This window comes from Amaricoccus macauensis (assembly GCF_014201905.1).
Taxonomy (GTDB): Bacteria; Pseudomonadota; Alphaproteobacteria; order Rhodobacterales; family Rhodobacteraceae; genus Amaricoccus; species Amaricoccus macauensis.
Genome location: NZ_JACHFM010000002.1, coordinates 684616 through 912589, shown reverse-complemented (window position 1 = coordinate 912589; position 227974 = coordinate 684616). Strand labels below are relative to the sequence as shown.

The window sequence follows — 227974 nt, the reverse complement described above, 5'->3', positions numbered from 1 at the left end:
CGGCATCTCCAAGGAACTCGACAATGCTTCATCGCCTGACCCTCGCGACAGCCCTCGGCCTCATGGCGGCGCCCGCCTTTGCACAGGACAAGACGGTCCACATCTACAACTGGTCGGACTACATCGCCGAGGACACGGTGAAGAAGTTCGAGGAGGCGACCGGCTACAAGGTCGTCTACGACGTCTATGACTCGAACGAGGTCCTGGAGGCGAAGCTTCTCGCGGGCAACTCCGGCTACGACGTCGTGGTACCGACCTCGAGCTTCTTCGCGCGGCAGCTGAAGGCGGGGGTCTATCAGGAGATCGACAAGTCGAAGCTGCCGAACCTCAAGTACATGGACCCGACGATCATGCAGGGGGCCACGGCTTACGACCCCGACAATGCCCACTCGGTCATCTACATGTGGGGCACGACCGGCATCGGCTACAACGAGGAGGCGGTGAAGAAGCGTCTGGGCGATGACGCGCCCACGGACAGCTGGGCGCTGGTCTTCGATCCGCAGTATGCCGAGAAGCTCGCCGATTGCGGCATCACCATGCTCGATTCGCAGACTGACGTGCTGCAGAGCGCGCTCGCGTACCTCGGTCTTGATCCGAAGTCGACGAGCGCCGATGACATGGACAAGGCGGCGGAGCTCTTGCAGAAGGTGCGGCCCTACGTCCGCTATTTCCATTCTTCGCAGTACATCTCCGATCTCGCGAATGCAGAGGTCTGTGTCTCCATCGGCTATTCCGGCGACGTGTTCATCGCCGCGGATCGTGCCGAACAGGCGAACAATGGTGTGACGATCAAATACTCGGTGCCGAAGGAAGGCGCCCAGCAATGGTTCGATCTGATGGCGATCCCGACAGACGCACCGAACCCCGAAGGCGCACTGGCGTGGATGAACTTCATCATGGAGCCCCAGATCACCGCCGATATCACGAACTATGTCTGGTATGCGAACGCCAACACCGCCTCCATGGAGTTCGTGGAAGACGACATCAAGAACGATCCGGCGATCTTTCCGCCGGCTGATGTCGTGGCGAAGCTTTTCCCGACCGTGGTCTATGACGCAAAACTTGACCGGGTCATGACGCGGCTGTGGACTAAGGTTCAGACTGGTCAGTAGATCGATTCTCACTTCGGAATATCGATTAACTCGAACATGCATGGCGGCTGCGGCTTGCAGCCGCCATGTTTGCGAGCGCGTTCATTTTGGCGCGACAAAGCTCGTGACTTTTGCTATTTCAGGTTGAATTAATCGGCGCTGCCTTTAGACCGCGCAGCAGATCATGGCCGGCAGGAGCAATGGACGGGCTCGACGCAACGCGACGACAGACCCGGAGGGCGACGCTTGTTGCGATCGCCCTCGTCGTCGTTGGGGTCGGTCTTTTCGGAAAGGTCTATGACGACCAGGCTCGACGGGTCTGGCGTCAGGAAGCGCGTGCAAGCGTCGGTGATCGGCTGAATCTTGTCGCATCGGGCCTTCAGGGGCGGCTTGATGCCGATGTGCAGCTGCTGCGCGGCCTCGTCGCGACGGTCAGCGTCGATCCCGGAATCGACGCGGATCGTTTTCGACGGATCGGGGCGGAACTCCTCAACGAGCAGTCGGAGGCGCGGATGATTGCCGCGGCACCCGGGCGGGTGATCTCGATGATCTACCCGGAGGAGGGTAATCGCTCCGCGATTGGATATGAGTTCCAGCCCGAGACACTCGGGCCAGCTCTCCTCAAGCCCGGTGGGCGCAGCATTTCTCTCGTCGGTCCGATCGAGACGCCTCGCCGCGGCCGGTACTTCTCCGCGCGGGGATCGGTCTTCGTCGGCCCGGACAACAAGTTCTGGGGCATCGTGTCATTGATCATCGATGCCGATGCGCTCTTCAAGGCGGCCGGGGTCGACGATCCGTCACTGCCGATCAGCGTGGCGGTCGAGGCGTCGGACCATGACGGGAACCGTTCGATGGTGTTCGGTTCCCGGTCAGTCTTCGAGGCGGAACCGGTGGTGACAGAGGTGAAGGCCCCGAGTGGCGCCTGGCGCCTCGCGGCGACGCCGCTCGGCGGCTGGCTGCCGCCGCCTCCGGCGCTCTGGGCCGCGAGGACATTGTTTGTGCTGCTTGGCGCATCGCTGATCGGATTGATCCTCCTGGCGGCGCGGATGGTCGAGGCCCGCCAGCGGCAGGTCGTGATCATCCGCCAGCGCGAGGCGGAGTTGTCCCGGCTGTCCCGCCGACTCGAGTTCGCGCTCGCCAGCTCGAACGTCGGGGTCTGGGAGCTCGATCTTGCGACGGGTCATCTCTTTTGGGACGCGCGCACCAAGGCGCTGTTCGGTCGTCCCGGCGACCAGCGCGCGTTCCTTTCCCTCGACGACTGGGACGCGGTGGTCCATCCGGACGACAAGGGTCACACGATCGCCGAGGCGTCAGCGGCTGCGAACGCCGGCGAGCGCTTCAATGCCACCTATCGTATCACCCTGCCGGATGGCGAGGTGCGCCACATCCGCGACGTGGCCCGGGTTCAGGCGGACCAGTCCAGATCCCGCCGCCTCGTCGGCCTCGTCTGGGATGTGACCGAAGAGGTGGAGCGGCAGCAAGAGCTCGAGCTGAAGCGCGTGGAGGCAGAGGCGGCGACAACGGCGAAGTCGCGCTTCCTCGCTTCGATGAGCCATGAGATCCGCACGCCGATCAGCGGTCTGCTGGGCGTGCTCGGGCTGATGCTTGACGATCCCCTGCCGCCTCAACAACGTGAACGCGGCCGGATTGCACTCGCTTCCGCAGAGGCGCTGCTCGAGATTCTGAACGACATCCTCGACTTCTCGAAGCTTGAGGCGCAGCAGGTGATGCTCGGCCATGAGCCAGTGGATATCCGCGTGCTGGTCGCCGAACTGATGGATCTCATGTCGCCGAACGCGATCGGCAAGGGGCTTTCGATCAGTCACAAGGTCATGGCTGCCGTGCCGCGGTTCGTGCTCGGCGACAGGCTTCGGCTGCGGCAGATCGTGACCAACTTCCTGAGCAACGCCACCAAGTTCACCGATCGCGGGGAGATCATGCTCGTCGTGGACTACGTGGGCGAGGTGACCGGCGGCACGCTCGTCATCGAGGTCGAAGATACCGGCATCGGGATTTCCCACGAGCATCAGAGCGAAATCTTTCAGCGCTTCATGCAGGCAGACGACTCGCTCGCGCGCCGCGCCGGCGGGACCGGGCTCGGCCTCGCGATCTGTGCGCAGCTCGCCGAACTCATGGGCGGCCACGTGAGCGTGCGCAGTGTCGTGGGCATGGGCAGCACGTTTCGCGTCGAGATCCCGTCGCGTTCGGTCACGCCGGAACGCACGCCGCGGGAGGAGCCGGCCGAACGTGGGGTGGAGCCGCCGATGCGCGTGCTCCTCGCCGAGGACCACGCCACGAACCAGTACGTCTTCAGCGCCTATCTGCGCGACGCGGGGCACACGGTGACCATGGTGGAGAACGGAGCCGAGGCCGTGCGCGCGGTGCGCGACGGGAGCTTCGACGTGGTGCTCATGGATGTGCAGATGCCGGTGATGGACGGGTTGACGGCGTCGAGGGCGATCCGGGATCTGGGCGGCCCCGCGGCAACCGTGCCGATCCTCGCGCTCACTGCCAGCGCGATGCCTGGTGATCGCGAGGCCTGTCTCGCCGCGGGAATGAACGGTCACCTGACCAAGCCGATCAGCGCCGCTGGTCTGCGTGCGGCGTTGCGCGATGTGCTCACCGCGACGCAGGTCCACTCCTTCGTGCAGGAAACCCCTCAGGCGGTCTCTTCGGAGGCGCCCCGCTCGCGGTAGGGCGTGGTGCGATAGAGCGCCCGGTAGCACTTGGAGAAGTGCGAGGGCGAGGCGAAGCCGCAAGCCATGGCGACGGAGATGACGCTCATGTCGGTCTGCATCAGCAGGTTGCGGGCACGGGCGAGGCGAAGCTCCATGTAGTAGCGTTTCGGACTGCGGTTGAGGTAGCGACGGAACAGCCGCTCGAGCTGCCGGGTGGACATGCCGGCGTCGCGCGCGAGCAGCATGGGCGATATCGGCTCCTCGATGTGCTCCTCCATCCGCTGGATGACCGCCGCGAGCTTCGGATGGCGGATGCCGATGCGGGCGGGGATCGACAGGCGTTGCTCGTCCCGGTCAGAGCGGATCGACGTGTGGATCATCTGGTCGGCGACGAGGGTGGCGAGGCCGGTGCCGTGGCGCATGGCAATGAGCTTCAGCATCAGGTCGGTCGAGGCGGCGCCACCGGCGGCGGTGTAGCGATCGCGGTCGACGACGAAGACGTTGTGGGTGAGCTCGATCTCGGGGAACTCCTCCTCGAAGCCGTCACGGTTTTCCCAGTGGATGGTGCAGCGCCGGCCGTCGAGAAGCCCGGCTTCTGCAATCACCTGCGCCCCGGTGCAGACCGCGCCGACCGGGAGGCCGCGGCGCGCCTCGCGCCGGAGCCAGGTCAGGATCGGCCGGGTGATCGCCTGCCGCACGTTGACGCCGCCGACAACGAGGATCGTCGTGTTCTTCTCAAGTGCCACGAGACCGGCCGTGGCCTCGACAACGACACCATTCGAGGCGGCGGCCGGCTGGCCGTCGGCGGTGATGACCTGCCATTCGTAGAGCTGCCGGCCCGACATCCGGTTTGCGAGGCGCAAGGGTTCGATCGCGCTGGCGAAAGCGATGAGGGTAAAGTCTTCAAGCAGCAGGAAGACAAAGCGGTCCGGGCGGGGATCCGGGAGAGGAGCCGGGCGGGGGTCTGGGCGGGGAGCTGGCGTGGCGGTCATGACGATTCGCGGGCTGTCCGTGAGAGGTAGCCCCCAGTGGGGGGGCCACCGGGGGGTATGGTCAAGGGTCGGCGAACCGATTAAGAGCGGCGCCACACCTGCAGACCGGAGCTACGCCCATGTGCGCCGACTGGACCCGATCCGCGTGGAGGTCGCGCCCGCGGATTCAAATGCCTGACTACCCCGATACCACCGCGCTCGGCGCCGTGGAGAGGAAACTCGCGTCCTATCCGCCGCTGGTCTTTGCCGGCGAGGCGCGCAAGCTGCGCGCGCAGCTCGCCGAGGTGGCCGAGGGCCGGGCGTTCCTGCTCCAAGGTGGTGACTGTGCCGAGAGCTTTGGCGAGTTCTCCGCCGACAACATCCGCGACACCTTCAAGGTGATGCTGCAGATGGCGGTCGTCCTCACCTTCTCGGCCAAGTGCCCGGTGGTGAAGATCGGCCGGATGGCCGGACAGTTCGCCAAGCCGCGCTCGGCCGCGACCGAGACAGCCGACGGTGTCGAGCTGCCGAGCTATCGCGGCGACATCATCAATGGCTTCGACTTCACGCCCGATGCCCGGATCCCCGATCCGGACCGGATGCTGCAGGCCTACACCCAGGCGGCGGCGACGCTGAACCTGCTGCGTGCGTTCAGCCAGGGTGGCTACGCCGACATCACCCGCGTGCACTCGTGGACCCTCGACTTCACGGCCGGCCAGTCCGGCTACGAGGAGTACCACAAGCTCGCGAACCGGATCTCGGACGCGCTCGATTTCATGGGTGCGGCCGGCGTCAGCCCGGAAACGGCGGATTCGCTGCACCGCGTCGACTTCTACACCAGCCATGAGGCCCTGCTTCTCGAGTACGAGGAAGCGCTCTGCCGCATCGACTCGACGACCGGCGTGCCGGTGGCCGGTTCCGGCCACATGATCTGGATTGGCGACCGGACCCGTCAGGTGGATGGCGCGCACGTGGAATTCTGCCGCGGTGTGCAGAACCCGATCGGTCTGAAGTGCGGCCCGTCGATCTCCGAGAGCGACCTGCTGCGGCTCATCGACACGCTGAACCCGAAGAACGACGCGGGACGGCTGACGCTCATCGCGCGGTTCGGGGCGGGGCAGGTCGCGGAGCATCTGCCACGGCTGATCCGCGCGGTGGAGCGTGAGGGCCGCAAGGTCGTCTGGTCGTGCGATCCGATGCACGGCAACACCGTGAAGTCGGCGACCGGCTACAAGACCCGGCCATTCGATCGGGTGTTGCGCGAGGTGCGGGAGTTCTTCGCGATCCACGCGGCCGAGGGGACGATCCCGGGCGGCGTGCATTTCGAGATGACCGGCCAGGACGTGACCGAGTGCACCGGCGGCGTCAGAGCGGTGACGGACGAGAATCTTTCGGACCGCTACCACACCGCCTGCGATCCTCGGCTCAATGCCGCCCAGTCGCTCGAGCTCGCGTTCCTCGTCGCGGGGATGCTGCACGAGCGGCTGCAGGCGCAGCGCGCGGCGATCTGAGCTTGGCCGGGGTTCTGGTACTGACGGCGGCGGCGGGGGTTCCCGATGCCGCCGCCGAGACCGTCGCGGGCCGCGTGACGCGGCTGGCGCCGAGCGCGATCGAGATCGTTCTCGACGCCCCGTTGCCGGCGGGGTTCGCGGTGCCAGGGATGGACGCGAACGTTGTCCCGGTGGACGGCCGGCGCAAGCAGCTGCTGATCGCCGACATGGATTCGACGATCATCAGCGTCGAGTGCATCGACGAGCTTGCGGACTTCGCCGGCGTGAAGGCCGAGGTTGCCGCGATCACCGAGCGGGCAATGCGCGGTGAGCTTGATTTCGAGGCGGCGCTCGACGCGCGCGTGGCGCTGGTGAAGGGGTTGCCCGAGTCGGCGCTTGCCGAGTGCTACGCCGAACGGGTGCGGCTCAATCCCGGGGCGCGGACGCTGGTCAGGACCATGGCCGCGCTCGGCGCCGAGACGGCGCTGGTCTCGGGCGGGTTCACCTATTTCACCGCCCGGGTGGCTACGGAGGCGGGGTTTGCGCACAATCAGGCGAACACCCTGCTGATCGAGGATGGAAAGCTCACCGGCCAGGCCGCGCGGCCGATCCTCGGGCGGGCGGCGAAGCTGACCGCGCTCGAGGCGATGTGCAAGGAGCGCGCGATCTCCGTGGCGGACGCAATTGCCGTTGGCGACGGGGCAAACGATCTCGACATGGTGCGGGCGGCGGGCCTCGGAGTTGCCTACCACGCGAAGCCGGCGCTGGCGGCAGAGGCCGATGCACGCCTCGAGCATTCGGACCTGACGGCGCTTCTCGCGCTGCAGGGGATTGCGGCCAGCGAGTGGGTGACCGACTGAGCTATCCGTGGTCCGGCGTCGGACCCGGCGTCCGGGGGGCATCGAGCCCCCCTCCCGCCGTCGTCGGCTGACGCCGACTTCTGGCGCCTCGGGGCGGCGTCGGCTCGAAGGCCGCCGGATCGGGACGCGGGCCTTGCCGCGATTCGGAGCGCGCTGGTCGCGCGCAGGGTTTCCTCTGCTGGTTTTCCGGCTGTTGCCGGAAAACGACTGCTCTCCAGGTTTCAAGGCCGTATGAAAGCCGGGGAGAGCCCGCTGCGCTCATTCACTGCGGCGCTCGAAGGTGCCGAGGCCGCTCGAATCGAGGGATTCGGCCGTCAGACTGCCGGCGCGACCATCGGGTCCGATGGTGAAGGTGAGTGCGGCGGGCGCCTCCGGCATTTCCGGGCTGGAGATGTAGAGGAAGCGGTCCCGGTCGAAGTGTCGCAGCGGGTAGGTCTGGTCGTGCGGGCCGAGGTGCAGGACGAGACCCTCGTCGTTGCCGGTGACAGTTGCCGTCCCGGCATAGGCGTTGTCGTAGGTGCCGGTGTATGCGCTCGCGGGCAGGGGCGGGGTGGCCGGGTCCGGCACATGGGCGTACATCGCCCTTGTCGCTTCGATCGATGGGCCGAAGAGGTCGTTGTAGGCCTTGTTCCACGGCGTGAGCCAGTCGCGGCTGACCTTGCCGTCGAAGACCTGATCGAAGAAGCTGTCCGCCAGTGCCTCCGGCGCGCCACTCGGGAAGGCGCCGGCGAGCACGACGATCCCGAGCTTTTCGGCCGGGTAGAGCGTGACGAGGGTGCGGGCGCCCTGGCTGAAGGCGCCGGCGTGACCCCAGGTGAGGCCGTGCTTGCCGTATTCCACGTTCCAGCCGAGGCCATAGAACGAGCTTGCGCCGGTCACCGGGTTCGGGCCACGGGCGAAGAGCGGTGCGTGTGTCGCGGCGAGCGCCTCGGCCGAGATCGCGGGCTTGCCGGCGAAGGTTCCTTGCGCCAGTTCGAGGCGCATCCACTGCGCGAGGTCGCGCACCGACGAGGAGGCGCCGCCAGCCGGTGCCTGCGGGTCCGGGTCGCGGACGAGTTCGGCCGTCCAGTCGCCATTCACTCGGACGTGCAGCGCGGCGCGGTTGGGCCGGCTCTCGAAGTCGGCATGGCGCGAGCTCGTCGCTGCCATGCCGAGCGGCTGATAGAGTTCGGTCTCGGCCACGTCCGCCCACGCGTGGCCGGTCACGCCCGCGGCGGCGGTGGCGCCGAGGGTAAAGCCGGCGTTCGAGTAGGCATAGCCCGCCCGGAAGCTCGACGACGGGGGCACCAGCGGAATCCGGGCGCGGATCGCCGCCATGTCGTAACCGATCGCTTCGAGATCGTCGCCAGCGGTGCCGGGCAGGCCGCTGCGATGGTTCAGGAAGTCACGGATCGTCACTTCCGCGCTCGGGTAGGCGTCGTGCAGGCGAATGTCGGGGGCGATGAGCGCCACCTTGTCGTCCCAGTCGACGAGCTTCTGCGTGACCAGTGCGGCGATGACTGTCGAACTCAGCGGCTTCGACATCGAAGCAAGCTGGAACACCGTGTCGGCGTCGACCGGATCGGGATTGCCCATGGCGCGGACACCGAAGCCGCCGAGGAACACCGCTTCGTCATCGTGCACGACCGCCACGGCAAGGCCCGGAAGCTCGCCGGTATCGACCAGGCGCTGCGCCATCGTCGAGAGTTTGGGAAGGGCGGCGACGACGGCGTCGCGGGTCACCGGATCCGCGAATGCGGAGTGTGCGGCGAGGGCGAAGGCGAGGGCTGAAACAAGGGGTGCGCGCATCTGGGGATCCCCGGGCGACGGTGTGCCGCGCGGCAATCATGCCTGAGTTAAGCGAGACTTCACACGCTTTCGTGCGCCCGTGCCGACATGACGCGGCGCCCGAAAGCGCCGCGTCCATTGGCTCGCGTCAGTTGCGCGACTTGTCGACCATCTTGCCGGCGGAGATCCACGGCATCATGCCGCGGAGCCTCTCGCCGACGTGCTCGATCTGGTGGCTGTCGTTGCGGCGGCGGGTCGCCTTGAAGAACGGCTGGCCCACGGCGTTCTCGGCCATGAAGTTCGACACGAACCGCCCGGTCTGGATGTCCTCGAGCACCGCCTTCATGCGTGCCTTGGTCTCTTCGCGCGGCAGGATCCGCGGGCCGGAGACGTACTCGCCATACTCGGCGGTGTTCGAGATCGAGTAGTTCATGTTGGCGATGCCGCCCTCGTAGATGAGGTCGACGATGAGCTTCACCTCATGGAGGCACTCGAAGTAGGCCATTTCCGGCTCGTAACCGGCCTCGACCAGCGTCTCGAAGCCCATGCGGATGAGCTCGACGAGGCCGCCGCAGAGCACCGCCTGCTCGCCGAAGAGGTCGGTCTCGCACTCTTCCTTGAAATCGGTCTCGATGATGCCCGAGCGGCCGCCGCCGATGGCCGAGCAATAGCTCTTGGCGATCTCGAGGGCGTTGCCGGAGGCGTCATTGTTGACTGCCACCAGGCAGGGGACGCCGCCGCCCTTCACGAACTCGCCGCGCACCGTGTGGCCAGGGCCCTTCGGCGCCATCATGATGACGTCAACGGTCGCCTTCGGCTCGATGAGGCCGAAGTGGACGTTGAGGCCGTGGGCGAAGGCGATCGCCGCGCCGTCACGCAGGTTGTCGTGGATGTACTTGCGGTAGGTGTCGGCCTGCAGCTCGTCGGGCATCGTCATCATGATGACATCGGCCCACTTCGCCGCCTCGTCGATCGCCATGACCTTCAGGCCCTCGGCTTCGGCCTTCTTCTGCGAGGGCGAGCCCGGGCGCAGGCCCACGGCGACGTTCTTCGCGCCGGAGTCGCGCAGGTTCAGCGCGTGGGCATGGCCCTGGCTGCCGTAGCCGACGATGGCGACCTTCTTGTCCTTGATCAGGTTGATGTCGCAGTCGCGATCGTAATAGACGCGCATATCGGGTGGTCCCTCTTTCTGAGTGTCGTGGAACCTTACCCTGCGTCGTGGCGGCGTGCGCGGACGAAAGTGTGGACATTCATCGGGATTTCCGTGGAGATCATTCGTCAAACCTGTGAATGGCGGAGTTTGAATGCAGGTGCTCGATGATATCGACAGACGGATCCTGCGGGTGATGCAGGAGGACCCAGGCCTTGCGGTCGCGGATGTGGCCGGCCGTGCCCGGCTTTCGACCGGGGCCTGTGCCCGGCGGATCGACCGGATGGAGCGCGACGGGGTGATCCTCGGGCGGCGGGTCGAGATCGACCGGCGCGCGCTCGGCTACGAGGTGCGGGTGTTCCTGCGCGTGACCCTCGACAAGACGACGCCTCGGGCGTTCGACGACTTTCTCGCCGGGGCGCGGGCGCTGCCGGAGGTCGAGTCGATCCAGACGCTGCTCGGGCGGGTCGATGTGCGCATGGATGTGACCGCGCGCGATCTGGCGCACTATCAGGAGATCTACCGCACGAAGATCCTCGCGCTGCCGCATATCGCCGAGATCGAGGCGCTGATGCTCGTCTCGGAACTGAAGTCCACCGACCGGTTGCCGCTGTGATCGACCTCGACGACCTTGACCGGGCCATCCTGCGGGCGCTTGCCGCCGATGGCGGGCTGAATGCCAAGCAGGTCGGGGAGGCGGTCGGCCTGAGCCAGCCGGCGGCGTGGCGGCGGATCCGACGGCTGGAGGAGGCGGGCGTCATCCGCGGACGGCGGCTGGTGCTCGACCGGGCGAAGCTCGGGTTCGGTGTGACGGTGTATGTCGGCGTGCGGCTGGCGGCGAAGGGTCGGCTCGACCTCGAGGGATTCGAGCGGGCGGTGACGGCAATCCCCGAGGTGCAGGTGGTGCAGCACGTTCTCGGTGTCTTCGACTATCGTCTGCGGGTGGTGGCGCGTGATCTTTCCGACTTCGAGCGCATTCTCCGGCGGCGGATCATGACGCTTCCGGGGGTGGGTGCCGTCGAGTCGAACGTCATGCTGTCCGAAGAGAAAGATCAGCCGCCACTGGTCTGAGACTGGTCTGAGACTGCGGCCTCCGCTAGGGTCGCGCGATGAATATGTCAGAGCCCGCTGAGCCCGTTGACGCCGCTGCCCGCCGTGCGGTCAGGCCGGTCGTCTGTTATCCTCCCGAGACGCTGCCGCCGGTTGATTTGCCGGGGTTCCGCGCCGCGCTCGACGGTGCGGAGAGGATCGACGTGGTGATGGTGCCGCCCCGCGAGGCGCGGTGCTTCATGGCACCGGCGGGGCATTTCTTCCGCATTACCAGTGTCGGCGGGCCGCAGGTCGGGGATCTGAACCTCTGGCACGCACGGGAGCTGGGCGAGCGGTTCTTCTCGGGAAAGACCCGGGCGCTGCACGGGACGCACGTGACGTCGGGGTGTCGGCTCTGGTCGGTCCTGCCGTATCTCCGGCCGATGGCGACCGTGGTCGAGGACAGCCTCGAATGGTACGGCAGGGACGAGTTCGGCTGCGGGGTGCATGATGTCATCGGCACGCGCTGCGATCCATATACCAACCGGTTGCTGAGTGGCGGCGACTATCACCACTGCTGTCACTCCAATCTGATTCGCGCGTTCGCGGCGACGACGGGGATGCCGATCAGCGAAGCCGAGGGCTACGTGCATGACGTGCTGAACGTCTTCATGTGCACCGGGTTCGACCGGCAGACCGGGCAGTACATCATGAAGGCGAGCCCGGTGCGACCCGGCGACGCGCTGACGTGCTTCGCGGAAATCGACCTGCTCGGGGCGCTGTCGGCGTGCCCGGGCGGCGATTGCAGTGCGCAGCATTCGAGCGATACGGCGGAGTGCTGGCCGCTGATGGTGGAGATCCTGAAGCCTGCGGCGCTTCCCGAGGGCTGGGAGCAGCCGCCGGTCAATGCCTATCCGCGTGGCCACGGGGCCTGAGCGCCCCGAGGCCGAGACGCATGGCGACGTGGCGGAGTGGCGGCAGGCCGTGGAGCGTGGCGAGGCCGAGGCGGCGCAGGTCGCGGAGCGGGCGAGCCTCGGCCATGGCGGCGCGGTTCAGCGCGTCGATGCCGGCGATGCGCAGGCGGATGTCCCGGTGCCGCTGGCGGTTGTAGCGGTCGAGGAGGTCCGGCGCACCGATGTCGTCGGCTGTTGCCGCCAGTTCGAGGAGCGTCGCGAGGTCCGCAAGGCTCATGTTGAGACCCTGTGCACCGATTGGCGGGACGACGTGCGCGGCCTCGGCGACAAGCGCGGTGCGCGGGCCGTCGAGGCGGTCGGCGATCTGGGTGATGATCGGCCAGACCCGGCGTGGGCTCGTGACGCGGATTGCGCCGAGCACGCCGCAACTGCGGGCGGCGAGGCTTGCGTTGAATTCCGCCTCGGCGAGCCCGGCGAGGGCGGTGGCGCGGGGGCCGGTGTCCATCCAGACGACGGACGAGGCAGGTTCGCCGTCGCGGTCGGGGAGCGGGACCAGCGTGAAGGGGCCGCCGGTGCGATGGATTTCGATCGAGACGCCCTGATGCGGCATGGCGTGGGCGACGGTGAAGACCACCGCCTTCTGGCCGTAGCCCCAGCGGCGGGTGCCGATGCCGACGGCTTCGCGCACGGCGCTGTCGCGGCCGTCGGCAGCGACGACGAGGCGGGCGCGGACCTGAGTGTCGTCGGAGAGGGTCACGAGGGCCGCGTCGGTGCGCGGGGTGAGGCCGGTGACGCGCACGCCGGCGCGGAGTTCGGCGCCCGGGGTCTCGTCGAGCGCGGCCACCATTTCGCGGCGCAGCAGCCAGTTCGGCAGGTTGTAGCCGAAGGCGTCAGCTCCGATCTCGGCGGAGTCGAAATCGGCGGTGGTGCGCACGATCCCGGGGGCGCCGCCAGCGTCGGCGATGCGCATGATGCGGAGCGGTGCGGCGTGGGGCGCGAGGCGCTCCCAGAGGCCGGCGCGGGCGAGGAGGTCGACCGCGGGCATCAGGAACGCGGTGCTGCGCAGGTCCGAGCCGTCGGCCTCGGCCGAGGTGACGGGCGGGACCGGGTCGACGCAGAGCGCGCGGAAGCCCGCGGCCGCGAAGGCGGCGGTGGCGGTCAGGCCCGCGACGCCGCCGCCCGCGACGAGGACGTCGGTGTCGATCCGGGTCATGCCGGCGGCGGTGGTCATGCGAGCCGCCCGAGGAAGTCGGCCAGATCATCGGTCCGGTGATGGACGTGCGCGTAAGCCGGTTCGGGATCGACGGCGGGGCCGACGAGGACGGTGCGCATCCCGAGGCCGTGGGGCACGCGGAGGTTTCGCTGGTCGTCCTCGAACATCGCGGCGCGGGTGGTGTCGAGGCCGTCGAGGGCGAAGATCGCGTCGAAAGCGGCGGGCTCGGGCTTGGGCAGGTAGCCTGCGTCCTCGACGCCGTAGAGCCGGTCAAAGGCGCCGTCGAGGCCGATGGCGGCAGTCACCCGGCGGGCGTGCTCGCGGGAGCCGTTGGTGTAGACGATCTTGCGGCCGGGCAGGCGGGCGATGGCGTCGCGCAGCGCCTCGGAGGGCGTGATGCCGGCGAGGTCGATCTCGTGGACGTCGGCGAGGTAGGCGACCGGGTCGATGGCGTGCTCGCGCATGAGACCCGCGAGGGTCGTGCCGTGGGTCTCCCAGTAGTGGCGCCGCAGCCGGGCCGCCTCGTCCTCGACAACCCCGAGGGTCTGCATGACGTAGGCGTTCATCCGGGCCTCGATCTGGTCGAAGAGGCGCGCGGCGGGCGGATAGAGCGTATTGTCGAGGTCGAAGACCCAGGTCTCGACGTGGATGAAGCGGGCACGGGACATGGGGTCTGACTACTCTTCGGCGCGGGCGCAGGCAAGCGCGAGACGGGAGGCAGTGGCCGCGTAAGTTGCGCACCTCGAACAAGTGCATGATTCAAAACAATTATGCCTTGCGCACCAACGCAATATCAACGAAAGTCACCGCTTGCGAAGGCCACGGCCTTTGTCCCCGCGAACAGGCCGGCCCTACATGACCAAGGATCCATACGAGTTGGTGCTCGACGCCATCGACCGGGGAGAGTTCCGCCCCGGGGATCGCCTGGTGGAATCGGAGCTTGCGGAGCGTCTCGGCGTGTCGCGCACCCCGATCCGCGAGGCGCTCCAGCGGCTCGAGACGCAAGGCGTGCTGGCGCGCGACGGGCGCAGTCTCGTCGTCTCGGCGCTGACCCACGACCAGCTCGGAGAGCTTTACGTGGTGCGCGCCGAGCTCGAGGGCCTCGCCGCCCGGCTCGCGGCGCAGCACGCGGCGCCCGAAGAGGTGCGGGTGCTGCGCGAGCTTGCCCGCCGGGACCGCGAGATCGTCACGCGGCCGGAACTGCTGGCGCGTGCCAACAAGCGCTTCCACCACCAGATCCACCTGGCGAGCCACAACCGCTTCCTGATCCAGCAGCTCGAGATGGTGCATCGCTCCATGGCGCTCGTCGCCACCACCTCGCTCGCGGCCGAGGGCCGGGGCCCGCAGGCGCTGGCCGAGCACGAGGCGATCATCGACGCCATCGAGGGGCGCGACGGCGACGCGGCCGACGCCGCGATCCGCGAGCACATCAGCCGGGCCTTCGAGACCCGGCTGAAGCGCGATGCGGAGAAGTATCTGGGCTGAGCGTGAACTGGCCCGAGGGGGTCAGGGATCAAGGCCGTGTTCGGTCTTGGTCCAGTGGAACGGGTCGGTGAAGACTTCCCAGAGCGCCCGATAGACCGCCGCCGCGGCGAGGAGCCAGTAGAGCGGCAGGAACGCGATGGTCCAGCCCCAGCGGCCGCGGCTCGCGCGGTCGCGCAGGCCGACGTTTGCCGCGGTGATCATCAGGACCGACCCGGTGGCCCCCGTGAGGAGCAGCGCCCAGACCATGAGCGGCGGCACATGTGCCCAGACCGGGACATCGAGCCCGAGTGCCACGAAAGCGGTCAGCCAGTAGAACGGGATTGCGGCCGAGGCGGTCAGGCTGCCGAGAAACAGCACCTGAAAACTGAGGAATCCTTTCCAGCCGAGGTCGCGCCAGAGCCGGAGCGGCCGGCGCATGTGGCTGGCCCAGGTGAGCGCGTAGCCCTTGTTCCAGCGCGAGCGCTGGCCGATCCATGCCGCTGCGCCGACGCAGTTCGCCTCTTCGAGGGTGGTGGTCGGGATCATCTCGCAGCGGTAGCCGAAGCGCGCGAGCCGCATCCCGAGGTCGGCATCTTCGGTGACGTTATGGGCGTCCCACGCGCCGATCTCCTCGAGCATCCGCCGGCGGAAGAACACCGTTGTGCCGCCGAGCGGGATCGGCAGGCCGAGGCGCTGCACGCCGGTCAGGAACACCCGGAACCAGACCGCATATTCAATGGTGAATGAGCGGGACATCCAGTTCTTCCGGTCGTTGTAGAAGTCGAGATAGCCCTGCACGCAAGCGACGTCCGGGCTCGCGTCCATCAGGTGGTGGACGATGGCGCGGAGCTGGCCCGGGTCGGGCCGGTCTTCCGCGTCATAGATGCCGATCACCTCGCCCCGGCAGAACGGCAGGGCATAGTTCATCGCCAGCGGCTTGGTGCGCAGCGCTCCGGAGGGGACGGTGACGATGTCGATGGTCGGCGGCAGGGTGCAGCGGTCGATGGCGGCGCGGGTGGTGAGGTCTTCCTCTTCGAGCACCAGCTTGATGTCGAGAAGCGGCGCCGGGTACTCCATGGCGCCCAGCGCGTCGAGCAGCTGTTCGGCCACGCGCGCCTCGCGCCAGAGCGGCACCAGCACGGACACACGGGGCAGGCGTCGGGAATCGACGAGTTTCGGGGCGGAGGCGACCGGTTGGGGGCCGCGTCGCAGGCGGGTGGCGAGCGCGACCCCGCGCAGGACGACGTTCGAGAGGTTCGCGACGAGGAGCCAGGCGAGCGCGATGTTGAGGGCGGCGAGCGGCGCGGCGAGGATGCCGCCGGCGAGACCGATGGCAAGGGCCGCCTTGCGCCGGCTGAAGCCGCTTCGCACGAGGCTGCGGCAGCTCAGGCGTTTCGGACAGCGGTGGCTGGCATGGCGGCGCATCCGCGCGCCGAAGGCCCGGGTGATGGTGGTCCGCAGCGCGTCAGGCGACGCGAGGGCGAGGGTCGCCGGTCCGAACGCCGCGATCGCCGCGGGGCCGTTCGCCGGGTTGACGATGGCGATTTCCAGCCGGCCGCCGCGCTTGCGCCACGGGATCGCGTCGAGCCTGAGGCAGACGAGCGGGTCGACGCCTTGCAGCAGGATCGGGTCCGGGGGGGCGGTGTCGAGGTCCGCGCGGCCGAGGCCGGACTGCTCGGAGAGCGCGTCAGTGAGGGCGTCCTGCGACAGCAGGCCCTCGACGACGAGGATGGTGCCGAGGAGCGAGTTCTGTCCGCGCTGTGCCCGGAGGGCGGCGTCGATCTGTTCGCGGGCCAGCCGGCCCGAGCTGACCAAAACGTCGCCGAGATAGCGTCGGGGCGCCTCCGGTGCCGGATGCGCCCCTGCGGTCTTGAGTGACAGAACCTGTGCCATGCCCGATACTCGCGTCACGCTGAGATGCGAGCATTGGTACGCCAGGCTTAAACGGCAGTTAAGTCCGTTGAGACTTAACGATTAATCGCGCGGTTGCCCCATGGACTCCACGAAGCGCTCGAAGAGGTAGAAGCTGTCCTGCGGCCCGGGGCTCGCCTCGGGATGGTGCTGGACCGAGAAGACCGGGCGGTCGGTCATGGCGATGCCGCAGTTCGAGCCGTCGAAGAGCGACACGTGAGTCTCGACGACGCCCTTGGGCAGCGTCTGGCCATCGACGGTGAAGCCGTGGTTCATCGAGGTGATCTCGACCTTGCCGGTGGAGAGCTCTTTCACCGGATGATTGGCGCCGTGGTGGCCGTGGTTCATCTTGATCGTCTTCGCGCCGAGGGCGAGGGCGAGCATCTGGTGGCCGAGGCAGATGCCGAAGATCGGCATCGACGACTTCTCCAGCACTTCCTTGATCATCGGCACGGCGTATTCGCCGGTCGCTGCCGGGTCGCCGGGGCCGTTCGACAGGAACAGGCCCTCCGGGTCGTGGGCGAAGACATCCTCGGCGGTGGCGGTGGCGGGCAGGACGGTCACCTCGCAGCCGGCCGAGGCGAGGCAGCGCAGGATGTTGCGCTTCGCGCCGTAGTCGATGGCGACGACGCGACGGCCCGGTCCCTCGCGGCGCTGGTAGCCCTCGGGCCATGCCCAGCGCATTTCGTCCCAGCGGTAGCTCTGGGCGCAGGTCACGTCCTTTGCCAGATCCATGCCGGTGAGGCCCGGGAAAGCCCGTGCCTTGGCGCGCAGGTCGTCGAGGTCAAACTCGCCATCGGGCTGATGCACGATCGTCACATGCGGCGCACCCTGCAGGCGGATGGCGCGGGTGAGGCGCCGCGTGTCGACGCCACCGACACCGATCCGGCCGCGCCGGGTGAGCCAGTCGGCGAGATCGGCGGTGGCGCGCCAGCTCGACGGTTCGGTCGGGTCCCACTTCACCACCATGCCCGCGGCGAACGGGTCAGCGGTCTCGTCGTCCTCGACATTGACGCCGACGTTGCCGATGTGGGGGAAGGTGAAGGTGACGATCTGGCCGGCGTAGGAGGGATCGGTCATGATCTCCTGATAGCCGGTCATGGCGGTGTTGAAGCAGAGTTCACCGACCGCCTCGCCGGTGGCACCGAAGCCGCGGCCCCAGAACACCTGTCCGTCGGCGAGAACGATCGCCGCGGTGGGGTGGAGCGCACGGGCGGGTGCCGATGCCAGCGCCTGGTCGGACGGGGCGAGGTTGGTCATTTTGTCGAATCCCGGGGAATTTGCCCGGAAGATAGGAGCCGGGACCGGAAGGGTCAACCGGCGTTCCCCAAGTCGCGGGGAGGCACCTTGTCGCGGGCGTGCGGCATGGGGGGTTCGGGTGTAGGATGATCATGACGGCGCCGGGCGGGGGCCTGTGAGTCGCCTGGCGTTGCCGTCGTCTGGGGGGCTCGGACATGTCGCTGGGAGTCGGGAGGCATTTGGGGGTGATGCTGCTGCCGGGGATCGTGCTGGTGATCCTCGCCACGCTGGTGGCATTGCCGGCCGCGGCCCGGCAAGAGGTGGTGAGCCTCGCCGCGATCGAGCGGCAGTATCCGAAGATGAGCCCGATCCACATCGAGAAGTGCGACCACGACCACGACGGGGCGTTCACGCGGACCGAGCAGCTCTGTGTCGCGAGCATCTACCGGGTGATGTACCTCGACCAGCGGTGAGGCGGGCGCCAGTACCAACATGCCGGTGCCATCATGCCGGGGCCATGCCGGGGGCCGGTCTGCCGGTGGTCGATCATTGCATGGGAGGGCGCCGGGTTTCCGGTTGCCCGTGCCGGCGTCGCGGCTAGGGTCGCGGCAGGGACGGTGCGGAGGGTGACGTGAGCGGCGGTGGCGGGGACGGTGGACGGAGGGCGATGATCCCGGTGGCGCTGGTGGGGATCGGCAAGATCGCCCGGGATCAGCATGTGCCCGCAATCGCTGCGGATCCGGACTTCGAGCTGGTGGCCGCGGTGTCGCGTCGCGGGACGGTCGAGGGCGTGGCGCAGTTCACGGACATCGACGGGTTTCTCGCCGACGGGCCGGAGGCGGCCGTCTCGCTCTGCGTGCCGCCGTCGGTGCGCACGGAGATGGCTTTGAAGGCGCTCGCCGCAGGCCGTGACGTGATGCTGGAGAAGCCAACCGCGGCGACGCTGGGCGAGGTCGAGGCGATGCGGGAGGCGGCGCGGGCGACGGGCGCGACGCTATTCGCCACCTGGCACTCGCGCGAGGCGCCGGGGGTCGCGGCGGCGCGGGACTGGCTCGGGCGGCGGCGGATCACGTCGGCGTCGATCGTCTGGAAGGAGGACGTTCGGCGCTGGCATCCGGGGCAGGCGTGGATCTGGGAGCCGGCCGGGTTTGGCGTCTTTGATCCCGGGATCAACGCGCTCTCGATCCTGACGGCGATCCTGCCCGGCGCGTTCCGGGTCGAGGCGGCGACGCTGGTCTTTCCGGCGAACCGCCAGACGCCGGTCGCGGCGCGGGCGAGCCTCCGGGGGACCGGCGGCTATCCGGTCAGCGTTGATCTCGACTGGTTGCAGCGGGGGCCGCAGACCTGGGACATCAGCGTCGAGACCGACGGGGGGCGGCTGGTGCTCTCCGAGGGCGGCGCGCGTCTCACGATCGACGGGGCCGAGCAGTTGCGCGAGGCGGAGAGGGAGTATCCGCGGCTCTACCGCCGGTTTGCCGACCTGATCCACGCCCGCGAGAGCGACGTGGACGTGAGCCCGCTGCGCATCGTCGCGGATGCATTCCTGATCGGCCGGCGAGAGTACGGTGAGCCGTTCGTCGACTGAGTTCAGGCGGCGGCGGACCGTGGCCGGCTGAGGCCGCGTCCGGCACGGTCCACGCAGCTTCCGCCTCCGGCTCGGTCAGGCAGCTTCCGCCTCCGGCTGGATGCGGGCGAGGGCGCGCTCGACGAGGTCCGGGCCGGCGCCGGGCCGGTGCGCCTCTTCCGAGAGGAGGCGGCGCCATGCGCGCGCGCCGGGTCGGCCCTGAAACGCCCCGAGCATATGGCGCACGATCGCGTGAAGCGACGTGCCGCGGGAGAGTTCGGCCTCGATCCACGGCAGCATGGCGAGCACCGCCGCCTCACCGCTGACGTCTGCAACCGCCTCGCCGAACACCCGCCGGTCGACCGCGCCGAGCAGCGCGGGCGAATGATAGGCCGCGCGGCCGATCATCACGCCGTCGAGGCCGCGATCGAGAAAGCCGCAGGCGGTGTCGAGATCGGCGATGCCGCCATTGATGGAGAGAGTGAGCCCGGGGAACGCCGCCTTCATCCGCACCACGAGCCCGTGGTCGAGCGGCGGGATTTCACGGTTCTGCTTCGGGCTCAGGCCCTGCAACCACGCCTTGCGGGCATGGACCGCTACATGGCGCACGCCCGTACGCTCCACCATGGCGAGGAAGGCGGGCAGCACGGCCTCCGGCTCCTGCTCGTCGACACCGATCCGGCATTTCACCGTGACCGGCACCGGCCCGGCCGCCTCGATCATCGCGGCGAGACAGTCGGCGACGAGCTCCGGCGTCTTCATGAGCGCCGCCCCGAAGCAACCCGACTGCACCCGGTCGGACGGACAGCCGACGTTGAGGTTCACCTCGTCAAACCCCATCTCGCGCGCAACCCCCGTCGCGGTGGCGAGATCGCCCGGGCTCGCGCCACCCAGCTGCAACGCCAGCGGCTTCTCCGCCGGATCGAACCCGAGGAGCCGCACCCGGTCGCCATGCACGACGGCCGCGGCCGTCACCATCTCGGTGTAGAGCAGCGCCCGGCGGGTGAACTGCCGGTGAAAGAGGCGGCACAGCCGGTCAGTCCAGTCCATCATCGGTGCGACGGAGAGGCGGGAGGCCGGGTAAATTCGGGCGTCTGGCGCGGACTCCGGATGTTGTCCGCGATGGTTGATCTGTTCTTTCACGTTGGCTCGGGCTCGTTCCTGACCGCTTCCATGCCACGGGTCCACCATCGGGGACGACTCCCGGAGAGATGCGGAACCGTGGCGCCATGCCTGACTGCCACAGGGACGGCGGGGTCGGATATACTGCGCAGGCGCGGATAAAGCGAGGCGGCACGTCCGTCATGGGGTGGCGTCATGGGCTGGCGGCGCCCTTCGGGAGCCACGCATCCGGGTGCGATCTCGGCCGATCCCGGCGCGCGGCCTGCATCGGCCGAAGACGTTCGGGTCTAGGTGTTTGATCCCACGGTTTGATGGTGTGATCCTTTCGTTTGAATGGAAGGATGCCTTATGGGACAAGTTCGTCATGGAAGCGCCACGACCACGCACGCCGTCCGAGCAGCAATACAGCGATCGCAGGCTTCGCTCTCGGAACTGAGCCGGGAGCTTGGGATCAATCCGAAGACGGTGGCGAAGTGGCGTAAGCGGGAGACGGTCGAAGACCGTAAGACCGGGCCCACCGAGCCGCGTTCGACGGTGCTTAGCGAAGCGGACGAGGCCATGGTGGTGGCGTTCCGGCGCCACACGCTTCTGCCCCTCGATGACTGCCTCTACGCTCTTCAGCCCTCAATCCCGCATCTGACGCGCTCGGCATTGCATAGGTGCCTCCAGCGCCATGGCGTCTCGCGCCTACCGGAGGTGGGCGGCGAAAAGCCGAAACGACAGCGGTTCAAGCGCTATCCCATCGGCTTCTTTCACATCGACATTGCCGAAGTGCAGACTGGGCAGGGAAAGCTCTATCTCTTCGTCGCCATTGACCGCACCAGCAAGTTCGCCGTCACGCAGCTCGTGGACATGGCCGACAGGAAGACCGCCTGGGAGTTTCTGGAGCATGTGCTGGCAGCGGTGCCCTACCGCATCCACACGATCCTCACCGACAATGGCATTCAGTTTGCCGATCAGCCCCGCAATCGAAACACCGCCACCTCCCGGCAAATGCGTTTCGACATGATCTGCGAGGCCAGCGGTATCGAACACCGGCTGACCCAGCCAAACCATCCCTGGACCAACGGCCAGGTCGAACGGATGAACCGCACGATCAAGGATGCGACCGTCAAACGCTTCCACTACGAGCGCCACGATCAGCTGCGAACGCACCTGGGCGACTTCATGGCCGCCTACAACTTTGCCCGCCGCCTAAAGACACTCGGCGGCCTCACGCCTTACGAATACATCTGCAAAATCTGGACTTCAGAGCCGGAAAGATTCATCGTCAATCCCATCCACCAGATGCCGGGACTGAACACCTAATCCCGAGGCGGTGGAGAGGAGCGTCCGGGCGGCCTGTCATGCCGGTTGCGACATCGGGACCGTCAGCCCAAGCTTGCGCCATTGGATACAGACCTTTCGGAGGACCACCGGACCAATGGCATCGATATTCGGGACGACCGGGGAGGACCGGCTGCAGCGCACCGCGAGGGCCGACGCAATCCATGGCCGGGCTGGGGACGATCTCATCAGCGGGAACGGCGGGCGCGATTTCATCTACGGCGGAGCCAACAGGGACCTGGCCGGCTGCCGGTTTTCGGACACCAGGTTAAGCTAACATGGCTTTCTCCTCGAACTCGACGGGGCTCATGTAGCCAGTGTCGAGTGCCGTCGCCGGGGATTGTAGAAGCGCTCGATGTAGTCGACCGACCTTCCTGAATCGAGCGCTGCGCGTCGATCAACTTCGCCCGCGCACCAGAGAGGCCCGCCGGCCCGTAGCGACCGAGGGTCAAGGTCTCGCGTCGACCGTGCATCCGGTCGTCATAGGGGATACCACGGCGCCCGATGGGTTCACGACGACATACACCCGTCACGGTCAGAGACATTGCATATTTTTTCTTTTGGTTTCAGTGTCTTCAATGAAACATCAGTAAGCGGCGGACCCTCCGAATTCGTTCAAGAAGCGTCAGAGAGCCCCTAAAAACACCGTCAGACCAAAATTGACCAATCCGGGTCGGAAATCTTCCTGTATTTTCAATGAAATACCGTCGAAATCTCTCGTAGCCATGACGGTATGTGCAATTCCGCGATGTCACAGGACGTCCCATACCGTCAGCTCCCCCGTCCATCGCGAGGCTTGCCTTGCGATTGACGGCGAAAGATGGAGGAGGAAAGACTCGTTATTTTCAGAGCGTTATTGAGGCATATTGGAGACAAGCGGCGGCGTTTGGGTAGGCCAGAATCATTCCCACTCGATGGTGCCCGGCGGCTTCGAGGTGATGTCGTAGGTGATGCGGTTCACGCCCTTGACCTCGCCGACGATGCGGGTGGCGGTCTCAGACAGGAACGCGTGGCTGAAGGGGTAGTAGTCGGCGGTCATGCCGTCGACGCTGGTGACGGCGCGCAGGGCGCAGACGTAGTCGTAGGTCCGGCCGTCGCCCATGACGCCGACGGTGCGCACCGGCAGGAGGACGGCGAAGGCCTGCCAGATCTCGTCATAGAGGCCGTGGCGGCGGATCTGGTCGAGGTAGACCGCGTCGGCCTTCCTCAGGATCGCGAGCTTCTCGCGGGTGATCTCGCCGGGGCAGCGGATGGCGAGGCCGGGGCCGGGGAAGGGGTGGCGGCCGACGAAGGTCTCGGGCAGGCCGAGTTCACGGCCAAGCGCGCGGACCTCGTCCTTGAAGAGCTCGCGCAGCGGCTCGACGAGTTTCAGGTGCATCCGCTCGGGCAGGCCGCCGACGTTGTGGTGGCTCTTGATCGTGACCGAGGGGCCGCCGGTGAAGCTGACGCTCTCGATGACGTCGGGGTAGAGCGTGCCCTGGGCGAGGAACTTCGCGTCGCCGACCTCCGCCGCGCGGGCCTCGAAGACCTCGATGAAGAGCCGGCCGATGGTCTTGCGCTTCACCTCCGGGTCGGAGACGCCCTCGAGCGCGTCGATGAAGCGGTCGGCCTCATCGGCGTGGATCAGCGGGATGTTGTAGTGGTCGCGGAAGAGGGTGACGACCTCGTCGGCCTCGCCCTCGCGCATGAGGCCGGTGTCGACGAAGACGCAGGTGAGCTGGTCGCCGATTGCCTCGTGGATGAGGACAGCCGCGACCGAGCTGTCGACGCCGCCGGAGAGGCCGCAGATCACCTTGGCGTCGCCGACCTGGGCGCGGATCGCCTCGATTGCCTGTTCCTTGTAGGTGGCCATGGTCCAGTCGCCGGTGAAGCCGGCGAGGTCGGTGAAATTCTTCAGGATCCGCGCGCCGTTCACCGTGTGGTGGACTTCCGGGTGGAACTGCACGGCGTAGAAATGCCGGGCCGGGTCGGCGGTGATGGCGAAGGGGGCGTTCGGGCTCTCGCCGATGACGGAGAAGCCGGGGGCGAGGGAGGTCACCCGGTCGCCGTGGCTCATCCAGACTTCTTCGCGGCCGGTCGAGAAGAGGCCGGTGAAAAGCGGATCGGAGGTCTCGGTCGGGGTGACGTAGGCGCGGCCGAATTCGGCGTGGTGGCCGCCTTCGACCTTGCCGCCGAGCTGGACCATCATGGTCTGCTGGCCATAGCAGATGCCGAGGACCGGGACGCCAAGCTCGAAGATCTCGGGCGTGGCGCGGGGGCTCGACGCCTCGGTGACCGAGGCGGGGCCGCCGGAGAGGATCACCGCCTGCGGGCGGAAATCGGCGAGGAAGGCGGCGTCGACCTTCTGGAACGGGTGGATCTCGCAAAAGATGCGGGATTCCCGAAGCCGGCGGGCGATGAGCTGCGTCACCTGACTGCCGAAATCGACGATGAGGAGGCGCTGGTGGTCGGGCTGGTGCGTCATTGCGTGGGAATAGGGCGTGTGTGGGGGTTTCGCAAGGGGGCTGCGCAAGTTGCGCGCGGTGGTCACCGCATTGATATTTCAGAGATAATCAATACGTGTCAACCAGATTGCAACGAAGATTGAGGCATTTCCCCGTAGACGCGATTGCGGGTTTCGGGAGGCCAGACGCTCAGGAAGGACTGGTCGATCGCGGGTAGCCGGCCGGTGCGCGCGCACGGGCGAGGCTCGCGTTGCTTCCCGGCCGCCTGGATCGTAGAGGGGACCTCGGGAAGAGGTGTGGGCCGCCGGGGGGCGAGGGGATGCATCTGACAGCCGCCAACGGCGTGGAACTCGCCCATGAGAGCTTCGGACGCGAGGGGGATCCGGTCGTCCTGCTGATCTCCGGCCTCGGCACGCAGATGATCCGCTGGACGATCCCGTTCTGCGCGGAGCTGGCAGGGCGCGGCTACCAGGTGATCCGGTTCGACAATCGGGACAGCGGCGGCTCGACGCACCTCGACCAACTCGCCCCGCCGGATTTTGGCGCACTGGTGGGCTCGCTGCGGGCCGGCCGCATCCCGGCCGTGCCCTACACGCTGCGCGACATGGCGGCGGACGCGGTCGGGTTGCTCGACGCCCTGTCGATTCCTGCCGCCCATGTGGTCGGCCGCTCGATGGGGGGAATGATCGCCCAGATCATGGCGACGGACCATCCCGGGCGGGTGCTGTCGCTGACCTCGGTCATGGCGACGACCGGCAACCCCGGTCTGCCGCAGGCGACGCCGGACGTGATGGCGCTGATGCTGCGCCCGAAACCCGATCCGGCGCGCGACCGGGAGGCGTTCGTGGCGGAAGGGCTGGCGTTTGCCCGGCGGATCGCCGGCAGCGGCGGAGCGTTCGACGAGGCGGAGCAGCGGGCCTTCATCCTCGACGAAGTGCGGCGCGGCCACGATCCCGCCGGAGCGGCGCGGCAGTTCGCCGCCGTTGCCGTGGCCGGCGACCGGCGGGCGGAGCTTGCGTGCGTTCGTGTCCCGGCGCTGGTGGTGCATGGCCGCGACGATCCGGTCATCCCGCCCGCCTGTGGCGAGGATACCGCGGCGTCGATCCCGGGGGCGCGCCTTCTGCTGATCGACGGGATGGGGCACGAGCTGCCCGCCCGGTGCGCGGGCGTGGTGGTCGATGCGATCGACCGGACCGCCCGCGGTGCGGCGTCCTGATTCCGCGGCATGTCGCCGCAGAGGGGAACTCACAACTGTTGCGCGAATCACCGGCCTCGCGTATGCACGCCGCATCAAGGCACTGCCGGGAGAAGACGGGGAGACTCGTCGCCGAAGGAGCAACCGCGCCCCGGAAACTCTCAGGTCCAAGGACCGGCAATGCCTCAACACTCCGGAAAGCGGCCCCGAAAGGGCCCACCGAAGGAGAAAGCCCGACTCTTGTCGGGTGAAGCTCTCAGGTTCCAGGCACGGAGGGGGCGCTGCGGCCAAGCCAAACGCCGCGCGAGCCTTGGAGTGTGACATGACCCGTATTGCCGTGATCGGCGCCGGTGTAACCGGCCTGACGACCGCCTATGAGCTGCTGGACCGCGGCTTCGAGGTGACGGTGTTCGATCGCCATCGCTATGCCGCCATGGAGACGAGCTTCGCCAATGGCGGCCAGCTGTCCGCGTCGAACGCCGAGACCTGGACCCAGTGGGGCACGGTGCTGAAGGGGCTGAAGTGGATGCTTCATGCCGACGCGCCGCTGCTCGTCAATCCGCGGCCGACGTTCCACAAGTTCGCGTGGATGGCCGAGTTCCTGTCGAAGATCCCGACCTACAAGGCCAACACCATCGAGACCGTGCGGCTCGCGATCGCGGCGCGCACGGTGCTGTTCGAGATGGCGGAGCGCGAGGGCATCGACTTCGATCTGGAGCGGCGGGGGATCCTGCACTTCTACTCCAGCGCCAAGGACCTGAAGCACGCCCGCATGGTGAACGGCCTGCTGGCGCAGGGCGGGCTTGAGCGGCGGGAACTGAGCCCGGGCGAGATCCATGAGGTGGAGCCCGCGCTCCACGGCGACTTCGTCGGTGGCTTCCTGACCGAGAGCGACAGCTCCGGCGACATCCACAAGTTCACGGTCGGCCTTGCCGCGGCCTGCGCCCGGCGCGGCGCTGACATGCGCTTTGGCGCGGAAGTCGGCGACGTCGCGACGGTCGAGGGTGGCGTGCGCATCGTGACGCCGCTGTCGAGCGAGGTCTTCGATGGCGTGGTGGTTTGCGCCGGCACGCGCAGCCGGGCAATCGCGCAGGGGCTGGGCGACCGGGTGAACATCTATCCGGTGAAGGGCTACTCGATCACCGTCAACCTCGCTGACCAAGCGAGCCAGTCGGCGGCGCCGTGGGTCAGCCTGCTCGACGACCGGGCGAAGATCGTGGCGAGCCGGTTTGGTGCCGACCGCTTCCGCATCGCCGGGACGGCCGAATTCAACGGCGCGAACAAGGACATCCGGGCAGACCGGATCCAGCCGCTGGTCGAGTGGTGCCAGAAGCACTTCCCCGGCGTCTCGACGGAGCAGGTGGTGCCGTGGGCCGGTCTGCGGCCGATGACGCCCTCGATGCTGCCGCGGGTCGGTCGCGGGCGGGCGCAGGGTGTCTTCTACAACACCGGCCACGGGCACCTTGGCTGGACGCTGTCGGCGGCGACGGCGCGGATCGTGGCGACCAGCGTGGCGTCGGATCTCGGCGCCCCGGTGGTGCCGGTGCAGCAGGCCGCCTGACGCGGGCCTCTCCGCCGTGGTATCCTGAACCCCGACGCCGGGCCGCAGCGCCCTACACGTGAATGGCCGGCGGCGGGGAATTGCGGCGGGGAATTCAGGAGGTGGCGACATGCGGCAGCTCGCTTCGGGTGCCGGCTTCGCGCGGTATGCGCTGGGTGACGTGACGGTGATCGCGCTTCACGACGGCTACGTGGATTTGCCGGCCGGACGCCTGCGCAAGCCGGATGGTCAGCCCTTCGGGCCTGATCTGCCGGAAGAGGTCTGCCTCGTGAATGGCCGTTTGCGGCTTTCGGTCAATGCGTTCCTCATCGTCAATCAGGGTCGGCACATCCTGATCGACACCGGTGCGTCGGACGCCTGGGAGCCGACGATGGGCGGGCTTCTCGCCTCGCTCGATGCAGCCGGGGTGGTGCGGGAGGCAATCGCGACCGTTGCGCTCACCCACACCCACGAGGATCACGTCCACGGGCTGGTGGCGCCGGGCGGGGCCGATGCTTTCCCGCGCCTCGAACGGCTGCTGGTGCCGGACGCGGAACTCGCGCGCTTCGATGCTTGCGAGCGACTGGCGCGGTTTCGCGCCCGCCGGGAGCCGTTCGCTGATGGAGCGGACATCGGACCGGGCGTGAGGGCCGTCGCGGCGCGGGGGCATGAGGTGGGGCACAGCGCCTTCGAGGTGGAAAGTGCCGGCGAGACGCTCCTCGTCTGGGGTGACATCGTCCACGTGCCCGCGGTCCAGTTCGCACGGCCGGACCTGAGCTGGGAGCTCGACGCCGATCAGGCGGAGGCGCGGGCGATCCGGCTCGTGATGCTGCGCCGGGCCAGCCGGCCTGGCTGCCACGTGGCGGGGGCGCATCTCGAATTCCCCGGCATCGGCGTGGTGCGCGATGCGGGCGGCCGGTTCGTCTATACGCCGCTCGGCGAGGGCGCGGCTTAGGGGCGTCCGCCCGGGATGCCGTGTTCCCTGAGTTTGTTCGCGATCGTGGTGTGTGAGGTGCCGAGCCGGGCCGCGAGCTTCCGGCTCGACGGGAATTGCGGATAGAGCCGTTCGAGGAAGCCGCGCTCGAAGATCGCGACGGCCTCGGCCCAGCTTGTGCCTTCCGGCGGGCTGGCGGCCGTGGTGTCGGCCGGGGCGGTCGTCGTGCTCGCCCCGGCGAGTTCGAGATCGGAGGACGCGAGCGTCGTGTGGTCCGCGAGGGTCACCGCGCGAAAGATCGCGTTCTCCAGTTGCCGGACGTTGCCGGGCCACGGGTTCGCGGCGAGGGCGATCTCGGCGGAGGCCGAGAGGCGGCAGGCCGGGCTGCCGGTCTGGGCCGCGGCGCGGGTGCAGAAGTGCCGCGCGAGCAGGATCACGTCGTCGCCCCGCTCGCGCAGTGGCGGGATTTCCAGCGTCAGCACGTTCAGGCGATAGTAGAGGTCTTCGCGAAAATCACCCTTGGCGATCATCGCCGGCAGGTCGCGGTGCGTGGCCGAGATGATCCGCACGTCGACGCGGGTTTCGCGTTCGGAGCCGACGCGGCGAAAGCTGCCGTCGTTCAGGAACCGCAGGAGCTTGGCCTGGAGATAGAGCGACATCTCGCCGATTTCGTCGAGAAACACCGTGCCGCGATCGGCGAGCTCCAGCAGCCCCGGCTTGCCGTCGCGCCGGGCCCCGGAGAACGCGCCGCCGGCGTAGCCGAAGAGCTCACTCTCGGCGAGGCTTTCGGGCAGCGCGGCGCAGTTCAGCGCGAGGAACGGCTTCTCGGCGCGCGGGCTTGCCCGGTGGCAGGCGTGGGCGAGCAGTTCCTTGCCGGTGCCGGTCTCGCCGAGGACGAGCAATGGTCCGTCGACGGAGGCAACGCGCGCGGCGCGCTGCTTCAGCGCCCGCATGGGCGGTGCCGCGCCGAGCAGGCCGTCAAAGCCGACATCGCCCAGGTGTTGCAGCGCGTTCATCCGCTCGCCGAGGCGTTGCGGCGCGTGCAGGTGGACCATGCCGCCGGCACCGTCACCGAGCGGGCGGGCCTCGATGAGATACGGCTCGCCGCGCACGATGGCCTCGCGCGGCGGGGCGCGAAAGCCGCTGTCGAGCAGATCGCGGGCGACGGCGGGGTCGTCGAGGATGGTCGCGAGGTCGGCACCCGGCGCGAGAGCCGAGGCGGCGGCATTGGCGACGAGCATTCGCCCCTTGGCGTCGATCGCGAGCACCGGGTCGGCGAAGGCATCGAGCAGCGCGTCGAGATAGAGCCTGCGGCGCGCGCCCGGCAGCAGGTCGACGGGCCGGATGGCCTGCACGCCCTGCACCTGTTCGAGCTCCGGGAGCAGGGGCCCGAGATCGGTGAGGTCGGGTGAATCGATATAGATGTGCGGCGGATTGACCTCGACCTCGACCGCGTCGAGACTGTGGTGGGCGAGCACCGTCAGAATTTCAGAGGCGATGCCGACGCGGTCACTGAAAGCGATCTCGATGCGCATGGGTGTAACGCTTCCAATACAGTGTAATGAAAACATTACAGACGAGCAACCCATTGGTCAAGCTCGTCCTTTTCGTGCACGCAGATTCAGCGTCAAGAATTCTTTACAGGAGCCTTGCAGCGGATGCATCCTTGCCATGTGCAAAATCAATGGCTTGAGGGCGCACTCTGATTGGCACGTTTATTGCTTAACGTAGTGTAGAACTGCCGGACCAGTCCAATTCGGGGCCTCCGGGAAACACCGCCACTCCGGCCGATCATGGCCGGCATCGAGATCGAAAGGCTCATTGCATGAAGATCGTCATCCTCGGCAGCGGCGTTATCGGCACCACCAGTGCCTGGTACCTTGCTGCCGCCGGTCATGAGGTTGTGGTGCTCGACCGCCAGGAGGGGCCGGCACTCGAGACGAGCTTCGCGAATGCCGGCGAGGTGTCGCCGGGTTACGCCTCGCCGTGGGCGGCGCCGGGGATCCCGATGAAGGCGGTGAAGTGGATGTTCATGCGGCACAGCCCGCTGTTCATCCGGCCGAGCACTGACCCGGCGTTCTGGCGGTTCGCGCTCGCGATGCTGAAGAACTGCAACGCCGCCGCGTATGAGGTGAACAAGAGCCGGATGGTGCCGATCGCGGAGTACAGCCGCGACATGCTGAAGGAGCTGCGCGCCGAGACGGGTATCTCCTACGACGAGCGGATGCAGGGCACGTTGCAGGTGTTCCGCACCCAGAAGCTGCTCGATGGTTCGGCCAAGGACGTGCACGTGCTCGCCGATCTCGGCGTGCCGCATGAGGTGCTCGACGTCGATGGCTGCGTTGCGGTCGAGCCGGCGCTTGGGCTGGTGCGCGAGAAGTTCGTCGGCGGCCTGCGGCTGCCGGGGGACGAGACCGGCGACTGCTTCAAGTTCACCAACGCGCTGCGCGATCTCGCCGTCGCGAAGGGGGTGGAATTCCGCTACGGGGTCAACATCACCGGGCTCGTGACGAATGGCGACGCGATCGCAGGCGTCGCGACGGATCAGGGGCTGGTGACGGGCGATGCCTACGTCGTCGCGTTGGGGAGCTATTCGCCGCTCCTGCTGCGGCCGCTCGGCATCAAGCTGCCGGTCTATCCGGTGAAGGGCTATTCGCTGACCGTGCCGATCACCGATCCCGCCGGCGCGCCGGAGTCGACGGTGATGGACGAGTACCACAAGGTCGCGATCACCCGGCTGGGCGACCGGATCCGGGTGGGTGGCATGGCCGAACTCGACGGCTACTCGCAGACGCTCCACACCAACCGGCGCGAGACCCTCGAGCACGTGGTGACGGATTTCTATGGCACGGGCGGCGATGCCAGGACCGGCTCGTTCTGGGCCGGCCACCGGCCGATGACGCCGGACGGGCCGCCGGTGATCGGCCGGGCGAAGTTTTCCAACCTCTGGCTCAACACCGGCCACGGCACGCTCGGCTGGACCATGTCGTGTGGTTCGGGCCGCGTGCTCGCCGATCTCGTCTCCGGCCAGGTTCCCGCAATTGACGCGCGGCCCCTGGGACTCGAACGCTACACCGAGGCCGCCAAGACCCTTGCCTCTCCGAAGAAGGAAGTGACTGCATGAAGACGATCAACACCGCCGGCGCCCCGGCAGCCATCGGGCCGTACTGCCACGCCGTGCAGGTGGGGGAGCTGCTTTTCACCTCGGGGCAGATCCCGCTGACGCTCGACGGCTCGATGCCCGAAGGGATCGAGGCGCAGACCGAGCAGGTCTTCGACAATCTGGCCGCCGTGCTGAAGGAAGCCGGGGCGAGCTTCGACAAGGTGGTGAAGGCCGTGGTCTTCGTCACCGACCTTGGCGATTTCGCCAAGCTCAACGCCATCTACGAGAAGCGCTTCGGCAGCCACAAGCCGGCGCGCTCCACTGTCCAGGTCGCGGCGCTGCCGCGCGGCGCCAGCGTCGAGATCGAGCTGGTGGTCAGCCTCGGCTGACCACCCTCGGACCGCCCGCCGCAGCGGGCGGTCCCCAGCAGTCCCCCCAAATAACAGACCGGAGGAATACCCGACATGCGATCGCATGATGCGGCAGCTATTGACGCTGAACAAAGCCAGGAAGCGGTGGACTTCCACCGTGGACTGAAAGACCGCCACGTGCAGCTCATCGCGCTCGGCGGCGCGATTGGCGTGGGGCTCTTCCTCGGCTCGGGCCGGGCGATTGCCTTCGCCGGGCCGGGGCTCATCTTCGCCTACGCCATTGCCGGCGTGGTGATCTTTTTCATCATGCGCGCCCTCGGCGAGCTGATGCTCCATCGCCCGGTCGCGGGCTGTTTCGCGACCTATGCCGAAGAGTACGTCTCGCCGTTCGCTGGTTTCGCCACTGGCTGGTCCTACTGGTTCATGTGGGTCGTGACCGGCATGGCGGAAATCACCGCCGTCGGTATCTATACGAACTACTGGTTCCCCGATGTGCCACAGTGGATCCCGGCGCTGGTGACGCTCGCGGTCCTCTACGCGGCCAACCTCATCGCCGTGAAGGTCTTCGGCGAGATGGAGTTCTGGTTCGCGCTCATCAAGATCGTGGCGATCATCGGCCTCCTCGTCGCTGGCCCGCTCTTCCTGATCTTCGGCACGGGCGAACATGCGGAAGTCGCGTCGGTCTCGAACCTCTGGGCACATGGCGGCATGTTCCCGACGGGCGTGCTCGGCGTGGTGCTGGCGCTCCAGATGGTGATGTTCGCCTTCCAGGGCGTTGAGCTTCTGGGTGTGACGGCGGGCGAGGTCGAGGATCCGGCGAAGTCGCTGCCCAAGGCCACCAACGCGGTCGTCTGGCGTATCCTCGTCTTCTACATCGGTGCGCTGCTCGTCGTGATGATGCTTGTGCCGTGGACCGAGTTCTCCGCCGGCGAAAGCCCGTTCGTCATGGTCTTCGACCGCATGGGTCTGCCCGCTGCCGCGCTCGTCATCAACTTCGTCGTCATCACCGCCGCGGCGTCGTCGTGCAACTCCGGCATCTTCTCCACCGGGCGGATGCTCTACACCCTCGCCCACTTCGGCCAGGCGCCGAAGGCCTTCGGCAAGGTGAGCAAGAGCCAGGTTCCCGCCAACGGCATCACCGCGTCGGTCATCGTCATGCTCTTCGGCGTGGTGCTGAACTACTTCATCCCCGAGCAGGTCTTCGTCTACGTGACCTCGGTGGCGCTGGTCGGCACGATCTGGACCTGGGGCATGATCATGCTCGCCCACATCGGATATCGCCGGGCCGTGGCCCGTGGTGAAGCCGAGCCGGTGTCCTTCCGCATGCCGGGTGCGCCGTTCACCAACTGGGCGGTGCTCGCCTTCCTGCTCATGGTCGTCGTCTTCCTCGGCTTCGACTCCGGCACCCGGATCGCGCTCTTCGTCGCGCCGATCTGGTTCGCAATTCTCGCGATCGGCTACCGCCTGTCGAAGAAGAGCGACGATCTCGCGTTCGTCTGATCTCCGGGACACAGGGACAAAAGGAAAGGGCCGGCGCGGGATCTCCTGCGCCGGCTCTTTCGCGTCCCGGGTGACGCTCAATGCGATGTTCCGTGAGGCGCTCAGTTCTGGGCGCTGTAGGCGTCGAGCTTGTCGGGGGTGACGAGCTCGAAGGGCACGTAGACGATGCGGTCGACCGTCTCGCCTTTCCTGAGGGCGAGCGCGGCATCAAGGGCGCCGGCGGCCTGTGCGCCTGCGTTCTGGAAGACGGTGATGTCGAGATCGCCGGCCTGCATGGCGGCGAGGCCGTCCTGGGTGGCGTCAACGCCCACGACGATCACGTCCTTCATGTCGACGCCGGCCGACTTCATCGCCTGCGTCGCGCCGATCGCCATCTCGTCGTTGTTGGCGAAGACCACGTCGAATGCATCGCCCGTGGTCAGCCAGTTGGTCATCAGGTCGAGCGCGGTGGTGCGCAGCCAGCCGGCGGACTGTTCGTCGTTCACCGCGATGAAGCTGCAGTCCGGCGAGGCGAGCACGTCCTTCACCGCCTGGGTGCGCTGGAGCGCGGCGGTGTGGGCGAGATCTCCCATCATGATATAGGCGCGCGCCTCGGTCTTGCCCGCGGCCTTCAGTTCCCGGCAGGCCTCGGTGGCGCCGAGCATCCCGGCTTCGGTCTCCTTCGAGCCGACGTAGGCCTCGTCATCGGGCAGGGTCGCGACGTTCTCGGGCTGAAGGTTCAGGTAGACGAGCGGGATTCCGGCGGCCTCCGCGGCGGCGGTGATCGCCGGCGCGGCGGCGGTGTCGGCGAGGGTGATGACCATGGCATCGACCCCCGAGGCGATGAAGTTGTTCACCTGACTGAGCTGGCGGCCGACGTCGCGCTGGCTGTCCTCGACCTGGATGTCGACGCCGAGGTCGGCCGCGTGGGCGGTGAGACCGTTGCGCAGCAGGGTCTGGAAGTTGTCGTCAAAGCTCTGCATCGAGATGCCGACGGTCTCGGCGCTGGCGGTGGTTGCGAGAAGCGCGGCGAGGCCGGTGGCGCAAAGGGCGAGGCGCATCCTGGGGTTTGCTCCTGGGGTCGGGACATGGCCGTTCGAGCGGCCTTGAGGGGCGCGGGAAAGCGCGGGGAGCTTCAGGCGACGGCGACGCGGACGTCGCCGTCCACCACCTCGGCGCGGTAGGTGCGGAGGTTGCGGCAGGCCGGCAGGCGCATGGCCTCACCGGTGCGGTAGTCGAAGGCGCCCGAGTGCTTCGGGCATTCGATCTCGTAGTCCATGACGAGGCCGTCGGCGAGGTGGACCGCCTCGTGGGTGCAGAGCCCGTCGGTGCACCAGACGCTGTCGTCGGGGCCGCGGTAGATCGCGAAGGTGCGGGCTTCGTGGTCGAAGCGGAGCGCGCCTTCCTGCTCGATGTCGTCGAGGCGGCAGGCGGTGATCCAGGTCGCGGCGGCTGTGGGCATGGCGGGGCGTCCTCGGGTGTCGGGGTCGGGGATTGCGTGTCAGGGGTTTGCGGCGGTGCCGGTGCGGCGTGCCTTCTCGGCTGCTGCGGCGGCGAGCCTTGCCTTGCGGCGGCGGTAGCGGTCGTTCATCCGCGCCTCGCCCTCGGGCGAGCCGTCGTGCCAGGTGCCAAACCACTTATCGAGCGGGATCAGCGCATCGCCGTAGTTCACCTCGAAGTACTTGTGGTGGAGGTAGTGGGCGTAGGCGTGGCTGTCGATCGCATGGTCCTCGCCCACCTCGACCTTGTCGAAGCCGACATGGCCGGGGATCGCACCGAAGCTCGCGTAGTGCAGCTGATAGAGTGCAAGCACCGGGTTTGACGGGAGGATCAGGTGGTAGAAGACCGTTCCGAAGTAGAGCAGATGTTCGACCGGGTGCATGGAGAGCGACGACCAGGGCGAGGGGTTGACCGAGTTGTGGTGCACCGAATGCACCCACCTGTAGAGGAACGGCGTGTGGATCAGCCGGTGGATGCAGAAGAAGTGGAACTCGTGGATCACCGGCACCGCCAGCGCGAGGCAGGCGAGCCAGACCGGGTGGTCGGCGAAGGCGAGCCACGGGGCATACCCGTTCGCGAATGCCCAGAGCACGAGGACTTCGCAGGCGGTCCAGATCGTGACGCCCGAGAGGAAGGTGCGCAGGATGTTGTCGAGGTTCTGGCGCTCGAACCAGAAGGCCTTGTTCTTCTGCTCGGCAGGGAAGCGGCCGTTGTATTTGAAGCGCCGGTCCTGCCGCTTCAGAACGTAGAGGTTGAGCTCGAATGCGCCATAGAAGAGGAACGTCGCCAGCGCGTTCACCGCGTAGAGATAGAGCGGCCAGCCCCAGCCAAGGGTGCGCATGGTCTCGACGGGCGGGATGATCCACGCCCAGTAGGCAACCGCGGAGGCGGCGAAGAGCAGGTTCCACGGCAGGAAGTAGTGCGGCAGCCAGGCGAAGAACGCGCGCAGGCTGAAGGGCAGGCGGAAGAGCGGCGCGAGGGCGACGGGCTCGTTCGGCGTCCAGTCGCCGCGCTTGTTGCGCTTGCCGAATTGCAGGTCGTCCATGGCGTCTCCCCCGTTCCGGCGACGCCGGGTGCGGGCGTCGGGTCGTTGCTGGGGGTGCTGATAGCGCCGCGCCGGGTCACCGGGCGACCGGCTTCTTGATCTGATCTGATCAAGCGGTCCGCCGCGGAGTCAGAGACTCTCGGCGGTGACGGTGACGAAGCGGATCGGGCTTGGGTCCACGGCCATGTCGAGCAGGCCGAGGCGGCTCAGCATCAGGTCGATGGTGCGTCGCGCCTGCGCCTCGGGGGCCTGATCGAGGACGATCTGCATCGAGCGGTCGCGCAGCGCCTCGGCAGTCGCGTCGGAAAGCTCGTGGCCCACGAAGAACACGTGCTGCCCGCGCGGATGGCGGCGGAGGACGTCGGCGATGGCGCGGTTGCCGGCACCGACGTTGTAGAGGCCAACGATGTCGGGCCAGGTCTCGAGCGCGCGGTGCAGCACGTCGCCGCAGCGGCGTGCCTCGTCCTGACCGAAGCCGACGAAGCGCAGGTCGTGCGTGCCGGGCGCGGCCGTCAGGTAGTCGGAGAAGCCGCGCAGGCGTTCGCGGTGCACCTGATAGATCGGGTGGCCGATGGCGATGAGGCCGCCGGGGCGGCGCTGCATCGTGGTGAGAAAATGCGCGGCGGTGCGGCCGGCGGCGTAGTTGTCGATGGCGACGAGTTCGCCGATCGACGGGTGGGCGCGGGTCACCACGTGCACCACGGGCAGGGCGGGCGTCACGGACTCGACGGCGACCCGGATGGCAGGATGGTCCGGCACGGCGAGGATCAGCCCGGCGCGGCGGTGCTCGCCGGAGGCGATGAGCCCGGCGATGGCGCCGACGTCCGCCTCATCGGCGAAGGTGCGGTGGACGCGGACCACCGGATCGAGGGTGGCGGCGATGCGCTCGAAGGCGCGAGAGAGGCGGCGGTAGAAGGTGGTTTCCGGCCGCACCAAGATCACGTCGATGCGCAGAATCCCGCGATGCACGTCCGGCAGACGGCGCGGCGTGTCGAGGGCGCGAGCCGCGGCGAGGACCCGCTCCACCGTCGCGGGTCGCACGCCGCCGCGTCCGTTCAGGACGCGCTCGACGGTCGCGGTGCCGACGCCCGCGGCGCGGGCGATATCGGCGAAGGTGGGTTTAGCCACCGGGCGCGCCGGCCCGCCCTCAGTTCGAGGGCGGTGGCGCCTCGCGGATCATGTCGTCCATGATGCCGCCCGGCATCATGTTGTTGTTCAGGTGGAAGACGATCCAGAGCGAGCCCGCGAGCGTGATGACCACGAGCACGATGGTGAAGATCGTCGAGAGCAGGAGCCACCCGTCCTCGGCCTTTGGTGTCATGTGCAGAAAGAACACCATGTGGACGAGGATTTGCAGCAGTGCGCAGAAGAGCACGATCGCCGCGGTGTAGCCCGCGCTTTCGATCGGCCGCGCCATCACCAGGAAGAACGGGATCACGGTCAGGATCACCGCGAGCACGAAGCCTGTGACGTAGGACTGGAACGTGCCGTGGGGCGCCGCGTGCGGATCGTGGGCGTGGGCGTGCGGATCGTTGGCGTACGCTTGGCTGTGGTCGGCGCTCATCGCAGGACTCCGAACAGGTAGACGTAGGTGAAGACCCCGATCCAGACGAGGTCGAGGAAGTGCCAGAACAGCGACAGGCAGGTGAGCCGCCGCACGTTCGCCGGGATGAGCCCGCGCTTGTTGATCTGCACGACGAGCACGATCAGCCAGAGGATACCGAACGTCACGTGCAGTCCGTGGGTTCCGACGAGGGCGAAGAACGCCGACAGGAAGGCCGAGCGCTGCGGACCGGCGCCCTCGTGGATCAGGTGGTAGAACTCGTAGAGCTCGACCACGAGGAACAACGCGCCAAAGAGGCCGGTGACCGCGAGCCACATGAGCGTCTTCTTCTGATCGCCCTGATAGACCGCCAGCATGGCGAAGCCGTAGGTGATCGAGGAGATGAGCAGGAACGTCGTGTTGAGCGCGACGAGCCCGAGATCGAACAGGTCACGCGGTCCCGGGCCGCCGGCGAAGCTCGCGCCGAGCACGCCGTAGGTCGCGAAGAGCACCGCGAAGATGAGACAGTCGCTCATCAGGTAGATCCAGAAGCCGAGGTGGGTAAAGCCACCGGCCTCGTGGTGCGGTTCCTCGACGAGGTAGAAGTCTGTCCGGCCGATCGCGGGCTGGCCGGCTGCCATCGCGGATGCGCTCATGGCCTCAGGCCCTCCCTGCCAGCATGCGGCTGCGCTGGGCCTCGACGGCCGTCACGTCCGCTGCCGGAATGTTGTAGTCGCGGTTGTAGTTGAAGGTGTGCCAGATCGCCGTGGCGATCATCGCCGCGAAGGCGAGGATGGCGAGCCACCAGATGTACCAGATGAGCGCCATGCCGCAGACCGTGGCGAGGCCGGCGAGGATGATGCCGCTCGAGGTGTTCTGCGGCATGTGGATCGGCTTGAAGCCTTCCTGCGGCCGGCGGTAGCCGTGCGTCTTCATGTCCCACCAGGCGTCGATGTCATGCGCGACGGGCGTGAAGGCGAAGTTGTAGGCGGGTGGCGGCGAGGAGGTCGCCCATTCGAGCGTCCGGCCGTCCCACGGATCGCCCGTGGTGTCGCGGAGCTCGTCGCGCCGCCAGATCGAGACCGCGAACTGGATGATCATCGCCGCGATGCCGATGGCGATGAGGACCGCGCCGAGGGAGGCGATCAGGAACCAGATCTGCAGGCTCGGATCATCGAAGACCCGCATGCGCCGGGTGACGCCCATGAAGCCGAGGATGTAGAGCGGCGTGAAGGCCACCCAGAAGCCCGAGACCCAGCACCAGAACGAGACCTTGCCCCAGAACGGGTCGAGGCGGAAGCCGAAGGCCTTCGGCCACCAGAAGGTGATGCCGGCGAAGAGACCGAAGAGCACGCCGCCGATGATCACGTTGTGGAAGTGCGCGATCAGGAAGAGCGAGTTGTGCAGCACGAAGTCCGCCGGCGGCACCGCGAGCATGACGCCGGTCATGCCGCCGATGATGAACGTCAGCATGAAGGCGATCGTCCACATCATCGGCAGCTCGTAGCGGATGCGGCCGCGATACATGGTGAAGAGCCAGTTGAAGAGCTTCGCGCCGGTCGGGATCGAGATGATCATCGTCGCGATGCCGAAGAACGAGTTCACGCTCGCGCCCGAGCCCATCGTGAAGAAGTGGTGCAGCCAGACGATGTAGGAGAGCACGGTGATGCAGACCGTGGCGTAGACCATCGACGAGTAGCCGAAGAGCCGCTTGCCGCAGTAGGTCGAGGTGACTTCCGAGAAGATGCCGAAGGCCGGCAGCACGAGGATGTAGACCTCCGGGTGTCCCCAGATCCAGATGAGGTTCACGTACATCATCGGATTGCCGCCGTTGTCGGCGGTGAAGAAGTTGGTGCCCACGTAGCGGTCGAGGGTGAGCAGCACGAGGCAGGCGGTCAGCACCGGGAACGAGGCGACGATCAGGATGTTCGCGCAGAGGGCGGTCCAGGTGAAGACGGGCATCCGCATCATGGTCATGCCCGGGCAGCGCATCTTCACGATCGTCACGATCAGGTTGATGCCTGACAATGTAGTCCCGACGCCCGCGACCTGGAGGCCCCAGATGTAGTAGTCGACCCCGACGTATGGACTGCCCGCGATGCCGGAGAGCGGCGGATAGGCGAGCCAGCCGGTCTGGGCGAATTCACCGACGAAGAGCGAGGCCATCACGATGACCGCGCCGCCCACCGTCATCCAGAACGAGAAGTTGTTCAGGAACGGAAAGGCGACGTCTCGGGCGCCGATCTGCAGCGGCATGATGTAGTTCATCATGCCGGTGACGAACGGCATCGCCACGAAGAAGATCATGATCACGCCGTGGGCGGTGAAGATCTGATCGTAGTGGTGCGCGTTCAGGTAGCCCTCTGACCCGTTGAAGGCCATGGCCTGCTGAAGCCGCATCATGATCGCGTCGGCGAAGCCGCGCAGCAGCATGATGAGGCCGAGCACCATGTACATGATGCCGATCTTCTTGTGGTCCACCGAGGTGAACCATTCCTTCCAGAGGTAGCCCCAGACCTTGAAGTAGGTCAGTGCGCCGAGAAGCGCGATGCCGCCGATCGCCACGACGATGAACGTCACGACGACGATGGGTTCGTGCAGCGGGATCGCTGACCAGGTCAGACGGCCGAACAGAAAGCTCGTCTCCGGGCTCGCGAATGTCTCGATAGCCATGTTCTGCCGTCCTTAGAGAGTTTCGTCCGGGGTGGAGATCGGCAGGGGGGCCGGATCGAGAAGCACGACGCTCTCGCGACCGGACTGCCGGATCGCCTCCTGCGGCGTGCAGAGTTCGTCCACGTGGAACGGCCGTGCACCGAAGGCCGATGTCGGGCCTGCGACGGCGACGGTGTTGATCGTCCCGAGAAGGCCGGTGCCGCCCGTCGAGCCGAGCGCCATCATCTCGTCGACGCACATGCGCCCGTCCTCGACGCAGCGGTTGACCGCGCGGCGGAAGAGGTCGGGATCGACGGTGCCGAAGAACACCGGCGGCTCGTTCTCCGAGGGCTTGGCGAGTTCGAGATAACGCGCCCGGTCGAGCGTTTCGCCGCTCCGGCGCGCCTCGGCGACCCAGGAGGTGAAGTCCGGGGCGTCGAGCCCGCGGAAGCGGAAGCGCATGCCGGAGAAGCCAGCGCCGCTGTAGTTCGACGAGAAACCCTCGTAGTCGCCGGGCAGGTTCATGACCGCGTGAAGCTGCGAGGTCATCGACGGCATGGCGTAGATCATGCCCGCGAGCGCGGGAACGTAGAAGGCGTTCATCACCGACTGCGATGTCAGGTGGAAGTTGATCGGCCGGTCGACCGGCACGGCGGCCTCGTTGACCGTGGCGACGCCGTACTCCGGGTAGATGAACAGCCATTTCCAGTCGAGCGCCACCACCTCGATGTCGAGAGGCTCCACCGTCGGGCTGATCGGGCGGCGCTCGCCGATGTGGGTGAGCGGCCGGAACGGATCGAGCCGGTGGGTGCCGACCCATGTGATCGCGCCGAGGCAGATGATGATCATCAGCGGCACGGCCCAGATGATGAGCTCGAGACCGGTCGAGTGGTGGAAATTCGGGTCGTAGTTCCCGTCGCGCTTGGCGCTGTAGCGCCAGGCGAAGAACACCGTGAGGCCCATCACCGGAATGATGACGAGCAGCATGAGTAACGTCGAGCTGATCAAAAGATCACGTTGTTGTGCAGCTACATAACCAGATGGTGATAGAACCACCATCCCACAACCGCCGAGCAGAAGAAGCGGCGACATCCCGATTATCAGTTTTCGCATCATCGACCCCCGAGACCCCCGTACCGGACTAACACCTTCCCATCCAACGTCTGGCGACTATGTGCAAGGACAACCTGAATCACCCGTAGCATATACTCGCACCGAGGTATAAGGAGAGTCGGAGTGAGGGCCGGGACAATTCCGGCGGGATTCAGCGAAGAAAGGGGGCGAAATGGCCTATCAGGCGGGCCCAGCCCACGACTCGGTCGATCATGAAACGAGCCCCGGGGAAATTGCGATTGGCGTCATCATCGGAAGAAGCTCGGAATTTTTCGACTTCTTCGTTTTCGCGATTGCGTCTGTTCTGGTATTTCCACGGGTAATGTTTCCCTTTGCGGAACCACTGGACGGCGTCATGCTGTCCTTCCTTCTCTTTGCGCTCGCCTTCGTCGCCCGGCCGTTCGGCACGCTGTTTTTCATGTGGGTCGACCGGAAATACGGGCGCGGCATCAAGTTGACTGCTGCGCTGTTCTTGCTCGGCTGCGCTACAGCGGGCATCGCCTTCATGCCCGACTATTCGCTCGCTGGCGGCTATGCGATCCTGATTCTTGCCATCATGCGCTTCGCGCAGGGCCTTGCACTCGGGGGCACCTGGGATGGTCTTGCGTCCATGCTGGCGATGAACGCGCCCGAGAACCAGCGGGGCTGGTATGCGATGATACCGCAGCTCGGCGCACCGGTGGGTCTATTTGTCGCAAGCGCGCTCTTCATGTATCTCCTGACTGCAATGCCCGAGAGCGATTTCCTCGATTGGGGCTGGCGCTATCCGTTCTTCGTGGCCTTCGCCATCAACGTGGTGGCGCTGTTCGCACGGCTCCGAATCGTTGTGACGCCCGAGTACGAGCGGCAGTTCAAGAACCTCGAATTGCAGCCGACGCGCATCCGCGAGACGCTGCGGGTCGAGGGCGTGAACATCCTGATCGGTGCCTTCACCCCGCTCGCCACCTTCGCGCTCTTCCACATGGTGACGGTGTTCCCGCTCTCATGGGTCTACCTGAAGTCGACCACCGACGTGCCGGCATTCCTCGCGATCGAGATCGGCACGGTGTTCATCTGCCTTGCTGCGGTGATCGGCTCGGGCGCGCTGGCTGACCGCATCGGGCGTCGGGCGCTGCTGCTCATCTGCGCCGTCGCGATCGGTATCTATTCCCTCGTCGCGCCGACGCTGCTCGACGGCGGGCTGGTGGGCGAGTTCTTCTTCATGGTCCTGGGCTTCACGCTGCTCGGGTTCTCGTTCGGCCAGTCGTCCGGAGCGGTCGCCTCCCGGTTCGAGAAGCAGTATCGCTACACCGCGTCGGCGCTCACCTCTGATCTGGCATGGCTCTTCGGCGCCGGTTTCGCGCCGTTCGTGGCGCTCTGGCTCGCGTCGAACTACGGGCTGTTCTCCTCGGGCGCCTACCTGCTGTCGGGCACGATCGTGACCGTCGTGGCGCTGCTCCTGAGCCAGCGCCTCGAGATGCACTGAGGCCCGGCGCTGCCAATTCGCGCGGGTCGACGAGCGCCCCGCGTGAGACGCCTGCGCGAGACGGACAGGGGCTGGAACCGCGACGCGCCGGTTCCAGCCCCTTTCCGTTCATCCCCCGCGCAACGGGCGCGTTCAGCGCACCGCAAGCCCGGCGGTCAGGCCGCCGTCGATCACGAAATCCGCGCCGGTGACGAAACCCGCGCGGTCGGACACCAGGTAGGCGATCATCTCGGCAATCTCTTCCGGTTCGCCGATTCGGCCGATGGGGTGCGCGGCGCCAAAGCGGGCAAAGACCTCTTCCTCAGACAGGTCGGAACCCAGCTTCTGCGCCGCGAGCGCGAGGATCGGCGTCCTGACCGAGCCGGGAGAGACCGAGTTCACCCGAATCTTTGCGCCCGCGTGGTCGATCGCCATGGCGCGGGTAAGCGCGTGGATCGCCCCCTTGCTCGCCACGTAGGCCGCAATGCCCTGCTGACAGGCATAGCCCTGCACCGAGGAGAGATTGACGATCGCCCCGCCGCCACGCTGGATCATCTCCGGGATGCCGTGACGGGCGGTGAGGTGGATCGAGCCCACGTTGACCGCGAGGCAGCGCGCAAAGGTCGCCCCGTCGGTGTCGAGCACCGTGCCATACGGATGCACGGCGGCGGCGTTGACGATGATGTCGAGACCGCCCGAGTGGTCGACGCAATCGGCGACCGCCGCCTCCACCTCGATCTCCTGCGTCACATCGGCGCGGCGCACCCGGATCGGCAGGCCACGCGATGCGGCGAAGGTTTCGAGCGCACGATTCGCCCCGGCATCGACCCCACAGACCAGCACCTCCGCCCCGGCCTCGGCGAGCCGGATCGCGCTCGCCCGGCCGATTCCCGACGTGCCGGTGACCAGCGCCGCCTTCCCCTCGAACTCGTCCTCCATCATCTCGCTTGCGTCCCTGTTGATGCTTTTGTCGGCGCAGATCATTGCCGAGGACCGCACCTTGGCGCCAGCACCGAAAAGTCGTGGATAACGCAGGCCGGCATCCGCTAGGCAGGACGGCAAAGCCGTTGGGAGGGCAGGGACATGCGACAGATGAAGGAATGCTTCCGCTGGTACGGGCCAAACGATCCGGTGCCGATCGCCCACATCGCACAGGCGGGCGCGACCGGCATCGTCACCGCGCTGCATCAGATCTACGACGGCTCGCCCTGGCCCGATGATGCGATCGCCCGGCGCAAGGCGGAGATCGAGGCTGCGGGGCTTGAGTGGGCGGTGGTCGAAAGCATTCCCGTCCACAACTCGATCAAGACCGGGACGCCCGAGCGCGACCGCTATATCGGCTGGTACAAGGACACGCTCCGCGCGCTTGGCCGGGCCGGGATCCGGACGATCTGCTACAATTTCATGCCGGTCTGCGATTGGACCCGCACCGAACTGCGCTATCCGATGCCGACCGGCGCGCTGGCGCTGCGCTTCGACGCCGTCGATTTCGCCGCCTACGATGTCTTCCTGCTGAAGCGTCAGGGCGCCGAGGGCGATTATACGCCCGAGCGGATCCGTGAGGCCGAGGCGCGGCTCGCCGAGCGTGGCGAGGCGGGGATGGCGGCCATCGAGCGTGTGCTCATTGCCGGGCTGCCGGCGACGGAACGGAGCTACGACCGCGAGAGCTTTCGCGCCGCTCTCGCCGACTATGACGGCATCGGCCCGGAGGAGCTGCGCGGGCACCTCGGGTACTTCCTGCGCGAGATCACGCCGGTCGCGGAAGAGACCGGGGTCCGGCTCTGCATCCACCCGGACGACCCGTCCTTTCCGTTGTTCGGACTGCCGCGGATCGTCTCGTCGGCGGCCGACGCCCGGCAGCTGCTCGCCGCCGCCGAGAGCCCGGCGAACGGGCTCACGTTCTGCACCGGCTCCTACGGGACGCGCGCGGAGAACGACCTGCCGGCGATGGTGCGCGAGTTCGGACCGAAGATCCACTTCGCGCACCTGAGGAATGTCACGCTCGAAGCGGATGGCTCGTTTCACGAATCCGACCACCTCGGCGGAACGGCCGACATGCCGGCCGTGGTGCTGGCACTCCTCGAAGAGCAGGAACGGCGCATCGGCGAGGGTCGCGAGGACTGGCAAATCCCGCTCCGGCCGGACCACGGGCATCTGCTGGCCGACGACATCGGCAAGGAGCGGATCAACCCCGGCTATTCGCTGATCGGCCGTCTGCGCGGTCTCGCCGAGCTGCGCGGCGTGATGCACGGGATCGCGGCCGCCCGCTCGGCGGGCTGAGAGCGGGCGCGGGTCGCGGCTCAGGCCCGGGCGGTCGCCCGGGCGCCGGAGGCCTCCTGCGACTGCGCGACCATGGCCTCCTTCACACTGGTGGCGAGTGCCCGGAGGGCCGCCTGCGCGGCGTCAGGATCGCGCCGGCAGATCGCGTCGATGACCGCGAGCCATTGCGGCAGCGCCACCTGCGCACGGCCCGGCCGGCAGAGCAGCCGCGAGCGGTGGCCCGCATTGCGCTCGTGCAACCGCTCAAGCAACTCCTGCGCAACAAGTTGCCCGGAGATGCTCAGATAGAGGTTGAAGATGCGCCGCGTCGTGCGGCCGAAGGCGATCACGTCATTCAGCGCGGCCCGCACCTTCAGTTCCTCACCGAGCGCGCGCAGCTGGATGATTTCCGGTGCGGTGATCCGTTCAGCGGCGAGCACCACACAGAGGCATTCGACCGCGAGGCTGACGTCGGTGAGTTGCAGGACTTCCTCAACGCTGATGTCCCTGACGCGGGCGCCCCGGTTGGCAATCCGTTCGACGAGACCCTCGTGGGTGAGATCGAGGAGCGCTGCGCGCACCGTGCCGCGGCTGACGCCGAGCCGATCGCACAGGTCCGCCTCCACGAGGCGTTGTCCGGGGATGAAGTCGTTGGCGAGGATTGCCTGGCGGATACGATCGGTGACATCCGCCTGCGAGAGTGGTCGCGGCGGTCTGAATGTGCGGGTGCGAGAGCCTGCCGATTGCATCTGCGCTCACTCGCCAGATAGGTCTAACCGTTTGAAGTAAAACCAAATCACCGGGTAGACAGTGGACGAAGGTCGCAATGGTAACAGCGTCGCCTTTGCCGGCGCAAGGCGCGTGTCGCCGGTCGGGCGTAAAGCTCGCGAGGGGTCAGGGGCCGGGGGCGTCCTCTTCGGGCGCGCTCGCCTGCAAACGGTAGCCGACGCCCGTCTCGGTGCGGACGTGGGTCGGACGCTGCGGGTCGGGCTCGATCTTCTGGCGGAGCTGGCGCACGTGGACGCGCAGGTTCTGCACGTCCGCATGACCGCCCCAGACCGCGCGGATCAGGAACTGGTGGGTCAGGACCTTGCCGGCGTGCTGGACCATCACCCGCAGGATGTCATATTCGCGCGGCGTCAGGCTCACCGTCTCGCCGTTGATCTGTACGACGCGGCGCACGAGATCGACGGTGAGCCCCCCCGACTGGAAGACGGCTTCCTCGCCGTCGGCCTGCAGGCGGTGGCGCAGCGCAGTGCGGAGGCGCGCAATGAGTTCGCGCATCCCGAAGGGCTTCGTGACGTAGTCGTCCGCCCCGAGTTCCAGCGCCTCGACGATGCCGGGCTCGTCGGTACGGCTCGACAGGATCACCACCGGAACGGTGTTGCCGGCGGCCCGCCAGCGGGCGAGGAGTTCCTGTCCGGTGGCGTCCGGCAGGCCGAGATCGAGGATCACGAGGTCGGCGCCACCGACCTGCCGCAGGGCCTCCGCCGCGGTCGCCGCGTCGGAGACGATATAGCCCTGGGACTCGAGGCCGGTTCGCAGCAGGCGCCGGATTGGCGGCTCGTCATCGACGACGAGGATTCTCGGCGAGGTGGCGTTCATGCGATGTGTCCGGTTCCGTTGCCGGTTGAGGCAGGCAAGGTGATGGTGAGAACGGCGCCGTGCCCGTCGATGCGGTTGGCGGCGACGATGCTGCCGCCCATCGCCTGGACGAAGCCGCGGCAGACCGCGAGGCCGAGGCCGGTGCCGGCGCGCACGCGGTCGCCCTTGCCGGCCCGGTGGAACTTGTCGAACACCCGCTCGATCTCCCCCGGCGGCAGGCCGTCGCCCTCGTCGAGGACGCGGATCGTCGCGCTGCGGACCGGGTCGGCGCGGGCCTCGACGCGGATCGTGGTTCCTTCCGGGGAGTACTTCGCCGCGTTGTCGAGCACGTTGAAGAGCACCTGCTCGAAGAGCACCGGGTCGATGTCGACCTGCGGCAGGTCATCGGCGAGATCGACGGCGATGTGGTGGCCGGCAAGAACGCGGCTCGCGCGCTCCAGGGCGCTGGCGATCACCTCGGTGAGGTCTTGCGGCGAGCGGTTGGGCGCGATTGCGCCGGATTCGAGGCGCGTCATGTCGAGGAGGTTGGCAATGAAGCGGTTCAGCCGGTCGGCTTCGGTGATGACGGTGGCGAGGAGATCGGTGCGCCCCTCCGGCCCGAGGTCGGCGGAAAAGTCGCGCAGGGTCTCGGCCGCGCCGAGGATAGAGGCGAGCGGCGTCCTGAGATCGTGGGAGATCGAGGTGAGAAGCGCCTGCCGCAGACGGTCGGCCTCGGCGGCGCGCATGGCGGTTTCCACGTCCTCCACGAGAGTCACGCGCTCGATGGCGACCGCGGCCTGATCGGCGAGCGCGTCGAAGAGCCGGCGGCCGTCGGGGGTCAGGATCGGTCCCGGGCGCTCGCTGTCGAGGCCGACGACGCCGACCGCCCCCCGGCCGGTGCGCAGCGGCATGAAGAGGCGGCGGGCGCCGGGCAGCGTGTCCGAGCCACGGCCGGCGGCACGGTTCGACTCGAAGGCGAGCTTCGCGGCGGCGATGTCGGCGGGCTCGAGGGTGTCCTCGGGCGGATAGCCGGCGCTGACCGCGATGTCGCCGCGCTCGTCGGGCATGAGCATCACCACCTGCACGTCGAGCTGCGAGGCGAGCTGATAGGCGGTAGCCCAGAGCACGTCGTCGAGGGTCGAGACGCCCGCGAGCTTGCGGCTGAAGGCATAGAGCGCCTCAGTCGTGCGGGCGCGGGCCTGGGCGGTCAGGGCCTGCCCACGCACCTGCGCCGCGAGGTTCGAGACGAGGACCGCGACGAGGGCGAAGAGCAGGAACTGCGCGACGTTCGTCGGGCTCGCGATCGTGAGCGTATAGGTGGGCGCGAGGAAGAAGAAGTTGTAGGCGAGCGATCCCACGGCCACCGCGAAGAGCGATGGCCAGAGGCCGAAGCGCACGGCGACGCCGACGACGGCGGTGAGAAACACCAGATCGAGCGACTCGACCCCGATAAAGGGGCGGATCAGCATGACGAAGGCGAAGGCGGCGGTGATCGCGAGGACGGCGGCGGCATAGGGCGGCCAGCTCGCCCGGCGGACGGGGTCGCGGGTGCGGACGGTCTTGGCCGGGACGGGCTCGGCGGCAGCGCCCCCGGTTCCGTCGCCGGCAATGACATGGACGCTCTGGCCGCCCGCCTGCCGGACGAGATCGTGTACCACCGAGCCGTGCAGCAGCTCGAAGAGCCGCGAGCGGGACGACTTGCCGATGACGATCTGGGTGACGTTCTGGGTGCGGGCGTAGGCGAGGACGTCCTCGGCGATGGTGTGTCCGCCGCCCGGCAGCGTCAGGGCTTCGCCGCCGAGCCGCTGGGCGAGGCGCAGGGTGTCGGCGGTGCGGTCGCGCTCGACATCCGGCAATTCGGCGCTGCGTGGGGTCTCGATGGTGACGGCGGTCCACGGCGCGTGCAGGCGGTCGGCGAGACGCTTGGCGTAGCGCACGAGACCGGCGGAGGCCGGATCCTCGCTGACGCAGACCAGCACGCGATCGCCCGCGGCCCATGGGCCGGAGATGGCGTTGGCGCGCATGTGGCTCAGAAGCTGGGCATCGACCCGGGCGGCGGTGCCGCGCAGCGCAAGTTCGCGCAGGGCCGTGAGGTTGCCGCGCGAGAAGTAGTGGCGGAGCGCCCGGGTCGCGGTCTCGCGGACGTAGACCTTGCCCTCCTTCAGCCGCCGGATCAGGTCGTCCGGCGTGATGTCGATGACCTCGATGTCGTCGGCCCGGTCGATGATCCGGTCCGGGACGGTCTCGCGCACCCGGATACGGGTGATCTGGGCAACGATGTCGTTGAGGCTCTCGACGTGCTGGATGTTGACGGTGGTGTAGACGTCGATCCCCGCGTCGAGGAGTTCCTCGACGTCGAGATACCGCTTGGGATGCCGGCTGCCCGGGGCGTTGGTGTGGGCAAGCTCGTCCACCAGAACCAGCGTCGGGCGGCGGGCGATGATGGCGTCGAGGTCCATCTCTTCGTAGGATCGGCCCCGATCGACGATGTGGCGACGCGGGATGGTCTCGAAGCCGCGGGCGAGCGCCTGGGTTTCCACCCGGCCGTGAGTCTCCACGACGCCCACCACCACGTCGGTGCCGTCCGCGCGTCGGTCATGGGCGGCGCTGAGCATCGCGTAGGTCTTGCCGACACCGGGGGCGGCGCCGAGGAAGATCTTCAGGCGGCCCCGCGTTTCGCGCAGGGCCTCCTCAAGCAGGGCGTCTGGTGACGGACGTGTGTCGGCTTCTTCGGCCATGGCGCGAGGCTGCTCAGTGCGTTGCCAGGTCGTCAAGCGCCAAGTTGAGCGTCAGCACGTTGACTCGCGGCTCGCCGATCAGGCCGAGGGTGCGGCCCTCGGTGTTCTCTGCAATCAGGGTCCTGACCTGATCTTCCGGCAGACCCCGCTCCGCCGCGACGCGCGGCAACTGGAACTCGGCGGCCGCGGGCGAGATGTGCGGATCGAGGCCGGAGCTCGAGGCGGTGACCAGATCGATCGGGATCGGCGCGGCGGGGTTTTCGGCCCGCAGGGCGTCGGCCGCGAGCTTGATGCGCTCGATCAGCGCCGGGTTGGTCGGCCCGAGGTTCGATCCGCCGGACGCGGCGGCGTTGTAGGGCTCGGGCGCCGTGGCCGAGGGGCGGCCGTGGAAATAGCCGGGCGTCGTGAACGATTGCCCGATCAGCGCCGAGCCGACGACGATGCCGTCGCGCTCGATGATGCTGCCGTTTGCCTGACGCGGCATGGTGGCCTGGGCGATCCCGGTGATCGCGAGGGGGTAGAGGATGCCCGTGATGAGCGTCAGGACGACGATCATCACGATGGCGGGGCGAAGGTGCTTGAGCATTGGGATCGTCTCCTCAGGCGAGGCCGATTGCGGTGATGGCGATGTCGATGAGCTTGATGCCGATGAAGGGCACCACGAGGCCACCGAGACCGTAGACGGCAAGGTTGCGGCGCAGCAGCGCGCCCGCGCCGATCGCCTTGTACTTCACGCCGCGCAGCGCCAGCGGGATCAGCGCGACGATGATGAGCGCGTTGAAGATGATCGCCGACAGGATGGCGCTCTCGGGCGTCGCGAGGCCCATGACGTTGAGCGTCCCGAGCTGCGGGTAGATCACCGCGAACATCGCCGGGATGATGGCGAAGTACTTCGCCACGTCGTTGGCGATCGAGAACGTGGTGAGCGAGCCCCGGGTCATCAGGAGCTGCTTGCCGATCTCGACGACCTCGATGAGCTTGGTCGGGTCGCTGTCGAGGTCGACCATGTTGCCCGCTTCGCGGGCGGCCACCGTGCCGGTGTTCATCGCGACGCCCACGTCGGCCTGGGCGAGGGCGGGCGCGTCGTTGGTGCCGTCGCCGCACATGGCGACGAGCTTGCCCTTGGCCTGCTCCTCGCGGATGAGCGCGAGCTTCGCCTCTGGCGTCGCCTCCGCGAGGAAGTCGTCGACACCGGCCTCCGCGGCGATCGCAGCGGCGGTCATCGGGTTGTCGCCGGTGATCATCACCGTGCGGATGCCCATGCGGCGCAGCTCGGCGAAGCGCTCGCGGATGCCGCCCTTGACGATGTCCTTGAGCGTGATGACGCCGAGCAGGCGGCCATCCTTCGCCACGGCGAGCGGCGTGCCGCCGGCCTTGCCGACTTCCTCGGCCATGGCGCGCACTTCGCGCACGGTCTCGGGGACCTCGACGACCGGAGCGGGCGCACCGACGGTGAGCTTGCGCGGCGCCGGGGCGCCGACGTGGCTGAGCACCGCATCGACCGCGCCCTTGCGGATGGCGCTGTCGCCCATGTCGACGCCGCTCATCCGGGTCTGGGCGGTGAAGGGTACGAAGGTCGCGCCGAGCGACACCATGTCGCGCTCGCGCAGGCCGTGCTTCTCCTTGGCGAGCACGACGATCGAGCGACCCTCGGGCGTCTCGTCCGCGAGCGAGGCGAGCTGTGCCGCGTCCGCGAGCTCGTGCTCGGTGACGCCGCTCACCGGCCGGAACTCGGTCGCCTGGCGGTTGCCGAGGGTGATGGTGCCGGTCTTGTCGAGGAGCAGCGTGTCCACGTCGCCCGCCGCCTCGACGGCGCGGCCCGACATCGCGAGGACGTTGAAGCGCACCAGGCGGTCCATGCCGGCGATGCCGATCGCGGAGAGGAGCGCGCCGATCGTGGTCGGGATCAGCGTCACGAAGAGCGCGGCCAGCGCGATCACTCCGATCGTCCCGCCGGCGTAGGCGGCGAATGACGGGATGGTGGCGACAGCCAGCACGAAGATCAGCGTCAGGCCGACGAGAAGGATGTTGAGGGCGATCTCGTTCGGCGTCTTCTGGCGCTCGGCGCCTTCGATGAGCCCGATCATCCGGTCAAGGAACGAGTTGCCCCGCGCCGAGGTGATGCGGATGATGAGGCGGTCCGAGATGACCGTCGTGCCGCCGGTGACAGCGGAGCGGTCGCCGCCCGACTCGCGGATGACGGGGGCGCTCTCGCCGGTGATGGCGGCTTCGTTCACCGAGGCAACGCCCCAGACGACTTCACCGTCGCCGGGAATGACGTCACCGGCGTCCGCGACCACGAGGTCACCGACCTCGAGGTCTTCGGCGGCGATGCCCTCATAGAGGTCATGGTTTTCAGCCTCGATCAGCCGCTTCGCCGTGGTGGTGCTGCGCGTGGCGCGCAGCGTCTCGGCCTGCGCCTTGCCGCGGCCCTCGGCCACGGCTTCAGCGAAGTTGGCGAAGAGCAGCGTGAACCAGAGCCAGAGCACGATCTGGAAGCTGAAGCCGAGCTTTGCCCCGCCGCCGCCGACGAAATCCCTGAGGAAGAGGACGGTGGTGAGGATCGCGATGACCTCCACCACGAACATCACCGGGTTCTTCATCATCGCCCGGGGATCGAGCTTGGCAAACGCCATGCCGATTGCCGGGCCGACGATCGACGGAGCGAATAGAGATGTCTGAGGTTTGGACATGAGAAATATCCGTCAGAAGGTCTGGCCGGCAAGCATCGCCAGGTGTTCGACCACGGGGCCGAGGGCGAGCGCCGGAAAGAAGGTGAGGCCGCCGACGATCAGGATGACGCCGACGAGAAGTCCGACGAAGAGGCCGCTGTGCGTGGGGAAGGAGCCAGCCGAAGCCGGGATGGTCTTCTTCGCCGCGAGCGAGCCCGCGATGGCCAGCGCGGGAATGATGATGAGGAAGCGCCCCATCAGCATCGCGAAGCCGATCGTCATGTTGAACCAGGGGGTGTTGCCGGAGAGGCCGGCGAAGGCCGAGCCGTTGTTGGCCGCGCCCGAGGTGTAGGCGTAGAGGATTTCCGAGAAGCCGTGCGGTCCCGGGTTGGCGATCGAGGCGACCGCATTCGGCAGGACGACGGCAATGGCGGTGAAGCCGAGCATGGCGAGCGGCAGCGCGAGGATTGCGAGCATGGCGAGCTTGACCTCGCGGGCCTCGATCTTCTTGCCGACGTATTCGGGCGTGCGCCCGACCATCAGCCCGGCGATGAAGATCGCGACCAGCACGAAGATCAGCATGCCGTAGATCCCGGCGCCGACGCCGCCGACGATGATCTCGCCGAGCTGCATGTTCAGCATGGGAATGAGGCCGCCGAGCGGGATGAAGCTGTCATGCATGGCGTTGACCGCACCACAGGACGCGGCCGTGGTGACGACAGCAAAGAGCGCCGTGAGGGCAGGGCCGAAGCGGAGCTCCTTGCCTTCCATGTTGGCGCCGTCGACGCCGAGCGCGTGGACGAGCGGGTTGCCCGAGGCCTCGGCCCAGTAGGTGATGGTCACACCGGCCACGAACAGGATGCCCATTGCCGCGAGCAGCGCCCAGCCCTGACGCTCGTCGCCGACCGCGCGGCCGAAGACGTTGGTAAGCGCTGCGCCGAGGGCGAAGATCGCCAGAACCTGGATCAGGTTCGCCATTGCTGTCGGGTTCTCGAAGGGGTGCGACGAGTTCACGTTGAAGAAGCCGCCACCGTTGGTGCCGAGCAGCTTGATGGCCTCCTGCGACGCGACCGGGCCGAGGGCGATCGTCTGGCGCGCACCTTCGAGCGTGGTGGCATCAATCGAGCCCGCGAGGGTCTGCGGCATGCCGAGGGCGACGAACGCGAGCGCGATCACGACCGAGATCGGCATCAGGATGAAGAGGGTGACCCGGGTGAGATCGGCCCAGAAGTTGCCGACCTTCTTCGCCGAGGTGCGCGAGAAGCCGCGGATCAGCGCCGCAGCCACACCGATGCCGGTGGCGGCCGAGACGAAGTTCTGCACCGTGAGGCCCGCCATCTGCGACAGGTGGCTGAGCGTCGTCTCGCCACCGTAGTTCTGCCAGTTCGTGTTGGTGACGAACGAGGCGGCAGTGTTGAACGCGAGATCAGCCGGCACGCCGGTCATGCCGGCCGGGTTGAACGGCAGATACCACTGCAGGCGCTGGAGGAAGAAGAGCACCAGCATGCCCGCGAGGTTGAACGCGAGAAGCGCGAGGGCATAGCCGAGCCAGCCCTGTTCCTCGCGCGGATCGACCCCGGCAAGCCGGAAGAGCGGACGCTCGATGGCGGCGGTGCCGGGCAGGCTGCCGTCGAGGGTCCGGGTGAGGTAGAAACCGAGCGGTCGTGCCAGCGCGACGACGAGCCCGATGAAGATGGCGATCTGAAGCCAGCCGGCGAATGTCATGTGCCTCAAGCCTCAGAACCGCTCGGGGCGCACGAGCGCCCAGCCGAGGTATACGAGCAGGCCCGCGAGGACCGCTGCCGCAAGGGCGTAGTCGAATGTCATGGAGCGCTCCTCAGAGTCGGGCGCAGAGCGCGGCATAGCCGGCAAAAAGCGCGAAGCCGCCGACAGTGACGGCAGTCATGATAAGATCGGACATAGGTAACTCCTGCTGTTCCGAAGCGGATCAGCGGGAGGAATTGCACCGAAGGCATAAGGGAACGAGTGAGTGCGGCGCCGGCCGGTATAAGGATTCCATGAAGATCGGGCGGCGATCCGTCACCGTTGAAGGCCCGCTGACCGGCGGGCGCGATGCCGTCCGGGACAAGCACCGTGCCCGTCCCGGATTGTCCCTGCCCTAGGCGCCGATGCCGAGACGGCTGATCGCCGCGTCGACCGGGGTCCAGTCCGCGAGGTCGAGGCGGACGGGCAGCACGAGCGTCTTGGGGCGGAAGCTCGCCGGCAGGCGGACGGCGTCCTTTTCCGTGGTGACGAGCTGGGCGCCGCGGGCGGTGGCCTCAGCCTCGAGGCGTGCGAGAAGCCGCGGCTCGAAGGGTTCGTGGTCGGCGAAGCTGCGGGTGGCGACGATGTCCGCGCCGAGACCCGCGAGCGTCGCGAAGAATTTCTCCGGCCGGCCGATCCCGGCGAAGGCGAGGCTCTTGAGGCCGGTCCAGTCCATGCCGGTCTCGAGCGGCGCCAGCCGCCCCTCGGCCACCGGCAGGGGGATATCGGGCCAGGCGGTGCGGAAGCTCGCGCGCTCGGCCGGCTCGCCGATCACAAGCAGAAGGTGCGCCCGGGCGAGACCGGCGGCCACCGGTTCACGCAAGGGGCCGGCGGGGATCACCCGCCCGTTGCCGAAGCCGAAACCACCATCGACCACCACGATCGACAGATCCTTGGCGAGGTCGGGGTTCTGCAGGCCGTCGTCCATCAGCACGACGCGCGCGCCCGCGGCTTCCGCCGCACGGCCAGCTGCGGCGCGGTCGCGCGCGATCCAGACGGGGACGAAGGCGGCGAGAAGCAGTGGCTCGTCCCCGACCTCCGCCGCGGTGTGGCGGGTCGGATCGACGCGGACCGGGCCTTCGAGGCTGCCGCCATGGCCACGCGAGACCACGTGGACTGCGATGCCGCGCGCCGTCAGCCGTTGCGCGAGAGCAATCGTGACCGGGGTCTTGCCGGCGCCGCCTGCCGTGACGTTGCCGATGCAGATCACCGGCACGCCGAGACGCGCCGCCGGCGGGCGGGCGAGGCGACGTCGGGTCACCGCGGCCCAGAGCCATGCGAGCGGGCTGAGGAGGTGGGCGAGCAGTCCCGGCCGGCCCGGTGGATTTGACCAGAAGCGTGGCGCCAGCATCAGGCGGCGGGACGCGAGCGGTCAAGAAGCACACCCACGGCGTCGAGCACCGCGTCGGTCACTTCAGCCCCCTCGCTGCAGGCGGCCCAGGCTGCGGCGGCCATCTCGGCGGCGCGATCGGGCGGCAGGGTCGCGACCACCGCGTCGGCGAGGTCAGCCTCATTGCGGACGAGCACCGCCGCGCCGGCCCGCTGCAGCCGACGATAGCCGTCGACGAAATTGCGCACGTTCGGCCCGAACAGGATCGCGCTGCCGAGAAGCGCCGGCTCGAAGGGATTGTGGCCGCCCACATCGACCAGCGAGCCGCCGACGAAGCTCACCGGAGCGATGCGATACCAGAGGCCCATCTCACCGAGGGTGTCCGCGAGATAGACGTCCGTGTCCGCGGTGATCGGCTCGCCCTTCGAGCGCTGCGCCACGGAAAGTCCGCGCGCGCGGACCAGCGCGGCCACCTCGTCGCCCCGGTTCGGATGGCGCGGCACCAGCAGCAGCGAGAGCAGCGGCAGCGCCGGACGGGCGCGCAGGTGCGCGCCGATGACGATCTCTTCCTCACCCGGATGAGTCGAGGCAGCAAGCCAGAGGTGGCGGCCGGCAAAGGCGCGCGACATCTTCGCCCGCTCGGCCTCGTCGTAGGGCAGGGGGGCGGACCCCTCCTTGAGCGAACCTTCGACGGAAAGCTTCTTCGGATCCGCACCAAGGGCGGAGAGTTGCTCGCCCGCGAGCTTGTCCTGCGCGAGGATGCGCTCGTAACAGGCGAGAAGCGCTCGGGCCATGTTACCCATCATCCGCCAGCGCCGGAAGCTCCGGTTGGAGATCCGCGCGTTGATGAGCAGAAGCGGAATGCCCCGCGCGTGCGCCTCATGGAGCGTCGCGGGCCACATCTCGCTTTCGGTGAAGACCGCGGCGTCGGGTCGCCAGTGATCGAGAAACCGGCGGACCCACGGCAGCACGTCGAGGGTCGAGAACTGGTGGATGCAGTTTTCCGGCAGCCGGTCAGCGAGGAACTGCGCCGAGGTCACGGTCCCGGTGGTGACGAGGCAGGTCACCTCTGGTCGCGCCTGCATGAGGCGGCGGAGCATTTCGAGAAGCGACGCGGCCTCGCCGACGCTTGCGGCGTGAAACCAGATCAGCGCGCCCTCGGGCCGGGGCCGGGACGCCTCGCCCATTCGCTCGGGCAGGCGCTGCGCGTCCTCCTTGCCCTCGGCGCGGCGGCGTTCAAGCCAGTAGTGAGCAACTTTTCCGGCGCGGCCGGACGCGGCGAGATAGAGCCGAAGCAGGATGGAGCGCGGCAAGGCGGACGGCATGGCTCGGGGGATCCGAAATGCGGGACGGGTGACAGCGGTGCAGGGATCGGTCAGGCTTGCCTCTCAGGCGAGCTTCTCGGTGCCGCTGCGCGGATTTGACTCGTCGTGCATGCGGTGCAGATGGGCGATGAAGTAGCGGACGTGGGCATTGTCGACCGTAGCCTGCGCCTTGGCCTTCCAGGCGGTATAGGCACTGGCGTAGTCCGGAAACACGCCCACGACATCGATCGCGTCGACGTCGCGGAATTCGGTGCCTTGCGGATCGGTGAGCTCTCCTCCGAACACGAGATGGAGCAGCTGCGACATGGCTCTGGTACTCCTTGGCCGGGAACGCGACAAGGCAGAACCTTAGCGGGCGCGCCGGGGAAAGCAAAGGAGCGCCGTGGTGGTCCGGCGCGGGCTGAAGCGCCACGGGCGGAGGTCTGCCGGTCGGCGCCCGTCCCGGCGGGGCCAATGTGGCAGGACCAGTGCGGCAGGGCCAGTGCGGCGCTGTAGGCTCGGCCTCGTGATCCAGGTCGGACCGGTTCAATGGCCCGCTCCCGTGGCTGACCGCTTCAGGCGGCGCGCGAGTTGTCGGCGGCGATGCGGCCGAGCACCCGTGTGATGAGCTCTCCCGCCGCCTCCGCCGTCGCGGCTTCCGCGTAGCAGCGCAGTTCCGGCGCATTGCCCGAGGCGCGCAGATGCACGACATCGCCCGAGGCAAGCGTCATTCGGACACCGTCGAGCGTGTCGATCGCACCGACTGGACCGAGACCTTCGAGCAGGCGGCTCCGCGCGCCGGCGTCGGTCACAAGCGCGGCGAGAAGCGGTGCGGAGGCGGTGTCGGGGAAGTCAGGCAACCTGTCGCTCGCGGTCATGCGCTGCGGCAGGCCGGCGGCGAGCGTGGAGAGGGGCACGCGAGCCCCGGCCGCGGCCGCAAGGACCGCGAGCATCGGCGCGAGCGCGTCGCGGGTCGGGAGCGGCGCGAGCGTGCGGCCGTCCGCGCTCGTGGCCGTGCCGCCGAGGAGGAAGCCGCCGTTAGCCTCGTATCCCACCGGCAGGCGCGCGCCACCCGAGGCGAGACCGGCGATAGCTTCGACCACATAGGGCGAGCCGATGCGGGTGCGCACGCTGCGTGCGAACCAGCCGCTGCGCTCGAGCGCGGTCGAGGCATTGATCGGGCAGGCGACGGCATCCGCCCCGAGCGCGCGGCCCGCGAGGCTGCCGAGTGCGTCGCCGCGCAAGACCGCGCCGGTCTCGTCGGCGACGAGCGGCCGGTCGCCGTCGCCATCGGTGGAGACAAGGGCGTCAAGCCTGTGCTCGCGAACCCAGGCGGCAATGCGCAGGGCGTCCGACGGCGCCAGCGCCTCCGTGTCGATGGGCACGAATTCGTCGGTGCGGCCAAGGGCGATCACCTGGGCGCCGAGATCCTCCAGCGCCGTTCGCGTCAGGTCACGGCCCGCGGCGCTGTGCTGCCAGAGCCCGATGCGCTTGCCCGCGAGGACACCGGCGCCAAAGAACGCAGTGTTTCTGGCGATGTAGGCGGAGCCGATCTCCGCGATTTCCTCGCGCCCGGACCCGGCCCCGGGCGTGGCGTGAGGCCCGGCGAAGGCGGCACGGATGCCGTCCTCGTCGTCCTTGGTGATCTCGTCGCCGGCGCGATAGAACTTCAGGCCGTTGCGGTCGAAGGGGATGTGGCTCCCGGTCACCATGATCGCCGGGACGCCCCGTCGGGCTGCCTCGAGCGCCAGCGCCGGCGTTGGCACCACACCGCAGTCGATCGCCGCAAGGCCCGCGCCCCGGATCGCCGCGCGGCAGGCGGCGGCGATCCGGGGCGAACTCGGCCGGAGGTCGCGCCCCACAAGCACCGCCGCAGGGGGGGTGCCCCGCGCGAGGTGCGCGAGGAACGCCGCCGTCCACGCGGCCGAGACCGGATCGCTCAATTCGCTGACGAGGCCGCGCAGGCCGCTGGTTCCGAACTTCAACACGGGGCGGATCCTCTCAGAGACGGCCGAAGTCGTCCTCGACGCGCACGATGTCGTCTTCCTCGAGATAGGCGCCGGTCTGCACCTCGACGATCTCGACGGGGATGCGGCCGGGGTTCTGCAGGCGGTGCATGCAGCCGAGCGGCAGGTAGACCGACTCGTTCTCGCGCAGGATGATGGTCTCGTTGTCGCGCACCACTTCCGCCGTGCCTCGCACGCAGACCCAGTGCTCGGCGCGGTGGTGGTGCCGCTGGAGCGAGAGCTTCTTGCCCGGCAGCACGACGATGCGCTTCACCCGGAACCGCTCGCCGAGGTCCATGGTCTGGTACCAGCCCCACGGCCGATGCACGCGGGCGGGCGTCGTCGCCTCGGGCAGCTTCATCGCCTCGAGTTCGGAAACCAGCCCCTTTACCTCCTGCGCCCGCTCGATCGGCGCCACGAGGATCGCGTCGGCGGTATCGACAACCGCGAGTCCCTCGACCCCGAGCACGCAGAGCAGCCGGCCGTCGGAGCGGAGATAGCTGTTCGTCACGTCCTTCATGTGGACGCGGCCCTCAGTGGCGACACCGTTTGCGTCCCGGGGGCTCTCCTGCCAGACGGCCTTCCAGTCGCCGATGTCGGACCAGGCGAATTCGGCGGCAACGACCGCGGCGCGCTGGGTGCGCTCCATGATGGCGTGGTCGAAGCTGATCTTCGTCACCGTCTCGAAGCTCTTGCCGAGCCGCATGGCGCCGAGGTCGTCCGTCGCCTCGTCGATCGCCCGCTGGACAGCGGTGAGCGTGCGCGATGCGTGATCCTCGATCTCGGCAAGGCCAGCGCTCGCGCGGAAGCAGAACATGCCGGCATTCCAGAGACAGCCGTTGTCGATGAGCGACGCGGCCCGCTCGGCATCGGGCTTCTCGACGAAGCGGTCGACGGCAAAGCCGCTGCCGATCGGCGCCCCGGGAGAGATGTAGCCGTAGGCGGTCGACGGGCTGGTCGGCGGGATGCCGAGCACGACGATGTACCCGTCCTCGGCCAGCCGGGCCGCAGCCGAGGCGGAGCGGCCAAATGCCGCAGCGTCGGGGATCAGGTGATCGGATGGCATCACCATGACGATCGCATCAGGGTCGCGCCGGGCGGCGAGGCACGCAGCCAGCGTCACGGCGGCCAGCGTGTCGCGACCCTGCGGCTCGAGCGCGATGTCGATCTCGACACCGGCCTCCTTCGCCTGATCGGCGACGAGAAAGCGCGCCGGCGCGGCGCTGATCACGATCGGCCGGGCGAAGACCTGGCGGTCGAGGCGGGAGAGCGTGCGCTGGAAGGGCGAGGCGCCGCCCAGCATCGGCACGTGCTGCTTGGCGAAATCCTTGCGCGAGATCGGCCAGAGGCGCGAGCCCGAACCGCCACAAAGGATGACCGGAACGATCGTCCGCACCGACCCTGCGCGCTCGATCGACCGGATCGGTTGAAGAGAAGTCATAGCCGCCACCACCTCATGCCAACGCCGGTCGGCCCGGCTCCTGCCTGCGTCCCCGAGGGGATGAGAGAGAGGAGCCTGATTTCCCTTAACGAGAGGTGACCGGCGCATGTTCCGTTGTGCTCATTGGAACACAGGCGGCGGCTTTCGGTAAACTTCACAATCCGGTGGAGCAAAGGGTAGGGGGGCCACCCCCTTTCGGGCGAGGGAGATGCCCCTCGCCCGGTGGGCAGACTTCAGTCAGGCAGTCGCAGCATGGTCTCCGAACCGCCGCTCCGCACCCGAACGCCATCGGAGGACACGGAGGCGACCTGAACTCCGGCGACGCTGTCGCCCGAGCGCACGCGCTGGATGTCACCACTCGGCAGGCGCACCAGTGCGTGCGGCTTGTCGGTGTCGCCGAAGACGCCGATGAGCGAGAGCTGCGTCCGGAGCAGTCCGGCGCGGGCCGCGGTGCGGGCGGTCGTCGCCTTTGGTGCCGCACTGGCGGGGACGGCTGCGACGGGGACGACCTTGACCGGGGCGGCGGGCCGGACGGCCTTCGGTTGCGGCGGGATCGGCACGATCTTCGGCTGCGGCGTCAGCGCGGCGGTGACGATCGGCGTCCGCGCTGGCGCGGCGACGATCGGCGCCCGTACCGGCGTCGCGGCCAGCGCCGCGACCGGACGAGTCGCGGCGACGGCGCGCTGCAGCTTCGGCGCCGGTATCGAGGCGACCCTCCGCGCGGGAGGCGCCATGTCCGCCGCAGGGGTTACCGACGGCTTCGGGCTCGGGCCGGCCGGCGCGGTGTCACCGAAGCCATCGGGACGGGCGCGCGGCGCGAAAACGGTCGCGGCGAGGGCGGCCACCGTCATCGCGTCGGACGGCGTGAGCGACGCCACCCGGACGCTCGGGGCGGCGTTCGGACGATGCTCGGGCCGGGCGAAGTCTTCGGTATCGGCGGCGGCGACACGCTTGACGATGTCGGCGACCGGCCCTGCCACGGACTGAGGTGCCGCGACGGGCTCGGGCCTCGCCTCGGCATACTGCCGGGCGCGGGGCCGAATGGTATCGGCCGGCTCGCCCGTTGGCATCGCCGAGGCGGCTTCCGCCTGCCGCACGGCTGCGGGCCTGTGCAGGGGCGCGGGGCCGGATCGCGTGTCGATGGCGCGCGATCCGGGCAGTTCGCGAAGGTTCAGGACCGGTTGGCCCTGCGGACCAGAGGTCACTTCGAGGTTGCGGGTATTCATGGTGAAGGCCGGCGCCTCCAGCACTGCCGCGTGCGGGCGGAGCGGGGGTGGTGCGGCCTTCGCGACGTCGGTGACGGCGGGCTCGGTCGTCACGGCCGCGGGGATTGGCGCGGGCGGCGGCGGCATCTCGACAGCGAGCGCGACGGAGGCGCGTGCCACCGAGCGATGCACCACCGGCCCCTGCGACATCACGGGCTCCGGAGGCGGAGACCCGAGGACAGCGACGATCGCCGCGATCGAGGCGGCAAGACCGCCGATCGCCATGATGATGCGTGGCACGCCAACCGGTAGTGCCCGTCCCGGCGGTGTCCAGTTCAGGCTGCCAAGCGCCGGTGGAATCGCGAAGCCGTCGAAGCGACCGGCACCACGAATCACCTCGGCACGAAGGCCGACCGCCGCAAGCATCCGGCGGACCTCGAGAAGTGTCTGCCGCCGGGTCGCGGCGAGCGCCGTTGCGCCGTCGTCTCCCTGTCGCCCCACGGAAAGCGCGACCTCGCCCGGCGCAACCGCAAGGGCGCGGGCCGCGAGAATGCGGGCCTTGCGGCGGCGCATCCAGGGCGTTCGCGCCCCGAGGCGCAGACGGTCGCGCCAGACCTCGCGGTCCGGCAGAACGACCGTCAACCGGCCGCGCACCGTATCGACCGCAGCGGCGAGTCGCCTGAGGTCGTCTACGAACGCCGGATGATCCGGCGATGCCAGCCGCGTCATTCCGGGAATATCGCTCCGGAGGAGTGTGACCTCCGGATATCCCAAGTGGAGCCGGAAATCCGGCCTGCGTTGATACCTGCTCATGCCTGCCCCGATCTCTGTCGAGTGTTTGTGATCGGAGCGTAGCGGACTTCGCTTCAACGATCCAGTAAAACGCAAGGCTTTTTAGCAATTTTTGGTTGCCGTGACGGAGCTTGCAGAGCAGATCTGACGCAGCCCGATTTTTCAATCGTCCGGAGTGTCCCCAGATGCGTTCCATGTTGCTGCCCGCCACCGCCCTCGGTCTCGCCCTCGGCCTCGCTGCCGGCACGCCCGATCGTGCCCATGCGGACTCGACGCCGCGCGAAATCACCGTCACCGGATCGGCGACGGTCGATGCGGTGCCGGATGTCGCTTCGGTCTCGGCCGGCGTCGAGACCCAGGCGCCATCCGCGGCCGACGCGCTCAAGGCCAGCAATGAGGCGATGACGGCGGTTTTCGCCGCGCTCAAGGCCGCCGGGGTGGCGGATGCGGACATGCAGACGAGCCAGCTCACCCTCAACCCGGTGTTCGCGCCGGAAGCCGGCGACTCGCAGGTGGCGCCGAAGGTCGTTGCCTATCAGGCGTCGAACATGGTGACGGTGCAGGTCCGCGATGTGGCCAACCTCGGGAAAATGATCGACGCTCTGACGCAGGCGGGAGCGAACCGGCTTTACGGCGTGAGCTTCGACGTGGACGAGCCCGGTGCCGTGCTTGACACCGCGCGGCAGAAGGCCGTCGCGGACGCCCGACACAAGGCAGAACTCTTCGCGACGGCCGCCGGGGTCAAGCTTGGTCAGGTCCGCGCGATCTCCGAGGGCGGCGGTGGCGGGCCGATGCCGTTCCGAAGCAAGATGGACATGGCCGCGGCTCCGATCGCCGCGGGCACGGTCTCGCTCGGCGCGGATGTGACGGTGGTGTTCGAGCTGGAGTGATCATCCGGCGAGACCGGACGCGGGTCCGGGTTGCAAAGGGCGGACGGCCTCCACGGGCGTCCGTGCGGCCCGGGCGGGTGCGAGGAAGATGTGGGCCCGGGAGCTCCCGCGCCGACATCTTCGGTCCCCCGTCTCTCGGAAGGCCGCGAACAGAGCTTTCCCTAGGGTCAGCGCCGACATAATTTCTGATATCCATCAAACGACTAGCCGATAGGCGCGACTTGCGTGGCGTCTTTCGGTCTGGCGACAGCCAACGATTGCCTTCAGTCCGCGTCCGCGGCGTCCTGCGGCTGAACGTCCGGGTTGTCCGGGGTGGCCTCGCGTTCGGCGACCCGGGCGGCGACGGTCTCGAGCGCGTCCGGCGCGATGAGCCCGAGGCTGACCGCGTGCTCGGCGAACGCCACGCTGTCAGCGGCAAGAACGAGGTGGATGCCTTTCGAGGCGAGCGCGCGTCCGATCTCCGACAGCTCGGCCGAGCGCCCGGCATCCTTCGCGGTCACGTCCCGGATGTACACCGCCCGAACCCGGTCGCCATGACGTTCCGCGACGGCACGGTAGAGTTCGGGGTCATGCTGGCCACTGTCCCCGATCAGCACCACCGGCATGTGGGGATAAAGCCCCATGATCGCCTCGATCAGCACCGCCTTGTGGTCTTCGGCCCGGCGCGGCAGCGGGGTGCGCCAGCTGATGCCCCACTCCCGCAGGAAGAGGATCGGCCCGATGGGGATCTCGTGCGCCTGGAAGAACTCCTCGAGGATCTCGTAGATCCCCCACGGCGCGCGCGAGACATAGAGCATGGCGTTCTGCTCGTCCCCGGAGGCGCCGGCATGGAGAGCCCGGTAGAGATGCGAGACGCCGGGGAAGACCGTGCGGCTCTCCGCATCCTGCACGAACAGCCGCCAGAGCATCATCGCCTTGTTGGCAACCCCGGTGTGCATGACCGTGTCGTCGATGTCCGAGATCACCACCATCTTCGACTGCGGTGGGGGGATGTAGACCTCGGCGGTCGCGGCGACCATCGCCGGTGCGATCATGGCGATCTCGAGGGTGTGCCAGCGCAGTTCGGGCGGCGGCGGCATACCCGGCGCCATCTCGATGCGGAAGTATCCGTCCTGATCGGTCTCGACCTCGATGACGGCACCGTAGAAGCGCGCGCGGATGCGGGCGCCCCGAACCGGACGCCTGCGGATCCGGCGGAGCACGTCGCGCAGCTCGGACGCCTCGTCGTGGTCGGTGTGCTGCCAGAAGGCCCGGCCGATCACGAAGATCCGCTCGTCCGAGCCGTAGCCACGATATGGTTGAAGAACGGCGCCACGCCGCCCACGGCTGCGCCGGACGGGTCGGGCAATGACCTTGAGGGCGCGGCGCAGGCCGCGGCCGATGCGGTGGGGCAAGCTGTGGTCTCCTGGTCTGGCGGCGAGACTAGGCCGCTTCCAGCGCAGCGGCAACGTTGCCACCCACGAGAGGCTCAACTAGCGTCCGCTCGACTGGTCAATGGAGGCAACCATGGCGGAGACGCCTTACGGATTCGACACGCTGCAGATCCACGCGGGTGCACGGCCCGACCCGGCGACCGGGGCGCGGCAGACACCGATCTATCAGAACTCCGGCTACGTCTTCCGGGACGCGGATCACGCGGCGGCGCTCTTCAACCTTCAGGAAGTCGGCTACATCTATTCGCGCCTCACCAATCCGACGGTGATGACGCTCGCGGAGCGGATCGCGTCGCTGGAAGGCGGAGTAGGGGCGGTCTGCACCTCTTCCGGGCATGCGGCGCAGATCATGGCGCTCTTCCCGCTGATGCAGCCGGGCGACAACATCATCGCCTCGACGCGGCTCTACGGCGGCACGGTGACGCAGTTCACGCACACCATCCGGCGGTTCGGCTGGGAGGCGCGTTTCGTCGATACCGATGACCTCGCGGCAGTCGAGGCGCTGGCGGATGGCCGGACGCGGGCGATCTTCGCGGAGTCGATCGCCAATCCGGGCGGCTACGTCACCGACATCCCGGCACTGGCCGAGATCGCCGGTCGCATCGGCGTGCCCTTGATCATCGACAACACGTCCGCGAGCCCATACCTCTGCCGGCCGATCGAGATGGGTGCGACGATCGTGGTGCACTCCACCACGAAGTTCCTGACCGGCAACGGCACGGTGATCGGCGGCTGCATCGTCGACTCGGGGAAGTTCGACTGGCTGGCCTCGGACCGCTTCCCGTCGATGACCGAGCCGGAACCTGCCTATCACGGGTTGAAGTTCGCCGAGACCTTCGGGCCGATGGCCTACACCTTCCACGGCATCGCGATCGGGCTCCGGGATCTCGGAATGACGATGGCGCCGCAGAACGCATTCCTGACGCTGCTCGGCACCGAGACCCTGAGCCTTCGGATGCAGAAGCATGTGGCGAACGCCGAAGCCGTGGCGGCATGGCTCGAGAAGGACGATCGCGTCGAGTCGGTGACCTATGCGGGCCTCGCATCGTCGCCGTGGTACGACCGGGCAAAGCGGCTCTATCCGCGTGGCGCCGGCTCGCTCTTCACCTTTGCGCTCAAGGGCGGGTACGACGCCTGCGTGAAGGTGGTGAACTCGGTCGAGCTCTTCAGCCACGTGGCGAACCTCGGCGACGCGCGCTCGCTCATCATCCACTCGGCCTCGACGACGCACCGGCAGCTGACGCCGGAACAGCAGAAGGCGGCCGGAGCCGACCCGAGCATGCTGCGCCTCTCGATCGGCATCGAGGACCCGGCGGACCTGATCAACGATCTCGACCAGGCGATGGCAAAGGCCATGTGACTTCTCGGTCAGCGAGCCGGCACGAGCGCGAGCAGATCGCGTTCGCTCGGATCCGCCCAGGCCCAGTCGGCCATCCGGCCCCGGAGCCAGGTGCGCTGACGCTTGGCGAAACGGCGCGTCGCGATCGCTGTCGCGGCGCGCGCCTCGTCAAGTGAGGCGTCGCCGCGCAGATGCCGTCCGAACTCGGCTGCGCCAATGGCGCGCGCCGCTGGCAGATCGGCCGATGCGTCGAGTTCGCCGAATGCGCGGACCTCGTCGAGGACACCGTGCGCCAGCATGACGTCGATCCGTCTGGCAATGTTGCGTTCAAGCGCCGGGGACGCCGGCATCACCACGATGCGGGCGGAAGTGGCAATTCCGGATGCGGGCGCGTGAGCGTGCCACCATGCGAGACCGCGGCCGGTGGCGGTGAACACGTCCCACGCGCGCTGCACGCGCATCGGGTTCGCCGTGTCGATCCGCGAGCGCGTCTCCGGGTCGATTTCGGCGAGCATCATGGCGGTGCCGTCCGACAGCATGGCGTCCGAGCGTGCGCGGACCTCGGGCGGGATTGACGGTATGTCCGCGAGCCCGTCGGTCAACGCGCTGAAGTAGAGCCCGGTGCCGCCGACGACGATCGGCCGCAGGCCGTCGCGTTGAGCAACGGCAATCGCGTCCAGCGCGGCACGCCGCCAGTCGCCGGTGGAATAGCGACGCGTGGCGGCGACGTGACCGAACAACCGGTGCGGCGCGCGCTTCAGATCCTCCTCATCGGGGCGGGCGCTCAGCACCCGCCAGCAGGCGTAGACCTGGCTCGCGTCGGCGTTGATGACGCAACCGCCGTCGCGCTCGGCGAGGCGAATGGCGAGCTCGGATTTGCCGCTGGCCGTAGGCCCGGCGATCAGCACGGGATCCAGAGAATCCATATTCATCATAATCTCCATTATCCGAACAATACGCGCAGCCGATGATCCCGCCTCGTACCGCGCAAAGTGCAGCCACGGCAACTTCAGTTGACGCACTGGCGGAACGCCCTGCTATGGTCTCGCGGGGTCCGGGCGCGTCCCCTGCGGGAATTGGTGCATGGTTCACGACACGATCAACGGCAAGCCCGTGCATGGCACGGTGCCGCAACTGCTCGCTGCGCATCGCGCCGGGCGGATCGATCGGCGCGAGTTCCTGGCCATGGCGACGGCGCTCGGGCTGAAGGCATCCGCCGCGCTCGGGTTGCTCGGGCTGGCGCGGCCCGGTGCGGCGCATGCGGAGCCGGCCGAAGCGACGGGTGGTACGCTCCGGATCGCCATGGCGGTCATGCCGATCACCGACCCCCGCCTCTTCGACTGGTCGCAGATGGCGAACGTGGTTCGCGGCACCCTGGAGCCGCTGGTGCGGTTCACGGCGGATTTCACCTTCATCCCGTGGCTGGCGGAGAGCTGGGAGGTGAACGACGCCGCGACCGAGTATGTGCTGCGCCTGCGCCGGGGTGCCGTCTGGTCGAACGGTGAACCCTTCACGGCGGAGGATGTGGTCCACAACTTCACCAGGTGGGCCGAGGCGCATGTGCCGGGAAACTCCATGGCGACGCGGATTGCGGCGCTGACCGAGGCGACCGGTACGGAGACCTATGTCGCCGAGGTGCGGCGTCGCGACGGCAGCGTCGTGCAGGAGGAGCGCAGCCGCGAGACCTTCGGCCTTCGGCCGGGCACGGTCGAGGCGCTCGACGACCACACGGTCAAGGTGGTCCTGCCGGCGTCGGATATCAGCTTCATCCCGAACCTCTGCGACTATCCCGCGCTCATCGTGCATCGGGGCTTTGATGCCGCGGGTGCCGACGTCACCAAGGCGCCGGTCGGGACCGGGCCGTGGACGCTCGAGGGTGTCGAGCCGGGTGTCAGGGCGTCCCTCGTCCGGCGGCCGGGCGGCTGGTGGGGAGACAGCATCCCGGGCGTCGGGCCGGTGCGGCTCGACCGGATCGAGTATCTCGACCTCGGCACTGACCCGGAAGCGGCTGCGGCGGCATTCGAGGACGACGAGATCGACACGAGCTATGAGACGCCACCGGGGTTCATCGACATCCTCGACGGGCTCGGACTGAAGAAGTCCGAGGCGCTGACCGCGAACACCGTCACCGTGCGGATGAACGTGACGAAGCCGCCCTACGACGTGCTTGAGGTGCGGCGGGCGGTGCAGCTTGCGATCGACAATGCGGTGGTGCTCGACCTTGGCTATCAGGGGCTCGGAACGGTGGCGGAGAACCATCACGTGGGGCCGATGCATCCGGAGTATGCCGCCCTGCCCCCGCTGACCCGGGATCCGGACGCCGCGCGAACCCTGCTGGAAGCGTCGGGCCATGCTGGTTTCGAGTTCGAGATCATCTCGCTCGACGACGATCTGGTGCGCGAAACCTGCGACGTGATGGCGGCGCAGATGCGGGATGCGGGCTTCAGGGTGAAGCGGACCGTACTGCCCGGCAACACCTACTGGGCGAACTGGCGGGAGTATCCGTTTTCGGCAACGGAGTGGAACATGCGGCCGCTCGGGGTGCAGGTCTATGCCCTTGCCTACCGCACCGGCGTGCCATGGAACGAGACCGGATTCTCCAACCCGGAGTTCGACCGGCTGCTCGACAAGGCCCTTGCGATCTATGACCCGGACGTGCGGCGGGAGACGATGCGCACGCTTCAGAGCATCGTCCAGTCGTCGGGGATCATCATCCAGCCCTACTGGCGCAAGACCTTCCGCCACATGACGCACCGGGTGCACGGCCTGGTGATGCACCCGGCCTTCGAGATGCAACTGGAACGGGTCTGGGTGGAGGGGTGACAGGACATGCGCATGTCGCGCATTTTTCTTAAGCGACTGATATCTAACGACATTGTGGGTCGGGTGGTCAGGTGCGATCTGACGGCGGCGTCTGCCGTGCCGTGCCGTGTCGGGAGATCACCCGGCAGCCGGGATGAAGCGGCGGCATGGCCGGCCCTGCCGATCCGCTTCCCCTTCGTGTCCCGAGCAGGATCAGTTCTGCAGCATCGTCTTTGGCATGACGAACTCGACGCGCCGGTTCTGTGCCCGGCCTTCCGGGTTGTCCTGACCGGATACCTCGTTTGCCGCAAGTGGTTCGGCTTCGCCGCGTCCTTCCGTTGTCAGGCGGTCGGCGGGAACGTCGGCTTCCTCCAGAAAGCCTGCGACCGTGTCGGCGCGGCGCTGTGAGAGTTCGAGGTTGTACGCGTCGGAGCCTTTCGAGTCCGTATGCCCGACGACCATGACCTTCCCTTCGGGCGCGCGCAGGATCACGCTGGCGATGTCGCTCAGGCTCGCCCTCGCCTCGGACGAGAGCTCGGCACTGTCGAAGCCGAAGAGGACGTCGCTGGTGACCGAGAGGATGACGTCGTCTCCGACTGTGCGGACGGCAATGTCGTTGCTCCGTCCGAGTGTCGCCTGTGCCTCCGCCGAGATGGCCGACACGCCGCCCGACATGTCGCGGACGGTCGCCGTGAGATCGAGAACCGTCGCCTCAAGTGGCAGGATGACTGCGGTCGTGCCTTGCGCGCCGGCTGACGTGGCCGGCGTGGCGGAAACAGCCGCGACCAGGATCGCCGCACGGCCGAACCGGGATCGGGACATCTTTGAACCTCGCCGCGTCACGGTGCGGGGAACGGGCCAAGCGGCTCCATTGCCGGCAGGTGCAGCACCGCTGCCTCGCCCGCGGGCGGTGCGGGGAAGGTTCCGTACCAGGCGCCTGCCTGCGGTCCGTCGTCATCCAGCATGAGGTTCGCCGGTGCGATCGCGTTTCCCTCGCTGTCCTTCAACAGGAGATACTTCTTGTCGCCGGCGACAATGTAGATATCGGTCTCCCAGACGGACTTCGACAGGGTCCCATAGAGTACCCTGCTGCCCTCGACGCCCTCCGCCCTGTAAAAGCGAACGCGAACCGTCATGGTGTCGCCCTCGCGCTGGGCACCGGCCAGCCGCGCTTCGGCCCAGCCGTCGTTGAGCATGGCCACTGCCGGAGGCGCTGCGGGGGCCGAGGCACTGGGGGCTGGATCCTGAGCCAGTCCAGCGGTGGTGCCGATCGTCAATGCGAGCGGGAGTGCGAGAAGAATCCTGCTGGATGTCCGATCAATCATGAGCCTCTCCAATGAATTGCGGCCATGATCAGATACCGGATGGGCCGGGGACGCAATCCGTCGGAGGCTCCGTCGGCGAAGTCCCGCGACCCCGAGGGGTCACAGTCTGGCGCCCACGCGTGATACGATCGCTTACAAGGTATTGAGAATAAATCGGATTCTCTTTGGAATTTGTGGCTGCCCCGGCCCCGCCATCATTCAGGCGGGCCCGGGGCGAGTGTGGTGGCGGCGGGAGTTACTCCGCGGCGGCGCGCAGTTCCGCGGTCTCGGTCTGGGCCTCGACCACCGCGATTGCGGTGAGGTTGAGAAGGCCGCGAACCGTCACGGACTGCGAGGCGATGTGGACGGGCTTTGCCGCGCCGAGCAGGATCGGGCCAACCGGCACCGCACCGCCGAGGACCTTCAGCAGGTTCAGCGAGATGTGCGCGGCGTCGGCGTTCGGCATGACGAAGAGGTTCGCGGCACCGGTCAGCGTCGAATGCTTGTAGGCGCGCGACCGCAGGGTCACGTCGAGGGCGGCGTCAGCGTGCATCTCGCCGTCGACCTCGAAGTCCGGCGAGCGCATGCGGAGGATCTCCATCGCTTCGCGCATCTTGCGCGAGCTTGCGCTCGGGCGGTCGCCGAAGTTTGCGTGGCTGACGAGGGCCGCGCGCGGCTGCACGCCCATGCGGAGCATGGCGGCCGCGGCGAGCTCGGTGACGTCCGCAATCTCGTCGGCCGACGGCTCAAGGTTCACGTAGGCGTCGGCGATGAAGAACGTGCCCTTCGGCATGACGAGGCCGGAGATCGTCGCGAGCGAGCGCGCACCGGGGCGGAGCCCGATGATACCCTCCACGAGACCGAGATGGTGGCCGAAGCGGCCGTTGACGCCGCAGATCGCAGCGTCGGCCTCGCCGGATTCCACCATCAGGCAGGCGAGCACGGTCGGGTCGTTGCGCACGCCGCGCAGGGCTTCGCGCGGATTGATGCCCGAGCGGCCGGAGCGGCGGTGCAGGATCTCGGCATAGGCGTCCACGTCGATCGTCGCCGGATCGACCACGTCCACGTCACCGTCCGGCCCGATGTTGAGGCGCAGTTCCTTCGCGCGCTCGGCGATCGTCTCGGCGTTGCCGATCAGGATCGGGCGGGCGATCTTGAGGCCGACCGCCTGCGACGCGGCGTGAAGCACCCGCTCGGTCTCGCCCTCGGCGAAGACCACGCGCTTCGGGCCGCGGGCGGCCTGGTCGAAGACCGGCTTCATCAGCAGGCCCGAGCGGAAGACGAAGCCCTGGAGCCGCTCGCGATAGGCGTCCATGTCCTCGATCGGCCGGGTGGCGACGCCGGAGTCCATCGCGGCCTGGGCGACGATGGGGGCCACCTCGACGATGAGGCGCGGGTCGAACGGCTTCGGGATGATGTATTCCGGGCCGAAGTGCAGCGAGTCCGCGCCGTAGGCGGCGAGCACCACGTCGGAGGCTTCGATCCGTGCGAGACGGGCGATTGCCTCGGCGCAGGCGCGCTTCATCGCCTCGTTGATCTCGGTGGCGCCGCAGTCGAGGGCGCCGCGGAAGATGAACGGGAAGCAGAGGACGTTGTTGACCTGGTTCGGGTAGTCCGAGCGGCCGGTGGCGACGATGGCGTCGGAGCGCACCTCGTGCACCAGCTCTGGCCGGATTTCCGGGTCCGGGTTCGCCATGGCGAAGATGATCGGCCGGGCGGCCATCGTCCTGACCATGTCCTGGGTCACCGAGTCCTTGGCGGAGAGGCCGAGGAAGATGTCCGCGCCGTTGATCGCGTCGGCAAGGGTGCGCGCCTCGGTCTTCGCGGCGTAAGCGCCCTTGTACTGGTCGAGATCGGTGCGGTCGGCGTGGATCACGCCCTTGCGGTCGCAGACGAGGATGTTGTCCTTCGACGCGCCGAACGACACCAGCAGGTCGAGGCAGGCGAGGGCCGCGGCCCCTGCCCCGTTGCAGGCGATCCGGACGGTCTTGATGTCGCGGTTCGTCACTTCCAGGGCGTTCAGGATGCCGGCGGCGGTGACGATTGCCGTCCCGTGCTGGTCGTCGTGGAACACCGGGATCTTCATGCGCGCCTTGAGCTTCTTCTCGATCTCGAAGCAGGCGGGCGCGGAGATGTCCTCGAGGTTGATGCCGCCGAACGTCGGCTCGAGGCGGGCGATCGCTTCGACGAATTCCTCGACCTTGGTCTCGTCGACCTCGAGGTCCATCACGTCGATGCCCGAGAATTTCTTGAAGAGCGCGGCCTTGCCCTCCATCACCGGCTTCGAGGCGAGCGCGCCGATGTTGCCAAGGCCGAGAACGGCGGTGCCGTTCGAGATGACCGCGACGAGATTGGCGCGGCCGGTGTAGAGCGCCGCGGTGGCCGGATCCTCGGCGATGGCCTCGCAGGCGTAGGCGACGCCGGGGCTATAGGCGAGCGAGAGATCGCGCTGAGTGGCCATAGGCTTCGTCGGAAGGATCTGGAGTTTTCCGGCGGGTTCAACAGAGTGGTAGGCGAGCGCTTCGCGCTTCAGTTCTTCCGACATGGCGTTTCCCCTGGGGAGTCATGAAACGCGCCGCGGAAGGTCGCGGCGCGTTGATTGGATTAATGCTTTTTCTTGGGCGGGATCAGGTCGGTGATCGTGCCCTCGAACATCTCGGCGGCAAAATTGATTGTCTCCGAGAGTGTCGGGTGCGGGTGGATCGTCAGCCCGATGTCGGTGGCGTCGGCGCCCATCTCGATGGCGAGTGCAACCTCGGCGATCAGGTCGCCAGCGTTCGGGCCGACGATGCCGGCGCCGAGGACGCGGTCGGTCTCCGGGTCGAAGATGACCTTGGTCAGGCCCTCGTCACGGCCGAGGCTGAGCGAGCGGCCCGAGGCGGCCCACGGGAAGACACCCTTGCCGATCTTGATGCCCTTTTCCTTGGCCTGGGTCTCGGTCAGGCCGACGAAAGCGACTTCCGGGTCGGTGTAGGCGACGCCGGGGATCACCATGGCATCGAAGATCCGGTTCATGCCCGAGATCACCTCGGCCGCGACCTTGCCCTCATGCACCGCCTTGTGGGCGAGCATCGGCTGGCCGACCACGTCACCGATGGCATAGATACCGGGGACGTTGGTCTTCTGCTGGTTGTCGACCGGGATGAACCCGCGCTCGTCTACGATGACGCCGGCCTTGTCGGCGGCGATCATCTTGCCGTTCGGCTTGCGGCCGACCGCCACGAGCACCTTGTCGAAGACGTCGGTGAAGGTGCCCTTCGGGCCTTCCATCGTCACTTCGAGGCCGGTGTCGAGTGCCTTCACCGCCGCGACCTTGGTCTTGAGGTGGATCGCCTCGAAACGCTTTTCCATGCGCTTCTGCAGCGGCTTCACCACGTCGGGGTCGGCGCCGGGGATGAGCTGGTCCATGAACTCGACGACGGTGATCTTCGTGCCGAGCGTCTCGTAGACCGTCGCCATCTCCATGCCGATGATGCCGCCGCCGATGACGAGCATCCGCTTCGGCACGTCGGCGAGCGCGAGCGCGCCGGTCGAGTCGATGACGCGGGGATCGTCGTGCGGGATGAAGGGCAGCGTCACCGGCTCGGAGCCGGCGGCGATGATGCAGTTGTCGAACGTCACGGTCTTCGTGCCGTCCTCACCCTTCACCTCGATGGCGTTCGGCGCGGTGAACGTGCCGACACCCTTCACCACCGTCACCTTGCGGCCCTTGGCGAGACCCGAGAGACCGCCGGTGAGCTTGTTGATGATGCTTTCCTTCCACCCGCGCAGCTTGTCGATGTCGACGTCGGGCTTCTGGAAGGAGACGCCGAAGTGGCCCATCTCCTCGGACTCGGTGATGACCTTCGCCGCGTGGAGCAGCGCCTTCGACGGGATGCACCCGACGTTGAGGCAGACGCCGCCGAGGCTCGGGTTGCGCTCGATCAGGATGACCTTCTTGCCGAGGTCGGCGGCGCGGAAGGCAGCAGTGTAGCCGCCCGGGCCGGAGCCGAGGACGACGACCTCCGCGTGGAGGTCGCCTCCCGTCGCCTTGGGCGCCGCAGCCGGAGCCGCCACCGGAGCCGCGGCCGCGGCCGGAGCGGCCTTCGGCGCCGCGGGGGCGGCAGCCGCCCCCTCCGCTTCGAGGGTCAGGATGACGGAGCCCTCGGAGACCTTGTCGCCCTCCTTGATCTTCACGTCCTTGACCTTACCGGCGTGCGGCGAGGGCACTTCCATCGTCGCCTTGTCGGACTCGAGCTCGACCAGCGGGTCTTCCTTGGCCACGGTGTCGCCGGGCTTCACCAGCACGGAGACGACGGGCACGTCCTTGAAGTCCCCGATATCGGGGACCTTGATCTCGATGTCAGCCATGCGAACCCCCTCAGAGCAGCAGGTTGCGCGGGTCGCGGAGCAGCGTCACGAGCTTCTGCAGGAAGCGCGCGGCCAGAGCCCCGTCGATGGCGCGGTGGTCGTAGGAGAGCGAGAGCGGCAGCATGTTGCGCGGCTCGAACTCGGACCCGTTCCAGACCGGGGCCATCTTCGAGCGGCTGACGCCAAGGATCGCCACCTCGGGCGCGTTGACGATCGGCGTGAACGAAGTGCCGCCGATGCCGCCGAGCGAGGAGATGGTGAAGGTCGCGCCCTGCATGTCCGGGCCCTTCAGCTCGCCCTTGCGGGCCTTCGCCGAGAGCGCGCCGATCTCCTTGGAGAGCTCGACGAGGCCCTTGGAGTCGACGCCCTTCACCACCGGGACCACGAGACCGTTCGGCGTGTCGGCGGCGAAGCCGATGTTGTAGAAGTTCTTCTTGATCAGCTTGTCGCCGTCCGGGTGGATCGACGAGTTCACTTCCCAATGAGCCTTCAGGGCCGAGACGCACGCCTTCATGAGGAAGGTGAGCATCGTGACGCGGTAGCCTTCGTCCTTGGCCTTGGTGTCGAGTTCCTTGCGGAACTTGTCGAGGTCGGTGATGTCCGCCTCGTCATTGTTGGTGACGTGCGGGATGTTGAGCCAGGACCGGTGCAGGGCCGGGCCGGAGAGCTTCTTGATCCGCGGCATCTCCACGTCTTCCACCGGGCCGAACTTCGAGAAGTCGACGGCGGGGATCGGCGGGATACCCATGCCACCCTGAGCGGCCGCGGGCGCGGCGGCGGCCGGAGCAGCGGTCTTCTTGAAGGAGCCGGTGATGTCCTCGCGCAGGATGCGGCCCTTGCGGCCGGAGCCGGTGACGGTCGCGAGATCGACGCCGAGTTCGCGGGCGAACTTGCGCACAGACGGCGAGGCGTGCGGCTGGCCACCGGCGGCGGCGCGGGCGGCGTCGTCGGCGGTCGGCTTGCGGTCGGACGAGGCACCGGCGGACGCGGCGCTGACCGGCGCTGCGGATTCCGGCGCGGTCGCCGCCGCGGCGGGTGCGCCGCCGCTGGCTTCGAGGACGAGGATGACGGAGCCCTCGGAGACCTTGTCGCCCTCCTTGATCCGGACTTCCTTCACCTTGCCGGCCTGCGGCGCCGGGACTTCCATGGTCGCCTTGTCGGACTCGAGCTCGACGAGCGGGTCGTCCTTGGCGATGGTGTCGCCGGCCTTCACCAGAACCGAGACGACGGGCACGTCCTTGAAGTCGCCGATGTCGGGCACCTTCACGTCGACGGTGCCGCCGCCCGATGCGGCCGGAGCCGCGGCCAGTGCAGCCGCGGGCGCGGCGGCCGGGGCGGACGCCCCTGCCCCGCCGGCGGTCTCGAGCACCAGCACGACGGAGCCTTCCGAGACCTTGTCGCCTTCCTTGACCTTCACTTCCTTGACGGTGCCGCCCTCGGGCGCGGGCACCTCCATGGTTGCCTTGTCTGACTCAAGCTCGACGATCGGATCTTCCTTCGAGATCGTGTCGCCGGCCTTCACCAGAACGGTGACGACGGGCACGTCCTTGAAATCGCCGATATCCGGCACCTTGACATCGATGGTGGCCATCTCGTTTCCCCCGTCCCTTATTACGCCGTGCGCGGGTTGATCTTGGCCGGGTCGATCTCGTACTTCGCGTACGCTTTCTCGACGTCGGCGCCAGTTACCTTGCCCTCCTTGAAGAGGGCATAGACTGCGGTCGCCGCGATGTGGTTCGCGTCAACCTCGAAGTGCCGCCGGAGGTTCACCCGGCTGTCGGAGCGACCGAACCCGTCGGTGCCGAGCGTGTGGAACGACTGCGGCACGAAGGCGCGGATCTGCTCGGAGTAGTTCTTCATGTAGTCGGTCACGGCGATCACCGGACCGGTCTCGTCCTTCAGCGTCGCGGTGACATAGGGCAGCTTCGGCGCGCTCGTCGGGTTCATCCGGTTGATGCGCTCGACGTCCTGCGCCTCGCGGGCAAGCTCGTTCATGCTCGTCGCGACCCAGAGGTCGGACGTGATGCCGAAGTCGTTCTTCAGGAGCTCGGCCGCCTGCATCGCCTGCTGGAAGATCGTGCCCGACGACATCAGGTTGACGTGCTTCTTGCCGGGCTTCTCGGTCTTCGAGAAGCGGTAGAGGCCCTTGATGATGCCATCCTCGACGCCTTCGGGCATCGCCGGGTGGTGATAGTTCTCGTTGCAGACGGTCAGGTAGTAATAGACGTCCTCCTGCTCGACATACATGCGGCGCAGGCCGTCCTGGATGATGACCGCCACCTCGAAGCCGAACACCGGATCATAGGTGATGCAGTTCGGGATGGTGCTGGCGAGGATGTGGCTGTGGCCGTCCTCGTGCTGCAGGCCCTCGCCGTTCAGCGTCGTCCGCCCGGCGGTACCGCCCAGCATGAAGCCCCGCGCCCGGCTGTCGCCGGCGGCCCATGCGAGGTCGCCGACCCGCTGGAAGCCGAACATCGAGTAGTAGATGTAGAACGGGATCATCGGCACGCCGTGCACCGAGTAGGCGGTTGCCGCAGCGATCCAGTCGGCCATGGCGCCGGCTTCGTTGATGCCCTCCTGGAGCACCTGGCCGCTCTCGCTTTCCTTGTAGTAGGAGAGCTGGTCGGCATCCTGCGGCGTGTAGCGCTGGCCCATCGGGTTGTAGATGCCGATCTGCCGGAACAGGCCTTCCATGCCGAACGTGCGGCTCTCGTCAGGGACGATCGGCACCACGAACTTGCCGATGTTCTTGTCGCGCAGCAGCGTGTTCAGGATGCGCACGAAGGCCATGGTCGTCGAGATCTGGCGCTCGCCGGTGTCCTTCAGCACCGCCTCGAAGGCCGAGAGCGGGGGGATCTCGAGCTTCGCGGCGTCCTTGTAGATGCGCTGCGGGAACGCGCCGCCAAGCGCTTCGCGCCGCTGCAGGACGTAATCCTTCTGCTCGTTGCCGAGCGTCACGTAGGGCGCATTCGCCACGTCGTCGTCGGACACCGGGATGTCGAAGCGATCGCGGAAGGTGCGGAGCTGATCCTCGGCGAGCTTCTTCTGCTGGTGGGTGATGTTCTGGCCTTCGCCGGCATCGCCCATGCCGTAGCCCTTGACCGTCTTGACGAGCAGGACCGTCGGCTGACCCTTGGTCTTCACGGCGCGGTCGAACGCGGCGTAGACCTTTGCCGGATCGTGGCCGCCGCGGCGCAGCGCCCAGATTTCGGCGTCGGTCATGTCCTCGACGAGCTTCGCCGTCTCCGGGTACTTGCCGAAGAAATGCTCGCGGATGTAGGCGCCGTTCTTCGACTTGAAGGTCTGGTAGTCGCCGTCGACGGTCTCGTCCATGAGCTGGCGGAGCTTGCCGCTCTCGTCCTTCTCGAGCAGCTTGTCCCAGCCCGAACCCCAGATGAGCTTGATAACGTTCCAGCCGGCGCCGCGGAAGCCGCCTTCGAGTTCCTGGATGATCTTCGAGTTGCCGCGCACCGGACCGTCGAGACGCTGCAGGTTGCAGTTGATGACGAAGATCAGGTTGTCGAGGCCCTCGCGCGCCGCGAGGCCGATGGCGCCGAGGCTCTCAGGCTCGTCCATCTCGCCGTCACCGAGGAAGGCCCAGACCTTGCGGTCGGCCATGTCGATGAGGCCGCGGTTGTGCATGTATTTCATGAACCGGGCCTGATAGATCGCCATCAGCGGCCCGAGGCCCATGGAGACCGTGGGGAACTGCCAGTAGTCCGGCATCAGCCACGGGTGCGGGTAGGAAGAGAGGCCGTTGCCGCCGGTCTCGGAGCGGAAGTTGTCCATCAGATCTTCCGACAGACGGCCTTCCATGAACGAGCGGGCGTAGATGCCGGGAATGGCGTGGCCCTGGAAGAACACCAGGTCGCCGCCGTGCTTCTCGGTGCGGGTGCGCCAGAAGTGGTTGAGGCCGATGTCGTAGAGCACCGCCGAAGACGCGAACGAGGCGATGTGACCGCCGTACTCGCTCGACTTCTTGTTGCGTCGCACGACGGTCGCCATGGCGTTCCAGCGGTTGATCGTGCGGATGCGCCACTCGAGTTCGAGGTCGCCCGGATAGGGCGGCTGCTGGTCGGGCGGGATGCTGTTCACGTAGGCCGTGGTCGAGCCGAACGGCAGGTTGGCGCCACGCGAGCGGGCGGCCGCGACGGCCTGATCGAGGAGGAAATGGGCTCGTTCGGTGCCGTCTCGGTCAATGACATCCTCAACGCTCTCGAGCCACTCGCGGGTCTCAGATGGATCGAGGTCGGGCGTGTCGGTCATGTGTTCCTCCGTCAAATTCGGATCGTCCGGCCCGCCGACCGGCGAAGATTATTTGCCCCTTCGAACCGCCCGGACGGGCGCGGGGAGGTGCAGTGTTTCACTGGCAAGAATGAGCCGCAAGCGCACTTGGACTTGGAGCTGTTTCGTGTCGCGCTTGTTAGTCCCCCGTTGACAGCTACTACTAAAGTGTAGTGGGCGGCGTCAAGTTGACGCAAGGGAAGATACGGAATACCTCCCGCGCGTTCCGTGCATGGGTGCGTCGGCGAAACGCGGGGCTCACCACTCCGAATCCCGACGTGAGCAGTGTCCTTCATCCTCGCGGTTTCCCTCGCTTGTCGCCGAACATCGTCTTGAGCCGGGCGATCGAGTCGGGCGTCCAGCCGGTTGGTTCGGTGACCGCCACCCATGCATCTATGTAATGCTCCGGCGCGAAGTAGTGCCCGTGCCCGATCGGCACCGCGAGCGCGATGGCCATGTCGAGGGTGAGCTGCAGGAATGAGACCACCGGATACCAGCTCAGATAAGGCGACACGTCCGGCCCCAGGGGAGCATTCATCCAGTCGGGTTTTCGCCAGATCGCGGCCGGCTGGAAGAAGGTGATCGGGTCGCTGGCGTACTGGAGATAGACGATGCGCAGCGGGCCCCAGGTCGCGCCCGGGATATGGGTATGATCCTGCTGGTTGGTGAAGCGGATCACCGACCCGTCGCCGAAGCGCGGCAACCACTCCGGCGAGTCCGGCTCGCGCTCGCTCGTGGCGGACGACCAGCCGGGCGTCGAGAACGGCGGCCCGCTCCAGACCGCGCCATTGAACGGATCGGCGAGAACCTCATGCAGCCGGAAGGACTGGTCCGAGCCGTAGGCGCCGAGGCTCAGACCCTGAAGGTAGAGTTTCGGCCGGTGGTCCCGGGGCAGATGCGTCCAGTGCTGATAGACCGCGCTGAGCAGTGCCCTCGCCGCCTCGACGCTGTTGTCTGGCTCCACGAGTAGCGAGATCCAGCTGGTCAGGTAGGAATACTGCTGCCCAACGATCGCCGTGTCGCCGTGCTGCAGGTACTCGAGCGTGTCCATCGCCGCCGGATCCATCCAGCCGGTTCCGGTCGGCGTCACGACGACGAGGACCGAGCGGTCGAAGGCGCCGGCCCGGATCAGTTCGCGGAGTGCAAGCCGGGCGCGAGCCTCGGCACCTTCCGCGGAGTTCAGTCCGACGTAGACCCGGATCGGCTCTTTCGCGGCCACGCCGGTCTCAGCGGAGATTTGTGCCGCCGTTGGCCCCGAGGCGATGAAATCGCGGCCGGCCCGGCCGATCCCTTCCCAACGCACCAGCGAGGCACTGCTGCCGGTCTTGAGGGGATCGGCCGGCCGGGCGACGTTCGGTTCGATGATCGCATCGACGGCGCGAAACGAGGCGTCGGCCATGTTGAGAAAGCCGCGCACCAGCACGCCCTCCACCACAAGGAGGAAGATGAGAGCCGCACCGATGAGGCCGAGCGCGCGGGCGGCGCGCAGCGACATGTGCCGGACGGCGCGTTCTTCCACCAGCCGGATGACGAAGAGGAACAGCCGGGCGAGCAGCATCGCTATGACGACCACTGCGATCGCGACGAGCGCCAGCCGCAGGGGCGCGCTCGAATCGACCGGAGGCATTCCCATGAGGGAGCGGATCGAGTTCTGCCAGGCGCTCGAGCGCCAGAGATAGACCGCGACCACCAGTGCCGACGCCCCGAGGGCGATCCAGGTTCCGGGACGGCGAATCCGGTCCGGCGGCACCGGCAGCTGGAACCACCGCCAGAGGGCACCGGCGAGCGTGCCGATGCCGTAGCCGATGGCAAAGCTGATTCCCCCGAGGACGCCCTGAAGTTCGCCGGCGCGCGGAATGAGCGAGGGCGTGAGCGAGAAGGCGAAGAACACCGCGCCGATCACGAGGCCGATGCCGGAGAGCGACATCCAGAGCGAGCCGAGCCACCCTTGCAGGCCTCGCCGCTCCGCGGTCGCGTCCGCTCCCGACTCACTCACCGCTTCGCCCCCGCGTCCGGTCTGTCACCTCCCTCGTAGCAGGCAACCCGCTGAGACGCCACGGGGTCAGCCGCGCGCCTCCTTGACCGACTCCATGGCGACCGAGGTCGATGAACTCGCCACATGCGGCAGGCTGGAGATCTTCTCGCCGAGGATGCGGCGGTAGGTGCGGATGTCGGGCGAGCGGACCTTGAGCAGATAGTCGAACCGGCCGGCGATCATGTGGCATTCCTCGATTTCGGGGATCCGGCGGACGGCGGCATTGAACTCGGCGAGCGCCGACTCGCGCGTGTCGGAGAGCTTCACTTCCGCGAAGGCCACGTGGTCGAGGCCGAGCTTCGCGGGATTGAGGACGGCGCGAAAGCCCTCGATGTAGCCCGCCTCGATCAGCCGCCGGAGCCGAACCTGGGCAGGCGTCTTGGAGAGACCGATTCTCGTGGCGAGTTCGGTGACCGACATGCGGCCATCCTCTGACAGCGCCTTCAGAATCCGTCGGTCGAAGAGGTCCAGATCACTGATTTCCTCGGATATGTGCATCGTTTGGCCCGCAAGATCGCTGAACTGAAGTCAGATTGCGCTGTTCTCTGGCCGATTCAAGTCAGAACGCCGGGCGGTGGTGTGGTAAGAGTCGGGCAACCGCCTGCAGGGAGCGTATCGCATGGCATTCGAGACTCGCGCCTCCGACATCTTCGCCGACTTCGCCCCGCCCGTCCGCCCCGGCACGCCGCTGCGCGCGGCGATCACCGCGGCCTACCGCCGGCCGGAGCCCGAGTGCCTCGCGCCGCTGGTGGCCGAGGCGACGCTGCCCGCCGGGACGCGCGCCGCCGCCGAGGCGATCGCCCGCCGGCTCGTCACCGCGCTGCGGGGCAAGAACCGCAGCTCCGGCGTCGAGGCGCTGGTGCAGGAGTATTCGCTGTCGAGCCAGGAGGGTGTCGCCCTCATGTGTCTCGCTGAGGCGCTGCTCCGCATCCCCGACACCGAGACCCGCGACGCGCTCATCCGCGACAAGATCGCCGGTGGCGACTGGGCGGCGCATCTCGGCGGTCAGAAGTCGCTGTTCGTGAATGCTGCGACCTGGGGCCTTGTCGTCACGGGCCGACTCACCTCAACGGTGAATGACCGCGGGCTCGCCGCGGCGCTGACCCGGGTTGTCGCGCGCTGCGGCGAGCCGGTCGTGCGGCGCGGCGTCGACATGGCGATGCGGATGATGGGTGAGCAGTTCGTCACCGGTGAGACCATCGCCGAGGCGCTGAAGCGCGCCCGGCCGCTGGAGGCGCAGGGCTTCCGCTATTCCTATGACATGCTGGGCGAAGCCGCGACCACCGCCGCCGACGCCGAGCGGTACTACAAGGACTACGAGCGGGCGATCCGCGCGATCGGCGCCGCCTCTGCCGGCCGCGGCCCCTATGCCGGTCCGGGCATCTCGATCAAGCTCTCGGCGCTGCATCCGCGCTACGTGCGCGCGCAGGCTGGCCGGGTGATGGGCGAACTGCTGCCGCGGGTGAAGACGCTGGCGCTCCTCGCGAAGTCCTTCGACATCGGCTTCAATATCGACGCGGAAGAGGCTGACCGGCTGGAGATTTCGCTCGATCTGCTCGAGTCGCTGGCGCTCGATGCGGATCTCGCGGGCTGGAACGGGCTCGGCTTCGTTGTGCAGGCCTATGGCCGGCGCTGCCCGTTCGTGCTCGACTGGATCATCGACCTCGCGACGCGCGCGAACCGGCGGATCATGGTGCGGCTGGTTAAGGGCGCCTACTGGGACGCGGAGATCAAGCGGGCGCAGGTGGACGGGCTGGCCGACTTCCCAGTCTATACCCGCAAGATCCACACCGACGTTGCCTACATCGCCTGTGCGCGCAAGCTGCTCGCGGCGCGCGACGTGATCTTCCCGCAGTTCGCGACGCACAACGCCCAGACGCTGGCGACGATCCACGCCATGGCGGGCGAGCCGTTCACCGAAGGCGACTGGGAGTTCCAGTGTCTGCACGGCATGGGCGAGCCGCTTTACGAGGAGGTGGTCGGGCGGGCGAAGCTGAACCGGCCCTGCCGGATCTACGCGCCGGTCGGTACCCACGAGACGCTGCTCGCCTATCTGGTGCGCCGCCTGCTGGAGAACGGCGCCAACTCGTCCTTCGTGCACCGCATCGCCGATCCGAAGGTCTCGGTCGACGAACTCGTGGCCGATCCGGTGGCGATCGTCGCCGCCGAGCCGGTTCCCGGCGCGCCGCATGATGGGATTGCGTTGCCGGGCGATCTCTATGGCTCCCGCCGCAACTCCACCGGGCTCGACCTGTCGGACGAGGCGGCGCTGGCCGGACTCTCGGGCGCCCTCGCCGGGAGTGCCGCGACCGGGTGGAGCGCCCTGCCCCGGCTTCTCGCCGGGACCGCCACCGGCAGCGCGGCTCCGGTGCTGAACCCGGGCGATCATGGCGACGTGGTGGGCGAAGTCACGTCTGCTACCCCGGACGAGGCGCGCGCCTCCGTGCGCGACGCTGCGGCCAGCGCCGCGACGTGGGCGGCCGTCTCGCCGGCCGAGCGCGCCGCCTGCCTCGATCGCGCCGCCGATCTCTATCAGGCGCGGATGCCGGTGCTTCTCGGGCTCGCTGCGCGCGAGGCCGGCAAGTCGCAGCCGAACGCCATTGCCGAGGTGCGCGAGGCGATCGACTTCCTGCGCTACTACGCCGAGCAGGCGCGCCGCACGCTCGGGCCCGTGCACGCGCCGCTCGGGCCGGTCGTCTGCATCAGCCCGTGGAACTTCCCGCTGGCGATCTTCACCGGCCAGATTGCGGCCGCGCTCGTCGCCGGCAACCCGGTGGTGGCGAAGCCCGCCGAGGAGACGCCGCTCATCGCTGCCGAGGGCGTGCGTCTGCTGCATGAGGCCGGGATCCCGCTCGCGGCGTTGCAGTTCGTCCCCGGTGACGGGGCGATCGGCGCGGCGCTCGTCGGGGCGCCGGAGACCGCCGGGGTCATGTTCACCGGCTCGACCGAAGTCGCGCGGCTCATCCAGCGCCAGCTCGCCGGGCGGACGCTCCCCTCTGGCCGCCCGATCCCGCTCGTGGCCGAGACCGGCGGGCAGAACGCGATGATCGTCGACTCCTCCGCGCTCGCCGAGCAGGTGGTGGCCGACGTGATCGCGTCAGCCTTCGACTCCGCCGGTCAACGCTGCTCGGCGCTGCGCGTGCTCTGCCTGCAGGAGGACGTGGCGGATCGGACGCTCGCGATGCTGCGCGGCGCGCTGCATGAGCTGCGCATCGGGCGCACCGACCGGCTGGCGGTCGACGTGGGGCCGGTCATCACCGCCGAGGCGAAGGAGACGATCGAGGCCCATGTGACGGCGATGCGCGCGCGGGGCCACCGCGTCGAGCAGTTCGCCCTGCCGGAGGAGGCCGCGCGCGGCACGTTCGTGGCGCCGACGATCATCGAGATCGGCGGGCTTGGCGATCTGGGGCGCGAGGTGTTCGGTCCGGTGCTGCATGTTGTGCGCTTCCGGCGGCGCGACATGGACGCGCTGATCGAGACGATCAATGCCACCGGCTACGGCCTGACCTTCGGGCTGCACAGCCGGCTTGACGAGACGATCGCCGACGTGACGAGCCGGGTCGCGGCGGGGAACCTCTACGTCAACCGCAACATCATCGGCGCCGTCGTCGGCGTGCAGCCCTTCGGTGGGCGTGGTCTGTCGGGCACCGGTCCGAAGGCGGGTGGTCCGCTCTACCTCGGGCGTCTGGTGGCGACGCCGCCGGTGCCGCCGAATCACAGTGCCTCGGGCAGTGATCCCGCACTTGCCGCCTTCGCGCGCTGGCTCGCGGCCGGTGGCCATGACGACGCGGCGGACGCGGCGCGCGAGCTTGGCGCCCGGTCCACGCTCGGCCGGGTCGAGGAGCTGAGGGGTCCGGTCGGCGAGCGCAACCTCTATGCGCTGCATCCGCGCGGACGGATCCTCCTTCTGCCGCTGACGACAACCGGCTTGCACCGCCAGCTTGCCGCGGTGCTCGCCACCGGCAACACCGCCGTCGTCGATCCCGGCCGGGTCGGGGCCAATGCCCTCGACGGCCTGCCGCCCGAGGTCGCGGTGCGCGTCCGGGTCGCTGGCGACTGGGAGGCTGACGGACCCTTCGCGGGGGCCCTCGTCGAGGGCGACGCCGCGCGGGTCGTCGCGGTGCAGCAGGCACTTGCCGAACTCCCCGGCCCCATCGTGCTCACGCAGGCGGCGACGACGGAGGAGCTTCGGGGGCAGCCCGGTGCCTATGTGCTCGACTGGCTGCTCGAGGAGGTCTCGACTTCGATCAACACCACGGCGGCCGGTGGCAACGCCAGCTTGATGGCCATGGGCTGAAGTGGGGGTTCTCTCGCATCCGCCGGTCTGGTAGCGGGTGGGGTTCGCAAGACAGGACAGAGAGAAACAGATGCCGAACCGCAAGCTCGTCGCCGGAAACTGGAAGATGAACGGACTGGCCGCCTCGGCCGCGATGCTCGAAGAGCTCGTGGCGGCGCACCCGACGCCGGCTTGCGACATCCTGATCTGCCCGCCCGCGACGCTCATCGCCGCTCTCGCCGGTGGCGCGGTGCCGATCGGCGGTCAGGACTGCCACTGGGCGGTGTCGGGCGCCCATACCGGTGACATCTCCGCCGAGATGCTGGCCGACGCCGGCGCCACGGCGGTGATCCTCGGCCACTCCGAGCGCCGGGCTGATCATGGCGAAACTGACGTGACGGTCGCGAAAAAGACCCATGCCGCCTGGCGGGCCGGTCTTCTCGCCATCGTCTGTGTCGGCGAGACCGAAGCGCAGCGCGATGCGAACGAGACGCTCGACGTGGTTGGCCGCCAGCTCGGCGCCTCGGTGCCGGATGGCGCCACGGCGGCGAACCTCGCCATTGCCTATGAACCGGTCTGGGCGATCGGCACCGGGCGGACGCCGTCGCTCGAAGAGATCGCGCAGGTCCACGACTTCCTGCGGGCCGAACTCGTCAAGCGCTTCGGCAAGGAGACCGGCTCGGGGATCCGCCTGCTCTACGGCGGCTCGGTGAAGCCCGGCAACGCGGCGGAGATTTTCACCGTCGGCAACGTCGATGGCGCGCTGGTCGGCGGCGCCTCGCTGACCGCAAAGGACTTCGGCGGCATCATCGCCGCTGCCTGAATGCGCGAAGGGCGCCCGCCAACTGGCGGACGCCCCACGGCAATCGCCCTGCGGTCGGATCAGCCGGCCCGGCGCCGCGTGTCGGTGAGCGCAATGCCGTAGTGGAGCGCGAGGCGTTCGAGGGCGATCTTCAGGACGACCTTGCCCGACCGCGCCGACCAGCCGAGCCGCTTTTCCGCCGTCTCGAGTCCCTCGAGAAAGCAGCAGATGCGAAAGACGATGTCCGAGAGGCCCGGGCCGAGCGCTTCCATCGCCTTGGCCACGCGCGCCCGGGCGTCAGTCGGGCCTTCCGCCGGGCCCCGGGTGCCTGACGTGCCGCGGTCGGAACCGGCGGTCAGGAACTTGTCCCAGTTCTGCGTCACCCGCGGGCCCATCTGCGCCAGCTCGAAATCCTCGCGCAGCCGCTCGCCCGCCTCGATCAGGTCGGCGGAGAGGTAGGCCGCCCCACCCTTGTCGCGCTTGCGGCCAAGCACCAGCAGCGGGCTCTCGGCGAGATTGAACCGCAGGCGCCGCTCGCCCGACCCGTCGTCGGCCGCCACCGTGCGTTCGGCGAAGAAGCGGTGCTGGGCCTGGAACGGGCTCTGCGCCTCGGCGAAGCCTTTCGCGCCCGCCACGGCACGCGGCCCCGTGCGCTCGTCGGTCAGGAGCCGCTTCAGGGCGGCACGGCCGACGGTGGTGATCGTATAGCAGGCGACCTTGCCGGCCTTGTCGCAGACGATCCACTCCTGCAACGCGAAGGCGTGGGCGACCTCGCGGTCGACGACGGCGATGCGGTTGGTGCGTCCCGGCACCACTTCGCGCAGCACCACCGCCTTTTCCATGCTCGGCGCGACGGCGAGGAAGGCCCCCTTCTCGCAGAGACGGCGCAGGATGCGGCGCGCTTCGCGCTCGATGCGCTGGTCGGACCGATGGTCGGCAGCGCGAAGCGGTTTGGCCATGAGAACCTCCTTGATGTCGGCCATCGGCGCAGGCGCCGCGGCCAGAGTCTTCGCCACCCGGTCAAGTGCCTCGTCCACGAGCGGGTCGTCGCGCAGCGTTTCGACCCGACGCACCTGCCGCAGGACGGTCGAGGCGTGACACCCCTTGGCGCGGGCGAGTTCGCGGAGCGGGAGCCCCTGCGAGACGTGGGCGAGATAGGTGGCAGCGGCTTCGGGAACCCAGGCAGGGATCGGGTTGCAACCCTCGGGAGAGGGCGGGAAGCGTGGGTCGTCCTGGCAATCTGGGAGCACTCTGGATCGCTCCTTTCACGATAGTTTTCGCAAAACTCTCCTTAAAATTGATTTATGAACGCAATATTACTCGCGGAATTGTTTAACTTTTCCTTCACTCCTTACCGCGCGCAACACGCATAGGTTGCGCAACGCCAGATGTTTCGGCCCACGATGCCCTCATCGCAACGACACGCCTGACAGGGACACCGATGACCGATTTCGCCTCTGATTTTGCCAGCATGATCGCCGCCCTTCACCGCCCGCGCATTCTGGTGCGCGCGGCGCGCTGCGGGCTCGCAGACTATCGTCGCGACCGCGATCTGCGGCGCATCCTTCGCCTGCCCCGGTCGGCCGCCTCGGCGCGGGCACTCGACACGCTTCTCGCCGAGGAACAGCGCCTCGAGACGATCCGCACGACCGGCGAGGCCACCTACAGCCTGCAGCGTCATGTGGCAGTACTGACGGCACTTCTTGCCGAGGCCCTCGTCGCCCCGGTCTGACGGCGAGTCGGTTCACGGGTTGCCATCGGGGCCTCATTCTGGTCTCCATGCGCCCGTGTCAGCTCGCCTCATCATCGCTTCGAACCGCATTGCCCTTCCGGGTGCCCCGAAACCCGGCGGTCTCGCGGTCGCGCTTGCCGATGCTCTCGCCGAGCGCGGCGGCGGTATCTGGTTCGGCTGGTCCGGCGAGGTCGTCGAGCGCGAGACCCGCGGCGTGCGCCTTTTCGCCGAGGGTCTGGTCGAATATGCCGTCGCCGATCTGACCCCGGAGGAGTACGAGGGCTACTATCTCGGCTATTCCAACCGCGCGCTCTGGCCGGTCTTTCACTACCGCGTCGATCTCGCGCATTTCGACGAAGCCGACTTCGCGGCTTATGAGCACGTCAACCGTCGGTTCGCGCGACTGCTGGTGCAGTTCACCCGGCCCGACGACGTGGTCTGGGTGCACGACTACCACCTGATGCTCATGGGTCAGGAGATGCGGGCCTCGGGCTGGGACGGTCGGATGGGATTCTTCCTGCACATTCCGTTCCCTGCGCCCGAGATATTCAGTGCCCTGCCGCAGCACCAGCGTCTTGCGCGCGGGCTCTGCTCCTATGATCTGATCGGTTTCCAGACCAACCGGGACACTGCGAACTTCCGCCGCTATCTCATCGAGAACGCCGGCGCGGTTGTGGAGGACGCGCGCACGTTGCGCGTCTTTGACCGCAGCGTGCGCATCGAGACCTTCTCGATCGGCATCGACCCGGACGAGTTCGCGGAACTCGCCGAGAGCCGCGAGGGCCGGGCGGCGGCCGAGCGGCTCGGCAAGATCACCGAGAACCGCGCGCTGGTGATCGGCGTCGACCGCATGGACTACTCCAAGGGTCTGCCGCAGCGGATGGAAGCCTTCGGGCGTGTCCTGGACGACCATGTGGAGCTGCGCGGCGATGTGAGCTTCGTGCAGATCGCGCCGCCCTCGCGCGAGGCGGTGGACGCCTATCAAATGCTGCGCGAGCAACTCGACCAGCTCGCCGGGCGGATCAACGCCGACTATGCCGACCTCGACTGGATGCCGATCCGCTATCTGGCGCGGAGTTACGGTCGTGGCAGCCTCGCGGGCCTCTACCGCCTCGCGCGCGTCGGTCTGGTGACGCCGCTGATGGACGGGATGAACCTCGTGGCCAAGGAATTCATCGCCGCCCAGCATCCGGACGATCCGGGCGCCCTCGTGCTCTCGGAGTTTGCCGGCGCGGCGGAGCAGCTTCCCGCGGCGATTCTCGTCAATCCGCATGATATTGCCGCGATGGCGGATGCGATCTTCCGCGCGCTTTCCATGCCGATCGAGGAACGCCGCGAACGCTGGCAAAGCCTGATTGCCAACGTCCGCGAGCAGGATATCGCGTGGTGGCGTCGGGCATTTCTCGCGTCGCTCGACGATACCCAGACATGAGCGCGGCCGACGATCTCTCCGGGCTGCGCCTCGATCCCGGTGATGCGCTCTTTCTCGACTTCGACGGAACGCTGGCCGAGCTCGGGCCTGATCCCGATGCCATCGCCCTGCCGCCCGGCACGGCGGAGGCGCTGAGGGCGCTGGCTGCCCGTCTCGGTGGCGCGCTGGCGCTGCTGAGCGGGCGGGACATCCGCGATCTCGCCAGCCGGACGCCGGACGGGCTCTGGCGCCTCGGCGGCCACGGCCTCGAGCGCATGGCGCCGGGCACGCCGCCACCCCGGATGCCGGCGCCACTCGCCGAGACCGTTCTCGCGCCGCTGCGTGCCGCGACGGCGATCCGCGGGGTGCGGCTGGAGCTGAAGGGTCCGGTGGCCGCGTTGCACTTCCGCGCCGCGCCCGGGGCCGAGGAGGCCTGTCTGGCCGCCGCTCGTGCCGCCGCCGGGCGGGCGCCCGATCTGGTGGCACAGGCCGGCAAGATGGTGGTGGAGGTAAAGCCCGCCGCCGCGCACAAGGGCACGGCGCTCCGGGGGTTGATGCAGGCGCCGCCGTTCGCCGGCCGCCGTCCGCTGATGCTCGGTGACGACACGACGGACGAGGACGCCATCGCCGCGGCGCAGGACCTCGGGGGCATCGGCGTCAAGGTCGGCACGGGAGAGAGCGTCGCGGGGCTCAGGACGCCCTCGCCGGCCACCGTGCGCGACTGGCTCCGCCGCGAGGCCCGCGGTATCACCGGGAGCTGATCTCCCCGCCGATGCCGGTTGCCAACGCTGGCTGGTTGCGTCTGCTGCGAGTTTCCCGCTGCGCGACCGGTCGATTGGCGATAGCGTGCCCACGCAGCACTGACTCGGGGACACGAACCATGCACGAGATCGGACATTTCATCGACGGCCGGCGGATCGACGGGACTTCGGGTCGGTTCGGCGAGGTCTACAATCCCGCGACCGGCGAGGTTCAGGCGCGGGTCGCGCTTGCCTCGACCGACGAGATCAACGCCGCGGTGGCAAGCGCCGGCGCCGCCCAGCCGAAGTGGGCCGCGACAAATCCCCAGCGCCGGGCGCGGGTGATGATGCGTTTCGTCGAACTGCTGAACACCAACATGGACAAGCTCGCCGAGGCGCTTTCCCGCGAGCACGGCAAGACCTTGCCGGACGCCAAGGGCGACGTGCAGCGCGGTCTCGAGGTCGCGGAGTTCTGCATCGGCGCGCCGCACCTGCTGAAGGGTGAGTATACCGACAGCGCCGGCCCGGGCATCGACATGTTCTCCATGCGCCAGGCGCTCGGCGTCGTCGCCGGCATCACCCCGTTCAACTTCCCGGCGATGATCCCCATGTGGAAGATGTGCCCGGCAATCGCCTGCGGCAACGCATTCATCCTGAAGCCGTCCGAGCGTGATCCCACCGTGCCGCTGATGCTGGCCGAACTGATGCAGGAGGCGGGTCTGCCCGATGGCATCCTGCAGGTGGTGAACGGCGACAAGGAGGCGGTCGACGCCATCCTGCATCACCCCGAGATCATGGCGGTGGGCTTCGTCGGCTCGACCCCGATCGCGGAATACATCTACGCCAAAGGGTGTGCCGCCGGAAAGCGGGTGCAGTGCTTTGGCGGCGCGAAGAATCACATGATCATCATGCCGGACGCCGACATGGATCAGGCGGCCGACGCCCTCGTCGGCGCGGGCTTTGGCGCGGCGGGCGAGCGCTGCATGGCGATCTCGGTGGCGGTTCCGGTGGGCGAGGCAACCGCCGACCTGCTGATCGAAAAGCTGATCCCGCGGGTCGAGAGCCTGAAGATCGGGCCCTACACCGGTGGCAACGACGTGGACTTCGGCCCGGTCATCACCCGCGCCTCGCAGAAGCGCATCCTCGATCTGGTGGAGTCGGGCGTGCGCGCCGGTGCCGAGCTGAAGGTCGACGGCCGCGGTTTCCGCATGCAGGGCTACGAGGACGGCTTCTTCGTCGGCGCCTGCCTCTTCGACCGGGTGACGCCGGACATGGACATCTACCGGGAGGAAATCTTCGGCCCCGTCCTCTCCACTGTGCGCGCAGCGTCCTACCAGGACGCGATCGACCTCACGATGAACAACCCCTACGGCAACGGCACGGCGATCTATACCCGGGACGGCGACACGGCGCGGGACTTCGCGAGCCGGATCAACGTCGGCATGGTCGGGGTGAACGTGCCGATCCCGGTACCGCTCGCGTACCACACCTTCGGCGGCTGGAAGAAGTCGGGCTTCGGCGACCTGAACCAGCACGGACCGGACGCCTTCCGCTTCTATACCCGGACCAAGACCGTCACCGCCCGCTGGCCGTCCGGCATCAAGGAGGGCGCCGCGTTCTCGATCCCGACGATGGACTGATGCCCCTCCGGGCGGAGCAAAGCCCTCTGAGCGGAGGCGGCGCGTCAACGTGCCGCCTGCGGCAAGCGTCGCGACCGCGCCGCGCTGCGAGGGCCCGCGGGATTCCGCGCCGCCCCACGATCGGGTCGTCGCGGGGAGCGCGGACCGGCGGACTTTGCCGGGGAAGCGCTTGATGAAGCGGCTGCTTCATCAAGTCGCCTCCTCCAGTCTGGCGGTGTGAGTCGCGTCGGCGTCAAGGGTGAAGGGCCGCCAGCGGCCCCGGCTTCGCCGCCCTTGACCCCGCCCCGACTCACGGGAAGATGACGGCTCCGAGGACGCGCGCGAGGGAGGCTGCCGTGGGAGACATCTCGATCCGGGTCGAGGGACGCGCGGGGCGGATCACGCTCAACCGGCCGCGGGCGCTGAACGCACTCACCCACGCCATGGCGAACGAGATCGCGGGGGCGCTTGACGCCTGGGAAGCTGACGCGGGCGTCGATCTGGTGATGATCGACGGCGAGGGAGAGCGGGCGTTCTGCGCCGGGGGCGACATCGTCGAGACCTGGCGCGCCGGGCGGGCCGGTGACTTCGGGAGTGGCCGGCGGTTCTGGGCGGACGAGTACCGCATGAACGCGCGGATCGCGGGGTATCCCAAGCCCTACGTGGCATTCATGCACGGCTTCACCATGGGAGGCGGCGTCGGCGTCTCCGGGCATGGCAGTCACCGCATCGTCTGCGAGACCACGCAGGTCGCCATGCCCGAGTGCGGCATCGGGCTCATTCCCGATGTGGGCGGCACGCATCTGCTTTCGCGCGCACCCGGGCATCTCGGCGAGTACCTCGGCCTCACGTCGGCGCGCATGAGCCCCGGCGACGCGATCCACGCGGGCTTTGCTGATCGTTTTGTCCCCGGGGCGGACTGGGGGGATCTCAAGGCTGATCTGATCCGGACCGGGGATGTGGGCCGCATCCCGGAGCATGCCGCACCCGAGGCGCCACTCGCCGCGCGGCAGGAGGCGATTGACGATGCCTTCGAGGCGGCGGATCTCGCGAGCATCGTCGCGCGGTTGGAGGCGAGCGACTGGGGGCACGAGGTGCTGAAGGCGCTGCGCCGCAACTCGCCGCTCTCCATGGCATCGACGCTGACGCTGGTGCGCGCCGCCCGGCGCTGTCCCGGCATCGGGCCGGCGCTTCGCCGGGAGTTCCGCTTCAGCTGGCGCGCGTCGGAAAGCGGCGATCTGCTGGAAGGTATCCGGGCACAGGTGATCGACAAGGACCGCAATCCGACCTGGCGTGATGATCTCGACGGGGTGCGGCCGGATGATGTGGCGGCGATGCTGGCGCCGCTCGGCGAGGACGAGCTGGTGCTGCCGGAGCACTGAGAGCCGCGTACTGACATCCGCGTACTGGGGCCAGGCGGCGGCCGAAGCACTGACGGGAGGCAAGGGCATGGAAATCGGATTCATCGGGCTCGGCAACATGGGGGCGCCCATGGCGCGGAACCTCGCGGCGGCGGGGCACCGGGTCACCGGTTTCGACGTGTCGGGCGCGGCGGTCGAGGGCGTGGCGAAGGCCGCCTCGGCGGCCGAGGCGGCGACTGGCCGCGAGGCGGTCATCACCATGCTGCCGAGCGGCGCCATTCTTGGCTCGGTCTACGCGGAAATCGTGCCCGCCGCGGCGCCGGGCACGCTGATGCTCGACTGCTCGACCGTCGATGTGGCGTCAGCCCGCGACGCCGCGACCGCCGCGACCAGTGCCGGTCTCGAGCCGGTGGACGCGCCGGTCTCCGGGGGCACCGGTGGTGCATCCGCCGGGACGCTCACCTTCATGGCCGGCGGATCGGAGGCGGGGTTCGCCCGGGCGGTGCCGCTCTTCGAGGTGATGGGCGCGCGCTCGGTCCACTGCGGCGGACCGGGCGCCGGGCAGGCCGCGAAGATCTGCAACAACATGGTGCTCGGCATTTCGATGATCGGCGTCTGCGAGGCGTTCGCGCTCGCGGGCAAGCTCGGGCTCGATGCGGCAGCGCTCTACGAGGTGATCTCGACCTCCTCGGGTCAGTGCTGGTCGGTCACCACCTACTGCCCGGTGCCGGGCGTGGGGCCGGAGTCGCCGGCAGATCGCGACTATCGTCCGGGCTTTGCCGCCGAGCTGATGCTGAAAGACCTCGGCCTCGCGCGCGAGGCCGCCGCCGCCAGCGACGCGGCCACGCCCCTCGGGACCCATGCCGCCGAGCTCTACGACGCCTTCGTGGCCGGCGGCGGCCGGGGTCAGGACTTCTCCGCCATGCTGCCGTGGCTTGCGAAGCAGGGCCGTGACGGCTGACCCGGCGGGGTGATTGCCGAACCGGGGCCCGCGCCCTACCCTTCCCGGCATGGCGAAGCAGCCGCTCGAGGACTACCGCGCGAAGCGGGACTTTCAGCGCACGGACGAACCGTCGGGGCATCTCGCCGGGGCGGACGGCAACCGGTTCGTCGTCCACAAGCACCATGCCTCGCATGAGCACTACGACCTGCGCCTCGAACTCGGCGGGGTGCTGAAGAGCTGGGCGGTGCCGAAAGGCCCGTCGCTCGACCCCAGGGAGAAGCGCCTCGCTGTCGAGACCGAGGACCATCCGGTCGAGTACATCGACTTCGAGGGGGTGATCCCGGCGGGGGAGTACGGCGGCGGCCAGATGATCGTCTGGGACACCGGCACATGGGCGCCGATGGGCGACCCGGAGGCCGATCTGGCGAAGGGCGCCTTCAAGTTCCGCCTCGCGGGCAAAAAGCTGACCGGCGGCTGGATGCTCGCACGTCTGAAGCCAAGGCCGGGCGAGAAGAAGACGAACTGGCTGCTCTTCAAGGAGCGCGATCCCTCGGCGGAGCCGGACGGCGACATTCTCACCGAGCGGCCAGAGAGCGTGAAGTCCGGCCGCCGGATCGAGGAGCTTGCGCCGCCCGCGCGGGAGCCGGCCGGCGCCGCGCGGAAACGGCTCCAGCCCGGGCGGCTGCCGGGGGCGGTCAAGGGGACCGGCCCGGTCGCCCCGGCGCCGCAGCTCGCGACCGCTGCCCCGGCGCCGCCAGGTGGCGAGGACTGGCTGCACGAGATCAAGCTCGACGGCTACCGCACGCTTGCCTTTCTCGATGCCGGCTCTGCCCGGCTCGTCACCCGCAGCGGGCTCGACTGGACGCATCGCTATGGCGATCTCGGCGCAGCCATCGCCGCGCTTCCCTGCCGCGAGGCGATCCTGGACGGTGAGATCGTCGTGCAGGACGGCGCCGGCATCAGCCGCTTCACGCTGCTGCAGGAAGCGCTGTCGCGCGGGGCGAAAACCGAACTCGTCTATTTCGCCTTCGACCTGCTGCGCCTCGATGGCTGGGATCTGACGGCCGTGCCGCTCGACCGCCGCAAGGCGCTGCTTGCGCAGCTTCTCGACGGCGGGGGCGCGCGCTCGGCGATCCAGCTCAGCGAGCATGTCCGGGGCGGTGGGCCGGCGTTCTACGAGAGCGTCTCCCAGATGGGGCTCGAGGGCGTCGTCTCGAAGCGCGCCAGCGCGCCCTACCAGTCGGGGCGATCGAAGAGCTGGCTGAAGGTAAAGGCGAAGCTCTCGGGAGACTTCGTCATCGCGGGCTATACCCTCTCGGAGAAGGCGGACGGGCTTGGGGCGCTGGCGCTCGGCGAATGGGTGGAGGGCGACCTCGCCTATCGCGGCAAGGTCGGCACCGGCTTCGATGCGAAGACCCTCGCCGATCTGCTTGCACGTCTGCGACCGCTCGAGGATCCGGGGCTCTCGCTTCCAGGCGCACCCCGGGACGTACGCCCGGTGCGCCCGGTCCTGACCGCGCGGATCCAGTACTCGAATCTCACCTCCGACGGATCGGTGCGTCATGGCGTCTTCGTGGGGCTGCGCGAGGCGGCGGTCTCCGCTGACGCTCCGGCGCCGCGCGCCCGGCTGGTGACGGAGGCCGATCTCGCCGCCGTCTGGGTGACGAATCCGACCCGGCGGCTCTTCGGGCGCTCCGGCCCCACCAAGCTCGACGTCGCGGTCTACTACGCGGCGATCGGGGACTTCCTGCTGCCGCATGTCTTTGGCCGGCCCGTCAGCCTGGTGCGCTGCCCGACCGGCAAGCCCGAGGACTGCTTCTTCCAGCGGCATGCGTTCGTCGGGATGCCGGAGGGCGTCGAGAGCTTCGAGACGCGCGTCAGCGACGAGACGGACCGGAGGTATCTGACCATCGCCACGGCGCGGGGCTATCTGGCGCTGGCGCAGTTCGGGGTCGTCGAGTTCCATGCGTGGGGGGCGGAGGTTGCCGACCTCGAACACCCGGACCGGGTGGTCTTCGACCTCGACCCGGGCGAGGGCATTGCCTGGCGCGAGGTGGTCGAGGCGGCGGTCCATGTGCGGGACGAACTCGGCAGGCTCGGGCTCACGGGCTTTGCCAAGACCACGGGCGGCAAGGGGGTTCACGTCGTCGTGCCGGTGACGCGGCGCCTCGACTGGAAGTCGGTGCACGCGGCCACTGGCGAGATCGCCACGGCGATCGCCGCGACCGCGCCCGACACCTTCACCACCACCATGGGCGCCTCGAACCGCAAGCGGCGCATCTTCATCGACTTCCACCGCAATGCCCGCAGCGCCACCGCCGTGGCGCCGTATTCGTTGCGTGCGCGCAACAATCTGCCGGCATCGGCGCCCTTGTCCTGGGGAAATCTCGAAGCGATCGACGATCCGGCCGATCTGAACTATTCTTCTCTTCCGGCGCTCGTGGCCGCGTCAGGCGATGCCTGGGCCACCATCGCAGATCACGCGGGGGAGCTTCCGGCACCGCAACGCGTTGATGCCGGAACCACAAGGGGAGGCCGAGCATGGCCCCGAGAGCGAGCTGGAAGGGATACCTGAAACTGAGCCTGGTGAGCTGCCCGGTGCGGCTCTATCCGGCGACGAGTTCAAGCGAGAGGGTGCGCTTCAACCAGTTGCACAAGACGACTCACAACCGGATAAACATGAAACCGGTGGACCCGGAACTCGGCCTTGTCGACCGCGCGGATCTCGTCAAGGGCTACGAGTACGAGGACAAGAAGTACATCATCATCGACGATGACGATCTTGAGGCGGTCAAGCTCGAGTCAAACCATACCCTGAACATCGAGGCCTTCGTCGATGCGGCCGAGGTGGACGTGATCTATCAGGACGCGCCCTACTATCTCGCGCCCGATGGCGCGATGGCGGAGGAGACCTTCATCGTGCTGCGCGAGGCGATGCGCGAGGCGAAGAAGGTCGCGATCGCCCGGCTGGTCCTCTCCAGCCGCGAGCGGGTGGTGACGATCGGCGCGCTGGAGAAGGGGATGTTCGTCTGCACGCTCCGGGCGCCGAACGAGGTGCGCGCGACGTCGGCCTATTTCGACTCGATCCCCGACGCGGCGCCGGACCCCGAAATGCTCGGGCTGGCCGAGGCGCTCATCAAGCAGAAGACCACGGAGTTCGACCCGAAGCAGTATGAAGATCGCTACGAGCAGGCGCTCATGGCGATGATCAAGGAGAAGCTGAAGGGCCACAAGCCGATCATCGCCGAAGCACCGGAACGCGGCAACGTGGTGAACCTGATGGACGCGCTGAAGGCGAGCCTCGGGCAGTCGAAGCCAGCGGCGGCGAGCAAGAGCAAACCCGCTGCCCCGGAGGCGGACTCCGCACCGGCGGAGAAGCCAAAGCGCGCCGCCTCGGGCACCCGCAGGAGCCCGGCCAAGGCCAAGGGATGACCCCGGACGTGCGCGGCCCTGCCTTTCGCGACGCGAGCGTCGGGCTCGTCGGCGCGCTCAGCGGGCTGTCGCGCCGGCAGGTGGCGCGCGAGATCGCCACGCGCGGCGGCCGCTTCCACCGCAGCGTCACGCGGGGCACGACCGTCGTCGTCTTCGGACGACGGCTCCTCGCCCGCGAAACCGGAACCGCCATCGCTGCCCGGATCGCGGCCGCAGAGGCGCCCGGGCGGGTGCTGCTGAGCGAAGCCGGGCTCCTGCGGCGCCTCACCGGGACCGAACCCGCCGATCCGGGCGTGCTCTCGCGCGAGGCGATGGTGGAGCAATCGGGGCTCTCGGCCACCAGCTTCGCGGCCCTCGCGCTCTTCGACGGGTTCTGGCGGGATGCCGCACCTTTCGCCTTCCGCGACCTGATCCTCGCGCGCAAGTATGCCGGGCTGATGGCCTCCGGCGCCGGCTGGGGTGCGATCGTGCGCTCGGTGCATCGGGTCGGACCGGCGACTTCGCTCACCGCGGCGGCGCTCCGGGTCGATGACGGGCTCGTCTACGCGGAGCACGGCGGCCGCCTCGCGGAGCTCGACGGCCAGTTGCTGCTCGGGCTCGACGCGCCGGGTGAAGACGACGACGCGAGCTTCGACGAGGCCGAGGTCGCCGAGGCCGCCGGCAATCTCGCGGGTGCCGCCATGCTCTATGCCCGCGTGCTGGCCGCCGACCCGGCCGACGCGGTCGCGGCCTTCAACCGCGCCAACTGTCTCGCGCGGATCGGCCGTGCCGCGGAGGCGGAAGCCGACTATGCCCGTGCCCTCAATCTCGACCCGGCGTTCGTCGAGGCCTGGTTCAATCTCGCGAACCTCGCGCGCGACCGGGGCCGCACTGATGCGGCGCGCCAGCACCTGACGCGCGCACTTGTGATAGACCCCGGCTACGCGGATGCGGTCTACAATCTCGCCGCACTCGAGTTCGATGCCGGGGATCTGCCCGCTGCTGCGGTGATGTGGCAGCGCTACCTGACCCTCGACGCCGATTCAGAGTGGGCACACGCGGCGGAACGGGGCCTGAGCTATGTGGCCCTCGCGACGGCGCGCGGAACGACGGGGTAGGTTGGTCATGTTCCTTTTCGATGGCCCGGAGGATGCGCCCGCGACGGTGCTCCTCGCCCACGGTGCCGGTGCGCCGATGGATTCGGCCGCCATGACGGCATTGGCGCGCGCGCTGGCCGCGACGGGTCTCAGGGTGGCGCGCTTCGAATTCGCCTACATGGCGGCCCGGCGCGATGGTGGCGGGGTGAAGCCGCCGCCGCGCGCCGACAGCCTCGTGCCGGCCTATCGCGCCGTGGTGGCGGCCCTCGACGCCACCGGACCGCTCGTCATCGGCGGCAAGTCCATGGGCGGCAGGGTGGCGAGCATGGCGGTCGATGATCTCCACGCCGAGGGCCGCGCGGCGGGCCTGCTCTGCCTTGGCTATCCGTTCCATCCCCCCGGCAAGCCCGAGACGCTGCGCACCGCGCACCTCGAACGACTCGCGGCGCCGGCGCTCATCTGTCAGGGCACGCGCGATCCCTTTGGCACACGCGAGGAAGTGGCGGAGTACGCGCTGTCGCCCTCGATCGAAGTCTTCTGGCTCGATGACGGCGACCACGACCTGCGTCCGCGCAAGTCGGTGAGCGGCCTGACGGCGGCCGAGCATCTGGCGAGCACCGCATCCCGGGTGCGTGCCTGGGTCAGTACGCTGCCCTGAGCGGTTCGATGCGGATCGCCACCTTCAACATCAACAACGTGGTGCGCCGCCTGCCGAACCTGCTCGACTGGCTCGAGGCGACGCGCCCCGACGTTGCATGCCTCCAGGAACTGAAGGCGACGGATGCCGCCTTCCCCGCCGCTGCCCTCGCGGACGCAGGTTACGGCGCGGTCTGGCGGGGCGAGCGGACGTGGAACGGTGTGGCGATCCTTGCGCGCGACGCTGAGCCGATCCTGACCCTTGATGCCCTCCCCGGTGACGATGGCGACAACCAGAGCCGCTATATCGAGGCGGCGGTGCGGGGCGTGCTCATCGCCTCGCTTTACGCGCCGAACGGCAACCCGCAGCCGGGGCCGAAGTTCGACTACAAGCTCTCGTGGCTCGACCGCATGCGGGCGCACGGGCGGGAGTTGCTCGGCGCGGGCGTGCCGGCGGTCCTCGCCGGCGACTGGAACGTGGTGCCGGAGCCCCGCGACGTCTATCCGACGCGCTCCTATGATGACAACGCGCTGGTGCAGCCCGCACCGCGCGCGGCTTACGCCCGGATTCTCGGTGACGGCTGGACGGACGCGCTGCGCCACCTGCACTCGGATGCGACGATCTACACCTTCTGGGACTACCGCCGGAACCGCTGGCCGCGCGATGCGGGCATGCGGCTCGACCACCTCCTGGTGAGCCCGGCCGCCCTGCCCCGCCTCACCGCCGCCGGCGTTGACCGCGACGTGCGCGGGCGCCCGGAAGCGAGCGACCATGCGCCCACGTGGATCGAGCTGGCGGAGTGAGGGCAGTCGTGACGGTGACGCCAGACCGGGGGCTGGCAGGCGACAAATCCCTCCTCAACCGCCCATGGGGGAGCAGGCGCGCCGGCCACGGGCGGAAGGCTCCCTGCCGCAGACGGGGTGACGCCCGCTCCGGTCGTCGGATGATCCGTGGCGGTCCCGCCATCATGCGACGGAGGTCTGGTTGCCATCCCGTCGGTGCCGGCCGATAGTCGCGCGCGCGCCCTCGGGAGGAATGATGACCGACGCTCTCAACGTCGACCAGGTGAGCCACGCGTTCGGCAAGCTGAAGGCGCTCGACGGCGTCAGTCTCACCGTACCCGCCGGGCGCTTCGTGGCGCTGCTCGGGGTGAACGGCGCAGGCAAGACCACGCTGTTCTCGCTCGTGACACGGCTCTACGACAACGTTTCGGGCAAGATCGCGGTCTGCGGCCACGACCTGCGCCGGACGCCGGGGCCAGCACTTGCCGAGCTCGGCGTCGTCTTCCAGAGCCGCGCCCTCGACGCGGATCTCTCGATCGCCCAGAACCTCGCCTATCATGCCGCGCTCCACGGCCTGCCGCCCCGCGTCGCCCGCGAGCGGGCGCGTGATACCGTTGCGGCGGTCGGCCTTTCGGATCGCATGGGAAAGCGCGTCGCCGAACTCTCGGGTGGCCAGCAGCGCCGGGCCGAGATTGCCCGCGCGCTCCTGCACCGCCCGAAGCTCATCCTGCTCGACGAGGCGACTGCCGGGCTCGACGTGCGCTCGCGCCGCGAGGTCGGCCGATCGGTGCGCGATCTGGCGCAGCGCGAGGGGGTCGGCATCCTCTGGGCGACACACCTTTTCGACGAGATCGAGCCGGAGGATCTCGTCGTCATCCTGCACCGGGGCCGGGTGCTCGCCAGCGGCACCGCCGCGGAGATCGCGGGCTCCGACGGGCTCGCCGAACGCTTCCTCCAGATGACCGGCCTCGAACGCGAGGCGCTGCCATGAGCCTGACCGATCTCAGCTGGCGCGGCCGGGCGCGTGCGTTCCACGGCATCGTCTGGCGCGAGGCGCTGCGCTTCCTGCGCCAGCGCGAGCGCTTCCTTTCCGCGCTGGTACGCCCGCTCGTCTGGCTCTTCATCTTCGCGGCCGGCTTTCGCGCCGTCCTCGGCATCTCGATCACCGCGCCCTACCAGACCTACGTGCTCTACGAGGTCTACGTGACCCCGGGGCTCGTCGCGATGATCCAGCTTTTCAACGGCCTGCAATCCTCGCTCTCGATGGTCTACGACCGCGAGACCGGCGCGATGCGCACCCTGCTCGTGAGCCCATTCCCCCGCTGGTACGTGCTCACCGCGAAGCTGCTTGCGGGCGTCTTCGTCTCGATCCTGCAGGTCTACGCCTTCCTGCTGATCGCGTGGTTCTGGGGGATCGAACCACCGCTCTGGGGCTACGTGACCGTCCTGCCCGCGCTGCTGCTCTCGGGAATGATGCTGGGCTCGCTCGGGCTGTTCCTCTCGTCGGCGATCCGCCAGCTCGAGAACTTCGCCGGCGTGATGAACTTCGTCATCTTCCCGATGTTCTTCGCCTCGTCGGCGCTCTATCCGATCTGGCGGTTGCAGGAGTCGAGCGTGCTTCTGGCCAACATCGCCCGCGCCAACCCCTTCACCCACTCGGTCGAACTCATCCGCTTCGCGCTTTATCTTCAGGTGAACTGGAACTCGCTCGCCGTCGTCGTCGGCTGCACCGTGCTGTTCCTCGGCGCGTCGATCTGGGCCTACGATCCGTCGAAGGGGCTGATCGCGCGCAAGCGCTGAGCGCTCCCCGAATGGGAATCCGAGATCCGGCCGGGGCGCACCCTCGTTGCGCCTGCGATGCCGCTCACGCTCTCTCCCCTTGGCGCCATCCGGCCCAGCCGCTAGGGTCCGCCGCATGGACGACATGCCCCACTCCGACGCCACCGCCGAGACCGAAATGCGGCGCCTCATCGCCATCATGGCGCGGCTTCGCGACCCTGAGCGCGGCTGCCCGTGGGACGTGGTGCAGGACTTCGCGTCGATCGCGCCCTACACCATCGAGGAGGCGTACGAGGTCGCCGACGCCATCGAGAAGGGCGACATGGCCGAGCTTCGCGCCGAACTCGGGGACCTGCTCTTTCAGGCGGTGTTCCACGCCCGGATGGCGGAAGAAGCCGGCCACTTCGACTTTGCCGACGTGGCGCGCGGCATCGCCGACAAGATGGTTCGCCGCCATCCGCACGTCTTCGGCGACGAGAACCGCGACCGGACGCCGGAGGAGCAGACCGTCGCGTGGGAGGCGATCAAGGCAGCCGAACGCGCAGGCAAGCCCGCCGAGACCGGCGTCCTCGCGGGCGTCGCCACCGGCCTGCCGGCGCTCACCCGGGCGGTGAAGTTGCAGAATCGCGCGGCGCGGGTCGGCTTCGACTGGCCGAACACCGGCGAGGTCATCGACAAGATCACCGAGGAGACCGCCGAACTGGTCGAGGCGCGCGACAGCGGGTCGTCGGACAAGCTCGTAGAGGAATACGGCGACCTGATGTTCGTCATGGCAAATCTCGGTCGCCACCTCGGCGTTGACCCCGAGGCCGCACTCCGGGCGGCGAACGCCAAGTTCACCAGGCGCTTCGAGGCCATCGAGGCGGCCCTCGCCGCCGAGGGCCGCAAGCCTGCGGACGCGACGCTCGCGGAGATGGATGCACTCTGGGATGCCGCCAAGGCCCGGGGGCTCTGATGCGGGCGCTTCTCGCCGGATTGCTCTGCATCGCCGGCCTTGCTGGCGCTGCATCAGCCGAGGACTGCACGACGCTCGCAACGCAGCTTGAGATGAACGACTGCGCCGCCCGGGCCTTCGATGCCGCAGACGCCGACCTGAACCGGACCTATGGAGACGTCGTCGCGCGACTCGCCGACGACCCCGCCGGGCTCGGGAAGCTGAGGGCGGCCGAGCGCGCGTGGGTCGCCTTTCGGGACGCGGAGTGCGGTTTTGCGGCGAAGGGCGTCGAGACCGGCAGCATCTACCCGATGATCCTCTTCGCCTGCCGGCAAGCGATGACCGAGGATCGTCTGGCGACGCTCAAGGGGTATCTCGTTTGCCCTGAAGGGGATCTTGCCTGCCCGGTCCCACGGCAACCCGACTGAACCCACACTCCTGCGGCCGGAAGGGCGCCCGCCCCGGGGGAGGAGTCGAGGCGGGCGCGGCCCGGGCACTCGGGGTGTCCGGGCCCGGAGCGGGGCGCATCCGAAGCGGGCACCCCGCCCCCAAGGTCTCAGGCCTCGCGGTACGTGCCCTTGGACTTTGCCACATGTGTGGCGATCGCGTCCATCAGCGGCGGCGAAAGGCAGTCATAGGGTTCGAGCGTGAGCTCGGTCAGCCGGGCACGGATGCCGTCCATCTTCGACGGAGGCGTGCCCTGCTCGATGATCGACGAAACGAACGCCGCAAAGCCCGGCGCCGACCAGCCGCTGTCGTCGGACAGCTCGGTGTGAACGAAATCGAGCCCGTAGAACGGATGCTCCTTGCTCTCGATGCGCCCGTACATGTGGACGCCGCAATCGGCACAGGCGTAACGCTGGATCGTCTTCGACTCGTCGACGATCTTCAGCTTGCCCTCGTTCGCGGTGACCGAGAGCTTGTCGCGCGGCACGACGGCGACGACCGAGAACGGGGCGCCTTCGGGCTTCCAGCACAGGCTGCAGCCGCAGACGTGATTGTGCGCCGTGTTCGAGGCAAGCGTGACCTCGACCTTGTCGCTGGCGCAATGGCAGTGGAGCGTGCCCCCTGCCATGTCAGCGCGGCCAGGCTTCACGCCCCCGTCGACGGATGGATGGATCGCAACGGCCATTCTCGTCTCCCTCCTGGTTGTTGGGTGGCCCGACCGTTGTCCCCGGTCGTGGCCACCCTGCGCAATCACACTAAAGTCCCTCCCCGGCGGACACGGGTCGCGCCCAAGGGGGATGGCCTCATTCGATGGTGAATTTCGCCTTCTGGGTGTCGCCACTCGCACCACGAAGCCTCAGTTCATAGGTACCGGGGGTGATCGCCACGAAGGACAGCTCCACCTCACCCGCGTCGTCGAACTCGATCGAATCAAGGCCGAGCGGCCGGACCTCCAGATCGTTGATGACGACCTCGTTGATCCAGACGTTGCGGAACAGTCCCGGCCCTTCGATCGCCAGTTCCGCTGTGCCGTCCGACGCGATCACGATGCGGTAGTAGCCGCCCGAGAGGAGCTTGTACTCCCCGGCGCTCTGCATCGCCCCGGCAGTCAGCTTGACCGGATCGAGATCGGTGCGGTTCGAGCGTTCCATGAGGCCGGCGGCGCCGATTTCAAGGGTACGGGCACCAAATGCCTGCGCGGCCGGGGCCGCCGCGGCCGCCGGAGCGGCATCGTCATCGTCGTCGGCCCACGCGGCGACCCCGGTGGCAAGGAGCGTCGCAGCGGCGACGCTCATCAGAAGTGTCTTCATGGTAGTTCTCCCTTGGGCAACTTGCCGTCTTCAGTTCGGCGAGACCGCAACGCCCCACGGTTGCTGGCCCACCTGCACAGACTTGATGACCTTGTCGCTGGCCACGTCGATGACGGAGATGTCATTCGAGATGCCATTGGTGGTGAAGAGATACTTCTCGTCCGGGGTGAAGGCGAGCTGCCAGACCCGCTGTCCGACGAGAAGATAGTCCTTCACCTCCCAGGTCTTGCCGTCGATCACAGCTACCCGGTTCGACGGCCCGAGAGCCACATAGACCTTCGAGTCGTCCTGCGTGATGCGGATACCGACCGGCTGGATCGCTTCCTGCGGAATGCCCGGGACTGCGAATTCAATCCGTTTCAGGACTTCCTGATTGGCCGGGTCGATCACGGTAACCGTGCCGCCGATCTCCGCGGAAACATAGAGATACTTGCCGTCGTTGGTGAACTGCGCGAAGCGCGGGCGCTGGTCGACGAGCACGTTCGCGAAGATCTGGTGGGTCGATGTGTCGATGAAGTGCGCCATGTTGGTGGTCTCGGAGGTGTTCACCAGCACCTTGCCGTCCGGGCTGATCCCCATACCCTCCGGCTCGACGCCTACCGGGATCTCGGCGAGCACGGTGCCCTTGTCCACGTCGATCGCGGTGACGAGATTGTCGTCCTCGTTCGCGACGTAGAGCGGATTGCCGGAGGGATGCAGGACCCCGAGCTCCGGGTCAGGGCCGGAGGGCAGCGTTGTCGTGATCGTCTTCGTCTCGGTGTCGAGCACCTCCACGTGATCGTCGTCGGAGGTGAGGATGTAGAGCCGCTTGCCGTCGGGACTGATGTTGATGCCCCGGGGCCGCTGACCGACGTCGATGGTGTCGGTCACTTCGAGCGTTTCACTGTCGAGAATGCTGATTGAGTTCCCGCGCTCATTGCTGACGTAGACCGAATAGGCCGATGCCGGGAGCGCGGCGCCGATGAAGGCGGCGGTGACAAGAAGTTGACGCATGGCTTTCCCCTTCTCAGCCGTGATTCTTGCAGGTGGTTTCAGGCTGGTCCGTTCCGAGGGTGTCGAGAGTGGAGACCTGATGGACAAAAGCCTCCTGCGGCGAGACCGAGACCGTCATGTCACCGGCCACGAGCAGGATCGGCTGGCGCAACTGCCCATCCCAGCTGCGGAACGACACCGGGTCGCCCTTGAAGGCACCCAGCTTCAGATCCGGGCCTTCGATGTATTCGACAATCTTGGCGAACTCCGTCGAGTGCGTGCGGGTCGCGCCTTCGCCAAGCGCGCGGATCGCCACCCAGGCGTTCCAGTCCTCGGAGCGCATCGAACGCGGCGACTGCTTCTCGAAGCGGGTCTGGAGCTGTGTTCCGCCCCAGGCTTCCTGCGCGGCGTGCCAGCTCAGGGGCTCAAGCCCCGCGGAACCCGCCACCGGCCGCGGATCCCAGGTGTGATAGGGCAGATACCCGGCGAAGACCTCGCTGTCGTCCGCCGCGATGACCACATCGTGCTCGGCCGCCGACTGGGTGAAGACCGGCATCTGGGTCTGTACCTGCACGGTGCCGGAGTCGGTCCGGCGCGCGCCGCCGGTATCCTCATAGACCCGTTCCTCGACGACCTTCGCGCCGAACTTCGCGGCCGAGGTCTTGTAGTGCTCGGCGAGGTCCTTGTCCGCCGGGTGCGATCCCTCGATCAGGAACCACTTGTCCCAGCGCTTGGTGACGAAGTACTGCGCCACCGCGTCCGTCAGCATCGATCGGCTCGGCGCGGTGTGCAGCAGGTTCGCCCGGCAGTCCTCGCCGCGCAGCCGGTCATCGGGCGCGGACGCGTTCAGCACCAGCGCCCTGTCCCCGGCGGCGTCGGCCATGGCGAGCGTGGTGTCCGCGTCGGCCATCGTCACGATGAAGCGGATGCCCTTGGCAATCATCGCCTCGACGGTCGCGGTTGCCTGCTCCGGTGGGACCGACGCGGTCGCGAGGGTGAACTCCTGACCCATGAAGCTGCCGGTCGTATTGTTGTCAGCCACGGCCAGTTCGGCCCCGGCAAACCCGAGATCGGGTGGCGGCAGCCGCAGGCGGGACAGCGGCAACGGTGAATTCGCCTCCACGCGCACGATGCCGGTTGCCACCACATCGGCTGCCGTCGCAGCAACCGGCGCCAGCGCCAGTGCTGCTGCAAGCAGGATTGTCCGGCAACAAGTGGCTCCGTCGGCCCTCAAAGGGTCTGTCACACGTCACTCCTTCCATTCATTCGCCAGTTCAGGGCGACCGGCTATCCACCGGGCTGGAATGGCTGTGCGGTCTCCAGAGACCATCCGTTCTCCGACCAACCGTCAACGCCGTCCGGATACCAGAACACCCGTGTATAACCGAACTCGACTGCACGGCGGGCCGCGTTCCAGGACATCCAGCAGTCACGCTTGCAAAATATCACCACAGGAGCCTCGGGGTCGCCCTGTGTGACAGCCTCAAGACCGCTGCGCAGATAGTCAAGTGTTTCGGGCGCAAGTTCAGCGTATCCGGTGTTTGGTAGCCAGAGGGCACCCGGGATACTGCCGTGAGGTGCTTCGCGCCAAATGGTTCCTTCCGGCAGCTCGGGCTTTGGCGCGCGCGGCAGCGCGTCGACGAACCCCACGACGCCAGTGAGCCAGAGGGCGTGCGCGGCCGCATCGCCGATCACCTCGGCCCCCTTCAGGGTGTCCGGAACCTCGGCCAGATACGGCTCGCCTCGGTAGCCGTCCGGCTCGGACACGTCAGCCGCCCCGGCTGGGGCGGCTGCAAGAGCGAGCGCCACGAGGAGCGCCGCGCGTTTCATGGCGTTGGCAGTTCTTTCAGTTCCGTCCCGCTGTCATTCAGCAGTGGCACGCCGAAGTCCGTCAGGATCTGGTCGATCTCAGGCTGCACCTTGCGGATCTCGGAATTGAGTGTGCGTTTCCATCGATCCTCGCCCGGCCGGACTCCCATGGTGATCCGATAGAACAGGCGCGGCGCTTCCGTCTCATGGATAAGCGGCGTCACCACGAGCTTGTCATCATAGTTCTTGGCGAGCGGTCCGGCGATCGGTCCCCACATCAGCGCGGCATCGACCTTGCCGTCTGCGAGATCCGCCAGCAGATCCTCGTTCGGATGGTAGAGTCGGGTATCGACCATCAGGCTGTAGCTCACCGCATCAGGGATCATCCCGAGCCGGGCAAGATGCGTGCCGGGCGGCGTGTTGGCGATATAGCCGATCTTGCGGCCTTTCAGCCGCGGATCCTCGATCGTCGTCACGTCATGCAGGTCACTGTCGGCCCGCGTGACGATGACATAGGCCGAGGTGTAGTAGGCATTGGTGTTGAGCACGAGTTCGTCGCCCTGAGCGTAGCCCATGATGACGTCACATTCCACCGCCGTGAGCGTCCGGCGCACGAAGCCCTGCGCCATCGGAAACCACGTGTACTGCAGTTCCCGGCCAAGATGCTCGGCCATGAGCTCGGCAATCTTGTTCTCGAACCCCTCTCCGGCCTTGTCGCTGAGCGGCTTGTTGGCGGGGTCGGCACAGACCCGAAACGCCGTGGGCGAAACCAGGTCGGCGACCTGCGCGCGACCGGATGCGGGAATAGCCGCGGCGATGAGCGCCGCGGCGAAAATTGTCCGACCGGACAGGTCAACCCATGCAGGCATTCTCTGCCTCAGTGAAGGAGGCCGGCTTGTCCGCGTGCTTGGCGGGGCGGCCGCGAGGAACCTCACCCGATCCCACCGCGCGAAGGTAGATGTAGATATCGTCGAGGTAGCACATGATGTTCTTGTTGGTGCCGAAGCTCGGCATCACAAGATTGCCTTCCTTCTTGCCGTTCACCACGATGTCGGTGAACGTGTAGTAGTCGATGTTCTCTACCGACTTGACGAGTGCGGGAGCGTAGCTCGACCCCTGCCCGTCCGGTCCGTGGCAGACGTGGCATTCCGAGTGATAGCGCCGGAACCCGGAGAACGTGTACCAGTCGACGCTGCCCTGATCGTCGACCTTGAAGGTCGGTGTGCCGTCCTCGGCCGACCACTTGCCATCCTCTTCGGACACTGCGGCGGCTGGACCGGGCTTGTCCTGGGCCATGGCGCTGCCGGCCATGAGTGCAACGGTTGCCAGTCCTGCCAGAATCGGTCTCGCTAGAGTCATTGGGGTCCTCCCGGGTCGTTTCCGGATTGCTCAGGTTCTTCGTCTGACGTTCTGTTGCGTCTTTCGACGCGTCACGTCCCTGCCTCAAAGCAACGGGCGAAACACGGACTGTGTTCCGCCCGCCGATAGGGCTCCGTCGTCCTGGCGTCAGTTCGGCAGCTGGAACATGGTCAGCTGTCCGCCAAGAGCGGTGTAGTCACTGAGTGCAGCGTACCCGCCGACCGCGCCGAGGCCGTCGTTGGGGTTGGTAAGACCGGCCGCGAGACCGATACCCGCCCAGCCGCCGATGCCCGAGAGCACGCCGACGTACTGCTTGTCGTTACGCTCGTAGGTGAAGACGTTGCCGATGATGCCCGAGGGGGTCTTGAACTTGTAGAGTTCCTTGCCCGTCTCGGCGTCGACCGCCTTCAGGTAGCCTTCGAGCGTGCCGTAGAACACGATGCCGCCCTTGGTCGCGAGCGCGCCCGACCACACCGAGAACTGCTCGGGCAGCGACCACTTGATCTCGCCCTTGACCGGGTCCCAGGCGATGAAGTTGCCCATGCCGCCGTGGCTGTCCGGCGCCGGGAACATCGAGAGCGTCGCGCCGACGAACGGCTGGCCCGCGGTGTAGCTGACACGGAACGGCTCGTAGTCCATGCAGACGTGGTTGGTCGGCACATACATGAGCTGGGTGTCGGGCGACCACGCCGCCGGCTGCTGGTCCTTGGTGCCGAGCGCCGCCGGGCAGATGCCCTGCGTGTTGACGTCCTCGCCGTTGTGCTCGGTCGACATCGCGTCGACCACCGCCGGACGGCCGTAGGTCGGCGAGTTCGGATCCATGTCGACGCCGGTGGTCCAGTTCACCGTCGGATCGTACTTTTCGGCGACGAGAAGCTCGCCGGTGTCACGATCGAGGGTGTAGGCGAGGCCGTTCCGGTCCGGGTGGAACAGGAGCTTGCGGTCCTTGCCGTCCATCTGGGCGTCGAACAGCACCATCTCGTTGACGCCGTCGTAGTCCCATTCGTCGTGCGGCGTCATCTGGTAGAGCCACTTCGCCATGCCCGTGTCCGGGTTACGCGCGAAGATCGTCATCGAGTACTTGTTGTCGCCAGGACGCTGCGCCGGGTTCCAGGTCGAGGGGTTGCCGGTGCCGTAGTAGACCAGGTCGAGTTCAGGGTCATAGCTGAACCAGCCCCAGGTGGTGCCGCCGCCGGTCTTCCACTGGTCGCCTTCCCAGGACGCGAGCGAGCTGTCCTTGCCGATCGGCTTTCCAAGCGCGGTGGTCTTCTCCGGGTCGACGAGGATCTCGTCATCCGGGCCGGTGGAGTACGCGCGCCACGCGAGGCTGCCGTCCTTGGTGTTGTAGGCAGTCAGGCTGCCGCGCACACCGAACTCGCCACCCGAGATGCCGACGAGGACCTTGTCCTTGATCGGAATGACGGTCGTGGTGTTGGTCTCACCCTTCGTCGGGTCGCCGTTCTTCACGCTCCACTTGACCGCACCGGTCTTCGCGTCGAGCGCGACCAGCGTCGTGTCGGCCTGATGCAGGAAGAGCGTGTCGTCCGCATAGGCGAGGCCGCGATAGACGGTGTCGCAGCACATGACGGCGATCACGTCCGGGTTCTGCGACGGCTCGTAGCGCCAGACGATCTTGCCGTCCTGCTCGAGATCCAGCGCGTAGATGATGTTGGGGAACGGCGTATGGACATACATCATGTTCCCGATCACGAGGGGTGAGCCCTCATGGCCGCGCAGCACACCGGTGGAGAACGACCATGCGACCTGCAGATCCTTGACGTTGTCCTTGTTGATCTGGTCTAGAGTCGAATAGCGCGTGTTGGCGTAGTCGCCGGTCTGGATCGCCCAGTTCGCCGGGCTCTTCGACAACTCCAGCACACTGTCGTTGGCGAACGCCGGCAGACTTGCCGTCGCTAAGAGCGCCGCAACCAGCGACGTGACACCGCGTAGCGTCATTCCTTGTCCTCCCGAAAAGCTCGCCCCGGTCTCCCGGCTGTTCCGCCCCGAGGCCCCGGGCGGGCCGTTCAGACTCTCCTGCGCTGGCTCGTCCAGCGTCCCGATCTGTAGGAGAAATATCACCTCGCTGTGTTGAGCGGTCAACGTAAAACCCGCGCTCAGGACCAAAGAACTACGCCGTCATACTTCTTGGATACGGGCCCCTCGCATGCTGCCCCGCAACGGAGCGTTTCGCCATTATATTAATTATATCAATATGTTACATTGGATGCATATCGGCCGGTCGGCGAAGCGATTCCCGCGCGCCGGCAAGGTAAAAATGCACCCTGTGACCTTCGGGAAGTAGTGTTCCCCATGCCCAAAAATCCCGAGTTCACAGGGTCCGCCCGGAACGCCCCGCTCCGTGTATCGATCGACGAGCTTCGAGCCATTGGCGCGCGCCCGTTTACTGAAGCTGGCTTCCGACTGTGAATCCTGCACTTTGCGCCGTGCGGACCCCGGCGCCCCCTGCCCCAACGGCCATCCAATCGAGGTTCGGCGCCGTGCTGCATTGCTTGACAGTCTTCCCGGACACGGCAAGACACTTGTCCCGCACCCGGAGAAATACTGTGCCCGCGTTCACCATCACGACCTGGATGGCCTTCGCGAACTTCGCTGTTGCCAGTTGGCGGCTCGCGGTCGGGCCGGCCGCAGGTGACCGCCTGGCAGCGCTCACCGACATCTTGAGTGGCAAGTGTTCGCTCGATGCCGCCTTCGCCACGACAGGCCTGGACGCAATCGCCGCCGAAGTGGAGCGAACCGCCGAGGAGCAGGCCCAACACTTCACCCACGCCGGCCCCGCGCGCGACGACGCGATCGCGCTCTTTAAGCAGGTGGCCTCCGATGCGTTCGCCCACCCGGCCACCTTCGCCGCGGGCCGTCTCGACCCGGCGCTCATCACCGAGGGCATGGTCGCCGCGCTCCGCGGCGGCCCACACGCACCCGACTTCTTCGCGACGCCACTCCCGGAGCAATTCTTCCGCAGCGTTGCCCGCGCAACGCTGGAAGTCATGCTCAACCGTGCCGACATCATCGCTGCCCTCTCCCCGGCGCTCTGGCGCGAGCAGATGGCGATGACCGGGGAAATTCGGGCCGACACGTCCGAGATCAGGAACGAGACGGCCGCGATCAAGGACGTGTCCGCCGAGACCCTCGCGCTCGTCCGCGAACACCTTGAGATCAAGGAGACGACCGTCCCGGAGATCATCCTGATCGCGATGGCCCGCAAGATCCTGCCGCACGTCGCCACCCGCGACGAGGCTCTGCGCACCCTCGACGCCGCCGCCGACCGCGCCGCCGAGTCCCTGGCCAGTGGCGAAGCTGGCTCAAACGTCGACACCTTCGTCGACGCCACCCTTCGCGAGCTCGCTACCCTCACCGCCCACGGCCGACTCGACGCCGCCGCGCAGATCGCTGACCACGCCGTTTCACAGGCCAAGGCCGGATACCTCCAACTCCTCGAAGCGGCCATCCGCCAGCATCTGATCGCGTCCGACGCCGAAGGCGCCGCCCGGTACATCGTGGAGAAGCTGGCATTCCAGTATCCCGATGCTCGGGAACGCTTCGCCGCCTTCGCCAGAGAATGGCACGAGTGGCACCAGCGCGGTGACAATGCCGGGATGCGTGTCGATCACGAAGTGTCGGTCGCGCTCGCCCGCATCACCGCCGAGACCTGCCGGGACCCCGAGGATCGGGATCAGGCCCTCTTGTGGCAAACCATGTCACTCACCACGCTGGGCGCGCGGGAGACGAGCGGCAACAGGTTTCGGGAGGCGCTGCAACTCACCGAGCGGACCCTGAGCGAATGCGATCGGAGCAGGACGCCGAAACGCTGGGCTCACTGGCAGAAGACACTCGGCAATCTTCTCAGTGAGATCGGCTCCCGCGACCCGACGACCGGAGCACTCCCGAAGGCAATCTGTGCCTACCGTAAGGCCCTGCAGGTCTGTCGCCGACACACCTTCCCGGGTGACTGGGCAGGCGTGAAAATGAACCTTGGAGCCGCATACCGTCGGATCGGTGAGGGCGAAGACGGAACACGCCGGCTCAGATACGCCGTCACCGCAATCGAAGGCGCTGCCGCGGAGTTTCACCGCCTGGGCGACCGGAAAGCTGCGGCCTCCGCCGCGTTTCTCCTTGGCAATGTGCTCACGACGCTTGGGCAGAAGGAGGACTGCACGGCGCGGCTGCGCGAGGCGGTTGCAGCTTATCGCTCATCGTTGGCCGCAACTGACCGACGCACCTATCCCGCGGATTGGGCGTTGCGCAGGTTTCAACTCGGCAACGTCCTGCGAATGGTGGGCGCTCGCGACGAGGATCCGTACGTCTTGCTCAGAGCGGCGGCAGCGATCCGCCCGACATTGAAAGAGCTTTGGGAACGCGATGAGCGGCGCTACTGGATCGCCGCCAAGGTGAACTTCGGGGACGTTCTGCGGACCTTCGGCGACCTGAAGAAGCAGGCGGACATCGCGAGATGCGCGATCTCGGTCTACCGTGAGGTGCTGGAGGTGATCCCGCGCCGCGACCTGCCGAAAGACTGGGGGACCGCGAAGGAAGGTCTTGCGCGCGCTCTCGCTGTCGAGGCCGATCTGGCCGACCTGCGTCACGCTCCTTCTCGCGTCCGCCATGCGGCGGCACTCGTGCAGATCGACGATGCGATCACCGCGTTCGAGGAGGCAGGTGCGTGGCCGGACGTGCGCCGGGCGGTGGCGTTCCGCGAGAGCTTGGCCGATCGCTGATCCGGCCAGTCCGTTAACCTCATTAACCCTTTGGCCGAGGCGCGAAATCTGCATCCGACGTGCACGCCCCATTTGGCCGTTCATCTCGGTCAATAGAGCGATTCCAGCCAGTTGACGAACCGGGGGCCGAAGCCCCCGGGCGGTGATCAGTAGACGACGACCGAGCGGATCGACTCGCCGGCGTGCATCAGGTCGAAGCCCTTGTTGATGTCCTCGAGCCGCAGCAGGTGGGTGATCATCGGGTCGATCTGGATCTTCTTCTCCATGTACCAGTCGACGATCTTCGGAACGTCGGTCCGGCCACGGGCGCCGCCGAAGGCGGAGCCGATCCACTGCCGGCCGGTCACCAGCTGGAACGGACGGGTTGAGATCTCCGCACCCGCCGGCGCCACGCCGATCACCACCGACTTGCCCCAGCCGCGATGCGAGCATTCGAGGGCCTGCCGCATCACCGTCACGTTGCCGGTGCAGTCGAAGGTGTAGTCCGCACCGCCGATCTGGTCGGCACCCCGCTTCGTCATGTTGACGAGATAGGGCACGATGTCGCCATCGATTTCCTTCGGGTTGACGAAGTGCGTCATCCCGAACCGTTCGCCCCATTCCTTGCGGTCGTTGTTGAGGTCGACGCCGATGATCATGTCGGCCCCGGCCATCTTCAGGCCCTGCAGCACGTTGAGGCCGATGCCGCCGAGACCGAACACCACCGCCGTCGAGCCCTGCTCGACCTGAGCCGTGTTGATGACCGCGCCGACGCCCGTCGTCACGCCGCAACCGATGTAGCAGATCTTCTCGAACGGCGCGTCCTCACGGACCTTCGCCACGGCGATCTCCGGCAGCACGGTGTAGTTCGAGAACGTCGAGCACCCCATGTAGTGGAAGATCGGCTTGCCCTTGTAGGAGAAGCGCGTGGTGCCATCGGGCATCAGCCCCTGGCCCTGCGTCGAGCGGATCGCGGTGCAGAGGTTCGTCTTGCGGCTGAGGCAGGACGGGCACTCGCGGCACTCGGGCGTGTAGAGCGGAATGACGTGATCGCCCTTCTTCAGCGACTTCACGCCCGGGCCAACCTCGACGACGACGCCCGCGCCCTCGTGGCCGAGGATCGACGGAAAGAGACCTTCGGGGTCGGCACCCGAGAGGGTGAACTCGTCAGTGTGGCAGATGCCGGTCGCCTTGATCTCGACCATCACCTCGCCTTCCTTCGGGCCTTCGAGATCGACTTCGACGATCTCCAGCGGCTTGCCGGCCTCGAAGGCCACGGCGGCCTTGGTGCGCATATACTCCCTCCCAGTTTGCGATAACGACCGTCCACACCGAAACAGCGGCGCCCCCGGCCCTTGAAGACGGCCGAACCTTAGCGCGTCGGTCTGCCGCCCGAAACTCCTATCAAAGTCGCGGGAGACGTGATGACGCCGGAGCGGCTATCCCGCCCGGCGGTCAGCCCCCGCCTTCACGCCTCCCCCGCCTTCACGCTTCCTCGGAGCGCCGGGAGGAGTCCTGGCAGTGCCACGCGCCGATCCGGTAGCCGGGGTGCTCCACGCTCCAGGTCGCGAGCGTTGGCGGCGCCTCCTTGAGGCAGGCCATCGCGCCGCCGCCCTCGGTGATGAAGCCCAGCGTCCTTTGCTCGCACACGTCGGGGTGGCCGATCAGGCAAGCCATGAATACCAGCTCGATCATTCGCGCCTCCTTCGACTTTGGCGTGGTGGATTTCACGCCCCGCGCATCCTATCACTGCAATCCAAGAGCATATCACGACTCCCCGCACGGCGATGCCGGTCATTGGTAGGAGGAAACCCGGAAAATGCGTGCCCTCATTCCGCTCGCACTCCTCGCGCCGCTCTGCTTCGCGGCACCCGCCCTCGCCCAGCAGGAGATCGATCCGGACTGGCCCTGCATCCAGCGCAAGGTGCCAGAGCTGTCGATCGGCCAGATGTGGTCCGCTGCCCTGCCGCAGGACGGCGCCGAACCTGACCGCGCGGCCATCGACCTTGCCGCGCGGATCACGCCGCGCCGGGTGAGCGACGACGAGGTGAGGGACATCGCGTCGGCCTACGCCGCGACGCTCACGCCCGAGGAGCGGCCGGAGCGGCTCGCGGAGGTTTTCGCCTCGGTCCTCGACCGGATCAACACCGAGCGGGCCCAGGTCATCAGCGGCATCTCGCGCTACTCGCACCGCCAGATCGAGATGGCCGACCGCATTGCCGCGCGCGAGGCCTCGCTGGCGGAACTCGAGAAGGTCCCCGAGGATCAGCGTGACATGGACCGGTTCGAGGAAGAGGCCGACGGGGTCAAGTGGGACACCCGGGTCTATCGCGACCGGCAGCAGTCGCTCACCTATGTCTGCGAGACGCCGGTCCTGCTGGAGCAGCGCGCCTTCTCGATCGCCCGGCTCCTGCAGGGGATGATCTGAGGCGGGAGCGGCGCCCTCGGGGAGCCCGGCGGGCTCCCGCTCGGCCACCGCTTGGCGCTCCGCCGCCTTTGCGGCTTCGCTCCGGCGGAACGGGCTTGCGCCCGTGAGTCGAGGTTTCTCCCCGCCTGTGGGCGGGGCCCCTCGTCCCTGCCCGATAGGGTTTCTGCCCGTATGAAATCCGGAACGGCGCCTACTCCCACTCCAGTTCGCGGTAGGCGGCCGTTGCGTTTCGCGCGTTGAAGTCGTCGAAAAGCTGCCAGCCGTCAGCGAGGTCGCTTCCGACATGCGCGCTCGCCGTGCCGAGGCTCTCCCCCGCATCGAGGGCGGCGCGGGTCTCACGGACCAGCGCTTCCAGGTAGGCAGCCGTCGGTGCGGCGCCGGCGGGCCAGTCGAGCGCCGGCCTGCCATGCCCCGGCACCACCCGTGCCGCGGGCTGCGACGCGAGGCTCGCAAGCACCGTGATCCATCCCGGTGCCGAGCCGTCGAGCGACGGGGCGTGGTGGTCAAAGACCAGATCACCGAGGAACCATGTGCCGGTCGCGGAGTCGCGTGCCGTCAGGTCGTTGTCGGTGTGGGCCGTCGGATGCGTGGCGAGGGTCAGGGTGCGCCCGCCGAGGTCGAGGGTTTCGGTGGCCGGAATGGTGCGGTCGGGCAGGACGAGGCTGCTGCCGAGCGCCGCTTCCGGCCCCACCTGCCGGGTCAGGGCGTCAGTGTAGCTCTCGGCCCGGGCGCCGAGAGCCGCGGGCAGCCGGTCGCTCGCGAGGATTTCGGCGCCGGCTTCGCGGAACACCTCCGAGCCGAATACGTGGTCGGGGTGCATGTGGGTGAGGACGAGCCAGCGCACCGGAAGCGCGGTCCGGGCCCGGATCGCGCCGTAGAGCGCTTCGCCGATCGCCCGGGTGTTGCCGGCATCGATCACCGCCACCGCGGTCTCGCCGATGACGAATCCGAGATTGGCGATGTCGCCGCGGTTCTCCGGGCTCGCGAGCGCCACCTCGCCGGTGTGGACGAAGACGCCCGGCGCCACCTGCTCGACGGTGAGCGCGGGGACATCGCCTGCCTCCGCGCAGCGGCTGCCGCGCAGGGTCAGTCCCGGATGCGCCGCCGTCCACGCCGCCGCCCGATCAGGGTCGCAGTCTCCGGGCAGGAGCCGCTCGGCGCAGATCCCGGGCGCCGCGGCGAGGCAGAGGCTCGCCAGAAGTCCGATCATCCTCGACCTCCGTCCACTTTGCCCGGACGGGCTGTCGCGCTACTATGCGCACACGCGACCCGCGGGAGGATCCCATGATTGTTCGGTGGCGCTTCGGCGCCGTTTTCCTCGCCAGCTTTCTCGCCGTTCAGCCGGCGCTTGCCGACGGCCAGCCGGCCGCGCCGCCGCTCCAGCCGAGCGACAGCTGGACGGCGATCCGGGACGATGTGGCCGCGCCCGGCGAAATCCGCGATGGCGCAGGGCTCTACGCGATCGAGGCGCCGATGCGGGCCGAGGACGCAGCCGCGGTGCCGGTGCACATCACCGCCGCTCCCGGCGCGCCCGGGATCAGGAAGCTCACCCTCGTCATCGACGAGAACCCGGCGCCGGTTGCCGCGACCTTCGAGTTCGGCGCGGCGATGCAGCCGCTCGATCTCGAGATGCGCGTCCGGGTGGATGCCTACTCCAACGTCCGCGTGCTGGTCGAGGCGGCGGACGGCAACCAGTACATGACCGGCCGCTATGTGCGGGCCTCCGGCGGCTGTTCCGCGCCGGCCGCCGCTGACGCCGTGGCGGCGAAGGCGAGCCTCGGCCAGATGAAGGTGCGCTGGTTCGACACCGATCCCGATGGCCGGCGCGAGGCGCAGGTCATGCTGCGCCATCCGAACAATTCCGGGTTGCAGCGCGATCAGGTGAGCCTGCTCTTCATCCCCGCCGACTTCGTCGACACGCTCGCCGTCACCGAGGGCGACGAGACCCTCTTCACCGTGACCGGCGGCATCTCGATCAGCGAAAACCCGACGTTCCGCTTCCGCTATCACCCGAACGGCGCGCCGATCTCGGTCCGCGCCACCGACACCGACGGCGGGGTCTACCAGGGCAGCTTCCCGGTCGACAGCTGAGCTCGGTTCTAGAAGCAGCGCACGCTCCCCTCGGCCTGAGCGCGGCGCAGTTGCTGCACGAAGACCTTGGCGGGGGCCGCGTTGCGCATGGCCTCGACCCGCTCGCCGCTGGTCTGCATCAGGGCCAGCACCGCCTCGGCCTCCACGTAGTCGTCATAGGGCACGATCGAAGCGATGACGTCGATCGAGCAGGAGCAACGGCGCAGGATGTCGGCGGTCCGGCCATTCGTTGCCATGCAGGCGAAGACGTACTCTGCACGGGACTCGGTCGGGTAATCGTTGACGGCGCTTGCGTCCGGCCCCGCCATCGGGCCGCCTGTCACGCCGGCAGTTCCGGCGGAGAGCGAGGGATCCGGCCCGAGCGTGGCGCCCACGGTGGCCTCCGACGCCACGCCGGGGGCGGGCGTGGCGCCCGGCAGACCCTGCGCGAGCGCGGGGATGGAGAGACCTGCGGCGAGGCCTATGACCGCGACAAGGGCGAGGACTGCGAGTTTCATGGGTTCCTCCAGGGCACGCCGGCGCCGCGCGGGCCCGGTCCTTGCCGCGATTCTAGCGACCGGCGGGCGGGTGGCAAGGCGACCTTGGCACGCCCCCGTCAACTGAACCCGTCAACCGATCCCGGTCATCCCATGCGACTGCGGCTGATGTGGCTCGCGTCAACGCCCGACAGCCGCGCCTTGAGGCAGGCAACCGCGGCGTGCGGCGCCGACGTCACCCGCGCCGTGATCCGCTCCTGGGTCATGGCAAGCGCCTGAGCAGTGGAGAAATGCGCCAGCATGACCGTATCGCAGCCCACGAGCGACGCGGCCGCCTCGGCGACGAGTCGGTTATGCTCGTAAGCGTCTCCGCGTCGAAGCGCGTCCATCGCCCCCTCTGCCAGCACCGTCTGGAGTGGCACCCGGCCGCCGGCGGCCTCGGCGAACTCGGTTTCCATCGAATCGATCGACCGGCCGAAGGTCGCGACCATCCCCGCCGAGCGGGCGGTGGCGAGCACGTCGCTGAACATCGCCTCGTTGGGTTTCAGGACCGGCACGATGTGTTCACGCTGTACCGCTTCGATCGCCGGACCGAAGGCGGAGCAGGTGTAGAGCACGCCGTTCGCACCGCTGCGCACCGCGTAGGCACCGAGATCCCGGATGCGATCGCTCAGCGCCGGGGTAAGCTCGGCATCGAGCGTCCGGTCGGGGCTGAGCGAATCGTCGAGGATGTTCACCAGCTCCGCCTCGGGCCACAACTCCCCGAACGCGGCGCGGATCGGCGCCATGGCGATCTCGACTGCGTGGATGAGGGCGATTCTGGACATGAGCCTGTCCTAATGTATACGTAGACTCCGTTCAACGTACTCTGTGTCAAATGCGCGTCCTTCTGCTCGGTTCCGGCTTCGTTACCCCCTTTCATCTGACCGGCTGGACTGCAGCCGGCGCGGAGGTGGTGGGTATTGCGTCACGCAATCCGGTGACGGCGAAGGCGCGGGCCGAGAGATTCGCGATTGCCGCAGTCTACACCGATCCGGTGGAAGCGGTGGCAGCCCTTCGGCCGGATGTGGTGGACATCTGCTCCCCCGTCGAGCGTCACCTTGCCCACGTGCGTCTCGCCGCCGATGCCGGTGCGGCCATCCTCTGCCAGAAGCCGCTCGCGGCCACCCTTGCGGAGGCGATCGCCGCGGCCGAGGCGGCACGTGACGCCGGCGTCCGGCTGATGGTGCACGAGAATTTCCGCTTCCGCCCATGGTTTCGCGCCGCGAAGACCGCGCTTGACGCCGGCCGGATCGGCGAGCCGTTCTACCTCCGCTCCGACCTCCGCCTTGCCGGCACGGTGCCGACCGCGCGCCATCCCGAGCCGTGGAGCCTCGCGCGGCAGCCGTTCTTCCGCCAGATGCCGCGGCTTCTCGTCCTCGAATCGATGATCCACCAGATCGACGTCGCCCGCTTCCTGCTCGGCGCCGAGCCGACCGCCGTCGTCGCGATGCTGCGGCGGGTGAGCCCGGACGTCGTGGGCGAGGATCTGGCAAGCCTGATGCTGCGCTTCCCCTCCGCCCATGCGGTGCTGGAACGGAGCTATGCGACGCTTGGCGAAGCCGATCCGCCCGCCGTGAGCGAGGAACTGCGCGTCGAGGGCACCGGCGGCCTGCTCCGCGTGCTGCGCGACGGCACGACCGAGATCGTCACCGAGACGGCGTCAGGCCGCCGCGAGGAGCGGCTCGACGTGGATCTCGACGACGCCTACGCCCGGAGCTATGCCGCGACCATCGCGCATTTCGCCGCCGCGCTTCGCGACGGCACGCCGTTCGAGACCGGGCCGGCGGACAACCTCCGCACCCTTGACGCGACGCTCGCCGCCTATCGCTCGGCCGAGGCGGGCACGGTCGAGCCACTGCCGAGCCCGGAACTCGCAGCCCTGCTCGGGATCGCCACATGATGGCCGTCTGGGATTGCCATGTGCATGTGTTCGGCGACCTCGGCCGTTTCCCTCTGGCGACGGAGCGTCGCTACACCCCCGGAAAGGCGGGCCTCGATCCGCTGCGCGCGCACCTCCGCGTCACAGGGGCCACGCAGGTCGTCCTGGTCCAGCCGACGGTCTACGGCGACGACCATGCCTGTCTGTTCCACGCACTCGATGCGTTCGGCGAGATGGCCGTCGCGGTCGGCGCATGGAGTGCGACGGCGCCGCCGCCGGAGCATCCGCGGCTTCGCGGCCTGCGCGTGGACCTGCGCGGAGACTGGTCCGGCGCCCACGCCGAAGCGCTCCGTCGCGCCGCCGACGCTGCCGGCGAGCGCCACCTCGAACTTCAGCTTTCGCCCTCGGGCCTCGGAGCGCTCGCCCGCGAGGCGCTGACGACGCCCGTCGTGCTCGACCATCTCGCGGGCTTCCCGGGCGAGGACGCGTGGCCGGCGCTCGACGACCTGGTCTGCCGCGGCGACGTCTTCGTGAAGCTCTCGGGCCTCGACCGCGCGCCCGGCGGCCTCGCCGGTGCCCTGCCCCTCGCGCGCCATCTCGCCCGGCGCTTCCCCGACCGGTTGCTCTGGGGCTCGGACTGGCCGCACACCCCGTTGCACCCGCTCCCGGGGCTGCGTGACATCCCCCTGCCTTTCCGCCCGGTTGACCTCCGGGCAATGCTCGTCACCCTAGCAGATGCGCTCGGTCCCCACCTCGCTGACGCCCGCAGCGTGGTGCCCGCGCGCCTCTATGGCCAACCGCTCAATACTGATGAGGGACAATGCATACGCTGATGTTGACAGGATGCAGCCTCGGGTGTTCCGTTGGCCGGCGGCCGAAGGACCGGAACTGATGCGTATCCTTATCCTCCCCGGGGACGGAATCGGTGAAGAGATCACCGCGGCGACGTTGACCGTGCTTCAGGCGGTCAGCGCCCGTTTCGACCTGGGACTCACGTTCGAGACCGCGGACATCGGCTTCAAGGCCTACGACGCGACCGGCTCCACCTGCCCGCCCGCGGTCCTCAGCCGGGCGCGCGAGGTTGACGGCGTCCTTCTCGGACCGATCTCGCATCTCGACTATCCGCCGCGCGAGGAAGGCGGGGTCAACGTCTCGGCCGCCTTCCGGGTCAAGCTCGATCTCTACGCCAATGTCCGTCCGGCGCGCAGCCGCCCCGGCATCGGTCAGACCCGCACGCCGATGGACCTCGTCATCATGCGCGAGGCGACGGAAGGCTTCTATCCCGACCGCAACATGGCGGTTGGCTCCGGCGAGTTCATGCCCACCCCCGACCTCGCGCTTTCGGTGCGCAAGGTCTCCGCCTTTGCCTGCGAGCGCATCGCCCGGCGCGCCTTCGAGCTGGCGCGCAAGCGCCGCCGCAAGGTGACGGCCGTCCACAAGGCCAACAACTTCATCCTGAGTGACGGCCTCTTCCTGCGAGAGGTGCGCAGCGTCGCCACCGAGTTCCCCGACGTGGAACTCGAGGAGGTCATCATCGACGCCATGTGCGCGCACCTCGTCCGCGATCCGGCGCGCTTCGACGTGATCTGCGCCACCAATTTCTACGCCGACATCCTCTCGGATCTCGCCTCGGAACTCTCCGGCGGCCTCGGGCTCGCCGGCGCGATCAACGCAGGTGATGACCTCTGCGCCGCGCAGGCGCAACACGGCTCGGCGCCGGACATTGCCGGAAGGGACCAGGCAAACCCGACGTCGCTCATCCTCTCGGCCGGGATGCTTCTCGCCTGGGCCGGCGAGCGTCGGCAGGATCCGCGCCTCCTCGCCGCCGCGCGCGCGATCGAGGAGACGGTCGACCAGACCCTCGCCCATCCACACCTCAGGACCGCCGACCTCGGCGGGCCCCTCGGGACCCGCGCGTTCGGCCAGACCATTGCAGACTCCATTTCACTCGGCAGTGAACCATATGACTTCGGAGCGACGAGATGCGAAAAGGCTATGAACTCCTAGGCACGGCTCTTCTCGCGACCCTTCTCGGGGTGACGGGCGGCCCTGCCCGGGCACAGACCATCAGCCTTTGGAGCCACTGGGCCGACGAAAAATCAAAGGTAGCCTTTGTAACGGAGGCCGCGACTCGGTTCGAAGCGAAGCACCCGGGCGCAAAGGTCGAGATCACGTGGTACCAGAAGGGTCCACTCAACACCGCCCTCCAGTCGGCATTGCGGGCCGGCAAGGGCCCGGACGTATTTTATGCAGACCCGTTTCAGGTCGAGTACATTGAAAACGGTCTGATCTTGCCGCTGGATGATCTCCTCAGGACTGACCGCCTCGAAGACTGGGCAAAGGCGGCCTGGACCCATGACGGCAAACTCTATGCGCTGCCGCTCGAGGCCCAGACCATCGAGCTATACTACAACAAGGATCTGGCGAAGCAGTACGGCGTGGAGATGCCGGCCGGCGGCCAGCTCGACACCGCCGCCTTCATGGACTTCGTGAAGAGGGCAAACGACGGCGGCACGACGCCGATCGTCGTCGGCGTTGCCGATCGCGACTATCCCGGCGCCTACCTGACGGGCGAGCTTCTGTTGAAGAAACTCGGGCCGGACGAGTACTCGAAGCTCATCGCCGGTGAACTGCCCTACAGCGATCCCCGCGTCGTCGAGGTCTTCACCTACATCCACGATCTCGCCGAAACGGGCGGGTTCCCGAAAAGCATCGCGAGCCTCAAGCTCGGCGAGTCGCACGGCTACTTCTACAACAACCCCGGCGGCGTGCTCTTCCCCATGGGCAGCTTCTATCCGAGCCGGGCGTTCAACCCGCCGGCCGAAGGCGGCCAGCCCGACGGCTTTCCGCTCGGCATGATGAACTATCCCGTTCCGCCCGACGCCGCCTGCCCGACCTGCAAGACCAACCGAGTGGGCGGCAGCTATGTGGTCAACGCCGGCAGCGAGCATCCCGACCTCGCGGGCGCGTTCCTGAACGAGATGGCCGAACCCGACATGGCGCAGATGTGGGTGGCCACCGTGCTGGGGCAGACCGGTGCCAAGGTCGACTACTCGACGATGGAGACAAATCATCGCGCCTATTTCGACGATCTGGCCGCCTCGAACGCAGGCACCCAGCCGTTCCTCGGGATGCTGCTCGACCACCTGCGCGGCGCTTGCCTCGACACCTACAAGCAGGTGGTGAACGTCGGACTGCCGGCCGGTCTCGTCACCGTGGATCAGGCTGTCGAGATGATGGACGCCGCCTGCAGCCAGCGCGGCTGACGCCTTGGCACATGCTGCCGTCGGTGGATCACCCCCGGCGGCAGATCGCGAACAGTTCGCCTCGTGCCGAAATCCCCAGCTTCTCGTAAGCCCGCTTGCGATAGGTGACCACGGTGGCGGGCGAGACGCCGAGACGCCCGGCGATCGCCTCGGCCTTCTCGCCGCCAAGAATCCCGAGGCAGACCGCACGCTCCCGCTCGCTCAGCGCGGCCAGCGGCGGCGGATACGGCGCCTCCTCCGACCCGTCGAAATGCCGCAGCAACAGCCGCGCCACAAGGCGCAGCATGTCGGCGTCCTCGGTCTCCGGCGTGCGCGCGTGATAGAAGTTGATCACGAGCCGCCGCCGCCGCCCGGCAGCGAGAAGCGCGGTCTTGCCCGCCAGCCCCGGACGGTCGAACAGCTCGGCGCGGTAGGCCTCCGACATCGCCCCGGCGAAGTCCTGCATCCGCCGCAGGCGGATCTCACCCTCCGCCACCCCTGCGAGTTCCGGCAGCAGCGGATCTTCGCGATACCAGCCGTCGAGATAGCGCGCCGCCAGCAGCCCCCCGAGCCGCAGCCGGTTGAAGTTGCGCGACAGAAGGCAGGTGGCAGGCTCGCGGGCAAGGTCGAAGACCATGATCTGGTCGGCCCCCATCCACTCCACGAGATCGAGAACGGCGGCGGTGAACGCCTCGCTCCCCCCGGCAGCAAGGCAAGCTTCGATCAGACGATAGCCTGCCGCCATGCGCGCTCCTGTCCCCCGCCAAGGAGGACATACGCAAGGCACGCAATCCGGTAAACCTTGCTCCAACGGCAGGCACCATTTCCGCGGAGGATCATTCATGAGACCACAGGGACGCGCTCCGACCGAGTCGCTCTATTTCACCTATCCGCATTTCGATGCGCCGGAGGGTGCCGCCCGTGAGCGGCTGGCGGCGGACACGCGCGTCGCGATCGTCGGCGCCGGTCCGGTCGGCATGGTCGCCGCCCTGACCCTGGCCCGCGAGGGCGTGGCCTCCGTCCTGCTCGACAACAAGGCGACGTTCAACGACGGCAGCCGGGCGATCTGCGTCTCGCGATCGAGCTTTGCCATCCTCGAGAGCCTCGGCGCCGTCGCGCCGTTCCTCGACAAGGCCCTCGGCTGGACCATGGGGCGGAGCTTCTTCCGGGGCACCCAGATCCTCGAGTTCGAGATGTCCGACCCGGCCTCCGAGAAGTATCGGCCGATGTACAATCTCCAGCAGCAATACATCGAGCAATACCTCTGGGACGCCGTCGCGCGGGAGCCACTGATCGAAACCCGCTGGCAGAGCGAGGTGACCGGCATCACCGACCACCCGGACGCCGTCGAGCTGACCGTCACCGACCCGCAGGCCACCTACGCCTTCCGCGCCGACTGGGTGCTCGCCTGCGACGGCGCGCGCAGCCCGATCCGCCGCATGAAGGGCCTGCGCCTCAAGGGCGAGAACTACGAAGGCCGCTACGTCATCGCCGACATCCGCTCAGGCCACGACTACCCGACGATCCGCCGGGCCCTCTTCGACCCCGCCTGCCGCCCGGGCGGCACGGTGCTCGTCCACAAGCAGCCCGACGACATCTGGCGCATCGACTACCAGCTTGCCGACGACGAGGACGAAGCCGAGGCGCTGCAGGAAGCGAACGTCCGCGCCAGCGTCGCCGCCGTGCTCGCCGACCTCGGCGAAACCGGCCCCTGGGACCTCGAATGGTGGAGCGTCTATTCCGCGAACACCCTGCTGCTTGACGAGTACCGCCACGGCCGAACGTTCTTCGTCGGCGACAGCGCGCACATCGTGCCGATCTTCGGTGTCCGCGGCCTCAACAACGGCCTCGCCGACGGCCAGAACATCGGCTGGAAGCTCGGTCACGTGCTGACCGGCCGCGCCGGCGAGGACCTGCTCGACAGCTATTCGCCCGAGCGGCGCGGCGCGACGCTCGACGTCTTCGCCAACGCCTCGAAGAGCGCGCGCTTCATGACGCCCCCGACCCGCGGCTGGACCCTGATGCGCGATGCGGCCCTCTCCCTCGCGCTCGACCACCCCTTCGCCGGCGGCCTCGCGAACCCGCGCCAGATGACTCCCTTCACCTACGCCGAGAGCCCCGCCGTCCTGCCCGATGATCCGGCCTTCACCGGCGGCGCGGGCGTCGGGTCCGCCCTCCCCGACGCCCGGGTCGACGGCGGCTTTCTCTCCGACCGGCTCGGCGCGGGCTACACCCTCATCTGCTTCGACGAACGCCTGGCGGAAGGAGTCCGCTCACTCCCGGACGCCCCGGACGTGGTCTGCCTCGCCCCGGACTCCGAGGCCGCGACAGTCCTCGCCGCGGGCCCGCAGGCCGCTTACCTCGTGCGCCCCGACCGCCACGTCGCCGCGCGCTGGACCACCGCGAGCGCCGAGGCCGTCCGCGACGCGCTGGCCCGCGTGACGTTTCAATCCCTGCCAGACAACGCCGCAGCCGGCACCGTGGAGGCCTGAGCAATGACCGCAGCCGAAGTTGAAACCGTCTACGAGGCCCTGGCGCTCGGCATCGACGCCGCGGGTGGTGAGTCCGAGCTCTTCCTCGCCAAGGTGGCGCTGCTGCTCGCCCGCGAGATCGGCGACCCCGAGCGGGCGGTGGCGCTCATCGAGAGCGCCGGCCGCCACCTCGGGGATCGCGCCGCCGCATGAGGCTCGGGACGCGCGAGGCTCAGGAGAAGACCACCTGCGCGGTGGTGTTCTCCTTCAGCCCCTCCTCGGCGAACTGCACGCCGAAGCCCGACTGCTTCACGCCGCCGAAGGGTGCGTTCGGCTGGATCGCGCCGTGCTTGTTGATCCAGACAGAGCCGCACTCCATCCGCCGGCCGACCCCCTTCGCCGCGTCGATGTCGGCGGACCAGACCGAGCCGCCGAGACCGTTCGGACTGTCGTTCGCCGCCATGACCGCCTCGTCCACGTCGGTGTAGCGAATGACCGGCAGGGCCGGGCCGAACTGTTCCTCGTCCACCAGCGCGTCGCCGTTCGAGAGACCGGAGATGATCGTCGGCGGGAAGAACAGCCCCTCGCCCGGCTTGCCGCCGAGCAGCACCTTGCCGCGGGTGACCGCGTCGGCCACCAGCTTCGAGACCTTGCCGTACTGCATGGCGTTCTGCACCGGGCCGAGCACCGAGTTCTCATCCATGCCGTCGCCGACCGGGATCTTCTCGGCGTAGGCGACCAGCGCGTCGCAGACCGCGTCATGGATCGAGTCGTGGACATAGAGCCGCTTCATCGCGGCGCAGGTCTGGCCGTTGTTGATGAACGCCCCCCAGAACAGCCCCTCGGCGATCTTCGCCGGGTCCGCGTCGGGCAGCACGATGCCCGCGTCGTTGCCGCCGAGTTCGAGCGTCAGCCGCTTCAGGTTCTCCGCCGCCGAGCGCATGACGTGGCGGCCGGTCGCCGTCGAGCCGGTGAAGACGATCTTGTCGATGCCGGGATGCGCCGACATCGCCGCGCCGACGTTGAAGCCCTTGTCGTCGCCCGAGACGACGTTGAGCACCCCCGCCGGCAGCACGGCACTCGCCAGTTCGATCATCCGGAGCGTGGCGAGCGGCGTCAGCGGCGAGGGCTTCAGGACCACGGTATTGCCGGCGCGGATCGCCGGCAGGTAGTGCCAGACCGCAATCATCACCGGGAAGTTCCACGGCGTGATCGAACCCACCACGCCGATCGGCTTGCGATGGACCTCGACCTTGCCTTCGTTGGTGTCCTGCAAGACCTGCGGCGGCAACGAGAGACCGGAAGTATAGCCGGCCCAGGCCGCGGCGCCGCCCATTTCCCAGCGCGAGCCGAGACCGTTCAGCGGCTTGCCCTGCTCAAGGGTCAGGAGCCGCGCGAGTTCTTCCGCGTTCGCCGTCAGGACTTCGGTCACGGCGCGGCAGGCGGCGGCGCGCTCCTCGTCCGCCAGCGCGGCCCAGGGCGCCTGAGCGGCGCGGGCGGCGGCAACGGCACGGTCGAGATCGGCCGCGGTCGCGTTCGGCGCGGTGTCGACCACCTCGCCGGTCGACGGGTTGCGCACCTCGAAGCGGTCGGAAGTACCGGTGGCTTCACCGCCAATCGTCATGTCGAGCATTGAGCTATCCTCCCGGGCCCCGTCGCGCGGTGGGCGCGCCCCGCGAGCCATCAGACTGAATATGGTGCCCGCTTGTCGTTCTGACCATCGGCTGCGAGCCCGGGCAGGCTCGCAGCCGATGGGAGCCCGAGGGGCAGCCGCTTACGCGGCCGCCACCGGACGTGCTGCCACGATGGCCTGCTCGATGACCTCGCGGTCGCCGATGTGGTTTGCCAGGATCAGGACGAGCTTCGCCCAGACCCTGAGGCTGTCGGCCTCGCTGAGCCCGTCATGCAGGGCGACGAGCTTCTGATAGAGGTCGTCGGCGCTGGCGTTCGTGCCGAGGTTCGGTGTCGTGTTGAGCCCGGTCATGCCATGCCTCCCTTTGCGCGCTTGAGTGCTGCGTCGACCGCAGCGGGATCAATGGTGTGCCAGCGTGCCGCGACGTAGTGGTCGGGACGCACCAGCGCCGCGCCGCCTTCGCCCAGACCGAGACGCTCGGCGGCGAGGCCGGAGATCTCGATCAGCCGCACGCCCGCCGGCGCTTCGCCCTGCCAGCCACGGGTGAGCAGCACGAAGTCGTCACCGAGCGCGTCGAGCAGCCAGCCATCGCCGTGCGGTGCGTCGAGCACCGGCGCACCGGGGGCGACGCCGCTCGTCCAGGTCTCCGTGTCGGGCGTCGAGAGGCCGCTTGCGGGGTAGTGAACCGCGGTCGAGAGCCGGCCGGAGTTGACGAACGGCCGGGCGAAGGCGTGGTCGCGGGCGAGTTCGAGCACCGCGTCGCGCAACGCCTGACTTGCGGTCGATTTCGGCGTGAGGAAGTCCGTCGAGCGGGAGGAGTTCAGGATGTTCTCGTCCGCCGTGGTGATCGCCTCGTCATTGTAGCTCTCGATCAGCCCTTCGTCTGCCTCGCCCTTCAGCACGAGATCGAGCTTCCAGCCGAGGTTGTCCACGTCGGCAAAGCCGCCGTTGCAGCCGCGCGCGCCGAAGGGTGACACGAGATGCGCGCTGTCACCGGCGAAGATCGTGCGGCCATGGACGAAGCGCGCCATGCGGCGGCACTGGAAGGTATAGACCGAGTACCACTCCTGCTCGAACTCCACGTCGCCGAGCATCGCCTTGACGAACGGTTCGACGTTCTCCGGCCGGATCGCTGCCGCACGGTCGATGTCCCAGCCCAGCTGGAAGTCGAGGCGCCACACGTCGTCAGGCTGCTTGTGCATCAGCGCCGACTTGCCGCGATTGAACGGCGGGTCGAACCAGAACCAGCGTTCGGACGGCATCTCGTGCTTCATGCGGATGTCGGCGATGAGGAAGTTGTCCTCGAAGACCCGCCCCTCGAAGTCGAGGCCGAGCAGGTCGCGCACCGTTGAGCGCGCGCCGTCGCAGGCGATGAGCCACTCCGCCTCCAGCGTGTAGACGCCGCCGTCGTCGGCGGTCACCGCCAGCTCGGCGCCGTCGTCCTTCGAGGTGACGCCGTAGACCCGGTGCCCCCAGCGGACTTCAACGTTGGGCAGCTTCATCACGCCATCGAGCAGGTACTCCTCGATGTAGTACTGCTGGATGTTGATGAAGCCGGGACGCTTCTGGTCCTTCACCGGCAGCATGTCGAACTGGTAGACCGGATCGTCGGCCTCGCCCCAATAGACCTTGCCGACATTCCAGGTGACGCCCTTGGCCAGCGCCGGGTCGCCGACCCCGAGGCGGTCGAGGATGTCGAGCGAGCGCTTGGAGAAGCAGATCGCCTTCGAAGCGTGGGCAATGAAGTCGAGGCGGCTCAGCACCACGACTTCATGGCCGCGCCGACCGAGATCGAGCGCCATGGCGAGGCCCACCGGGCCTGCGCCGACGATGACGACACGAGCGCGATCCGCGCCGCCGCCTGTGGCCGGCGCCGGAGTGGCGCCGATTTCCTTGTAGACCGGGATACCGGGAATGTTGGCCATTGCGCGCGCCCCTCAGCCCTGCAGCTTCGCCCAGACTTCGCGGTCGCGCTCGGCCGTCCAGATCCGCGGATGCTCGACGCCGTCATGCTCGTCCCAGAGCCGCTGCACGTCGAAGGGCAGGCAGTGTTCGAAGATCGGCCAGGCACCGAACTCGGGCGCAAGCGCCTCGCGGGTCGCCTCGAAGGCATCCTTGATGTCGCCGCCCGACTTGTGGACGCCGCCGACGTTGTCGATCATCCCGCGCAGGAACTTGCGGGTCTGCTCCACGGCGGCGTCGGTCTCGGCCACGCCACGGCTGACCGCGCCACGGCCGCCGATCAGGTTCTCCGAGCGGTAGGCCTTCACGTTGTCGAGCGTGCCGGTCGACCAGTCGAAGTGGTAGGCGTCGCCGGTGTAGAGCGCGGCCTTGGACTCCACGAGATCGCCGGCAAAGAGCGTGCGGGTCTTTTCGTGCCACACGGCGATGTCGCCGCTGGTGTGACCCCGGCCGAGAAAGCGCAGGTCGAGCTTGCCCCGGTCGCCGCCGAGATCGATCGACATGTTCGTGCCGAAGGTGATCGTCGGCCAGACCAGCCCCTTCACCTCGTCGGCGTTCTTCGCGAGGCGCGGCATCCGGCCGAACTCGCTCTTCCAGTCCTCTTCGCCGCGCTCGGCCACGAGGCGGTTCGCCTCGTCGGACATGATGACGTCCTGCGCCTCGAACGCGGGCGTGCCCAGCACGCGCACCGCATGGTGGTGGGTCAGGATGACATAGCGGATCGGCTTGTCGGTCTGCTCGCGCAGGATCTTCAGCCAGTCGGCGGTCGCCGACGGCGTGGCGCGGCTCTCGATCGCGACGACGAAGTCCTCGCCCTCGACCGCGCCGACGTTCGGGTCGCCCTCGGCCGTCAGGGCATAGACGCCATCGCCCAGAATTTCGAGAGTATCGGTTTTCACGTCCGTGTCGGCCGACGATGCGAATGGTTTGCTCATTGTCAATTTCCTCCTGGGGAGATTCGCGCTTTCTGCGCCGTCCCCGGTAAGTTAGGTTAACGATCCGGGCTTGTCTGTCAGTAGACCTATGGACATGATATTTGCTGTCGCGCGGCATCGGGGGCCGCGCCGGGAGGGGACGGCACATGCGTTCCGGCGGACTGATCGATCCCGACATGGCGGCCGACCTGCTCGAGACCCGCGATGCGGCGCGCTTTTCCGAGCGCCTGCTCGAGGTCGCGCATTCGGCCGCGGGCGTCGAGGAACTTTTCGCGTACCGCGTCGATGACGGCGCGATGCCGCGCGCGCTCGCCTCGTCGAGCGGTCTCGCCGACGTGGACGAGCGCACGCGGATGTATGCCCGACGCTTCCACCGCAGCGACCCCGCCGTCGCCGCCCGCCTGCGCGCCCTGCCCGGCAGCGGCTTTCACGCCCGTGTCCCCGCGGCGGCGATCGAGCTCGGTCCCTATCGCAAGCTCTGCTTCGAGCGGCCGCGCTTCGTCGAGAAGATCTGCTTCGGCTGGCGCAAGCCCGACCACTCGCTGGTCCTCACTTTCTACCAGCGCCACGACGGCGCGGAGCCCGACCTCTTCCAGCTCGGCGCCCTCGCCCAGGTCGCGATCACCGGGCTGACCCGGATGGCCGCGAAGCCCGACGCCCCGCCGCTCGTCTCCGAGGTGGAGCGCCGCCTCGCCGGAGCCTATCCCGTCCTCACCGCCCGCGAGCGCGAGGTCTCGGCCCGCACCCTCGCCGGCATGACCGCCCGCGACATCGGCGCGGAACTCGGCCTCGGCGTCGGGACGGTCCTCACCTACCGCCAGCGCACCTACCAGAAGCTCGGCGTCTCGAAGGCAAGCGAACTCCTCGCCTCGGTCATGGCCTGAACCCGCAACAGCCACAGTCGCAACAGCCGCACCTGCCCGAGAGCCGACCCCTACAGCCGACCCGACTTGACCCCACCGTCCGCATCGCTTATGCGATCCGCATCCCCGGAGAACCTTGTGAGTCCTCCGGTCCTGGCATTTTGCAGGATCGCCGTCGGTCAGCGCGTTGCGCCCACCGGCGCGGTCCGCGTTTGACGAGAGGGCCCGCGCCCATGTTCGAGACCCTGAGCGGCCGCCTGTCTGGCGTGTTCGACAAGCTCACCCGGCAGGGTGCGCTGACCGACGAGGACATCTCGACCGCCCTGCGCGAGGTGCGCGTCGCGCTCCTCGAGGCCGACGTGTCGCTGCCCGTTGCCCGCGACTTCGTGAAGGCGGTGTCGGAGAAGGCCCGCGGCCAGGCGGTGACGAAGTCGATCACCCCCGGCCAGCAGGTGGTGAAGATCGTCCACGACGCCCTCGTCGACATGCTGAAGGGCGAAGGTCCGGCGGGCGAGCTGAAAATCGACTCGCCGCCTGCGCCGATCCTCATGGTCGGCCTGCAGGGCTCGGGCAAGACCACGACGACGGCAAAGCTCGCCAAGCGCCTGAAGGAGCGCGAGGGCAAGCGCATCCTGCTCGCCTCGCTCGACACCCGCCGCCCGGCCGCCATGGAACAGCTCGCGATCCTCGCGCTGCAGGTCGGCGTCGACAGCCTGCCGATCGTGGCCGGCCAGACCGCCGTCGACATCGCCCGCCGCGCGAAGCAGCAGGCGGCCCTGGGCGGCTACGACGTGGTCATGCTCGACACCGCCGGCCGGCTCCACATCGACGACGAACTGATGGACGAGGTCACTGCCGTCCGTGACGTCGCGAAGCCGCGCGAGACATTGCTCGTCGTCGACGGCCTCACCGGCCAGGACGCGGTCAACGTCGCCGAACAGTTCGACGGCCGCGTCGGCATCTCCGGCGTCGTGCTGACCCGGATGGACGGCGACGGCCGTGGCGGCGCGGCGCTCTCCATGCGCGCGGTCACCGGCAAGCCGATCCGCTTCGTCGGCCTCGGCGAGCGGATGGACGCCCTCGAGGAATTCCACCCCGAGCGCGTCGCCGGCCGCATCCTCGGCATGGGCGACATCGTCGCCCTCGTCGAGAAGGCCCAGGAGACGCTGGAGCAGGAAGCCGCGGAGCGCATGGTCAAGCGCTTCCAGAAGGGTCAGTTCAACATGAACGACCTGCGCTCCCAGCTTGAGCAGATGCAGAAGATGGGCGGCATGCAGGGCATGATGTCGATGCTTCCGGGCATGGGCAAGATGCAGAAGCAGATGGACGACGCGGGCATCGACGACCGGGTGCTCCGCCGGCAGGTCGCGCTCATCGACTCGATGACGAAGAAGGAACGCCGCTCCCCCGACCTGCTGCAGGCCTCGCGCAAGAAGCGCATCGCCGCGGGCGCCGGCCTCGAAGTCTCCGACCTCAACAAGCTTCTGAAGATGCACCGCCAGATGGCGGACGTGATGAAGAAGATGGGCGGCATGTCGAAGAAGAGCCTGCTGCGCGGCGGCCTCGGCGCCATGCTCGGCCGTGGTGGCGGTGGCATGCCGCCGGGCATGGGCGGAATGCCCCCGATGCCGGGCATGGGCGGCGGCGCCACGCCCCCCGGCCTCGCCCTGCCGCCGGGCCTGAGCGGACTGGGGAAGAAGAAATGACCTCCGATGCCGTCCGCCAGGCCGCGGACCTGCTGCGTGGCCATCGCGAGTCGATCGACCGGCTCGACGCCATCCTCGTCTTCACGCTCGCCGAGCGTTTCAAGCACACCCAGTCCGTCGGCGTCCTCAAGGCGCAGCACGGGCTGCCCCCCTCCGACCCGGCGCGCGAGTCGGTCCAGATCGCGCGCCTCGAACGGCTCGCGGAGGAGGCGGATCTTGATCCCGCCTTCGCGCGCAAGTTCCTGAACTTCATCATCTCCGAGGTGATCCGCCATCACGAGCGCCACCTCGAGAACCATTCCCAAGGAGACTGAACATGGCCATGAAGATCCGGCTCGCCCGCGGCGGGTCCAAGAAGCGTCCGCACTACTCGATCGTCGCCGCCGACTCGCGCTCGCCCCGTGATGGCCGCTTCATCGAGAAGCTCGGCACCTACGACCCGCTTCTCGCCAAGGACAACGAGAACCGCGTGAAGCTCGACCTCGACCGCGCAAAATACTGGCTCGACCAGGGCGCCCAGGCGACCGACCGCGTGGCGCGCTTCCTCGAGGCCGCTGGCGTCAGCGAGAAGAAGACCCGCGCGAACCTGAAGCAGGGCGAGCCCGGCAAGGCCGCCGTCGCTCGCGCCAAGGAAAAGGCCGACAAGGCCGCCAAGGCCGCCGAGGCCCCGGCCGCCGAGTAAGCTCGTCACCGAGTAAGCTCGTCACCGAGTAAGCCAACCCATGGCGTCCGAAGCCCGTCACGTGCCGGTATGGCCGGGTGCATGACGGGCTTCGACGCCGGTGGTGTCGATTGCTCACCCGCTCCGGCGTGAGCGTGCCCACGGTCCCTTGAGCCCGCGCAGCGCGGATCGGGGCCCGCTCCGGCCGCATTTCGGATTGCCCATGCCAGAGCCCGCGAACCACACCTGTGTCGGCGCCATTGCCGGTGCCTTCGGAGTCCACGGCGAGGTGCGGCTGAAGTCGTTCTGCGCCGACCCGGCAGCCATCGCGAGCTATGCCCCGCTCGTCAGCGAAAGCGGGCAGAGCTTCGGCGTGCGCCTGCTGCGCCCGATCACCGGCGCCTTCGCCGCGCGTCTGACCGGGGTTCTCACCCGCGAACAGGCCGAGGCCCTGAAGGGCACCCGTCTCTATGCGCCACGGGACCGCCTGCCGCCGCTCGACGAAGACGAGTATTACCACGCCGATCTGATCGGGCTCACGGTCTTCGACACCGGCGGCGCGAAGCTCGGCACCGTGCGCGCGGTCCTCGACCACGGCGCCGGCGACATCCTCGAAGTCGCCCGACCCGGTGCCGCGGAGATCCTCATTCCCTTCACCCTCGCCGCCGTTCCGACCGTCGATCTCGCCGGCCGGCGCATCGTGGTCGATCCCCCGGCCGAGTCCGCCGACTGAGGCGCGGCCTATCCGGGGTCCGCCGGGCGGGCGCTACTGGCAAGCCCGAGTTGTTTCCACGGGTGTCGAAGTCCCTGCGCCGGCGCACCGACGCGCCGTCAGACTCCGAACGACCGAAGCGGGCCTCGGCCCGCGAGTTGTTGGCGCGACCAGCGGAAGCACTGCTTCCGCCGGACCACGCGCGGGACGCGCGGAGGACCGGGAGCGGCGGGATATCTGCGGAAGCGCGCCACCCGGCCATGGCTGCCACCCGGCGGGCGCGGAAACGCGCCTGCCCCGCGCAGGGGCAGTCGTGGACGGATTTGTCACCTGCCAAATCCGTCAGCGCCCAGCGTTGTGACCGCCCTCCCGGCCGGAGCATCGCTCTGCCGATGCGTCTCGACGACCGGGCGCGCTCCGTCGTCGTCAACCTGCGTGAATATTCGACCAACGCCGCAATGAATCGCACGCAGTTTCAATCAGTTATCAAGGGCGCGCAACATGCGCACCCTGTCGCGTCTCAGCCAGCCTTCGCCATCCACATCGGCCCGCCCTTGGCCTTCGGAAAGCCGTAACCGTTCGCCATCACCACGTCGATCGCCTCCGCCGAGCCCGCGATCCCCTCGTCAAGGATCGCCTGCCCCTCGGCCTGCATCACCGCAAGGATCCGCGCCATGATCTCCTCCGCCGGAATCGCCCGCCGGACAACACCCTCCCGGGCGCTCTCGGCCAGGATGATATCCTCCGTCACCGACGACGGCACCGCCGTCCCCTCGACGTAGTCATACCACCCTGCCCCGGTCTTCCTGCCGAACCGCCCGAGGTCGCAGATCCGGTCGGCGATCGTCACATACCGCTCCGAAGCCGGCCGCGTCGCCGCCCGCCGTTTCCGCATCGCCCAGGCGATATCGAGCCCCGCGAGGTCCTGCATGGCAAAGACCCCCATCGGGAAGCCGAACGCCACCATCGCCGCATCGACCTCCTGCGGCATCGCCCCGTCCACCAGCATGTAATCCGCCTCACGACGATAGACCGACATGATCCGGTTGCCGATGAAGCCGTCACAGACCCCGGATGGCACCGGGATCTTGCCCAGGTCCCGCCCGAACCCGAGCGCGGTCGCCAGCACCTCAGGCCGCACCGCATCGGTTCGGATCACCTCGACCAGCTTCATCACATGCGCCGGCGAAAAGAAGTGCAGACCCACCACCCGGCCGGGATCGGTCACCGCGCCGGCGATCTCGTTCACGTCGAGATACGAGGTATTGCTCGCGAGGATCGCATCCGGCCGCGTCACCCGGTCGAACTCGGCAAAGACCGCGCGCTTGACGCCCATGTCCTCGAAGACCGCCTCGATCACCAGATCGGCCTCCCCGAGCGCGGCATAGTCCGTCGCCCCGGAAAGCCGCCCGAGAGCGGCGGCATGGCCCGCCTCGTCGAGCTTGCCCCGCTTCAGCGCCCCACCGAGATGGCCGCGCACGGTTTCCAGACCCCGGCCGAGTGCCGCGTCATCACGCTCGATCATCACGACAGAGCGCCCGGAGAGGATGACCGAGGCGGCAATTCCCGCCCCCATCGTCCCGCCCCCGATGACACCGACCACCGCCGTCGGCAGTGGTGCGATGCCCTCGAACTCCGGGATCCGCGAGACCGACCCCTCGGCGGCGCGAAGATATGCCTCCGGCGTCATCAGAAGAACGCCTGCAGCCCGGTCTGCGCCCGCCCGAGGATCAGCGCATGCACGTCATGGGTGCCCTCATAGGTGTTGACCGCCTCGAGGTTCATCACGTGCCGGATTACGCCGTACTCGTCCGAGATGCCGTTGCCGCCATGCATGTCGCGGGCGACCCGGGCGATATCGAGCGCCTTGCCGCAATTGTTCCGCTTCATCAGGCTGATGAGTTCCGCCGCCGCGCGCCCCTCGTCGAAGAGCCGCCCGAGCCGGAGGCAGCCCTGAAGCCCGAGGCCGATCTCGGTCATCATGTCGGCGAGCTTCTTCTGGATCAGCTGGTTCTGCGCCAGCGGACGCCCGAACTGCTTGCGGTCCATGGTGTAGGTCCGCGCCGCGTGCCAGCAGAATTCCGCCGCCCCCATCGCGCCCCAGGCAATGCCGAAGCGCGCCCGGTTGAGACAGCCGAACGGTCCCGCAAGACCCTCGACATTCGGCAGCAGGTTCTCCTCCGGCACGAAGACCTCGTCCATCTGGATCATGCCGGTGATCGACGCGCGCAAGCTGAACTTGCCTTCGATCTTCGGCGCCGCCAGCCCCTTCATGCCCTTCTCGAGCACGAAGCCCTTGATCTTGCCGCCATGGGCGTCCGACTTCGCCCAGATCACGAAGACGTCCGCGACCGGCGAGTTGGTGATCCAGTTCTTCGCCCCGGAAACCGAATAGCCACCGTCGACCTTCTTCGCCCGCGTGATCATCGAGCCCGGGTCCGAGCCGTGATCGGGCTCGGTCAGGCCGAAGCAGCCGATCCACTCGCCCGACGCGAGCTTCGGCAGGTACTTCGCCCGCTGCTCGTCGGTGCCGTAGGCGAAGATCGGATGCATCACGAGCGAGGACTGCACCGACATCGCACTGCGATACCCTGAGTCGACCCGCTCCACCTCGCGGGCGACGAGCCCGTAGGCCACATAGCCGACGCCCGCACCGCCGAACTCCTCCGGGATCGTCGGGCCGAGCAGGCCGAGCGCGCCCATCTCGCGCATGATCTCCGCGTCGAAGACTTCATGCCGGTTCGCCTCGAGCACGCGGCGTGCCAGACCGTCCTGGCAGTAGTCGCGCGCCGTGTCGCGCACCATGCGCTCCTCTTCCGTGAGCTGCTCGTCGAGCAGGAACGGATCCTCCCAGACGAAGCCCGCGGGCTTTGCTCGGGCGGTCTCAGGCGTCGTCGCATGGGTCATTCGGCTTCCTCCGTCTGCGGCCTCGGTACGGGTACGCTCGCTACGGATACGGGCGCACGCTCCCTTTTGATAGCCTTGATACGCGCCATGCGATATTATTTCAAGCCTAAAGCTTCATGCTTGAAATATACCGGACGAATCGGGTAGGGTGCCGGTAACGAATAGCGGGGAGGAAGCGGACGATGCGGGTCGCGTGCATTGGCGGTGGGCCAGCGGGCCTCTATTTCGCCATCTCGATGAAGCTCCGGGATCCGTCCCACGAGGTCGTCGTCTTCGAGCGCAATCAGGCGGACGACACCTTCGGCTGGGGCGTGGTCCTCTCCGACGAGGCGCTCGGCAACCTCGCGAAGAACGATCCGGTCAGCGCCGCGTCGATCCGCGAGAACTTCGCCTACTGGGATGACGTCGCGGTCGAGTTCAAGGGCGAGCGCATCGTCTCGGGCGGCCACGGCTTCTGCGGCATCGGCCGCATGAAGCTTCTGCTGCTGCTTCAGGCCCGCGCCCGGGAGCTGGGCGTCGACCTGCGCTTCCAGAACGACATCCCGGTCGAGCAGATCGAGGCCCTTGCCGCCGAGTACGACATCGTCGTCTCGTCCGACGGCCTGAACTCGCGCACCCGCACGCTCTATGCCGAGCACTTCAAGCCTGACGTCGACGTGCGCAAGTGCAAGTTCGTCTGGCTCGGCACGAAGCAGAAGTTCGAGAACGCCTTCACCTTCATCTTCAAGGAGACGGACAAGGGCTGGCTCTGGGCGCACGCCTACCAGTTCGACGCCGACACCGCGACCTTCATCGTCGAGTGCACCGAAGAGACGTGGAACGCCCACGGCTTCGGCGACATGACCCAGGACGAGTCGATCGCCACCTGCGAGGCGATCTTCGCCGACGAGCTTGGCGGCCATCCCCTCATCTCGAACGCGAGGCACATCCGTGGCTCGGCGTGGATCAACTTCCCCCGCGTGCTCTGCGAGAAGTGGTCCTACAAGAACGTCGTCCTGATGGGCGACGCCGCCGCCACGGCGCATTTTTCCATCGGTTCCGGCACCCGCCTCGCGCTCGACTCGGCGATCGCGCTTGCGACCTACCTCCACGCCGAGCCGACGCTCGAAGCTGCCTTCGCGCAGTATCAGGACGCCCGCCGCCTCGACGTGCTGCGCCTCCAGTCGGCGGCGCGGAACTCCATGGAGTGGTTCGAGGAGATCGAGCGCTATTTCCACCTCGACCCGGTGCAGTTCACCTATTCGCTCCTCACCCGCTCGCAGCGCATCAGCCACGAGAACCTGCGCCTGCGCGACGAGGACTGGCTGAACGGCGCGGAGGCATGGTTCCAGCGGGAGGCCGGCGCCAGCCCGGACACGGCGACCCGCCACCCGATGTTCGCGCCGTTCCGCCTGCGCGGCATGGAGCTGAAGAACCGCGTCGTCGTCTCGCCGATGGCCCAGTACAAGGCGAAGGACGGCGTGCCGACCGACTGGCATCTCGTCCACCTCGGCGAGCGGGCCAAGGGCGGCGCCGGGCTCGTCTACACCGAGATGACCTGCGTGACGCCCGAGGGCCGCATCACCCCCGGCTGCCCCGGCACCTACAGCCCGGAAGCCGAGGCGGCGTGGACGCGCATCGTCGATTTCGTCCACCACGAGACTGACGCGAAGATCTGCATGCAGATCGGCCACGCCGGCGCCAAGGGCTCGACGCAGGTCGGCTGGGAGGAGTCCGACACGCCGCTCCGGGACGGCAACTGGCCGCTTCTCTCGGTTTCCGACGTCGCGTGGTCCACGGACAACGCCACGCCGAAGGCGATGGACCGCGCCGACATGGACCGCATCCGCGACGCCTTTGTCGACGGCACAAAGATGGCCGAGCGCTGCGGCTTCGACATGATCGAGCTGCACATGGCCCACGGTTATCTGCTGTCGTCCTTCATCACGCCCCTCACCAACACCCGCACTGACGAATACGGCGGCAGCCTCGAGAACCGCATGCGCTACCCGCTCGAGATCTTCCGGGCCGTCCGTGCCGTCTGGCCGGAGGACAAGCCGATCTCCGTGCGCATCTCGGCGAACGACTGGGTGGGCGAGGACGGTATCACGCCGTCGGAGGCGGTCGAGATCGCCCGGATGCTGCGCGCCGAGGGCGTCGACATCTGCGACGTTTCCGCCGGCCAGACCTCGGTCCGCGCGAAGCCGGTCTACGGCCGCATGTTCCAGACGCCGTTCTCCGACCGGATCCGCAACGAAACCGGCATGGCGACCATGGCGGTCGGCAACATCTACGAGCCCGACCACGTGAACTCGATCCTGATGGCCGGCCGCGCCGATCTCGTCTGCCTCGCGCGTCCGCATCTGACCGATCCCTACTGGACGCTGCGCGCCGCCGGCAGCCTTGGCGACCGGGCCGAGAAGTGGCCCGATCCCTATCTGCCCGGCCGTGACCAGCTCTGGCGTCTCGCCGAGCGCACCGACACCATGCTGGGCAAGGTCTGAGGCCATGATGCTCGCGGGCAAACACGCACTGGTCACCGGCGGCGGCAGCGGCGCGGGCGCGTCCATTGCCCGCGCGCTGGCGGGCGCGGGGGCGAACGTGACGATCGCAGGCCGTAACGCCGAGGCGCTCGCCTCGGTCGCGGGCACCGAAATGCGCTACGTCACCGGCGACGTGACGCGCCCCGACGAGGTGGCCGCGATGTTCGAGGCCGCCGCCGACGGCTGGGGCGCGCCGCAGATCGTCGTGGCGAACGCCGGCAGCGCCGCGAGCCGGCCGTTCCTGAAGACCAGCCCGCAAGACTTCGCGGCCATGGTCGAGCTGAACCTCGGCGGGGTCTTCGCCACCTGGCAGGAGGGCCTCGCGCCCATGCTCGATGCCGGTTGGGGGCGCCTCATCGCCATCGCCTCGACGGCGGGCCTCAAGGGCTATCCCTATGTGGCGGGCTACTGCGCGGCGAAGCACGGCGTCATTGGCCTCACCCGGGCGCTTGCGCTCGAAACCGCCCGGAGCGGCGTCACCGTCAACGCGATCTGCCCGGGCTACATGCTGACTCCGATGCTGGAGCGCTCGATCGAGACCATCATGGCGAAGACCGGCCGCTCGCGGGCCGAGGCCGAGGCGCCGCTTCTGGCCGCCAACCCGCAGGGCCGCTTCGTCGAGGTGGACGAGGTCGCGGCGGCTGTCCTCTGGCTCTGCTCGGAGACCGCCGTCTCGGTGACCGGACAGGCCATCTCGATTTCGGGAGGCGAGACATGACCATGATCGAGCGTCCCGAGGTCGATCTCGCCCTGTCGAAGGCGCGGCTCCGGCTCTGGCTGCGCCTGCTCGGTGTCGCGCGGCTGGTCGAGAGCGAGTTGCGCGAGCGTCTGCGCGGGCTCGAGTCCACCCTGCCACGCTTCGACGTGATGGCGGCACTGCACCGCGCGCCCGACGGGCTGAAGATGACCGAACTCTCGAGCGTGCTGCGCGTCTCGAACGGCAACGTCACCGGCATCGTCGACCGGCTGGAACAGGAGGGCCTCGCCACCCGCACGCCCGTCGAGGGTGACCGGCGCGCGCTGCTCGTCCGCCTCACGCCCGCCGGGGTCGAGAGCTTCGCGGTCCTTGCGGCCCACCACGAGGCATGGGTGAACGAACTCCTCGGCGACGTGACGCGCGAGGAAGCCGATCACCTGAACGAGCAGCTGCAGGTTGTTCGTCACCACCTGATGCACCCGGAGACCAAAGCATGAGCCAGCACTTCCGCCTCGAGACGAAGGACCGGATCGCCCACGTGTCGCTCGACCGCCCGGACCGCAAGAACCCGCTGACGTTCGAGAGCTATGCGGCGCTGCGCGACTGGTTCCGTGGCCTTCCCTACGACGACACCATCGACGTGGTGGTCTTCGGCTCGAACGGCGGCAACTTCTGCTCGGGGGGCGACGTCCACGACATCATCGGGCCGCTGATCGGCCGCGACATGAAGGGGCTGCTCACCTTCACCCGCATGACCGGCGATCTGGTGAAGGCGATGCTCGCCTGCCAGAAGCCGATCATCGCCGCGGTGGACGGCATCTGCGTCGGCGCCGGCGCGATCGTCGCCATGGCGTCGGACCTGCGCATCGGCACGCCGGAGGCAAAGACCGCGTTCCTCTTCACCCGCGTCGGCCTTGCCGGCTGCGACATGGGTGCCTGCGCCATCCTGCCCCGGATCATCGGTCAGGGCCGGGCGGCGGAACTGCTCTACACCGGCCGGGTGATGACCGCCGACGAGGCCGCCGCATGGGGCTTCTTCAACCGCCTCGTCCCGGCCGCCGAGCTTGAGGCCGAGGCGCTGACCCTGGCGGGGCGCATCGCCAAGGGTCCGACCTTCGCCCACATGATGACCAAGACCCAGCTCAACCAGGAATGGTCCATGTCGCTGGAGCAGGCGATCGAGTCCGAGGCGCAGGCGCAGGCGATCTGCATGCAGACCGAGGATTTCTCCCGCGCCTACCACGCGTTCGTCGCGAAGGGGAAACCGGTGTTCGAGGGCAACTGATGGCAGACCTGAGCTTTCTCGACTGGCCATTCTTCGAGCCGCGCCATCGCGCGCTGGCGCTTGATCTCGACACGTGGGCGAGTGCGAACCTCCGCCACGTGGATCACGCCGACACCGACGCCGCCTGCCGCGAACTCGTGGACATGCTCGGGCGCGGCGGCTGGCTCCTGCACTCGGCCATTGATCCGGCCGATCCGCGCGCCCTCGATGTGCGCACGCTCTGCCTGATCCGCGAAACGCTGGCGCGCCACGACGGTCTCGCCGACTTCGCCTTCGCCATGCAGGGCCTCGGCACCGGCGCGATCTCGCTCTTCGGCACGCCCGAGCAGCAGGCCCTCTGGCTGCCCGAGACCCGCGCGGGCCGCGCGCTCACCGCCTTCGCGCTGACCGAGCCGCAGTCGGGCTCCGATGTCGCGGCCACCGCCACCACCGCGACCCGCGACGGCGACGGCTACGTGCTCAGCGGCGAGAAGACGTGGATCTCGAACGGTGGCATCGCCGATCTCTACGTGGTCTTCGCGCGCACCGGCGAGGCACCGGGCGCCCGCGGCCTCTCGGCCTTCCTGCTGCCCGCCGATGCTCCCGGGCTCGTCATCGCCGAGCGGCTGGAGACGATCGCCCCGCACCCGCTGGCGCGCCTCCGCTTCGATGACATCCGCCTGCCCGCCTCGGCGCTGATCGGCAAGGCGGGCGACGGCTTCAAGATCGCCATGTCGACGCTCGATGTCTTCCGCTCGACCGTCGCCGCCGCCGCGCTCGGCTTCGCCCGCCGCGCGCTCGACGAGACGCTCGACCGCGCCACCGGCCGCCAGCTCTTCGGGGCGCCGCTTGCCGATCTCCAGATGGTTCAGGGCCACATCGCCGACATGGCCCTCGACGTCGACGCCGCCGCCCTCCTCACCTACCGCGCCGCCTGGGCGAAGGACTCAGGTGCCCCGCGCGTCACCCGCGAGGCGGCAATGGCCAAGCTCTACGCCACCGACCGCGCCCAGTCGGTCATCGACAAGGCCGTCCAGCTTCACGGCGGCGACGGCGTGCGCAAGGGCGCGATCGTGGAAAGCCTCTATCGCGAGATCCGCGCGCTCAGGATCTATGAAGGCGCCTCGGATGTGCAGAAGGTGGTGATCGCGAGACAGACCCTCGCAAACCATGGAGCAACGGCATGAAGTACCTGCAGGGCGGCATCACCCGGAACGGCGAAGGCATCGAGGGCACCGAGTGGAACATCCTCGGCCAGCGCTACTTTCCCAAGGCGACCTGTGCCTCGACCTTCGCCTTCGAGACGAACAGCGAACCCGGCCAGTTCGTCCCGGTCCACATCCACCCGCACCAGGACGAGTTCATCCTCGTGCAGGAGGGTCAGCTCGAGGTGAAGCTCGACGGCGAATGGCAGACCGCGCGCGCGGGCGATCTGGTGCGCATGCCCCGCGGCGTGCCGCACGGTTACTTCAACAAGTCCGACGCGCCCGCGCGCGCCCTCTTCTGGGCATCCCCCGCCGGCCGCCTGCGCGAGCTCTTCGAGGCGCTGCACGAGATGACCGACATCCCCTCGATCGTCGCGGCCTCCGCCGAGCACGACGTGAAATTCCTGCCGCCCGAGGCCAACGAATGACACCGGCATCGGGGTATGAGCGCGCCGCCGGGACCGAAGGCGAGGCCGAGACCGACTTCTCGGAGCGGATGTCCTATGGCGACTATCTCGGCATCGACCTGATCCTCGGTGCCCAGCATCCCCTGTCGTCCGCGAATGACGAGCTGCTCTTCATCATCCAGCACCAGACCTCCGAACTCTGGATGAAGCTCGTCATCCACGAACTCTCCACCGCCCGCGCGGCCATCGCCGAGGACCGGCTCGAAGAGGCGCAGAAGCTCCTCGCCCGCGTCTCGCGGATCTTCGAGCAGCTGAACAACGCCTGGGACGTCCTGCGCACCATGACGCCCGCCGACTACACCGAGTTCCGCGACGCCCTCGGCCAGTCCTCGGGCTTCCAGTCGGCCCAGTACCGCCAGATCGAATACATCCTCGGCAACCGCAACCGCGCGATGCTCGCGCCCCACGCGCACCGCCCCGACACGCTCGCGGTGCTCGAGGCCGAACTCGCGCGGCCCGACCTCTACGCCACCGTCCTCGCCGCCGTCGCCCGCGCCGGTCTCGCGGTTCCCGCCGGGGCAACGGCGCCCCATGAGGGGCGCCGCACCGCCGACCCCGCCATCATCGCGCTCTGGCAGCAGGTCTACCAGGCGCCACGAACCCACTGGCCGCTCTACGAACTCGCCGAAAAGCTGATCGACCTCGAGGACTACTTCCGCCGCTGGCGCTTCAACCACGTCACGACCGTCGAACGGGTGATCGGGCTGAAGCGTGGCACCGGCGGCACCGGCGGCGTCAGCTACCTGCGCCGGATGCTCGACGTCGTGCTCTTTCCCGAGCTCTGGGACGTGCGCACCACCCTCTGACCGCTCCCCCCCCGATCCGCGGAGACGAACGATGCTAGGACCGACCGCCCACACCGACACCTTCGCCCGCGACAACCTGCCGCCGTTCGCGGAGTGGCCGGTGATCGACCTGACCGGGTTCGAGTATCCCGAGCATCTGAACGCCGCGGTCGAACTCACCGACCGCATGGTCGAGCAGGGTTTCGGCGACCACGTGGCGCTGATCGGCAACGGCCGCCAGCGCACCTACAAGGAACTCGCCGACTGGACGAACCGCATCGCCCACGCCCTCGTCGAGGACTACGGCGTGCAGCCCGGCAACCGCGTGCTGATCCGCTCCGCCAACAACCCGGCGATGGTGGCCGCCTGGCTCGCCGCCACCAAGGCCGGCGCCGTCGTCGTCAACACCATGCCGATGCTGCGCAGCGGCGAGCTGACGAAGATCGTCGACAAGGCCGAGGTCACCATCGCGCTCTGCGACACGCGGCTGATGGACGAGTTGATCGCCTGCGCCAAGGAGAGCCGGTTCCTCGCGAAGGTGATCGGCTTCGACGGCACCGCCAACCATGACGCCGAACTCGACCGTGCCGCCCTTCGCAAGTCGGTCCGCTTCGAAGCGGTGCAGACCGGGCGCGACGACGTGGCGCTGCTCGGCTTCACCTCCGGCACCACCGGCCAGCCGAAGGCCACGATGCACTTCCACCGCGACCTGCTCATCATCGCCGATGGCTACGCGAAGGAAGTCCTGTCAGTGACGCCGGAGGACGTCTTCGTCGGCTCGCCGCCGCTCGCCTTTACCTTCGGCCTCGGCGGGCTCGCGATCTTCCCGCTCCGCTTCGGCGCCGCCGCGACGCTGCTCGAGACCGCCTCGCCGGAGAACATGATCGAGATCATCGAGACCCACCGCGCGACGATCTGCTTCACCGCGCCGACCGCCTACCGCGTCATGCTGAAGGCGATGGACGAAGGCGCCGATCTCTCGTCGCTGCGCTGCGCGGTCTCGGCAGGCGAGACGCTGCCCGCCCCGGTCTACGACGAGTGGCTGGCCAAGACCGGCAAACCGATGCTCGACGGCATCGGCGGCACCGAGATGCTGCACATCTTCATCACCAACCGCTTCGGCGACAGCTTCCCCGCCTGCACCGGCCGGCCGGTCACCGGCTACCGCGCGAAAATCGTCGATGGCGACATGAACGAGGTGCCCCGCGGCACCGCCGGCCGTCTCGCGGTACAGGGCCCGACCGGCTGCCGCTACCTCGCCGACAGCCGCCAGACGGTGTTCGTCCGCGACGGCTGGAACCTCACCGGTGACACCTTCTCGCAGGACGAGAACGGCTATTTCCACTTCTCCGCCCGCAACGACGACATGATCCTGTCGTCGGGCTACAACATCGCCGGCCCCGAGGTCGAGGCCGCGCTTCTCGCCCACGAGGACGTGCTCGAATGCGCCGTGATCGGGATCGCCGACGCCGAGCGCGGCATGATCGTCCAGGCGCATGTGGTCCTCGCACCGGGCGTGCCGCACACGCCGGAGACCGCGAAGCTCCTGCAGGACCACGTGAAGGCGACGATTGCCCCCTTCAAGTACCCCCGCTCGGTGGTATTCGCAGATACGCTGCCCAAGACAGCGACCGGCAAGATCCAGCGCTTCGCGCTGCGCACTGCCACGCACTGAACGACCGACAAGGAGGAACAAGACCATGAAACGCATCCTGACCACCGCTGCCCTCGCCGCAATTCTCGCGGCCTCCACCGCCACCGCCGCCCCGCTCAAGGTCGGGTTCATCTCCACGCTCTCGGGCGGCGGCGCCGGCCTCGGTATCGACGCCCGCGACGGCTTTCTTCTCGCCCTGAAGCAGGCCGGCGACGCGGGCTCGGAGATCACCGTCATCACCGAGGATGACCAGCAGAAGCCCGAGATCGGCGTCCAACTCGCCGACAAGATGATCCAGTCCGACAAGGTCGACATCCTGACCGGCATCATCTTCTCGAACATCGCGCTCGCGGTCGTGCCCGCGGCGGTGAAGCAGGACAAGTTCTACCTGTCGGTGAACGCCGGCCCGTCGCAGCTCGCCGGCAAGGGCTGTGATCCGAACTACTTCAACGTCGCCTACCAGAACGACAACCAGCACGAGGCGATGGGCGAGTACTCGAACACCCTCGGCTACAAGAACGCCTTCATCCTCGCGCCGAACTATCCGGCCGGCAAGGATTCCCTCAACGGCTTCAAGCGCTTCTACAAGGGTGAGCTCGCGGGTGAGAACTACGTGAAGCTCGGCCAGACCGACTTCGCCGCCGAGATCGCCCAGATCAAGGCGTCCGGCGCGGACAGCGTCTTCTTCTTCCTTCCCGGCGGCATGGGAATCTCGTTCATCAAGCAGTTCTCGAACGCCGGCACCGGCCTGCCGATGATGGGCCCGGGCTTCTCGTTCGATCAGGATGTGCTTCCGGCCGTCGGCGACGCCGCCCTCGGCGCCCACAACGCCGCCCAGTGGTCGCCCGACCTCGACAACCCGGCCAACAAGGCCTTCGTCGAGGCGTTCGAGGCCGAGTACAAGCGCCTTCCCTCGGTCTATGCGAGCCAGGGTTACGACACCGCGCTCCTCATCCTCTCGGCGCAGGCCAAGGCCGACATCGCCGACCATGACGCCTACCACGCGGCGCTGAAGGCGGCCGACTTCCCGACGGTGCGCGGCAGCTTCAGGTTCGGCAACAACCAGCATCCGATCCAGAACTTCTACGCCCGCGAGGTGGTGAAGCGCGACGACGGTGTCGTCACCAACAAGATCGTCGGCACCGCGTTCGAGGATCACGTGGACGCCTACGCCGCCGAGTGCCCGATGAAGTGACGATCCGCCGGAAGGCGCCGTTCACGCGGGAAGATGCCTCTGCCGTCCGGCTGGAAGGCGTTAACCACCCCGCCACAGGGCGCCTTCCCTGCCGGGCCAACCGGTGCCACCCTCGAAACCGGGGGCGCTGCGCCGTTAACCAGTTAACCACGACGCAGCCAACCGCTTGAGGCTTCCCCCGCATGACCGCGACCCTTCTCATCGAGCAGCTGCTGAACGGTCTCCAGTTCGGCACCATGCTGTTTCTCATGGCCGCCGGCCTGACGCTGGTCTTCGGCGTCATGGGGCTCATCAACCTCGCCCACGGCAGTCTCTACATGGTCGGCGCCTTCGCGGCCGCGACGGCGGCGGCCGCGACCGGAAACTTCCTCTTCGCCCTCGTCGCGGCGCTGGCCGCCGCGGCGCTCGCGGGCGCGCTCATGGAGATGCTGGTCCTGCGGCGCCTCTACCGGCGCGATCACCTCGATCAGGTGCTGGCGACCTTCGCGCTCATCCTGATCTTCTCCGAGGGGACGCGCTGGGTCTTCGGCTCCTTCCCGCTCTATCTCGACGTGCCGAAGGCGCTGGCGGGCACCGTGCGCATCGGCTCGCTGTCCTATCCCGCCTACCGTCTCGCGATCATCGTCATCGGCGTCACGACGGCGATCGGCCTCTGGGCGCTGATCAACCGCACCCGCCTCGGCGTGCAGATCCGCGCCGGCGAGGCCGACCGCGAGATGATCGCCGCTCTCGGCATCGACATTGCCCGGCTTTATACCATCGTCTTCGCCCTCGGTGCGGCGCTCGCCGGGCTCGCGGGCGCGCTGATCGGCCCGATCCAGTCGGTGCAGGTCGGCATGGGCGAGCCGGTGCTCATCATGGCCTTCGTCGTCGTGGTGATCGGCGGCATCGGCTCGATCAAGGGCGCGCTCGCCGGCGCGATCCTCGTCGGCGTCACCGACACCCTCGGGCGGTTCCTGCTGCCCGTGCTTCTCGGCACCGTCATGGAGCCCTCCGCCGCCACCGCCGTCGGCTCGGCCCTCGCCTCGATGTCGATCTACATCCTGATGGCGCTGATCCTCGTCTGGCGCCCCACCGGCCTCATGGGGAGCTGACGATGACCCGGGAATCCCTGCTCAACATCGCCGTGCTCGCCGGCTTTCTGGCGGTCGCGATCATTGCCAGCCTCTCGGGCCAGCCCTACCTCGTCACGCTGGCGACCAAGGCCGTGATCCTCGGCCTTGCGGGCGTCGGGCTCAACCTCGCCCTCGGCTACGGCGGCCTCGTCTCCTTCGGCCACGCCGCCTTCTTCGGCATCGGCGGCTACGCGGCCGGCATCCTCGCCTCCGCCGCGCAGAACTACGAGCCACTGATGACCTGGCCCATGGAGCTCGCCGGCACCACGTCGATGCCGATCATCTGGGCCACCGCCGTCATCGCCGCGGGCCTCATCGCCCTGCCGATCGGCGCGCTGTCGCTCCGCACCGGCGGCGTCCACTTCATCATGATCACCCTCGCCTTCGCCCAGATGATCTACTACTTCGCGATCTCCTGGCCGGCCTATGGCGGCGAGGACGGGCTCTCGATCTACGTCAGGAACAGCCTCGGCGCCCTCGACACGATGGACCCGCTCACCTTCTTCCTGATCGCCTTCGCGCTTCTGCTCCTCGTGCTCGCGCTCACCTTCATGGCGACCCGCGCCCGCTTCGGCCTCGCCCTCGCCATGGCGCGGCAGAACCCGCTCCGCCTCACGTCCATGGGCGTGCGCCCGTTCCGCGTCCGCCTCGCGGCGTTCGTCCTCTCGGCGATGGCCGTGGCGCTCGCGGGCGCGCTCTACGCCGATCTCAACCGCTTCGTCTCGCCCTCCATGCTGTCGTGGCAGATCTCGGGCGAACTCATCGTCCTCGTCATCCTCGGCGGCGTCGGGCGGCCGCTCGGCCCGGTGATCGGCGCGGCGATCTTCGTGCTGCTCGAAGCCTGGCTCGGGCATCTCACCGACTACTGGCAGTTGCCCCTCGGCCTCGTCCTGCTTCTCGTCGTGCTCTTCGCGCGCGGCGGCGTCATCGGCCTTCTGACCGGGAGAAACGCCAATGCCTGACCCGATCCTGAAGATCACCGGCCTCGAGAAGTCCTTCGGCGCGCTCAAGGCCACCAGCGGCGTCACCCTCGACCTCTTCCCGGGCGAGATCCACGCGCTCATCGGCCCGAACGGTGCCGGCAAGTCGACGCTCATCAAGCAGATCGTCGGCGAGATCCCCCAGGACGCGGGCACCATCGCTTTCGAGGGACAGGCGATCGACCACCTCGACGCCGCCGACCGCGCCCGCATCGGCCTCGCCCGCACGTTTCAGGTCAGCCAGATCGCGCCCGAGCTTTCGGCGCTGAAAAACGTCATGCTGGCCGTGGAGGCGCGGCAGGGCCGGGTCTTCCGCTTCTTCCGCCCGGTCTCGCGCGATCTCGCCCTGACCGACGCGGCGATGGCCTTCCTCTACGATGCAGGGCTCGGCGAGCGGGCGACCATGCGCGCCGCCGATCTCAGCCACGGTGAGCGCCGCCAGCTCGAATTCGCCATGGCGCTCGCCATGAAGCCGCGGGTCTTCCTGATGGACGAGCCGATGGCCGGCCTCTCGCCCGACGGCTCGAAGCGGATGACGGCGTTTCTCTCCGACCTGCGCCGCACCGCGCCGATCCTGCTGGTCGAGCACGACATGGAAGCCGTATTCGCGCTCGCCGATCGTATTTCCGTCCTGGTCTACGGCCGGGTCATCGCCACCGGCACCGTCGCCGAGATCCGCGCGAACCCGGACGTCAGGACCGCCTATCTGGGAGACGAGGCCGCATGAAGACCCTCCTCGATCTCAAGGGCGTCACCGCGTTCTACGGCGCGAGCCAGGCGCTCTTCGGCGTCGATCTCGACGTGGCCGAGGGCGAGGTCGTGGCGCTCATGGGCCGCAACGGCATGGGCAAGACCACGACCGTGCGCACCGTCTCGGCGCTCCTGCGGCCCCGCGAGGGCGCGATCACCTTCGCCGGCCACGCCACGCGAGGCATGGCGATCCACCGGGTCGCGCGCCTCGGCATCGGCCTCGTGCCCGAGGGGCGGCGCTGCTTCGCGCCGCTCAGCGTCGAGGAAAACCTCACCGCCGCCGCCCGCGCCTCCGACCGGCCCGGCGGCTGGACCCAGACCCGCGTCGAGGCGCTCTTTCCCCGCCTCGCCGAGCGCCGCAGCCAGCGGGCCAGCACGCTCTCGGGCGGCGAACAGCAGATGCTCGCCATCGGCCGGGCGCTGATGACGAACCCGCGCCTCCTCGTCCTCGACGAGGCGACCGAGGGCCTCGCCCCGGTGGTGCGTCAGGAGATCTGGGCGGCAATCCACCAGCTCAAGGGCGACCTCGCGATCCTTGTCATCGACAAGACCCTGAAGGAACTCCGGCAGGTCGCGGACCGCTGCTTTCTGATCGAACGGGGACGCACCGTCTGGACCGGCGAGCCCGCGGCGCTTACGCCCGAGTTGACCGACCGTTATCTCGGAGTCTGACGATGGCCTTCACCACCACTCACACGGTGCGCTTTCAGCACTGCGACCCCGCGGAGATCGTGTTCTATCCGCGCTACTACGAGATGCTGAACGCTACCATCGAGGAATGGTTCGACACCCGCCTCGTCTGGAGCTTCGCCGAGATCCACGGGCCGATGGACCGCGGCGTGCCGACCGTCGCCCACGAGACGGTGTTCCTGAAGCCGTCCCGCCTCGGCGAACGGCTCGACTTCACCCTCACGCCCACGCACATCGGCGGCTCGAGCGTCAAGCTTCTCGTCGAAGTCACCTGCGACGGCGAGCCCCGGGTCCGCTTCAACACCACGCTCGTCTGGTTCGCGAAGTCGGACGGACGTCCGCGCCCGTGGCCGGACGAACTCAGAGCGGGCATGACCCGCGAAATGACCCTCGAAACTGAAGGAGACGCCCGATGATCGAGACCATCCAGCCCGAGGGGTGGGCGAAGCCGAAGGGCTATTCCAACGGCCTGCTGGCGGACGGCCGGCTCTATATCGGCGGCCAGATCGGTTGGAACGCCGAGCAGAAGTTCGAGCACCACGATTTCATCGGCCAGATGGAGCAGGCGCTCGCCAACATCGTCGCAATCGTCCGCGCCGCCGGAGGCGATGCGCACAACATCACCCGGCTCACCTGGTACGTGACTGACAAGAAGGCCTACCTCGACGCGCAGCGGGAGGTTGGCGACGCCTATCGACGCGTCATGGGCCGGCATTTCCCGGTGATGACCATGGTGGTGGTGGCGGGGCTGATCGAGGACGAGGCGCTGATCGAGATCGAGGCGAGCGCCGAACTCGGCTGACCCTCCGGCACCTTTGGCCGACAGCGATGCAGGTCGTTCTCTCTTCCTTTGCTATGTATATCCGGATACATCGGTTCTCCGGGCAGGCGCATTCGGCGCCCGCCCGGACTGGAATTCACCGGAGCACCGAGATGTTCGACCGAAGCATTCGCACCCTCAGGAGCGCTGTTGCCGGCCTCTCCCTCGCGGCCCTGCTCGCCGTTCCGGCAGCCGCGGCTGACGTGACCGTCTTCGCGGCGGCGAGCCTGAAGAACGCCCTCGATGAAGTCGCGACCGCATGGAAGGCCGAAACCGGCAAGGAAGCGGTGATGTCCTATGCCGCCAGTTCGGCGCTCGCCAAGCAGATCGAGGAGGGCGCGCCGGCCGACCTCTTCATCTCGGCCGACGTGCCGTGGATGGACTATCTCGTCGAACGTGACCTCGTGAGGAAGGACACCGTCGTCCAGCTTCTCGGCAACCGGCTGGTCCTCGTCGCCCCCGCCGACGCGGACGCGAAGATCGAGATCGGCAAGGACTTCGACCTTCTCGGCGCCCTCGGTGACGGGCGGCTCGCCATGGGTCAGGTCGACTCGGTGCCGGCCGGCAAGTACGGCAAGGAGGCGCTGACCTCGCTCGGCGTCTGGGATCAGGTCGAGGGCCATGTGGCTCAGGCAGAGAACGTCCGCGCCGCCCTCGCGCTCGTCGCGACCGGCGAGGCGCCGTTCGGCATCGTCTACGAGACCGACGCCAACTCCGAGAAGGCGGTGAAGATCGCCGGCGTCTTCCCCGAAGACAGCCACGCGCCGATCATCTACCCTGCCGCCGTGACCGCCGAGGCCAAGAGCGCGGACGCGGGCGCGTTGATGGACTTCCTGCGCACCGAAAAGGTGTCCGAGCTGTTCACGAAGCAGGGCTTCACGGTCCTTTCGGCCCACTGACACGAAGGGACGCGCGGCATGGAGTGGCTGGGCCTCAGTCCGAATGAGTGGACCGCGGTCCGTCTCTCCCTGCGCGTCTCCGTCTGGGCGACGCTCGTCAGCCTGCCGTTCGGCATCGCCGTGGCGTGGCTTCTCGCGCGGCGGGAGTTTCCCGGCAAGGCGGTGGTGAACGGCCTTGTCCACTTGCCCCTCATCCTGCCGCCGGTCGTCACCGGCTATGTCCTGCTCCTGACCATGGGGCGGCGCGGGCCGATCGGCAGCTTCCTTGACGAGCATTTCGGCATCGTCTTCGCGTTTCGCTGGACCGGCGCGGCGCTCGCCTGTGGCGTCATGGCGTTCCCGCTTCTCGTCCGCTCGATCCGGCTCTCCATCGAGGCGGTCGACCGGCGGCTGGAGGCCGCGGCCGCGACGCTCGGCGCGAGCCCGATCCTCGTCTTTCTCACCGTGACGCTGCCGCTGGTGCTGCCCGGCATCATCGCCGGCATGATCCTGACCTTCGCGAAGGCCATGGGCGAGTTCGGCGCGACGATCACCTTCGTCTCGAACATCCCCGGCGAGACCCAGACCCTGCCCTCGGCGATCTACACCTATACGCAAGTCCCGGGCGGCGGCGCCGGGGCGCTGCGGCTCACGCTCGTGTCGGTGGCGATCGCCATGGCGGCGCTGCTTGCCTCCGAGCTGCTCGCCCGACGGATCAGCCGCAGCATGGACCTCGCATGACGCTCGTCGTCGACGTCTCCCGGCGCCTCGGCGCCTTCAATCTCGATGCCCGCTTCGAGACCAGCGGCCGGCTGACCGCGTTCTTCGGCCACTCCGGCTCCGGCAAGACCACGCTCATCAACCTCATCGCCGGGCTGGAGCGTCCCGACCGGGGCCGGATCGAGATCGACGGACGCACCCTCGTGGACACCGACGAGCGGGTCTTCGTGCCGACGCACCGGCGGCGCATCGGCTACGTCTTTCAGGACGCGCGGCTCTTTCCCCACCTGACCGTGCGCCAGAACCTCGCCTACGGCCGGCTGCTCTCGCCACGCGCCGACCGCTGGGCCGACATCACCCGCATCATCGAGCTCCTCGGCATCGGCCACCTCCTCGACCGCCGCCCCGCCCGGCTTTCAGGCGGCGAGAAGAGCCGCGTCGCCGTCGGCCGCGCGCTCGCCGCCAGCCCGCGGCTTCTCCTCATGGACGAGCCTCTCGCCGCCCTCGACGAAGACCGCAAGGCCGAGATCCTGCCCTTCGTCGAACGCCTGCGCGACGAGCTCGGCATCCCCGTCGTCTACGTCAGCCACGCCATCGCCGAGGTGGCGCGCCTCGCCACCGACGTCGTCCTGCTCGCCGGCGGCCGGGCGGTCGCCAGCGGCCCGGCCGACGAAGTGCTCGCCCATCTGGAGCTTTCGCTGCCCGAGAGCCGCGACGAGACCGCCGCCCTCGTCGAGGTGGTGCTCGAAGGCCGCGACCCGGACTTCGGCCTCAGCCTCCTGCGCTCCCCGGCCGGCCTCTGGCGCGTGTCGCGCCTCGACGCCCCGACCGGCGCGCGGCTGCGCGTGCGGGTGCGCGCCCGCGACGTCATGCTCGCCCTCGACCGCCCGACCCGGATCAGTGCGCTCAACGTCTTCGCCGCCACCGTGCTCGGCGTGACCGAGACATCCGACGCTCCCGACGCGCTCGTCGACCTCGACGCCGGCGGCGACCGCCTCGTTGCCCGTGTCACCCGCCAGACCGTCGCGACCCTCGGTCTCGCCCCCGGCGTCCCGCTCTGGGCGATCGTCAAGGCGGTGAGCCTCGACGGAACTGCGGCACCCGGCCGCGCACCGCTTTCCGGCCTTGCGCCCACCGGTCCGATCGCGCGATCGTGACGGCAGTCAGTATGGGGAGGCAGCCTCGTATGCCCGGCTCGCTCAGCCTTCGCATCGACCTCGAAGCCAACGGGCGCATCGGCCCGGGCAAGGTCTCGCTTCTGGAACAGATCGCGGCATACGGCTCGATCTCGGAGGCCGCGCGCCAGATGGGCATGTCCTACAAGCACGCCTGGTCGCTGGTCGAAGACCTGAACAAGCTGTTCCGCAAACCCGTCGTGGCCGCCAAGAAGGGCGGCCAGCGCGGCGGCGGTTCGGAACTGACGCCCCTCGGCCTTGCGATCGTCACGCGATACCGCGCCATCGAACGCGCCGCGGAGACCGCCGCCGTCCCGCACATCGAAGCTCTCCGCCGGGAAATCGAAAGCGAGTGAGCGGCCGCCCCGACGAGCGGCCGCTCACTTTCCTCATGCCGCCAGCGGCGGCCGCGCCTCGGGCGTGAGCCGCGTCGGCGGAATGAGCTGCGCCAGCACCATGCCGACCAGCGCCAGCCCGGCGAGGATCAGCAGGATCGTCTCGATCGAGAAGCCCGCCGCGATCAGCAACCCGCCGATCAGCGGCCCGCCAACGCCGCCAAGCCGACCGAAGCCCGCGCACCACGCGACGCTCGCACCCCGCACCCGGGTCGGGAAGTAAGTGGCGACAAACCCGTAGATCAGCGTCTGGGTGCCGCTCGTGCCGATCCCGACCAGCGCGACGATCCCGAGCAGCGCCGCCAGCGGCAGCTTCAGCGTCAGCGCCGCGATCGACACCGCCCCGAGCAGGAAGCTCGCCGCCACCACCGGCTTCGGCCCGAAGCGATCGGCAAAGCGGGCGACGACAATCGGTCCGAGCGCCGCCGCACCGTTCAGCACCAGCAGGAAAGAGAGCGAGCCCTTGGCGTTGAACCCCGCCCGCAGCATCAGCTCCGGCAGCCAGGTGTTGAGCGAATAGACCAGAAGCAGGCCGGTGGCGCTCATCAGCCCGATGAGAATCGTCGGCAGCAGGAAATCCCCAAACAGCCCGGCATAGCCTGCCGCCCCCTGCTCTTCCGCCTCCGCCGCGGCGTCGAGCGTCGGCATCTCCACCCCGGTGCGCTCGGCGACGGCCCGCGCCTCGTCGATCCGTCCGCGCGAGACCAGCCACACCACCGATTCCGGCATCTTCCAGATGGCGAGCGGCAGCAGCGTGACGAGCGGCAGCGCACCGATCGCGAAGAGCCCGCGCCAGCCGATGTGCTCCAGCAACACGATGGCGATCGCCGCCGCCGCGAGACTGCCGAGCGGCACACCGGAGTAGGTGATGGCGTTGCAGAGGTTCTTCCTGCCCTTCGGTGCGAACTCGGAGACCAGCGCCGCGGTCGTTGCCAGCAGCACGCCGACCCCGAGCCCGGTCAGGAAGCGAAAGATCCCGAACGCCTGCGCGGTATGGGTGAACGACGTCGCCAGCATGCCGAGCGAGAACCAGGCATAGGCACCGAGCATCATTTTCCGGCGCCCGAGAAAGTCGCCGATGCTGCCGGCGATCAGCGCGCCGACGAGAACCCCGATCAGCGCATAGCTGCCAAGGGCGCCCGCAAGCGCGGGGTCAACCGCGCCGATATGGCTCGGATCGCGGAGAAAGGTCGAAACGACGGTGCCGTAGATCACAAGATCGTAGCCGTCGAACATCAGTCCGACTGTGGCAAGCGAGATGATCCAGACAAGCGTGCGGACACGCTTCCTCTCGGCCGTGGCAGATACAGGCATGGACGATTCCTCCGGGGAACTGGGTGGGCCGCGGCGTTGTGCGCGTCGGCCAGTGATATGTCGTATACGCATCATACGTATGCGTGTCAATTAATGATACGTGTACTTGCTATTTTTTTTCGAATCGGGTAGACCATCCTCAATGCGAGGAGATCGACCCGTGCCTGACACGCCATACGACGCGCTCTACGACATGCCCGGACACCTGATCCGGCGGCTCCACCAGATTTCGACGGCGATTTTCACCGCGCGGATGGCCGAGGCCGGGATCGATCTCACGTCAGTGCAGTTCGCCGCGCTGAAGACCGTGCGGGAGAACCCCGGCATCGATCAGGCAACGCTCGCCGGGTTGATCGCCTACGACCGCGTCACCATCGGCGGCGTCGTTGACCGGCTTGTCACCAAGGGCCTGGTCAGCCGTGAGGTCCACCCGCGCGACCGCCGTGCGCGTGTGCTGGAGCTGAGCCCGGACGGCCAGACATTGCTCGACCGGGCGCTGCCGGTCGCGGGGCTCGTCCAGGAAGACATCGTCGGCGCACTGCCAGCGGAGGATCGTGAACCCTTCGTCGCCCTGCTCCGCCGGGCGACCGAGGCGGCAAACGACAGCAGCCGCGCCCCGCTCGTGGCGCGCAAGACCGAGATGATCGAATAGCCACCCCGCTCGCGGGCCGCTGAGGCCCGCCGCAACAACCCGACCCCGCGGGCCACCCGCGGCACCAACCGACCCCGGGCCGCCTAGGCCCGCCGCATCCACCCCGACCAACCCCAAGAACCACGACCGCCGCGGCCTTCGCCGTGAGCGAGGGCCTTTTGCACGCCCGAATTTCAGGAGGAAGAACAATGCAGTTTCATCTCGATGGCTTCCGTGTCGGCGACCCCGCGCTCCGCGACCCGGCCCCTGCCCCTTCGGGCGACGTTCTCGACGTCCTGATCATCGGCTGCGGTCCGGCCGGCCTGACGCTCGCCGCACAGCTCGCGGGCTTCCCCGGCATCCGCACCCGCATCGTCGAACAGAAGCCGGGGCCGCTCGAACTGGGTCAGGCCGACGGCATTGCCTGCCGGACCATGGAGATGTTCAACGCCTTCGGTTTCGCCGACCGCGTGGAGCGGGAAGCCTACTGGGTCAACGAGACGACGTTCTGGAAGCCTGGCGATGGCGGCCAGATCATCCGTCACGGCCGGGTGCGCGACACCGAGGAGGGCCTCTCGGAATTCCCGCACGTCATCCTGAATCAAGCGCGGGTCCATGACTTCTACCTCGAACTCATGCGCAACGCCCCTACCGGGCTGGTGCCGGACTACAACCTCCGCATCGAGGACCTGACGATCCCCGAGGATCCGGCTGAGCCCGTCACCGTGCGCCTGCGGCCGGTGGATGCCGAGGACGACAGCCGCGACGAGATCGTCCGTGCCCGCTACGTCGTCGGTTGCGACGGCGCGCGCAGCGGTGTGCGCCGGGCGATCGGCCGCGACCTCAAGGGCGAGGCCGCCAATCAGGCATGGGGCGTGATGGACGTGCTCGCCTACACCGATTTCCCCGACATCCGCCTGAAAAGCGCCATCCACTCCGCCGAGCACGGCAACATTCTCATCATCCCGCGGGAAGGCGGCTATCTCGTGCGCCTCTACATCGAGCTCGACAAGCTCGGCGAGAACGAGCGGGTGGCCTCGAAGAACATCACCAGCGATCAGCTCATCGCCGCCGCCCAGCGGATCCTGCACCCCTACACCCTCGACGTGAAGGAGGTGGCGTGGTGGTCGGTCTACGAGATCGGCCAGCGGCTCACCGACAAGTTCGACGACGTGCCCGCCGGTTCCGAAGGCACGCGGACCCCTCGCGTCTTCATCGCCGGCGACGCCTGCCACACCCACAGCCCGAAGGCGGGTCAGGGCATGAACGTCTCGATGCAGGACACGTTCAATCTCGGCTGGAAGCTCGCGGCGGTGCTGCGCGGTATCGCCGGCCCGGAGCTGCTGCACACCTACTCGGCGGAACGGCAGATCGTCGCAAAGGAGCTGATCGACTTCGACGGCAAGTTCGCGAAGATGTTCAGCGCCCGGCCCAAGACCTCGCCCGATGATGTGGACGGCGTCGATCCGGCGGAGTTCCAGCAGTACTTCGTCCAGCAGGGCCGCTTCACCGCCGGCACCGCGACGCACTATCCGGCCTCGGTCCTGACCGGCCCGGGCACCCATCAGGCGCTGGCAAAGGGGCTGATCGTCGGCATGCGCTTCCACTCCGCCCCCGTCGTGCGGCTGGCGGACGCGAAGCCGATGCACCTCGGCCATGTGGCGGAGGCGGACGGACGCTGGCGGATCTATCTCTTCGCAGGCGCCGACGGCCACGGTGCCGGCTCGCGGCTCGCACGCCTCTGCGAGCACCTCGAAGACGCGGCCGACTCGCCGCTCCGCCGGCACACCCCCGAGGGCGAAAACATCGACGCGGTCTTTGACGTGCGCGGCGTGCTTCAGGCCCCGCACGACAGCCTGTCCATGGACGACCTGCCGGGCCTGCTCTGGCCAGTGAAGGGCCGCTTCGGCCTGCGCGACTACGAGAAGGCGTTCTGCGCCGACCCGGCCATCGACATCTTCGACGTGCGCGGCATCGACCGGAGCGAGGGCGCCATGGTGGTGGTCCGGCCCGACCAGTACATCGCCCAGGTCCTGCCGCTCGATGCTACGGGCGACCTCGCGGACTACTTCGCCGATGTGCTGGGTGCGCGCGAGACGGCGGACGCCTGAGGGGCACGGGAACGTGGCAGGGGAGGTCTCGGATCACCTCTGCCGCCCGGCAGGTCAACCGGGATCTGCCATCCGGTTGACGGAACTCATTCAACAAAATCGAATAGATAAGCGGGACGCGCAACTTGCGCGCCCCGGTCGGAAAACGGGCCGCTCCGGTCTCCCGGAGCGGCCCGGAGACTCAGATCAGCTTGCCGAGCGCGACGGCCGTGTCGGCCATGCGGTTCGAGAAGCCCCACTCGTTGTCGTACCAGGTCATGACGCGCACGAAGGTGCCGTCCAGCACCTTGGTCTGGTCCATGTGGAAGATCGACGAATGCGGATCATGGTTGAAGTCGTGCGAGACCAGCGGCTCGTCGGTGTAGCCGAGGATGCCCTTCAGCTCGCCGTCGGCGGCTGCCCGGATCGCCCCGTTGACCTCTTCAACCGAGGTCGGCCGGCTGGCGACGAACTTGAAGTCCACCACCGAGACATTCGGGGTCGGGACGCGGATCGAGACGCCGTCGAGCTTGCCGTTCAGTTCGGGCAGCACGAGACCCACGGCCTTCGCCGCGCCGGTCGTCGTCGGGATCATCGAGAGCGCCGCCGCGCGGGCCCGGTAGAGATCCTTGTGCAGCGTGTCGAGCGTCGGCTGGTCGCCGGTATAGCTGTGGATCGTGGTCATGAACCCCCGCTCGATCCCGATCGCCTTGTTGAGCACATAGGCGACGGGCGAGAGGCAGTTCGTGGTGCACGACGCGTTCGAGATGACGAGATCGTCCTTGGTGAGCGTATTGTCGTTCACGCCGTAGACGATGGTCTTGTCCGCGCCCGCCGACGGCGCCGAGACGATGACCCGCTTCGAGCCGTTCTCGAGATGCGCCTTCGCCTTCTCGCGATCGGAGAAGATGCCGGTGCACTCGAGCGCGATATCGACGTCGCCCCACGGCAGTTCGGCCGGGTTGCGCAGCGCGGTCACCCGGATCGGGCCGCGGCCAACGTCGATCGTGTCACCCTTGACTGTCACGGTGCCGGGGAAACGTCCGTGGACCGAGTCGTAGCGGATCAGGTGGGCATTGGTCTCGACCGGGCCGAGGTCGTTGATCGCGACGACTTCGATGTCATCCCGACCCGACTCGACGATGGCGCGCAGCACATTGCGCCCGATGCGTCCGAACCCGTTGATAGCAACCTTGACGGCCATGCGTACTTCCCCTCGTATCATCCCGTGCCGAGCAATCGGCGCCTGACGTCGCGCCAGCCTGCGTAATTTCCTGCGCTGCGATCGCGGCGCGTCGTCGGACCGGCCAGAGGCCCGTCCGAGTTCCGTCCGGGTCCAGATACCCGCCCGCGCGCAGTGCTGCAACATGGGAACAGGGATTCCGCGACCATTGGACCGTACGTATCGACCAATCGGCGGCCCTGTCGGGTTGCCCGCGGCCCCGCATCCACGCCCGCGCGCTCAATTGACAAGCCACGGGCCACGGGCCACATCGGGCGCATGCTCGCACTGCGCAACCTCAGCTTCACCCTCGAAGGCAAGAAGCTCTTCGACGACGCCTCGGCACTCATCCCCGAGGGTCACAAGGTCGGATTCGTCGGCCGCAACGGCAGTGGCAAGACCACGCTCTTCCGGCTGATCCGTGGCGAACTCGCGCTCGACTCGGGCGAGATCGAGGTGCCGAAGCGGGCCCGCATCGGCGGCGTCGCGCAGGAAGCCCCGGCGAGCCGGGTGAGCCTCATCGACACCGTCCTTGCGGCGGACGAGGAGCGCGCGGCGCTGATGGCGGAGGCAGAGATCGCCACCGACGCGCATCGGATCGGTGAAATCCACGCCCGCCTCGCCGACATCGACGCACATTCCGCCGAGGCACGGGCCGCCTCGATCCTCGCCGGTCTTGGCTTCGACGCGGCCGCGCAGGCGCGGACCTGCGCCGAGTTCTCCGGCGGCTGGCGGATGCGGGTGGCGCTCGCCGCCGTGCTCTTCGCGCGGCCCGACGTGTTGCTCCTCGACGAGCCGACGAACTACCTCGACCTCGAGGGCGCGATCTGGCTCGAGAGCTTCCTCGCGAAGTATCCCCACACGGTGCTCGTGATCAGCCACGACAGGGACCTTCTGAACCGCTCGGTGGGCGCGATCCTGCATCTCGACCGGCAGAAGCTCACACTCTACCAGGGGCCCTACGACATCTTCGAGGACACCCGGCGGGCGCGGCTCGAGCAGCAGATCTCCGAGAAGCGCAAGCAGGACGCGGCGCGGGCGCACATGCAAAGCTTCGTCGATCGCTTCCGGGCGAAGGCGTCGAAGGCGCGGCAGGCGCAGAGCCGGATCAAGGCGCTGGAGCGGATGAAGCCGATCGCCGCCGTCGTCGAGGACAGCGTGACGGGCTTCAACTTCCCCACGCCGGAGGAGCTGTCGCCGCCGATCATCCGGCTCGAGGACGTGACCGTAGGCTACGACGGCCGCCCCGTCCTGTCGCATCTCGACCTTCGGATCGACCAGGACGACCGGATCGCGCTGCTCGGGCAGAACGGTCAGGGCAAGTCGACCTTCGTGAAGCTGCTCGCCGACCGGCTGGCGCCAATGAAGGGCCGCAAGCTCGCGTCCTCGAAGCTCCGGGTCGGCTACTTCGCCCAGCATCAGGTGGACGAGCTCGAACTCGGCGCAACGCCGCTGCAACATCTGCAGGTGCGGCGGCCTGAGGAGAATCCCGGCAAGCTCCGGGCGCGGCTCGCGTCGGGTGGGGTCGGTGCCGACATCGCCACGACCGAGGTCGGGCGGCTGTCGGGTGGCCAGAAGTCGCGGCTCGCGCTGCTGCTCGCGACGCTCGATGCGCCGCATCTGATCATTCTCGACGAGCCGACCAACCACCTCGACATCGAGAGTCGCGACGCGCTGGTCGAAGGGCTGACCGAGTATGGTGGCGCGGTCATGCTGGTGAGCCACGACCCCTATCTGGTCGAGCTCGTCGCCGAGCGCCTGTGGCTGGTGAAGGACGGGCGGATCCGGCCGTTCGACGACGACATGGACGCGTATCGCCGGCTGCTGCTCTCCGAGCGGAGTGGCGGTGGCGGCGCGGCGCCGAAGCGGGAGGAGCGGCCAAAGGCACGGGCCCTGCCCCGCTCCGAGGTGGCGCCGCTCAGGGCCGAGGTCTCGAGGTGCGAGGCGCGGGTCGCGAAGCTCGAGGGGATGCGCGACGAGATCGACGGCCGGCTCGCGAACCCGCTGCTCTACGCGCGGGGGGATCAGGACGCGATCGAGGCGTTGCAGAAGAAACGCGCCGAGGTCGAGAGCGGGCTGGAGCGGGCCGAGGCGTTGTGGATGGCCGCCCTTGAACGGCTAGAGGCAGCGGGCGTGGCATGACGGAGGTCCTGGTCACCGCCTTCGTCACCCTCTTCGTCATCATCGATCCGATCGGGCTTGCGCCGATCTTCATCGCCCTCACCCGCGGAATGACCCGGCGGCAGCGCCACCATGTGGGCGCCCGGGCGCTGCTCATCGGGTTTGTGATCCTTGCCGTGTTCGGACTCTTCGGCGAGGGGCTACTGGGAGCCATCGGCATCTCGATCCCGGCGTTCCGCATCTCGGGCGGGATCCTCTTGTTCCTGACGGCGCTCGACATGCTGTTCGAGCGGCGGACCGACCGGCGGGAGCGGCAGTCCGAGGAGAATCTGGGCGACCCGTCGGTCTTTCCGCTCGCCATGCCGCTCATCGCCGGGCCGGGGGCGATGACGACGATCATTCTGCTCGGGACGCGGCATTCGGACAGCACGGTCACGATGATCGGCATCGGCGCGGTGCTCATCGCGGTGCTGGTCCTGACCTATGTTCTCTTCCGGTTGAGCCACCTCATCGAACACGCCCTCGGACATACCGGGATCTCGGTCCTGACGCGGCTCTTCGGCATCCTGCTCGCGGCGCTGTCGGTGCAGTTCGTGCTCGACGGGCTGCGGGAGTACGGGTTCCTGTCAACATGAACTGGCCAGCCGATCCTGACGCGACGATGCGGGTCGTCTTTCTCGTGTGCCTGCTCGTCTTCGTGGCGGGGGGGCTGTTCTGGCGGGGGCGCAATCTCGGGCGGCGGATGCGGGATTTGCTGATCTGGGTGCTGATCTTTGCGCTTGCGGTCATCGTCTACGGCTTCCGTGACGTGCTGATGCAGGAGCTGGTGCCCTCGGAGATGACGGTCTCGGAGAGCGGGGTGATCGACGTCGAGCGGGCGTCGGACGGGCATTTTCATGTGCGGATGGAAGTAAACAACGTGCCGGTGCGCTTCCTCGTCGATACCGGGGCGAGCGAGATCGTCCTCAGCCGCCGGGATGCGGAGCGGGTCGGGATCGACGTGGGGGCGCTCAACTTCATGGGGCGGGCGCTGACGGCGAACGGGGTCGTGGAGACCGCGCAGATCCGGCTGGGCGTGATGAAGCTCGGGGACCTGACCGAGACCGGGGTCCGGGCGAGCGTGAGCGCGGGCGGGCTCGAGACCTCGCTGCTCGGCATGTCGGGGCTCGACCGGTTCGCGAAGGTCGAGATCAGCGGCGACAGGATGCGGCTGACGCCTTGAGTGCACAGGTCGCGCGACCCATGCAAGCATCTGACATATCCATATATCTGAAATAATATCAACCAGATCGCAACCTGGGTTGATGCTCAGGCCTTCTGCACCCAGCGCCCGTGTTCCTGCGCCCAGTACTTCGCCGGGAGTGCGGCGGCCTTCACGGCGCGCCAGTCACCGCGCGCGGTCTCGACGGCACGCTCGTCGGTGCCGTCGAAGATGAGGCAGGTCCGCGCGAAGCCCGCCATCTCCGTCGGCGTGGCGCGGGCGCCATCGACGAGCATCAGCACATCGGCACGGTTCGGCACCTCGTCACCGGCGGTGAGATAGATCGGTTGCGCCGCCGCATGGCCAAGGGCCGCGGTGCCGTGCGGCAGGAAGCTGTCGTCCCGCCAGGTCCAGAGGCCGGCGTCAAGCGCGGCGAGCGTCGTTGCGGAACCGACGCGCACAACCACGCGCCAGCCGCGGCCGAGGGATCGCTCGAGGAGATCGGGGAGCGTCACCTCGAGCGGGCTGGCGGTCAGGTGGTAGAACAGCACCTCCGCCATGGCGCGTCAGTCCTGGTATCGGTCCCGGATCAGCCGGTCGAGCGCGCGCACGCCCCAACCGGTCGCGCCCTTCGGGCCGAGATCGGTTTCCCGGGAAAGATACGCGACACCGGCAATGTCGAGGTGGATCCATGGCATCCCGTCGGCGATGAACCGCTTGAGGAACGTCGCGGCGGTGATCGAGCCGGCCGGACGGCCGCCGACGTTCGCCACGTCGGCGATGCGGCTCTTCAGCGCCTTCTCGTACGCCGGGCTGAGCGGCATCCGCCATGCGCCCTCTTCCTCCGCGCGCGCGGCGGCGAGGAAGGCGTCGGCAAGCGCGTCGTCATTCGAGAAGACGCCCGCGAGCTCATGTCCGAGGGCAATGATGACCGCGCCGGTCAGCGTGGCGAGATCGACGATGCCGGTGGGCTTGAAGCGCTCCTGCGTGTACCAGAGCACGTCCGCGAGGAGCAGGCGGCCCTCGGCGTCGGTGTTGATGATCTCGATGGTGTCGCCCTTCATCGAGCGCACCACATCGCCCGGCCGGGTCGCGTTGCTGCCCGGCATGTTCTCCACGAGGCCGACCAGACCGACGACGTTGGCGGGCGCCTTGCGGAGCGCGAGCGTCTTCATGACGCCGGCCACGACCGCGGCGCCGCCCATGTCCATGGTCATCTCTTCCATGCCGGCGGACGGCTTGATCGAGATGCCGCCGGTATCGAAGACGACGCCCTTGCCGACGAGGGCGAAGGGCCGGGTGGCTTCGTCGCCGCCCTTCCACTGCATCACGACGACCTTCGTCGGCGTGGCCGAGCCCTGACCGACGGCGAGGAGCGTGCGCATCCCGAGGCGTTCGAGCTCGGGCTCATCGAGCACCTCGACCTCGACGCCAAGCTCGCGCAGGGCTTCGAGGCGCGTGGCGAACTCGGTGGTGGTGAGCACGTTCGCGGGTTCGCTCACCAGATCGCGGGTGAAGAAGATGCCTTCCGCCTGTGCGCCGAAGGCCACGTGCTCGGCGCTCACGGCGTCCGGATCCTTGACCTCGAACCGGACCTCCGTGTTCGGCGTCGGTGCGTCGGGGTCGGGCTTGCGGTAGGTCTCGAAGGCATAGGCCCTGAGCGCGAGGCCGAGCGCGATCTCGGCGGCCCGGGCCTGCTTGCCGGCGACAACCGTGAGCGGCGTCGAGCCATTGAACGTCGCGATCGCCGCCCCCGCCCGGCGAGCCTCGGCGGGCGTCGGCTTTTTCGGGAGCTTCACCACAAGGACGGCTTCGGCGGCGATCCCGGCGGGAAATGCGAGGCGATGGCCGCTGCCGGCCTTCGCCTTGCCGAACTCCGGGCTCTCCACGAGCCGCAGAATGGCGCCGCCCATGGCGCGGTTCAGCTTGCGCAGGTTGGGGTCGAGCGGCGTTGAGCCGTCCAGGATCACGGCGAGCCGACCAGTCAGTGTGGTATATTTGTCAGGAGCCGTGGCGACGAAGGCGGTTTGGAGTGGCGCGGTCACGATCGGCTCCGTTAAGATACAGGACGGGTGAGGCCTAGCGACTTTCCGGCCGCTTGGCCAGATGCACGGGCCGCGCACCCCAGGTAAACCAAAGGCGTAGACCAACGGCGGCAAGAGACCGCGACCAGAGGGGCAGTAACAGCGTGAGGCGACTCGATCGCTACATCGTTCAGGCGCTTGTCAGCGCTCTCTGGTTTTTCGTTCTGGTTTTCACCGGCGTCATCTGGCTGACGCAGGCGGTGCGACTCGTTGACACGGTCATCGCGTCCGGCGAGGGGGCGAAGGTCTTCCTCGAGTTCTCGACGCTGGTCCTGCCGCAGGTCTTCGTCATCGTCCTGCCGCTCTCGGGGATGGGCGCCGCGCTCTACGCCCTGAACCGGCTGCATACCGACAGCGAACTCGTGGTGATGATGGGCGCGGGCTACGGTCCGCCCTCGATGCTGAAGCCGGTGGCGATCTTCGGGGCGATGATCGGGGTCGCAATGCTGATCGTCATGACCGTCCTGGTGCCGCGCTCAAGTGCCATCCTCTCGGAGCGGACACAGGCGATCCGATCGGATCTCGCCAACGCGCTCATTGTCGAGCGACAGTTCATCCATCCGGTGGATGGCCTCACGCTCTTCATCACCGATACGAGCCGGACCGGTGAGATGGCGGGGATATTCCTCAACGACCAGCGCGATCCGGCGCGGCCGGTGACCTATTCGGCGAAAAAGGCGCTCCTGCTGCGCGATGGCGACGAGGCGCGTCTCGTGATGCTCGAAGGGGTGGCGATGGCGCCGGGGTCGTCGCCGAACCAGCTTACTTCGGTCAGCTTCGATCAGTTCGTCTTCGACCTGAGCGACATGCTGAAAGAAGAGGGCGTGCGCGTGCGCCGGCCGTCGGAATATTCGGTGCCAGAGCTGCTGCGCCCGAGCCCGGAGATGCTGGCGGTTTCGCGCTACACTCTTGGCAACTATCTGGCCGAAGGACACTACAAGCTCGCCATGCCGCTGATCTCGGGGCTGTTTCCGCTCATCGCGCTCGTCACGCTGCTCTCGGGCGGCTTCCGGCGCAGTGGCTTCGGGCGGCGGGTGATCGTGGCGGTGGGGGTGGCCACGCTGCTCATGGCGCTGCTTTTCGTCGCGCGCGGTCGCGTGCCGGTCAATCCTTCGCTCTGGCCGCTCATGTATCTGCCGAGCGTGATCGCGATCGTCTACGTTGCCGTCCTGACGCTGCGGCTCAGCCGATCGCGCGTACCCCGGAGTGCCGCCACATGACGCTCTGGCGCTACATCCTGATGAAATTCCTGAGATCGACCCTCGGGGTCTTTCTCGCCATCACCCTCGTGGTGCTGCTTTTCACCGGGGTCGAGAACCTGCGCCGCTACGGCGACGCGGGCGCTGCATCGGGGGATATTCTCGTCATCACCCTGCTGCAGGCGCCCGAATTGCTCTATCAGGTGTTCCCGCTGGTGCTGATGCTCGCGAGCCTTGTCACGTTCCTCGGGCTGGCGCGGACCAGCGAGCTCGTGGTGATGCGGGCCTCGGGAATATCGGCGCTCCGGCTGCTCCGGGTGCCGGTGCTCGCGGCGATCGGGCTGGCGATCTTCTTCGTGGCGGCGGTCAATCCGTTCGTGGCCGCCTCGATCCGGCAGGGACATGCGGCGGAGGAGGAGTTCAGCTCGTCGGCATCGAGCCTCTTGTCGTTCTCCAAGGAGGGCGTGTGGCTGCGGCAGGCCGACCCGGACGGGCAGACGGTGATCCAGGCGGCGCGCACCAACAGCGACGGCTCGATCCTGACGCGGGTGCACATGCACCGGTTCAACCGGGACGGCGTGCTCTATTCGCGGATCGACGCGCCGGCGGTCCGGCTGACGCCGGGGGCGTGGGTGCTCGAGAACGCCCGGGAGTGGCGGTTGCAACCCGACGGCAGCTTCAGCCTCACCGCGCAGGACGAGCGGCTGAGCCTCGCGACCGGGCTGACCAACGACGAAATCCTCGAGAGCTTCGCGCCGCCGGAAACCGTTGGCTTCTGGGAACTGCCGCGCTTCATCCAGCAGATGGAGGAGTCGGGCTTTTCCGGGCTGAAGCACCGGCTGTTCTTCCAGACCGAACTGGCGAAGCCCGCGCTCTACGCCGCGATGGTGCTGATCGGCGCGGCCTTCGCCATGCGGCCGTCGCGGTTCGGGCAGACCGGGGTCATGATCCTGCTGGCGGTGCTGGCGGGGTTTGCCCTCTACTTCTTCAAGGATTTCGCCGAATCCCTTGGCGCACAGGGCAACATTCCGATCCTGGTGGCCGCGTGGAGCCCGCCGTTCGCGGCGATCCTGCTCGCCATCAGCCTGCTGTTGCATCTAGAGGACGGATGACCATGAGAAAGACCCGGATCCTCCCTGCGCTCGCGAGCTCCCTCGTCCTTGGCGCCGGCGCGCTCGGTGCCGTGCTGGGGGGCGGGGTGCCGTCGGTGGCGCAGGCGCCCGATGCGGCGCGGATGCCGGCAAGCCTCGTGGCCGATCAGGTGAGCTTTGACCAGCAGACCGAGCGGCTGACCGCGAGCGGCAATGTCGAGGTGCTTTACGGCGACCGGGTGCTTCGGGCGAAGCGGATCGTCTACGACCAGCGGGCGGACAGGATCGAGGCGGAGGGGCTGCTGCTGACGGACGCGCAGGGGGGCGTGCTGATCGCCGATGGCGCGACGCTGACGCCCGATCTGGAGGACGGGCTGATCGAGAGCGCGCGGCTGCTCATCGCCGGCCAGATGCAGCTCGCGGCGGCCGAGGCGCGGCGCGAGGGCGGGTTCGACACGCTCTATCGCACGGTGGCGAGCACCTGCACGATCTGCGAGGGCGACACGCGGCCGACGTGGGCGATCCGGGCAAGCCGGGTGATCCGGGACGCTGCGGCGCAGCGGATCTATTTCGAGAATGCGAGTTTCGAGCTCTTCGGGGTTCCGATCGGATGGTTGCCGCGGGCAAGCATCCCCGAGCCCGGCGCAGGGCGGGCGAACGGCATCCTGCTGCCGCGGTTTCAGTCGTCGTCACAGATCTACGGCTTCGGCATCAAGCTGCCGTACTACCGCACGCTTGGCGATCAGGCGGACATGACGCTGACGCCGTTCATCACCACGAGCGGCGCGCGCATCCTCGAGGGACAGTACCGGCAACGCTTCGAAAGCGGAGGCTTCAATCTCGCGGGCTCACTCGCCCTTGATGACGGGCTTGGCGATGGCGGCGGGCTCCGGGGGGCGTTGTCCGCGCAGGGCGCCTTCGCGCTGCCGCGGGACTTCATCGGCGACTTCGACCTCAACTGGGCGAGCGACGACAGCTATCTCGGCCAGTTCGACTATTCGGACGCGGACCGCCTGACCAGCACGGCGGCAATCCACCGCACCATGCTCGATGAGTACGTTTCCTTCGGCACCGTCGCGTTCCAGGCGCTTGCGGGGTCGGACGATGTGGATGCGGGAACCGTGCCCTTCGCGTTCCCCGAGTTCACCTATCGCCGGCTCTATGCCACGCCCGGGCTTGGCGGCGGCACGCTCGGGATCAACGGCGACTCGCTCGGCATCATTCGCGAGGACGGCCAGAACATGTTCCGGGCCAGCGGCGGCGGCGACTGGACCCGCGATGGCAACCTCGGCCACGGCGTGCTGGCCGAAGTGGTCGCGGGCATCGACTTCGCCGCCTATCAGGCGTGGGAAGCCCGCGCCACCGGCGACACCGAGACCTATGTCCGAACCGTGCCGACCGGCTCGATCGAATTGCGCTGGCCGTGGATGAAGGCGACGTCGAACGCCCAGCATGTGATCGAGCCGATCGTGCAGGTCGTCTATTCCCACGCGTTCGGCGACTCGGATGTGCCGAACGAGGACAGCCAGCTCGTCGAATTCGACGACACCAACCTGTTCTCGCTCAACCGCTTCCCCGGGACCGACCGGCTGGAGACCGGGTTCCGCGCCAATCTCGGGGTGAGCTATACCCGGCTCGATCCGGCCGGCTGGTCGCTCGGGCTGATGGCGGGCCGGGTGCTTCGCTCGACGTCGAGCGACGCGCAGTTCTATGAGGGCACCGGCCTTGCCGGCCAGTGGTCGGACTACGTGACGGCAGTGTCGCTGCAGTTCGACTGGGGTCTCACACTCGTGAACCGCTCGCTCTTCACCGACAGGCTCGATTTCGCGAGGAACGAGTTCGCACTCGCCTATGAGGGAGAGCGCGGCGGCCTGCGCGCGGCCTACATCTACCTTCAGGAAGACGACACGAACCCGTTCATCGGCTTGCAGCCGGAAACGAGCGAAATCGCCCTCGACGCCCGCTATCGATTCCTGCCGAACTGGGAGCTGCGGGGGCTCTGGCGCTATGATGCGGTCGCGCACGCCAACCTGCGGGCCGGGGCCGGGATCACGTACGGCAACGAGTGCGCCGAGTTCGACCTTTCGCTTCAGCGCCGGTATACGTACACCGACAATCTGCCGCCCTCGACCTCTGTCTCGTTCGGGTTGAAGCTCTCGGGGTTCGGGGGAGACGGCGAAACCAAGTGGCCGGCGCGCGTCTGCATGCGCGGTGCCTGACGGTCTGAAGGAGTGACGATGCGGAGTGTCCTCGCAGCCAGGGTCCTCACGGCCCTCGCGATCACGATCGTGACGGCGATGGCGGCGCCGGTCAGGGCGGCGAACCCCTACGCGCCGGCGTTCACCGTGAACTCGAGCGTGGTGACCGAGTACGACATTGCGCAGCGGGTCAAGCTGCTCGATGCCCTTGGCGCCACTGGCGACCTGCGCAAGGTCGCGACGCAGCAGCTGACCGAGGACCGGGTAAAGGTGCAGGCGGCGAAGTCCCTCGGGATCACTCTTCCCGAGGGCGCGATCCAGACGGGAATCGCGGAGTTCGCGACCAACCGCGGCCTGACGCCCGAAGACGTGACCGAGGTGCTCTCGGTTCGCGGCATTGATCAGCAAACCATGAACGACTTCGTGGAATCCGGGCTGATGTGGCGCGAGGTGCTGGGCACCCGCTTCCGCGCCCGGGCGATGCCCACTGATGCCGATCTCGATCAGGCGATGGAATTGCAGGCCAAACGGCCGCGCGAGATGCTTTACCTCGCCGAGATCGCCCTGCCGTTCGCCGAGCGCGGCGAGGCGGAGACGGTGACGCTCGCCAACCAGCTCTACAGCCAGATTTCGCGCGGCACGAGCTTCGCGAGCGTCGCGCAGGAGTACAGCCGCAGTGGCACGGCCGAACAGGGCGGCGTCCTGCCTCCCGTGCCCGCGACCCAGCTTCCGACCGACTTCCGCACGCAGGTCCTGTTGCTCCGCCCGGGCCAGACCACCCGGCCGATGCCGATCTCCGGCGGCCTCGCGCTCATCAAGCTGGTCTCGATCAGGCAGGAGGCGCCCGATGCCGCCGCCGTGGAGACGCCCGAGGCCCGTGAGCAGCTGCGCCAGCGGCTCTTCAGCGACCGGGTGGCGAGTTTCGGTCAGGGCTATCTGCAGGAGCTGCTCGGCGACGCGCTCATCGTGCAGAAATGACCGCGCCGGTCGCGCTCACGCTGGGCGATCCGTCCGGGATCGGCGGCGAGATCGTGCTCAGGGCCTGGGCGGACCTGCGCGGGCGGTTGCCGTTCTTCCTGATCGGTGACGTGGCGCTGATGCGCGAGACCGGCGCCCGGCTTGCCCTGCCCGTGCGGGAGATCGCGGCGCCCGGGGACGCGGTGGCGGCGATGCCGGACGGGCTGCCGGTGCTCTCGCACCCCCTGCCCGCGCCGGCGCTGCCCGGCCAGCCCGATCCGGCGAACGCGGCGGCGGTGATCGCGATCATTGCCCGTGGGGTGGAGCTGGTGCGCGATGGACAGGCCTCGGCGCTCTGCACCAATCCGATCCACAAGAAGGCCCTGAAGGACGGCGCGGGGTTCGCGTTTCCCGGCCATACCGAGTACCTCGCGCATCTTTCAGGCGCGGCCCTGCCGGTGATGATGCTGGCGGCGCCCGCGCTCCGGGTGGTGCCGGTGACGATCCACATCCCCGTCGCCGACGTGCCGGGCGCACTGACGCCCGACCTGCTGGAGGCGACACTGCGGGTGACGGAGGCGGGGCTACGGACGGATTTCGGCATCGCCACGCCGCGCATCGCCGTCGCCGGGCTGAACCCGCACGCGGGCGAAGGCGGGGCGATGGGGCATGAGGAGGCGACGGTGATAGCGCCGGTGCTGGATCGGTTGCGCGCCGAGGGGATGACGATCGCCGGGCCGCTGCCGGCGGACACCATGTTCCATCCGGCGGCGCGGGCGCGCTATGACGTGGCGGTCTGCATGTACCACGATCAGGCGCTCATCCCGATCAAGACGGTGGATTTCGACGGCGGGGTAAACGTGACGCTCGGGCTCGACTTCGTGCGGACCTCGCCGGATCACGGCACGGCCTACGATATTGCCGGCAAGGGCGTTGCGAGCGCGTCGAGCCTGATTGCGGCGCTCGGGATGGCGCGCGACATGGCGGCCGCGCGGGCACGGGCGTGAGCGGCGCCGGGGGGTCGGGCGGCGACGGACTGCCGCCGCTCCGCGAGGTGATCGCGACGCACGGGCTCGCGGCACGCAAGTCGCTGGGACAGAATTTTCTTTTTGACCTGAACCTGACCGGACGGATTGCGCGGCGTGTCGGCGATCTCGCCGGGTCTGATGTGCTGGAGATCGGCCCCGGGCCGGGCGGGCTGACGCGGGCGCTGCTGACTGAAGGGGCGCGCAAGGTGGTGGCGATCGAGCGGGACGCGCGCTGTCTCCCGGCGCTGGCCGAGATCGCGGCTGCCTATCCGGGGCGGCTCGAGGTGATCGAGGGGGATGCACTTGGCGTCGATCCCCTGCCGTTGCTGACGCCGCCGATCCGGATCGCGGCGAACCTGCCCTACAACGTGGGGACCGAGCTTCTGGTGCGCTGGCTGACTCCGGCGGTCTGGCCGCCGTTCTGGGAGAGCATGACGCTCATGTTCCAGCGTGAGGTGGCAGAGCGGATCGTGGCGGCGCCGGGCTCGAAGGCATACGGGCGGCTGTCGCTTCTCGCGCAGTGGCGGTGCAACGCGCGGATCGCCTTCGAGATCCCGGCGCGGGCGTTTACCCCCGCGCCGAAGGTGACGAGCGCGGTCGTGCATCTCGAACGCCTCGCCGAGCCGCGGTTTCCGGCGGATGCAGCGGTGCTGAGCCGGGTGGTGGCGCTCGCCTTCGGGCAGCGGCGCAAGATGCTCCGGGCGAGCCTTCGGCCGCTCGGCGATGCCGAGACGCTGCTGGCGGCGGCGGGGATTCCGGCCACCGAGCGGGCGGAACAGGTGTCGCTGGAGGGGTTCTGCCGGCTGGCGCGGCTGGTCGCCGAGCGGGACGCGTCGCGCTGACGCGCGGGCGTCGAGAGGCTGGCGAAATCGGATGGTTCGGGGGCGGGCTGTCCAGGACGCTGGGAGCCCGGGACGCTGGCTGATCGCGGGGGGGCCACAGGTAGGCCCCCCTGCCGGCGTTGGACTTACTCGCTCGGGGCGGCCTCGGGCGCAGCAGCGGGCTCGGGCGCGGCAGCGGCCTCGTCCGTCGCGGTGACGGCCGGCTGGGTCTTGCGCCGGCGGGCGCGCGGCTTTTTCGCCGGTTCGGCCTCCGGCTCCGCGAGCTCGATGGCTTCCTCCTGAGTGGCGGCCCCGGACACGGCTGCGTCCGGCGCGGCCACGGGTTCGACGGCTGCGGGCGCGGCCTCGCGCCGGGTCCTCGGGGACCTCACCCGGGCGGCCGGCTGCGGTTCCGCTACGGGTTCGGGCGCCGTCTGCTGCACGGGCTCCGGGAGCGGTGCCGGTTCAGCCTGTGTCACTGGTTCGGCCTGCGGCGCAGCGGCATCCTGCGGCGCGGGGGTAGCCTGCTGGACCGGCTCGGCCTGCGGCGCGGGAGCGGCCTGCGCGGCGGGCGCCTGTGCGGGTGCCGCCTGCGCGGCGGGCACCTGCGGTGCGGGTGCGGCCTGCGCTGCGTGTGCCTGCGGTGCGGGCCCGGCGGCGTGGGGGGCCGACTGGCCGTTTACCCGCTGCTCACGCGGCTCGCGGTCGCGGCGCTGGAAGCCGCTGTTGTCCTCGTAGCCGCCGCGGCGGCCTTCGGGGGTCTCGATCGGGCCCGAGTCGAAGCCGTCGTCGGTGTCGATCATCGTGAGGCCGGAGCCCACGTTGGGCTGCGATTGCTGGCGGCGCTGATCGAAACCACCCTCCTCGCGATCGCCGTCACGCTCCTGACTGGCGCGGGCCTCCTGCTGGACGCGCTGCGCCTCGCCGAGGAGGCGGCCGTAGTGCTCGGAGTGCTGGAGATAGCTCTCGGCAGCGACACGGTCACCCGAAACCTGGGCATCGCGGGCGAGCGCCTGATACTTGTCGATGATCTGCTGCGGCGTGCCGCGCACCTTGCCATCGGGCCCCGCGCTCTCGAACACGCGGTTGATGATGTTGCCCATACTGTTGCGGCGCTGGTTGTTATTGTTGTTGCTGTGGCTACCGCTGTTGCCGGTCTTGTTACGGGACCGCGACTTGTTCGATGGTCTCATGCCGTGAATTGTCCGCCATTGGTGGCTGTGGGGACAGGTTGAACCGCCTTGCGGCAGTCAACGATCATCCCGTTGTGTCAGTGCACTTGTCCGATCCGCCATGCGTCCCAAGCAAGGATAATCCTGGACGCTCGCGGAGGATCTCTCCGAGATATAAGCGGGTGGTTGGAAAACACAAGCGGAAAACCCCAAACTTTTCTCAACCTTGCGCTGAGGCGGCGATTACGCGATCGCGCAGGTCGAGATCCGGATGGATGCAGGTCTCGGTGAGCCCGGCACCCCGCAGCAATGCAGAAACCGCCGTGCCCTGGGTCGGGCCGATCTCGACGAGCACGCGTCCGTGTGGGGCGAGAAGTGGCGGGAGTGACGGGGCGATTGCGGCGTAACTCTCAAGGCCGGAGGGGCCGGGGGTGAGGGCGTGACGTGGCTCCCAGTCGCGCACGTCAGGGGCGAGTTCATCAATCTCCGCCGCGGCAATGTAGGGTGGGTTCGACACCACCAGATCGAATGGCCCCGCGACGCCGGCGGCCCAGCAGGTTTCAACGAACTGCACCCGGGGGCCGATCGCGAGCCGGTCGGCGTTTGCTGCCGCCACGGCCAATGCGGCGGGGTCGATGTCGGTGCCGACGCCGCGCGCCTCGGGCCATTCGGCAAGCAGGGTCAGAAGGATCGCGCCACTACCTGTGCCGATGTCGAGGATGCGCGCGGCCGGACGGCCGCGGAGGGCGATCTCGATGAGCGTCTCCGTCTCCGGGCGCGGGTCGAGAACCGCCCCGGTGACGGTGAAGTCCCTGCCCCAGAACGCCCTGGTCCCGACGATCTGGGCCACGGGCCGGAAGCTCACACGCTGCGCGATCATCCTTGCGAACGTATCGGCTGCCTCCGCAGGGATCGTGTCACCCGAGAGGAGCGTCAGGCGGTCGGACGGAACCCCGAGCGCCGCCGCCATCAGCCGCCGGGCGTCCCGGCCCGGATCGGCGATGCCGACCGTCCTGAGCCGCTCGGTGCCGGTCGCGAGTGCCGCCCGGATGGTCACGGGTCGAGCTCGGCCAGCCGCGCGGCCTGATCTGCGAGGCCAAGGGCCGAGATCACGTCATCGAGATCGCCCTGCATGACCTGGTCGAGCTTGTAGAGCGTGAGGCCGATGCGGTGGTCGGTGAGGCGTCCCTGGGGGAAGTTGTAGGTGCGGATGCGCTCGGAGCGATCGCCCGAGCCCACCTGTCCCTTGCGGGCGGCGGCGCGCGCGGCCTCGCTGCTGGCGCGCTCGCGGTCGTAGAGGCGGGCGCGCAGGACCTGCATTGCCCGCGCGCGGTTCTGGTGCTGCGACTTCTCGGACGAGGTGACGACGATGCCGGTCGGAAGATGGGTGATGCGCACGGCGGAGTCGGTGGTGTTGACGTGCTGCCCGCCGGCGCCGGAGGCGCGCATGGTGTCGATGCGGATGTCGGAGGCAGGGATGTCGATCTCGACCTCCTCGGCCTCCGGCAGCACCGCGACGGTGGCGGCGGAGGTGTGAATGCGCCCGCCCGACTCGGTTTCCGGCACCCGCTGCACCCGGTGGACGCCGGATTCGAACTTCAGCGCGGCAAAGACCCCCTTGCCGCTCACCTCGGCGACCAGTTCACGGTAGCCGCCAAGCTCGGTCTGCGCCGCCTCGACGACCTCGAAGCGCCAGCCCCGCGCCTCGGCATGGCGCTGGTACATGCGCGCAAGATCGGCTGCGAAAAGCGCCGCTTCCTCACCGCCGGTGCCAGCGCGGATTTCGAGGATCGCCGAGCGTTCGTCGGCCGCGTCCTTCGGGAGAAGCGCGAGCTGTACCGCATGTTCGGCCTCGGGCAGCTCGGTGGCGATGCGCGCGGCCTCTTCCTCGACGAGTTCGCGCATCTCGGGGTCCGTGCGCAGGCGCTCCACCTCGTCGCGCTCGGCGTGGAGCGCGCGATAGTGCGCGATCGCCTCCACCACCGGCCGAAGCTCGGCGTACTCGCGCCCGAGGGCCGCCAGATCGCCGCCCCCTGCCCCTTCGGCCATGCGCGCCTCGAGAAACTCGAAACGGGCGCGGATCTGGTCGAGCCTTTCCTCAGGCACCATGGCTCAGGCCACCCGAGGGGTGGCGCGCCCGAAGGTCGCCTGTGCGGTCAGCCAGCAGAGAATGCCGGCGATCGCGATTGCCGAAACCATGGGAAGTGCCGTCCCGTCGAAGAACGGCCCGGCGGCGACGATCATCAGCCCGCCGGTCACCATTTGCAGCGTGCCGCCGAGCGAGGATGCAAGGCCCGCAATGTCCGGGTGCGGGTCGAGCGCCATCACTGCCACCGTCGGGATGACGAGACCGAGGAAGGCGTTCGCGGCAAGGAGCATGAGGATGATCACCGGCAGGCTGCCGAACCCGGCGAGAACCACGAGCACGAGGAGGCACGACACCCCGGCGAAGCCCGTCACCGCCAGACGCACGACGCGGCCCATGCCGTGGCGCTCGCCGAGCGAGGCGGCGGCTTGCGTGGCGCCGAAGAAGCCGATGGCATTGAGCGCGAAGGCGAGGCTGAAGCCGGTGGGCGAGAGGCCGAACTCGCCGGTGTAGACGAACGAGGCGCTGGCGAGAAACGCGAAGAAGCTCGCCATACCGAAGCCGCCGATGAAGGTCAGGCCGAGAAACTGCGGATCGCGGATGAGCCGCCAGGCGCCGGCAAGGAGCTGGCGCGGCCGGGCCGGTACGCGGCGTTCGGGCGGCAGCGTCTCTTCCAGCGCGAAGGCGGTCAGGGCGAGGCTGAAGGCGGCGGCGGCACCGAGCACGAGGAAGATCGACCGCCAGCCGGCGACCGCCATGACGCCGCTGCCGGCGAGCGGCGCGAGCATCGGCGAGACCGAGATCACGAGCATCACCGTCGCCATGAGCCGCGTGGCGGCGGGGCCGGTGTGGAGGTCGCGGATGATCGCGCGCGGGATCACCATCACCGTGGCGGCGCCGATGCCCTGTATCACGCGCGCCACGAGCAGCGTGGCGATGGTCGGCGCAAAGGCGCAACCGATCGTGCCGAGGAGGAAAATCACGAGCCCGACGTAGAGTGGCGGCTTGCGCCCGAACTGGTCGGACAGCGGGCCATAGGCGAGCTGGCTGATGCCAAAGGCGGCAAAGAAGACCGAGAGCGTCGACTGGGTCGCCTGCATGCTCGTTCCGAGATCCGCCGCGACCTGTGGGAGGGCCGGCAGGTACATGTCGATCGCGAACGGGCCAACGGCGCCGAGCAGACCGATCACGAGCGCGATGCGGAGCATGACGAGAAACCTCTGGGTATGCGCGATCCTGCGACCGAAAAACCGACGCGGGCGGGCGGCGGCTTATGCCCCATCGCCTCGCCGATGTCCACCAGTCGCCCCGGCCGGACGATTATTCCGCGGCTTTCGCCGCGGCTGCTGCTGCGGCGTCTTCTGCGGCGTCGAGTTCGGCCTGGATCTCGACCGCGCGCTTTTCCACCAGCTCGACGATGTGGTCGACCATGCCCTCGTTGCCGAGTTTGTGGTGCTGGCGTCCGGCCATGTAGATCATGCCCGAGCCCGCGCCGCCGCCGGTGAAGCCGACGTCGGTCATCAGCGCCTCACCCGGGCCGTTCACCACACAGCCGATGATCGAGAGCGACATGGGCGTCTTGACGTGTTCGAGGCGCTTTTCGAGGATCTCGACGGTCTTGATGACGTCAAAGCCCTGCCGGGCGCAGGACGGGCAGGAGATGATGTTGACGCCGCGATGGCGCAGACCGAGCGACTTCAGGATCTCGAAGCCGACCTTCACCTCCTCGACCGGATCGGCGGAGAGCGAGACGCGCAACGTGTCGCCGATTCCCATCCAGAGCAGGTTGCCGAGGCCGACCGCGGACTTCACGGTGCCCGACAACATGCCGCCGGCTTCGGTGATGCCGAGATGGATCGGCGCGTCCGTCGCCTCCGCGAGGCCCTGATACGCGGCGGCGGCGAGGAAGACGTCGGAGGCCTTCACGCTGATCTTGAACTCGTGAAAGTCGTTGTCCTCGAGAATGCGGATGTGGTCGAGCCCGCTCTCGATCATCGCGTCCGGGCACGGCTCGCCGTACTTCTCGAGCAGGTGCCGTTCCAGCGAGCCCGCGTTCACGCCGATGCGCATGGAGCAGCCGTGGTCGCGGGCGGCCTTGATCACCTCGCGCACCCGCTCCTTCGAGCCGATGTTGCCGGGGTTGATGCGCAGGCAGGCAGCACCGGCTTCGGCGGATTCGATGGCGCGGCGGTAATGGAAGTGAATGTCGGCGACGATCGGCACCGGGCTCTCGCGGACGATCTCCTTCAGTGCCTTCGAGGAGGCCTCGTCGGGGACGGAGACGCGGACGATGTCGGCGCCGGCATCGGCGGCGGCCTGTACTTGGGCGATGGTGCCGGCGACATCGGTCGTCAGCGTGTTCGTCATGGTCTGGACGCTGATCGGCGCGTCGCCGCCCACCGGAACCCGGCCGACGTGGATCTGGCGCGAGGGGCGGCGCTCGATGTTCCGCCAGGGGCGGACGGGATTGTGGGTCATCTCGGGTACGGGGATCCGTCACTTGCGTTTGGGGTGCAAGGATAAGGCCGCGGGCGGGGAATGTCATCCCCACCCGCCCGTCGTCACGGAAACGTCGCGCTACTGGACGAGAAGCGGCGCGCTCAACGGTCCGGCCTCGCCGAAGACCTGCGAGATGGTCTCGGGAACGTCCGTCACCACGGGGAATTTCTCCGCGATGAGCGTGGGGTCGAGCGCGATGCCCTTTGCCGCGCGGGTGCCCCGGCCAAGCGGGCCGCGCAGGTCGCCGCCGACGCGCACGTAGACCGATCCGGAGTTGCCAGCCCAGATGAGCGGAACCTCGGAACCCTCTGGCGGGGAATAGGTCTGGCCCTTCTCAAGAATGCTCTCGAAGACCACGGTGCCGTTCGGCATGTAGACCCGCACCCAGGCGGCGCGTTCGGCGACCACGACGACGCGCTGGGTGGCGGCGGTCGCCAGTACCGGGCCACTTGCGGCGCTGGGATCGTCGGCCGTGAGCACCACGGGAACCACGGAGACCGGCGCATCGGGGTCTCGGACGGCCGAGACCCGCGGGAGCGTCGCCGGCTCGGCGGCGGCAAGCAGGCCGGCCTTGTCCGGGTCGATCGCGGCGATCGGGCCGTCGCGCGGGACGAGGATCGGCACCTCGAGTTCCTGCTGGCGGTAGAGTTCGGCCAGCGAGGTGGCCGCGACCGGGGTCGCGAGGTCGGCGAGGGTCGGCTCCTCGGCGCCGCCGGTCGTCGGCGGTTGCAGGCTGTCGATCTCTGCCGTGGCCTGGGGCGTGTCCTCGACCGGTGCGAACTGCACGCGCTGGATGTTCTGGAGCACCATCCAGCCGCCATAGCCGAGCCCGCCGACGAGACAGAGCAGCATGGCGACCGAGCCGATGCCGGAGAGCGAGACCGTCGGCCGGCGCCTCGGCTCGTGGCGCGCCAGAGGCATGTCGAGACCGACGGTCTTTCGCCCGGCCGCGCCGCGCGCGACGGGATGTGCGGACGGCGACCGCGTGGTGCCCGAGAAGCCGCTCTCCTGGCAGAAGCGCCAGAAAATCTCGTCGGGGTCGAGCCCGAGATAGCGGGCGTACGAGCGGACATAGCCGGCGATGAGGCCGGGGTTCGAGAAGACCTCGGGCTTGGACTCCTCGATCGCGGCGATGTAGGCGGCCTTGATCCGCAGATCCCGCTGGATGTCGAGGAGCGTCTTGCCGAGCGTCGCCCGCTCGCCGCGCAGTTCATCGCCGAGCGTATACTCGTAAGGGCCGTACTTCCTCGCCCCGGAGATGTGTACGCCTGAATTCATCGTAGTCCCGCCTGCCGACCTCTTACTCATCGTCCTGCCAGTGTCCTGCATCGCCGAATCGTCGTCTGACCCACGGCTGTGTTTTCATGATCATATCATGAATCTAGGCCCTTGGCAGGGTTGGGTTGTTTGAATTGTCGCTCGGTGGCGGAAAAGCCGCATGGGATCGGCCGCCGGCGGTCAATAGATGTAACGGATCTGGTCGGTCCAGTAGCGCTCCATCCGGCGCAACCCAGCGTTGATCTCTTCGAGGCGGGTGCCGCCCAGCACATCGCGCCCGAGAATGCCTTCGGCATGACGCTGGAAGAGCTCCGCGATGATCGTGCGGATGGTGCGGCCGCGGTCGGTCAGCCGGACGCGGACGGACCGGCGATCCACCTCACACTTCTGGTGATGCATGTAGCCGCATTCGACGAGCTTCTTGAGGTTGTACGACACGTTCGACCCCTGATAGTAGCCGCGCGTCTTGAGCTCGCCCGCAGTTACCTCGTTGTCACCGATGTTGAAGAGGAGCAGCGCCTGCACTGAATTGATGTCGATGATGCCGAGACGCTCGAATTCATCCTTCACCACGTCGAGCAGCAGCCGGTGGAGCCGCTCCACCATGCCGAGCATTTCCAGATAGGCCCCGAGAAACGCGTCGATCGCGGCGAAATCCGGCGTCGCTGCCGCGACTTTTGCGTGCATAACCATGCCGATCCTCCGCAAATTGGCTGTGCGGAGAACCCTTGCGCAGAATCATAACCAACTGGTTAAGACGCGGAGGTTGCTTACTGGGGAAATCCGATCGGTTGCTTTCCGTGGAACTCCCGGATCTTGAAAACCAAATCGAGATATTCTTCCGGCGCACTCGTCCGTTCCATGAACCAGTCGTAAACTTCTGTGTCATTCTCCGACAGCATTCGCTCGAAGACTTCCGTCTGCGGCACGACCGCCACCTGCGCGTCGGCATAGGGCCCGAGCAGCAGGTCGAGCTCGCGTATTCCGCGCCGCCATGCCCGGATCCTCAGCCGCTTCAGCCGCGTCGCGTCGTCCATATCCATCTCCCCGCATGACCCTCCGCTGCTTATTCCGCCATCCGGCAAGATGCAAAGCCCGCCGACGGCAAAGATTCCGGTTCCGCGTCCCGCTGCTTTCGTCTAGCACTCACGCCGCAAACGAACGCGCCAGATGGGGGTATGCATGTCGGTCATCATCGACGTCGTCGGTCGGGAAATTCTCGACAGCCGGGGCAATCCGACCGTTGAGGTCGACGTGCTGCTGGAGGACGGCGCCATGGGCCGGGCCGCAGTGCCCTCGGGCGCCTCGACCGGCGCCCACGAGGCGGTGGAGCTGCGCGACGGCGATACGGGTCGCTACGGCGGCAAGGGCGTGCGTCGCGCGGTCGAGGCGGTGAACGGCCCGATCTGCGACGCGCTGACCGGGCTCCGCGCCACGGACCAGACCGGGATCGACCGGACGCTGATCGATCTGGACGGCACGGCCAACAAGGGCCGGCTCGGAGCCAATGCCATCCTCGGCGCGAGCCTCGCCACTGCGAAGGCGGCGGCGTCGAGCCTCGGCACGCCGCTCTATCGCTACGTTGGCGGCGTCTCGGCGCATGTCCTGCCGGTACCGATGATGAACATCATCAACGGCGGCGCCCATGCCGACAATCCGATCGACATCCAGGAATTCATGGTGATGCCGGTCGGTGCCAGTTCGCTAGCCGAGGCGGTCCGGATGGGCGCGGAGGTCTTCCATTCGCTGAAGAAGGCCCTCTCCAAGGCTGGCCACAACACCAATGTCGGTGACGAGGGCGGCTTCGCCCCGAGCCTTGGTTCCACCACCGAGGCGCTCGACTTCATCATGAAGTCGATCGAGACCGCCGGCTATCGCCCGGGTACCGACATCTATCTCGCCCTCGACTGCGCGTCGACGGAGTACTTCAAGGACGGGATTTACAACCTTGAAGGCGAAGGCAGAAAGCTCTCGTCCGCTGAGAACGTCGACTATCTCACCGCCCTCGTCGACGCCTACCCGATCATCTCGATCGAGGACGGCATGGCCGAAGACGACTGGGAGGGCTGGAAGCTCCTGACCGACGCGATCGGCAACCGGGTGCAGCTGGTGGGCGACGACCTCTTCGTCACCAATACCGAGCGGCTGGTGCGTGGCATCGAGCAGGGCATCGGCAACTCGATCCTCGTCAAGGTGAACCAGATCGGTTCGCTGAGCGAGACCCTCGCCGCCGTCGACATGGCGCACCGCGCCGGATTCACGGCCGTCATGTCGCACCGTTCCGGAGAGACCGAGGACTCGACAATCGCCGATCTCGCGGTCGCGACGAACTGCGGCCAGATCAAGACCGGTTCGCTCAGCCGTTCGGACCGCCTCGCCAAGTACAACCAGCTGATCCGCATCGAGGAAGACCTCGGCCCGAACGCCGCCTACGCCGGGCGCTCGATTCTGCGGCGCTGACCCATGGCCGTCGCGGGCGACAGTCCGGCCGAGGGGCCGCGCCTCTACCTGATCGCGCCCGCGGCCTTCGGCCACGGCGACCCGGAGCGGATTGCCCGCATCCTCGAGGGGTTCGACGTGGCGTGCGTCCGGCTGGCGCTCGCCACGGGCTCCGAGGATGACGTGGCGCGGGCCGCCGACGCGCTGCGTCCGGTCTGCTACGCCCACGACGTGCCGCTCGTCGTTGCGGACCACTATCGCCTCGTTCCCCGCCTCGGGCTCGACGGGGTGCACCTGAGCGACGGCGCGCGGCAGGTCCGGGAGGTGCGCAAGGTGCTCGGCGCCGATGCAATTGTCGGCGCCTTCTGCCGGGCCTCGCGCCACGACGGCATGACCGCCGCCGAGATCGGTGCGGACTATGTGAGCTTCGGGCCGGTGGGCGCCAGCGGGCTCGGCGACGGCACCGTCGCCGACGCGGATCTCTTCGCCTGGTGGTCGGAAATGATCGAGGTTCCGGTGGTGGCCGAGGGCGCGCTCACTCCCGACCTGGCCGCGTCCCTCTCGCAGACGGCGGATTTCATCGCCGTCGGGCCGGAGATTTGGGCGGCGGCGGATCCCGAGGCGGCGCTGAAAGATTATTTCGCGGCGAGCGGCTAAAAGCCGCACCGGAGAAGTCCTTGACGGACTTGACCGGAATCGGATCTGTCATATGCTGAATTCCGTGAACCCATCTCGCAAGAGACAGGCAACGGAGGCGCCAATGAACGTGGACCTCTCGCGGCGCGGCTTTCTCAAGCTGAGCGGCGCGGGTGTGGCGGCGACATCACTCGGAGCATTGGGCTTCGGTGAGGCGGAAGCGGCGGAGGCGGCCCACGTCAGGGCCTTCAAGCTCACCACGACCACCGAGACACGCAACACCTGCACATACTGCTCGGTCGCCTGCGGCATCATCATCTACTCGAAGGGCGATGTGCGGGACGGAAACGCCGACATCGTCCACATCGAGGGTGACGTCGACCACCCGACGAACCGTGGCACGCTTTGCCCCAAGGGCGCGGCGCTGAAGAGCTACGTCAAGTCCGAGACCCGGCTGACGCAGCCGATGCTGCGCGCCGCGGGGTCCAGCAAGTTCGAGCCGATCACCTGGGACGCGGCGCTCGACAAGATCGCGCGCGCCATGAAGGACGATCGGGACGCGAACTTCATCACCCACAACGACGCGGGCGTGCCGGTCAACCGCTGGACGACCACCGGCTTCCTCGCGGCTTCCGCAACCACGAACGAGACCGCATGGGCGACCACAAAGGTCGTGAAGGCGCTCGGTATCGCAGGATTTGATAACCAGGCGCGCGTCTGACACGGCCCCACGGTGTCCAGTTTGGGCCCAACCTTTGGCCGTGGCGCGATGACGAACTCCTGGACCGACATCAAGAACACCGACCTGGTGATCGTGATGGGCGGCAATGCGGCGGAAGCGCACCCGTGCGGCTTCAAGTGGGTGACGGAGGCGAAGGCGCATCGCGGCGCCCGGCTGATCGTCGTCGATCCGCGCTTTACCCGGACAGCGTCGGTCGCTGACGTCTATGCGCCGATCCGTCCCGGCTCGGACATCGCCTTCCTGATGGGCATGATCCGCTGGTGCATCGAGAACGACAAGGTGCAGTGGGAGTACGTGAAGAACTTCACGAACGCCGCCCTGCTGGTGAAGGACGAATACGGCTGGGAGGACGGGCTTTTCGTCGGCTACGACGCCGAGAAGCGCGACTATGACCGCTCGTCCTGGGACTACCAGATCGGCGAGGACGGCTTTGCCCGCACCGACCCGACGCTGCAGGACCCGCGCTGTGTCTGGAACCTGCTGAAGCAGCACGTCTCGATCTACACTCCCGAGATGGTGGAGCGGATCTGCGGCACGCCGAAGGACAAGTTCCTGAAGATCGCCGAGATGATCGGCGAATGCTCGACGCCGACGAAGACCATGACGTCGATGTACGCGCTCGGATGGACACAGCACTCGAAGGGGTCGCAGAACATCCGTGGCATGGCGATGCTGCAGCTCATTCTCGGCAACATCGGCGTGCGCGGCGGCGGCATGAATGCGCTGCGCGGTCACTCGAACATTCAGGGGCTGACCGACATCGGGCTCATGTCCAACCTCCTCCCCGGCTATCTCAACGTGCCGACGGAGAAGGAAACCGACTTCGAGACCTACATGAGCACGCGGGCGTTCAAGCCGCTCCAGCCGAACCAGACGAGCTACTGGCAGAACTACCGCAAGTTCATGGTCTCCTTCATGAAGTCCATGTGGGGCGATCACGCGACGGCGGAAAACGACTGGGCGTATCACTACCTGACCAAGCTCGACGTGCCAAACTACGACATCCTGCGGATGTTCGAGCTCATGAACTCGGGCAAGGTGAACGTCTACTTCTGCCAGGGGTTCAACCCGCTGCTGGCGTTCCCGAACCGGGGAAAGCTGACGAGCGCGCTCTCGAAGCTGAAGCTGCTGGTGACAATCGATCCGCTCGAGACCGAGACGGCGCGGTTCTGGGAAAATCACGGCGACTTCAACAACGTCGACAGCGCGGCGATCCAGACCGAGGTGCTGCAGCTGCCGTCCACCTGCTTCGCGGAGGACGAGGGCTCGCTCACCAGTTCCGGCCGGTGGATCCAGTGGCACTGGGCGGGGGGCACGCCTCCCGGTGAGGCCAAGCACGACACGTGGATCATGGCGCAAATCTTCCTGCGGATCCGCGAGCTCTACCGGACGGAGGGCGGTGTGTTCCCCGATCCGATCGTGAACCTGTCGTGGGAGTATGCCGACGAGGGCGAGCCGAGCCCTGAAGAACTGGCGAAGGAGATCAACGGCCGGGCTCTGACGCCGGTGATGGATGCGACCGACCCCACCAAGACCCTGGTCGAGGCTGGTCAGCAGCTCCTGAACTTCAGCCAGATCCGCGACGATGGCTCCACCACGTCCGGCTGCTGGATCTATTCCGGCTGCTGGAACGAGAAGGGCAACAACATGGCGCTCCGGGACAACAACGACCCGGATTCCACAGGTGCCTATCTCGGGTGGTCGTTCGCCTGGCCGCTGAACCGGCGGATCCTCTACAACCGGGCCTCCGCCGACATGGCGGGCAAGCCCTGGGATCCGAGCCGCAAGCTCATGGAGTGGAACGGGGAGAAGTGGACGGGCTACGACGTGCCCGACATCGCGCCGACCTCCGCGCCGGGCACGGTGATGCCGTTCATCATGAACGCGGAGGGCGTGAGCCGCCTCTTCTCCCGCGGCATGCTGCGCGACGGGCCGTTCCCGACGCACATGGAGCCCTTCGAAACGCCGGTGCCGAACGTCATCAACCCGAAGATCGTCGGCAACCCGGTGGCCCGGGTCTTCGCCGACGACGCGGCCCAGTTCGGCACGTCGGAACAGTTCCCGCACGTGGCGACCTCCTACCGTCTGACGGAGCACTTCCATTACTGGACGAAGAACAACGCGGTGAACTCCGTGCTTCAGCCACAGTTCTTCGTGGAAGTCTCCGAGCAGCTCGGCGAGGAGAAGGGCATCAAGGGCGGCGACTGGGTGCGCGTCTGGTCGAACCGTGGCTCGGTGAAGGCCAAGGCCGTGGTGACCAAGCGGCTGAAGCCGCTGACCTGCGACGGCAAGACCGTGCATGTTGTCGGCATTCCGCTGCACTGGGGCTTCATCGGCGCGGCGCGGAAGGGCTTCGGTCCCAACTCGCTCACGCCGTTCGTGGGTGATGCGAACGTGGAAACGCCGGAGTTCAAGGCGTTCCTCGTCAACATCGAGAAATCCACGGCGCCAAAGGAGGGGCCGGTCGCATGACGACAGCACCCGAACCGCTGACCGCGGCCAGCAATCCGCCCGTCGAGCCGCTCGAGTCAAACCTGCTGCCGAGCGACGTCATCCGCCGCTCGGCCACCACCGACCTGCCGGAACCAACCCGGCAGCTTACCAAGGTGGCGAAGCTCATCGACGTCTCGAGGTGCATTGGCTGCAAGGCGTGTCAATCGGCCTGTATCGAGTGGAACGACACACATCCGGCGATCGAGGAGAATGTGGGATCCTACACGAACCCGCATGATCTCACGCCGGAGATGTTCACGCTCATGCGGTTCACCGAGTGGGAGAACCCGGAGACGAACAACCTCGAGTGGCTGATCCGCAAAGACGGCTGCATGCACTGCGAGGATCCGGGGTGCCTGAAAGCCTGCCCCGCCCCGGGCGCGATCGTGCAATACTCGAACGGCATCGTCGACTTCATCCACGAGAACTGCATCGGCTGCGGCTACTGCATCTCGGGGTGCCCGTTCGACATCCCGCGCATCTCCAAGGTCACGAACGTCGCGTACAAGTGCACGCTCTGCGTGGACCGGGTGGCGGTGGGTCAGGGCCCGGCCTGCGCCAAGGCCTGTCCGACCGAGTGCATCACCTTCGGCCCGAAGGAGGAGATGCAGGCGTTTGCCGAGGAGCGGATCGCCGAGCTCAAGACGCGCGGCTTCGAGAACGCCGGGCTCTACGACCCGCAGGGCGTTGGCGGCACGCACGTCATGTACGTGCTCCAGCACGCGGACAAGCCCGAGATCTATGCCGACCTGCCGGCGGATCCGCGGATCTCGCCCGTCGTCGAGGCGTGGAAGGGCGTGACGAAGACCGTGGGCCTTGCCGCCATCGGCGTCATGGCGGTCGGCGCGGCGCTGCACGGGTTCTTCGGCAGGCCGAACGAGGTGACTGGCCGCGACCGCGAGGAAGCGCAGCGTCTGGTGGATGAGGAGCGGCCCTGATGGAACGCGTCTATTCCCAGTCCGGTGACCGCATCGAGAGCCGGTTGCCCGTCATCGTGCACCGCTACGGCCCGTTCACGCGAGCAAATCACTGGCTGACGGCCGCGTGCCTCATCCTGCTGCTGATCTCGGGTCTCGGGTTCTTCCACCCGTGGCTCTACTTCCTGACCGACCTCTTCGGCGGCGGCCAGACGGCCCGGGTGGTCCACCCGTGGATCGGCGTCGTGCTGTTCGTGAGCTTCCTCGGACTGTTCTTCCGGATGGTTCGCCTGAACCTGCCGCGCCGCGAGGACGCGGTCTGGATCGAGAACGTCAGGGAAGTGGTCGCCGGCAAGGAAGAGGATCTGCCCGAGCTCGGCAAGTACAATGCCGGCCAGAAGTTCGTGTTCTGGGCGATGACGGTGCTCATCATCGTGCTGATCGTCACCGGCTTCATGATGTGGCAGCGCTACTTCGATGGGCTGGTGACGATTCAAGTGCGACGGATCGCGACGATGGTGCACGCGATCGCGGCGGTCCTGATCATCCTGACGTGGATCCTGCATGTCTATGCAGCGATCTGGACGCGCGGGACGCTGCGCGCCATGACGCGGGGCACCGTGACCGGGGGCTGGGCGTGGCGGCATCACCGCAAGTGGCTGCGCGAGCTGGCTCGACTCGATCGGAAGGGTCCGGCAGAGTAATCGCGGCCCGCAACGTGATCGGGTGGCGCGCAGGTGGCCGGTTCGGCCCGGAGGTGGCATGGCGGATGACCTGAAGACGACCCGGCTCGGAGTGATCCCCGAGCCGCCGTTCGTGATGCTGCCTGATCCGGGCGCGGTCTTCGACAGGCGGGCCGAGCGGCTGCGCTTTCTCGCGGACGGGTCGCGGCTTGGTCCCTATCTCGGCTTTCTCGCGCAGATCGTCGCCTGTCAGGCGGTGTTGGTCCGGGAACTGGCTCCGGTGGAGCCGCTCCCCGAGGATGCCGTCGCGCAGGCGATTGCCGGGGCGATGCCGCCGATCGACCGCATGGGTCTGGCCGAGGCGCCGGACCTTGACGCGATCCTCGACCGCCTGCTCGAGCGCGTGGCGGTGGTCCCGATGCCTGACGCGGCGGATGCCGCGCGGCGGGCGCTCGCGGGCGCCGATCGCGAGGCACGCACCGACATTCTCGCGCAGGTGCTGGCCGGGGAGGTTGCAGGCGAGGACGCCGGTCCGGCGCTCTTTGCCGCCGCGGCGGTTCAGGTCCATGCGAGCCGGCTTGCCGCGACGCTTGATGCGAAGCACCTCCGGCCGGTGCGGGTCGGGCTCTGTCCCTGCTGCGGCAGCCGGCCGGCAAGCTCGATCGTCGTTGGCGACAAGCGGGCGGAGGGCGCGCGCTATGCCGCCTGCGGCATCTGCTGCACGCTCTGGAACGAAGTGCGGATCAAGTGCCTGGCCTGCGGCACCACCAAGGGCATCAGCTACCGCGCGACTGGCGAAGATGCGGTGATCAAGGCCGAGGTCTGTGACGAATGCCGCTCGTGGGTGAAAATCCTCTACGCCACACACGACACCGCGCTGGAACCAATTGCTGACGATGTGGCAAGCCTCGGCCTCGACATCCTCATGGCCGACTCCGACTGGCGGCGCGCCGGCTTCGATCCGTTCCTGACAGGCGTCTGACCATGGACAAGCGTTCCCTGCCTTCGGTCGACCGGGTGCTCCGTTCGCCGGAGGGCGCGGCCCTCGTGGAACGGCACGGCCGGGTTCCGGTGACCGAGGCGCTGCGCGCGTTGCTCGACGATATCCGCGCCGGGGCGATGCCGCCGGGCGGCCTGGCCGCGGCGCTTGCCGCCCGGCTCGACGTGCCCTCGACGCTCCGGCCGGTCTTCAACCTGACCGGCACGGTGCTGCACACCAATCTGGGCCGGGCGCTGCTCGCAGAGGCGGCGATCGAGGCCGCGGTGGCGGCAATGCGCGAGCCCGTGGCGCTGGAGCTCGACCTTGAAGCCGGGCGCCGGGGCGAGCGGGACAACCACCTGCGCAGCCTCCTGCGCGAGCTGACCGGCGCGGAAGACGCCACCGTCGTCAACAACAACGCCGCCGCTGTGCTGATCGCGCTCAACACGCTCGCGGAGGGTCGCGAGGCGATCGTGTCGCGCGGAGAGCTGATCGAGATCGGCGGCGCGTTCCGGATGCCCGACATCATGGAGCGGGCCGGCGTGCGGCTGCGCGAGGTCGGCACCACGAACCGCACCCACGCCCGCGACTATCAGGCGGCGATCGGGCCGGAGACCGCGCTGCTGCTGAAGGTCCACCCGTCGAACTACCGCATCGAGGGGTTCACCGCCGAGGTGTCGCCCGACCAGCTTGCCGCCATCGGCCGCCATCTGGAAATCCCGCTGATGAACGATCTCGGTTCGGGGACGCTGATCGATCTCAGCGCTTTTGGCATCCCCGGTGAGCCGACGGTTCGCGAGGCGGCCGCGGCGGCCGATCTGGTGACGTTTTCCGGCGACAAGCTGCTCGGCGGGCCGCAGGCCGGGTTCATCGTCGGGCGTGCCGACCTGATCGCGGCGATCAACCGCAACCCGCTGAAGCGCGCGCTCCGGCTCGACAAGATCCGCATCGCGGCACTGGAGGCGACGCTGCGGCTCTACCGCGACCCGGACCGGCTGGCCGAGCGGATGCCGACGCTGCGCCTGCTCGGGCGGCCGCACGCCGAGATCCGCGCGCTGGCGGAGCGGCTCGCGCCCGGCGTCGCCGGGCGGCTCGGGGTGCCGGTCGAGGTGGTGGACTGCGCCAGTCAGGTGGGCTCCGGCGCGCTGCCGGTCGAGTCGCTGCCGAGCGCGGGCCTCAGGCTCGGGGGTGGTGACCCGGAGGCGCTGGCGGCGCGGTTGCGCGCCCTGCCCCGCCCGGTGCTCGGCCGGATCCGCGATGGTGCGATGCTGCTTGACCTGCGATGCCTCACCGACCCGGAAGGCCTGCTGGCGGCGCTGGAATGATCGTCGGCACGGCCGGTCATATCGACCACGGCAAGACCGCGCTGGTGCGGGCGCTGACCGGGGTCGATGCCGACCGGCTGAAGGAGGAGAAGGCGCGCGGCATCACCATCGAGCTCGGTTTCGCCTATACCGACCTCGGGGCCGGCGGCGTCACCGGTTTCGTGGACGTGCCCGGGCATGAGCGACTGATCCACACCATGCTCGCGGGCGCCGGCGGCATCGACTTCGCGCTGATCGTGGTCGCGGCTGACGACGGAGTGATGCCGCAGACCCGCGAGCATCTGGCGATCCTCGATCTTCTCGGCATCGCGCGCGGCGCGGTTGCGCTCACCAAGGCCGATCTCGCCGACAAGGACAGGCGCGCGGCGGTCACCGCCGACATCCACCAGACGCTGGCCGGTACGGCACTGGCGGACGCGCCCGTGCTGCCGGTCTCGACGGTGACGGGCGAGGGCCTTGGCGCGCTCGGCGCATGTCTCGCGGCGGCGGAGCGCGGCATCGCGCTGCGCAGCGACGACGGGCCGCTGCGGCTGCCGGTGGACCGAGCCTTCACGCTGACCGGTGCCGGGACCATCGTCACCGGCACGGTGCTCGCTGGCCGTGTCTCGATCGGCGATGAGGTGCTCCTGAGCCCCACCGGCCTGCCCGCGCGGGTGCGCTCGATCCACGCGCAGAACCGCGTCGTCGAGTACGGCCGGGCGGGCGAGCGATGCGCGCTCGGCCTTGCGGGTGAGCGGATCGGGCGGGCGGCGATCTCGCGGGGAGACATGGTGATCGCCCCGGCGCTGCACGCGCCCACCGATCGCATCGACGCGGAACTCCGGCTGCTGGCGAGCGAGCCGCGGCCGCTCGCGGACTCGGCGCCGGTGCATCTCCACACCGGCTCCGTGGGGATTTCCGCCCGCGTGGTACCGCTCGGCGCACCGATCGAGCCGGGGGCGGCTGGTCCGGTGCAACTGGTGCTCGCCCGGCCGATTGCCGCTGCGGTGCCCGACCGCTTCGTGCTGCGCGACGCTTCCGCGACCCGCACCATCGGCGGCGGGCGGTTTCTCGACCTGCGCGGGCCGCAGCGCCGGCGTCGCACGCCCGAGCGGCTGGCCCACCTCGCTGCCGCCAAAACGCCGGACCCACGCGAGGCGTTGACGCGTCTGCTGGCCGCGCCGCCGCATTTCGTGATCCTGCCCGACTTCATCCGGGACCGCGCGCTCCCGGAGGCGGAGGCAACCCGGGCGGCGGCCGGCACCGAGCGGATCGGTCAGGTGGTGCTCGCGCCGGCCACCCTCGCCGCCTTGCGCCAGTCGCTGACCGAGCGGCTCGCCGGGTTTCACGAGACGAACCCCGAGTTGCAGGGCCTTGGCCGCGAGAGGCTGCGGCTTGCGCTGGAGCCGAGGCTGCCCGGCGGGATCTTTCCCGCGTTCCTGCGTCAGGAGGCGGAGGCCGGCCGGCTGGTGCTCGAAGGCGCCTTTGTCCGGCTGCCCGAGCATGTGGCACGGCTTTCAGCGGTGGACGAGGCGCTTTGGCAGGACATCGCGCCGGAGCTTGGCGGCGACGCACGCTTCCGCCCGCCCCGGGTGCGCGACTTCGCGACCGAGACAGGGACGCCCGAGGGCGAGGTGCGCCGCGTCCTGAAGCTCTGCGCCCGCGCGGGACGGGTCGACGAGATCGCGCACGATCACTTCTTCCTGCGCACGACCACCGCCGAGATGGTCCGCCTCGCCGCTGAGGCAGCGGAAGAGACCGCCGATGGCTGGTTTGTCGCCGCGCGCTTTCGCGACCGGATGCAGAACGGGCGCAAGGTGGCGATCCAGATCCTTGACTTCTTCGACCGCCACGGCGTCACCCTGCGCAAGGGTGACCTCAGACGGATCAATCCGCGTCGGATCGACCTGTTCGACCCGGCGGAATCCGTCGCTGTGATCACACCGGCTTAAGGCTTTCGCCGTACCGTCCCGCTTCCCGGCCTTCCGGGAAGCACACCCCGAGTTTCCGCGACAATCCCGATCGCGCCCTCGGAGCAGCCCTCCCCCCCCCCCGTGCGCGGTCCCCCAGACCGAAAGCGCACCATGAAACGCATCGTCATCGCCTGCGACGGCACCTGGAACCGGCTCGACGCAGCCTTTCCGACCAACGTCGCGAAACTCGCCCGTGCCGTGCTGCCGGTTGGTCCCGGCGGCGTGTCGCAGATCACCTGCCACCTTGACGGCGTGGGCAGCGGCCGCGGCACCGGCTACCTCGCGCAGGGCGTCGACCGGGTGCTTGGCGGCACGCTTGGGCTCGGACTGATGACGACGCTGGAAGAGGCCTATCGCTTTCTCGTACTCACTTACGCGCCCGGGGACGAGATCCACCTGCTCGGCTTCTCGCGCGGCGCCTTCATGGCCCGCTCGCTCGCCGGATTGTTGCGGACATCCGGCATCCTCGAGCGCCGGAACGCGCCCGCGATCCCCGACGCCATCGGGCTCTATCGTCGGAGAATGGCAATCGGCGGCGCCGACGGGCAGGCGGCGATGGCGTTTCGCGCCCGGCTCTCCGCCCATGTAACGACGAGCCCGCGCGAAGCCGACCGGCGTGTCGCGTCCGGTCTCACCCCCGGTGTGCCGCTTGCCATTGCCTATCTCGGGGTCTGGGATACGGTCGGCGCACTCGGCATTCCGAGCCACTTCACACTCGCCGCGCGGCTGAACCGCGGACTCGCGTTCCACGACACCTCACTCTCGCGGCTGGTGCGGGCCGCGCGCCACGCCGTTGCGATCGACGAGCGCCGGCGGACCTTTCCGCCGACGCTCTGGGCGAACATTCGTGCCCTGAACCTCGGTGCCGGCCGGCTCGCCTATGCGCAGCGCTGGTTTCCGGGTGACCATGCTTCGGTCGGTGGCGGCGGGCCGGTGACCGAGCTTTCCGACGACGCGCTGGTCTGGATCGCCGAGGGCGCGGCGGCAGCGGGGCTTGCCCTCGACCAGGCCGCGCTCACCGACTGGCGACAGGCGCGCAACCCCTTCGGACCCCTCAGAGCCCGGCCGCGACCCTCGATCCTCGGGCGCCTGCTTGCGCTCGACACCCACGACCGGACCGGCCCCTCACGGCTCGCCGAGCTTGCCGAGGCGGCGGTCCGGCGCTGGCACGCGGACCCGGGGTATCGCCCCGGGTCGCTCCGCCGGCTCCTGCCGGCACTGACACGCGGCCGCTGACGCTCAGAGGAAGAGCGGCAGCACCAGGAACACCAGTGACGTGAGCGCGCCGTTCAGGCCCATGGCGATGCCGGCGAAGGTGCCGGCCTCCTCGCTCACCTGAAAGGCGCGCGCGGTGCCGATGCCGTGGCTCGCGACCCCGACGGCAAAGCCGCGCGCCGCGTAGTCCCGGATCCGCAACGCGTTCATCAGCGGCGTGACGATCACCGATCCGACGATCCCGGTCAGGACCACGAGAACGGCGGCCAGCGCCGGAATGCCGCCAAGCACCTGCGTCAACGCCATGGCAATCGGCGCGGTGACGGATTTCGGCGCGAGCGAGGCGAGGATTTCCCCCGGCGCGCCAAAGATCCATGCGATCCCCACCGCGGAAATGATCGCGGTCAGCGATCCGGCAATCAGCGCGGCACACATCGGCAGCAGGTCGCGCCGCACGGCCTTGCGATTGCGCCAGAGCGGCAGGCCGAGCGCGACGGTGGCCGGGCCGAGCAGGAAGTGCACGAACTGCGCGCCCTCGAAGTAGACCTGATAGGGCGTGCCGGTCAGGCCGAGGAGCAGGATCAGGAGCCCCGCGGCGATCACCACCGGGTTTGCCACCGGATGACGGCGCAGGGCCTGGCTGATCGCGTCACCGATCGCGTAGGCGATGAGCGTCGCGCTCAGCCACAGCAGCGGCGTCTGATAGAGATAGACCCAGATCCGATAGACGTCAGGGGTATTCGTCATGCCTCGGTCCCCCGCGTCCACTGCGCCACGAAGCGGAAGACATAGACCGTGACGATGAGCGTCAGCACGGTGGAGACGATGAGCGCGGCCGAGATCGCAAGCCAGTTCTCCTGGATGAGATCGATCTGCTGCACCACGCCGACCGCGGCCGGCACGAAGAGCAACGACAGGTTCTTCAGGAGTGTGTCCGCCACCCCGTCGAACGCCTCGGTCGATCCCCTCCTGAGAAAGAGAACCAGAAACAGCAGCCCCATTCCCAGAACCGGCCCTGGAAAGGTGATGCCGATCGCCTGGACGATCACTTCGCCTGCGAGCTGACAGAGAAACAGCAATGTAATTGCATAAATCATTGGCCAGTCTCCATGAAATTGACGGTTGATGGGAAATGCCCGGTCGTGCGGGTTTGGGGGATCAGTGGGGAATCCCGGATCTCTGCAACCATGCCTCGAGCGCCGGCCGCACGCTCGGCACGCCCTCGCGGCGGGCCGCGTCGATGGTGGCGCGGGCGCTGACGAGGTCGGACTGACGCAGGAGCGCCTTCACCGGACCGATTGACGCCGGCCGCATGGAGAGGCTGCGCAGACCGATCGCGGCGAGCGCAAGCGCCTCGATCGGCCGCCCGGCGTCCTCGCCGCAGAAGGACAGCGACGTGCCGTGCCTGGAACAGCGGCCGACGATGTGTTCGATGAAATCGAGAAAGCTCGAGGACAGCATGTCGTAGCGTCGGCGAACGAGCTCGTTTTCCCGGTCGGCCGCGAAAAAGAACTGCTTCAGATCGTTGCCGCCGATCGACAGGAAATCCACCTGCTCGAAGAAGGAATCGGGCGCATAGGCAAGGCTCGGGGTCTCAAGCATCGCGCCGACCTTCAGGGAGGCCGGTATCGCGTTGCCGAGCTGGCGCTCGCGCACGAGTTCGCGTTCCATCACCTCCCGTGCGGCATGAAACTCCCGGGCCTCCGCGACGAACGGGAACATGATGCTGAGCGCACGTCCCTTCGCACCACGGATCAACGCCTGGATCTGCATGCGCAGCATCCCGGGACGATCGAGCCCGACGCGGATCGCCCGCCAGCCGAGGGCAGGGTTCGGCTCGTCGGTGCGCTTCATGTAGGGCACGACCTTGTCCGAACCGATGTCGAGGGTGCGGAAGACCACCGGCCGCTCGTGCGCGGCGTCGAGGATCCGCGAGTAGAGCGCCGCGAGCTCGGTCCGTTTCGGCACCGTGGTGCGGATCAGGAACTGGAGCTCGGTGCGGAAGAGGCCGACCCCGGTCGCGCCGCACTTCGGCAGGCTCGGCAGGTCGGCCATCAGCCCGGCATTCATGTAGAGCGAAAGGGTCGTGCCGTCGCGGGTGGTGGCGGGTTTGTCGCGCAGCGCGGCATAGGCGGTCTGCGCCTCGGCCAGCATGTCGACCTTCTCGCGGAAGGCCTTGGCGACGGTCTCCTCCGGACGCAGGTGGACCGCACCCTGATCACCGTCGACGAGGATCTTGTCGCCGGGCATCGCCTCTCGGGTGATGCGCGACGCGTGGATGACGAGCGGGATCGCCAGCGCGCGGGCAACGATCGCGGCATGGCTGCCGACAGAGCCCTCTTCGAGCACGACTCCGCGCAAGCTGCGGCCGTAGTCGAGGAGTTCGCCCGGTCCGATGTTGCGCGCCACGAGGATTGCGTCGTCGGGCAACTCGTGGCCGTTTCTCTGGTCGCCCGAGAGCAGCCGCAGCAGCCGGTTCGACAGGTCGTCGAGATCGTGCAGGCGCTCGCGCAGGTAGGGATCGGACGAGCGGGACATGCGCCCCCGGGTCGCCGACTGTTCCTTTTCGACCGCGACCTCGGCGGCGAGGCCGGTGTCGATCGAGGCCTCCATCCGCCGCACCCAGCCCTTGTCGTAGGCGAACATCCGATAGGCGTTCAGCACGTCGCGGTGGTCGCCGGTCGCGGTGAGGTAGTCGGCCGCGAGCATCTCGTCGACCTCGGCCCGCAGCGCCTCGATCCCGGAGTGAAGCCGCAACCGCTCCCGGTCCGGGTTGTCGCTGATCGGGTCGGAGATGATGATCTGTGGATCGTGCAGCACCACCGTGCCCTCGGCGACGCCTTCCTGTCCCACGAGCCCGCGCACGAAGAACGGCAGGCGGTGCGGCCGCGCGCCCTCCATCGGCCCGGGGCCGACGAAGGCGCCGAGCTCGGCCATCTCGGCGATGACCATCGCGACGACCTCAAGCGCGTAGACCTCGTCGTCGCTGTATTCCCGCGGCTCGCGATTCTGGATGACGAGGACGCCGAGCACCTCGCCGAGCCGCTGGATCGGCACGCCGAGGAAGCTGGAGAAGATCTCCTCGCCGGTCTCCGGCAGGTAGCGGAATCCGCGGGTGCGCGAGGCGTCGCGGGTGTTGATCGGCTCCGCCGTCTCGGCGATGACCCCGACGAGCCCCTGCCCCACCCGCAGCCGCGAGGTGTGGACCGATCCGGGGTTCAGACCCTCGGTCGAGCTGAGCTCCAGAATGTCGTCCCGGCGGAGGTAGACCGAACAGACCTCGGTCGCCAGCCCGTCTGCGACGAGGCGCACGATGCGGTCGAGCCGTTCCTGGCCATCGCCGGATTCAGCCAGCGTGGCGCGCAAACGGGTCAGAAGCACGCGGCTGTCAACCGCCTTCGCGTATGTCATCGTGATCCGGGCCTGCCGAGATCAGCTGATCTTTTCCAGCTCGAATGCATCATGGAGCGCCTGCACCGCGAGTTCCAGATATTTGCGGTCGATGAGCACCGACACCTTGATCTCGGACGTGGTGATGACCTTGATGTTAACGCCGTCGCGGGCCAGCGCCTGGAACATCCGGTGCGCCACGCCGGTCTGGCTGCGCATCCCGATGCCGACGATCGACACCTTCGAGACGTCCTCATCCACGTCGAGCCCGGTGAAATCGAGCGCGCCCGAAGCTTTCGCCGCGTCGATGGCCACCCTCGCGCGCGGAACCTCGTCGACCGGGCAGGAGAAGGTCATGTCGGTGCGACCGTCCGCGCTGATGTTCTGCACGATCATGTCGACGTTGACACCGCCCTCGGCCAGCGCGCCGAACAGCGCGGCGGCGATGCCCGGGCGGTCGGGAACGCCGATCACCGTTACCTTGGCCTCGTCACGGGAATGGGCGATGCCGCTGACCACACGCGATTCCATGATCTCCTCCTCGTCGCAGACGATGGTTCCGGGCACGTCCGAGAAACTCGACAGCACCTGCAGCTTGACCTTGTAGCGCATGGCGAGCTCGACCGAACGGGTCTGCAGCACCTTGGCGCCGAGCGAGGCGAGTTCGAGCATCTCCTCGTAGGCGATCCGCTCAAGCTTGCGCGCCTTGCGGGTGATCCGGGGGTCGGTGGTGTAGACCCCATCGACGTCGGTGTAGATGTCGCACCGCTCCGCCCCGAGGGCCGCGGCGAAGGCAACCGCCGACGTATCCGAACCGCCACGACCGAGCGTGGTGATGCGCCCCTCCGGGCTCAGGCCCTGGAAGCCCGCGATCACCGCGTGGAGCCCCTCGCCGAACTTCTTCTCGAGCGCCTCGGTGTCGATCGAGACGATGCGCGCCGAGCCGTGGCTCGCGTTGGTGCGCAGCGGCACCTGCCAGCCCTGCCAGCTTCGCGCCGGCACGCCCATTTCCTGCAAGGTGAGCGCCATCAGCCCGGCGGTGACGTTCTCACCGGAGGAGACCACGGCATCATACTCGCGCGCATCGTAGAGCAGCGACGTCTGGCGGACCCAGCCAACGAGCTCGTTGGTCTTGCCCGCCATCGCCGAAACCACCACCGCGACATCGAAGCCGCGGTCGACCTCGCGTTTCACCCGAGTCGCCGCGTTGCGGATACGGTCGAGGTCGGCGACGGACGTGCCGCCGAATTTCATCACAAGGCGAGGCATCTTGAGGGGCTTCCGGTCGCTTGACCGCGCCTCATTAACGATGCCTCCGCGAGGCCGCAAGGCAAACGTCGATTGCTCCCCTGCGTGTGGCCGGCTCAGCTGGTGCGACGAGAGGACCAGGGAAGCGGTGCCACGGCGATGCCGTCGTCGAGCAGCGCCTTCGCCTCCGCCGGACGGGCCTCACCGATGATCGGACGCGCCGGCGCGTCGCCGTCGTGGATACGCCGCGCCTCGCGCGCGAATTCACGGCCGACATCTTCGGACTCCGCCTCGATCTTCCGGCGAAGCTCGGTAAGGGCCTGTTCCGCCGGAGACGCGGGCGTGGAAAGCGGGCGCTCCGTCGCCGCCGCCGTCGCGACCGAGGGCGCCATCAGTTCCTTCACCACGGCCGAGCTGCCGCAGACCGCGCACGCGACGAGACCGCCGGCCTGCAGCCGGTCGAAATCCGCACTGGAGCCGAACCAGGATTCGAAGCTGTGTGCGTTCTCGCAGCGCAGTGCGTAGCGGATCATCGGACGCTCTCCTTCGTATCCTGAAATATGACATCCAGAGGCAGATACAATCTCCCTGTCGGGGTTCTTAACCGCGGATGGCTCTGGTATGCCTGCGACGCAACGAGCCGGATGGACGTACGTGCCGAGGTGGTTACTTCCTGTGTTCGCGCTCGGCGTGGGCGCCCTCTCGGCCCTTGCCGCCACAGGGGCCCTGACCCCCCTCTCGGCTTTCGCAATCGGGGCCGCGGCGGCGGCGGCGGCGCTTGCGGCCGCGACCACGCGGGAACCCGCCGAGGAAACGGTCCGAAAATCACCTGTGCTGCCCGAGCCCGCCCCGGTGATGGCCCCGGGCGCCGGCCAGACCTTGCTGGCGCGACTTCCGACGCCGCTCATTCTCGTGGCCGCCAGCGGAAGGGTTCAATACGCCAATCCGTCCGCGCACCAGGCCCTGCCGCGCCTGCAGATCGGCAGCCACGTGGCCCATCTGATTCGCGCGCCTGCCTTTGTCGAGGCGCTGTCCGCGACGCTCTCGGATGGTGCGGAGCGATCGGTGAGCTTCTCGCTCCACGACAAGAACGAGCGATTCATCGAGGCGCGGATCGCCCTGCTTCCCTCGGGCGGCGCCTTCGGCACCGAGCCGCTCGCCCTCGTGCAGATCAACGACCGCACCGAAGCCCGGCGCACCGAGCAGATGCGGTCCGACTTCATCGCGAACGCGAGCCACGAGCTGAGGACGCCCCTCGCTTCGGTGATCGGCTACATCGAAACCCTGCAGAATCACGCCCGTGACGACCCGGAGGCGCGGGAACGCTTCCTCGGGATCATGGCGCGCGAGGCCGGCCGGATGCAGCGGCTGGTCGATGATCTCATGTCGCTCGGGCGTATCGAGATGACCGAGCATCTCCGTCCGAGCGAGGTCCGCTCGCTCGAGGACATCGCCGCCGAGACCGCCGCCGCGCTGATGCCGATGGCGGTCCGGGGCCAGATCGACCTGCAGGTGGCGCTCGAGGCCGGCGGCAGCCCGGTGATCTGCGATCCTGACCAGCTGACGCAGGTCTTCACCAACCTGATTGACAACGCGATGAAGTACGGCGGCGCCGGCGGCACCGTCCGCGTCGAACGCGCGAGGCCCGGCAAGGCCAACCCCGGACGCTTCGGCATTGCGATCACCGACAGCGGGCCGGGGATCGAACGTGAGCATATTCCGCGACTTACCGAACGTTTCTACCGTGTCAGCGTTACATCGAGCCGGAACAAGGGCGGCACCGGTCTTGGCCTCGCCATCGTCAAGCACATCCTGAACCGCCACGAAGGGCGGCTTGAGATCACCTCGAGTCAGGGCAAGGGCAGCACCTTCACCGTCTGGCTGCCGAGCGCGGAGGGAAAGAAGCTGCGGCGGGCGGCGGCCGCTCACGCGATGCCCTGACGACGACCCGCGGCGCGCCGGATCAGTTCCGCAGGACCATGCAGTCGCCACCCGCCCGCAGCAGCCGGTCGCAGAACGCCTTCGCCTCGTCCCGGGTCTTTCGGCCGACCTGCGCATAGTGGAGCAGGCGCGACATTCCCGGCCGCCATCCGCTGGTGTAGGCCACCGCCTCGGGCCCGAGCACCGCGCCGAAACGGTTCCTGAGCCGCCCCACCTGCCGCTCGGCGCCCGAAAGCTCCCGGTTCGTCGCGATGACGACGCCCCACGGCAGGACCGGGCGCGCCCGCGTCGTCGTCTTGCCCCTCGTCGCCGTGAGCGCGAGGCAAGCCGGCTGGAAGCTCTCGCCCTCCAGCGCCAGATCGACCGCCGCGGGAGGCGAGTCGCGCCAGACCTCCACCGAATACCCGGTGATCGCCTGCACGTAGGCACGGGTCTCGGCAGGCAGGTCGGCCTTTGCCGCAAGGAACCGATCGAGCCGTGCCTCGCCGCCGTTGTAGGCTGCAGCCGCGAGGCCGAGGTTGCCGTAGTCGTCGGCGAGCTCGGAGAGATAGGCGGCGGACGCGCGAAGGGCCGCCTCTGGCTCGAAGGCGTCCGCGAGCCCGCGGAGTTTCGCGGTATCCGGCATGAACTGCGCGATCCCCTGCGCCCCGGCCGGGCTGACCGCGCCGGGGAGGAACAGGCTTTCCTTCCAGAGCAGGCGCGCGAAGAACCCGGCGTCGAGCGCGCTCTCCCGCGCGGCCGCCTCGATCGTGCGGCAGAGGCTTGCCGCATCGCCGGAGCCGGCAGGGACGGACGCGGCGTCGGCGACAAGGATCGGCCGGGGCATGGGCGACGGCCCCGTGACACCAGCGTCCACGGTCACCGCCCGACCCGGGCCCGCCAGCAACCCGAGACCGGCCGAGACGAAAAGGATGAGGAGCCACCGCATGCGGCGGAGACTAGCCCCGCGCCGCGACCGGCGCCATCCGGCGGCGCGGCAATCTTTTCACTTGCTTAACTGCGGCGCAGCGCCCGACGCACGTGCTCGCCAACGCGGGGATCGAGCGCGCCGTCGAGCTTCACGACCTTCGCACCGCGATAGGCGCCAAGCCGGCCGGTCGCAAGCTGGGCGCATTTGCCGCCGCGCTGGTCGAGGAGGAGCCGGACCTCGCTCACCGCCCCGGGCGGCACCTCGATGACGTCACCGACCTTCAGTGCGAGGGCGGCATTGACGGACATGCGCTGCGTGTGCAGCACCGCGTCGAGCACCACCGGGGCGAGGATGGCCGCCCGGCCCATCTGTACGCGCCAGAGATCGGTCGCTTCGTCTGGCGGCAGCGCGTCGGCCTTGGTCTGCATCGCCGCGCAGACCACGTCGAGCATCCCGAGCGGCAGCATCAGGTTCAGGACACCGGAGCGCGCCGCCGAGCCGATGTCGAGCGCCACGCTGTAGACGAGCAGATCGACGTGCGGCGCGGCGAGGCGCACCTGACCGACGTCCTGCATCTGACCGGCGATCTGGAAGCCCGCCTGGAGCGGCCGCCCGAAAGCCGCGGCGAGTGCATCGCCGATCGCAGCGAGCGCCGCCGTCTGGGCGAGCCCGCAGAGCGCCATGTCGATCGCCGTGAAGGTTCGCGCGAGCGGCATCGGCGCGACCGACGCATCACCGCCCAGCATGAGATCGACGAGATGATAGGCAAGATCGCTGTCGAGCATCAGGAGCCCCTGGCCCTTGGTGCCCTCCATGCCCACGAGGCAGAGCATCGCCGGCACGGGGACGCCCTGAAGCGCCTCGGCGACCTTGACCGTGCGCCCGTCGATCAGCACCGCGCCCACCGGCGCCTTCAGAAGCGGCCGGAACGCCCGTTCGATCTGCCGGGCGAACGCCTGACCGACGAATTCGCTGTCGGGAAGCGGCGAGCGCGCGATCCCCCGCTGCTTGAGCTTCTGCGCGAGAACACCGCCTGAAGCCATGAAAGTCACCGCCCGTCTGCCTGCCGCCGCCTGTCGCGGCCTTCGGTTCTCTATCGGCAACCTTGATGAACGAGACCTTAACCGGCGCGCGCGCCGACTGCGGTCAAGCGGTATCGGCGGTCAGGCGGTATCGGCGGTCAGGCGGCGACGTCGACGAGGATGCGGCCGCGCACCCCGCCGCGCAGGATCTCGGCGCCGAGGGCCGGCACCTCGGCGAGGCCGACGCGACGGGTCATGGCGTCGAGCTTCTCCATGTCGAGATCCTGCACGATGCGCTCCCAGGCCCGCTGGCGTGCATCGAAAGGCTTCAGCACGCTGTCGATGCCGATGAGCCTGATGCCGCGCAGGAGCAGCGGGATGACACTGAGCGGCACGTCAAGGCCGCCGGCGTTGCCGAGGCAGGCGACCGAGGCGCCGTATTTGAGCTGCTTCGTCACCCGCGACAGCATCGCGCCGCCAACGCAGTCGACCGCGCCCGCCCAGCTCTCCGACTCGAGGGGGCGTGCGATCGGCTCGGCGATCTCGTCCCGCGGCAGGATGCGCGTCGCGCCAAGCTCGGTGAGATAGGCGGCGGTCTCCGGCCGGCCGGTCACTGCCACCACGTCGTACCCCGCGGTCGCCAGCAGCGCCACGGCGACCGAGCCGACACCGCCGGCCGCGCCGGTCACCAGAACCGGCCCCTGCCCCGGCCGGAGGCCCTGTTCTTCGAGCGCCATCACCGCGAGCATCGCCGTCAGCCCGGCGGTGCCGATCGCCATGGAGCGCGCGAGCGTCAACCCCTCGGGCAGCGGCACCAGCCAGTCGGCCTTGACCCGGGCCTTCTGGGCGTAGCCGCCCCAGTGCGCTTCGCCGACCCGCCAGCCGGTCAGGACCACCGCATCCCCGGGCTGGTACCTCGGATCGGACGATGCCTCGACCCGCCCGGCGAAGTCCACGCCGGGCACGTGCGGATACTTCCGCACCAGCCCGGCGCCCGGGCCGAGGCAGAGGCCGTCCTTGTAATTGAGGGTCGAGTATTCGACGGCGACGGTGACCTCGCCCTCGGGGAGATCTTCGAGTCCGATCTCGCGCACCGCCGCGTGGGTCCGTCCGTCGGCGTCCTTGTCGACCACGATCGCCCTGAAACCCATGTCCATCTCCCCCGAATGCCCTCGCCCGAATCTCGGGCGAGGGCGGGAGGATGTCAACGCGGGCCGATCCGGCCGCCAAGCTCGTCCGCGACGTGCACGGCGATGATTTCGTCGAACGAGCTTTCCGCCCTGAAGCCGAGCGCCGTGGCGCGCGCCGCGTCGAAGCGCGTCGGCCAGCCGGCGACGATGCTGCGGATCGTCGCGTCCGGCTCGCGGCGGATGAGCGCGACCGCGTCGTCGCCGGCCGCCCGGCGCAGCGCCTCGATCTGTTCGCCGACCGTGGCCGAAAGGCCCGGCATGGTGAGGCTGCGCCGCGCGCCGAGCGGGGCGGTGTCGAGCGTCATGGCATGGCGCAGGAACCCGATGGCGGCACGCGGGCTCGCGTGCCAGTGGCGCACGGAGTCATCCACCGGCAACACCGCCTCCTGTCCGACCAGCGGCTCGCGCAGGATGCCGGAGAAGAACCCCGACGCCGCCTTGTTGGGCTTGCCCGGGCGGATGTTGATCGTCGGCAGGCGGATGCCGATGCCGTCGAGAAAGCCCCGGCGGGAATAGTCCGCGAGCATCAGTTCCCCCATGGCCTTCTGGGTGCCGTAGCTCGTGAGCGGGGTCAGGTGATAGTCGTCCGGGATGGCGTCCGGGAACGGCGCGCCGAAGACCGCGATCGACGAGGTGAAGACGACGCGCGGGCAGTAGCCGTCGAGCGCGCGGATCGCGTCGAAGAGGTTGCGCGTGCCGTCGAAGTTGACGGCGTATCCCTTCTCGAGATCAGCCTCGGCCTCGCCGGAAACGATCGCTGCGAGATGGAAGATGACGTCCGGCCGGTCGGCGAGCACGGACGTGACTGCGGCGACATCGCGCAAGTCGAGAACGCCCGTTTCCGTCGCGATGTCCGTGGCGGCGAGCTCGGCCGGCACGCTCGGTACGACGACGTCGACGAGCCGGATGCTGTCGACATCGGCTGCGCGATCCGTGCCGAACGAGCGCGCGAGCTTCGTGCCGACCATACCGGCGGCGCCGATCACCAGAACCTTCATCTTGTTCCTCCCAAAGGTTTTCCCCTCGCTAGCACGCGCCCGAGCGGCGGAGCAACCAACCCCTCGACGCGCGCCGCGCTTCGGGACATGGTCCAGCCCGGACGCCGCTTTTCGAAGGACCCCCCATGAGTTCGCTCATCTGGACGACCCTGCCCTACCACCGCCTCTGGCTCCTCGATCAGACGAACGCGCTCTTCGAATTCTTCGAGCCCTGCAGCATCGATCCGAAGGGTGGCTTCTTCACACTCGACGATCGCGGTCGACCGCTCGACAGCGACCAGCGGCAGCTCCACACCGTGACGCGGCTCGTCCACTGCTTTGCCATTGCCCGCCTGCTCGGCCGGCCGGGCGCGGAGCGGTTCATCGATCACGGTATGAGCTATCTCTGGTCGGCCCACCGGGACGACGCCCGCGGCGGCTATCGCTGGGATGCGACCGAGGGCGGCGACGCATCGAAGCAGGCTTACGGCCACGCCTTCGTGCTTCTCGCTGCGTCCTCGGCGAAGGTCGCGGGCCACCCGGACGCCGACCGGCTGCTCGCCGACGTCTCGGAGGTGATCCGTCAGCGGTTCTGGGAGGAAACCCACGGAGCCGTCGCCGAGGAGTTTGCCGCCGACTGGAGCCCGGTGAGCGGCTATCGCGGCCAGAACTCCAACATGCACATGACCGAGGCGCTGATGGCGGCCTTCGAGGCCACCCGGGACGCGGAATATCTCGCCATGGCCGAGCGCATCGCCACCCGCGTCATCGCCATGACCGCAGCCGAGAACGGATGGCGGGTGCTTGAACACTTCGACACCGACTGGCGCCCGGACCCCGACTACTCGAACGGCGACGTCTTCCGGCCCTATGGCACCACGCCCGGTCACTCGCTCGAATGGACCCGCCTCCTGCTCCAGCTCTGGCAGCTCGGCGAGGAGCGGCTCGACTGGCTGCCGGACGCGGCCGAGGCGCTGTTCCTGCGGGCGACGACGGACGCCTGGGATCCGCGCGGGGGCTTTGTCTACACCCTCGACTGGACCGGGGCGCCGCGCCTGAAGAACCGGCTCTGGTGGCCCGCGGCCGAGGGGATCGGCGCGAGCGCGTTCCTGAACGCACTCCGCCCGTCGGCGGACTATGAGATCTGGTATCGGCGGATCTGGGATTTCGTCGCCACCGAGCTCATCGACCGGGCGAGCGGCGGCTGGTATCCCCAGCCGTACAACGACGGCACCAATCCGCTGTTTGCCGGCAAGCCCGATCTCTACCACGCGCTGCAGGCGTGCCTGATCCCGCTGGTGCCTGCGACCGGCTCGATCACGCACGGCCTCATCACCCGCGGGCTCGCGCTCAGCTGACGAGAAGCGCCTCGACCTCGGCCCGCTCCGGCGCGCCGAGGCGGCCACCGAAGTGGCGACATTTCAGCGACGCCGCGACATTGGCGAATGCAAGCGCCGTCACCTCGCCCTTGCCCTCTGCGAGGGCCAGCGCAAAGGCGCCGTGGAAGACATCGCCGGCGGCGAGGGTGTCGACCGCTTCGATCGCCGGCGGTCGGAGCTGGCGCACCTCGTCCCCCGCCAGCCAGTAGCAGCCCTCCGCGCCCGCCGTCACCGCGACGAAACCGGGAAGCCGCGCCCCGAGTGCGCGCAGCGCTTCATCGATCGAGGCACCGCCGACGCAGAGCAGCGCCGCTGGCTCGGAAAAGATCGCATGGCTTGCCCGCGCGGCGAGATCGAGAACCACGTCCGGAGGCCCCACGTCGCCGTCAAGCACCGCCGGCTTCCCCGCCAATCGGGCGGCGTCGAGCACGGCTGCCGCGCCTTCGGGCCAGCGAACATCCACGAGCGCCGCATCCGCCGCCGCCACCGCGTCGAGCGGGATCCAGTCGGTGTCGCTCCCGAGTGCGGGACTGTACCAGGGCACGACCACCCTTTCGCCCTCGGCATCGATCAGCACCGCGGACACCGGCGACGACACCCCGAGGACGGAGCGCACCATCGTGCAGTCGACACCAGCCTCGCCGATCTCCTGCAGAAAGCACCGGCCGCGGTGATCGTCGCCGATCCTCGCGATCAGCCGCGCGCGTCCGCCGAGGCGCGCCACCGCGGTCGCGGCGCTCGTTGCCATGCCATGAGCGACCTCGAGCATGGCTTTCGGCAGGATTTTTCCCGGTCCGAGCGGCAACCTCTCGACCTGATAAAGCACGTCGCAAGTCGCCGACCCGCAGCAGACCACCGTTGCGCCCATGACCGTCCTCCAATGCCCCGAGGCAAAAAACCCGACACGTGCCCGTCCGGCTTCGGCCGCCTCCGCTGGGAGGCATGGCCTTATTTGTTGCATTTTAGCACTTTTAGACCCGGGCGTAGGTCCTACTCTTGGCCAATCTCCACCACGAGCCGCTGGAAGTACGGTGCATGCGGCGCCGAGAGGATTCCCGGCCACTCCGGCTGGTGCAGGGTGTCGGGGAAATGCTGCGCCTCGAGACAGATCCCGGCGTATGGACCGTAGACCTGACCGTCGAGGCCGGTGCCCTCGATCGTCATGTTGAACGTGTCGAAGACCTGCAAGCCCGGCTCGTCGCTCCAGAGTTCGAGCTTCCTTCCGGTCCGCGGGCAGAGCATCCGCACCGCCGGCCGCTTGCGGTCCCGGTCAGCGCGAAACACCAGATTGTGGTCGAGCTTGCGGTCGCCGACCTCATGCTCCTCGGTGAAATCAAGCGGTGTCCCTTCGACTTCGCGGATCTCGCCCGTCGGGATCTGCTCCGCATCGACCGGCGTGTAGCGGTCCGCGTCGATCCGGAGCACATGGTCCTTCACCGTCCCGGCGCCGCCGAGGTTGTAATAGTTGTGGTTCGCGAGACTGATCGGCGTCGGGCGGTCCGGCAGCCCGGTCATCTCGCAGATGAGCCGCGGCCCGTCGAGCTTCAGGCTGACGCGGAATTCCACCGCGCCGGGATAGCCCTCTTCACCGTCCGGGCTCGCATAGGCGAGATAGACCGTGTTCGAGGCGCTCTCGACCTCCATGTCCCAAATCCGGCGCCCGAGCCCGATACTGCCGCCATGCAGGTGGTTGCGCCCGTCATTGGCGGTCAGCTCGTACCTTTGTCCGCCAAGCTCGAAGGTGGCACCGGCCGTGCGGTTCGCCACCCGTCCGACGACTGCCCCGTGCGACTTCGCGCGGTGGAGATAGCCCTCAAGCGTGGGGAAGCCGAGGATCATCGGCAGGCTGCCCCGCTCGCCATCGACACGCCAGTCCCGCATGGTGGCGCCGAAGCTCAGGACCGAAATCGCGGCCTCGCTGCTCTCGAGGACCACCTCGTCCACGCCGCGACCGTCTTCGGTGCGGCCGAATTGTCGCTTCTTCATGCCTCGCCCCCCGCGGTCATGCGCTCCGGCCTTGTCGCACACCGACCGAAGGCGGCGCCAGCCGCTCTATCGAAACGCTGACTTCACCGCGGCGCCAGCCACACCGAAGTCCATCTTGCCAGCGTAGCGGGTTTTCAGGAGCCCCATGACCTTGCCCATGTCACGTACCGATGACGCACCGGTCTCGGCGATCACCGCACCGACCGCCGCCTCGATCTCGGCCCCGCTCATCTGCCTCGGCAGGTAGGCGCGGATCACGTCGGTCTCGGCGACCTCCTGCTCCGCGAGATCGAGCCGGCCGGCTTCCTCGTAGATGCGGGCGCTCTCCTGCCGCTGCTTGATCATCTTGCCGAGGATCGCGAGGATCTCGGTGTCCGGCACGCCGTCCGTCGTGTCCTCGCTCCGCGCGGCGATGTCGCGGTCCTTGACCGCCGCGAGGATCAGCCGGAGCGTCGAGACACGGGTCGACTCCTGGGCCTTGATTGCCTCCTTGAGGTCGTTTGACAGTCTCTCGCGGATCATTCCGGCGGCTCCCAGCTTCAGCAGAGGGCGTGTATAGTCCCTTGCCACTTAAGTCACAAGAGTGTCACCCGACCGCAAACCCTTGATCTCACAGTGGATGCCTCAGCGACTTTCGTTCATCTGCGCGGCACATGCGGTGACCACGCGGTCACCTGGGTCACTGGAGACGAGCTCGACGACGCGAGTATAGAAGCCAGTCGGCTCGCGACGCTGCGAGATGTTGACGATCGTGGTTTCCGCCAGTTCCTGCGACAGGATCGACAGGATCAGGGCACGGTTCGGATCGTCGGTCGGATCGAGGCCCTCATCCGAGACGAGCCATCTCGGCTTCGCGAGGATGAGCCGGGCATAGCCGAGGCGCTCCTGATCGGAGGTCGCAAGCTCCAGATCCCAACGCCCGGCCCGGTCGAGGGCGTCGGCGAGCCGGTCGAGCCCGACCCGCGCCAGCGCGGCGCGGAGACCCTCGTCATCCGTTGCGCCGGAGCCCGCTCCCGCCAGCGCCTCGCGCAGCGTGCCCGCCGGCAGGAAGGGACGCTGGGTGAGGTAGGCAATTTCCGCATCCGGCGGAATGGCAATCCGGCCCGAGCCGTGGGCCCAGAGCCCGGCGATTGCCAGAAAGAACGAGGTCCGCCCCGATCCGGGCTGGCCGAGAAGAAGCACCCGCTCGCCGGGACTGACCTCGACCAGTTCGTCCGAGAGCGCCACCGTGCCGTGTCGGGTGCAGACATTGACCCCGTCGAGCACGAGTCGATCGTTGGCACTCTCCTCGCGCGCGATGACGCCATCCACGGTTTCGACGGCGTCGAGCCCGAGCAGCGCCTCGCGGAACGACATGACCCGGAAGAGCGTCGCCCGCCAGTCGGCAATGGTGCCGGTGTTGTCCACGAACCAGCGCAGGGATGACTGCACCTGGTTGAAGGCGCCGACCACCATCATCAGCTCACCGAACGTCAGCCGGCCCGCGAAGTAGCCCGGCGCCGCGACGATGATCGGAAAGACCAGCCCCACCCAGCCATAGCTCGCCGTCACCCAGGTGAGGCGCGCCCGCGCGAAGGCGATCTGTCGCAGCACGGCGACGAGGGACTCGAGGCTCGCGACCAGCACGCGGCGACTGCCGGCTTCGCCGTTGCTGAGCGCGATGCCCTCGGCGCGCTGCGATGCCTGCACCACCGCGGCCCGGAACTCCGCCTCGCGCGCATAGCGATCCGTGCCGAGACGAACCAGCGGCCGGCCGATGCGCCAGGAGATGAACGAGCCGGAAGCGGCATAGAGCAGCGCCGCCCAGACCATGTATCCGGGAATCGCCAGATCGCGATCGCCGATCGGGATCACCACGTCCTTCGACAATATCCAGAGCACGCCGACGAAACTCACGAGCAGGATGGTCGATTGCAGCAGGCCGATGCCGAGGTCGGTTGTGTATTCCGTCAGGGTCTGGGCATCGGACTGGATGCGCTGGTCGGGATTGACGCCGATCTCACCGGCGCGGGTGATGCGCGTGGCCCGCCTCTCGGTCATCCAGTTGCCGATGAGATCGCGGGTGGCGAGATCACGCAGCCGGACGCGGATGAGCTGGTTCGCGGCGGTCTGCGCCACGTTCAGCACCAGAAGGCCGGCGGCGAGCAGGAAGAAGACCCCGAGCTGGTGCAGGAACTCATTCCAGTTCCGCCGCTCGATCGCATCGTAGAACGGCTGGTTCCAGGCGTTGAGCTTCACCTGCATCACGGCGGTCAGCACGATGACGATGAAGAGTCCGGCGGCGAGAAAGAGGAGAGCCGTCCGTCCGGGCGTGTTGTAGATCTCGCGCGCCAGACTGCGCAGCCGCTTCGTCGGGCCGGGAAGCCGGGAGTGCTCGGTGAGACTTGCCATCCCTTCACATGCCATGAAGCTTCCCCGGAGGCCAATCGGGGAAGCAGGCGCGGGGCTATACTCCGGCTGCTGGCACGCGATTCGCCTCGGCGGCAGCCAGACCAGCCGCGTAGCGGCGACCGAGGGCAAGCAATCCGGCAGTGGTATAGTGCAGGCCGTCATCTTCCGCGAGCGTTGGCTCCCGGCTCGAGACCACTGCGGTCCACGGCCAGCGCGCCGCCGCGAATCGCACCTCGTCGCGGATCGCCGCCCGCACCGGGTCCTCCCCCACGAAGGCTGGTGGAAGCTCCCCGAAGACGATGGGCAGATCGGCGCCGAGATCCGCACGGATCGCCCGGATGAACCGGTCGATGGCGCGGTGAAAGGTCGTCGCCAGCATCTGGTTCGAGGCGTCGGTCTCGAACCCCTGAAAGAGCAGCGCGCGCAGGCGCCAGTCGGGATGCTCGGCGAGGGTCGCGCGCGTCAGCTCGACGAGGTTGTCATAGAGGTCGTCGCCCGGATTCCAGCGGTGGTTCCAGAAGCTGGTCCCGCCGACCGCGCCCGGGACGAAGACGATGCTGTCACCCGGGTGACTGGCGAGGAAGTCGGTCGCAAAGCACTTGGCGATCAGGAACGGCCCGCCGTTGCCCTCGGGCGTGGCGATCTCGGCCGTGGGAGAGACGAGTTCGCCCGACTGGGTGACGAAGCGCACCCCCGCGGGCCAGGGCGCCGAGCCGTCGGCGTCGGCCCGGCTCACCATGTTGCTCTGGCCGGCGAGCGGAAAGACCCAGGTCGTCATCTCACGGCTCCAGTATGAACGGCAGCACGCAGGGCGCGTCGCCGAAGCGCTCGATCGCGTCGAGCGCCTGACCCTCGTTCTGCACGATGAAGAGGCGGTCCGGGTTGGCCGCCGGGTCGAGGTCGGGCCAGACCTTGCGGCCCGCCTGCCAGTCACGCCCGTATTTCGCCAGCATCTCCGGCGTGACGGTGAAGCTCACCTGCGCCGACTCGCCCGGCGCAAGGTGGATCTGCCGGTGGCCGAGGCGCTCCAGCAGGCGCGGTACCCGCTCCTCGCAGACCATGTCCTGATGGTAGAGGTGGATCGTCTCGGTCCCCGGCCGTGCGCCGGTGTTCGTCACCCGCACGCTGGCGGTCAGGACCGTGCCCTCCGCCACCGACAGCCGCCCGGCGTCGAGCGTCCAGTCCGAGAGCGCGAAGCGGGTATAGGAGTAGCCCTCGCCGAAGGTGTAATTCGCCGGCCAGCGCGCCCCGAGGCCCAGATAGTAGGCGCACCAGTGGTGACGCTGCCGGCGCAAAGCCGAGCCCGGCACCACCGGCACCGCCGGGCGGTCGGTGCGCGCCACGCGCGTGTCGAAGCCGGAGTTGATGCCGTCGGCCATGGGAAGCCCGTGCGAAAGCCTGCCGGTGGGATCGGCCACGCCGGCGAGGATGTCGGCGATCGCGTCGCCGGCGAAGGTGCCGGTCTGCGCGGTCCAGAACAGCGCATCCGCCGCCGCCTCGATCTCGCCCGGGATGTGCAGGGCGCGCCCGGCGGTCACGAAGACCACGAGCTTCGCGTCCGGGTTCGCCGCGCGGACCGCGTCCACCAGCCGGCGCTGCACATACGGCAGACGCGGATCGGCGAGGGCGGCGGACTCGCCGCTCCACTGCCAGCGCTCCCCGAGGAAGAGGACGACGTGGCTCGCGCCCCGCGCCAGCTCCGCCGCGGCCGGGATCTCGTCCTCCGCCCCGTCGTAGTCGCAGCCACGCGCGTAGGTCGCGTCCGGCCAGTACCGCCGGAGGCCATCAAGCGGGGTTCGCACGATCTCCAGATGACGGTTGCCGTGACTCGAATAGGCGCCGAGCCAGTCCTCCGGGTTCTGCTCGGCGAGTGGCCCGAGCACGCAGACCCTTGCATCGGCCGGGATCGGCAGGATCGCGGGGTCGGGCTCCTTCGGGCGCAGCATGACGACGGACGCGCGGGCAAGCGCGCGCGAGGCCGGCGCCGGGCGATCGAGCAGGCGCGCCTCGCGGTCAGGCTCGGTGCCGAGCATGGGGTTGTCGAGAACGCCGATGCGGTCCTTCAGCTCAAGCATCTCCGCGGCCCGGACCATGAGGTCTTCCTCGCTCACCCGGCCTTCCTCGACGAGGGCGGGCAGGTGTTCGAGGAAGAGCAGCGAGCAGAGATCGATGTGGACCCCGCCATCGCGGAAGCCCCGCAACGCGGCTTCCTTCGGGCTCGCGGCATAGCCGAAGCCGCCATAGAGCTCGTAGATCCCGTCGTAGTCGGACTCGATGATCGCCCCCGGCCCGGCGCGCTCCTTGGTGATGTCGCGCAGGAACGGATCGGCGTGGGCCGGCACGCCGTTCAGCGCGACGAAGCTCATCATCACGCCGTGCGCACCCGCCTCGAAGCCGCCGTCGTAGCGCCTGAGGACGGTCTCGAGGAACTCGACGCATTCGATCGGCAACGCCGTGTAGTCCGGCCCGTCGGTGTACTGGTAGGGCCCGAGGTGCTTCAGGATCACCGCCACCCGTCCGGTGCCCGAAAGCCCTTCGGTGCTCGCCCGTGTCACATCACTCATGAAGACCGGGTCGGAGACGATGCCGCCTTCCTGCGTGCGCCCCTGCTTCTGGGAGAAGGCGTAGTCGCAGGTGATCCGGATCAGCGTCACCCCGGCGAGGCGCGCGTCCTCTGCCGCCTCCTCATGCGCCCGCCGCACCGTCTCCATGTCGAAGCAGTAGAGCGGGAACGGCGCGATCTGATAGAAGCCGCGCCGGCCGTCGTCCTTGACGAGCAGCGGCGGGTGGCCGTGGGCGATCGCGGCTTCCTGAAGTTCCTTCAGCCGGTCGCCGACGAGCCCGGTGCCGCCGATGTCGCCGCGCGCGACCGCGAGGGCGATATCCTCCCCGGTGAGCTGCTGATAGCGGCCGGCGTCGATCGACGTGAGCTGGCCCGCGAGCTGACGCAACGTCATGCCGCAGGCGATGGTCCAGGCACGTTCTCCGACGTGTGCTGGTCGCGCAAGGCGTTTCCTCATTGCAACACTTTCCCCGGTGTCTGCGGCGTTCAGCCGGTGATTTTTACGAATTCCTATCAATCGGTTTACCAAGAGTTAACATGGCTATCGGCAAGATCCCGCGCATGATCGTAGGATTCTCGCGGGGTGGCCCCTCGGAGAAAAGGGGAAATGAACGACGGTCAGATCATCATGGCAGGAAGCGACTCCCTGATCACCAGTCGGGGGCGTCCGGGATGAAGCGTTGCACGTCCTTTTGGGGCCTCGTCTCGGCCTACTGGTTCTCGGAGCGCTGGCGCGAGGCCTGGGCGCTCACCACGGTGGTCCTCGCGATCACGCTTCTCGTCAGCAAGGCCGCCGTCTGGACCGCAACCGCCAGTGCCGATTTCATCGCCTCGCTGGCCGAGTTCCATCGGCCGGACGCCGTCGATCCGGCGCGGGTGATTCTTCTCTCAGGCCTTAGCTACTTCGCCATCGCGTTCTCCCGCTCGACGGGCCTCGCCCTGCGCCACCTCGTCTCGACCACCCTGCACCGGCGCGCACGGCGCTGGCTGATCGCCCGCTTCGATGCCGAGATCCTCTCCGACCAGCGCATCGCCCTCGACCTGATGAGCGACCGTGGCTCCGCCGGCAATGACGGCCGGCTGCCGGACTCGATCGACCAGCGCCTCGACATCTGCACGGACCATCTGTTCGGCGGGCTCATCGGCCTCGTGATGGGCTTCATCGGCGCGGTCGCATCGGTGTGGTTCGTCACCATCGCGCTCGTCGCCCGCAGTCAGCCCGTCGATTTCCTCGACCGGCTGGGAGCGGCGGCGAACCAGGGCCTCACGGCAGTCGTCGGGCCGACCCTCGCAGGATACGTCAACCTCGTGCCGGGCGATCTCGGCACCGCGATTCTCGCGCTCGCACTCGTCGCACTCTACATGCCGATCGTGACATTCTTTGCGTGGCGGGTCGGGCGCGGCGTGCAGCGGCGCACCCTCGAGCGGCAGGAAAGCGACGGTGCCTGGCGCGGCGAGCTCGCGGCAATGCTGAACCGCGTCGCCCTCGTCGCCGCGTCCCGGGGCCAGTTCGTCCAGCGCGACACCAATTCGCGGCTCTACAGCTCGATCGACAAGGCCTGGCGCCACCAGAACATCTGGGTGGCGACCATGCTGATGTTCACCGAAGTGACGAACTTCCTCTCCCAGCGCCTGCTCGCCTATGTGCCGGCGCTGCCGGCGTTCATGGCGGGCAACATGAGCTTCCGCTCCTACGTCGCCGCCTCGGAGCTCACGACCGAGCTCATCACCGGCGCCTCGTGGTTCACCAACGTGATGACCGAAATCGCCGTGCTGCGCGCCAATGCCGCGCGCCTCACCGCCCTCGCCGCGGCAATCGAGCGGGTGCGTGACCGCGACCGCTTCTATGCCGAGACCGGCCGGAGCGACTTCCGGCGGCGCGACCTCATCGCCGGGCCGATGCTGGTGCTCGAGGATCTCGAGCTTTGCCATCGCGGCCATACCGCGCTGCCCTTCGTGCGGCTGCCGCGTCTCGTGCTGCGCCGGGGCGACCGGCTGCATGTGAGCGGGCCGAGCGGCTGTGGCAAGAGCTCGCTTCTGAAGGCTGTCGCCGGTCTCTGGCCCTATGGCAGCGGCCAGATCGGCGTGGCGGCCGGCGCGCGGGTGTTCCTCGCGGCGCAGGAGCCCGACCTGCCCGATCATCTCAGCCTCGGCCAGCTCGTCGCCTATCCCCGGCGCGTGACGGAAGCCTATGACCGGCTCGCCGTCGCGGAAGTGCTGTCGCGCGCCGGCCTCGGCGGCTTCATCCGCGACATCGACGAGACCCTGCACGGCGGCCGCCCGTGGCGCGACGTCCTCTCGGGCGGCCAGAAGCAGCGGCTTGTGCTGGCGCGGATGCTGTTGCAGGAGCCCGACGTCCTGTTGCTCGACGAATCCACCTCCGCCCTCGACGTGAACGCGGCGGCGGATTTCCACCTGGCCCTCGACGAGCGCCTGCCCGGGGCGGTGATCCTGTCGGTCCTGCACACCAGTGCCGCGCCCGTCGATCCCTCGGGGCGGCCATTCTACAACCAGACGCTGGTCCTGACTCCGTCGCTCGCGCTCGCAAGCGCGGTCGCCGACGAGCCGGAGCCGGAACCGCGGGACGAGCCGATGGTCGATCTCCTCGCGCCGATTGCCCCGACGCTCCGCCTGCAGTAGCCCGGCCGTGGCGAATGCGGCTACGATACGGACCGCGCGCCGGCACCGGAGGAATACCATTGCTGCCCGACACCAACCTGCCGTCCGCCTCTGGATGGCGCCCCTCGCCGGACGACGAGGCCCTGCTCGATCTGGTTCAGCGGCAGACCCTGCGCTACTTCTGGGACTTCGCCCATCCCGTCTGCGGCCTCGCCCGCGAGCGCAGCAACGTCACGGCAAAGTATGGCCTCGAGGCGGTAACGACCGGCGGCTCGGGCTTCGGCATCATGGCGATCATCGTCGGCGTCGCGCGCGGCTGGATCGACCGCGCCGCCGCCGTGGACCGGCTCTGGACCATGGCACGCTTCCTGCTCAAGGCGGACAGCTACCACGGCATCTGGCCGCACTTTCTGAACGGTGACACCGGCAAGACCATTCCCTTCAGCCGCAAGGACGATGGCAGCGATCTCGTCGAGACGTCGTTCCTCCTCGCCGGCCTTCTGACGGCGCGTCAGTTCTTCGACGGTGCCGACCCGGAGGAGTCCCGGCTCCGCTCGGCGATCGACTGGATGTGGCGCGAGGCCGAATGGGACTGGCACACCCGCGACGGGCGCAACGTGCTGACCTGGCACTGGAGCCCGAACAACGGCTGGAGCATGAACCACGAGATCCGGGGCTGGAACGAGTGTCTCATCACCTACGTTCTCGCCGCGTCGTCGCCGAGCTATGCCGTCTCGCCCGAGGTCTACCACCGCGGTTGGGCGGACGGGCGGGACTTCCTGAGCGGGCGCACGTTCGAGGGCATCACCCTGCCGCTCGGTCCGGTGGGCGGCGGCCCGCTGTTCCTGTCGCAGTACTCCTTCCTCGGCCTCGACCCGCGGGGCCTGAGCGATCGCTACGCCGACTACTGGGCGCAGAACGTCGCCCACACCGAGGTGAACCGGACCTACTGCATCTCGAACCCGAAGGGCTTTGTCGGCTACGGCCCCGACTGCTGGGGCCTGACCGCGAGTGACAGCGTGCACGGCTATGATGCGCACTCGCCGACGAACGATTGCGGCGTCATCACGCCGACCGCCGCGCTCTCGGCCTTTCCCTACGCGCCGGAGGCGTCGATGGCGGCACTGCGGCATTTCCACGGCGATCTCGGCGACCGGCTCTGGCGCGAACTGGGCTTCATCGACGCCTTCAGCGAAACCGCCGACTGGTACGCCGACTCGCATCTCGCGATCGACCAGGGGCCGATCGTCGTGATGATCGAGAACGCCCGGAGCGGCCTGCTCTGGCGGCTGTTCATGAGCTGCCCGGAGATCTCCGTCGGCCTGCGCCGGCTCGGGTTCTCGAGCCCGCACCTCGACCCGGTGCCGATGGTCTGACCGGCCACCCGGCGCGTCAGGCCCCGAGCACCCACGTCTCGGGGCGGCCGTCGATCTCCCAGTCGAGCGTCACCGGCCCCATGCCGGCCGGCAGCACGGGCGCCGCCCTGCGGCCGTCCGGCCGACGGCGCAGGCCGAAGGCGTGGCAGAGAAAGAGATTGGTGAAGAGCCCCGGCCCGCTCGAGTAGATCCGCCAGCCGCCGTCCGCCGCGATCTCGCCCAAGCGGGCAAGCTGCCAGTCGGCGCTGGCGCTGTAGCGATCGGGGAATGCGGCGTCGCTGGAACTGAAGTAGGCATTGCGCTGCCGGCGCGCGGCGTTTGCCACCCGGTCGGCCACGACGACGGGGTTGGCCGCCGCCAGCACCTGCCAGACGCCTTCCGCCTCACCGAGGGCTGCCAGCGCCTCGCCGTGGCGCAGGTGGGCGTGGATGTAGAGCAGGCCGATCTCGCGCCCGAAGAACGCCGCAGATTCTGCCCGGCGGAAGATGTGCTCCGGCCCACCGTGGTAGGCAACCGGCTTGTCCATGAGCCGGATCCCGTCGGGAAACGTCAGGTGCCCGGCGACGAGACGCTGGTGGTGCAGCGCCGCCTCCGCGTCGAAGAGCCCGGACACGATGCCTTGCGTCATCGGCAGAAGCGAGTAGTGGAGCCCCGTCCGCCTGTCGCTCGGGTGCAGCAGCAGCTCAGGCTCTGCCGCGCCCGGCTCGAAGAGCGCATAGCCCGCAACGGTGCCGTCGCGCACCAGCCAGCGGTCGAAGTCGGTGCGGATCGCCTCGGCCAGCGCCGCGAGGTCGTCGCCGCCGCGGCCGGCCCGCGCGAGGACTGCCGCATAGCGTTCGAGCTGCTGGAAGAGCAGCGCCACCGTCCGGCTCGACACCATCCAGTCGCGCATGTTCGGGTCGGCCGGCTGGAGCGAGTCGTTCCAGTCGCCTTCGCCGTAGCGAATGAGGTGGGTGTCGGGAATGAAGCGGTCGCGCACGGTGGCGAGGAGCTTTTCCACGTGCGCCGAGATCGGATCATGCCGCGTCGTCGCGGTCAGGTCCTCGTCGTTCCGCCAGGCCACTGCCTCGTCGAGAAGCGTCACGTCGCCCGTTGCCTCGATGTAGTCGCAGAGCGCCTTCAGCGGCCAGATGATGACGTCGCCGTGGCTGTGGCGGTCGCGGATCCGGCCGTAGGGTTCGAGCATGAACCACTGCGGCCAGTCGCCGCGGGCCTCGAACTGCTGGGCGAAGACGGTGCGGATGATCTCGCGGACCGGGCCATCGTGATCGAGCGCCAGCAGGAACTCGACCGGCCCCTGACAGACGTCGCGGGTGCCCCAGGCGGCGCCGCCGGATTGTTCGAGCCCGTGCGGCACGGTGAGGTGGATCATGGCGTTCTGCGCGACCCACGGGAAGAACGTGTCGACCGCCTCGGCGTTCGCACCGCCACGGAGCCGCAATCCGCGGGTGACGTGGGTCCAGTAGCGCGCGGCAGAGGCGAGACCGTCCGCCAACGGCACCCCGGCGGCATACCGGTCCGCGAGTCGCGCGGCCCCCTCAGGATCGGCGAGGACGCCGACGACGGAGAATTCGAGCGCTGTGGTCGGCCGGGTGCGCAGCGCCACGAAGCCGCCGCCGCGCCGGGTCCCGTCGGCAAAGAGCAACTCGTCGCCGCCGATCGCCTCCACCGCATCCGGCGTCGCCGTGACGAGGTGGTAGACCGCATCGGGGTAGGTCTTGCCCCAGAGCCCGGCCGGATCCGGCCGGAAGGCGATCCGCTGGCGGCCGGCGTCGATCTCGACGCGACCGGAGCTGTCGAGTTCGCGCTCGCCGAGCACGATCCCGCCGGAGACGAGGAAGCGGCAGGGAGTGCCCTCGACCGCGAGCCGCCATTGCAGCGCCGGATCATCGCCAGAGGCCACCACCTCGACCGTCACGGTCCGGTCGTCGAGCACATAGACCCAGCGGCAGTCCGAGAGGCCGATCTCGAAAACCGACGGCTCGGCGAGGAGCCGCCAGCCGCCTTCGGTCTCGATGAGGAGGCGCAGGCCACCCGAGCGGGTGATGTTGTAGGGATCACGCGAGGCGGAGAACAGCCGGTGGAAGGACGTGTTGCCGACCGAGAGCAGCGAGCCGAAGACCCCGTGCATCCAGACCGTCGTGCACATGGTGGTCTCGTCGAGCAGCATCCCCTGCCCGGTGCGCACGATCGCCCCATGCCGGCGCGGCAGCGGGCGTTCCTTCTCGCGCAGCACCACGTGGCGGTTGAGCGCGCCCTCGGCGAGGAAGAACGACAGGAGCCGGCTGCCGTCGCGCTCCTCTGCCGTGCGCGCGGGATAGCGGGCGTCGATCGCGTCGGCGGTGAGCGGCTGACCCGCGAGTGGTGCTGCGTCCTGCAACAGACTGCGGGCCGGGGCGGTCAGGGGCATCTCACGGGGCTCGAAAGCGTCGAGAGCGGCCAGCGCCGCATCGATCCGCCCGAGGTCGGTATCTCCCGATGCCGCCCGGTGGTCAGGGTCGAAGATCCCGAAGAAGCTCCAGACCGCGGTCTCGCCGGGCGCGAGTGTCACGGCCGCGGAGCGGATCATCGGGCAGGCCACCTCGTGCTGCAGGCGGGCGCCGGGCAGGTCCTGCTCCGGGTCGATGCGTCCGGCATCGCGGTACTCCGGTCCGAGGAGCTGGCGCGCGTCAGTCGCGAAGGAAGCGCCCCCCTCGCGGCAGCCGTGCGCCACCCACGGGTAGGCACCACCCTGCGCCAGGTTCTGCCGGCTCATCACCACCCACCCGGCGGCGGGATGCCGGGCCGGGTGGTGGTCGATGTACTGCGAGGCGTAGGCCTCGTTGCTCATGATGAAGCCGCGGCCACCGATGCCGATGTCCTGCACCAGAGTCGCGTCGCAGGCGAAAGGCTCTGCACGGGTGTTCGTCGCCTCGACGTGCCAGAGCCAGAGCCGTTCCTCGGGATGCAGCCAGAGGGTTACCCGGTGCCGGACGCCGGCGCCCTCGCCCTCCCAGATGAAGCGGTCGTCCCCGACAGCGACCTGGACGCGCGCTTCCGACCCGACCGCCTCGATGACCTGCCGGTCGCCCGGCGATCCAAGCCGGAGGAACAACCGGCCAATGCCGCCGTCGAGTTCCGAGCCTTCGATCTGAGTAATGAGGGTCCGGCCGGTCCCGCTGCGGTGTTCGATCCCGAAGATGCAGCCGTTTGGCAGGAGCGCCGCCCTCACCCCCGACCCGCTTTCGATGCGCCGAAGGCCGAGGCCGTCCTCGCGTGGCGTCTCGAAGCTGCGCACGGCTGTCATTGGCTCTCTCCCGGGACAGGCCGGGGTCAACCGGCGGTTACTGTCCAGCGGATCGCAGCCAGCGCGGCGATGCAACCCCCGGGTGCGGAATGAGGGGCAATTCCCGGCGGGATCGGCGTCGCATCGTCACACGGGGAGGCATCGGCACCCCGGGAACCCGTGTCAGGCGTCGGCGTGCGCCCGCTTCTCGAAGCGCAGCAGCGTGAAGAGGCCGAATGGCGGCGCGGTGCGCTTCTCGACCACCTCGAGGGCGCGGCATCCCAGCACCCGCTCCATGGAGAAGTCCGAGTGCCAGCCGATCTTGTCGGCAAAGGGGGCAAGGCCGCGCTCGAGCCGGGCCACGGTGCCTTCGTCACGGGCGAAATGGTTCAGCACGACAACCTCGCCGCCGGGCCGGCAGACCCGCGCCATTTCGGCCACCACCTTCTCGGGTTCGGGCACCACGGAAACGAGGTACATGGCGACCACGGTATCAAAGGTGCCGTCGGGAAAATCGAGGGCGCGGGCATCCATCTCGCGCAGGCCAACCACATGGTCGAGTCCCTGGTCCATCACCCGCTCCCGGGCCTTGGCGAGCATCTCGGCGGAATAGTCGACGCCGGTCACCTTCAGGTGCGAGCGATAGTTCGGCAACGACAGCCCGGTGCCCACGCCGACCTCGAGGACGGAGCCCGAGCGACGGTTGATGTGCTCGACCGCCCGGCGCCGCCCGACGCCGGTGATCGCGCCGAACGTGGCGTCATAGACCGGCGCCCATCGACGGTAGGAGCTGCGAACGGCGTCGATTTCCATGAGTTCTCCCTTCAGCGGCTGTGCCGCCGGGACACCACCGCCGCATGGACGAGCAGGACCGCGTAAGCGACATCGAAAAAGACCAGAAACAACCAGAACCGGGTCAGCGTCAGCCCGACGAGGAGCGCGGCCGCGACCAGGATGAACTTGGAGCGCTCACGCGGGATGCGCAGCGACTTGGGCGAGAAGGTGCGCATCCGGCTCACCATCAGGAGCCCGACGAGCAGGAGCCAGGGAGCGACAACCCACGGCAGCTCGCTCGCATCGACGACGCCCGCGAGCATCAGGAAAACCGGCAGGAGCCCGAGCAACGCGCCGGCGGGTGCCGGTACGCCCACGAAATGCGCCCGCCCCTCCATGGGCACGTCGCGGTTCACGTTGAACCGGGCAAGGCGCAGACAACAGCAGACCGCGAAGACCAGCGCGAAGGTCCAGCCGAGATCACCGATGCCGGAGAGGGCCGCGAGATAGACCACGATCGCCGGAGCCACGCCGAAATCGACGAAATCGGCGAGCGAATCGAGTTCGGCCCCCATCGGGCTGGCCGCGTCCAGCTTGCGCGCGAGAAGCCCGTCGAAGCCGTCGATCACCGCCGCGAAGACGATGAGGCCGGCCGCCAGGTCGAAGCGGCCAAGGAAGGCGAAGCGGATCGCCGTCAGCCCGGCGCAGAGCCCGAGAATCGTCACGAGATTCGGCACGAGTTGCAGGAACGGCAGGTTTTCCGGGGGCCGCCGCATCTCGCGCATCAGCGAACCTCGCCCGCGCGCGGCGCCTCAGGCGAGGCGAGATCGGCGATCACCGTCTCGCCGGCAACGGCGCGCTGGCCAACGATCACCATCGGCGCGACGCCGTCCGGCAGGTAGACGTCGAGCCGCGATCCGAAGCGGATCATGCCGAACCGCTCGCCGGTTGCGAGCACGTCGCCGGGCTTCACCGTGCAGAGAATCCTGCGGGCCACGAGACCGGCGATCTGCACCACGGCAAGGTCGCGCCCGTCGGCGAGGCGCAGCGCCACGGCATTGCGCTCGTTGTCCTCGCTCGCCTTGTCGAGGGCCGCGTTCAGGAACTTGCCCGGCCGGTAATCGACCGCCGTCACCGTGCCCGCGCAGGGCGTGCGATTCACGTGGCAGTCGAAGACGCTCATGAAGATGCTGACGCGGGTCCGCGCTTCCGGCCCGAGGTTCAGTCCTGCGGGAGGCACGGCGGGAGCGATCATCGAGACTTCGCCATCGGCGGGGCTCACCACAAGCCCCTCTCGCGTTGGCGTCACCCGGGGCGGATCCCGGAAGAAGTAGTAGACCCAGACCGTCACCGCGAGGCCGGCCACGCCGACCAGTTCATCGGTGAAGATGAACAGAAGCAACGTGATCGCCGCCGCGATCGCGAGGAACTTCGGTCCCTCGGGATGCACCGGCTTGACGATGCTCGACATCAGGCTGGCTGCCATCGACCCTTCCACTCGCTCTGGCAGGGCACATAGGCGATCCCGCCGTCATGCACAACGCGAACCTGTATGCGCGCACTCGCGCGACACTTCATGGAGCAGTTGCGACTGAGGCCGAACCCGTCGGGCCATGGCGCGGGAGAACCTGCGCGGCCGGACGCTATTCGGTATCGACGTTCAGCAGGTCCAGAAAGCCCCCGCGACGTGCCAGAACGTCCGCGAGAGTGTAGCGGTCGAGCACGCCGAGGAAGGCCGCCACCGCCTCTTCGAGCACCGAGGTGAGCCCGCAGGCCGACGCCACGAGGCAGGTGCTGCACCCCACCAGATCGAAATCCTGCTCGGTGTGACGCATCACCGCACCGATGCAAATCTCCTGCGGCGGCATGGCGAGTCGCACCCCCCCTCTGCGTCCACGCACGCTCGCCAGATACCCCGTTCGTACCAGATCGTTGATGACCTTCATCAGATGATTCTGTGAGATCCCGTAAGCCTTTGATATTTCAGCGGCCGAACACAAGCGGTCGGGCCGCTGCCCGAGGTAGAGCAGGACTCGCATTGCATAGTCGCTGTAGCGCGTCAGCCGCATCTTACGCCTCCGGGAATCGATGCAATCGGGTTGCATGTTTTTCGACGGCTCGATATGTGCATATCACATGCATGATTATCCAGTCTCCCCGGCCGCGAGCTCCGGACGAGACATTTCCAGGGAGACCTATCCGGTGAGCGAACCTCTCAGCCCCCGCACCATCGAACTGGTCAAGGCGACCGTTCCCGCGCTTGAGGCACGCGGCCTCGACATCGTGCGCGAGATGTACGACCGGATGTTCCAGGATCCCGAGATCCGGGACCTGTTCAATCAGTCCCACCAGGGTCTGAACGACGCGCAGCCGCGGGCCCTGACCGGCGCGATCCTCGCCTATGCGAGCAATATCGACAACGTCTCGGCCCTCGCGCCCGCGGTGGAGCGCATCGCGCAGAAGCACGTCGGCCTTCAGATCCTGCCGGAGCACTATCCGCATGTGGCGAGCGCTCTCATCGGCGCGATCCGGCACATTCTCGGCGATGCGGCGACCGAGGAGGTGCTGCTCGCGTGGGGCGAAGCCTACTGGTTCCTCGCCGGTATCCTCATCGCCCGGGAAAAGCGGCTCTACACGGCTCAGGCCGAGGCGCCCGGCGGCTGGAACGGCTGGCGCGACTTCCGCATCGAGGAGGTCGTCCGCGAAAGTCGTGTCATCAAGTCGTTCATCCTGCGCCCGGTCGATGGTGGCCCGGTCATGCGGCATGCGCCCGGCCAGTACCTGACCTTCTGGTTCGACATCCCCGGGCATCCCGCGGCGAAACGGAACTATTCGATCTCCGCGGCGGCAAACGGCGAGACCTATCGCATCAGCGTCAAGCGTGAGCCCATGGGCCTTGCGTCTGGCTGGCTGCACGAGCAGGCGGCGGGCTCGATCCTGAAGGTCGGGGCGCCGGCCGGCGAGTTCTTCCTCGATGGCACGCCCCGCCGGCCCGTCGTCCTGCTCTCCGGTGGCGTCGGGCTGACCCCGATGGTCGCCATGCTCGAGTCGCTGGTCGAAGCAGGCGCCGGGGTACCGATCTACTACATCCACGGCACCCACGACCGCGATACCCACGCCATGCGCGGTCACATTGACGACCTCGCCACCAGGGCGCCGGACGTTCGCGTCACCAACTTTCACCAGACGCCACTTTCCGACGAGGTTGCCGGCCGCGACTATGACCATGCCGGGCTGATCACCGAGGAATGGCTGGTGACGAACACGCCTGCCGACGTGGCGGACTACTACGTCTGCGGCCCGCGTCCGTTCCTGCGGGCGGCCGTCGCGGCCCTCGCGCAGGCGGGCGTTGCCTCCTCGCGCATCCATTACGAGTTCTTCGGACCCGCCGACGAGCTGCTCGCCGCCTGAGGCCGGGTCCGCGGCGGCCGGACTGGTCGCCGCGGGAGCATTTGCCCACGGAACGGCGGGCGGCTATGGGGAGGCATGTCAACGACCGCCTTTCATATCGCCGCCCGCGACGGCCGCGCCCGCACCGGAACGCTCACGCTGCCGCGTGGGGAGATCCGCACCCCTGCCTTCATGCCCGTCGGCACCGCCGCCACGGTGAAGGCGATGCTGCCCGGGAGCGTGCGCGCCACCGGCGCCGACATCCTGCTCGGCAACACCTACCACCTGATGCTCCGTCCGGGTGCCGAGCGCATGGCGCGCCTCGGCGGGCTGCATCGCTTCATGAACTGGGACCGGCCAATCCTGACCGACTCCGGCGGCTTTCAGGTGATGAGCCTCGCGGATCTGCGCAAGCTCACCGAGGAAGGCGTGACCTTCAAAAGCCACGTGGACGGCTCGACGCACCACCTCTCGCCCGAGCGCAGCATGGAGATCCAGCGGCTGCTCGGCTCCGACATCGTCATGGCGTTCGACGAGTGCCCGGCGCTGCCCGCCACCGAGGAAGCGGTTGCGGCGTCGATGCGGCTCTCCATGCGCTGGGCGGCCCGCTCGCGCGAGGCGTTTGGCGACCGGCCCGGCCACATGCTCTTCGGCATCGTTCAGGGCGGGGTGACGCGGGAGCTGCGCGAGGAATCGGCGGCGGCGCTGCGCGGGATCGGCTTTGACGGCTATGCCATCGGCGGCCTCGCGGTCGGCGAGGGTCAGGAGGCGATGTTCGGGGTGCTCGACTACACCCCCGGCGCGCTGCCGGACGACCGGCCGCGCTACCTGATGGGCGTGGGCAAGCCCGACGACATCGTCGGCGCCGTACAGCGCGGCGTCGACATGTTCGACTGCGTGCTGCCGAGCCGCTCGGGCCGGACCGGACAGGCGCTGACCCGGCGGGGACAGGTGAATCTGCGCAACGCCCGGCACGCCGAGGACCCCCGGCCGCTCGACCCGGACTGCACCTGCCCGACCTGCACCGGCTACAGCCGCGCCTATCTCCACCACGTGGTGAAGGCCGGCGAGATCATCGCGTCCATGCTCCTCACCTGGCACAACCTTCACTACTATCAGGAGTTGATGGCCGGTCTTCGCGCTGCGATCGCGGCAGGCAGGCTCACGGAGTTCGCCGCCGCCTTTGACGCGGAGCGGCTGGCGGGCGACCTGCCGCCGGTCTAGGCAGGTCGCCAACCTGCGGAAGGCTTCAGCCCGCCTTTCGCCAGACCACCGCCCTGCCCGGTCGACGGGAAAGGACCGCGGCGATGCCGGCGTCGAAGTCGATGCCGGGGAGTGGGCTCAGGGCGTCAAGAAGCCGATCGGCTCCCTCCGCCCCAAGCGGGATCGTCAGCCGTTCACCGTCTTCGGTGGTGATCACCCAGGCATGCGCCGAGGCCGGCGGGATATGCGGCCGGGTGACGATCTCGACCCGCGTGACCGATGGCAGATCGACGAATCCACCGTCGCGTGGCCCGAGATAGGCGATGCGGGCCTCGTCGATCACCACCACCCCTTCGGCCGGCGTCTGGGACGCAAGCCGCGCCCGGCGGATCGCTGGCATAAGCAAGCCGAGCCCCGACGCCGCGCAGAGCAGGCCGAGCATGAACGAGAGCGGCGCGACCTCCTGATAGCCACGGAAGATCAGCCCCAGCCCGATGAGCGTCAGCCCGCCCCAGATGATCGATTCGCCCCACACATGGAGGCGCGCCTGCAGCTCGGGCCGAAGAAAGCTCACCCCCCGCCCTCCGCCGGCCAGTCCCCGAGCGTCGCCTGCCAGATCGTGAGAGCGGCGCAGACCGCCGTGTCGGCCCGGAGCACGCGCGGGCCGAGCGTCACGGGCAGCACCCATGGCATTGCCCGGAGCCGGGCCACCTCCTCCGGGGCAAAGCCGCCTTCCGGCCCGATCAGGATTGCCCACGGACCGCGCGGCGCATCCGCCAGCGCCTCGGCAGCAGGCCGCGCCGTCCGTCCCTCGTCGCAGAACATGAGGCGCCGCGCCGGATCCCAGCCGTCGAGCAGCGCCGCGAGCTTCACCGGCTCGGCAACGTCCGCCACATAGGTCTCGCCGCATTGCTCGGCGGCCTCGATGGCATGGGCCCGCAACCTCTCCGGGCGCAGGCGCTCGGAATTGGTGAACCGGGTGAAGACCGGCTGGATCCGCGCGGCGCCAAGCTCGGCGGCCTTCTCGACGATGAAATCCGTGCGCGCTTTCTTGATCGGCGCGAAGATCAGCCAGACGTCGGGCGGTACCCGCTGCGGCTGGCCGGCCGCCACAACCGCGAGCGTGCCGATCCGCTTCCCGACGGAGGCGACTTCGGCGAGCCATTCGCCGTCCCTGCCATTGAAGATCGCCACACGATCCCCCTGCCCCAGCCGCATCACCGCGAAGAGATAATGCGCCTGTGCAGGGTCCAGCGCGACAGTGGCGTCCGGCCCGAGCGGCGCCTCGACAAAGAGCCTGATCTTTCCTTCGACTTCTGCCATAAAGACCGCCCCTGCTCCGTGCGACAGTACGCCGAGCGGGAGGGGCGTGGAAAGGGCGGTCGGCAGGTATGGCAGCGAGTGGAACAAACGGGCACGACTCCGGCGGGCACGGGGCCGCAGGACCGGGCGGATCGGTCTCGGACGCGGTCAAGGGCAACTGGGTCGACCATCTCGCCCCGGCGGCCACCCGGCCGTACCTGCGGCTCTCGCGCGCGGACCGGCCGATCGGCACGTGGCTCCTGCTGCTGCCCTGCTGGTGGGGCGTGCTCCTCGCCGCCGCGGCGGACGGCGGGCCCGGGCTCTATGATCTCTGGCTGCTGATCGGCAGCGGCTTTGGCGCGATCCTCATGCGCGGGGCCGGCTGCACCTGGAACGACCTGACCGACCGCGACTTCGACGCCGCCGTCGCCCGGACCCGCTCCCGGCCGCTGCCCTCGGGGCAGGTGACGCCGCGGGGCGCGGCCATCTGGATGGTGGCCCAGGCGCTCGTCGCCTTCGCGATCCTGCTCACCTTCCCGCCGCAGGCGGTGATGCTCGGGGTGGGCTCGCTTGCGCTGGTCGCGATCTATCCCTTCGCCAAGCGGTTCACCTGGTGGCCGCAGGTCTTCCTCGGGCTCGCCTTCAACTGGGGCGCGCTGCTCGGCTGGACCGCGCACGCCCGGAGCCTCGCGCTCGCGCCGATCCTTCTCTATGTGGCGGGCATCGCGTGGACGCTGTTCTACGACACGATCTATGCCCATCAGGACAAGGAGGACGACGCGCTCATCGGCGTGAAATCGACCGCGCGCCTGTTCGGCACCAGGACGAAGCAGTGGATCGGCGGCTTCCTCGTGCTTTCGGCACTCCTTGCCGCCTGCGCGGTGCTGGCCGCGGGCCTGCCCCCCACCGCGCGGGTGGTGGCACTCCTCGGCGTCGCGGGCTTCGCGGCCCATCTCGTCTGGCAGCTCCGCCGGCTCGACATCGACGATCCGGGAAACTGCCTCATGCTCTTTCGCTCCAATCGCGATGCCGGCCTCATCTTCGCCGGTGCGCTCCTCGTCGCCGGACTGCTCCAGCTTCCGTGACGCCGCCTTGGCTTGAACGCGCGGCGCGGCTGGGCTAAACGCGCCGAGCTTCATCCGAGGGCCAGAGGACTCGAGAAAACCCATGCGGTTGCGCGCCATCCTCTTCGCGACCATTGCGTTTGCCGCCGCCGGAGTCGCGGCCTGGAGAGTCGCCGAAGAGGCGACCATCCGGCTCGAGCGACAGACTGCGGCCGATGTCTCGACCGCGCTCGCCGCCGCCGGCCAGACCTGGGCGCAAGCCGAGACCGACGGGCTGCGCGTCACGCTGAGCGGTGCCGCGCCCGACGAGACGAGCCGGGTCAAGGTGGTGGAGATCACCCGCGCGGTGGTGAGCCGCCGGCGCATCCTCGACCAGACCACGGTCGCGGCCCTCGCGCCACTGCCGCCTCCGCCCTTCGCGCTTGAACTGCTCCGCAATGAGGGGGACGTCTCGCTCATCGGCCTCGTGCCTGAATCGGGCGGGCGCGAGGTGATCCGCGCCGCCCTCGGTGCCGGGGGGCTCGCCGAACACGTGACCGACATGCTCGAGACCGCCGCCGAACCGGCGCCGGACGGCTGGCAGGCGGCGCTTGGCTACGGGCTTTCCGCGCTCTCCGACCTGCCCCGTGCGAAGATCAGCGTCGCCCCCGGAGAGGTGAAGGTCGCCGCCGTCGCCGAGAGCGACGACGCGCGCCGGGAACTTGAGTCGCGCCTGCGCCGCGGTGCCCCCGAGGGCGTGCGGCTGGCGCTGGAGATCGGCGCGCCGCGCCCGGTGATCACGCCGTTCGCCTTCGACTTCGCCATCGATGCCGGTCGTGCGCACCTCGACCGCTGCAGCGCCGACACCGACACAGCCGCAACCGCAATCATCGCAGCGGCGCGGTCTGCGGGCGCCGGGGACGATGCCGGAATGACCTGCGCGGTCGGGCTCGGGTCCCCGACCCCCGACTGGGCGGCGGCCATGGTCGCGGGCATCGAGACCGTGAAGACGATGGGCGGCGGCCGGTTCGTCGCAAGCGACATCGCCGCGACCCTGACCGGTGCACCGGGCATGGCGCCCGAGGCGTTGAACAGCACGATCGCCGACCTACGCTCCCGCCTGCCCGGGGTGTTCCAGCTCAGTTCGGTTGCCGCGCCGCAGATGGTCGCCGGTGATGACGGGCAGCCGGTCTATGCCCCGGAGTTCCACGCCAGCCTCGGCCCCGACGGCAAGGTGAGCCTCGTGGGGCCGGTCGGCGATGCCGCGTCGCGCGAGGCGGTGGTGAGCTACGCCGCCGCGCTCTTCAGCAAGGCCCGCGTCAACGGCGAGCTCGTCATCGACCCCGACGTCCCCGCCGGCTGGTCAGCGCGCGTCCTCGCCGCGATCGAGGGGCTGTCCGCGCTCAAGGAGGGCACCGCCGACGTCACGAAGGACGGCGTACACCTCGCCGGGCGCAGCCTCGACCGCGACGCCGCCCACACCGTGGGCGATCTTCTCGCCGCCAAGGTCGGCCCCGGCGCAATCAGCCAGATCACCTTCGATGCCAACGCCGCGAGTGCCGCCTCCAATGCGACCCGCTTCCGCCCCGAGATCTGCGCGGCTCAGGTCGACGCGATCCTCGATGCCGAGCAGATCGGCTTCGAGCGAGGGTCCGCGGCGATCGCGCCCGAGAGCCTTGGGGTCATCGGCGCGATTGCCGACGTGTTGCGCGGCTGCGGGGGAGCAGATTTCGAGATCGGCGGCCACACTGACAGCCAGGGCTCGCCGGAGGCGAACCGCCGGCTGAGCGAGACCCGTGCACAGGCCGTGCTCGCGGCGCTTCGCGAGCAGGACCTGCCGCAGGTCGGCCTCGTGGCGCGCGGCTATGGCGCGGAGGATCCGGTCGCGGACAACCGGACCGACACCGGTCGGGCCAGGAACCGGCGGATCGAATTCACGCTCCTCGCGCCCGAGTCGCTCGGCGAGTCGCTGGCGCCCGCACCTTCCAGCTCCGAGGCCCCCGCAACCGGCGCCACCGGAGTTGCCGTCGGGGCCTGCGCTGCCCACGCAAGTGACCTCGCGGCAACGACGCCGATCGTGTTCGAGCCCGGCGCTTCGGCCCTTGCCGACGAGAGCGCTCCGGTCCTCGCCGCGATCACCGATGCGCTTCGTGCTTGCCCTGACGCGGCGATCGACGTGGGGGGCCATACTGACTCGCAAGGATCGGAGGAAGGCAACCTCCGGCTCAGCCAGTCGCGCGCCGAGGCGGTGCTCGCCGCGCTCAGAAAGCCCGATCTGCCGCTGCCGAACCTCGTGGCCCACGGCTATGGCGAGGCAGATCCGATCGCCGACAACGGCACCGAGGAAGGTCGCGCCAGGAACCGGCGGATCGAATTCGTCCCCGTTGCGCGTCCCCAGCCCACGCCCGACGACGAGAGCGCCCGTGCCGCCGCCGCAAGCGGATCCGGCGACGAGGAAGCCGACGCCGGGCCGGAAACAACCGCCGCCGGGA

General features: G+C 68.4%; 199 protein-coding genes, 1 pseudogene and 1 riboswitch (1 of these 201 cut by a window edge). Of the genes and pseudogenes, 102 read left to right on the top strand and 98 right to left on the bottom strand.

The features are described from left to right. Positions 1-23 precede the first annotated feature (23 nt). Both HNP73_RS11790 and HNP73_RS11785 read left to right on the top strand, forming a co-directional pair. On the top strand, positions 24-1112 hold the full coding sequence (locus HNP73_RS11790) for a polyamine ABC transporter substrate-binding protein (protein ID WP_184149292.1): 1089 nt from the start codon (positions 24-26) through the stop codon (positions 1110-1112). A gap of 179 nt (positions 1113-1291) precedes the next feature. After that, complete coding sequence (locus HNP73_RS11785; protein WP_184149289.1) at positions 1292-3787, top strand: ATP-binding protein; 2496 nt, start codon at positions 1292-1294, stop codon at positions 3785-3787. On the opposite strand, the gene HNP73_RS11780 is transcribed toward HNP73_RS11785, so the two are convergent. Next, on the bottom strand, positions 3751-4761 hold the full coding sequence (locus HNP73_RS11780) for a GlxA family transcriptional regulator (protein ID WP_184149286.1): 1011 nt from the start codon (positions 4759-4761) through the stop codon (positions 3751-3753). The two genes, HNP73_RS11785 and HNP73_RS11780, sit on opposite strands and share 37 nt — an antisense overlap. Before the next feature lie 119 nt (positions 4762-4880). On the opposite strand from HNP73_RS11780, the gene HNP73_RS11775 reads away from it, so the two are divergent. Together HNP73_RS11775 and serB are read left to right on the top strand one after the other, a co-directional pair. Beyond that, the gene (locus tag HNP73_RS11775; protein ID WP_184149282.1) at positions 4881-6251 is read left to right on the top strand and encodes a class II 3-deoxy-7-phosphoheptulonate synthase; all 1371 of its coding nucleotides are present in this window, start codon (positions 4881-4883) and stop codon (positions 6249-6251) included. Positions 6252-6253: 2 nt separating this feature from the next. Beyond that, a complete protein-coding gene (serB, locus tag HNP73_RS11770) occupies positions 6254-7090 on the top strand; it encodes a phosphoserine phosphatase SerB (protein WP_246399735.1) in 837 nt (278 codons plus the stop codon). A gap of 258 nt (positions 7091-7348) precedes the next feature. Here serB and HNP73_RS11765 read toward each other — a convergent pair whose 3' ends face one another. After that, positions 7349-8878: a serine hydrolase gene (locus tag HNP73_RS11765; RefSeq protein ID WP_184149279.1), complete on the bottom strand. Its 1530-nt coding sequence runs from the start codon at positions 8876-8878 to the stop codon at positions 7349-7351. 127 nt (positions 8879-9005) lie between these two features. Then, on the bottom strand, positions 9006-10028 hold the full coding sequence (ilvC, locus tag HNP73_RS11760) for a ketol-acid reductoisomerase (RefSeq protein ID WP_184149276.1): 1023 nt from the start codon (positions 10026-10028) through the stop codon (positions 9006-9008). Between the two features lie 139 nt (positions 10029-10167). Here ilvC and HNP73_RS11755 point away from each other — a divergent pair, with 139 nt between their 5' ends. Genes HNP73_RS11755 through HNP73_RS11745 form a run of 3 tightly spaced genes read left to right on the top strand, consistent with a single transcriptional unit; the run spans position 10168 to position 11971 of the window. Further along, positions 10168-10623 (top strand): winged helix-turn-helix transcriptional regulator, encoded by a 456-nt coding sequence (locus HNP73_RS11755; protein WP_184150659.1) that lies wholly within the window; start codon positions 10168-10170, stop codon positions 10621-10623. After that, positions 10620-11078 (top strand): Lrp/AsnC ligand binding domain-containing protein, encoded by a 459-nt coding sequence (locus tag HNP73_RS11750; protein ID WP_184149273.1) that lies wholly within the window; start codon positions 10620-10622, stop codon positions 11076-11078. The genes HNP73_RS11755 and HNP73_RS11750 overlap by 4 nt, the downstream gene beginning before the upstream one ends. 44 nt (positions 11079-11122) lie before the next feature. Then, the gene (locus HNP73_RS11745) at positions 11123-11971 is read left to right on the top strand and encodes an urea carboxylase-associated family protein (protein ID WP_184149270.1); all 849 of its coding nucleotides are present in this window, start codon (positions 11123-11125) and stop codon (positions 11969-11971) included. On the opposite strand, the gene HNP73_RS11740 is transcribed toward HNP73_RS11745, so the two are convergent. Further along, positions 11940-13163 (bottom strand): UbiH/UbiF family hydroxylase, encoded by a 1224-nt coding sequence (locus HNP73_RS11740; protein ID WP_184150656.1) that lies wholly within the window; start codon positions 13161-13163, stop codon positions 11940-11942. The genes HNP73_RS11745 and HNP73_RS11740 overlap by 32 nt on opposite strands. A gap of 14 nt (positions 13164-13177) precedes the next feature. Further along, a complete protein-coding gene (locus HNP73_RS11735) occupies positions 13178-13831 on the bottom strand; it encodes a pyrimidine 5'-nucleotidase (protein WP_184149267.1) in 654 nt (217 codons plus the stop codon). Between the two features lie 187 nt (positions 13832-14018). On the opposite strand from HNP73_RS11735, the gene HNP73_RS11730 reads away from it, so the two are divergent. Beyond that, positions 14019-14648, top strand: coding sequence for a GntR family transcriptional regulator (locus tag HNP73_RS11730; RefSeq protein WP_184149265.1), 630 nt, complete (start codon positions 14019-14021; stop codon positions 14646-14648). Positions 14649-14669: 21 nt separating this feature from the next. Here HNP73_RS11730 and HNP73_RS11725 read toward each other — a convergent pair whose 3' ends face one another. Beyond that, entirely contained in the window at positions 14670-16520 is a 1851-nt protein-coding gene (locus HNP73_RS11725) for a glycosyltransferase family 2 protein (RefSeq protein ID WP_184149262.1), read from the bottom strand. A gap of 81 nt (positions 16521-16601) precedes the next feature. Then, positions 16602-17798, bottom strand: a complete 1197-nt coding sequence (carA, locus tag HNP73_RS11720) for a glutamine-hydrolyzing carbamoyl-phosphate synthase small subunit (protein WP_184149259.1) — start codon at positions 17796-17798, stop codon at positions 16602-16604. 194 nt (positions 17799-17992) lie between these two features. Between carA and HNP73_RS11715 the strand changes: the two genes are divergently transcribed. Next, positions 17993-18250: a hypothetical protein gene (locus HNP73_RS11715; RefSeq protein WP_184149256.1), complete on the top strand. Its 258-nt coding sequence runs from the start codon at positions 17993-17995 to the stop codon at positions 18248-18250. Between the two features lie 158 nt (positions 18251-18408). Continuing rightward, positions 18409-19362 (top strand): Gfo/Idh/MocA family protein, encoded by a 954-nt coding sequence (locus HNP73_RS11710; protein WP_343063273.1) that lies wholly within the window; start codon positions 18409-18411, stop codon positions 19360-19362. 75 nt (positions 19363-19437) lie between these two features. On the opposite strand, the gene dusA is transcribed toward HNP73_RS11710, so the two are convergent. After that, positions 19438-20484, bottom strand: coding sequence for a tRNA dihydrouridine(20/20a) synthase DusA (gene dusA, locus HNP73_RS11705; protein WP_425486631.1), 1047 nt, complete (start codon positions 20482-20484; stop codon positions 19438-19440). Positions 20485-20811: 327 nt separating this feature from the next. Between dusA and HNP73_RS11700 the strand changes: the two genes are divergently transcribed. Further along, complete coding sequence (locus HNP73_RS11700; RefSeq protein WP_184149250.1) at positions 20812-21771, top strand: IS481 family transposase; 960 nt, start codon at positions 20812-20814, stop codon at positions 21769-21771. Between the two features lie 115 nt (positions 21772-21886). Continuing rightward, positions 21887-22066, top strand: a complete 180-nt coding sequence (locus HNP73_RS11695) for a hypothetical protein (protein ID WP_184149247.1) — start codon at positions 21887-21889, stop codon at positions 22064-22066. Here HNP73_RS11695 and HNP73_RS11690 read toward each other — a convergent pair. Together HNP73_RS11690 and guaA are read right to left on the bottom strand one after the other, a co-directional pair. Next, a pseudogene (locus HNP73_RS11690) lies at positions 22058-22152 on the bottom strand (IS3 family transposase); the annotation flags it as partial. The gene HNP73_RS11695 and the pseudogene HNP73_RS11690 overlap by 9 nt on opposite strands. Before the next feature lie 538 nt (positions 22153-22690). Beyond that, the gene (guaA, locus tag HNP73_RS11685) at positions 22691-24253 is read right to left on the bottom strand and encodes a glutamine-hydrolyzing GMP synthase (protein ID WP_184149243.1); all 1563 of its coding nucleotides are present in this window, start codon (positions 24251-24253) and stop codon (positions 22691-22693) included. A gap of 299 nt (positions 24254-24552) precedes the next feature. On the opposite strand from guaA, the gene HNP73_RS11680 reads away from it, so the two are divergent. From HNP73_RS11680 to HNP73_RS11670, 3 genes are all read left to right on the top strand, one after another. After that, positions 24553-25449 carry an alpha/beta fold hydrolase gene (locus tag HNP73_RS11680; protein ID WP_184149241.1) on the top strand — a complete coding sequence of 299 codons (897 nt, stop codon included), beginning with the start codon at positions 24553-24555 and terminating at the stop codon, positions 25447-25449. Positions 25450-25525: 76 nt separating this feature from the next. Next, positions 25526-25615, top strand: a riboswitch (glycine riboswitch). 135 nt (positions 25616-25750) lie between these two features. Continuing rightward, a complete protein-coding gene (locus HNP73_RS11675) occupies positions 25751-26989 on the top strand; it encodes a D-amino acid dehydrogenase (protein ID WP_184149238.1) in 1239 nt (412 codons plus the stop codon). A gap of 109 nt (positions 26990-27098) precedes the next feature. Continuing rightward, complete coding sequence (locus HNP73_RS11670) at positions 27099-27923, top strand: MBL fold metallo-hydrolase (protein WP_184149234.1); 825 nt, start codon at positions 27099-27101, stop codon at positions 27921-27923. On the opposite strand, the gene HNP73_RS11665 is transcribed toward HNP73_RS11670, so the two are convergent. Continuing rightward, on the bottom strand, positions 27920-29437 hold the full coding sequence (locus HNP73_RS11665; RefSeq protein WP_184149231.1) for a sigma 54-interacting transcriptional regulator: 1518 nt from the start codon (positions 29435-29437) through the stop codon (positions 27920-27922). The genes HNP73_RS11670 and HNP73_RS11665 overlap by 4 nt on opposite strands. 290 nt (positions 29438-29727) lie before the next feature. Between HNP73_RS11665 and HNP73_RS11660 the strand changes: the two genes are divergently transcribed. The 3 genes from HNP73_RS11660 to HNP73_RS11650 all read left to right on the top strand — a co-directional run bounded on the left by HNP73_RS11660 (position 29728) and on the right by HNP73_RS11650 (position 32876). Next, positions 29728-31026 carry a D-amino acid dehydrogenase gene (locus HNP73_RS11660; protein ID WP_184149227.1) on the top strand — a complete coding sequence of 433 codons (1299 nt, stop codon included), beginning with the start codon at positions 29728-29730 and terminating at the stop codon, positions 31024-31026. Further along, a complete protein-coding gene (locus tag HNP73_RS11655) occupies positions 31023-31394 on the top strand; it encodes a Rid family detoxifying hydrolase (RefSeq protein ID WP_184149224.1) in 372 nt (123 codons plus the stop codon). Before HNP73_RS11660 ends, HNP73_RS11655 begins: the two co-directional genes overlap by 4 nt. Before the next feature lie 75 nt (positions 31395-31469). After that, positions 31470-32876, top strand: a complete 1407-nt coding sequence (locus HNP73_RS11650) for an amino acid permease (protein WP_184149221.1) — start codon at positions 31470-31472, stop codon at positions 32874-32876. 101 nt (positions 32877-32977) lie between these two features. Here HNP73_RS11650 and HNP73_RS11645 read toward each other — a convergent pair whose 3' ends face one another. The 8 genes from HNP73_RS11645 to cyoA all read right to left on the bottom strand — a co-directional run bounded on the left by HNP73_RS11645 (position 32978) and on the right by cyoA (position 40687). Beyond that, the gene (locus tag HNP73_RS11645; RefSeq protein ID WP_184149218.1) at positions 32978-33916 is read right to left on the bottom strand and encodes a substrate-binding domain-containing protein; all 939 of its coding nucleotides are present in this window, start codon (positions 33914-33916) and stop codon (positions 32978-32980) included. Between the two features lie 74 nt (positions 33917-33990). Then, positions 33991-34317 carry a MocE family 2Fe-2S type ferredoxin gene (locus tag HNP73_RS11640; protein WP_184149215.1) on the bottom strand — a complete coding sequence of 109 codons (327 nt, stop codon included), beginning with the start codon at positions 34315-34317 and terminating at the stop codon, positions 33991-33993. Between the two features lie 39 nt (positions 34318-34356). Continuing rightward, positions 34357-35400, bottom strand: a complete 1044-nt coding sequence (locus tag HNP73_RS11635; RefSeq protein WP_184149212.1) for a sterol desaturase family protein — start codon at positions 35398-35400, stop codon at positions 34357-34359. 129 nt (positions 35401-35529) lie between these two features. Continuing rightward, positions 35530-36528, bottom strand: a complete 999-nt coding sequence (locus HNP73_RS11630; protein ID WP_184149209.1) for a substrate-binding domain-containing protein — start codon at positions 36526-36528, stop codon at positions 35530-35532. A 19-nt stretch (positions 36529-36547) separates the two neighbouring features. Further along, positions 36548-36964, bottom strand: a complete 417-nt coding sequence (gene cyoD / locus HNP73_RS11625; protein ID WP_184149206.1) for a cytochrome o ubiquinol oxidase subunit IV — start codon at positions 36962-36964, stop codon at positions 36548-36550. Continuing rightward, a complete protein-coding gene (cyoC, locus tag HNP73_RS11620; protein ID WP_425486635.1) occupies positions 36961-37584 on the bottom strand; it encodes a cytochrome o ubiquinol oxidase subunit III in 624 nt (207 codons plus the stop codon). Before cyoC ends, cyoD begins: the two co-directional genes overlap by 4 nt. 19 nt (positions 37585-37603) lie before the next feature. Next, entirely contained in the window at positions 37604-39616 is a 2013-nt protein-coding gene (gene cyoB, locus HNP73_RS11615) for a cytochrome o ubiquinol oxidase subunit I (protein ID WP_184149200.1), read from the bottom strand. A gap of 12 nt (positions 39617-39628) precedes the next feature. After that, on the bottom strand, positions 39629-40687 hold the full coding sequence (gene cyoA, locus HNP73_RS11610) for a ubiquinol oxidase subunit II (protein ID WP_281379232.1): 1059 nt from the start codon (positions 40685-40687) through the stop codon (positions 39629-39631). A 193-nt stretch (positions 40688-40880) separates the two neighbouring features. On the opposite strand from cyoA, the gene HNP73_RS11605 reads away from it, so the two are divergent. Then, complete coding sequence (locus HNP73_RS11605; protein WP_184149195.1) at positions 40881-42173, top strand: MFS transporter; 1293 nt, start codon at positions 40881-40883, stop codon at positions 42171-42173. Positions 42174-42305: 132 nt separating this feature from the next. Here HNP73_RS11605 and HNP73_RS11600 read toward each other — a convergent pair whose 3' ends face one another. Then, on the bottom strand, positions 42306-43094 hold the full coding sequence (locus tag HNP73_RS11600; protein WP_221288471.1) for an SDR family NAD(P)-dependent oxidoreductase: 789 nt from the start codon (positions 43092-43094) through the stop codon (positions 42306-42308). 141 nt (positions 43095-43235) lie between these two features. Between HNP73_RS11600 and uxuA the strand changes: the two genes are divergently transcribed. Next, on the top strand, positions 43236-44432 hold the full coding sequence (uxuA, locus tag HNP73_RS11595; protein WP_343063271.1) for a mannonate dehydratase: 1197 nt from the start codon (positions 43236-43238) through the stop codon (positions 44430-44432). A gap of 20 nt (positions 44433-44452) precedes the next feature. Here the strand turns inward: uxuA and HNP73_RS11590 are convergent, their stop codons facing one another. The 13 genes from HNP73_RS11590 to HNP73_RS11530 form a co-directional block, all read right to left on the bottom strand. Beyond that, a complete protein-coding gene (locus HNP73_RS11590) occupies positions 44453-45160 on the bottom strand; it encodes a GntR family transcriptional regulator (RefSeq protein ID WP_184149193.1) in 708 nt (235 codons plus the stop codon). 145 nt (positions 45161-45305) lie between these two features. After that, the gene (locus tag HNP73_RS11585) at positions 45306-46016 is read right to left on the bottom strand and encodes a response regulator transcription factor (protein ID WP_184149191.1); all 711 of its coding nucleotides are present in this window, start codon (positions 46014-46016) and stop codon (positions 45306-45308) included. Next, positions 46013-48733 carry a sensor histidine kinase gene (locus tag HNP73_RS11580; RefSeq protein ID WP_184149190.1) on the bottom strand — a complete coding sequence of 907 codons (2721 nt, stop codon included), beginning with the start codon at positions 48731-48733 and terminating at the stop codon, positions 46013-46015. Before HNP73_RS11580 ends, HNP73_RS11585 begins: the two co-directional genes overlap by 4 nt. 13 nt (positions 48734-48746) lie before the next feature. Further along, complete coding sequence (gene kdpC, locus HNP73_RS11575) at positions 48747-49319, bottom strand: potassium-transporting ATPase subunit KdpC (RefSeq protein ID WP_184149188.1); 573 nt, start codon at positions 49317-49319, stop codon at positions 48747-48749. A 13-nt stretch (positions 49320-49332) separates the two neighbouring features. Beyond that, positions 49333-51426: a potassium-transporting ATPase subunit KdpB gene (gene kdpB / locus HNP73_RS11570; protein WP_184149186.1), complete on the bottom strand. Its 2094-nt coding sequence runs from the start codon at positions 51424-51426 to the stop codon at positions 49333-49335. A gap of 12 nt (positions 51427-51438) precedes the next feature. Beyond that, complete coding sequence (kdpA, locus tag HNP73_RS11565) at positions 51439-53130, bottom strand: potassium-transporting ATPase subunit KdpA (RefSeq protein ID WP_184149183.1); 1692 nt, start codon at positions 53128-53130, stop codon at positions 51439-51441. Between the two features lie 12 nt (positions 53131-53142). After that, entirely contained in the window at positions 53143-53232 is a 90-nt protein-coding gene (locus HNP73_RS11560; RefSeq protein WP_184149178.1) for a K(+)-transporting ATPase subunit F, read from the bottom strand. 292 nt (positions 53233-53524) lie between these two features. Then, a complete protein-coding gene (gene lpxK / locus HNP73_RS11555) occupies positions 53525-54520 on the bottom strand; it encodes a tetraacyldisaccharide 4'-kinase (protein WP_184149174.1) in 996 nt (331 codons plus the stop codon). Next, positions 54520-55824, bottom strand: coding sequence for a 3-deoxy-D-manno-octulosonic acid transferase (locus tag HNP73_RS11550; protein WP_246399728.1), 1305 nt, complete (start codon positions 55822-55824; stop codon positions 54520-54522). The genes lpxK and HNP73_RS11550 overlap by 1 nt, the downstream gene beginning before the upstream one ends. Before the next feature lie 63 nt (positions 55825-55887). Continuing rightward, entirely contained in the window at positions 55888-56130 is a 243-nt protein-coding gene (locus tag HNP73_RS11545; protein WP_184149171.1) for a DUF4170 domain-containing protein, read from the bottom strand. 248 nt (positions 56131-56378) lie between these two features. Continuing rightward, positions 56379-57791, bottom strand: a complete 1413-nt coding sequence (locus HNP73_RS11540; protein WP_343063270.1) for a phosphohexomutase domain-containing protein — start codon at positions 57789-57791, stop codon at positions 56379-56381. 13 nt (positions 57792-57804) lie between these two features. Continuing rightward, on the bottom strand, positions 57805-59250 hold the full coding sequence (locus HNP73_RS11535) for a mannose-1-phosphate guanylyltransferase/mannose-6-phosphate isomerase (protein WP_184149168.1): 1446 nt from the start codon (positions 59248-59250) through the stop codon (positions 57805-57807). 233 nt (positions 59251-59483) lie between these two features. Further along, entirely contained in the window at positions 59484-61184 is a 1701-nt protein-coding gene (locus HNP73_RS11530; RefSeq protein ID WP_184149165.1) for a hypothetical protein, read from the bottom strand. Between the two features lie 248 nt (positions 61185-61432). Between HNP73_RS11530 and HNP73_RS11525 the strand changes: the two genes are divergently transcribed. Further along, complete coding sequence (locus HNP73_RS11525; protein ID WP_184149161.1) at positions 61433-62137, top strand: SIMPL domain-containing protein; 705 nt, start codon at positions 61433-61435, stop codon at positions 62135-62137. 263 nt (positions 62138-62400) lie between these two features. On the opposite strand, the gene HNP73_RS11520 is transcribed toward HNP73_RS11525, so the two are convergent. Further along, on the bottom strand, positions 62401-63531 hold the full coding sequence (locus tag HNP73_RS11520; protein WP_184149158.1) for an App1 family protein phosphatidate phosphatase: 1131 nt from the start codon (positions 63529-63531) through the stop codon (positions 62401-62403). A gap of 112 nt (positions 63532-63643) precedes the next feature. Between HNP73_RS11520 and HNP73_RS11515 the strand changes: the two genes are divergently transcribed. Beyond that, positions 63644-64930: an O-acetylhomoserine aminocarboxypropyltransferase/cysteine synthase family protein gene (locus tag HNP73_RS11515; protein ID WP_184149156.1), complete on the top strand. Its 1287-nt coding sequence runs from the start codon at positions 63644-63646 to the stop codon at positions 64928-64930. A gap of 8 nt (positions 64931-64938) precedes the next feature. Here the strand turns inward: HNP73_RS11515 and miaA are convergent, their stop codons facing one another. Further along, entirely contained in the window at positions 64939-65853 is a 915-nt protein-coding gene (gene miaA, locus HNP73_RS11510) for a tRNA (adenosine(37)-N6)-dimethylallyltransferase MiaA (protein ID WP_184150643.1), read from the bottom strand. Between the two features lie 139 nt (positions 65854-65992). Here miaA and HNP73_RS11505 point away from each other — a divergent pair, with 139 nt between their 5' ends. After that, entirely contained in the window at positions 65993-67732 is a 1740-nt protein-coding gene (locus HNP73_RS11505) for an ABC transporter substrate-binding protein (protein WP_184149153.1), read from the top strand. A gap of 192 nt (positions 67733-67924) precedes the next feature. Here HNP73_RS11505 and HNP73_RS11500 read toward each other — a convergent pair whose 3' ends face one another. From HNP73_RS11500 to HNP73_RS11465, 8 genes are all read right to left on the bottom strand, one after another. Next, complete coding sequence (locus tag HNP73_RS11500; RefSeq protein WP_184149150.1) at positions 67925-68533, bottom strand: OmpA family protein; 609 nt, start codon at positions 68531-68533, stop codon at positions 67925-67927. A 17-nt stretch (positions 68534-68550) separates the two neighbouring features. Then, entirely contained in the window at positions 68551-68913 is a 363-nt protein-coding gene (locus HNP73_RS11495; RefSeq protein WP_184149147.1) for a hypothetical protein, read from the bottom strand. A 358-nt stretch (positions 68914-69271) separates the two neighbouring features. Further along, the gene (locus HNP73_RS11490) at positions 69272-71560 is read right to left on the bottom strand and encodes an NADP-dependent malic enzyme (RefSeq protein WP_184149144.1); all 2289 of its coding nucleotides are present in this window, start codon (positions 71558-71560) and stop codon (positions 69272-69274) included. A 59-nt stretch (positions 71561-71619) separates the two neighbouring features. After that, positions 71620-73365: a dihydrolipoyl dehydrogenase gene (gene lpdA, locus HNP73_RS11485; RefSeq protein ID WP_184149141.1), complete on the bottom strand. Its 1746-nt coding sequence runs from the start codon at positions 73363-73365 to the stop codon at positions 71620-71622. Between the two features lie 10 nt (positions 73366-73375). After that, positions 73376-74956, bottom strand: coding sequence for a dihydrolipoyllysine-residue acetyltransferase (gene aceF, locus HNP73_RS11480; protein ID WP_184149138.1), 1581 nt, complete (start codon positions 74954-74956; stop codon positions 73376-73378). Positions 74957-74976: 20 nt separating this feature from the next. Further along, positions 74977-77631 carry a pyruvate dehydrogenase (acetyl-transferring), homodimeric type gene (gene aceE, locus HNP73_RS11475; protein ID WP_184149135.1) on the bottom strand — a complete coding sequence of 885 codons (2655 nt, stop codon included), beginning with the start codon at positions 77629-77631 and terminating at the stop codon, positions 74977-74979. Positions 77632-77941: 310 nt separating this feature from the next. Further along, entirely contained in the window at positions 77942-79645 is a 1704-nt protein-coding gene (locus tag HNP73_RS23300) for an alpha/beta hydrolase (protein WP_343063269.1), read from the bottom strand. A 66-nt stretch (positions 79646-79711) separates the two neighbouring features. Next, positions 79712-80182, bottom strand: a complete 471-nt coding sequence (locus HNP73_RS11465; protein WP_184149132.1) for an Lrp/AsnC family transcriptional regulator — start codon at positions 80180-80182, stop codon at positions 79712-79714. Between the two features lie 121 nt (positions 80183-80303). Here HNP73_RS11465 and putA point away from each other — a divergent pair, with 121 nt between their 5' ends. Together putA and tpiA are read left to right on the top strand one after the other, a co-directional pair. Next, the gene (gene putA, locus HNP73_RS11460; RefSeq protein WP_184149129.1) at positions 80304-83981 is read left to right on the top strand and encodes a trifunctional transcriptional regulator/proline dehydrogenase/L-glutamate gamma-semialdehyde dehydrogenase; all 3678 of its coding nucleotides are present in this window, start codon (positions 80304-80306) and stop codon (positions 83979-83981) included. Positions 83982-84051: 70 nt separating this feature from the next. Further along, positions 84052-84783, top strand: coding sequence for a triose-phosphate isomerase (tpiA, locus tag HNP73_RS11455; RefSeq protein ID WP_184149126.1), 732 nt, complete (start codon positions 84052-84054; stop codon positions 84781-84783). A gap of 59 nt (positions 84784-84842) precedes the next feature. Here the strand turns inward: tpiA and HNP73_RS11450 are convergent, their stop codons facing one another. After that, a complete protein-coding gene (locus HNP73_RS11450; RefSeq protein ID WP_343063268.1) occupies positions 84843-86012 on the bottom strand; it encodes a DUF6456 domain-containing protein in 1170 nt (389 codons plus the stop codon). Between the two features lie 191 nt (positions 86013-86203). Between HNP73_RS11450 and HNP73_RS11445 the strand changes: the two genes are divergently transcribed. The 15 genes from HNP73_RS11445 to HNP73_RS11375 all read left to right on the top strand — a co-directional run bounded on the left by HNP73_RS11445 (position 86204) and on the right by HNP73_RS11375 (position 101636). Then, complete coding sequence (locus HNP73_RS11445; protein WP_184149123.1) at positions 86204-86494, top strand: DUF6477 family protein; 291 nt, start codon at positions 86204-86206, stop codon at positions 86492-86494. Positions 86495-86549: 55 nt separating this feature from the next. Further along, positions 86550-87926 carry a trehalose-6-phosphate synthase gene (locus HNP73_RS11440; RefSeq protein WP_184149120.1) on the top strand — a complete coding sequence of 459 codons (1377 nt, stop codon included), beginning with the start codon at positions 86550-86552 and terminating at the stop codon, positions 87924-87926. Further along, positions 87923-88666, top strand: a complete 744-nt coding sequence (gene otsB / locus HNP73_RS11435) for a trehalose-phosphatase (protein WP_184149116.1) — start codon at positions 87923-87925, stop codon at positions 88664-88666. Before HNP73_RS11440 ends, otsB begins: the two co-directional genes overlap by 4 nt. A 119-nt stretch (positions 88667-88785) precedes the next feature. Further along, positions 88786-90285, top strand: a complete 1500-nt coding sequence (locus tag HNP73_RS11430) for a CoA-acylating methylmalonate-semialdehyde dehydrogenase (RefSeq protein WP_184149113.1) — start codon at positions 88786-88788, stop codon at positions 90283-90285. A gap of 335 nt (positions 90286-90620) precedes the next feature. Then, a complete protein-coding gene (locus HNP73_RS11425; protein ID WP_184149110.1) occupies positions 90621-91646 on the top strand; it encodes a 3-hydroxyisobutyryl-CoA hydrolase in 1026 nt (341 codons plus the stop codon). 67 nt (positions 91647-91713) lie between these two features. Then, a complete protein-coding gene (gene mmsB, locus HNP73_RS11420; RefSeq protein ID WP_184149107.1) occupies positions 91714-92586 on the top strand; it encodes a 3-hydroxyisobutyrate dehydrogenase in 873 nt (290 codons plus the stop codon). Between the two features lie 49 nt (positions 92587-92635). After that, complete coding sequence (gene ligD, locus HNP73_RS11415) at positions 92636-95143, top strand: DNA ligase D (protein ID WP_184149104.1); 2508 nt, start codon at positions 92636-92638, stop codon at positions 95141-95143. Then, complete coding sequence (ku, locus tag HNP73_RS11410; RefSeq protein WP_184149101.1) at positions 95110-96000, top strand: non-homologous end joining protein Ku; 891 nt, start codon at positions 95110-95112, stop codon at positions 95998-96000. The genes ligD and ku overlap by 34 nt, the downstream gene beginning before the upstream one ends. Before the next feature lie 8 nt (positions 96001-96008). Further along, positions 96009-97097, top strand: coding sequence for a tetratricopeptide repeat protein (locus tag HNP73_RS11405; RefSeq protein WP_343063267.1), 1089 nt, complete (start codon positions 96009-96011; stop codon positions 97095-97097). A 7-nt stretch (positions 97098-97104) separates the two neighbouring features. Further along, on the top strand, positions 97105-97734 hold the full coding sequence (locus tag HNP73_RS11400) for an alpha/beta family hydrolase (protein ID WP_184149096.1): 630 nt from the start codon (positions 97105-97107) through the stop codon (positions 97732-97734). An 8-nt stretch (positions 97735-97742) separates the two neighbouring features. Then, entirely contained in the window at positions 97743-98516 is a 774-nt protein-coding gene (locus tag HNP73_RS11395) for an exodeoxyribonuclease III (protein WP_184149093.1), read from the top strand. 235 nt (positions 98517-98751) lie between these two features. Next, positions 98752-99486 (top strand): ABC transporter ATP-binding protein, encoded by a 735-nt coding sequence (locus HNP73_RS11390; protein WP_184149090.1) that lies wholly within the window; start codon positions 98752-98754, stop codon positions 99484-99486. Then, positions 99483-100295 (top strand): ABC transporter permease, encoded by an 813-nt coding sequence (locus HNP73_RS11385; protein ID WP_184149087.1) that lies wholly within the window; start codon positions 99483-99485, stop codon positions 100293-100295. Before HNP73_RS11390 ends, HNP73_RS11385 begins: the two co-directional genes overlap by 4 nt. Positions 100296-100410: 115 nt before the next feature. Beyond that, positions 100411-101229: a nucleoside triphosphate pyrophosphohydrolase gene (mazG, locus tag HNP73_RS11380; protein WP_184149084.1), complete on the top strand. Its 819-nt coding sequence runs from the start codon at positions 100411-100413 to the stop codon at positions 101227-101229. After that, on the top strand, positions 101229-101636 hold the full coding sequence (locus HNP73_RS11375) for a lysozyme inhibitor LprI family protein (protein WP_184149081.1): 408 nt from the start codon (positions 101229-101231) through the stop codon (positions 101634-101636). The genes mazG and HNP73_RS11375 overlap by 1 nt, the downstream gene beginning before the upstream one ends. A 128-nt stretch (positions 101637-101764) precedes the next feature. Here HNP73_RS11375 and gfa read toward each other — a convergent pair whose 3' ends face one another. The 8 genes from gfa to HNP73_RS11335 form a co-directional block, all read right to left on the bottom strand. After that, entirely contained in the window at positions 101765-102340 is a 576-nt protein-coding gene (gene gfa / locus HNP73_RS11370) for an S-(hydroxymethyl)glutathione synthase (protein ID WP_184149078.1), read from the bottom strand. A gap of 118 nt (positions 102341-102458) precedes the next feature. Beyond that, on the bottom strand, positions 102459-102965 hold the full coding sequence (locus tag HNP73_RS11365) for a hypothetical protein (RefSeq protein ID WP_184149075.1): 507 nt from the start codon (positions 102963-102965) through the stop codon (positions 102459-102461). A gap of 30 nt (positions 102966-102995) precedes the next feature. After that, positions 102996-103958 (bottom strand): YVTN family beta-propeller repeat protein, encoded by a 963-nt coding sequence (locus HNP73_RS11360; protein ID WP_184149072.1) that lies wholly within the window; start codon positions 103956-103958, stop codon positions 102996-102998. Positions 103959-103971: 13 nt separating this feature from the next. After that, the gene (locus HNP73_RS11355; RefSeq protein ID WP_343063265.1) at positions 103972-105183 is read right to left on the bottom strand and encodes an ABC transporter substrate-binding protein; all 1212 of its coding nucleotides are present in this window, start codon (positions 105181-105183) and stop codon (positions 103972-103974) included. Between the two features lie 41 nt (positions 105184-105224). Then, positions 105225-105767, bottom strand: coding sequence for a PQQ-dependent catabolism-associated CXXCW motif protein (locus HNP73_RS11350; RefSeq protein ID WP_184149069.1), 543 nt, complete (start codon positions 105765-105767; stop codon positions 105225-105227). Beyond that, the gene (locus HNP73_RS11345) at positions 105764-106615 is read right to left on the bottom strand and encodes a substrate-binding domain-containing protein (protein ID WP_184149067.1); all 852 of its coding nucleotides are present in this window, start codon (positions 106613-106615) and stop codon (positions 105764-105766) included. The genes HNP73_RS11350 and HNP73_RS11345 overlap by 4 nt, the downstream gene beginning before the upstream one ends. Further along, on the bottom strand, positions 106599-107105 hold the full coding sequence (locus HNP73_RS11340; RefSeq protein ID WP_184149064.1) for a c-type cytochrome, methanol metabolism-related: 507 nt from the start codon (positions 107103-107105) through the stop codon (positions 106599-106601). The genes HNP73_RS11345 and HNP73_RS11340 overlap by 17 nt, the downstream gene beginning before the upstream one ends. Positions 107106-107252: 147 nt before the next feature. Further along, the gene (locus HNP73_RS11335) at positions 107253-109061 is read right to left on the bottom strand and encodes a methanol/ethanol family PQQ-dependent dehydrogenase (protein ID WP_184149061.1); all 1809 of its coding nucleotides are present in this window, start codon (positions 109059-109061) and stop codon (positions 107253-107255) included. A 608-nt stretch (positions 109062-109669) separates the two neighbouring features. Here HNP73_RS11335 and HNP73_RS11330 point away from each other — a divergent pair. After that, complete coding sequence (locus HNP73_RS11330) at positions 109670-111838, top strand: tetratricopeptide repeat protein (protein WP_184149058.1); 2169 nt, start codon at positions 109670-109672, stop codon at positions 111836-111838. Between the two features lie 146 nt (positions 111839-111984). On the opposite strand, the gene HNP73_RS11325 is transcribed toward HNP73_RS11330, so the two are convergent. Next, on the bottom strand, positions 111985-113112 hold the full coding sequence (locus HNP73_RS11325; protein ID WP_184149055.1) for an S-(hydroxymethyl)glutathione dehydrogenase/class III alcohol dehydrogenase: 1128 nt from the start codon (positions 113110-113112) through the stop codon (positions 111985-111987). 190 nt (positions 113113-113302) lie between these two features. After that, on the bottom strand, positions 113303-113512 hold the full coding sequence (locus tag HNP73_RS11320; protein ID WP_184149052.1) for a hypothetical protein: 210 nt from the start codon (positions 113510-113512) through the stop codon (positions 113303-113305). 124 nt (positions 113513-113636) lie between these two features. On the opposite strand from HNP73_RS11320, the gene HNP73_RS11315 reads away from it, so the two are divergent. Then, positions 113637-114245 carry a hypothetical protein gene (locus HNP73_RS11315; protein WP_184149049.1) on the top strand — a complete coding sequence of 203 codons (609 nt, stop codon included), beginning with the start codon at positions 113637-113639 and terminating at the stop codon, positions 114243-114245. 190 nt (positions 114246-114435) lie between these two features. Here HNP73_RS11315 and HNP73_RS11310 read toward each other — a convergent pair whose 3' ends face one another. Next, entirely contained in the window at positions 114436-115455 is a 1020-nt protein-coding gene (locus HNP73_RS11310) for a quinoprotein relay system zinc metallohydrolase 2 (RefSeq protein ID WP_184149046.1), read from the bottom strand. Between the two features lie 74 nt (positions 115456-115529). Here HNP73_RS11310 and HNP73_RS11305 point away from each other — a divergent pair, with 74 nt between their 5' ends. Next, on the top strand, positions 115530-116336 hold the full coding sequence (locus HNP73_RS11305; protein WP_184149043.1) for a quinoprotein dehydrogenase-associated SoxYZ-like carrier: 807 nt from the start codon (positions 115530-115532) through the stop codon (positions 116334-116336). Positions 116337-116344: 8 nt separating this feature from the next. Here the strand turns inward: HNP73_RS11305 and HNP73_RS11300 are convergent, their stop codons facing one another. Both HNP73_RS11300 and HNP73_RS11295 read right to left on the bottom strand, forming a co-directional pair. Next, entirely contained in the window at positions 116345-116833 is a 489-nt protein-coding gene (locus tag HNP73_RS11300) for a hypothetical protein (protein WP_184149040.1), read from the bottom strand. Positions 116834-116958: 125 nt separating this feature from the next. Next, complete coding sequence (locus tag HNP73_RS11295; protein WP_184149038.1) at positions 116959-117639, bottom strand: aspartate/glutamate racemase family protein; 681 nt, start codon at positions 117637-117639, stop codon at positions 116959-116961. 50 nt (positions 117640-117689) lie between these two features. On the opposite strand from HNP73_RS11295, the gene HNP73_RS11290 reads away from it, so the two are divergent. Genes HNP73_RS11290 through HNP73_RS11275 form a run of 4 tightly spaced genes read left to right on the top strand, consistent with a single transcriptional unit; the run spans position 117690 to position 121999 of the window. Then, positions 117690-118754: a Gfo/Idh/MocA family protein gene (locus HNP73_RS11290; protein WP_184149035.1), complete on the top strand. Its 1065-nt coding sequence runs from the start codon at positions 117690-117692 to the stop codon at positions 118752-118754. Next, a complete protein-coding gene (locus tag HNP73_RS11285) occupies positions 118751-119566 on the top strand; it encodes an amidohydrolase family protein (protein ID WP_184149033.1) in 816 nt (271 codons plus the stop codon). Before HNP73_RS11290 ends, HNP73_RS11285 begins: the two co-directional genes overlap by 4 nt. A 58-nt stretch (positions 119567-119624) precedes the next feature. Then, on the top strand, positions 119625-120740 hold the full coding sequence (locus HNP73_RS11280) for an isocitrate/isopropylmalate dehydrogenase family protein (protein ID WP_184149030.1): 1116 nt from the start codon (positions 119625-119627) through the stop codon (positions 120738-120740). Continuing rightward, positions 120716-121999, top strand: coding sequence for an ABC transporter substrate-binding protein (locus tag HNP73_RS11275; RefSeq protein WP_184149027.1), 1284 nt, complete (start codon positions 120716-120718; stop codon positions 121997-121999). Before HNP73_RS11280 ends, HNP73_RS11275 begins: the two co-directional genes overlap by 25 nt. Before the next feature lie 28 nt (positions 122000-122027). Here the strand turns inward: HNP73_RS11275 and HNP73_RS11270 are convergent, their stop codons facing one another. Next, positions 122028-122723: a helix-turn-helix transcriptional regulator gene (locus HNP73_RS11270; RefSeq protein WP_184149024.1), complete on the bottom strand. Its 696-nt coding sequence runs from the start codon at positions 122721-122723 to the stop codon at positions 122028-122030. A 97-nt stretch (positions 122724-122820) separates the two neighbouring features. Here HNP73_RS11270 and HNP73_RS11265 point away from each other — a divergent pair, with 97 nt between their 5' ends. Next, positions 122821-124470, top strand: coding sequence for an FAD-dependent monooxygenase (locus tag HNP73_RS11265; protein ID WP_184149021.1), 1650 nt, complete (start codon positions 122821-122823; stop codon positions 124468-124470). Between the two features lie 3 nt (positions 124471-124473). Further along, complete coding sequence (locus HNP73_RS11260) at positions 124474-124662, top strand: DUF2783 domain-containing protein (RefSeq protein WP_184149018.1); 189 nt, start codon at positions 124474-124476, stop codon at positions 124660-124662. Positions 124663-124681: 19 nt separating this feature from the next. Here HNP73_RS11260 and HNP73_RS11255 read toward each other — a convergent pair whose 3' ends face one another. The 4 genes from HNP73_RS11255 to HNP73_RS11240 all read right to left on the bottom strand — a co-directional run bounded on the left by HNP73_RS11255 (position 124682) and on the right by HNP73_RS11240 (position 128979). After that, entirely contained in the window at positions 124682-126082 is a 1401-nt protein-coding gene (locus tag HNP73_RS11255) for an aldehyde dehydrogenase family protein (RefSeq protein WP_246399727.1), read from the bottom strand. 141 nt (positions 126083-126223) lie between these two features. Then, the gene (locus HNP73_RS11250; protein WP_184149015.1) at positions 126224-126433 is read right to left on the bottom strand and encodes a DUF2783 domain-containing protein; all 210 of its coding nucleotides are present in this window, start codon (positions 126431-126433) and stop codon (positions 126224-126226) included. Next, on the bottom strand, positions 126430-128007 hold the full coding sequence (locus HNP73_RS11245) for an FAD-dependent oxidoreductase (protein WP_184149012.1): 1578 nt from the start codon (positions 128005-128007) through the stop codon (positions 126430-126432). Before HNP73_RS11245 ends, HNP73_RS11250 begins: the two co-directional genes overlap by 4 nt. A gap of 12 nt (positions 128008-128019) precedes the next feature. Beyond that, on the bottom strand, positions 128020-128979 hold the full coding sequence (locus HNP73_RS11240; RefSeq protein ID WP_184149009.1) for an MBL fold metallo-hydrolase: 960 nt from the start codon (positions 128977-128979) through the stop codon (positions 128020-128022). A gap of 146 nt (positions 128980-129125) precedes the next feature. Here HNP73_RS11240 and HNP73_RS11235 point away from each other — a divergent pair, with 146 nt between their 5' ends. The 5 genes from HNP73_RS11235 (at position 129126) to rimM (ending at position 132942) form a co-directional block, all read left to right on the top strand. Further along, entirely contained in the window at positions 129126-129863 is a 738-nt protein-coding gene (locus HNP73_RS11235) for a helix-turn-helix transcriptional regulator (protein ID WP_184149006.1), read from the top strand. Between the two features lie 212 nt (positions 129864-130075). Beyond that, the gene (gene ffh, locus HNP73_RS11230; protein ID WP_184149004.1) at positions 130076-131548 is read left to right on the top strand and encodes a signal recognition particle protein; all 1473 of its coding nucleotides are present in this window, start codon (positions 130076-130078) and stop codon (positions 131546-131548) included. Then, the gene (locus HNP73_RS11225) at positions 131545-131862 is read left to right on the top strand and encodes a chorismate mutase (protein ID WP_184149002.1); all 318 of its coding nucleotides are present in this window, start codon (positions 131545-131547) and stop codon (positions 131860-131862) included. Before ffh ends, HNP73_RS11225 begins: the two co-directional genes overlap by 4 nt. Positions 131863-131864: 2 nt before the next feature. Continuing rightward, positions 131865-132230 (top strand): 30S ribosomal protein S16, encoded by a 366-nt coding sequence (rpsP, locus tag HNP73_RS11220; protein WP_184149000.1) that lies wholly within the window; start codon positions 131865-131867, stop codon positions 132228-132230. 202 nt (positions 132231-132432) lie between these two features. Beyond that, positions 132433-132942, top strand: coding sequence for a ribosome maturation factor RimM (gene rimM / locus HNP73_RS11215; RefSeq protein WP_184148998.1), 510 nt, complete (start codon positions 132433-132435; stop codon positions 132940-132942). A gap of 499 nt (positions 132943-133441) precedes the next feature. Here the strand turns inward: rimM and HNP73_RS11210 are convergent, their stop codons facing one another. Together HNP73_RS11210 and HNP73_RS11205 are read right to left on the bottom strand one after the other, a co-directional pair. Further along, a complete protein-coding gene (locus HNP73_RS11210) occupies positions 133442-134611 on the bottom strand; it encodes a 3-hydroxyacyl-CoA dehydrogenase (RefSeq protein ID WP_184148996.1) in 1170 nt (389 codons plus the stop codon). Further along, positions 134611-135828, bottom strand: coding sequence for an acyl-CoA dehydrogenase (locus HNP73_RS11205; RefSeq protein WP_184148994.1), 1218 nt, complete (start codon positions 135826-135828; stop codon positions 134611-134613). The genes HNP73_RS11210 and HNP73_RS11205 overlap by 1 nt, the downstream gene beginning before the upstream one ends. Before the next feature lie 182 nt (positions 135829-136010). Between HNP73_RS11205 and HNP73_RS11200 the strand changes: the two genes are divergently transcribed. The 19 genes from HNP73_RS11200 to HNP73_RS11110 all read left to right on the top strand — a co-directional run bounded on the left by HNP73_RS11200 (position 136011) and on the right by HNP73_RS11110 (position 153101). Continuing rightward, positions 136011-138311, top strand: coding sequence for a bifunctional salicylyl-CoA 5-hydroxylase/oxidoreductase (locus HNP73_RS11200; RefSeq protein ID WP_184148991.1), 2301 nt, complete (start codon positions 136011-136013; stop codon positions 138309-138311). A gap of 4 nt (positions 138312-138315) precedes the next feature. Next, positions 138316-139068: an SDR family NAD(P)-dependent oxidoreductase gene (locus tag HNP73_RS11195; RefSeq protein WP_184148988.1), complete on the top strand. Its 753-nt coding sequence runs from the start codon at positions 138316-138318 to the stop codon at positions 139066-139068. Further along, positions 139065-139544: a MarR family winged helix-turn-helix transcriptional regulator gene (locus tag HNP73_RS11190; RefSeq protein WP_246399726.1), complete on the top strand. Its 480-nt coding sequence runs from the start codon at positions 139065-139067 to the stop codon at positions 139542-139544. Before HNP73_RS11195 ends, HNP73_RS11190 begins: the two co-directional genes overlap by 4 nt. Next, positions 139541-140332, top strand: coding sequence for an enoyl-CoA hydratase family protein (locus HNP73_RS11185; RefSeq protein WP_184148985.1), 792 nt, complete (start codon positions 139541-139543; stop codon positions 140330-140332). The genes HNP73_RS11190 and HNP73_RS11185 overlap by 4 nt, the downstream gene beginning before the upstream one ends. Then, the gene (locus tag HNP73_RS11180; protein ID WP_184148982.1) at positions 140332-141498 is read left to right on the top strand and encodes an acyl-CoA dehydrogenase family protein; all 1167 of its coding nucleotides are present in this window, start codon (positions 140332-140334) and stop codon (positions 141496-141498) included. The genes HNP73_RS11185 and HNP73_RS11180 overlap by 1 nt, the downstream gene beginning before the upstream one ends. Then, on the top strand, positions 141495-141944 hold the full coding sequence (locus tag HNP73_RS11175) for a cupin domain-containing protein (RefSeq protein ID WP_184148979.1): 450 nt from the start codon (positions 141495-141497) through the stop codon (positions 141942-141944). The genes HNP73_RS11180 and HNP73_RS11175 overlap by 4 nt, the downstream gene beginning before the upstream one ends. After that, entirely contained in the window at positions 141941-142789 is an 849-nt protein-coding gene (gene kynA, locus HNP73_RS11170) for a tryptophan 2,3-dioxygenase (RefSeq protein ID WP_184148977.1), read from the top strand. Before HNP73_RS11175 ends, kynA begins: the two co-directional genes overlap by 4 nt. Positions 142790-142820: 31 nt before the next feature. Further along, positions 142821-144443, top strand: a complete 1623-nt coding sequence (locus HNP73_RS11165) for an AMP-binding protein (protein WP_184148974.1) — start codon at positions 142821-142823, stop codon at positions 144441-144443. Positions 144444-144468: 25 nt separating this feature from the next. Beyond that, positions 144469-145617, top strand: coding sequence for an ABC transporter substrate-binding protein (locus tag HNP73_RS11160; RefSeq protein ID WP_184148971.1), 1149 nt, complete (start codon positions 144469-144471; stop codon positions 145615-145617). Positions 145618-145799: 182 nt separating this feature from the next. After that, positions 145800-146711 (top strand): branched-chain amino acid ABC transporter permease, encoded by a 912-nt coding sequence (locus HNP73_RS11155; RefSeq protein WP_184148968.1) that lies wholly within the window; start codon positions 145800-145802, stop codon positions 146709-146711. A 2-nt stretch (positions 146712-146713) separates the two neighbouring features. Next, on the top strand, positions 146714-147694 hold the full coding sequence (locus HNP73_RS11150) for a branched-chain amino acid ABC transporter permease (RefSeq protein WP_184148965.1): 981 nt from the start codon (positions 146714-146716) through the stop codon (positions 147692-147694). Continuing rightward, positions 147687-148439, top strand: coding sequence for an ABC transporter ATP-binding protein (locus tag HNP73_RS11145; protein WP_184148962.1), 753 nt, complete (start codon positions 147687-147689; stop codon positions 148437-148439). The genes HNP73_RS11150 and HNP73_RS11145 overlap by 8 nt, the downstream gene beginning before the upstream one ends. Next, positions 148436-149134 carry an ABC transporter ATP-binding protein gene (locus HNP73_RS11140; protein WP_184148960.1) on the top strand — a complete coding sequence of 233 codons (699 nt, stop codon included), beginning with the start codon at positions 148436-148438 and terminating at the stop codon, positions 149132-149134. Before HNP73_RS11145 ends, HNP73_RS11140 begins: the two co-directional genes overlap by 4 nt. A gap of 2 nt (positions 149135-149136) precedes the next feature. After that, positions 149137-149568 (top strand): acyl-CoA thioesterase, encoded by a 432-nt coding sequence (locus HNP73_RS11135; protein WP_184148957.1) that lies wholly within the window; start codon positions 149137-149139, stop codon positions 149566-149568. Then, positions 149565-149954, top strand: coding sequence for a RidA family protein (locus HNP73_RS11130; RefSeq protein ID WP_184148954.1), 390 nt, complete (start codon positions 149565-149567; stop codon positions 149952-149954). The genes HNP73_RS11135 and HNP73_RS11130 overlap by 4 nt, the downstream gene beginning before the upstream one ends. A 131-nt stretch (positions 149955-150085) precedes the next feature. Then, on the top strand, positions 150086-150871 hold the full coding sequence (modA, locus tag HNP73_RS11125; RefSeq protein ID WP_184148951.1) for a molybdate ABC transporter substrate-binding protein: 786 nt from the start codon (positions 150086-150088) through the stop codon (positions 150869-150871). Between the two features lie 18 nt (positions 150872-150889). Further along, positions 150890-151591, top strand: coding sequence for a molybdate ABC transporter permease subunit (modB, locus tag HNP73_RS11120; protein WP_184148948.1), 702 nt, complete (start codon positions 150890-150892; stop codon positions 151589-151591). Then, entirely contained in the window at positions 151588-152727 is a 1140-nt protein-coding gene (gene modC / locus HNP73_RS11115; protein WP_184148945.1) for a molybdenum ABC transporter ATP-binding protein, read from the top strand. The genes modB and modC overlap by 4 nt, the downstream gene beginning before the upstream one ends. 29 nt (positions 152728-152756) lie before the next feature. Further along, entirely contained in the window at positions 152757-153101 is a 345-nt protein-coding gene (locus HNP73_RS11110; protein ID WP_184148942.1) for a winged helix-turn-helix domain-containing protein, read from the top strand. A gap of 33 nt (positions 153102-153134) precedes the next feature. Here HNP73_RS11110 and HNP73_RS11105 read toward each other — a convergent pair whose 3' ends face one another. Next, on the bottom strand, positions 153135-154454 hold the full coding sequence (locus HNP73_RS11105; RefSeq protein WP_184148939.1) for an MFS transporter: 1320 nt from the start codon (positions 154452-154454) through the stop codon (positions 153135-153137). Between the two features lie 160 nt (positions 154455-154614). Between HNP73_RS11105 and HNP73_RS11100 the strand changes: the two genes are divergently transcribed. Both HNP73_RS11100 and HNP73_RS11095 read left to right on the top strand, forming a co-directional pair. Next, positions 154615-155106 (top strand): MarR family winged helix-turn-helix transcriptional regulator, encoded by a 492-nt coding sequence (locus HNP73_RS11100; RefSeq protein WP_343063264.1) that lies wholly within the window; start codon positions 154615-154617, stop codon positions 155104-155106. A gap of 188 nt (positions 155107-155294) precedes the next feature. Then, positions 155295-157196 carry an FAD-binding monooxygenase gene (locus HNP73_RS11095; protein ID WP_184148933.1) on the top strand — a complete coding sequence of 634 codons (1902 nt, stop codon included), beginning with the start codon at positions 155295-155297 and terminating at the stop codon, positions 157194-157196. Between the two features lie 181 nt (positions 157197-157377). On the opposite strand, the gene gap is transcribed toward HNP73_RS11095, so the two are convergent. After that, the gene (gene gap / locus HNP73_RS11090) at positions 157378-158379 is read right to left on the bottom strand and encodes a type I glyceraldehyde-3-phosphate dehydrogenase (RefSeq protein WP_184148930.1); all 1002 of its coding nucleotides are present in this window, start codon (positions 158377-158379) and stop codon (positions 157378-157380) included. Positions 158380-158676: 297 nt separating this feature from the next. Here gap and HNP73_RS11085 point away from each other — a divergent pair, with 297 nt between their 5' ends. Genes HNP73_RS11085 through HNP73_RS11075 form a run of 3 tightly spaced genes read left to right on the top strand, consistent with a single transcriptional unit; the run spans position 158677 to position 161740 of the window. Further along, positions 158677-160539, top strand: a complete 1863-nt coding sequence (locus tag HNP73_RS11085) for an ABC-F family ATP-binding cassette domain-containing protein (RefSeq protein WP_184148927.1) — start codon at positions 158677-158679, stop codon at positions 160537-160539. Then, positions 160536-161153, top strand: coding sequence for a MarC family protein (locus tag HNP73_RS11080; RefSeq protein ID WP_184148924.1), 618 nt, complete (start codon positions 160536-160538; stop codon positions 161151-161153). Before HNP73_RS11085 ends, HNP73_RS11080 begins: the two co-directional genes overlap by 4 nt. Then, entirely contained in the window at positions 161150-161740 is a 591-nt protein-coding gene (locus HNP73_RS11075) for a retropepsin-like aspartic protease family protein (RefSeq protein WP_184148921.1), read from the top strand. The genes HNP73_RS11080 and HNP73_RS11075 overlap by 4 nt, the downstream gene beginning before the upstream one ends. An 86-nt stretch (positions 161741-161826) precedes the next feature. Here the strand turns inward: HNP73_RS11075 and HNP73_RS11070 are convergent, their stop codons facing one another. Then, entirely contained in the window at positions 161827-162279 is a 453-nt protein-coding gene (locus HNP73_RS11070; protein ID WP_184148918.1) for a DNA polymerase III subunit chi, read from the bottom strand. Between the two features lie 6 nt (positions 162280-162285). Next, positions 162286-163764 carry a leucyl aminopeptidase gene (locus HNP73_RS11065; RefSeq protein ID WP_184148915.1) on the bottom strand — a complete coding sequence of 493 codons (1479 nt, stop codon included), beginning with the start codon at positions 163762-163764 and terminating at the stop codon, positions 162286-162288. 143 nt (positions 163765-163907) lie between these two features. On the opposite strand from HNP73_RS11065, the gene HNP73_RS11060 reads away from it, so the two are divergent. The 6 genes from HNP73_RS11060 to rsmA are packed head-to-tail and all read left to right on the top strand — an operon-like array spanning position 163908 to position 171118. Then, positions 163908-165023, top strand: a complete 1116-nt coding sequence (locus tag HNP73_RS11060) for an LptF/LptG family permease (protein WP_184148912.1) — start codon at positions 163908-163910, stop codon at positions 165021-165023. Next, complete coding sequence (gene lptG, locus HNP73_RS11055) at positions 165020-166114, top strand: LPS export ABC transporter permease LptG (protein ID WP_184148909.1); 1095 nt, start codon at positions 165020-165022, stop codon at positions 166112-166114. Before HNP73_RS11060 ends, lptG begins: the two co-directional genes overlap by 4 nt. Before the next feature lie 2 nt (positions 166115-166116). After that, the gene (locus HNP73_RS11050) at positions 166117-168312 is read left to right on the top strand and encodes an LPS-assembly protein LptD (protein WP_184148907.1); all 2196 of its coding nucleotides are present in this window, start codon (positions 166117-166119) and stop codon (positions 168310-168312) included. 18 nt (positions 168313-168330) lie between these two features. Beyond that, complete coding sequence (locus HNP73_RS11045; protein WP_184148904.1) at positions 168331-169269, top strand: peptidylprolyl isomerase; 939 nt, start codon at positions 168331-168333, stop codon at positions 169267-169269. Then, positions 169266-170255 (top strand): 4-hydroxythreonine-4-phosphate dehydrogenase PdxA, encoded by a 990-nt coding sequence (pdxA, locus tag HNP73_RS11040; protein ID WP_184148901.1) that lies wholly within the window; start codon positions 169266-169268, stop codon positions 170253-170255. Before HNP73_RS11045 ends, pdxA begins: the two co-directional genes overlap by 4 nt. Then, the gene (gene rsmA / locus HNP73_RS11035) at positions 170252-171118 is read left to right on the top strand and encodes a 16S rRNA (adenine(1518)-N(6)/adenine(1519)-N(6))-dimethyltransferase RsmA (protein ID WP_184148898.1); all 867 of its coding nucleotides are present in this window, start codon (positions 170252-170254) and stop codon (positions 171116-171118) included. The genes pdxA and rsmA overlap by 4 nt, the downstream gene beginning before the upstream one ends. 125 nt (positions 171119-171243) lie before the next feature. On the opposite strand, the gene HNP73_RS11030 is transcribed toward rsmA, so the two are convergent. The 8 genes from HNP73_RS11030 to HNP73_RS10995 form a co-directional block, all read right to left on the bottom strand. Continuing rightward, positions 171244-172290 (bottom strand): DUF4167 domain-containing protein, encoded by a 1047-nt coding sequence (locus tag HNP73_RS11030; RefSeq protein WP_184148896.1) that lies wholly within the window; start codon positions 172288-172290, stop codon positions 171244-171246. A gap of 199 nt (positions 172291-172489) precedes the next feature. After that, positions 172490-173326 (bottom strand): peptide chain release factor N(5)-glutamine methyltransferase, encoded by an 837-nt coding sequence (prmC, locus tag HNP73_RS11025; protein WP_184148893.1) that lies wholly within the window; start codon positions 173324-173326, stop codon positions 172490-172492. Continuing rightward, positions 173323-174378, bottom strand: a complete 1056-nt coding sequence (gene prfA / locus HNP73_RS11020; RefSeq protein WP_184148891.1) for a peptide chain release factor 1 — start codon at positions 174376-174378, stop codon at positions 173323-173325. The genes prmC and prfA overlap by 4 nt, the downstream gene beginning before the upstream one ends. A 3-nt stretch (positions 174379-174381) precedes the next feature. Continuing rightward, positions 174382-175563 carry a multidrug effflux MFS transporter gene (locus HNP73_RS11015; RefSeq protein WP_184148889.1) on the bottom strand — a complete coding sequence of 394 codons (1182 nt, stop codon included), beginning with the start codon at positions 175561-175563 and terminating at the stop codon, positions 174382-174384. Positions 175564-175675: 112 nt separating this feature from the next. Beyond that, positions 175676-176833 (bottom strand): flavodoxin-dependent (E)-4-hydroxy-3-methylbut-2-enyl-diphosphate synthase, encoded by a 1158-nt coding sequence (gene ispG / locus HNP73_RS11010; RefSeq protein ID WP_184148887.1) that lies wholly within the window; start codon positions 176831-176833, stop codon positions 175676-175678. A 99-nt stretch (positions 176834-176932) separates the two neighbouring features. Beyond that, a complete protein-coding gene (locus HNP73_RS11005) occupies positions 176933-178132 on the bottom strand; it encodes a helix-turn-helix domain-containing protein (protein ID WP_184148885.1) in 1200 nt (399 codons plus the stop codon). A 180-nt stretch (positions 178133-178312) separates the two neighbouring features. Continuing rightward, a complete protein-coding gene (locus tag HNP73_RS11000; protein ID WP_184148883.1) occupies positions 178313-178825 on the bottom strand; it encodes a MarR family winged helix-turn-helix transcriptional regulator in 513 nt (170 codons plus the stop codon). Positions 178826-178902: 77 nt separating this feature from the next. Next, the gene (locus HNP73_RS10995) at positions 178903-179169 is read right to left on the bottom strand and encodes an FAD assembly factor SdhE (RefSeq protein ID WP_184148881.1); all 267 of its coding nucleotides are present in this window, start codon (positions 179167-179169) and stop codon (positions 178903-178905) included. Between the two features lie 145 nt (positions 179170-179314). On the opposite strand from HNP73_RS10995, the gene eno reads away from it, so the two are divergent. The 10 genes from eno (at position 179315) to HNP73_RS10950 (ending at position 191534) form a co-directional block, all read left to right on the top strand. Beyond that, on the top strand, positions 179315-180592 hold the full coding sequence (eno, locus tag HNP73_RS10990; protein WP_184148878.1) for a phosphopyruvate hydratase: 1278 nt from the start codon (positions 179315-179317) through the stop codon (positions 180590-180592). Between the two features lie 3 nt (positions 180593-180595). Then, positions 180596-181228: a thiamine phosphate synthase gene (locus HNP73_RS10985; protein WP_184148875.1), complete on the top strand. Its 633-nt coding sequence runs from the start codon at positions 180596-180598 to the stop codon at positions 181226-181228. A gap of 103 nt (positions 181229-181331) precedes the next feature. Then, positions 181332-181928 (top strand): molybdopterin-dependent oxidoreductase, encoded by a 597-nt coding sequence (locus HNP73_RS24140; RefSeq protein ID WP_221288464.1) that lies wholly within the window; start codon positions 181332-181334, stop codon positions 181926-181928. A gap of 12 nt (positions 181929-181940) precedes the next feature. Further along, positions 181941-184421 carry a formate dehydrogenase-N subunit alpha gene (gene fdnG, locus HNP73_RS10980; protein WP_484477028.1) on the top strand — a complete coding sequence of 827 codons (2481 nt, stop codon included), beginning with the start codon at positions 181941-181943 and terminating at the stop codon, positions 184419-184421. Next, positions 184418-185380, top strand: coding sequence for a formate dehydrogenase subunit beta (gene fdxH / locus HNP73_RS10975; RefSeq protein ID WP_184148869.1), 963 nt, complete (start codon positions 184418-184420; stop codon positions 185378-185380). Before fdnG ends, fdxH begins: the two co-directional genes overlap by 4 nt. Next, positions 185380-186063 (top strand): formate dehydrogenase subunit gamma, encoded by a 684-nt coding sequence (locus HNP73_RS10970; RefSeq protein WP_184148866.1) that lies wholly within the window; start codon positions 185380-185382, stop codon positions 186061-186063. Before fdxH ends, HNP73_RS10970 begins: the two co-directional genes overlap by 1 nt. Positions 186064-186121: 58 nt before the next feature. Next, a complete protein-coding gene (fdhE, locus tag HNP73_RS10965; RefSeq protein ID WP_184148863.1) occupies positions 186122-187024 on the top strand; it encodes a formate dehydrogenase accessory protein FdhE in 903 nt (300 codons plus the stop codon). A gap of 2 nt (positions 187025-187026) precedes the next feature. Beyond that, positions 187027-188346 carry an L-seryl-tRNA(Sec) selenium transferase gene (gene selA, locus HNP73_RS10960; RefSeq protein WP_184148860.1) on the top strand — a complete coding sequence of 440 codons (1320 nt, stop codon included), beginning with the start codon at positions 187027-187029 and terminating at the stop codon, positions 188344-188346. Beyond that, the gene (selB, locus tag HNP73_RS10955; RefSeq protein ID WP_184148857.1) at positions 188343-190277 is read left to right on the top strand and encodes a selenocysteine-specific translation elongation factor; all 1935 of its coding nucleotides are present in this window, start codon (positions 188343-188345) and stop codon (positions 190275-190277) included. The genes selA and selB overlap by 4 nt, the downstream gene beginning before the upstream one ends. A 132-nt stretch (positions 190278-190409) precedes the next feature. Then, positions 190410-191534 carry a DUF2235 domain-containing protein gene (locus HNP73_RS10950; RefSeq protein ID WP_184148854.1) on the top strand — a complete coding sequence of 375 codons (1125 nt, stop codon included), beginning with the start codon at positions 190410-190412 and terminating at the stop codon, positions 191532-191534. Positions 191535-191537: 3 nt separating this feature from the next. On the opposite strand, the gene HNP73_RS10945 is transcribed toward HNP73_RS10950, so the two are convergent. From HNP73_RS10945 to HNP73_RS10925, 5 genes are all read right to left on the bottom strand, one after another. Further along, positions 191538-192260, bottom strand: coding sequence for an LrgB family protein (locus HNP73_RS10945; RefSeq protein WP_184148851.1), 723 nt, complete (start codon positions 192258-192260; stop codon positions 191538-191540). After that, positions 192257-192610, bottom strand: coding sequence for a CidA/LrgA family protein (locus HNP73_RS10940; RefSeq protein ID WP_184148848.1), 354 nt, complete (start codon positions 192608-192610; stop codon positions 192257-192259). Before HNP73_RS10940 ends, HNP73_RS10945 begins: the two co-directional genes overlap by 4 nt. Before the next feature lie 61 nt (positions 192611-192671). Then, positions 192672-194924 (bottom strand): phosphoenolpyruvate--protein phosphotransferase, encoded by a 2253-nt coding sequence (ptsP, locus tag HNP73_RS10935; protein ID WP_184148845.1) that lies wholly within the window; start codon positions 194922-194924, stop codon positions 192672-192674. Between the two features lie 21 nt (positions 194925-194945). Beyond that, positions 194946-196172: an aspartate kinase gene (locus HNP73_RS10930; protein WP_184148842.1), complete on the bottom strand. Its 1227-nt coding sequence runs from the start codon at positions 196170-196172 to the stop codon at positions 194946-194948. Between the two features lie 95 nt (positions 196173-196267). After that, a complete protein-coding gene (locus HNP73_RS10925; protein ID WP_184148839.1) occupies positions 196268-196684 on the bottom strand; it encodes a DUF1178 family protein in 417 nt (138 codons plus the stop codon). A 142-nt stretch (positions 196685-196826) separates the two neighbouring features. On the opposite strand from HNP73_RS10925, the gene HNP73_RS10920 reads away from it, so the two are divergent. After that, a complete protein-coding gene (locus HNP73_RS10920) occupies positions 196827-198092 on the top strand; it encodes an ATP-binding protein (protein WP_184148836.1) in 1266 nt (421 codons plus the stop codon). 22 nt (positions 198093-198114) lie between these two features. On the opposite strand, the gene HNP73_RS10915 is transcribed toward HNP73_RS10920, so the two are convergent. From HNP73_RS10915 to denD, 4 genes are all read right to left on the bottom strand, one after another. After that, on the bottom strand, positions 198115-199020 hold the full coding sequence (locus HNP73_RS10915) for a lytic transglycosylase domain-containing protein (RefSeq protein ID WP_184148833.1): 906 nt from the start codon (positions 199018-199020) through the stop codon (positions 198115-198117). 65 nt (positions 199021-199085) lie between these two features. Continuing rightward, positions 199086-200045 carry a FliM/FliN family flagellar motor switch protein gene (locus HNP73_RS10910; protein WP_184148831.1) on the bottom strand — a complete coding sequence of 320 codons (960 nt, stop codon included), beginning with the start codon at positions 200043-200045 and terminating at the stop codon, positions 199086-199088. A gap of 137 nt (positions 200046-200182) precedes the next feature. Continuing rightward, positions 200183-201175 carry an MDR family oxidoreductase gene (locus HNP73_RS10905; protein WP_184148829.1) on the bottom strand — a complete coding sequence of 331 codons (993 nt, stop codon included), beginning with the start codon at positions 201173-201175 and terminating at the stop codon, positions 200183-200185. A 53-nt stretch (positions 201176-201228) separates the two neighbouring features. Beyond that, positions 201229-202212: a D-erythronate dehydrogenase gene (denD, locus tag HNP73_RS10900; RefSeq protein ID WP_184148827.1), complete on the bottom strand. Its 984-nt coding sequence runs from the start codon at positions 202210-202212 to the stop codon at positions 201229-201231. 125 nt (positions 202213-202337) lie between these two features. Here denD and HNP73_RS10895 point away from each other — a divergent pair, with 125 nt between their 5' ends. After that, the gene (locus HNP73_RS10895; protein WP_184148825.1) at positions 202338-203549 is read left to right on the top strand and encodes an AGE family epimerase/isomerase; all 1212 of its coding nucleotides are present in this window, start codon (positions 202338-202340) and stop codon (positions 203547-203549) included. Here HNP73_RS10895 and HNP73_RS10890 read toward each other — a convergent pair. The 6 genes from HNP73_RS10890 to HNP73_RS10865 form a co-directional block, all read right to left on the bottom strand. Then, complete coding sequence (locus HNP73_RS10890) at positions 203542-204438, bottom strand: PfkB family carbohydrate kinase (RefSeq protein WP_184148823.1); 897 nt, start codon at positions 204436-204438, stop codon at positions 203542-203544. The genes HNP73_RS10895 and HNP73_RS10890 overlap by 8 nt on opposite strands. Before the next feature lie 122 nt (positions 204439-204560). Next, entirely contained in the window at positions 204561-205556 is a 996-nt protein-coding gene (locus tag HNP73_RS10885; protein ID WP_184148821.1) for an aldose epimerase family protein, read from the bottom strand. Positions 205557-205622: 66 nt separating this feature from the next. After that, a complete protein-coding gene (locus HNP73_RS10880) occupies positions 205623-206078 on the bottom strand; it encodes a GatB/YqeY domain-containing protein (RefSeq protein ID WP_184148819.1) in 456 nt (151 codons plus the stop codon). 102 nt (positions 206079-206180) lie between these two features. After that, positions 206181-207947: an ABC transporter ATP-binding protein/permease gene (locus tag HNP73_RS10875; protein WP_184148817.1), complete on the bottom strand. Its 1767-nt coding sequence runs from the start codon at positions 207945-207947 to the stop codon at positions 206181-206183. A gap of 55 nt (positions 207948-208002) precedes the next feature. Next, a complete protein-coding gene (locus HNP73_RS10870) occupies positions 208003-208725 on the bottom strand; it encodes a sialate O-acetylesterase (RefSeq protein WP_184148814.1) in 723 nt (240 codons plus the stop codon). Position 208726: 1 nt separating this feature from the next. Next, on the bottom strand, positions 208727-210967 hold the full coding sequence (locus tag HNP73_RS10865) for a glycoside hydrolase family 3 C-terminal domain-containing protein (RefSeq protein ID WP_184148811.1): 2241 nt from the start codon (positions 210965-210967) through the stop codon (positions 208727-208729). A 215-nt stretch (positions 210968-211182) separates the two neighbouring features. Here HNP73_RS10865 and HNP73_RS23665 point away from each other — a divergent pair, with 215 nt between their 5' ends. Both HNP73_RS23665 and HNP73_RS10855 read left to right on the top strand, forming a co-directional pair. Then, positions 211183-213150 (top strand): ATP-binding cassette domain-containing protein, encoded by a 1968-nt coding sequence (locus tag HNP73_RS23665; RefSeq protein WP_184148808.1) that lies wholly within the window; start codon positions 211183-211185, stop codon positions 213148-213150. A gap of 59 nt (positions 213151-213209) precedes the next feature. Beyond that, a complete protein-coding gene (locus tag HNP73_RS10855) occupies positions 213210-214505 on the top strand; it encodes a glucoamylase family protein (RefSeq protein WP_221288460.1) in 1296 nt (431 codons plus the stop codon). A 16-nt stretch (positions 214506-214521) separates the two neighbouring features. On the opposite strand, the gene HNP73_RS10850 is transcribed toward HNP73_RS10855, so the two are convergent. From HNP73_RS10850 to HNP73_RS10830, 5 genes are all read right to left on the bottom strand, one after another. Then, positions 214522-217791 carry a cellobiose phosphorylase gene (locus HNP73_RS10850; RefSeq protein WP_184148802.1) on the bottom strand — a complete coding sequence of 1090 codons (3270 nt, stop codon included), beginning with the start codon at positions 217789-217791 and terminating at the stop codon, positions 214522-214524. A 162-nt stretch (positions 217792-217953) separates the two neighbouring features. Further along, positions 217954-218583, bottom strand: coding sequence for a class I SAM-dependent methyltransferase (locus HNP73_RS10845; RefSeq protein ID WP_184148799.1), 630 nt, complete (start codon positions 218581-218583; stop codon positions 217954-217956). Between the two features lie 11 nt (positions 218584-218594). After that, a complete protein-coding gene (gene pssA, locus HNP73_RS10840) occupies positions 218595-219329 on the bottom strand; it encodes a CDP-diacylglycerol--serine O-phosphatidyltransferase (RefSeq protein WP_246399723.1) in 735 nt (244 codons plus the stop codon). Next, complete coding sequence (locus tag HNP73_RS10835; protein ID WP_184148796.1) at positions 219329-220030, bottom strand: phosphatidylserine decarboxylase; 702 nt, start codon at positions 220028-220030, stop codon at positions 219329-219331. Before HNP73_RS10835 ends, pssA begins: the two co-directional genes overlap by 1 nt. 157 nt (positions 220031-220187) lie before the next feature. Further along, complete coding sequence (locus HNP73_RS10830; protein WP_184148793.1) at positions 220188-220613, bottom strand: RrF2 family transcriptional regulator; 426 nt, start codon at positions 220611-220613, stop codon at positions 220188-220190. Between the two features lie 133 nt (positions 220614-220746). Between HNP73_RS10830 and hmpA the strand changes: the two genes are divergently transcribed. Together hmpA and tgt are read left to right on the top strand one after the other, a co-directional pair. Next, positions 220747-221955, top strand: a complete 1209-nt coding sequence (gene hmpA, locus HNP73_RS10825) for an NO-inducible flavohemoprotein (RefSeq protein WP_184148790.1) — start codon at positions 220747-220749, stop codon at positions 221953-221955. A gap of 75 nt (positions 221956-222030) precedes the next feature. Beyond that, positions 222031-223158 (top strand): tRNA guanosine(34) transglycosylase Tgt, encoded by a 1128-nt coding sequence (gene tgt / locus HNP73_RS10820; RefSeq protein WP_184148787.1) that lies wholly within the window; start codon positions 222031-222033, stop codon positions 223156-223158. 25 nt (positions 223159-223183) lie between these two features. Here tgt and HNP73_RS10815 read toward each other — a convergent pair whose 3' ends face one another. Beyond that, complete coding sequence (locus HNP73_RS10815; protein WP_184148784.1) at positions 223184-223711, bottom strand: hypothetical protein; 528 nt, start codon at positions 223709-223711, stop codon at positions 223184-223186. Next, positions 223708-224460 carry a 16S rRNA (uracil(1498)-N(3))-methyltransferase gene (locus HNP73_RS10810; protein ID WP_184148781.1) on the bottom strand — a complete coding sequence of 251 codons (753 nt, stop codon included), beginning with the start codon at positions 224458-224460 and terminating at the stop codon, positions 223708-223710. The genes HNP73_RS10815 and HNP73_RS10810 overlap by 4 nt, the downstream gene beginning before the upstream one ends. A gap of 68 nt (positions 224461-224528) precedes the next feature. Between HNP73_RS10810 and ubiA the strand changes: the two genes are divergently transcribed. Together ubiA and HNP73_RS10800 are read left to right on the top strand one after the other, a co-directional pair. After that, a complete protein-coding gene (gene ubiA / locus HNP73_RS10805) occupies positions 224529-225524 on the top strand; it encodes a 4-hydroxybenzoate octaprenyltransferase (protein WP_184148778.1) in 996 nt (331 codons plus the stop codon). 82 nt (positions 225525-225606) lie between these two features. Further along, positions 225607-227974: the 5' portion of an OmpA family protein gene (locus tag HNP73_RS10800; protein WP_184148774.1), read on the top strand. It continues 443 nt past the right edge of the window; 2368 of the gene's 2811 nt are visible here — the first part of the coding sequence; the start codon lies at positions 225607-225609; its stop codon lies off the right edge, out of view.

Bases quoted from the DNA above. Each gene is read 5' to 3' on its own strand.
- HNP73_RS11245 (WP_184149012.1), bottom strand. From the start codon at position 128,007: ATGGCCAACATTCCCGGTATCCCGGTCTACAAGGAAATCGGCGCCACT.
- uxuA (WP_343063271.1), top strand. From the start codon at position 43,236: ATGCGACAGATGAAGGAATGCTTCCGCTGGTACGGGCCAAACGATCCG.
- aceE (WP_184149135.1), bottom strand. From the start codon at position 77,631: ATGACCGACACGCCCGACCTCGATCCATCTGAGACCCGCGAGTGGCTC.
- aceF (WP_184149138.1), bottom strand. From the start codon at position 74,956: ATGGCCACCATCGATGTCAAGGTGCCGGATATCGGCGATTTCAAGGAC.
- HNP73_RS11265 (WP_184149021.1), top strand. From the start codon at position 122,821: ATGAGACCACAGGGACGCGCTCCGACCGAGTCGCTCTATTTCACCTAT.
- HNP73_RS11225 (WP_184149002.1), top strand. From the start codon at position 131,545: ATGACCTCCGATGCCGTCCGCCAGGCCGCGGACCTGCTGCGTGGCCAT.
- HNP73_RS11445 (WP_184149123.1), top strand. From the start codon at position 86,204: ATGACCGATTTCGCCTCTGATTTTGCCAGCATGATCGCCGCCCTTCAC.
- HNP73_RS11145 (WP_184148962.1), top strand. From the start codon at position 147,687: ATGCCTGACCCGATCCTGAAGATCACCGGCCTCGAGAAGTCCTTCGGC.
- modC (WP_184148945.1), top strand. From the start codon at position 151,588: ATGACGCTCGTCGTCGACGTCTCCCGGCGCCTCGGCGCCTTCAATCTC.
- HNP73_RS10880 (WP_184148819.1), bottom strand. From the start codon at position 206,078: ATGATCCGCGAGAGACTGTCAAACGACCTCAAGGAGGCAATCAAGGCC.
- HNP73_RS11715 (WP_184149256.1), top strand. From the start codon at position 17,993: ATGTCGCTGGGAGTCGGGAGGCATTTGGGGGTGATGCTGCTGCCGGGG.
- pdxA (WP_184148901.1), top strand. From the start codon at position 169,266: ATGACCGCGCCGGTCGCGCTCACGCTGGGCGATCCGTCCGGGATCGGC.
- guaA (WP_184149243.1), bottom strand. From the start codon at position 24,253: ATGACGCACCAGCCCGACCACCAGCGCCTCCTCATCGTCGATTTCGGC.
- fdhE (WP_184148863.1), top strand. From the start codon at position 186,122: ATGGCGGATGACCTGAAGACGACCCGGCTCGGAGTGATCCCCGAGCCG.
- HNP73_RS11080 (WP_184148924.1), top strand. From the start codon at position 160,536: ATGACGGAGGTCCTGGTCACCGCCTTCGTCACCCTCTTCGTCATCATC.
- HNP73_RS10835 (WP_184148796.1), bottom strand. From the start codon at position 220,030: ATGGCAGCCAGCCTGATGTCGAGCATCGTCAAGCCGGTGCATCCCGAG.
- ispG (WP_184148887.1), bottom strand. From the start codon at position 176,833: ATGACCCACAATCCCGTCCGCCCCTGGCGGAACATCGAGCGCCGCCCC.
- HNP73_RS11740 (WP_184150656.1), bottom strand. From the start codon at position 13,163: ATGACCCGGATCGACACCGACGTCCTCGTCGCGGGCGGCGGCGTCGCG.
- pssA (WP_246399723.1), bottom strand. From the start codon at position 219,329: ATGCGCGAGATGCGGCGGCCCCCGGAAAACCTGCCGTTCCTGCAACTC.
- modB (WP_184148948.1), top strand. From the start codon at position 150,890: ATGGAGTGGCTGGGCCTCAGTCCGAATGAGTGGACCGCGGTCCGTCTC.
- HNP73_RS11140 (WP_184148960.1), top strand. From the start codon at position 148,436: ATGAAGACCCTCCTCGATCTCAAGGGCGTCACCGCGTTCTACGGCGCG.
- HNP73_RS11255 (WP_246399727.1), bottom strand. From the start codon at position 126,082: ATGCTCGACATGACGATTGGCGGTGAAGCCACCGGTACTTCCGACCGC.
- HNP73_RS11385 (WP_184149087.1), top strand. From the start codon at position 99,483: ATGAGCCTGACCGATCTCAGCTGGCGCGGCCGGGCGCGTGCGTTCCAC.
- lpxK (WP_184149174.1), bottom strand. From the start codon at position 54,520: ATGCTGGCGCCACGCTTCTGGTCAAATCCACCGGGCCGGCCGGGACTG.
- HNP73_RS11735 (WP_184149267.1), bottom strand. From the start codon at position 13,831: ATGTCCCGTGCCCGCTTCATCCACGTCGAGACCTGGGTCTTCGACCTC.
- HNP73_RS11345 (WP_184149067.1), bottom strand. From the start codon at position 106,615: ATGCCTGCATGGGTTGACCTGTCCGGTCGGACAATTTTCGCCGCGGCG.
- HNP73_RS11670 (WP_184149234.1), top strand. From the start codon at position 27,099: ATGCGGCAGCTCGCTTCGGGTGCCGGCTTCGCGCGGTATGCGCTGGGT.
- HNP73_RS11320 (WP_184149052.1), bottom strand. From the start codon at position 113,512: ATGATCGAGCTGGTATTCATGGCTTGCCTGATCGGCCACCCCGACGTG.
- HNP73_RS11780 (WP_184149286.1), bottom strand. From the start codon at position 4,761: ATGACCGCCACGCCAGCTCCCCGCCCAGACCCCCGCCCGGCTCCTCTC.
- lpdA (WP_184149141.1), bottom strand. From the start codon at position 73,365: ATGGCTGACATCGAGATCAAGGTCCCCGATATCGGGGACTTCAAGGAC.
- HNP73_RS10830 (WP_184148793.1), bottom strand. From the start codon at position 220,613: ATGCGGCTGACGCGCTACAGCGACTATGCAATGCGAGTCCTGCTCTAC.
- HNP73_RS11585 (WP_184149191.1), bottom strand. From the start codon at position 46,016: ATGAACGCCACCTCGCCGAGAATCCTCGTCGTCGATGACGAGCCGCCA.
- HNP73_RS24140 (WP_221288464.1), top strand. From the start codon at position 181,332: ATGAACGTGGACCTCTCGCGGCGCGGCTTTCTCAAGCTGAGCGGCGCG.
- HNP73_RS11075 (WP_184148921.1), top strand. From the start codon at position 161,150: ATGAACTGGCCAGCCGATCCTGACGCGACGATGCGGGTCGTCTTTCTC.
- HNP73_RS11195 (WP_184148988.1), top strand. From the start codon at position 138,316: ATGATGCTCGCGGGCAAACACGCACTGGTCACCGGCGGCGGCAGCGGC.
- HNP73_RS11335 (WP_184149061.1), bottom strand. From the start codon at position 109,061: ATGACGCTACGCGGTGTCACGTCGCTGGTTGCGGCGCTCTTAGCGACG.
- HNP73_RS11175 (WP_184148979.1), top strand. From the start codon at position 141,495: ATGAAGTACCTGCAGGGCGGCATCACCCGGAACGGCGAAGGCATCGAG.
- HNP73_RS11030 (WP_184148896.1), bottom strand. From the start codon at position 172,290: ATGAGACCATCGAACAAGTCGCGGTCCCGTAACAAGACCGGCAACAGC.
- carA (WP_184149259.1), bottom strand. From the start codon at position 17,798: ATGACCAACCTCGCCCCGTCCGACCAGGCGCTGGCATCGGCACCCGCC.
- HNP73_RS11045 (WP_184148904.1), top strand. From the start codon at position 168,331: ATGCGGAGTGTCCTCGCAGCCAGGGTCCTCACGGCCCTCGCGATCACG.
- HNP73_RS11155 (WP_184148968.1), top strand. From the start codon at position 145,800: ATGACCGCGACCCTTCTCATCGAGCAGCTGCTGAACGGTCTCCAGTTC.
- HNP73_RS11600 (WP_221288471.1), bottom strand. From the start codon at position 43,094: ATGATGGAGGACGAGTTCGAGGGGAAGGCGGCGCTGGTCACCGGCACG.
- HNP73_RS11340 (WP_184149064.1), bottom strand. From the start codon at position 107,105: ATGACTCTAGCGAGACCGATTCTGGCAGGACTGGCAACCGTTGCACTC.
- HNP73_RS11005 (WP_184148885.1), bottom strand. From the start codon at position 178,132: ATGAATTCAGGCGTACACATCTCCGGGGCGAGGAAGTACGGCCCTTAC.
- HNP73_RS10895 (WP_184148825.1), top strand. From the start codon at position 202,338: ATGAGTTCGCTCATCTGGACGACCCTGCCCTACCACCGCCTCTGGCTC.
- HNP73_RS11270 (WP_184149024.1), bottom strand. From the start codon at position 122,723: ATGGCGGCAGGCTATCGTCTGATCGAAGCTTGCCTTGCTGCCGGGGGG.
- HNP73_RS10940 (WP_184148848.1), bottom strand. From the start codon at position 192,610: ATGATTTATGCAATTACATTGCTGTTTCTCTGTCAGCTCGCAGGCGAA.
- cyoA (WP_281379232.1), bottom strand. From the start codon at position 40,687: ATGTCGCCGCTTCTTCTGCTCGGCGGTTGTGGGATGGTGGTTCTATCA.
- HNP73_RS11665 (WP_184149231.1), bottom strand. From the start codon at position 29,437: ATGCGCATCGAGATCGCTTTCAGTGACCGCGTCGGCATCGCCTCTGAA.
- HNP73_RS11745 (WP_184149270.1), top strand. From the start codon at position 11,123: ATGTCAGAGCCCGCTGAGCCCGTTGACGCCGCTGCCCGCCGTGCGGTC.
- ubiA (WP_184148778.1), top strand. From the start codon at position 224,529: ATGGCAGCGAGTGGAACAAACGGGCACGACTCCGGCGGGCACGGGGCC.
- HNP73_RS11360 (WP_184149072.1), bottom strand. From the start codon at position 103,958: ATGCGTCAACTTCTTGTCACCGCCGCCTTCATCGGCGCCGCGCTCCCG.
- miaA (WP_184150643.1), bottom strand. From the start codon at position 65,853: ATGGAGATTATGATGAATATGGATTCTCTGGATCCCGTGCTGATCGCC.
- putA (WP_184149129.1), top strand. From the start codon at position 80,304: ATGGCATTCGAGACTCGCGCCTCCGACATCTTCGCCGACTTCGCCCCG.
- selB (WP_184148857.1), top strand. From the start codon at position 188,343: ATGATCGTCGGCACGGCCGGTCATATCGACCACGGCAAGACCGCGCTG.
- HNP73_RS10970 (WP_184148866.1), top strand. From the start codon at position 185,380: ATGGAACGCGTCTATTCCCAGTCCGGTGACCGCATCGAGAGCCGGTTG.
- denD (WP_184148827.1), bottom strand. From the start codon at position 202,212: ATGAAGGTTCTGGTGATCGGCGCCGCCGGTATGGTCGGCACGAAGCTC.
- HNP73_RS10950 (WP_184148854.1), top strand. From the start codon at position 190,410: ATGAAACGCATCGTCATCGCCTGCGACGGCACCTGGAACCGGCTCGAC.
- HNP73_RS11295 (WP_184149038.1), bottom strand. From the start codon at position 117,639: ATGTCCAGAATCGCCCTCATCCACGCAGTCGAGATCGCCATGGCGCCG.
- modA (WP_184148951.1), top strand. From the start codon at position 150,086: ATGTTCGACCGAAGCATTCGCACCCTCAGGAGCGCTGTTGCCGGCCTC.
- HNP73_RS10810 (WP_184148781.1), bottom strand. From the start codon at position 224,460: ATGGCAGAAGTCGAAGGAAAGATCAGGCTCTTTGTCGAGGCGCCGCTC.
- HNP73_RS11500 (WP_184149150.1), bottom strand. From the start codon at position 68,533: ATGTCCCGATCCCGGTTCGGCCGTGCGGCGATCCTGGTCGCGGCTGTT.
- cyoD (WP_184149206.1), bottom strand. From the start codon at position 36,964: ATGAGCGCCGACCACAGCCAAGCGTACGCCAACGATCCGCACGCCCAC.
- HNP73_RS11650 (WP_184149221.1), top strand. From the start codon at position 31,470: ATGCGATCGCATGATGCGGCAGCTATTGACGCTGAACAAAGCCAGGAA.
- HNP73_RS11635 (WP_184149212.1), bottom strand. From the start codon at position 35,400: ATGGACGACCTGCAATTCGGCAAGCGCAACAAGCGCGGCGACTGGACG.
- HNP73_RS11200 (WP_184148991.1), top strand. From the start codon at position 136,011: ATGCGGGTCGCGTGCATTGGCGGTGGGCCAGCGGGCCTCTATTTCGCC.
- HNP73_RS11280 (WP_184149030.1), top strand. From the start codon at position 119,625: ATGCGTATCCTTATCCTCCCCGGGGACGGAATCGGTGAAGAGATCACC.
- HNP73_RS11110 (WP_184148942.1), top strand. From the start codon at position 152,757: ATGCCCGGCTCGCTCAGCCTTCGCATCGACCTCGAAGCCAACGGGCGC.
- HNP73_RS11395 (WP_184149093.1), top strand. From the start codon at position 97,743: ATGCGGATCGCCACCTTCAACATCAACAACGTGGTGCGCCGCCTGCCG.
- HNP73_RS23665 (WP_184148808.1), top strand. From the start codon at position 211,183: ATGAAGCGTTGCACGTCCTTTTGGGGCCTCGTCTCGGCCTACTGGTTC.
- HNP73_RS11305 (WP_184149043.1), top strand. From the start codon at position 115,530: ATGATTGTTCGGTGGCGCTTCGGCGCCGTTTTCCTCGCCAGCTTTCTC.
- HNP73_RS11070 (WP_184148918.1), bottom strand. From the start codon at position 162,279: ATGGCGGAGGTGCTGTTCTACCACCTGACCGCCAGCCCGCTCGAGGTG.
- HNP73_RS11765 (WP_184149279.1), bottom strand. From the start codon at position 8,878: ATGCGCGCACCCCTTGTTTCAGCCCTCGCCTTCGCCCTCGCCGCACAC.
- HNP73_RS11430 (WP_184149113.1), top strand. From the start codon at position 88,786: ATGCACGAGATCGGACATTTCATCGACGGCCGGCGGATCGACGGGACT.
- otsB (WP_184149116.1), top strand. From the start codon at position 87,923: ATGAGCGCGGCCGACGATCTCTCCGGGCTGCGCCTCGATCCCGGTGAT.
- mmsB (WP_184149107.1), top strand. From the start codon at position 91,714: ATGGAAATCGGATTCATCGGGCTCGGCAACATGGGGGCGCCCATGGCG.
- ku (WP_184149101.1), top strand. From the start codon at position 95,110: ATGGCCCCGAGAGCGAGCTGGAAGGGATACCTGAAACTGAGCCTGGTG.
- HNP73_RS11725 (WP_184149262.1), bottom strand. From the start codon at position 16,520: ATGGCACAGGTTCTGTCACTCAAGACCGCAGGGGCGCATCCGGCACCG.
- tpiA (WP_184149126.1), top strand. From the start codon at position 84,052: ATGCCGAACCGCAAGCTCGTCGCCGGAAACTGGAAGATGAACGGACTG.
- HNP73_RS10865 (WP_184148811.1), bottom strand. From the start codon at position 210,967: ATGAGGAAACGCCTTGCGCGACCAGCACACGTCGGAGAACGTGCCTGG.
- HNP73_RS11775 (WP_184149282.1), top strand. From the start codon at position 4,881: ATGTGCGCCGACTGGACCCGATCCGCGTGGAGGTCGCGCCCGCGGATT.
- HNP73_RS11310 (WP_184149046.1), bottom strand. From the start codon at position 115,455: ATGATCGGACTTCTGGCGAGCCTCTGCCTCGCCGCGGCGCCCGGGATC.
- tgt (WP_184148787.1), top strand. From the start codon at position 222,031: ATGTCAACGACCGCCTTTCATATCGCCGCCCGCGACGGCCGCGCCCGC.
- HNP73_RS11530 (WP_184149165.1), bottom strand. From the start codon at position 61,184: ATGACGCGGCTGGCATCGCCGGATCATCCGGCGTTCGTAGACGACCTC.
- HNP73_RS11240 (WP_184149009.1), bottom strand. From the start codon at position 128,979: ATGAGCAAACCATTCGCATCGTCGGCCGACACGGACGTGAAAACCGAT.
- HNP73_RS11205 (WP_184148994.1), bottom strand. From the start codon at position 135,828: ATGACCCATGCGACGACGCCTGAGACCGCCCGAGCAAAGCCCGCGGGC.
- HNP73_RS11260 (WP_184149018.1), top strand. From the start codon at position 124,474: ATGACCGCAGCCGAAGTTGAAACCGTCTACGAGGCCCTGGCGCTCGGC.
- HNP73_RS11490 (WP_184149144.1), bottom strand. From the start codon at position 71,560: ATGTCGGAAGAACTGAAGCGCGAAGCGCTCGCCTACCACTCTGTTGAA.
- HNP73_RS11535 (WP_184149168.1), bottom strand. From the start codon at position 59,250: ATGACTTCTCTTCAACCGATCCGGTCGATCGAGCGCGCAGGGTCGGTG.
- HNP73_RS11730 (WP_184149265.1), top strand. From the start codon at position 14,019: ATGACCAAGGATCCATACGAGTTGGTGCTCGACGCCATCGACCGGGGA.
- HNP73_RS11180 (WP_184148982.1), top strand. From the start codon at position 140,332: ATGGCAGACCTGAGCTTTCTCGACTGGCCATTCTTCGAGCCGCGCCAT.
- HNP73_RS11560 (WP_184149178.1), bottom strand. From the start codon at position 53,232: ATGACATTCGACTACGCCCTTGCGGCAGCGGTCCTCGCGGGCCTGCTC.
- HNP73_RS11190 (WP_246399726.1), top strand. From the start codon at position 139,065: ATGACCATGATCGAGCGTCCCGAGGTCGATCTCGCCCTGTCGAAGGCG.
- cyoC (WP_425486635.1), bottom strand. From the start codon at position 37,584: ATGGCAGCCGGCCAGCCCGCGATCGGCCGGACAGACTTCTACCTCGTC.
- HNP73_RS11165 (WP_184148974.1), top strand. From the start codon at position 142,821: ATGCTAGGACCGACCGCCCACACCGACACCTTCGCCCGCGACAACCTG.
- HNP73_RS11250 (WP_184149015.1), bottom strand. From the start codon at position 126,433: ATGACCGGGCTCAACACGACACCGAACCTCGGCACGAACGCCAGCGCC.
- HNP73_RS11545 (WP_184149171.1), bottom strand. From the start codon at position 56,130: ATGTCGCAGCTGCTCCATCTCGTGTTCGGAGGAGAGCTCACCGATCCG.
- ptsP (WP_184148845.1), bottom strand. From the start codon at position 194,924: ATGACATACGCGAAGGCGGTTGACAGCCGCGTGCTTCTGACCCGTTTG.
- HNP73_RS11660 (WP_184149227.1), top strand. From the start codon at position 29,728: ATGAAGATCGTCATCCTCGGCAGCGGCGTTATCGGCACCACCAGTGCC.
- HNP73_RS11290 (WP_184149035.1), top strand. From the start codon at position 117,690: ATGCGCGTCCTTCTGCTCGGTTCCGGCTTCGTTACCCCCTTTCATCTG.
- HNP73_RS11300 (WP_184149040.1), bottom strand. From the start codon at position 116,833: ATGAAACTCGCAGTCCTCGCCCTTGTCGCGGTCATAGGCCTCGCCGCA.
- kdpC (WP_184149188.1), bottom strand. From the start codon at position 49,319: ATGCTCAAGCACCTTCGCCCCGCCATCGTGATGATCGTCGTCCTGACG.
- rpsP (WP_184149000.1), top strand. From the start codon at position 131,865: ATGGCCATGAAGATCCGGCTCGCCCGCGGCGGGTCCAAGAAGCGTCCG.
- kdpB (WP_184149186.1), bottom strand. From the start codon at position 51,426: ATGTCCAAACCTCAGACATCTCTATTCGCTCCGTCGATCGTCGGCCCG.
- HNP73_RS11285 (WP_184149033.1), top strand. From the start codon at position 118,751: ATGATGGCCGTCTGGGATTGCCATGTGCATGTGTTCGGCGACCTCGGC.
- HNP73_RS10910 (WP_184148831.1), bottom strand. From the start codon at position 200,045: ATGGCTTCAGGCGGTGTTCTCGCGCAGAAGCTCAAGCAGCGGGGGATC.
- HNP73_RS11700 (WP_184149250.1), top strand. From the start codon at position 20,812: ATGGGACAAGTTCGTCATGGAAGCGCCACGACCACGCACGCCGTCCGA.
- selA (WP_184148860.1), top strand. From the start codon at position 187,027: ATGGACAAGCGTTCCCTGCCTTCGGTCGACCGGGTGCTCCGTTCGCCG.
- ilvC (WP_184149276.1), bottom strand. From the start codon at position 10,028: ATGCGCGTCTATTACGATCGCGACTGCGACATCAACCTGATCAAGGAC.
- HNP73_RS11465 (WP_184149132.1), bottom strand. From the start codon at position 80,182: ATGCACATATCCGAGGAAATCAGTGATCTGGACCTCTTCGACCGACGG.
- HNP73_RS11105 (WP_184148939.1), bottom strand. From the start codon at position 154,454: ATGCCTGTATCTGCCACGGCCGAGAGGAAGCGTGTCCGCACGCTTGTC.
- HNP73_RS10995 (WP_184148881.1), bottom strand. From the start codon at position 179,169: ATGGACGACGCGACGCGGCTGAAGCGGCTGAGGATCCGGGCATGGCGG.
- HNP73_RS11655 (WP_184149224.1), top strand. From the start codon at position 31,023: ATGAAGACGATCAACACCGCCGGCGCCCCGGCAGCCATCGGGCCGTAC.
- HNP73_RS11185 (WP_184148985.1), top strand. From the start codon at position 139,541: ATGAGCCAGCACTTCCGCCTCGAGACGAAGGACCGGATCGCCCACGTG.
- HNP73_RS11400 (WP_184149096.1), top strand. From the start codon at position 97,105: ATGTTCCTTTTCGATGGCCCGGAGGATGCGCCCGCGACGGTGCTCCTC.
- HNP73_RS10985 (WP_184148875.1), top strand. From the start codon at position 180,596: ATGGCCGTCGCGGGCGACAGTCCGGCCGAGGGGCCGCGCCTCTACCTG.
- HNP73_RS11590 (WP_184149193.1), bottom strand. From the start codon at position 45,160: ATGCAATCGGCAGGCTCTCGCACCCGCACATTCAGACCGCCGCGACCA.
- HNP73_RS11365 (WP_184149075.1), bottom strand. From the start codon at position 102,965: ATGAAGACACTTCTGATGAGCGTCGCCGCTGCGACGCTCCTTGCCACC.
- HNP73_RS10930 (WP_184148842.1), bottom strand. From the start codon at position 196,172: ATGCCTCGCCTTGTGATGAAATTCGGCGGCACGTCCGTCGCCGACCTC.
- HNP73_RS11000 (WP_184148883.1), bottom strand. From the start codon at position 178,825: ATGGTTATGCACGCAAAAGTCGCGGCAGCGACGCCGGATTTCGCCGCG.
- gfa (WP_184149078.1), bottom strand. From the start codon at position 102,340: ATGGCCGTTGCGATCCATCCATCCGTCGACGGGGGCGTGAAGCCTGGC.
- HNP73_RS11050 (WP_184148907.1), top strand. From the start codon at position 166,117: ATGAGAAAGACCCGGATCCTCCCTGCGCTCGCGAGCTCCCTCGTCCTT.
- HNP73_RS11085 (WP_184148927.1), top strand. From the start codon at position 158,677: ATGCTCGCACTGCGCAACCTCAGCTTCACCCTCGAAGGCAAGAAGCTC.
- HNP73_RS11645 (WP_184149218.1), bottom strand. From the start codon at position 33,916: ATGCGCCTCGCCCTTTGCGCCACCGGCCTCGCCGCGCTTCTCGCAACC.
- HNP73_RS11160 (WP_184148971.1), top strand. From the start codon at position 144,469: ATGAAACGCATCCTGACCACCGCTGCCCTCGCCGCAATTCTCGCGGCC.
- HNP73_RS10850 (WP_184148802.1), bottom strand. From the start codon at position 217,791: ATGACAGCCGTGCGCAGCTTCGAGACGCCACGCGAGGACGGCCTCGGC.
- HNP73_RS11675 (WP_184149238.1), top strand. From the start codon at position 25,751: ATGACCCGTATTGCCGTGATCGGCGCCGGTGTAACCGGCCTGACGACC.
- HNP73_RS11130 (WP_184148954.1), top strand. From the start codon at position 149,565: ATGATCGAGACCATCCAGCCCGAGGGGTGGGCGAAGCCGAAGGGCTAT.
- HNP73_RS11275 (WP_184149027.1), top strand. From the start codon at position 120,716: ATGCGAAAAGGCTATGAACTCCTAGGCACGGCTCTTCTCGCGACCCTT.
- eno (WP_184148878.1), top strand. From the start codon at position 179,315: ATGTCGGTCATCATCGACGTCGTCGGTCGGGAAATTCTCGACAGCCGG.
- HNP73_RS11315 (WP_184149049.1), top strand. From the start codon at position 113,637: ATGCGTGCCCTCATTCCGCTCGCACTCCTCGCGCCGCTCTGCTTCGCG.
- HNP73_RS11580 (WP_184149190.1), bottom strand. From the start codon at position 48,733: ATGGCCGAAGAAGCCGACACACGTCCGTCACCAGACGCCCTGCTTGAG.
- lptG (WP_184148909.1), top strand. From the start codon at position 165,020: ATGACGCTCTGGCGCTACATCCTGATGAAATTCCTGAGATCGACCCTC.
- HNP73_RS11505 (WP_184149153.1), top strand. From the start codon at position 65,993: ATGGTTCACGACACGATCAACGGCAAGCCCGTGCATGGCACGGTGCCG.
- prfA (WP_184148891.1), bottom strand. From the start codon at position 174,378: ATGGTGCCTGAGGAAAGGCTCGACCAGATCCGCGCCCGTTTCGAGTTT.
- fdxH (WP_184148869.1), top strand. From the start codon at position 184,418: ATGACGACAGCACCCGAACCGCTGACCGCGGCCAGCAATCCGCCCGTC.
- HNP73_RS11095 (WP_184148933.1), top strand. From the start codon at position 155,295: ATGCAGTTTCATCTCGATGGCTTCCGTGTCGGCGACCCCGCGCTCCGC.
- HNP73_RS11525 (WP_184149161.1), top strand. From the start codon at position 61,433: ATGCGTTCCATGTTGCTGCCCGCCACCGCCCTCGGTCTCGCCCTCGGC.
- HNP73_RS10925 (WP_184148839.1), bottom strand. From the start codon at position 196,684: ATGATCCGCTACGCACTGCGCTGCGAGAACGCACACAGCTTCGAATCC.
- HNP73_RS11390 (WP_184149090.1), top strand. From the start codon at position 98,752: ATGACCGACGCTCTCAACGTCGACCAGGTGAGCCACGCGTTCGGCAAG.
- ligD (WP_184149104.1), top strand. From the start codon at position 92,636: ATGGCGAAGCAGCCGCTCGAGGACTACCGCGCGAAGCGGGACTTTCAG.
- mazG (WP_184149084.1), top strand. From the start codon at position 100,411: ATGGACGACATGCCCCACTCCGACGCCACCGCCGAGACCGAAATGCGG.
- HNP73_RS10890 (WP_184148823.1), bottom strand. From the start codon at position 204,438: ATGGGCGCAACGGTGGTCTGCTGCGGGTCGGCGACTTGCGACGTGCTT.
- HNP73_RS11605 (WP_184149195.1), top strand. From the start codon at position 40,881: ATGGCCTATCAGGCGGGCCCAGCCCACGACTCGGTCGATCATGAAACG.
- HNP73_RS11695 (WP_184149247.1), top strand. From the start codon at position 21,887: ATGGCATCGATATTCGGGACGACCGGGGAGGACCGGCTGCAGCGCACC.
- HNP73_RS10875 (WP_184148817.1), bottom strand. From the start codon at position 207,947: ATGGCAAGTCTCACCGAGCACTCCCGGCTTCCCGGCCCGACGAAGCGG.
- HNP73_RS11135 (WP_184148957.1), top strand. From the start codon at position 149,137: ATGGCCTTCACCACCACTCACACGGTGCGCTTTCAGCACTGCGACCCC.
- HNP73_RS11375 (WP_184149081.1), top strand. From the start codon at position 101,229: ATGCGGGCGCTTCTCGCCGGATTGCTCTGCATCGCCGGCCTTGCTGGC.
- HNP73_RS11015 (WP_184148889.1), bottom strand. From the start codon at position 175,563: ATGCTCCGCATCGCGCTCGTGATCGGTCTGCTCGGCGCCGTTGGCCCG.
- HNP73_RS11350 (WP_184149069.1), bottom strand. From the start codon at position 105,767: ATGAAACGCGCGGCGCTCCTCGTGGCGCTCGCTCTTGCAGCCGCCCCA.
- HNP73_RS10945 (WP_184148851.1), bottom strand. From the start codon at position 192,260: ATGACGAATACCCCTGACGTCTATCGGATCTGGGTCTATCTCTATCAG.
- HNP73_RS11325 (WP_184149055.1), bottom strand. From the start codon at position 113,112: ATGCGCACCAAGGCCGCCGTGGCCTTCGAGGCCGGCAAGCCGCTGGAG.
- HNP73_RS11550 (WP_246399728.1), bottom strand. From the start codon at position 55,824: ATGCCGTCCGCCTTGCCGCGCTCCATCCTGCTTCGGCTCTATCTCGCC.
- HNP73_RS11150 (WP_184148965.1), top strand. From the start codon at position 146,714: ATGACCCGGGAATCCCTGCTCAACATCGCCGTGCTCGCCGGCTTTCTG.
- kdpA (WP_184149183.1), bottom strand. From the start codon at position 53,130: ATGACATTCGCCGGCTGGCTTCAGATCGCCATCTTCATCGGGCTCGTC.
- HNP73_RS10905 (WP_184148829.1), bottom strand. From the start codon at position 201,175: ATGGGTTTCAGGGCGATCGTGGTCGACAAGGACGCCGACGGACGGACC.
- ffh (WP_184149004.1), top strand. From the start codon at position 130,076: ATGTTCGAGACCCTGAGCGGCCGCCTGTCTGGCGTGTTCGACAAGCTC.
- HNP73_RS11785 (WP_184149289.1), top strand. From the start codon at position 1,292: ATGGACGGGCTCGACGCAACGCGACGACAGACCCGGAGGGCGACGCTT.
- gap (WP_184148930.1), bottom strand. From the start codon at position 158,379: ATGGCCGTCAAGGTTGCTATCAACGGGTTCGGACGCATCGGGCGCAAT.
- HNP73_RS11235 (WP_184149006.1), top strand. From the start codon at position 129,126: ATGCGTTCCGGCGGACTGATCGATCCCGACATGGCGGCCGACCTGCTC.
- HNP73_RS11790 (WP_184149292.1), top strand. From the start codon at position 24: ATGCTTCATCGCCTGACCCTCGCGACAGCCCTCGGCCTCATGGCGGCG.
- HNP73_RS11640 (WP_184149215.1), bottom strand. From the start codon at position 34,317: ATGCCCACAGCCGCCGCGACCTGGATCACCGCCTGCCGCCTCGACGAC.
- HNP73_RS11210 (WP_184148996.1), bottom strand. From the start codon at position 134,611: ATGACGCCGGAGGCATATCTTCGCGCCGCCGAGGGGTCGGTCTCGCGG.
- HNP73_RS10915 (WP_184148833.1), bottom strand. From the start codon at position 199,020: ATGCGGTGGCTCCTCATCCTTTTCGTCTCGGCCGGTCTCGGGTTGCTG.
- cyoB (WP_184149200.1), bottom strand. From the start codon at position 39,616: ATGGCTATCGAGACATTCGCGAGCCCGGAGACGAGCTTTCTGTTCGGC.
- rimM (WP_184148998.1), top strand. From the start codon at position 132,433: ATGCCAGAGCCCGCGAACCACACCTGTGTCGGCGCCATTGCCGGTGCC.
- HNP73_RS11680 (WP_184149241.1), top strand. From the start codon at position 24,553: ATGCATCTGACAGCCGCCAACGGCGTGGAACTCGCCCATGAGAGCTTC.
- HNP73_RS10870 (WP_184148814.1), bottom strand. From the start codon at position 208,725: ATGACGACCTGGGTCTTTCCGCTCGCCGGCCAGAGCAACATGGTGAGC.
- HNP73_RS10845 (WP_184148799.1), bottom strand. From the start codon at position 218,583: ATGGAAATCGACGCCGTTCGCAGCTCCTACCGTCGATGGGCGCCGGTC.
- HNP73_RS10885 (WP_184148821.1), bottom strand. From the start codon at position 205,556: ATGAAGAAGCGACAATTCGGCCGCACCGAAGACGGTCGCGGCGTGGAC.
- kynA (WP_184148977.1), top strand. From the start codon at position 141,941: ATGACACCGGCATCGGGGTATGAGCGCGCCGCCGGGACCGAAGGCGAG.
- HNP73_RS11515 (WP_184149156.1), top strand. From the start codon at position 63,644: ATGGCGGAGACGCCTTACGGATTCGACACGCTGCAGATCCACGCGGGT.